Origin of the sequence: Undibacterium sp. Rencai35W (assembly GCF_049340185.1) — a bacterium.
Lineage (GTDB): Bacteria > Pseudomonadota > Gammaproteobacteria > Burkholderiales > Burkholderiaceae_D > Undibacterium.
Window position 1 is genome coordinate 519043 of sequence record NZ_JBMPPC010000002.1, and the last position, 179531, is coordinate 698573.

Annotated in this window: 148 protein-coding genes, 1 tRNA gene, 1 other RNA gene and 2 riboswitches (1 of these 152 running past the window's edge); of the genes, 55 read left to right on the top strand and 95 right to left on the bottom strand. The window is 49.9% G+C overall.

Going from position 1 to position 179531, the window contains the following annotated elements:
- Positions 1–150, top strand: the final stretch of a protein-coding gene (locus ACO0K3_RS06305; protein ID WP_422982929.1) for a DciA family protein. The gene continues 354 nt to the left of window position 1, outside the view; 150 of the gene's 504 nt are visible here — the last part of the coding sequence; its start codon lies beyond the left edge, outside the window; its stop codon occupies positions 148–150.
- 279 nt (positions 151–429) lie between these two features.
- Here the strand turns inward: ACO0K3_RS06305 and lpxC are convergent, their stop codons facing one another.
- The 19 genes from lpxC to rnpB form a co-directional block, all read right to left on the bottom strand.
- Positions 430–1368 (bottom strand): UDP-3-O-acyl-N-acetylglucosamine deacetylase, encoded by a 939-nt coding sequence (gene lpxC / locus ACO0K3_RS06310; RefSeq protein ID WP_422955864.1) that lies wholly within the window; start codon positions 1366–1368, stop codon positions 430–432.
- A gap of 141 nt (positions 1369–1509) precedes the next feature.
- Positions 1510–2016: a peroxiredoxin gene (locus tag ACO0K3_RS06315; protein WP_422982931.1), complete on the bottom strand. Its 507-nt coding sequence runs from the start codon at positions 2014–2016 to the stop codon at positions 1510–1512.
- Positions 2017–2203: 187 nt separating this feature from the next.
- The gene (gene ftsZ / locus ACO0K3_RS06320) at positions 2204–3400 is read right to left on the bottom strand and encodes a cell division protein FtsZ (RefSeq protein WP_422960889.1); all 1197 of its coding nucleotides are present in this window, start codon (positions 3398–3400) and stop codon (positions 2204–2206) included.
- Positions 3401–3545: 145 nt separating this feature from the next.
- The gene (gene ftsA, locus ACO0K3_RS06325) at positions 3546–4778 is read right to left on the bottom strand and encodes a cell division protein FtsA (protein ID WP_422955717.1); all 1233 of its coding nucleotides are present in this window, start codon (positions 4776–4778) and stop codon (positions 3546–3548) included.
- A gap of 4 nt (positions 4779–4782) precedes the next feature.
- Positions 4783–5562 (bottom strand): cell division protein FtsQ/DivIB, encoded by a 780-nt coding sequence (locus ACO0K3_RS06330; RefSeq protein ID WP_422982933.1) that lies wholly within the window; start codon positions 5560–5562, stop codon positions 4783–4785.
- A gap of 3 nt (positions 5563–5565) precedes the next feature.
- A complete protein-coding gene (locus ACO0K3_RS06335) occupies positions 5566–6540 on the bottom strand; it encodes a D-alanine--D-alanine ligase (RefSeq protein ID WP_422982935.1) in 975 nt (324 codons plus the stop codon).
- A gap of 145 nt (positions 6541–6685) precedes the next feature.
- Positions 6686–8092 carry a UDP-N-acetylmuramate--L-alanine ligase gene (gene murC / locus ACO0K3_RS06340; RefSeq protein WP_422982937.1) on the bottom strand — a complete coding sequence of 469 codons (1407 nt, stop codon included), beginning with the start codon at positions 8090–8092 and terminating at the stop codon, positions 6686–6688.
- Positions 8093–8127: 35 nt separating this feature from the next.
- On the bottom strand, positions 8128–9222 hold the full coding sequence (murG, locus tag ACO0K3_RS06345; protein WP_422982939.1) for an undecaprenyldiphospho-muramoylpentapeptide beta-N-acetylglucosaminyltransferase: 1095 nt from the start codon (positions 9220–9222) through the stop codon (positions 8128–8130).
- Complete coding sequence (gene ftsW, locus ACO0K3_RS06350; protein ID WP_422982941.1) at positions 9219–10451, bottom strand: putative lipid II flippase FtsW; 1233 nt, start codon at positions 10449–10451, stop codon at positions 9219–9221. Before ftsW ends, murG begins: the two co-directional genes overlap by 4 nt.
- Positions 10451–12004, bottom strand: a complete 1554-nt coding sequence (murD, locus tag ACO0K3_RS06355) for a UDP-N-acetylmuramoyl-L-alanine--D-glutamate ligase (RefSeq protein WP_422982943.1) — start codon at positions 12002–12004, stop codon at positions 10451–10453. Before murD ends, ftsW begins: the two co-directional genes overlap by 1 nt.
- 95 nt (positions 12005–12099) lie before the next feature.
- Positions 12100–13269 (bottom strand): phospho-N-acetylmuramoyl-pentapeptide-transferase, encoded by a 1170-nt coding sequence (gene mraY, locus ACO0K3_RS06360; protein ID WP_422982945.1) that lies wholly within the window; start codon positions 13267–13269, stop codon positions 12100–12102.
- Between the two features lies 1 nt (position 13270).
- Positions 13271–14668 carry a UDP-N-acetylmuramoyl-tripeptide--D-alanyl-D-alanine ligase gene (locus ACO0K3_RS06365; RefSeq protein WP_422982947.1) on the bottom strand — a complete coding sequence of 466 codons (1398 nt, stop codon included), beginning with the start codon at positions 14666–14668 and terminating at the stop codon, positions 13271–13273.
- The gene (locus ACO0K3_RS06370) at positions 14668–16230 is read right to left on the bottom strand and encodes a UDP-N-acetylmuramoyl-L-alanyl-D-glutamate--2,6-diaminopimelate ligase (RefSeq protein WP_422982949.1); all 1563 of its coding nucleotides are present in this window, start codon (positions 16228–16230) and stop codon (positions 14668–14670) included. Before ACO0K3_RS06370 ends, ACO0K3_RS06365 begins: the two co-directional genes overlap by 1 nt.
- Positions 16230–17975 (bottom strand): peptidoglycan D,D-transpeptidase FtsI family protein, encoded by a 1746-nt coding sequence (locus ACO0K3_RS06375; protein WP_422983182.1) that lies wholly within the window; start codon positions 17973–17975, stop codon positions 16230–16232. Before ACO0K3_RS06375 ends, ACO0K3_RS06370 begins: the two co-directional genes overlap by 1 nt.
- Before the next feature lie 14 nt (positions 17976–17989).
- A complete protein-coding gene (gene ftsL / locus ACO0K3_RS06380; RefSeq protein WP_422955726.1) occupies positions 17990–18265 on the bottom strand; it encodes a cell division protein FtsL in 276 nt (91 codons plus the stop codon).
- The gene (gene rsmH, locus ACO0K3_RS06385) at positions 18262–19221 is read right to left on the bottom strand and encodes a 16S rRNA (cytosine(1402)-N(4))-methyltransferase RsmH (RefSeq protein WP_422982951.1); all 960 of its coding nucleotides are present in this window, start codon (positions 19219–19221) and stop codon (positions 18262–18264) included. Before rsmH ends, ftsL begins: the two co-directional genes overlap by 4 nt.
- A 7-nt stretch (positions 19222–19228) precedes the next feature.
- Complete coding sequence (mraZ, locus tag ACO0K3_RS06390; RefSeq protein WP_422955728.1) at positions 19229–19657, bottom strand: division/cell wall cluster transcriptional repressor MraZ; 429 nt, start codon at positions 19655–19657, stop codon at positions 19229–19231.
- A 564-nt stretch (positions 19658–20221) separates the two neighbouring features.
- Entirely contained in the window at positions 20222–23416 is a 3195-nt protein-coding gene (locus ACO0K3_RS06395; protein WP_422982953.1) for an EAL domain-containing protein, read from the bottom strand.
- Positions 23417–23651: 235 nt separating this feature from the next.
- An RNA gene (gene rnpB / locus ACO0K3_RS06400) (RNase P RNA component class A) lies at positions 23652–23999 on the bottom strand.
- A 150-nt stretch (positions 24000–24149) separates the two neighbouring features.
- Here rnpB and ACO0K3_RS06405 point away from each other — a divergent pair.
- The 6 genes from ACO0K3_RS06405 (at position 24150) to ACO0K3_RS06430 (ending at position 31685) form a co-directional block, all read left to right on the top strand.
- Entirely contained in the window at positions 24150–25850 is a 1701-nt protein-coding gene (locus tag ACO0K3_RS06405) for a thiamine pyrophosphate-binding protein (protein ID WP_422982955.1), read from the top strand.
- Between the two features lie 39 nt (positions 25851–25889).
- The gene (locus tag ACO0K3_RS06410; protein ID WP_422982957.1) at positions 25890–26270 is read left to right on the top strand and encodes a MerR family transcriptional regulator; all 381 of its coding nucleotides are present in this window, start codon (positions 25890–25892) and stop codon (positions 26268–26270) included.
- Between the two features lie 105 nt (positions 26271–26375).
- Positions 26376–26816, top strand: coding sequence for a carboxymuconolactone decarboxylase family protein (locus ACO0K3_RS06415; protein ID WP_422982959.1), 441 nt, complete (start codon positions 26376–26378; stop codon positions 26814–26816).
- Between the two features lie 404 nt (positions 26817–27220).
- Positions 27221–28186, top strand: coding sequence for a hypothetical protein (locus tag ACO0K3_RS06420; protein ID WP_422982961.1), 966 nt, complete (start codon positions 27221–27223; stop codon positions 28184–28186).
- Between the two features lie 614 nt (positions 28187–28800).
- Positions 28801–30699, top strand: a complete 1899-nt coding sequence (locus tag ACO0K3_RS06425; RefSeq protein WP_422982963.1) for a TonB C-terminal domain-containing protein — start codon at positions 28801–28803, stop codon at positions 30697–30699.
- Between the two features lie 326 nt (positions 30700–31025).
- Entirely contained in the window at positions 31026–31685 is a 660-nt protein-coding gene (locus ACO0K3_RS06430; protein ID WP_422982965.1) for a PEP-CTERM sorting domain-containing protein, read from the top strand.
- A gap of 117 nt (positions 31686–31802) precedes the next feature.
- On the opposite strand, the gene ACO0K3_RS06435 is transcribed toward ACO0K3_RS06430, so the two are convergent.
- From ACO0K3_RS06435 to ACO0K3_RS06475, 9 genes are all read right to left on the bottom strand, one after another.
- Complete coding sequence (locus ACO0K3_RS06435) at positions 31803–32282, bottom strand: hypothetical protein (RefSeq protein WP_422982967.1); 480 nt, start codon at positions 32280–32282, stop codon at positions 31803–31805.
- 320 nt (positions 32283–32602) lie between these two features.
- Positions 32603–33766 (bottom strand): ABC transporter permease subunit, encoded by a 1164-nt coding sequence (locus ACO0K3_RS06440; RefSeq protein WP_422982969.1) that lies wholly within the window; start codon positions 33764–33766, stop codon positions 32603–32605.
- Between the two features lie 200 nt (positions 33767–33966).
- Entirely contained in the window at positions 33967–34587 is a 621-nt protein-coding gene (locus ACO0K3_RS06445) for a helix-turn-helix domain-containing protein (protein WP_422982971.1), read from the bottom strand.
- Positions 34588–34866: 279 nt separating this feature from the next.
- Complete coding sequence (locus ACO0K3_RS06450; protein WP_422982973.1) at positions 34867–35637, bottom strand: enoyl-CoA hydratase; 771 nt, start codon at positions 35635–35637, stop codon at positions 34867–34869.
- Positions 35638–36029: 392 nt separating this feature from the next.
- On the bottom strand, positions 36030–37226 hold the full coding sequence (locus ACO0K3_RS06455; RefSeq protein ID WP_422955740.1) for an acetyl-CoA C-acyltransferase: 1197 nt from the start codon (positions 37224–37226) through the stop codon (positions 36030–36032).
- Between the two features lie 14 nt (positions 37227–37240).
- Positions 37241–39643: a 3-hydroxyacyl-CoA dehydrogenase NAD-binding domain-containing protein gene (locus ACO0K3_RS06460; RefSeq protein ID WP_422982975.1), complete on the bottom strand. Its 2403-nt coding sequence runs from the start codon at positions 39641–39643 to the stop codon at positions 37241–37243.
- 182 nt (positions 39644–39825) lie between these two features.
- Complete coding sequence (locus ACO0K3_RS06465) at positions 39826–41616, bottom strand: acyl-CoA dehydrogenase C-terminal domain-containing protein (RefSeq protein WP_422982977.1); 1791 nt, start codon at positions 41614–41616, stop codon at positions 39826–39828.
- 114 nt (positions 41617–41730) lie between these two features.
- Entirely contained in the window at positions 41731–42333 is a 603-nt protein-coding gene (locus ACO0K3_RS06470) for a TetR/AcrR family transcriptional regulator (protein WP_422983184.1), read from the bottom strand.
- Positions 42334–42551: 218 nt separating this feature from the next.
- Positions 42552–42929 carry an RNA-binding S4 domain-containing protein gene (locus ACO0K3_RS06475; RefSeq protein ID WP_422982979.1) on the bottom strand — a complete coding sequence of 126 codons (378 nt, stop codon included), beginning with the start codon at positions 42927–42929 and terminating at the stop codon, positions 42552–42554.
- A gap of 222 nt (positions 42930–43151) precedes the next feature.
- Between ACO0K3_RS06475 and ACO0K3_RS06480 the strand changes: the two genes are divergently transcribed.
- A complete protein-coding gene (locus tag ACO0K3_RS06480) occupies positions 43152–43805 on the top strand; it encodes a TetR/AcrR family transcriptional regulator (protein ID WP_422982981.1) in 654 nt (217 codons plus the stop codon).
- A 110-nt stretch (positions 43806–43915) separates the two neighbouring features.
- Here ACO0K3_RS06480 and ACO0K3_RS06485 read toward each other — a convergent pair whose 3' ends face one another.
- From ACO0K3_RS06485 to ACO0K3_RS06565, 17 genes are all read right to left on the bottom strand, one after another.
- On the bottom strand, positions 43916–44746 hold the full coding sequence (locus tag ACO0K3_RS06485) for a DUF429 domain-containing protein (RefSeq protein ID WP_422982983.1): 831 nt from the start codon (positions 44744–44746) through the stop codon (positions 43916–43918).
- Between the two features lie 7 nt (positions 44747–44753).
- On the bottom strand, positions 44754–45920 hold the full coding sequence (clsB, locus tag ACO0K3_RS06490) for a cardiolipin synthase ClsB (protein ID WP_422982985.1): 1167 nt from the start codon (positions 45918–45920) through the stop codon (positions 44754–44756).
- Positions 45913–46716 carry an endonuclease/exonuclease/phosphatase family protein gene (locus ACO0K3_RS06495; protein ID WP_422982987.1) on the bottom strand — a complete coding sequence of 268 codons (804 nt, stop codon included), beginning with the start codon at positions 46714–46716 and terminating at the stop codon, positions 45913–45915. Before ACO0K3_RS06495 ends, clsB begins: the two co-directional genes overlap by 8 nt.
- A 44-nt stretch (positions 46717–46760) precedes the next feature.
- Positions 46761–47219, bottom strand: coding sequence for a dihydroneopterin triphosphate diphosphatase (gene nudB, locus ACO0K3_RS06500; protein ID WP_422982989.1), 459 nt, complete (start codon positions 47217–47219; stop codon positions 46761–46763).
- Between the two features lie 103 nt (positions 47220–47322).
- Complete coding sequence (locus ACO0K3_RS06505; protein WP_422983186.1) at positions 47323–48138, bottom strand: CsgG/HfaB family protein; 816 nt, start codon at positions 48136–48138, stop codon at positions 47323–47325.
- 243 nt (positions 48139–48381) lie between these two features.
- Positions 48382–50187 (bottom strand): aspartate--tRNA ligase, encoded by a 1806-nt coding sequence (gene aspS / locus ACO0K3_RS06510; protein ID WP_422982991.1) that lies wholly within the window; start codon positions 50185–50187, stop codon positions 48382–48384.
- A gap of 148 nt (positions 50188–50335) precedes the next feature.
- The gene (locus ACO0K3_RS06515; RefSeq protein WP_422960577.1) at positions 50336–50947 is read right to left on the bottom strand and encodes a DUF502 domain-containing protein; all 612 of its coding nucleotides are present in this window, start codon (positions 50945–50947) and stop codon (positions 50336–50338) included.
- An 84-nt stretch (positions 50948–51031) separates the two neighbouring features.
- Positions 51032–51370, bottom strand: coding sequence for an FmdB family zinc ribbon protein (locus tag ACO0K3_RS06520; RefSeq protein WP_422982993.1), 339 nt, complete (start codon positions 51368–51370; stop codon positions 51032–51034).
- A gap of 81 nt (positions 51371–51451) precedes the next feature.
- Entirely contained in the window at positions 51452–52876 is a 1425-nt protein-coding gene (locus ACO0K3_RS06525) for a sodium:solute symporter family protein (RefSeq protein ID WP_422982995.1), read from the bottom strand.
- Positions 52877–53111: 235 nt separating this feature from the next.
- Positions 53112–54266: a diguanylate cyclase gene (locus ACO0K3_RS06530; protein ID WP_422982997.1), complete on the bottom strand. Its 1155-nt coding sequence runs from the start codon at positions 54264–54266 to the stop codon at positions 53112–53114.
- 139 nt (positions 54267–54405) lie between these two features.
- Complete coding sequence (locus ACO0K3_RS06535) at positions 54406–55269, bottom strand: M20/M25/M40 family metallo-hydrolase (protein ID WP_422982998.1); 864 nt, start codon at positions 55267–55269, stop codon at positions 54406–54408.
- A gap of 159 nt (positions 55270–55428) precedes the next feature.
- Positions 55429–56037 (bottom strand): methyltransferase domain-containing protein, encoded by a 609-nt coding sequence (locus ACO0K3_RS06540; protein ID WP_422983000.1) that lies wholly within the window; start codon positions 56035–56037, stop codon positions 55429–55431.
- An 8-nt stretch (positions 56038–56045) separates the two neighbouring features.
- Positions 56046–57602 (bottom strand): ubiquinone biosynthesis regulatory protein kinase UbiB, encoded by a 1557-nt coding sequence (gene ubiB / locus ACO0K3_RS06545; RefSeq protein ID WP_422983002.1) that lies wholly within the window; start codon positions 57600–57602, stop codon positions 56046–56048.
- Positions 57602–58219 (bottom strand): ubiquinone biosynthesis accessory factor UbiJ, encoded by a 618-nt coding sequence (locus tag ACO0K3_RS06550; protein ID WP_422983188.1) that lies wholly within the window; start codon positions 58217–58219, stop codon positions 57602–57604. The genes ubiB and ACO0K3_RS06550 overlap by 1 nt, the downstream gene beginning before the upstream one ends.
- A 101-nt stretch (positions 58220–58320) precedes the next feature.
- Positions 58321–59265 (bottom strand): Tim44 domain-containing protein, encoded by a 945-nt coding sequence (locus ACO0K3_RS06555; protein ID WP_422983004.1) that lies wholly within the window; start codon positions 59263–59265, stop codon positions 58321–58323.
- Between the two features lie 11 nt (positions 59266–59276).
- A complete protein-coding gene (ubiE, locus tag ACO0K3_RS06560; RefSeq protein WP_422983006.1) occupies positions 59277–60011 on the bottom strand; it encodes a bifunctional demethylmenaquinone methyltransferase/2-methoxy-6-polyprenyl-1,4-benzoquinol methylase UbiE in 735 nt (244 codons plus the stop codon).
- A gap of 125 nt (positions 60012–60136) precedes the next feature.
- A complete protein-coding gene (locus ACO0K3_RS06565) occupies positions 60137–61108 on the bottom strand; it encodes a LysR family transcriptional regulator (RefSeq protein WP_422983008.1) in 972 nt (323 codons plus the stop codon).
- A 96-nt stretch (positions 61109–61204) separates the two neighbouring features.
- Between ACO0K3_RS06565 and ACO0K3_RS06570 the strand changes: the two genes are divergently transcribed.
- Together ACO0K3_RS06570 and ACO0K3_RS06575 are read left to right on the top strand one after the other, a co-directional pair.
- Positions 61205–62254, top strand: a complete 1050-nt coding sequence (locus ACO0K3_RS06570) for an NADP-dependent oxidoreductase (protein ID WP_422983010.1) — start codon at positions 61205–61207, stop codon at positions 62252–62254.
- 4 nt (positions 62255–62258) lie between these two features.
- Positions 62259–63005: a hypothetical protein gene (locus ACO0K3_RS06575; RefSeq protein ID WP_422983012.1), complete on the top strand. Its 747-nt coding sequence runs from the start codon at positions 62259–62261 to the stop codon at positions 63003–63005.
- Positions 63006–63083: 78 nt separating this feature from the next.
- Here ACO0K3_RS06575 and ACO0K3_RS06580 read toward each other — a convergent pair whose 3' ends face one another.
- The 4 genes from ACO0K3_RS06580 to ACO0K3_RS06595 form a co-directional block, all read right to left on the bottom strand.
- Entirely contained in the window at positions 63084–63518 is a 435-nt protein-coding gene (locus tag ACO0K3_RS06580) for a gamma-butyrobetaine hydroxylase-like domain-containing protein (RefSeq protein ID WP_422960564.1), read from the bottom strand.
- Positions 63519–63633: 115 nt separating this feature from the next.
- Positions 63634–64086 carry an HIT family protein gene (locus ACO0K3_RS06585; protein ID WP_422983014.1) on the bottom strand — a complete coding sequence of 151 codons (453 nt, stop codon included), beginning with the start codon at positions 64084–64086 and terminating at the stop codon, positions 63634–63636.
- 2 nt (positions 64087–64088) lie between these two features.
- Entirely contained in the window at positions 64089–68063 is a 3975-nt protein-coding gene (locus tag ACO0K3_RS06590; RefSeq protein WP_422983016.1) for a DUF3683 domain-containing protein, read from the bottom strand.
- A gap of 598 nt (positions 68064–68661) precedes the next feature.
- Positions 68662–69153 carry a YqaA family protein gene (locus ACO0K3_RS06595; protein ID WP_422983189.1) on the bottom strand — a complete coding sequence of 164 codons (492 nt, stop codon included), beginning with the start codon at positions 69151–69153 and terminating at the stop codon, positions 68662–68664.
- Between the two features lie 163 nt (positions 69154–69316).
- Here ACO0K3_RS06595 and ilvA point away from each other — a divergent pair, with 163 nt between their 5' ends.
- From ilvA to ACO0K3_RS06640, 9 genes are all read left to right on the top strand, one after another.
- The gene (ilvA, locus tag ACO0K3_RS06600; RefSeq protein ID WP_422983191.1) at positions 69317–70852 is read left to right on the top strand and encodes a threonine ammonia-lyase, biosynthetic; all 1536 of its coding nucleotides are present in this window, start codon (positions 69317–69319) and stop codon (positions 70850–70852) included.
- A gap of 328 nt (positions 70853–71180) precedes the next feature.
- Complete coding sequence (queF, locus tag ACO0K3_RS06605; protein WP_422983018.1) at positions 71181–72038, top strand: NADPH-dependent 7-cyano-7-deazaguanine reductase QueF; 858 nt, start codon at positions 71181–71183, stop codon at positions 72036–72038.
- Between the two features lie 32 nt (positions 72039–72070).
- A complete protein-coding gene (locus tag ACO0K3_RS06610) occupies positions 72071–72667 on the top strand; it encodes a hypothetical protein (protein ID WP_422983020.1) in 597 nt (198 codons plus the stop codon).
- 66 nt (positions 72668–72733) lie between these two features.
- A complete protein-coding gene (locus ACO0K3_RS06615) occupies positions 72734–75436 on the top strand; it encodes a bifunctional diguanylate cyclase/phosphodiesterase (protein ID WP_422983022.1) in 2703 nt (900 codons plus the stop codon).
- A gap of 324 nt (positions 75437–75760) precedes the next feature.
- Complete coding sequence (locus ACO0K3_RS06620; RefSeq protein ID WP_422983024.1) at positions 75761–76435, top strand: hypothetical protein; 675 nt, start codon at positions 75761–75763, stop codon at positions 76433–76435.
- Positions 76432–77112 carry an ABC transporter ATP-binding protein gene (locus tag ACO0K3_RS06625; RefSeq protein ID WP_422983026.1) on the top strand — a complete coding sequence of 227 codons (681 nt, stop codon included), beginning with the start codon at positions 76432–76434 and terminating at the stop codon, positions 77110–77112. The genes ACO0K3_RS06620 and ACO0K3_RS06625 overlap by 4 nt, the downstream gene beginning before the upstream one ends.
- Complete coding sequence (locus ACO0K3_RS06630) at positions 77109–78341, top strand: ABC transporter permease (RefSeq protein ID WP_422983028.1); 1233 nt, start codon at positions 77109–77111, stop codon at positions 78339–78341. Before ACO0K3_RS06625 ends, ACO0K3_RS06630 begins: the two co-directional genes overlap by 4 nt.
- 13 nt (positions 78342–78354) lie before the next feature.
- On the top strand, positions 78355–79125 hold the full coding sequence (locus ACO0K3_RS06635) for an outer membrane lipoprotein-sorting protein (protein WP_422983030.1): 771 nt from the start codon (positions 78355–78357) through the stop codon (positions 79123–79125).
- Between the two features lie 3 nt (positions 79126–79128).
- On the top strand, positions 79129–80424 hold the full coding sequence (locus ACO0K3_RS06640) for a hypothetical protein (RefSeq protein WP_422983032.1): 1296 nt from the start codon (positions 79129–79131) through the stop codon (positions 80422–80424).
- Positions 80425–80472: 48 nt separating this feature from the next.
- Here the strand turns inward: ACO0K3_RS06640 and ACO0K3_RS06645 are convergent, their stop codons facing one another.
- Entirely contained in the window at positions 80473–81615 is a 1143-nt protein-coding gene (locus ACO0K3_RS06645; RefSeq protein ID WP_422983034.1) for a hypothetical protein, read from the bottom strand.
- 122 nt (positions 81616–81737) lie between these two features.
- Between ACO0K3_RS06645 and ACO0K3_RS06650 the strand changes: the two genes are divergently transcribed.
- The 5 genes from ACO0K3_RS06650 (at position 81738) to rapZ (ending at position 86732) form a co-directional block, all read left to right on the top strand.
- Complete coding sequence (locus tag ACO0K3_RS06650) at positions 81738–82448, top strand: response regulator transcription factor (RefSeq protein ID WP_422983036.1); 711 nt, start codon at positions 81738–81740, stop codon at positions 82446–82448.
- The gene (locus ACO0K3_RS06655) at positions 82445–83878 is read left to right on the top strand and encodes an ATP-binding protein (protein ID WP_422983038.1); all 1434 of its coding nucleotides are present in this window, start codon (positions 82445–82447) and stop codon (positions 83876–83878) included. The genes ACO0K3_RS06650 and ACO0K3_RS06655 overlap by 4 nt, the downstream gene beginning before the upstream one ends.
- Before the next feature lie 328 nt (positions 83879–84206).
- Positions 84207–84680 carry a PTS sugar transporter subunit IIA gene (locus tag ACO0K3_RS06660; RefSeq protein WP_422983040.1) on the top strand — a complete coding sequence of 158 codons (474 nt, stop codon included), beginning with the start codon at positions 84207–84209 and terminating at the stop codon, positions 84678–84680.
- A gap of 114 nt (positions 84681–84794) precedes the next feature.
- Entirely contained in the window at positions 84795–85739 is a 945-nt protein-coding gene (gene hprK, locus ACO0K3_RS06665) for an HPr(Ser) kinase/phosphatase (protein ID WP_422960544.1), read from the top strand.
- 129 nt (positions 85740–85868) lie between these two features.
- Complete coding sequence (gene rapZ, locus ACO0K3_RS06670) at positions 85869–86732, top strand: RNase adapter RapZ (protein ID WP_422983042.1); 864 nt, start codon at positions 85869–85871, stop codon at positions 86730–86732.
- Between the two features lie 216 nt (positions 86733–86948).
- Here rapZ and ACO0K3_RS06675 read toward each other — a convergent pair whose 3' ends face one another.
- From ACO0K3_RS06675 to mutY, 5 genes are all read right to left on the bottom strand, one after another.
- Entirely contained in the window at positions 86949–88862 is a 1914-nt protein-coding gene (locus ACO0K3_RS06675) for a diguanylate cyclase (protein ID WP_422983044.1), read from the bottom strand.
- A gap of 184 nt (positions 88863–89046) precedes the next feature.
- Positions 89047–90210, bottom strand: coding sequence for an ABC transporter permease (locus ACO0K3_RS06680; protein WP_422983046.1), 1164 nt, complete (start codon positions 90208–90210; stop codon positions 89047–89049).
- Positions 90207–91022: an ATP-binding cassette domain-containing protein gene (locus tag ACO0K3_RS06685; protein WP_422983048.1), complete on the bottom strand. Its 816-nt coding sequence runs from the start codon at positions 91020–91022 to the stop codon at positions 90207–90209. The genes ACO0K3_RS06680 and ACO0K3_RS06685 overlap by 4 nt, the downstream gene beginning before the upstream one ends.
- Positions 91019–92527, bottom strand: a complete 1509-nt coding sequence (locus tag ACO0K3_RS06690; protein ID WP_422983050.1) for an alpha/beta hydrolase — start codon at positions 92525–92527, stop codon at positions 91019–91021. Before ACO0K3_RS06690 ends, ACO0K3_RS06685 begins: the two co-directional genes overlap by 4 nt.
- A gap of 453 nt (positions 92528–92980) precedes the next feature.
- Positions 92981–94189 carry an A/G-specific adenine glycosylase gene (mutY, locus tag ACO0K3_RS06695; protein ID WP_422983052.1) on the bottom strand — a complete coding sequence of 403 codons (1209 nt, stop codon included), beginning with the start codon at positions 94187–94189 and terminating at the stop codon, positions 92981–92983.
- 769 nt (positions 94190–94958) lie between these two features.
- Between mutY and rpoD the strand changes: the two genes are divergently transcribed.
- Positions 94959–97421 (top strand): RNA polymerase sigma factor RpoD, encoded by a 2463-nt coding sequence (rpoD, locus tag ACO0K3_RS06700; RefSeq protein WP_422983193.1) that lies wholly within the window; start codon positions 94959–94961, stop codon positions 97419–97421.
- Between the two features lie 270 nt (positions 97422–97691).
- Positions 97692–98426, top strand: coding sequence for a substrate-binding periplasmic protein (locus tag ACO0K3_RS06705; protein WP_422983054.1), 735 nt, complete (start codon positions 97692–97694; stop codon positions 98424–98426).
- 102 nt (positions 98427–98528) lie between these two features.
- Here the strand turns inward: ACO0K3_RS06705 and ACO0K3_RS06710 are convergent, their stop codons facing one another.
- Entirely contained in the window at positions 98529–100463 is a 1935-nt protein-coding gene (locus tag ACO0K3_RS06710; RefSeq protein ID WP_422960535.1) for a dynamin family protein, read from the bottom strand.
- 49 nt (positions 100464–100512) lie between these two features.
- A complete protein-coding gene (gene mutM / locus ACO0K3_RS06715; protein WP_422983056.1) occupies positions 100513–101334 on the bottom strand; it encodes a bifunctional DNA-formamidopyrimidine glycosylase/DNA-(apurinic or apyrimidinic site) lyase in 822 nt (273 codons plus the stop codon).
- A 247-nt stretch (positions 101335–101581) separates the two neighbouring features.
- On the opposite strand from mutM, the gene ACO0K3_RS06720 reads away from it, so the two are divergent.
- The 8 genes from ACO0K3_RS06720 (at position 101582) to ACO0K3_RS06755 (ending at position 110078) form a co-directional block, all read left to right on the top strand.
- Positions 101582–103507 (top strand): tetratricopeptide repeat protein, encoded by a 1926-nt coding sequence (locus ACO0K3_RS06720; protein WP_422983058.1) that lies wholly within the window; start codon positions 101582–101584, stop codon positions 103505–103507.
- A gap of 104 nt (positions 103508–103611) precedes the next feature.
- Complete coding sequence (lolB, locus tag ACO0K3_RS06725; protein ID WP_422983060.1) at positions 103612–104250, top strand: lipoprotein insertase outer membrane protein LolB; 639 nt, start codon at positions 103612–103614, stop codon at positions 104248–104250.
- Positions 104247–105116, top strand: a complete 870-nt coding sequence (ispE, locus tag ACO0K3_RS06730) for a 4-(cytidine 5'-diphospho)-2-C-methyl-D-erythritol kinase (protein ID WP_422983062.1) — start codon at positions 104247–104249, stop codon at positions 105114–105116. The genes lolB and ispE overlap by 4 nt, the downstream gene beginning before the upstream one ends.
- A gap of 57 nt (positions 105117–105173) precedes the next feature.
- A tRNA-Gln gene (locus tag ACO0K3_RS06735) sits at positions 105174–105250 on the top strand.
- Positions 105251–105379: 129 nt separating this feature from the next.
- Positions 105380–106342: a ribose-phosphate pyrophosphokinase gene (locus ACO0K3_RS06740; RefSeq protein WP_422955793.1), complete on the top strand. Its 963-nt coding sequence runs from the start codon at positions 105380–105382 to the stop codon at positions 106340–106342.
- Between the two features lie 111 nt (positions 106343–106453).
- Positions 106454–107041, top strand: coding sequence for a 50S ribosomal protein L25/general stress protein Ctc (locus ACO0K3_RS06745; protein WP_422983064.1), 588 nt, complete (start codon positions 106454–106456; stop codon positions 107039–107041).
- Positions 107042–107314: 273 nt separating this feature from the next.
- Positions 107315–109120, top strand: coding sequence for a gamma-glutamyltransferase (gene ggt, locus ACO0K3_RS06750; protein ID WP_422983066.1), 1806 nt, complete (start codon positions 107315–107317; stop codon positions 109118–109120).
- 160 nt (positions 109121–109280) lie between these two features.
- Entirely contained in the window at positions 109281–110078 is a 798-nt protein-coding gene (locus ACO0K3_RS06755) for an MBL fold metallo-hydrolase (protein WP_422983068.1), read from the top strand.
- Between the two features lie 310 nt (positions 110079–110388).
- Here ACO0K3_RS06755 and hpf read toward each other — a convergent pair whose 3' ends face one another.
- The 7 genes from hpf to ACO0K3_RS06790 all read right to left on the bottom strand — a co-directional run bounded on the left by hpf (position 110389) and on the right by ACO0K3_RS06790 (position 115935).
- Positions 110389–110733: a ribosome hibernation-promoting factor, HPF/YfiA family gene (hpf, locus tag ACO0K3_RS06760; RefSeq protein ID WP_262835086.1), complete on the bottom strand. Its 345-nt coding sequence runs from the start codon at positions 110731–110733 to the stop codon at positions 110389–110391.
- Between the two features lie 133 nt (positions 110734–110866).
- Positions 110867–112357, bottom strand: a complete 1491-nt coding sequence (locus ACO0K3_RS06765) for an RNA polymerase factor sigma-54 (RefSeq protein ID WP_422983195.1) — start codon at positions 112355–112357, stop codon at positions 110867–110869.
- A gap of 17 nt (positions 112358–112374) precedes the next feature.
- On the bottom strand, positions 112375–113115 hold the full coding sequence (gene lptB / locus ACO0K3_RS06770) for an LPS export ABC transporter ATP-binding protein (protein ID WP_422983070.1): 741 nt from the start codon (positions 113113–113115) through the stop codon (positions 112375–112377).
- Between the two features lies 1 nt (position 113116).
- Positions 113117–113695 (bottom strand): lipopolysaccharide transport periplasmic protein LptA, encoded by a 579-nt coding sequence (gene lptA, locus ACO0K3_RS06775; RefSeq protein WP_422983072.1) that lies wholly within the window; start codon positions 113693–113695, stop codon positions 113117–113119.
- A 19-nt stretch (positions 113696–113714) separates the two neighbouring features.
- A complete protein-coding gene (gene lptC / locus ACO0K3_RS06780; protein ID WP_422983074.1) occupies positions 113715–114368 on the bottom strand; it encodes an LPS export ABC transporter periplasmic protein LptC in 654 nt (217 codons plus the stop codon).
- Entirely contained in the window at positions 114365–114910 is a 546-nt protein-coding gene (locus tag ACO0K3_RS06785; RefSeq protein ID WP_422983076.1) for a KdsC family phosphatase, read from the bottom strand. Before ACO0K3_RS06785 ends, lptC begins: the two co-directional genes overlap by 4 nt.
- Positions 114910–115935 (bottom strand): KpsF/GutQ family sugar-phosphate isomerase, encoded by a 1026-nt coding sequence (locus ACO0K3_RS06790; protein ID WP_422983078.1) that lies wholly within the window; start codon positions 115933–115935, stop codon positions 114910–114912. The genes ACO0K3_RS06785 and ACO0K3_RS06790 overlap by 1 nt, the downstream gene beginning before the upstream one ends.
- A 119-nt stretch (positions 115936–116054) precedes the next feature.
- Here ACO0K3_RS06790 and ACO0K3_RS06795 point away from each other — a divergent pair, with 119 nt between their 5' ends.
- Positions 116055–118037, top strand: coding sequence for a monovalent cation:proton antiporter-2 (CPA2) family protein (locus ACO0K3_RS06795; RefSeq protein WP_422983080.1), 1983 nt, complete (start codon positions 116055–116057; stop codon positions 118035–118037).
- Positions 118038–118241: 204 nt separating this feature from the next.
- Positions 118242–118784, top strand: coding sequence for an adenine phosphoribosyltransferase (locus tag ACO0K3_RS06800; RefSeq protein ID WP_422960521.1), 543 nt, complete (start codon positions 118242–118244; stop codon positions 118782–118784).
- Positions 118785–118888: 104 nt separating this feature from the next.
- Here the strand turns inward: ACO0K3_RS06800 and ACO0K3_RS06805 are convergent, their stop codons facing one another.
- Positions 118889–120007: an alkane 1-monooxygenase gene (locus ACO0K3_RS06805; protein ID WP_422983082.1), complete on the bottom strand. Its 1119-nt coding sequence runs from the start codon at positions 120005–120007 to the stop codon at positions 118889–118891.
- 183 nt (positions 120008–120190) lie between these two features.
- A riboswitch (S-adenosyl-L-homocysteine riboswitch) is annotated at positions 120191–120269 on the top strand.
- Positions 120270–120295: 26 nt separating this feature from the next.
- On the opposite strand from ACO0K3_RS06805, the gene ahcY reads away from it, so the two are divergent.
- The 3 genes from ahcY to metF all read left to right on the top strand — a co-directional run bounded on the left by ahcY (position 120296) and on the right by metF (position 123027).
- On the top strand, positions 120296–121744 hold the full coding sequence (gene ahcY / locus ACO0K3_RS06810; RefSeq protein WP_422983084.1) for an adenosylhomocysteinase: 1449 nt from the start codon (positions 120296–120298) through the stop codon (positions 121742–121744).
- 114 nt (positions 121745–121858) lie between these two features.
- Positions 121859–122200, top strand: coding sequence for a phage holin family protein (locus tag ACO0K3_RS06815; RefSeq protein ID WP_422955805.1), 342 nt, complete (start codon positions 121859–121861; stop codon positions 122198–122200).
- Complete coding sequence (metF, locus tag ACO0K3_RS06820; protein WP_422955806.1) at positions 122200–123027, top strand: methylenetetrahydrofolate reductase [NAD(P)H]; 828 nt, start codon at positions 122200–122202, stop codon at positions 123025–123027. Before ACO0K3_RS06815 ends, metF begins: the two co-directional genes overlap by 1 nt.
- A 271-nt stretch (positions 123028–123298) precedes the next feature.
- On the opposite strand, the gene ACO0K3_RS06825 is transcribed toward metF, so the two are convergent.
- The 3 genes from ACO0K3_RS06825 to ACO0K3_RS06835 all read right to left on the bottom strand — a co-directional run bounded on the left by ACO0K3_RS06825 (position 123299) and on the right by ACO0K3_RS06835 (position 128793).
- Positions 123299–126112 carry a M16 family metallopeptidase gene (locus ACO0K3_RS06825; protein WP_422983086.1) on the bottom strand — a complete coding sequence of 938 codons (2814 nt, stop codon included), beginning with the start codon at positions 126110–126112 and terminating at the stop codon, positions 123299–123301.
- 448 nt (positions 126113–126560) lie between these two features.
- Positions 126561–127172 carry a hypothetical protein gene (locus tag ACO0K3_RS06830; protein WP_422983088.1) on the bottom strand — a complete coding sequence of 204 codons (612 nt, stop codon included), beginning with the start codon at positions 127170–127172 and terminating at the stop codon, positions 126561–126563.
- A gap of 268 nt (positions 127173–127440) precedes the next feature.
- Positions 127441–128793, bottom strand: a complete 1353-nt coding sequence (locus ACO0K3_RS06835; RefSeq protein ID WP_422983090.1) for an NAD(P)/FAD-dependent oxidoreductase — start codon at positions 128791–128793, stop codon at positions 127441–127443.
- Positions 128794–129195: 402 nt separating this feature from the next.
- Here ACO0K3_RS06835 and dusB point away from each other — a divergent pair, with 402 nt between their 5' ends.
- From dusB to ACO0K3_RS06880, 9 genes are all read left to right on the top strand, one after another.
- Positions 129196–130206 (top strand): tRNA dihydrouridine synthase DusB, encoded by a 1011-nt coding sequence (gene dusB, locus ACO0K3_RS06840; RefSeq protein WP_422983092.1) that lies wholly within the window; start codon positions 129196–129198, stop codon positions 130204–130206.
- Positions 130207–130319: 113 nt separating this feature from the next.
- Positions 130320–130553 carry a helix-turn-helix domain-containing protein gene (locus tag ACO0K3_RS06845; protein ID WP_322120168.1) on the top strand — a complete coding sequence of 78 codons (234 nt, stop codon included), beginning with the start codon at positions 130320–130322 and terminating at the stop codon, positions 130551–130553.
- A gap of 130 nt (positions 130554–130683) precedes the next feature.
- Positions 130684–132249: a bifunctional phosphoribosylaminoimidazolecarboxamide formyltransferase/IMP cyclohydrolase gene (gene purH / locus ACO0K3_RS06850; RefSeq protein WP_422983094.1), complete on the top strand. Its 1566-nt coding sequence runs from the start codon at positions 130684–130686 to the stop codon at positions 132247–132249.
- A gap of 87 nt (positions 132250–132336) precedes the next feature.
- On the top strand, positions 132337–132879 hold the full coding sequence (gene ruvC / locus ACO0K3_RS06855; RefSeq protein WP_422960510.1) for a crossover junction endodeoxyribonuclease RuvC: 543 nt from the start codon (positions 132337–132339) through the stop codon (positions 132877–132879).
- Between the two features lie 86 nt (positions 132880–132965).
- Positions 132966–133547: a Holliday junction branch migration protein RuvA gene (gene ruvA, locus ACO0K3_RS06860; RefSeq protein ID WP_422983096.1), complete on the top strand. Its 582-nt coding sequence runs from the start codon at positions 132966–132968 to the stop codon at positions 133545–133547.
- Positions 133548–133553: 6 nt separating this feature from the next.
- A complete protein-coding gene (gene ruvB / locus ACO0K3_RS06865; protein ID WP_422983098.1) occupies positions 133554–134636 on the top strand; it encodes a Holliday junction branch migration DNA helicase RuvB in 1083 nt (360 codons plus the stop codon).
- Positions 134637–134651: 15 nt separating this feature from the next.
- Positions 134652–135110, top strand: a complete 459-nt coding sequence (locus ACO0K3_RS06870; protein WP_422983100.1) for a YaiI/YqxD family protein — start codon at positions 134652–134654, stop codon at positions 135108–135110.
- Between the two features lie 229 nt (positions 135111–135339).
- Positions 135340–136170 (top strand): 2-keto-4-pentenoate hydratase, encoded by an 831-nt coding sequence (locus ACO0K3_RS06875; protein ID WP_422983102.1) that lies wholly within the window; start codon positions 135340–135342, stop codon positions 136168–136170.
- 37 nt (positions 136171–136207) lie between these two features.
- Positions 136208–136879: a glutathione S-transferase gene (locus tag ACO0K3_RS06880; protein WP_422983104.1), complete on the top strand. Its 672-nt coding sequence runs from the start codon at positions 136208–136210 to the stop codon at positions 136877–136879.
- 120 nt (positions 136880–136999) lie between these two features.
- Here the strand turns inward: ACO0K3_RS06880 and ACO0K3_RS06885 are convergent, their stop codons facing one another.
- Together ACO0K3_RS06885 and ACO0K3_RS06890 are read right to left on the bottom strand one after the other, a co-directional pair.
- Complete coding sequence (locus ACO0K3_RS06885; protein WP_422983106.1) at positions 137000–138076, bottom strand: porin; 1077 nt, start codon at positions 138074–138076, stop codon at positions 137000–137002.
- A 353-nt stretch (positions 138077–138429) separates the two neighbouring features.
- Positions 138430–139491, bottom strand: coding sequence for a porin (locus tag ACO0K3_RS06890; RefSeq protein WP_422983108.1), 1062 nt, complete (start codon positions 139489–139491; stop codon positions 138430–138432).
- 344 nt (positions 139492–139835) lie between these two features.
- On the opposite strand from ACO0K3_RS06890, the gene coq7 reads away from it, so the two are divergent.
- Positions 139836–140462: a 2-polyprenyl-3-methyl-6-methoxy-1,4-benzoquinone monooxygenase gene (coq7, locus tag ACO0K3_RS06895; protein ID WP_422983110.1), complete on the top strand. Its 627-nt coding sequence runs from the start codon at positions 139836–139838 to the stop codon at positions 140460–140462.
- Between the two features lie 109 nt (positions 140463–140571).
- Here coq7 and ACO0K3_RS06900 read toward each other — a convergent pair whose 3' ends face one another.
- The 8 genes from ACO0K3_RS06900 to ACO0K3_RS06935 all read right to left on the bottom strand — a co-directional run bounded on the left by ACO0K3_RS06900 (position 140572) and on the right by ACO0K3_RS06935 (position 152077).
- Positions 140572–141849, bottom strand: coding sequence for a putative Na+/H+ antiporter (locus ACO0K3_RS06900; RefSeq protein ID WP_422983112.1), 1278 nt, complete (start codon positions 141847–141849; stop codon positions 140572–140574).
- Between the two features lie 504 nt (positions 141850–142353).
- Complete coding sequence (locus ACO0K3_RS06905) at positions 142354–144651, bottom strand: UvrD-helicase domain-containing protein (protein WP_422983114.1); 2298 nt, start codon at positions 144649–144651, stop codon at positions 142354–142356.
- Positions 144652–144885: 234 nt separating this feature from the next.
- Positions 144886–145497, bottom strand: a complete 612-nt coding sequence (gene thiE, locus ACO0K3_RS06910) for a thiamine phosphate synthase (protein WP_422983197.1) — start codon at positions 145495–145497, stop codon at positions 144886–144888.
- Between the two features lie 206 nt (positions 145498–145703).
- Positions 145704–146579, bottom strand: coding sequence for a bifunctional hydroxymethylpyrimidine kinase/phosphomethylpyrimidine kinase (thiD, locus tag ACO0K3_RS06915; protein ID WP_422983116.1), 876 nt, complete (start codon positions 146577–146579; stop codon positions 145704–145706).
- The gene (locus ACO0K3_RS06920) at positions 146579–147370 is read right to left on the bottom strand and encodes a thiazole synthase (RefSeq protein WP_422983118.1); all 792 of its coding nucleotides are present in this window, start codon (positions 147368–147370) and stop codon (positions 146579–146581) included. Before ACO0K3_RS06920 ends, thiD begins: the two co-directional genes overlap by 1 nt.
- A 78-nt stretch (positions 147371–147448) precedes the next feature.
- The gene (gene thiS / locus ACO0K3_RS06925) at positions 147449–147652 is read right to left on the bottom strand and encodes a sulfur carrier protein ThiS (protein ID WP_422983120.1); all 204 of its coding nucleotides are present in this window, start codon (positions 147650–147652) and stop codon (positions 147449–147451) included.
- Positions 147653–147661: 9 nt separating this feature from the next.
- Positions 147662–149575 carry a phosphomethylpyrimidine synthase ThiC gene (gene thiC / locus ACO0K3_RS06930; protein WP_422983122.1) on the bottom strand — a complete coding sequence of 638 codons (1914 nt, stop codon included), beginning with the start codon at positions 149573–149575 and terminating at the stop codon, positions 147662–147664.
- Positions 149576–149641: 66 nt separating this feature from the next.
- Positions 149642–149744: riboswitch (TPP riboswitch) on the bottom strand.
- Between the two features lie 263 nt (positions 149745–150007).
- Entirely contained in the window at positions 150008–152077 is a 2070-nt protein-coding gene (locus ACO0K3_RS06935; protein ID WP_422983124.1) for a diguanylate cyclase, read from the bottom strand.
- 306 nt (positions 152078–152383) lie between these two features.
- Here ACO0K3_RS06935 and ACO0K3_RS06940 point away from each other — a divergent pair, with 306 nt between their 5' ends.
- The 3 genes from ACO0K3_RS06940 to ACO0K3_RS06950 all read left to right on the top strand — a co-directional run bounded on the left by ACO0K3_RS06940 (position 152384) and on the right by ACO0K3_RS06950 (position 156343).
- Complete coding sequence (locus ACO0K3_RS06940; RefSeq protein ID WP_422983126.1) at positions 152384–155209, top strand: valine--tRNA ligase; 2826 nt, start codon at positions 152384–152386, stop codon at positions 155207–155209.
- Between the two features lie 296 nt (positions 155210–155505).
- The gene (locus ACO0K3_RS06945; RefSeq protein ID WP_422983128.1) at positions 155506–155949 is read left to right on the top strand and encodes a DUF2147 domain-containing protein; all 444 of its coding nucleotides are present in this window, start codon (positions 155506–155508) and stop codon (positions 155947–155949) included.
- Positions 155950–156094: 145 nt separating this feature from the next.
- Positions 156095–156343 (top strand): YdcH family protein, encoded by a 249-nt coding sequence (locus ACO0K3_RS06950; protein WP_422983130.1) that lies wholly within the window; start codon positions 156095–156097, stop codon positions 156341–156343.
- A 72-nt stretch (positions 156344–156415) separates the two neighbouring features.
- On the opposite strand, the gene ACO0K3_RS06955 is transcribed toward ACO0K3_RS06950, so the two are convergent.
- The 12 genes from ACO0K3_RS06955 to ACO0K3_RS07010 all read right to left on the bottom strand — a co-directional run bounded on the left by ACO0K3_RS06955 (position 156416) and on the right by ACO0K3_RS07010 (position 169976).
- Positions 156416–156937 carry a hypothetical protein gene (locus ACO0K3_RS06955; RefSeq protein ID WP_422983132.1) on the bottom strand — a complete coding sequence of 174 codons (522 nt, stop codon included), beginning with the start codon at positions 156935–156937 and terminating at the stop codon, positions 156416–156418.
- Between the two features lie 14 nt (positions 156938–156951).
- Positions 156952–157782, bottom strand: coding sequence for a DUF3025 domain-containing protein (locus ACO0K3_RS06960; protein ID WP_422983134.1), 831 nt, complete (start codon positions 157780–157782; stop codon positions 156952–156954).
- 103 nt (positions 157783–157885) lie between these two features.
- Positions 157886–158995, bottom strand: coding sequence for a dihydroorotase (gene pyrC / locus ACO0K3_RS06965; protein WP_422983136.1), 1110 nt, complete (start codon positions 158993–158995; stop codon positions 157886–157888).
- A gap of 338 nt (positions 158996–159333) precedes the next feature.
- On the bottom strand, positions 159334–160059 hold the full coding sequence (locus ACO0K3_RS06970) for an amino acid ABC transporter ATP-binding protein (RefSeq protein WP_422960489.1): 726 nt from the start codon (positions 160057–160059) through the stop codon (positions 159334–159336).
- 88 nt (positions 160060–160147) lie between these two features.
- Entirely contained in the window at positions 160148–160840 is a 693-nt protein-coding gene (locus tag ACO0K3_RS06975; RefSeq protein WP_422960488.1) for an amino acid ABC transporter permease, read from the bottom strand.
- A gap of 2 nt (positions 160841–160842) precedes the next feature.
- On the bottom strand, positions 160843–161595 hold the full coding sequence (locus ACO0K3_RS06980; protein ID WP_422955838.1) for an amino acid ABC transporter permease: 753 nt from the start codon (positions 161593–161595) through the stop codon (positions 160843–160845).
- 120 nt (positions 161596–161715) lie between these two features.
- Complete coding sequence (locus ACO0K3_RS06985) at positions 161716–162663, bottom strand: amino acid ABC transporter substrate-binding protein (RefSeq protein ID WP_422960487.1); 948 nt, start codon at positions 162661–162663, stop codon at positions 161716–161718.
- 170 nt (positions 162664–162833) lie between these two features.
- Positions 162834–163730 carry an amino acid ABC transporter substrate-binding protein gene (locus tag ACO0K3_RS06990; protein WP_422983138.1) on the bottom strand — a complete coding sequence of 299 codons (897 nt, stop codon included), beginning with the start codon at positions 163728–163730 and terminating at the stop codon, positions 162834–162836.
- 328 nt (positions 163731–164058) lie between these two features.
- Complete coding sequence (locus ACO0K3_RS06995; protein ID WP_422960485.1) at positions 164059–165345, bottom strand: Glu/Leu/Phe/Val family dehydrogenase; 1287 nt, start codon at positions 165343–165345, stop codon at positions 164059–164061.
- Between the two features lie 328 nt (positions 165346–165673).
- On the bottom strand, positions 165674–166651 hold the full coding sequence (locus ACO0K3_RS07000; protein WP_422960484.1) for a LysR family transcriptional regulator: 978 nt from the start codon (positions 166649–166651) through the stop codon (positions 165674–165676).
- 91 nt (positions 166652–166742) lie between these two features.
- Positions 166743–167867 carry a branched-chain amino acid ABC transporter substrate-binding protein gene (locus ACO0K3_RS07005; protein ID WP_422983140.1) on the bottom strand — a complete coding sequence of 375 codons (1125 nt, stop codon included), beginning with the start codon at positions 167865–167867 and terminating at the stop codon, positions 166743–166745.
- A gap of 225 nt (positions 167868–168092) precedes the next feature.
- Positions 168093–169976, bottom strand: a complete 1884-nt coding sequence (locus ACO0K3_RS07010; RefSeq protein WP_422983142.1) for an ABCB family ABC transporter ATP-binding protein/permease — start codon at positions 169974–169976, stop codon at positions 168093–168095.
- Positions 169977–170058: 82 nt separating this feature from the next.
- Here ACO0K3_RS07010 and ACO0K3_RS07015 point away from each other — a divergent pair, with 82 nt between their 5' ends.
- Entirely contained in the window at positions 170059–170466 is a 408-nt protein-coding gene (locus ACO0K3_RS07015) for an acyl-CoA thioesterase (RefSeq protein ID WP_422955845.1), read from the top strand.
- Between the two features lie 193 nt (positions 170467–170659).
- A complete protein-coding gene (locus ACO0K3_RS07020; protein ID WP_422983144.1) occupies positions 170660–172261 on the top strand; it encodes an alkaline phosphatase D family protein in 1602 nt (533 codons plus the stop codon).
- A gap of 154 nt (positions 172262–172415) precedes the next feature.
- On the opposite strand, the gene ACO0K3_RS07025 is transcribed toward ACO0K3_RS07020, so the two are convergent.
- The 5 genes from ACO0K3_RS07025 to ACO0K3_RS07045 all read right to left on the bottom strand — a co-directional run bounded on the left by ACO0K3_RS07025 (position 172416) and on the right by ACO0K3_RS07045 (position 178771).
- Complete coding sequence (locus ACO0K3_RS07025; protein WP_422983146.1) at positions 172416–174098, bottom strand: long-chain fatty acid--CoA ligase; 1683 nt, start codon at positions 174096–174098, stop codon at positions 172416–172418.
- A gap of 33 nt (positions 174099–174131) precedes the next feature.
- Positions 174132–174356 (bottom strand): hypothetical protein, encoded by a 225-nt coding sequence (locus tag ACO0K3_RS07030; RefSeq protein ID WP_422983148.1) that lies wholly within the window; start codon positions 174354–174356, stop codon positions 174132–174134.
- Between the two features lie 68 nt (positions 174357–174424).
- Entirely contained in the window at positions 174425–176503 is a 2079-nt protein-coding gene (locus tag ACO0K3_RS07035) for a molybdopterin-containing oxidoreductase family protein (RefSeq protein WP_422983150.1), read from the bottom strand.
- A 39-nt stretch (positions 176504–176542) separates the two neighbouring features.
- Positions 176543–177703, bottom strand: coding sequence for an acetylornithine deacetylase (gene argE / locus ACO0K3_RS07040; RefSeq protein WP_422983152.1), 1161 nt, complete (start codon positions 177701–177703; stop codon positions 176543–176545).
- A 138-nt stretch (positions 177704–177841) separates the two neighbouring features.
- The gene (locus ACO0K3_RS07045) at positions 177842–178771 is read right to left on the bottom strand and encodes an NAD(P)-dependent oxidoreductase (protein ID WP_422983154.1); all 930 of its coding nucleotides are present in this window, start codon (positions 178769–178771) and stop codon (positions 177842–177844) included.
- 141 nt (positions 178772–178912) lie between these two features.
- Between ACO0K3_RS07045 and ACO0K3_RS07050 the strand changes: the two genes are divergently transcribed.
- A complete protein-coding gene (locus tag ACO0K3_RS07050; protein WP_422983156.1) occupies positions 178913–179452 on the top strand; it encodes an acyloxyacyl hydrolase in 540 nt (179 codons plus the stop codon).
- Positions 179453–179531 lie beyond the last annotated feature (79 nt).

The window sequence follows — 179531 nt, forward strand, 5'->3', positions numbered from 1 at the left end:
CCCAAGCCTTATGTCAAGCAATGCAGCCTGTCCGACCGCGCTGTCAAAGCCTTTGATAATTTGGAAAATGCCTTAGAAAATACACCACAAAATGCAGATTTGAGAGCTGCTTTGCATAAGCTGGTGAAGCGGCATCAGTCAGGCACATAGCCTGACATTACTCGGACAAAAATAGAATCGTGGGGAGTATTTTTAAATCACTGCGTAAAACATGCGGTTTAAGTAGTATTTTCACCCATACTCATCCCCAGTATAGGATTTATAGTAAATAAGTTTGGGTGTAGTCCAGGTCCATCTTCGCCATGGTTCAGGCAGTCTACGGGCAGTTGCGGACTCTGGCGGCGAAACGGTAATGGCGCATGCCATTCAAGGCTTTTTTGTCTGGTACTGTTATTCAAGTTTGCGGGCAAACGAACATCGCTACCAGACTTAGGAAGACAACGCCCATTCACGCTGCTCTTGCAAACCGTAAGAATCCGGCGCATTTTCAATCGCATCGAAGCTCACAATTTCATAAGCATCAGGCTGTTCCAGCAAAACCCGCAATAACTGATTATTTAAGCCATGACCAGATTTATGCGCGGTATAACTAGCCAGCAAAGGATGACCGATCAGGTAGAGATCGCCGATGGCATCGAGAATTTTATGGCGGACAAATTCATCGTCAAAACGCAAACCATCTGCGTTCAGAATCCGGTATTCATCCATCACGATGGCATTTTCCATCGAGCCGCCGCGCGCCAGGCCGATTCCGCGCAGCATCTCTACATCTTGCATAAAACCGAAAGTACGCGCCCGGGCGACATCTTTGCTATACGAGACTTTGGCGAAATCGACTTCGGCCGTTTGCGTTGTCCCATCCACGGCCGGATGATTAAATTCGATAAAAAAATGCAATTTAAAACCGTCGAAAGGTTCCAGCCGCGCCCATTTTTCAGACTTACCGGTACCTTCACGAATTTCGACAGGCTTTAACACGCGAATGAATTTTTTGGCAGCTTCCTGCTCTTGCATGCCGGCCTGCTGCAACAGATACACGAACGAGGATGCAGAGCCATCCATGATAGGAATTTCTTCTGCGCTGATATCGATATACAGATTATCAATACCCAATCCTGCGCATGCTGATAACAAGTGCTCCACCGTAGAGACCTTCGCGCCATCGACGTTCAGCGTCGATGCCATACGGGTATCGCCGACATTCAAGGCGGTTGCCGGAAACACAACCGGAGGCACGAGATCGGTGCGTGTAAAAATGATGCCGGTATCAATAGCAGCAGGTCGCAGCACCAGGTCAACCCGGGTACCGGAATGCAAGCCGACACCGACGGTTTTAACAGTTTGTTTGATTGTTCTTTGTTTTAGCATCCCACCATTATAACGGTTGCTCAAAATCTTCGGTGGCAGTGGCTTGCTTTACAACAAAGCCTGCCACCATAAAAAAAGCCATAGGGTCGCTATGGCTTTTTTATGACGGAACATGGAGTCCCGCGGTAAAACTTAGGTGTCTTAACTCAGTTGCGCCAGCAAAGTCTCTGCATTGGATACCTCAAACTTGCCGCCCTCTTCCACATTCAATTGCGTCACGACGCCATCGACTGCCAGCAAAGAATAACGCTGGGAACGCACGCCCATACCGAATTTACTGAAGTCAGCATCCAGACCTAACGCCTTGCTAAAGTCAGCATTGCCGTCAGCCATCATGCGCACTGTGCCAGTCGCTTTCTGATCACGGCCCCATGCACCCATAACGAATGCATCATTGACGGAGATACACCAGATTTCATCAACACCTTTGGCTTTTAAATCGGTAGCGTGCTGTATATAACTGGGCACATGTTTCGCGGAGCAAGTTGGTGTGTAAGCGCCGGGCAAACCAAAAATCGCAATCGTTTTGCCTTTAGTCAGATCTTCTACCTTGAAGGTATTTGGTCCTAAAGAACAAGCTTCTGATTCGACTTCGATAAATTCTGCGAGGCTGCCTGCTGGCAATTTGTCACCGATCTTGATGCTCATGTTGCGCTCCTGATTTGTATGGGTTGATTCACGATATTCCCTCAGCGCCGCATTAAAAAATTAACTCATACTGCGCTCACTGAGGCTGGTGCGTCAGTATGCCTTAGTCTGCTATTTCGTGCAGAAAGCAAAACGCCAGCACAGAGGCTGGCGTTTTGTTGATGCTGAGGTTCAGATACGACGGATCTTAGTCAGCTTGCTTGCGCAGGAAGGCTGGAATGTCGTAAGTCTCCATTCCATTTTTTTCTAAAGCACGTACGGTATCAGAGGCAGATTCACGACGCCATACTGCTGGCTTGCTCAAGCCGTCAAACGCTGGCGCAGCCATGCCCGTTGTAGTTGTCGCCGCAGACGCCATCACTGGTGATGCCATCATTGGTTCATTGTGCGTACCGGTACGCAGCATCGGTGTTTGTACCAGCTGGATATTTTTCTTGCCACGACCCAGACCGGTTGCAACAACGGTCACGCGGATGTCGTCACCCATCGTATCGTCATACGCAATGCCTTGAGCAATCGAAGCATCTGGTGCGGCGAATGCGCGAACTGCCGCCATAACTTCCTTGATCTCTTTACCCTTGAGACCACGGCTGGCTGTCACATTGACCAGGACACCGCGCGCGCCTGACAGGTCGATACCATCCAATAGTGGTGATGCAACTGCCTGCTCTGCAGCAATACGCGCACGATCGACACCGGATGCTGTCGCCGTGCCCATCATCGCCTTACCTTGCTCACCCATGATGGTTTTCACGTCATTAAAATCGACGTTGATATGACCAGGTACATTGATGATTTCGGCGATACCGGCAACTGCATTGTTCAACACATCGTCGGCGTGTTGCAGCCATTCGATCATGCTGTCATCTTCATAGATCTCTTCGAGTTTTTCGTTCAGGATGATGATCAGTGAATCAACGTGCTGCGACAAAGCTTCCAGACCTTCGTCGGCGATGTCCATGCATTTTTTACCTTCGTAAGAAAATGGCTTGGATACGACGGCCACCGTCAACGCGCCCAGTTCTTTTGCCACTTGCGCGACCACCGGTGCAGCGCCAGTGCCAGTCCCGCCGCCCATACCGGCAGCGATAAACACCATGTGCGAACCACGCAATGCATCTTCAATCCGTGCGCGTGATTCTTCTGCAAGCTGGCGACCCACTTCAGGTTTCATGCCTGCACCCAGACCGGTCTCACCGATCTGAATCACGTTATGTGCTTTGGACTGCAACAAAGCCTGTGCGTCAGTGTTAGCAGCGATGAACTCAACTCCTGCCACACCTTTATTAATCATGTGCTGCACAGCATTGCCACCTGCGCCGCCTACGCCCACGACCTTGATTACGGTGCCTTGGGTAGCGTTATCAACCATATCGAACTCCATCATGACTCCTTTAGGTAGGCAGTTTTCAGTCGATAATCATCACGGTTCGTGCATGTGCGTGACGACTAGCGACTAATAACTGCAGATAAGAACATTATAAAATGATTACTACTATTTCCACTACAGTTTTCACACCAATTACTACTTAAAAATTCCCTAAAAACCACTCTTTCATACGCTGCCACACTGCTTTTGCAGAACCTTCTTGCCGTGTGACGATATGGCCGCGCATATACTGCTTCTTCGCTTCCAACAACAAACCTAAAACTGTCGCATAACGAGGGCTGCGAACGACATCAGCCAACTGTCCGGAATACACCGGCATACCCAAACGCGTGGGTTTCAAAAAGATGTCTTCTGCCATCTCAACCATGCCTGGCATGATCGCTGAACCACCGGTTAAAACGATACCGGATGACAGTACATCTTCATATCCGGATTCACGGACAACTTGATGGACCAGCGCAAATAATTCTTCGACACGAGGTTCGATCACAGCAGCCAGTGCCTGACGGGATAAAGAACGTGGACCACGATCGCCAAGGCCGGGTACTTCGAGCGTATCGGACGGATCAGCCAATACCTGCTTCGCCACACCAAAACGAATTTTGATTTCTTCCGCTTCGGATGTCGGCGTCCGTAATGCCATCGCGATGTCATTCGTGATCTGATCACCGGCAATTGGAATCACCGCGGTATGACGAATCGCACCTTCACTAAACACCGCTACGTCGGTAGTACCGCCACCGATATCGATCAGCACAACCCCAAGTTCTTTTTCATCTTTGGTCAATACCGCCTCAGCAGAAGCCATGGGTTGTAGTATCAGATCGGAGACCTCAAGGCCACAACGACGTACGCATTTGACGATGTTCTGTACTGCAGAGACGGCGCCAGTAACGATATGCACCTTAACCTCGAGACGAATACCGCTCATACCTATCGGCTCGCGCACATCGTCCTGACTATCGACAATAAATTCTTGTGGCAAGGTATGCAGCAATTGCTGATCAGTAGGAATATTGACTGCCTTAGCCGTCTCGATCACGCGCGAAACATCCGCAGCGGTGACCTCCTTATCCTTAATTGCCACCATACCGCTAGAATTGAAACTGCGGATATGGCTACCAGCAATGCCGGTATACACATGACGAATTTTGCAATCAGCCATCAGTTCAGCTTCTTCCAGAGCGCGCTGAATCGATTCGACGGTGGCTTCAATATTGACGACCACGCCTTTTTTCAGGCCTTTGGAATCATGCTGACCCAGACCGATCACTTCATGACGACCATCGGGCATCACCTCGGCCACCACCGCAACAATTTTGGAGGTGCCAATATCAAGGCCGACTATCAGGTTTTTTGCATCTTTTGTCATGTACTTACTTTCGTTTAACCTTAAGCTTTGGATTAATTCCAAAGGCATTGTGACTGGATTTCAGCGCAAGGCCATTGGGATAACGCATATCCACACTTTCAATACTGTCCTGCAAACTGGCGACTAACTGCGGGTACACCGTCAGCAAGCGATCAACCCGATTCTTTAAAGTCTGATCATCCTGCAACCTGCCCAACTCCACCCTCATTCCGTTATTTAATTTCAGACTCCATGCATAACGGCTTGAATACTGCACGACCTCAGGTGCCAGACTAATATTGGCAAACCATTGCTTAAAGTCGAGATAGCGTGCCAGTACTTCTTTTTCACTACCTTCTGGTCCTGCAAACGCAATCAACTCAGCGTCTTCTTCCGCTTCAGCCAGATTGGCAGTAAACACATCGCCCTTGACTGACATCAAGCGACCATCTTCACCCCAGGTGCCGAGTGCCTGATGTTCTTCCAGTGTCACGATCAGTTTATTCGGCCATTCTCTCTGCACACTGGCTTTGCGTACCCAAGGTACCGATTCAAAAGCTGTCCTGACATTGTCCAGATTCGTCGTAAAAAAATTTCCTCGCATCTTTGGCAGTGCGGTATCTCGAATCGTGAACGCATTCACATGCCGCAAAGCTGCCTGTTCTACACCTTCAACCCTGATCACTTTCAGCGTGAACATAGGCCGCTGCACTACCCACCAGATACCGGACATCAGCAATGCAAGTATAAAAACACCGAACAAAGCATTCGCTGTTGCATTCATTGACCTGATGTCTTGCCACATAACTTACTTATTACCTTCTTTACTGCCCTTGGACATTTTCAATCTTGCCGACCGCAAAATCGTGACGCATAAATCTTCATAACTCATCCCGACCGCACGCGCAGCCATCGGCACCAGTGAGTGCCCCGTCATACCCGGTGAGGTATTAATTTCAATCAAAAATGGCTCGTTATCAAACTTACGCAATAACACATCAACTCGTGCCCAGCCCTCACAATTTACGGCACGGTAAGCATCAACACACATCTCTTGTATTTTTGCCGTCAAGCCTGCGTCTAACGGAGCGGGACATAAATATTGCGTATCGTCGGTGAAATATTTGTTCTGATAATCGTAGTTACCATCCGGTGCAACGATCTCAATAATTGGTAAAGCATATGCGTGCTTACCCGTACCAAGAATCGCTACGGTCAGTTCGCGGCCCAAGATGAATTGTTCAGCCAATACTTCGTCATCGAACTGCGCTGCCAGTACATACGCTTCATGCATATCCGAATAACCATTCACCTTAGTGATACCGATCGTCGACCCCTCATGTGGCGGTTTCAAAATCAAAGGCAGACTCAGGCGGTCAGGAACCAGGCGCAATTCAGTTTCGGCATTTAACACTTCATAAGCCGGGGTGGTTAATTGATGGTTCTGCCAGATTTTTTTTGTAAAAATCTTGTCCATTGCAATCGCCGATGCCATCACGCCACTGCCTGTGTAGGGGATACCCAATTGTTCCAGCACACCTTGCAAACTACCGTCTTCGCCGAACCGACCGTGCAAGGCAATAAAGACGCGATCAAACTGCTGTTCAGCTAATTCCGCCAGACTACGTTCACCCGTATCGAACCCGTGTGCATCAACACCTTTGCTGCGCAGTGCTGCCAGCACACCAGTACCAGACATGATAGATACCTCGCGCTCAGCGGAACGTCCGCCAAACAGCACGCCAACTTTACCCAATTCTTTTACATTCTCAATGTCATTCATGACGGCATCTCTGCTTAAGTTCAATATGTAGATTCAATGTTTTTACATGACCTGCTATTACTATTTTCTTGCCTGTTTTTATCCTGCCTGCACCCTGCGCATGTTGATGTTAATTTTGATTCGAATTTGGTTCTGATTTTTTACCTTACTTGTCACTGGCATTAGCCAGCTTGGCCGGCACAGCACTGATCGAGCCAGCGCCCATGACGATCAACACGTCACCATCTTTTAGTACATGCAAAATATTATCCGGCATGTCTTGTATCGCCTCGACAAAAACAGGTTCTACTTTGCCTGTGACACGCAAGGCTCTTGCCAGAGCACGGCCGTCGGCAGCGACAACAGGTGCTTCGCCTGCGGCATACACTTCGGCCAGAACAACCGCATCGGCAGTTGAAATAACCTTGACGAAGTCCTCAAACAAATCACGGGTACGAGTATATCGATGCGGCTGAAACGCCAGTACCAGACGGCGACCAGGGTAGGCGCCGCGAGCAGCTGCCAGTGTTGCCGCCATCTCTACCGGATGGTGTCCATAGTCATCGACTAACGCAAAGCTACCTGCGGATTTACCATCGGCGTCAGCTAAGTTAATCTCGCCATAGCGCGTGAAGCGACGGCCAACACCATGAAATTCACTCAATGCTTTTTGAGTTGCCTCATCTGCCACACCGACCTCACGTGCAATCGCAATCGCTGCACAAGCATTTTGTACATTGTGCATACCGGGTTGATTCAGGCTGACCTGCATTGCTTCATAACCGTCCTGAATTACCGTGAACTGCATCACACCACCGACGGCTTTTGCATCAACGGCGCGGATATCGGCTTCTTCATGAAAACCATAAGTCACGATAGGCTTAGAAATAAACGGCATGATTTCACGTACATGCACATCGTCGAGACATAACACCGCGACGCCATAAAACGGCAGCCGTTGTGTGAATTCAATAAACGCTTGTTTCAATTTACCGAAATCATGCTCATACGTTTCCATATGATCAGCATCAATATTGGTAATGACCTCAATCACCGGTAACAAATTCAAAAACGATGCGTCGGATTCATCAGCTTCCGCGACAATGAAATCACCGCTACCAAGTTTGGCATTAGCGCCAGCACTATTCAAACGGCCACCGATCACGTAGGTAGGATCGAAACCACCTTCGGCCAAAATACTGGCAACCAGACTAGTAGTCGTTGTCTTGCCATGGGTACCTGCAATTGCGATGCCACTTTTCAGGCGCATCAACTCTGCCAGCATCACTGCACGCGGAACGATAGGTATATGTTTTTCGCGGGCAGCGATAACTTCCGGGTTATCTGCTTTGACGGCGGTAGAAGTAACGATCGCATCGGCACCGGCGATATTGTCAGCGGCATGGCCGAGCATGACCTTAGCACCTAGATTTGCCAATCGCTGTGATGCTGCGTTAGTTCCCAGGTCAGATCCGGAAATCGTATATCCCAGATTCAGCAACACCTCTGCGATACCACTCATCCCGGAGCCGCCAATGCCGACGAAGTGAATATGTTTAACTTTATGTTTCATAGCTTATGTTTTATAGGTCGATCGCATCTAGCTTACTAACTGGCTAACTCGTTAGCACAAGCCAGTTGTTCTAATACTTGTGCAATAGTGTCGTTGGCTTGCCGCTGCCCTAAGGCATATGCAGTTTCAGCCATGGACAAGCATTGCGCTCTGCTCATGCTCTGTAGTTTTGCTGCCAGAGTTACTGCACTTAATTCGCTTTGGGGCAAATAAATAGCGGCCTTCTGTTCCGCCATCCATTGCGCATTATCTTTTTGATGTGAAGTACTTGATGCGACAAAAGGCACCAGAATACTTGCCACGCCTGCGGCGGTCAGTTCAGACACCGTGATTGCACCGGCACGGCAAATCACCAGATCCGCCTCAGCATAGCGACGCGGCATATCATCAATAAAATCCAGCACTTCCGCTACAACGTTCTCAGTCGCATAACGTGTACGCAAAGCATCAATATGTTTTTTTCCGGATTGGTGCGTCACTTGCGGCCTGTCCTGTTCAGGAATCAACGCCAATGCAGCGGGTACGCTATCGTTCAAGGCCTGCGCGCCAAGACTACCGCCAACAATTAATATTTTTAAAGCGCCACTTCTGTTTGCATAACGTTGTGCTGGTGCGGCCAGTGCGCATATTTCTTTGCGAATCGGATTGCCCGTGACCTGAATTTTTTTATCTTGCGCGAGATCACTGGAAGGCAGACCAAACAAGACACGCTTTGAAATCGGACGCAATAATTTGTTCGACAACAGTAAAGCAGCATCGGCGTTCATCAGCACAACAGGTTTGCCACACAACGCCGCCATCACTCCGCCAGGCACCGTGACATAACCACCCATGCCAAGTACGACATCTGGTTGACGCTTTCTTACAATACGCATGCATGTAAAAAAACTGGCAAGCAGTTTCAGTCCACCCGTCAGGCTATGCAGCAGTCCTTTTCCACGCATACCTGAGAAAGCAATCGTATCCATCGTCACACCGTGCTTAGGCACAATCTGGTTTTCCATCCCCGTAGTGGTGCCAAGCCAGGACACTTGCCAGCCACGCGCCTGCATCGTTTCGGCAATGGCCAGACCGGGGAAAATATGACCGCCGGTTCCTGCGGCCATAATTAATAATTTCTTTGCACTCATATGCGTCCCCCACGCATCAGGACACGGTTTTCATAATCAATTCGCAGTAAAATCGCCAGACCGACACAGTTAATCAGGACACCGGAACCGCCGTAGCTCATCAATGGCAAGGTCAGGCCTTTTGTGGGCAGCAAACCCAAATTCACACCCATATTGATAAAAGCCTGAACACCGATCCAGATACCAATACCTTTCGCAGTTAAGCCTGCAAAAGTTAAGTCAAGAGCAATCGCCTGGCGACCAATTTCAAACGCGCGTTTCAGAATCCAGTAAAACAACAGAACTACTGTCAGAACACCGACAAAACCCAACTCTTCGCCAATCACGGCAAGTAAAAAATCGGTATGTGCTTCCGGCAAATAATGCAATTTCTCGACACTCGCACCAAGGCCAACGCCAAACAATTCGCCACGGCCAAATGCAATCAGAGAATGCGTCAACTGATACGCCTTACCCAGCGCATGGTCATCATCAAATGGGCTGAGATAGGCAAAAATCCTCTCACGACGCCACGGTGACAACATAATCACCATACTAAAAATTCCCACCAGGGTCGCTGCAATACCACCAAACCAAATACCATTGATGCCGCCCAAAAACAAAATGCCCATGGCGACACAAACGATCACACCAAACGCCCCAAGATCCGGCTCCAGTAACAGTAGCAAGCCCACCACCCCAACTGCCGCCGCCATCGGCAAAAATCCTTTGGTCAGCTTATGCATGTATTCCTGTTTGCGAACCGTGTAATCTGCAGCGTACAAAACGACAAAAAGCTTCATCAATTCCGATGGTTGCAAATTAAATACTTTGAAAGACAACCAGCGTTTGGCACCATTTACACCTTTACCGAGTCCCGGAATCAAGACGGCAATTAGCAAAATCAAGGTCGCTACAAATAGATATGGCGCGATTTTTTGCCAGGTTGAGATACGGATCCTGAATACAAATAATCCAGCGATCAGAGACACGACAACAAACATCGCCTGGCGCATCAGGAAATGGGTGTTTTTGTAATTCGCATATTTAGGTGAATCCGGCAGTGAGATCGATGCGGAATACACCATGACCATACCGAACACCATCAGAATCAAAGTAACCCACACCAGGGGCTGATCGTATTCCATCATCGTCGAGCGTTTCGCCAAATGTGACGCAGCAACTGGCTCTGCCGAAAATGGCAACCACCTACTTGACGATGCTGCGAGTGACAGAATGGCTTGCTTCATCAGAACACCTCACCGCTGGAGAGGCCGATTTCTTTCACGGCGTCCACGAAAACCTGTGCGCGATGCCCATAGTTACGGAACATATCCAAACTAGCGCAGGCAGGTGACAGCAAGACGACATCGCCTTCATTTGCCAGCGCAGCCGCTGCCTGCACAGCCGATTCCAGCGTTGCATGATCGGTGACTACATCCTGCGTCAATTCACTATTGAACTGAATTGCCTGACGAATTGCCTGCGCATCTTTGCCTATCAGTAAAACGGCTTTAGCAAACTGCGTAATCTGAGAGGCCAAAGGAGAAAAATCTTGTCCTTTACCGTCACCTCCGGCGATCAGAATGATGCGCTTATTGAAGTCCGTTCCTGCACTGAGCTCCTGGCCCAATCCTTTCAGGGCTGCGACTGTCGCGCCTACATTCGTCCCTTTGCTATCATCGACATAGGTAACGCCAGCAATTGTCGCCACGACTTCGACACGATGCGGTTCGCCTTGATATTCACGCACGCCGTGGAGCAAAGGCGCGAACGATAAACCAATCGCCCGGCAGAGCGCCAATGCGGCAAGGACGTTACAGGCATTGTGTTGTCCACGAATTTTTAATGCATCGACCGGCATCAGGCGCGCAATCGTGAAGGGGATTTCTTCAACTTCTTTTTTCTTGCGACGACCTGTTACAGGTGCGACGTCCTCGCTGGCAACTGCTGCAGCGAGCCAGGTCATGCCATGCTCGCTCAGCAAACCCAGATCGTTTGCATGTTCTGGAGCAGAAATACCAAAACTAATCACATTGGTATCTGGACGCGCCATCGCCATTACCAGAGCATCGTCACGGTTCAGCACCTGTACCGCCTGCGTGCCAAAAATGCGCGCTTTGTCCGCACAGTATGCAGCCAGATCGCCATGCCAATCCAGATGATCCTGCGTGATATTCAATACCGTCGCAACATCTGGCTCAAGACTAAAAGTCGTATGTAACTGAAAACTGGACAATTCGAGCACCCAGACCTGCGGCAACTCACCGCACTCCAGACCTTCATGTGATAAGGCTTCGCGCTCTAATTCTTCACGCAATACATCGAGTACAGCCGGACTGATATTACCGGCAACTTTAGTAGACAGGCCAGCACGTTCACACAGTAAGCCCACCAGGCTGGTTACTGTAGTTTTGCCATTTGTACCTGTGATCGCAATGATTTTCGGGGAGTAATCACGCTCGGCTTTTAAGTCCGCTAAGGCTTGCGCGAATAGCTCAATCTCACCCCACACCGGAATATTTTTTTGCTTGGCCTCTGGTAACAAATTTGCTATTTCACGCAGAGGTGATAAACCTGGGCTAACGGCAATCGCATCAATTCCATCTAGCAAGGTCAGCGCAAATTCGCCACTGACAAATTCAATCTCAGGCGACAAAGCATTGAGTATTTCGAGACGATCCGGCTTAGCGCGGGTATCGGCAATACGCAAACGGGCACCGCAACGCAATAACCATTGCGCCATGGCCAGGCCGCTCTCGCCCAGACCTAATACCAATACGTTTTTGCCAGAAAAATTCATAGTGCTCTTTTTAATTATGTCGCTAATTTTGCTTCTATTTTTTACTAATTCTGTTGCTTCATGATGAGCCGGATCAGTTACTGTTTCAGCAAAGGCTAACGCAGCTTGAGCGAAGACAAACCGACCAGGACCAACATCATCGAAATAATCCAGAAACGCACAACAACCTGCGTTTCTTTCCAACCTTTTTGTTCAAAATGGTGATGCAGGGGCGCCATCAAAAACAATCTGCGACCAACACCGTAGCGCTTCTTGGTAAATTTAAAGTAGCCGACTTGCAAAATAATCGATACGGTTTCCACCACGAAAATACCGCCCATAATGAACAGAACAATTTCCTGACGGACGATCACCGCCACCGTGCCGAGTGCACCACCCAGTGCCAACGCACCGACATCGCCCATAAAGACCTGTGCAGGATGGGCATTGAACCAAAGGAAAGCCAGACCGGCACCTGCCATGGCACCACAGAAAATCAATAGTTCACCAGCACCCGGTATATGCGGTATCAGCAGGTATTTAGCGTAGCCAACATTACCCGTCAGATACGCAAATAAGCCCAGTGCAGAGCCGACCATAATCGTCGGCATGATCGCCAGACCATCAAGACCATCGGTAAAGTTCACGGCATTACTGGTTCCCACAATGACACAGTAAGTCAGTCCGATAAAACCCCAGACACCCAATGGATAGCTGATGGATTTAAAGAACGGCACGATCAGATCGGCTTTCGGTGGCAGATCCATACTGAAACCGGATTGCACCCAGGCGATAAATAATTCCAGCACCTTCGTATTCGACGGAGCTGACACGGTAAATGCGAGATAAAAGGCGGCAATAATCCCGATCACTGATTGCCAGAAATATTTCTCTCTGGAGCGCATTCCTTCCGGATCTTTATAAACCACTTTGCGGTAGTCATCCGCCCAACCAATTGCGCCAAATCCCAGAGTCACGATCAAGACAATCCATACAAAGCGATTACTCAGATCGGCCCATAACAAAGTCGAGATACCGATAGAAATCAAGATCAGTACACCGCCCATCGTCGGTGTACCCGATTTAACCAGATGTGTTTGCGGGCCATCGGTGCGCACGGCCTGTCCAACCTTCAGGCGGGTCAGCATGCGAATCACCGCAGGGCCTGCAAAAATACCGATAGAGATCGCCGTCAAGGTTGCGAACACCGCGCGAAACGTAATAAATCCAAAGACCCGCAAGAGGCCGAGATCTTGTTTGAAAAATTGTGCTAACCAAAGCAACATGTTAATGACTTCCTATTGATTGTTGTTTAGTCAGATGGGCAACGACGCGTTCCATTTTCATGAAACGGGAACCCTTGATCAGGATGGTGCTATTGCTGTCAATCGCGGCGTCAAGCGCGCTACACAGTTCAGCCACATCAAAGAAATGCTGCGCACTGGCGCCATAAGCTTGTGCCGTGTGCTGTGCCAATTCACCTAGTGTCAGCAACTGCGCAATGCCGCGCTCATGAGCGTAATGTCCAATTTCATCATGAAAAGCGACGCCGTCATCACCAACCTCACCCATGTCGCCAAGAACCAGGACGCTTGATTGTGAAGCGGGTGCCAGTACATCGATTGCGGCCCGCACTGAATCCGGATTTGCGTTGTAGGTGTCATCAATAATGCGTGCATTGTTATGGGCTTGCTTACTTTGCAAACGCCCACTGACGGGACTAAACGCCTGCAAACCAGTAGCAATCACCTCGCTCGGGACACCAATACTGTGGCAGCAAGCTGCGGCGGCTAGCGCATTACGCACGTTATGGACTCCGGCGGCGGCAAGCTTGATGTTGATGTCACTACCACCAATACGCATCTGCAGTTCACTACCGAAACTTTGCACCTGATAAATCGCGCTGACATCGGCGTCTGCGCTCAAGCCGAAGGTCACAATCTTGCGTTGTCCAGTCTCGTTAGCATAAGCACGCCATAAGTCTGAATACGTATCATCTGCCGGAAATACAGCGACACCATTGGCGGGTAACTGTCGTAACACGGTTCCATTTTCTTCAGCTACCGCCTGTACGGTCTGCATGAATTCCTGGTGCTCACGCTGCGCGTTATTGACCATGGCTACTGTTGCTTGCGCTACCGACGCCAGTACTGCGATCTCGCCAGGATGATTCATACCAAGCTCGAACACAGCAGCCTGATGTGACTTATTCAAACGCAATACCGTCAAAGGCACGCCGATCTCGTTATTCAGATTGCCACTGGTTGCAAGCGAATGTTCTTCGCCGACATAGGCAGTCAAAATTGCAGCGATCATTTCTTTTACGGTAGTCTTACCGTTACTGCCTGTGACGGCGATGACAGGCAAGCTAAATTGCTGCCGCCAATAACGGGCGATTTCCTGTAGTGCTAATAAAGTGTCCGGTACGATCAGTGCAGGCACAGCCAGATCCACCGGCACTTGTTCTGCCACAACAGCAACTACACCTTTTGCGACAACATCCGTCAAGAAGTCATGCGCGTCAAAATGTTCACCGCGCAAGGCAACAAATAAATCACCCGCAGTCACTTTGCGGCTATCGGTGGTTAATCCTGTCAGCACGGCATTGTCTGCACCGCTCGCAACCGCGCTATGTAAACGTGCATGACTCACTACAGCACACAATTGTTGAAGAGTTGTTTGCATCAGCTGCTCCTCTTCATATTGCCGCTGGTAGCAACGGTTGCCAATGCCAAGGCTGCGTGTTCTTCGTCTGAAAATGGCCATTTTTTGCCATTAATGTCCTGATAGCTCTCGTGCCCCTTACCTGCAAGCAGGACGACATCATTATTGCCAGCATGTTTGATCGCATACAGAATTGCAGAAGCCCGGTCTTCGATTGCATGCGGTGTACCACTCATCCCCTGGAGGATCTGAGCAATAATGTCGGCAGGACTTTCTGTTCGCGGATTATCACTGGTGACAACTGCATGATGTGCTTGTTGGGCAATCCTGCCCATCTGCGGACGTTTGCCCGGGTCCCGGTCACCACCACAACCAAATACACACCATAATTCGCCGTGACGCTCTTCAGCCACCTGCAGCAAAGTCTGGACAGTTTTTTCTAAAGCATCCGGTGTATGTGCATAATCGATTACCACCATCACATGGCCTGCAGTTCCTAATTGCTGCATACGCCCCGGAACCGAGGTCAGTTTTTCAATCACGCTCAGTGCCTTACTCCAGGCCACACCTGTTGCCAGTAACACGCTCAATACGCCGAGAACATTACTGACATTGAAGCGACCAATCATCTGCGTCTTGACCTGTCCGGATCCAAACGGGGAATCAATATGGAAGCTAGTTCCCGCATGGTGAGTGCGGATGTTACTGGCATAAATAACTTCGGCAGCATCATGCTGTTTTTGCTCAAGGCTATAAGCAAGCACACGGGTCTTTACTCGCTTGGCAGGTTCATTCGCTTTCAGATGCTGTATCAGCTCGACACCATAAGCATCATCTAGATTGAGCACGGCAACACCTAAATCAGGCCAGTCGAACAGGGCTGTTTTAGCTGCCGCATAAGCACTCATGTCGCCGTGATAATCGAGATGATCACGAGTCAGGTTCGTCAACAAAGCGACGTCAAAATGCAAACCGTTCAAACGGCCTTGATGCAAACCTATCGACGACGCTTCGATTGCCAAGGCTTTCGCTCCTGCATCACGCAAATCTGCCAGCCGGCGCTGTAGCTGTATCGCATCAGGAGTCGTAAAGCCCGTCTCAACCAGATTCGCCAGTGCACCGTCTCTATAATTGCCCACCCCCAGAGTGCCGATGACTGCACTAGTTTTACCCGTCAGTGACAGCGCCTTTGCCAGCCATTGCGAGCAAGAGGTTTTCCCGTTAGTGCCAGTGACTGCAATAGTCAGCATGTCGCGATCAGGCTCGGCATACCAGCCATTCGCAACCGAACCGAGTTGATCCTGCAACCCGGTTACTGCGAGATGCGGGATAGCCAAACTCGTATCCCAGGAAAAATTGCTGGCTTCGTAGACGACAGCAACGGCGCCATTATCAATTGCACTTTGAATGTGGCGACGACCGTCACCACTTACCCCATGAGTACCGTTGATGGGGAAGGCAAAAAACACATCGCCCTTCGCAATCGCACGAGAATCTGAACTCAAGTGCGAACGCGGTGTGACGGCTGGAAGCTGACGCAGCCATTTTAAAATTTCTGTCATTGGTTCTTTATGCTTGGTCATCACATACTCTCCTGCACACTGTTATCAGGAATAATGTTGATGACACTGGAATCTGGGGGAACGTTCATCGAACGTAAAATATTCGCAGTAATCGCGGCGAATACTGGCGCGGCAACCGTGCCGCCATAGTAGCCACCAGTTGTCGGCTCATCGATCATGACCGCAACGATGACACGGGGATTCGATACCGGCGCAAAACCGACGAAGTCACCGACGTATTTATTGACATACTTACCGCCTTCGATCTTGTGTGCGGTACCGGTTTTGCCGGCTACACGATATCCGGCGATACGCGCCTGAGTAGCGGTGCCGCCCGGCTCTGTGACGGTCTCCATCATCATGCGTAATTGCTGGGCAGTTTTTTCCGAAATCACACGATGACCGACGGGCTGATCCGATGATTTCTGAAACGTCAAAGGAATCATGTCGCCGTTACGAGCAAAAATCATATAAGCACGTGCCATTTGTATCAACGATACTGAAACACCGTGACCATAACTCATCGTTGCCTGCTCAATCGGACGCCAGGTTTTGTAATTACGCAAACGTCCTGCGACAGCACCAGGGAAACCAAATTTAGGTTGCTGGCCGAAACCGACGGTAGTGAACATCTCCCACATTTCTTGTGGCGGCATTTGTAATGCCATTTTTACCGTACCGATATTCGATGATTTTTGTATGACCTGGGCGACAGTCAGCACACCCTGTTTATGTGCATCATGGATAGTCGCCGTACCAATCGTCATGCTGCCTGGCGCTGTCTGGATTGGCGTATCCGGTGTAACACGACCAGTCTCCAGGGCCAATGCGACGGTGAATGGCTTCATCGTCGAGCCTGGCTCAAAAGTGTCGGTCATGACACGATTGCGCAATTGCGCACCAGTTAAAACTGAGCGGTCATTCGGGTTATACGAAGGCAAATTAACCAGTGCCAGCACCTCGCCGGTTTTGACATCCAAGACAACCGCACCACCAGCCTTGGCCTTGTGCTTTTCTACAGCTTCTTTCAAATGCGTATAGGCAATGTACTGCACTTTACTGTCAATCGAGAGGGTTAAATCTTTGCCGTCATGTGGCTCGCGGATCGATTCGATATCTTCGACGATGCGGCCAAGGCGATCTTTAATGACGCGGCGATTACCGGTCTTGCCCGCAAGGTTTTTTTCTGACGCCAGCTCAATGCCCTCCTGGCCGATGTCTTCCACATTCGTAAAACCTACTACGTGGGCCATGACTTCACCCTCCGGGTAGAAGCGTTTATATTCTTTACGCGTTTCAATACCGTTGATACCGAGCGCTACGATTTTTTCCGCGACTTCAGCTTCGACCTGACGTTTCAGGTAGACGAACTGACGGTCGGAATCCAGTTTTTTACGCAGTTCAGATTCAGACATATCGAGTAAAACAGCGAGCTGACGCAGCTTCTCTTTTGGCGCTTCCAGGACATCATCGGGAATCGCCCAGATCGCTTTAACAGGCACGGATGATGCAAGCACCTGTCCATTCCTGTCGGTAATACGGCCGCGTGTCGCAGGTAGCTCCAGCGTACGGGCATAGCGACTTGCGCCTTGTTTTTGCAAAAATTCGGTACTCATTCCCTGCAGCCACAAGGCGCGCGTAATCAGCGCTAGAAATGCAGCGAACAAGAAGAACAGCACCAGACGCGAGCGCCAGACCGGCAACTTCACTGCCAGCAAAGGGCTTGAGGAGAAGGGAATGCCTTTAGCAGCAGCGGTGCGTGACATAGTGGAAGCGCGACTCACTTTGTCCCCACCGCGGTCAAATATTGGGTGCGATCAGGCGTCACCGGTACCATGTTCAGTTCTTTACTGGCGTTCGCCTCGATACGAGAATGCTTCCCGAATGTAGACTGATCCAGCTTGAGTTGCGTCCACTGCAATTCATATTGACGACTTTGCGTTTGTGCACGCTCTAACTCGATGAACAGCCGACGCGCCTGATATTGAGAGTTAATCAAAGACAACGCGCATAACATCAGAATCACGCCGAGTAAAAAATTCAGTCGCGTACTCACCGCACCACTCCCGGCAAACGTTCCGCTACGCGAAGTATCGCAGAACGTGCTCGCGGGTTCGCCGCGACCTCTGCATCCGATGGCTTGATCTTGGCAATCAAGCGCATCTCTGGCTGCGGTAAATCAACTGAGCGGATTGGCAAGCGACGATCCGGCTGAGTCAGCGTCACTTTCGATGCGAAGAATTGTTTGACTATTCTATCTTCCAGCGAGTGAAAGCTAATCACCGACATCCTGCCATGTGGCGCCAGACGCTCATAGGCACCAGCCAGTCCTATTTCGAGATCTTCCAGTTCCTTATTGATGAAAATCCGTATAGCCTGAAAGGTGCGAGTTGCCGGGTCTTTGCCCTTCTCGCGAGTTTTGACGGTGTTTGCGACGATCTCGGCAAGTTGTCGAGTACTTGAAATGGGCTCGATCGCCCGGCGAGCAACAATCGCCTTTGCAATCTGAAAAGCAAACCGTTCTTCCCCATAATTTTTTATAACCTCCCTGATTTTTTGTTCATCTTCGGTCGCCAGCCACTCTGCCGCCGAAATACCACGTGTGGTATCCATGCGCATATCCAGCGGACCATCGGCTCTGAAACTAAAGCCACGTGCAGCATCATCCACCTGAGGCGAAGAAATCCCCAGATCCATCAAAATACCGTTGACACTGGTAATCCCCATGTCGGCCAATGCGTCCGCCATCGTGGCAAAACTATCGTGCACGATGACAAAACGGGGGTCCTGAATTTGCTGTGCATTGGCGATGGCCTGAGTGTCTTTATCAAAAGCAATCAGACGACCAGAAGGATTGAGATGCTCTAAGATTTTGCGGCTATGACCACCACGACCGAACGTGCCATCCACCACGATACTGGCAGCGCGATCGCCACTCAGATCAAGTGCATCGACGGCCTCGTTCAACAACACCGTCTGGTGTGTTAACTCTTGCGCTGGACTATCTATCATGTGCTGCTCAGAAGGAGAAATTGCTGAGCGCATCAGGCGCACCGCTGGCGATGGCTTTCGCTTCATTTTCGGCAAGTCGTGCCGCATCCCAGATTTCGAAATGCGTACCCATACCAAGCAACATGACATCGCGCTGCATGCTGACGGCACTACGTAATTCCGGCGCTACCAAAATGCGACCCGCACCGTCCATCTCGACATCAGAAGCATTGCCAAGAAAAATACGTTTCCAGTCACGCGCCTGAATCGGCCAAGCCGCGATTTTTTCACGATGCGCTTCCCAGGTAGGACGAGGAAAAAGCAGGAGACAACCATCTGGATGACGGGTCAGGGTAATGCGTCCCTCGCATTGCAAGCTCAGGGCGTCGCGATGCCGGGAAGGCACAGTCATTCTGCCTTTTGCATCGAGATTAAGTGAGGACGCCCCTTGGAACACGCTATGCCTTTTACCCTGAACTTGAGAATTATTTTTCTATGGAAATAAAAAATATTCACCACAAAAATACACTTTTTCACACTATTGCCCACTTTAGAGGATCGATAAAGCCGGGTCAAGCGAATTCGGGAGTGAAAATGTGAAATTCTTTAATGAAGTCAAGGACTTAGCGCAGACTCCTCAAGCAATAAAAAGAAGAATATTCCAATAAATTAGGCACTTACGATACATACTGAAAGTAGCTCCTCATATATACCCATGTGTTTCATCAAAAAACACTTTGTCTGAAAATACCTTACCTCTCTTGACTGCAAAGAAGATGTAAGCCCCCACTAACGCCCGAATACCGATGCTATATGGAAATAATGATTACCCAAAAGGGCGTCTGAGAAATGCCGGAAGCAAGCAAAGGGAGAGGCGCGAGTAGCCCAAGTGCGAACGACTTGAGTTAAAGCTAGGCAGTATGTGGGCAAAATCGGCTGAGCGGAGACGGAATTACCAGAGAGACGAGAGATCAGAGATAAGTGGGGCAAGACCAAAGGCAAGTTACGCGCAAACTGGTATTTATTGCGTCTCCGTCACATATTGACGCTGTAATAGCTGTAAAAATTCGCTCTCAGGAACCGCTTTACTAAAATAAAAGCCCTGATATTCATCGCAACGGTTGGCTTGCAAAGTCTCTAATTGCAATTCGGTTTCCACGCCTTCGGCGATGACTTTCAGGCTTAAGGTATGCGCCATCGCCACAATCGCCAGCACAATCGCCGTATCGTTCGGATCACCGGGAATATCCTTAATGAAGGATCGATCAACTTTGACGCTGTCCACAGGGAAGCGCTTCAGGTAAGCCAGCGATGAATAACCGGTTCCAAAATCATCGATGGACAATGTAAAGCCTGCTTCTTTCAAGCCATCCATCAGCACAATCGCCTGGTCGCGATTGTGCATCACCATACTTTCAGTGATTTCAAATTCTATCCAGCTAGGGTGCACCCGCCAGAAATCGACCACGCTTTTTACTTCTTCCAGCAGATGTACATCATTGAACTGCGCCCCTGATAAATTGATGGCGACCCTGCCAAAGGATTTATCCGCGGCACGGAATGCCAGCACATCACGGCAAGCAATATCCAGTACCAGCATCCCGAGGCGGGCGATCAGGCCAGCCTCTTCTGCCAGCGTAATAAAATCCCCGGGGAAGAGAATGCCGCGCTCAGGATGATTCCAGCGCACCAGCGCCTCAGCACCGACGATTCTGCCCGACGCCACATTCACCTTGGGCTGGTAATACACCACGAACTCACGTCGCTCCAGCGCGCGTCTGAGCCGCGCCTCAAATGCGAGGCGCTCAACCGTATGCACATTCATTTCAGAAGCGTAAAACTGGTAGTTATCCTTGCCTTTGTTCTTGGCACGATACATCGCGATGTCCGCATTTTTAAGCAAGGTTTGCGGATCACGTCCGTCATCGGGAAAAGTCGCAATTCCGATACTGGCGCTCAATTGACATTCCTGTCCGTGCAGATCAAACGGATAAGACGCTTCGAACAAGAGCTTGTCAGCAATGTCACCGAGATCTTTCGGATCACTGAACTGATCAACCAGCAAAATAAATTCATCACCGCCAACGCGGGCGATAATGTCCGATTCACGCAAACATTGCTTGAAACGCTGTGCAATATTACGCAGTACGGTGTCACCTTCATCATGCCCGAAGGTATCGTTAATGTTTTTAAACCGATCCAGATCCAGGAAGAAGACAGCGAGGCGACTGCGATTACGCTCGGCATGCGCCAGAGACTTACTTAAATGCTGGCTATATAAAAAGCGATTGGGCAATCCGGTCAGCTCATCATAATGTGCCAGTTTGAGTATCTTATCTTCCGAGCGGCGACCTTCAATCGCAATACTCGCAATATCCGTGGTGATACCAATTAGTTTCAAATGCTGATCATTGAGTGCATCCGCAGAATGAGAAAATAAAGTGAAGCTACCCAGAAGCTGACCTTTTTTACCCATGATGGGCCAGGCACCGCAACTGGGGAATTCCATCAGCGTCTCGAGCTGATTGACAAACTGCATCGATGTTGACTCTTGCGGTCGCCCTATCCATACCGGAGAGGCATTTAAGATCGCTTCACTCCATACGCCATTGCCATAAGTGACGGGCATGCCATCCAGCTGCGACTTCAACACTTCTGGAAAATTCTTACCGACTGACATAGAAAAACTATGCTGCTCGTTGCCCAGCAACTGAATACCGCAGCACCAGTTTGGCGACAATCTTTCTGCAAATTGACAAATCGATTCCAGGATAACCAGCATGTCCTCGCTGGTCGCGATCAATTGCAATAATTGATTTTGTCCTTCGAGTAACAGCTCTACCGATTTTCTGGCACTGACATCGCGCATCACACAAAAGATCAGACTCTCATCACCGATCTCCACTCGGCTCATGGTCACTTCGCTGTAGAGCAAAACCCCTTTACGCGTCACGATCCAGTCAAAGTGCTGCACCTCACCAGCAAACGCCGCATCTACCAGAGTCTCGATAAGGCGATCTCTCTGCAAACTCGGCAAATGCCTGACCGGCTGGATCTCAGGTGAGTAACGGCCAGCCCGCTTATTCAGTAATTCAGTACGATCCTTTACGCCAAACATTTCCAGTGCCGCCGCATTGCAATCAACATAGATGTATTCGCGGTTGATCAGCAGGATCGTATCCTCAGCATCCTGAAATAACATCCGGTAACGGTTTTCACTGGCGCGCAACTCCTCGGACGAACCACGTAAGCGGCGGATTTTTCCTATCAGTAAAAAAATGAATGCCAGAATGCAGGAGATCGTCAATATGGTAAAAATCAGTTTTTGTCTGGCGCGATCCCGCCAGTTTGCCAGGATCGTATCAACGTCTTTGGCGTAGACCAGAACGATAGGAAAATCCATGGTCTTGCGGTAGGTGTAAATCAATAACGCATCACCGCCAATCAAGGGGCCATCCTGCACACTTCCCTCTACCGTATTCGAACGGATTTTATTTGCCAGTAAGGACTTGGCGACATTTTGGTCGAGATACACGGGATCATTCGGCGCACGGATATACATATTGCCCTGTTCATCATGCAGAGAAATGACCGCGCCACCATCTTTTGCCAGACGCTCATAAAACTCGCGCAGATAACCCAAACCGATATATGCCTGCAAAATACCAACGTGCTGACCATGCTGATTAAAAATATTTTTCGCTACCGGCAATACCCAGCGACTGGAATTAGGCAACTGCATCGGCTTGCCAGTGACAATTTCATGATTATCAGGATGCTCCAGCAACTCTTTGACATACGCGACGCTGCGCATATTTTGAGGTTCGGCCGGGTATTGAAATGAAGTGCCCCACAAGACACCTTTGGTATCGATAATGGAAAGGGATTGCAAAAAAGGGGAATCCTGCCGCTGATTGATCAGGATTTTCCGGACATCCGCCTCATCGTGAGGTGCCGGCTCCATATCACTTTGGATTTCTTCTGCGGCAGCGTTAATGGCGCGAGTGGCATCATGCAGGATACGACTGGCATGCTCTTCCAAAATACGCACGGTTAAATAGCTGTTCTCTTGTGCACCGCTCAGCGTTAACTGACGATCCTGAACAATCGACCACCAGGTCTGTGCCATGATCGCGACCACAATCAAACTGACAAACACCAAAAAAGCCAGCGTCGGCAAATCATGCCATTGACGATTACTTGCTTTTCTCTCCATGCGCTACCTTAGGGTCGGTTAACAATTACATCGGGAGTGCGAATGAGTCTAAACGACTAGAGACCTATTATCAGTGTAACACTGGATTTTTAACAATAGTGCGCCAAGGGCAGCGAATTGCCAAGCGGTCTGGTGGTTTTTTGTGAGCGATACCCCTACTCCAAAAACCATGCCGTTTCATGCAAATGTGCGAGCCTAATGGCAGTGCGTGGGAATATGAATGGATGTGAGATAAAAATGAAGCAGGCCGGTAGGCCGGATTCTGTTACGGCACTGCGCATTGCTGCCTCGTGCTATGACAATCATTCCTCTAGGCGACGGATTACTCCGCCGCTCAAGCTTTCTACCCGCACGCTCCGCGAGCCGCCTCAACGCGTGCCTATTTGAAATTGCTCCGGGTGGAGGTTACCGCGTTTCACCGTAACTAAATACGCTCGTCTCTGTGGCCCTATTCCTCGCCTTATACCTCGGCTTGCGCTCTGGCTTTCAACGTACGGCCGTTAGCCGTCACCCTGCTCTATGGAGTCCGGACCTTCCTCCCGCTTTGGCTCACACCAAAGCCAGCGATTGTCTGGCCTGCTTCGGGCGCTATTGTACCAGCTACAGGGATGATGCGACGCAACATCGAAATACCCTGATCCTGCACAACTACCGCTCTATTTCCTGCGCAAAGCCAGCACGACGCGAGCGCTTTCTGCTAGCGTATGGTTTTTTCCGAACTGGTCTTATTGTCATGATTAAATCGCGTTCTGGTGGTCAGCTGGTCGTCAATGCTTTAGAAGTGCATGGCGTCGATACGATTTTTGGTGTACCGGGCGAAAGCTATTTACCGGTGCTGGATGCGCTGCATGACAGTCCCATCCGTTTCATCATCAACCGTCAAGAAGGTGGCGCAGCATTCATGGCAGACGCCTACGGCAAAATGACAGGCAAACCCGGCATCTGCTTTGTGACGCGCGGCCCCGGCGCTACCAATGCCTCCATCGGCGTACACACGGCGTATCAGGATTCAACACCGATGATTTTATTTATCGGCCAGGTTGGCAATGACTTTGTTGAGCGGGAAGCTTTTCAGGAAATCGACTATCGCCGCATGTTCGGGCCGATGGCGAAATGGGTAGCGCAAATTGACCGCGCCGATCGTATTCCCGAATACATCGCACGGGCTTTTCAGGTCGCAACCAGCGGGCGCCCCGGCCCCGTCGTTCTGGCATTACCAGAGGACTGCCTGTCCGCAATTGCCGACGTCGCTGACACCCGCCATTACACTCCGATACAAGCCTCAGCCTCCGGTAGTCAGCTTGCACAATTTCGCCGTCTGCTAGCCGACGCGCAACGGCCGCTCGTGCTGCTCGGCGGCAGCGGCTGGAACAAGCAAGCCTGCGAGCATATCGCCAGCTTCGCTGTCAGCAATCAGTTGCCAGTTGCCTGCGCTTTCCGCTTTCAGGATCTGATGGACAATGCCCATCCACACTACATCGGCGATGTCGGTATCGGCATCAATCCCAAGCTCGCAAAACGCGTGCAGGAAGCAGATCTGATCATCGCCATCGGTCCGCGCCTAGGCGAAATGACCACCAGCGGTTACACCATCTTAGAAGCGCCGATCCCGCGCCAGACACTCATCCACATCCACAGCGACGCGCTGGAACTCGGCCGCGTGTACCAGGCAGATCTGATGATCAACAGCGGCATGCAAGAGATCGCCGAGTGTCTGGCCGAGATGGCAACACTCGATGCCAGCGCCTGGCAACATACAGTTGCAGAAGCACGCGCAGAACTGCTGGCATGGCAACAAGAACCGGCGATTTTTAAGAACGAGCAAGCACCGCTGAACCTCTGGCAAGTCGTGCAAGACATCATGCAGTCAGCCCCTGCCGACACCATCATCACCAACGGCGCAGGTAACTACGCTACCTGGGCGCATCGCTATTTCCGCTATGGTGGCTGGCGCACACAACTTGCACCGACTTCCGGCGCCATGGGTTACAGCGTCCCCTCCGGTATTGCCGCCAAAATCATTGATCCTGCGCGTACCGTGATTACTTTTGCCGGTGACGGCGAATATCTAATGAACGGCCAGGAGCTGGCCACTGCTGTGCAATATCAGGCCGGTGTGATCATCATCGTGTTTAACAACGGCATGTTCGGCACCATCCGCATGCATCAAGAAAAAACCTTCCCGGCACGCGTCTCCGGTACCGACTTGCACAACCCCGATTTTGCTGCACTGGCACGCGCTTACGGCGCCAGCGGCGAAGTCGTCAACACCACGGCAGAATTCGCTCCCGCCCTGCAACGCGCACTCACTCATACCCGCACTCATCAGCTACCGGCACTGATTGAATTGCGCTATGACGGCAACCTGATTACTCCCGGCATGAGTCTGGCTCAAATGCGCCAGACCGCACTAGATACACAATCGGCGCAATAGATCAATGACCGCGATCACCATCACTATCTGGACTTACCAATGAATGTTCAGGAGTTCGCCAGTCGCACCGGCATCAGTCCGCACACTGTTCGCTATTACGAAAAAATCGGCTTACTCCCCGATGTGCGGAGAACGGCAAGCGGGCATCGCGACTTTAGCGATAGCGACATTCTCTGGATGGCATTCATCACACGATTAAAAAATACCGGTATGCCGCTAGCCGACATCCTCGCGTATGCGACGCTGAGATCACAAGGCGCAACAACACTGTCAGCCCGACAGCAAATGCTGGACGTTCATGCACAGCGACTGGCTTCACAAATCCAGATACAGCAAGAGCACTACGCCCAGCTACAAGAAAAAATTCGCTGGTACCATAATGAAATCGCCGCGATCACCAAAATCTCGAAGAAAAAATAACGCAATACCGAATACGATATGTAGCACAAACCCTATTGACTGAGAGTCCGCTCTCAGGTCTACGCTGCTGTTTTCCCTCAACATCCTTCACATCAGGAGAACAGCATGACCGACAGCACCTCCATCTCAGACACCAGCCACGGCGCCATCGCATCAAGTGACACCGATACCGATTCCCGCCGGTATCAGCGCGGATTAAGCAAACTCGCAGAAATCGATGGCGACGCCGGTCAAAAAGTCATCGATGCACTCAGCGATATCGCCCCCGATCTGGCCCGCTACACCATTGAGTTTCCGTTCGGCGATATCTATTCGCGACCCAGTCTGGACCTCAAAAGCCGGGAGATCGCCACCGTCGCCGCATTGACAGCGATGGGTCATTGCCAGCCTCAACTAAAAGTCCACATTCATGGCGCGCTCAACGTCGGCTGCAGCAAAGAAGAAATTATCGAGATCATCACCCAGATGGCGGTCTACGCAGGATTTCCCGCGGCATTGAATGGCATGTTTACAGCAAAAGAAGTCTTTGCCGAGCGAGCGATATAAAACATCTCTGGGTTACATAGCTTCTCAGATTGATCCGCAGTACTGGCGGGCCTTACCACGCGTTTTAGGCGTGGGAGGCGCATCAACATTGCGTGTAACGTATAGGAAGTTTCTAAAAACCTCCAAAATAAAATTCATGCCGACGGGACCGACGCAAAAAACCAAGACCTCTCAACACAGAGGCACGGAGACATAGAGAAAAGACAGGACTAAGTCACTTCATGACATATCGATTCAGGGCTTGTTAGAAGTTCCAATTGAGAACTACGAACAAGCTCTCACCGTCCAGCACATAGTGCCGGCAACCAAGACTTAGCAAGCAAATAAAAATCATTGATAATTGTAAATTTATCAATATAATAGAAGTCAACGGCGCCTTCTGATCGCGCCTCAAAGGACATTCCATGCGAACCAGATTGTGCTTGCTTCTGTGCCTGCTGAGCGCGCTCAACGGCTGCGCATCCGATACACCGCCAACGACTCACACGGCGGGCGAATCAACACCAGCAGCAGTAAATACTTCACCGCCTCCGCCGTCGCATCCACCTCCCCCACCACCGTCTCCAGCGTATCCAGCGCAAGCTGCGCCGCATCGTGACACCGCTAAGCCACCCACGGCGATGCCAGAGTTAGAAGCAATCACCGTTACAGGTGTGCGCGCTACCGTTAGCCAGCAACACAAAAAAGCACACAAAGCGACACTGGCCACAGTTGGTGCAGAGTCAGGCAAATCCGCAGGCACCGGGCGCAGTGACAATCTCAGCCCGGCTTCCGGCCCAGCCACTGGCTTAAACTCAGCCAACGCTGACGCACTTTATCTGGCGCGTGTCAGAGCCGATACCAGAATCCCGATGAAAAGCTCAGGCGAGATGCAGGTATGGGTAGGACTGGCGAGCAATGTGCCCGCCAAAGAAGCGGGCCAGGCAGAAACACAAAAAACCTTCAGCGTCGATCCACAAAAAAGATCTGCAAAGATCGTTCCGATTGCGCCCGATTTTGAATGGAAAGCGATAGGTAAAGACTGCACCGAACTCACGCCCTCCGGTTCTGAAATCCCGTTTTCATTAACCCCAAAAAAACTAGGCAAGTTTAAAGTCAGCGCCACGGTCGAGCTGTATAAATCCGAGGACTGCAGCGGCACACCAAAGTCCGTGATCGCTCAGGATACGGAGATCACCGTGAGTGTCGACATCAAGAACAATGTGCAAAATGGTTTCTGGGATCTCGTCAGGCAAACCTGGGATGAAATCAACAAACTGTATCTGGGCATACTCGCCGCGATCAGTGCCGCAGTACTGGTCGTCGCAAAAGAAAAAATCAAATCCCTGCTTGGCCTGAAAAACATGGACGATCAGGGGAAAACTAAGTAAGCATATACCTGGTGGAAATGCCGGATTTCTGCGTGCTGGCGGATGCAGGAAAATAAGATGAGAGCCATATACTCCCCTACTTACTTCAATAAAAATGCCTCATACCGCATTATTTACTTAGGCAGTGAAAATATACTCCCTATGAGTAATTGATATTTAAGACTGTATTCAGATTAAATATTGATGCTGATCACATCAATTTATAAAAAAATGGCGCGTCATTTTAATGTGTATTTTTCCAAAATGGTGCGACGCCTCTTCGCGCTACCTTAAGTGAAATCAGCGATGTCCATTATCAGGATAAGAACACGGGATTCTGCTTTAAAAAACACACCGGAATTGCATGAAAACACAATAAGCTATCGATCCAATATGCAATCACAAATGACGTATTTTTTTCATTTACCACGCCACTACCTGTAAAATACATGTAATCGAAATTGCAACATATTTTACGCAACAATAGTGCTGCTTCACCGGCGGTGACATCGACATAAGTTAGCGACGCATGAATCAATTATGAGCTGGCAGAAACGCGAGGAATCTCGTCGGCATCTGCGCAAAGGGTTTGACATTTGAGAACTGATCTTTTCTTTCAGAATGAACCCTCGCGCTTGAGCGCTGCGCTGCTGCTCTCCTTACTGGCTCACGCGCTGCTATTGAGCATCACTTTGGGTGGTCAGGCGTTCGGGCTTCCCGGACTTAACTTTCCCTGGAAAGAAAGGCGGCTGGGAGCCAATGATTTACTCGTCCTGCTTCTGCCAGCGCAACCTACGACCTCAACATCAGCACCGGAACCAGCAGAACTATCCAAGGTGACGCTCAGCGCAGTAGGCACGCCCGCTGTGTCGGATAAGCTCACATCAACGACGACGTCAGATCCCGCAGTGAAACACAGCGAGATCGCTCCTGTATTGATACCTCCGCCAACACCTGCGACAACACCGACAGTCGTCCCCGCTCCGCCTGCGGAGCCGGTCATGACATCGCAGAAACGATACGACCCGCAACCAACGGTAGTAGCGATGACTTCTGTGGCGCAAAACACGCCTGCCCAAGTTAATAAGACTTCTTTAACCAATAATGCGGACAGCACACCGCCAAAACCGGTTAAACAAGATACCCAAGAACAAACGCCTGAACAGATCGCACCTGAGCGCGAGAAGCAGAACACCGAACAATTGAAACAAGCAGAACTGATAGCGACCGCTCAGCGGGAAAATAAGCAGCAAGAGCAGGTACAACAAGACGCTGCACGCGCTGAAAAAATCGCGAAAAATGAAGCTGCTCAACTGGAACTCGAACGCCAGAAGGTAGCTCGTCAGGAGCTTGCCCAGCAAGAGAGTTTGCATCAAGAAAATTTGCGACGAGAGACACTGCAAAAAGAGCAAGCAAGGCAAACCGAACAGATTCAGCCGGAGGCCGTTCGACAAGAGCTGGCCCGGGCTGATGCCTCAAGAGCAGAAGCAAGTCGCAAAGAAACGGCACGACAAGAACAAATCCGACAAGCCCAGCTCGACGCATCGCGGCAAGAGCAATTACTACAAGATGCTGCACGCGCTGAACAAACTGCTAAAAACGAAGCGGCGCGCAAAGAGGCTGAGCGTCTTGAAACCCAACGCCAGGAGCTTGCGCAGCAAGAAAAACTACGGCGAGACGCAGCACAAAAAGAGCAGGCAAGGCAAACCGAACAGGCCAAACAAGAAACGGCTCGACAAGAACTTGCCAAAGCTGAAGCGTCCAGACTGGAAGCTGCTCGCAGAGAAGCTGCACGACAAGAACAGATCAGGCAAACCCAGCTCGACACAGCGCGGCAAGAGCAGCTACGACAAGACGCCGCGCGCGCAGAGCAAGCAGCCAGAAGCGAAGCCGCACGTAAAGAGACGGAGCGGATGGCTGCCGAACGTCAGGAACTTGCCCGTCAAGAGAGTCTGCGACAAGAAAATTTGCATCAAGAAAATTTGCGCCGAGAGACACTACAAAAAGAGCAGGCAAAACAAGAGAGAGACAAGCTAGAACAAGTACAGCGGGAACGGGCAGAATATGAGGCGACGCGTGAAGAGCGGCTGCGCGCCATCGGGAAGCAACTCAGCGAGGAGGCCGCTCAGCGCGATGCCGCTTTGAAAAACCCGTCACGCACGCTGCTGCCCTCGGTGAGCAATCTTCGCCGTGGCTGGCTACTCGGACGCGCCGATGCAAACGCCGATCTCGTACTCTACGCAGAAGCGATGAGCCGGAAGATTGAGAGAAACATGGCATTTGATATGGTTCGCGAAGTGGTCAAACAACCCCATGTCCAGCCTTTAGTGACAGTGGCGATCCGCGCAGACGGCTCTGTAGAGAAAGTGACTTTTGTCGTCTCCAGCGGTGTCGCCGCTATCGACGACGCGATACGAAAAGTCGTGGCCAGCCAGGCACCCTATCCCGCGTTCACGCCCGCTCTGGCGCGCCAGTACGACGTAATCGAAATTCGCCGCACCTGGATATTCGACGTCACCATTCGCCTGCAGTGATGGTGACGTCCTGGGACCATCTTCATCCCTGGATCGCATCTCACCCCGATGAATGCATGCACTCTGATTGACGATCTGGCAGCGTGAGATTCTTCGCTGCAGCGTTTTTCTATCTCGTTGCCAGCTGTCAGAAAATATTACATCGCTCCCGGAGAAGCACAATATTTTCTATTTTTAATAATTTAAAAAAACAACTATAAGCCTTATTAATCAGCATCTTGAGTGGTCATCATGCACATGGGTACGGTTCGTGCTATTGCACTGACTTGTCCCTCACCAGACACTCGCAGATTCATTCCGGGGGATCAATTTCATCAGGAGCTTACATGAAGAACCCGACTCAACTGATTAAACATTGCGGCATTGCAATGGCAGCGACTTTCTTATTCTGTACATCGGCATACGCCAATATCATCGCAATCACGGGCAACATACAATGGATTCTGCCGCCGGCAAGTGTGGTCACAAATTCCGGGCTGGAAAACAATAAAACCGCATTCCTGTTTAAAGAGCAAATGAGCTATTTGCTCGGCGGCAATGCACTGGTCAATATCTCCACGCCAGGTTTTTATAACAGTAACGGCAGTCTGAGTGGAGGCGCAGTTCCTGCAGGCACCACCATCGATAGCTATTATTATCATGCTGACCCGGTCGGTAACGCGTCGACCAACAACCAAAGCTATTCTGGCACCATTACATTTGATACCGACGTGCTGGGAATTGATGTACTGGATGGCGGACTCAGTGCCACTAACTTCCTGGGATTTTTTGGCACCTTGTATTCCAACAGCGGACAAGGGTTTGAACTCGGCGGACCAGACACTATCACGCTGTCTGCCGACCGCAGAACAATTACTGTGTTTAATTTGGCCAATTCAGCTGCTGACGATTTCCGCGTTATCACGGCAGTACCTGAGCCTGCATCGATCGCTTTGTTATTTTTAGGCCTGACAGGACTTGCGCTGAGTATGCGCAAAAAATCCTAGATCTGGCTCTTATCTCTCGTCTGTTGTATCTTGCGTCAGATCTCGCTTATGCTAGATCTGACAAATTCTCAGACGCCCATAACGAACTTGGCATTGTTTTTAGCCCAGACACGATCGTCACTTCTCAGACGAAACCCTGGAGAAGATTGAAGTAATAACGACATCCGAGGAGCGACGAACTCCTGGCTTTGCTGGTGGCTGGAACTTCGCCGCCTCCGCAGCGGTCTGAACCGTGATCAGATTCAGGCGATCATTATCAACTCGCACCTGCTTCCGAGAAACGGCTCCAACCTGAATTGCAAGACCGGACTCCAGTGTGGTCGCTTCCAGCTCTCCAGATTCCAGCCACTTATAAGTGCCTGCAGACTTATTGTTCGGCATAGTTAACTGCCAGGTGTTGGAATTGGTAAACTCAAGCAATCCACTCCCATCAAAATGCTGTGGTGCAAGCGTTGTTCCATCCACAATTCTCACCAGAGTCATATGACGCCACCGCCCGACCAACAAAGATTGAGGCGACGTCTGGTCTTGCGAAATAGCAGGCTGCGCCACGGCTAGCAAGGCAAGACAAATGAGAAAGTTGCGTTTCGACTTCATATTGACTCCTAAATTAACTGGCCTAGTACAGAGGTTATAGAACAGCCTCCATTACATCAAGAAAACGCTGAGAAGTCTGGCTTTCTTTTTATAAAAAACGTCATGAATGCTTCTTTGGTTTCTGGTGCTGTCAGCATTGTGCAGAAGTATTTATTTTCATCACCAAACTTCGCACAATTTCATCATGCCAATTGTCTCTCGTTCAATTTTTGCTTATATAAATACACGCGACTTTTTTTGCTTTCTGAGCATTTCAACACGTATTGACGCGCTACTCTTTCGCAAGTTATCGCGACTAAAAGATTACTGCCATCCTAATACTAAGCATCCTCGTGCTTTGGAGACGGCCACAAGCCCGCCGGTCGATTCAGCATAATTAATACCAAGGCCGATCCGAGCAATAATTGACGTAACACTTCTGCGGGCATCAAAATCTGTCCGAATAAAACATGTTGTAGGGGATTAACAATGTGACGCAAGATCTCAGGTAGCACTGTAAGAATCAAGGCTCCTAATATTACGCCAGGAATGTGTCCCATCCCGCCCAAAATCACCATGGACAGTACTGAAATCGACTCGGTTAGCGAGAATGACTCTGGCGATATATAGCCCTGAAATGCGGCAAACATTGCCCCTGCGACACCACCAAAGGAAGCACCCATCGTGAATGCCAGCAGTTTGATTTTGCTGGTATTTATTCCCATCGCCCTGGCAGCGATTTCATCTTCTCGGATCGCAACAAAAGCGCGACCTAGACGTGAATTTTGCAAGCGCACGGTTACAAAAATGATCCCGATGCACAGTGTTAGAAACAGAAAATAGTAGGCATTTACTGACGGCATCGAAAAATTTCCCAAGTACACAGTGGCGTTAGAACCAGCCTGGCCGTGTAGCGATACGCCAAAAATCCGGATTGGATCGATCATGTTGATCCCTTTCGGGCCATCCGTGATGTTGACCGGGTTGTTGAAATTAATGATCAAGATACGGATAATTTCACCAAAACCGAGTGTCACGACTGTCAGATAATCGCCACGCAACTTGAGCGTGGGAGCACCGAGCAAAATGCCAAAAAAACCCGCCAATGCGGCACTGAGCGGAACGATAAACCAGACAGACAAATGAATACCGTTTTGGGCGACTTCTGATCCGAAAATGACTATCAAGAAATTCCCGATAGCTGGGTAATGACTTACCAACGACTCCAGCACCACCGCAAATTGTGGTGATGCCAGCAAACCGCTCATATATGCGCCTAGCGCATAAAAAGCGATATACCCCATGTCAAGCAGACCAGCAAATCCAACGACAATATTCAGCCCTAGCGCGAGCATAATATATAGGAGGGCAAAGTCCATTACCCGCACCCAGGAATTACCAAAGTTGGAGGCGACAAACGGAAAGATCACCATAACGATCCCGATCAAGGCCAGACGCGTATAAATTTTTTGGGGATTACTGCTCGTATCAAAATAATTAGTCATGGCTAACCGGGTTCAAGTCCAAAGAGCGGCATTCCATTTAGCGCAAAGCAATATTTGGTTTACTATCGTTTGCTTAATTAAGTCATTTTTTCTCTTACTGTTGAAAGCCTTTTCTGCTCGTAAGTAGTTTACTTATTACTGCCATCAAACTAAGCGCCCATCAGCTTGAATGCATTGACCGAACCAACGTGGGTATTCGATTATTCCGGGTGACAGCTAAGACTTGCATAGCGGGCAGCAACAGGGCCGGGACACCTAAAATGAGCCGCGCCACGCATATGAAATCGCAGGCAATCGCCCTGCGTTAAACGATATTCCGTGCCATCTATTTTCAATTCAAGTACGCCATCCAGCATCCACAAATGTTGCTCTGTGCCATACACGATAGGAGCATCGTAGGTAACAACACCACCCGCTGGTAGCACGATCTCGACCATCTCTATTTTAAAATCGCGCGACGGAGGAGAAACAATTCGTCGATGAAAGCCGGATTCTGGGTCAACCCAAATTGGCTGTGAACTGTACGGAATAAAGCTTGCAAGTTGCGGTTCAACGCCTGCGAGTAGTCGTGACATGCTGATCCCGTAGACCGCACATAACTTACCAAGTAAGCTTGCCGTCGGGCTGGTTTCTCCACGCTCAAGGCGCGATAAAGTAGCGCGACTAATGCCACTCGCAACGGCAAGTCCGTCGAGTGAATGGTTGTGCTCAGTTCGCAAACTAGCGAGCCGGAGCGCAAGTCGCAACTCCATCGAGCTAAGCAATTCCGAGGCAGTGGACTCTGGAATATTGGTAAAAGTGTTGACAGTTTTATTTCTCATATTTGAGAATATAATTCAAATATGAGAAAAATACCACCATTTTTAATGTATAAACTGACAATCCCAATTTTGTTTATAAAACCTACATTGAGACAAATCTGCTCAGACTTAGAATTAATTCAGATGCAAGCACGCCAAGACTCTATGAAATCCCGGAGATATACGCATCAAAAATAATCAATACTCCAGATCAGTTGAATTTTGTCGCATAAAAAAGTCCGCAATCATGCGGACTTTCAAGCAAACACTGCCATCTCTTACGAAACAGCCATCATTAGATCAAGAAAACTGTGAGAAGTCAGGTTTACGCTTTTGAAAAAATGCCATGAATGCTTCTTTGGCTTCTGGCGCTGTCAGCATTGTGCGGAAGTATTTATTTTCCTCGCCCATCTTCGCAATAATGGCCTCGTGCTGATTGCCTTTCATTAAGCGTTTGGTTGCGCGGATGGACGCTGCCGGCAAGGCGACTAATTTAGCGGCTTGTTTCTGTGCGTATGGCAGCAATTCGTCTAAAGGCAATACCTTGTTGACGAAGCCGATCTCGTAGGCTTCTTGAGCGCTGAATGCTTCGCCTAGCATTAATTTTTCTGCTGCACGCTGGTAGCCAACGATTTGCTGGAAAATCAGGCTGGACGCGAATTCAGGGCATAAACCTAATTGCGTGAATGGCATTGACAGTTTGGCGTTATCGGCCAGATATACCATGTCGCAATGCATGAGCAGAGTCGTGCCGATACCGACTGCGGCACCAGAGACTGCGGCGATTACTGGCTTACTGGTGTGACTCAATGCGTGCATGAATTGATAAACGGACGGCACGCCTTGTTGCTCTGCGGTGGCGTTTTTCATGAAATCTTCGAGGTCGTTACCGGCAGTAAAAATCTCGGGCCTGCCGCTAATCAGGATTGCGCGTACGGCAGTATTGTCCTCTGCCGCGGTAATTGCGTCCGCCATCGCCTGATACATCACGGTGGTGATGGCATTTTTCTTTTCCGGACGATTAAAAGTAATCGTCAAAACGCCATTCTCTATTTGGGTCAAAATATCCATGTGATCTCCTGAGTTTTGATTAAATTTATGCTGTACAGATTATGCTGGAATTTGCTGAATCAAGCTGACTATCCATTTTTTGCTCGATTGATCAATAAAAAACCGCACAGAAAATTTCATATGCGGTTTTTTTGTTTGCATCGGGATTTGGAAATACTGAGACAGAGTAGCGAGCGACTCAAGGTTCAGTTGAGAAGCGCAGCTGTACGAAAGTACGGTGAGCATCGCCGACTGAAGATTGCGTCGCGCAGTAGCTGAATCAGAGTAGCGGAAGCTTTGAGTAAGTGTAGCGACCGGCTCAAGGTTTAATCGAGAAGCGCAGGCGTACTTTAGTACGTTGAGCATCGCAGGTAAAAATTGAGTTGCGCAGTAGCTTAATCAAAGTCTTCCATTTACATACGTTCGAAAATGCCTGCTGCCCCCATGCCGGTACCAACGCACATCGTCACCATGCCGTACTTCAGATTATTGCGATGCAAAGCATGGATCGTGGTCGCAGAACGGATAGCGCCAGTCGCGCCCAGCGGATGGCCGAGAGCAATCGCGCCGCCCATAGGATTGACTTTAGCTGGATCGAGACCGAGGTCTTGTACCACGGCCAGAGACTGTGCTGCAAAGGCTTCGTTCAGCTCAAACCAGTCGATCTGATCTTGGGTAATGCCAGCAGCACGGCAGGCTGCCGGAATCGCTTCTTTAGGGCCGATACCCATGATTTCTGGTGGCACGCCGCGTACAGCGAAGGACGCGAAACGTGCCAGCGGAGTCAGGTTGAATTGCTTCAAGATTTTTTCACTGACCAGAATCAGTGCGCCAGCGCCGTCCGACGTTTGCGAGCTGTTACCTGCAGTCACACTACCTTTGTTTGCGAACACTGGGCGCAGTTTTGCTAAGCCTTCCAAGGAAGTATCTGGGCGTGCACCTTCGTCACGGCTGACGGTACGGGTTTTTAATTCGATTTCGCCAGTCAACAGATTTGGCACGCGGTCAATGATGTCAACCGAGGTAGTTTCTGCGTCAAAGTAACCCGCGTTTTGCGCAGCGATGGCACGTTGATGAGATTGCAGGGCAAACGCATCTTGCGCTTCACGCGAGACTTTCCATTGTTGCGCGACCTTCTCTGCCGTCAGACCCATGCCGTAAGCCATACCGACGTTTTCATCTTTCAGAATCGCCATGTTCATGGATGGGTTGTTACCCATCATTGGTACCATGGACATCGATTCAACACCGCCTGCGATCATGACATCGGCCTGACCGACGCGGATACGATCTGCCGCCATTGCAACTGCCGTGATACCGGATGCGCAATAACGATTGATGGTGACGCCACCAATCGTATTTGGCAAACCTGCCAGTAACACGCCCATACGAGCGAGGTTCAGACCTTGCGGACCTTCTGGGAAAGAGCAACCGATGATGGCGTCTTCTGCGAGTTTTGGATCGAGGTTAGGTACTTGAGCAAATGCAGATTGCAATACGCGCACCAGCAGATCGTCAGGACGTGTATTACGGAACATGCCGCGACCAGATTTGCCGATCGGGGTACGAGTTGCTGAGACGATGTAAGCGTCTTGAAGTTGTTTAGTCATGTTGTGTACTCCGATTAGTTTCTAACTGGCTTGCCAGTTTGCATCATGCCCATGATCCGCTCTTGCGTTTTTGGATGGTTCAATAATTCCATAAACGCTTTGCGCTCCAGGTCGAGCAACCATTGTTCGCTGACCAGACTACCGTTGTCGATGTCGCCACCGCTGACTACTTCGGCAATCATCTTGCCGAGTTTGTAATCATGTGCAGAGATGAAACCGCCATCACGCATATTGATCAGTTGTGCTGCGATCGATGCGATACCGTGACGACCAGTGACTGGCACCAGCTTACGCATTGGTGCGCGATAGCCAGCATCAAACATAGCGCGTGCTTCAACTTTCGCTACATGCAACAACTCGTAGGCATTGAATACGATCACGTCGTCTTGCGACAGGTAACCCATTTTTTGCGCTTCTAATGCAGACTTAGATACGGCGGCTGTCGCTGCATTGGTGAAGTAATTCTTCAAGAATTGCAGCAAGTCAGTGCCTTTGGCATCTGCTGCGGCACGGACTGCGGCTTCTTTCAAACCGCCGCCGCCTGGCACCAGACCTACACCGACTTCGACCAGACCAATATACGATTCGATAGAAGCCACGCGTTTCGCTGCGTGCATCATCAGCTCGCAACCACCGCCGAGCGCCAGACCGGCAACCGCAGCGACGACAGGGACATTCGCGTATTTCAAGCCTTGATGCGCTTGTTGCAGGCGCGAGATCGCTGGCTCGATAGCCTTGACACCACCTGACATAAACAATGGCAACATTGCTTGCAAATCAGCACCAGCGGAGAACGCACCGCCCTCGGCAGCATCCGCATTCCAGATCACCAGGCCTTTGTAATTCTTCTCGGCTTCGGCAATCGCTTTTTCCATACCTTCAATGACGCCAGGGCCAATCACGTGCATCTTGGTTTTCATGGACAAGATCAGTACGTCATCAGGTTTCTGATCAGTACCCTGGTGCCAGATACGCACGGAGTCATCTTCGAAGAAAGTCGTGCCTGCGGTTGCACCAGTCGGTGCACCAGCGCCCAATACAGGAGCGCGGAAAGCCTGACGATCATATACCGCTAATGTAGAGCGTGGTACATAAGTGCCGCTCGCCGCTGACCAGGAGCCCTCTGCTGTATGTACACCTGTACGTCCGTCAAATACCCAGGCTGGTAAGGGTGCGTTACACAATGCTTTACCCGCATCGATATCCTCTTTCACCCAACCAGCAACTTCTTGCCAGCCGGATGCTTGCCATGTCTCGAACGGACCGACGTTCCAGCCGAAGCCCCAACGCATTGCGAAATCGATGTCGCGTGCATTATCGGCAATCGTTGCGCCGTGCACAGCGATGTAGTGGAAAGCATCGCGGAAAATCGCCCACAGGAACTGCGCCTGTACATTGGTCGATTCACGCAAGGTCTTCATTTTCTTGACCGGATCTTTTTCTTTCAGCATACGGGCAACAACGTCATCCGCCTTTGCACCACCAGTCACATACTGCGCTGTGGCGAAATCCAGGCGCTGAATATCTTTGCCAACTTTTTTATAGAAACCTGCGCCAGTCTTGGAACCCAGTGCACCAGCGGCAACCAGCTTGGCCAATACTTCTGGTGTTTTGTAGACAGCAAAGAATGGATCGTCGGACAAATTATCTTGCATCGTTTTGATGACATGGCCCATCGTGTCCAAACCTACGACGTCGGCAGTACGAAAAGTACCGGACGAAGCGCGACCAAGTTTTTTACCGGTCAGATCATCGACCACGTCAACGGACAGACCGAATTTCTCTGCTTCATAAATCGTGGCGAGCATACCGAAAATACCAACGCGGTTGGCGATGAAGTTCGGTGTATCTTTAGCGCGTACAACGCCTTTGCCCAATGACGTAGTCAGGAAACCTTCGAGCTGGTCGATGATTTCTGGACGAGTTGCTACCGTCGGTATCAATTCAACCAGGTGCATATAGCGCGGTGGATTGAAGAAATGCACGCCGCAGAAACGGGCTTTTAATTCAGCCTCAAAACCTTCGGACAAGGCCGTGATCGACAGACCAGATGTGTTTGACGCGAAGATCGCATTTGGCGCGATATACGGTGACACTTTCTTGTACAGATCATGCTTCCAATCCATACGTTCAGCAATTGCTTCAATGATCAGGTCGCAACCTTTGAGCAATTCCAGATTGTCTTCGTAGTTGGCGACTTCGATCAAAGCAGCGTCATCTTTGTTGCCGAACGGCGCAGGATTCAATTTTTTCAGGTTCTCGATGGCGCGCAAAACGATACCGTTTTTCGGGCCTTCTTTAGCTGGCAGATCAAACAATACGACAGGTACTTTTGCGTTGATGCAGTGCGCAGCAATTTGCGCGCCCATCACACCGGCACCAAGAACGGCGACTTTTTTAACGATGAAATTGGTCATTTTTAACCTCATGTGGAATTCGTAGAACAGCGAAAAGCAATTTCTTTGTGCCCTCTCTCAATGACGGGAGAGGCTTAGATCTCGCAGGGTGCGCCGTGCACACCGTTTGAAATGGAAGAGAGGCGTGAAGGTGCACATGTTGCGCTCTGCAAAAGTGCACCTCACACCTGCTCAGTATTTCATCAGAACAAATCCGCTTCGAGCGATAACAGATTTGCAGAACCAGAACGTGCTTGACGAATCAGCATCGCTGTTTCTGGGTACAGACGGGCGAAGTAGAAACGTACAGTCGCCAGTTTTGCTTTATAGAAGGTATCGCTTGAATCTTGTTTTTCCAGAGCGATTTTTGCCATTTGTGCGAAGAAATAGCTGTACACCATATGACCGACAACACGCAGGTACGGCACAGCAGCAGCGCCAACCTCATCTGGATTCTGGAATGCCTTCATGCCAATTTCCATGGTCAGCTTAGTGACCTTATCGCCCAACTCCGCTAACGGAGTAACGAACTCGCTCATTGCTTCATTGGTGCCGTTCGCCTCAACAAATGCTTGTACTTTCGCGCCGAACTTACGCAGCTTCGCACCGTTGTCACCGAGGATTTTACGGCCTAACAAGTCCAGAGACTGGACGGTGTTAGTACCTTCGTAAATCATATTGATACGTGAATCACGTACATATTGCTCCATGCCCCACTCAGCGATAAAACCGTGACCGCCGTAGACTTGCATACATTCGGATGTGGCGGTCCATGCGTTATCAGTGATAAAGGCTTTGATGATCGGTGTCAGCAAAGCGACTTCGTCAGCGCATTCTTTACGCACTTCTTCATCAGGATGATTCAGCTCTTTATCCAGTTGCAAGGCTACATAGGAACAGAATGCGCGGGCGCCTTCTGCGTAGGCTTTTGCAGTGAACAACATACGACGCACATCGGCATGCACGATGATAGGATCGGCTGGCTTATCCGGTGCTTTCACACCAGACAGGCTGCGCATCTGGATACGGTCTTTTGCATAGACCAAGGCATTTTGGTAAGCGATTTCGGTCAGACCTAAACCTTGCATACCCACGCCCAGACGTGCCGCGTTCATGAACACGAACATCGCGTTCAGACCTTTGTTCGGTCCGCCGATCAACCAGCCTTTTGCGCCGTCCATATTCATCTGGCAGGTTGAATTGCCGTGGATGCCCATTTTTTCTTCAATCGCGCCGCAAAAAATTGGATTACGAGCACCAACGCTACCATCCGCATTGGGCAAAAATTTAGGCACGATAAACAGAGAAATACCTTTGGAACCTTCTGGCGCGCCAGGCAAACGTGCCAGCACCAGATGCACGATGTTATCAACCATATCGTGTTCACCAGCGGAGATAAAAATCTTCGCGCCGGAGATCATGTAAGAGCCATCAGCTTGTGGTTCTGCTTTAGAGCGCAGCATGCCAAGATCGGTGCCGCAATGTGGTTCGGTCAGACACATTGTGCCAGTCCATTCGCCGCTGATCAATTTTGGCAAGTACAGATCTTTTTGTTCTTGGGTGCCGTGTTCGTGGATGCATTCGTAGGCGCCATGTGACAAACCAGGGTACATAGTCCATGCCTGGTTGGCAGAATTCATCATTTCGTAGAATGAGTTATTCAATACCAGTGGCAAGCCTTGACCACCGAATTCAGGATCGCAAGAGAGTGCTGGCCAGCCAGCTTCTACGTATTGTTTGTAGGCTTCTTTAAAGCCTTTTGGTGTCGTCACGGCGTGCGTTGTTTTGTCGTGATGACAGCCTTCACGATCGCCGGAATGGTTCAGCGGGAACAGCACTTGCGACGTAAATTTGCCGCCTTCTTCCAGCACTTGATTGATGATATCAGCATCAATTTCTTCGTATTTTGGCAAATGCTTTAATTCGCCTTCTACGGCTAACAGTTCATGCAGAACGAACTGCATATCACGCAAGGGAGCGACGTATTGACCCATGATTTTCTCCTGAAGGCTAAAAATAAAACAAAATTAAGACGGGGGTGTGACAAATTCTCTGGTGTTCTTTTACGCCTGCGTCCGACCTGCTTTCAATGCCTTTTTCAACAATGGCTAAGCGATGACCGACTCTGGCGCATAACATTCGATCAGTCGTTCAAATCCTGCTTCTGCGCGTTCTACACTGCCAGGTTTGCGCAAAAAACGCGCATCGTGGTGTAACGCCAGAATCAGTCCATACATTTCATACACGATCTGCTCAGGGTCGACATCATGGTGCAAATGCCCAAGCTGAATTGCCTGAGTCGCAGCACGGCGCAACGCGCCCTGCCATGCATGCACCATACCGACCAGCTCATCTCGGATCGGGCCCTGACGGTCATCGTATTCCGCTGCGCCACTGATATAGATGCAACCAGAAGCAATTTCAACGGTGACACGTTTGACCCAAAGGGCAAACATCGACTGCAAACGGGGCAAGCCACGCTCTTCTTTCATACTTGGATAAAACACTTCTTGCTCGAAATGGTGGTGATACAGCTTCAACACCTCAATCTGCAAATCTTCACGCGAACCAAAATGGGCGAACACGCCGGACTTGCTCATGTTCATTTTGTCAGCCAGCAAGCCGATAGTTAAACCCTCGATACCATCACGGCTGGCTGCATCCAGTGCAACATCCAGAATGGCGGCGCGGGTTAGCTCGCCTTTACGCATGAATTTCGATGTCATATTCATAATACATTTAATCGTGTTGAAATGATTCATGTTTGCACAGATTTGATGCAAACATGTGAATTAATCGAACGCTCGTACTATTAAGCACAGCGCACTAAAAGTCAAACCAGAAAGCGCCTTTAGAGGAGAGTATCTATTTAGAGGCTCACTTACTTGAACCGCTTTGAGGCACGCACTGCTGCCTCGCTCTACCTTCTTTAGCTTCTACTAAAATCAAGCAACCGTCGGTCGCGCTTGGTCGGGCGACCGCTAAGCGCTGCACTCGGTTCCTTAAAATATTTTTTATCTTGCGCCGACTTAGCCCGATGTTCTGCGCTGGCAGCAGTTTCTTGATACATGGTTTGAGCAACGCTGGCGGCGCCGCGTACATCCGATATTCGCAGAACCTCAATTACCCAGATCTGATCGGCATGATGGATCTCCAGCACATCGCCGGACTTGATACTGTGCGCGGGTTTGACCCGTTGTTCATTCTGAAGCACGCGTCCCAATTCAACCGCGTTAGTGGCGAGCGTGCGTGTTTTAAAAAATCTGGCGGCCCAGAGCCACTTGTCGATACGGATGGAGTCAGTCATTTGTCCCGGGTGGCGAATGGCAGCAGAACTGCGCGCCTGGTTTTAACACGTTCATTCTATTTTCTTGCAATGTATTTCAGCCCCATGACAAACACAAGATATTTATAAAACATGCAGCCTGGTTTGCACAGATCGGGTGCAAATGCTGCGGCGCGCATAGACAAATGCTTGTACGGTCGTACAATCAGCGCACCAAGCAATTGCTTTCTACCCTATCGTGCTATGAGCTCATTGGATGATTTAAACGGACGAAAGCGCGCGATCCTGATCGCCGCTGAGAAGTGTTTTGCAGAACAAAGCTACCAGGGTGTGTCGATACGTGATATCGCCCATGAGGCTGGTGTGCCCGTCGCCTTGGTAGGTTACTACTTCGGCGCCAAGAATGAGTTGTATCACGCGATCTACGAGCATCATAGCGGCTATATTGCGGAGCGCTTATCGGAGCTACGGCGCGCGCGCCTGCATACAGATCCGGCGATCGCTCTCAATGCAATTATCGCGGCATTTATCAGTCCGGTACTCAAGCTCAATGAACAGGATCACGGGGTGAATTTTTCACGGATTGTGATGCGGGGCGTGGTTGACCGGCATGAGGCAAGCGACAGGATCACCCGCGAATTTTACGATCCGATGGCACGCGAATTCATTGACGCACTGAGCGGAGCGCTACCGTCTGCGCCGAAAGCCACGGTGTTCTGGTGCTATCAATTTGCCTTGGGTGCCCTGCTGCATCACGTGGTAGATACACGAATGGAACGCCTGTCGGAAGGCCTGTGCCCGGCGCGCAATGCCGAGGTTGCAACGCCCCATTTGCTACGCTTCATTACCGCGGGAATTTTGGCTGCGGCGCAGACAGGGCAAACTGCTCAGATGTAGCAATCACCAATACTCCCCCTATTTTTACTAAAAATACTGCTAATCCGCTTATTCTGCGTAGGTAATAAAAATATACTAGATAGTAGTATAGCATTTACTCTTCTATCAAATCACGCTTGATCCGGGGCATTCACGTCTGCACCAACGATCCATCCTTCCAGCGCGTCGAAGACAGGCAAGCCAAAATTTTCATCGCGTCGCTGCCATCCCCACGCCGCCAGAACAGCACACAACAAGGCATCCAGCAAATCCCCGCTACCATCATCGAGCAGGGACTGGCGAAACTCAGCGCAGTCCACAGTGATACCCCAGGGGATAGCGCCGCGTTCAAGTGCGGCGATGATGGATCGCCTTGCTTCGAGGCGTTCCGGCGTTTGCTTGCGCCGGTCGTCGCTCTTATACGATGCCGAGGTGATGCTGCGCGCCAGCATTCCGGGATAGGCCTCCAGTGCAATTCTAGAATCGGGCTGGACAATGCCATGCATGCCGGGCAAAACCAGTCCGCTACGCAGCAAGCGTGGCGCACCTGCATGCAGCATGTAGGCCACTGGCGGATTCACCCACTTCATGGAAGGCGACGAACCTGCTGGCTTATCAGTAGCGCGATGGGCAAATTTATTGCCAACAGGTCTGGCGTCGCAAAATGCCTTAAACAACTCGCGCATTCCAGCGCGTGAGATGCTGTTTAGCTGCTGCATCAGCGCAGGCCAGTCCTGTGGCCAGCCGAGATGCACAATCAATTCACGCGGCAAGGAAAACGGCAGATCAAAACCCGCAATCCAGGGACCAGGCCGCATCAGCCAGGCATCAAACGCGGCGAAGTCATCTAGCACCGACAGTGATTGCAATACCAGCGTCTGATCACGCAACACCGCACCCGCAACCGTAATCCCCTTACGCTTGCTGGGCGCCGAGGTAAAGTCAACGCCATACAATCTCATGACGATCTCATGAGGTATAGCTACCGAAGGTCACGACCCGCATCAGGAAGCGGTAAATAAGATAGGCAATACCGTACCAGACGCGCTTGTACCAGGGATGATTCGCATAATCCTCGGCGACCACGGTGACACCGTCTGCAATACCCTGCTCCAGATGTACGATTAATTGCTCTGCAAATTCCTGATCGCGAATGACGATATTCGCCTCCTGATTCAGGAATAAACTGAGCCCATCAAAATTACTCGATCCCACCGTGGCCCAGTCATGATCAATCACGGCGACTTTCGCATGCAATTGGGTCTTACGATACTCGACAATTTTGACGCCATGTTTCAGTAGTTTGGGATAAAAAGAATGAGTGACCGCATCCTGCAACTTGAACTGACCGACTCCAATCAGCAAGGTGACATCCACACCGCGACTGGCAGCCGAAATCAGCGCGGTACGTAACTTACGACCTGGTGCGAAATACGGATTAGCAAGAATTGCCCGCTTTCTTGCCAGGCCAAGTGCCTGTAAATAAGCGCGCTGTATTGTGGCGCGATTTCGCAGATTATCCCGCACCACATAACTCGCCAGCATCGCCTGATGCGAACTGGAATGAATATCTTCACGCAGATGACGCATGAGCTGAAAGCGTGATTTTAAATTCAAGCGCCCAAGCCGCATCCATTGCGCACATACCTCCAGATGGATATGCGACACCAGCGGCCCCGCAATATGTACCGCAAAATCCCAGCGCGGAAATTGAAGTGCCTCCTCGGACCCATCATCGGCAATCAGATCATCAATAATATTTAAGCCACCGACCAAAGCGCAGCGCTGATCAATCACACAAATCTTTCGATGAGTCCGTACCAGACCACGCTTGAACCAGGGATTAAAGTTGCGACACTGTATGCCTTGTTGCAGCATGCTGGCCACTAGCAGCTCAGACTGTTTTCCACCACTCCCCAGCCAGTCAACAATCACCCGGACGATAACGCCACGGGCGATCGCACGCACCAGTGCCTGCTGCACCTGAAGCGCCGTCGCGTCATGGGCAAAGATGTAGGTCTCTAGATAAATTTCCTGACTGGCACGATCAATTTCACCGATCAGCGCAGAGAAATACTCATCGCCGCAAAATAGTAAGCGAATCTGATTTCCGGCGACAAACTGAAGCTTACGCATGATCCGAAATCACAGGGGCAAGAAACTCCAGTGTCGCAACGATAGGCACATGGTCCGATAATTTATTCCATGGCGCACCCGACAACACCTGCGCCTGCTGTACCGCAAAACCTCGTACATAAACGCGATCCAGACTCAACCAAGGTAACCCGGCAGGAAAGGTCCGGCCAGTTTTAATCGTATTTTTACGCAATGGAAGCAATGAGTGAAGCGCGCGGTGCTGTCCATCGTCAAACACTTCCCTGACGCCGAGATGTTCGTACAGGCTGGTACTCAAATGATTGCGCCAGTCATTAAAATCACCGGCGATAATCAAGGGGGCATCGGGTGGCAGGCTATTTTGTATCTCCGTAATCAATGCCTGTACCTGACGGCGGCGACTGGCCGCAAATAATCCCAGATGGATCACAAAGCAATGAATATCCGCAGCAGGCGCCTTGATGACAGAATGCAGGATGCCGCGCTGCTCATACGCATGGTCGGATACATCATGATTGGTCGATGCGGCAATCGCATAACGGCTGAGCAAAGCATTCCCATGATGGCCGTGATCATAAACTGCATTCATACCATAGCTGGAATGATGCGAATCCCCCGCCAAAAAATCATGCTGCGATTGTCCCGGCCAGTGCGGATGACGAATTGCGTGAAGGTCGTGCTGTCCTTGGACTTCCTGCAAAAAAATCAGATCCGCGTCCAATAAATCAATCGCTTCTTTGATCGCATGAATGCGGGCACGCCGTCCAAACGCGCTAACCCCTTTATGAATATTGTAGGTGGCAATGCGCAGTTTCATGGAGCTTCCGGTGATTGATGAATAATTGGTGGGTAATTGGTGAGTTATTGATGAACGGGTGTCAGCATGGCAGGCAATTGCAAAATTGCCTCAGCATTCGACGCCGAAAAACAGGCGTCAGCCGCGTCACGATAAGGCAACCATTTGTATTGCAAATGCTCACGTGGAGCGAGCTGTACAGGCACATGTCGCGACACACACAAACCAAATACGTGCTCCGTATTTTGCGTCACACCGGGTGCATAGCGATGACGCCAGACCGGATAAATTTCGTAGATATTGGAGAGCTGCCAGTCACTGAGGCTAAATGCATTCGCATCAATCCCGGTCTCTTCCATGACTTCACGGATGGCGGTCTCCCGCAATGTCTCATCCAGACTATCTTTAGACCCCGTGACGGACTGCCAGAACCCTGGCCGGTCAGCACGCTCCATCAACAGCACTTCGAGGTCTGTCGTATAAATCACCACTAACACGGAAACAGGAATTTTAAATTCACTCATTACTTTTTTGTCTGTATTTGTCGATCCCTAATGATACGCGCAAATGCAGACAGCCAATGTCCTGACCCGGAGTAAACGACGCCTTAGTGTTTTAGTGAGTGAATTAGTGCTTGCTACCAGACTTGACAGGAACCGGTGGCGGCAAATCTTTGGCTTGTAATTGCTGGACTTGCGTAACGAGCTTGTTATGCGCATCCAGAAACGCTGCGACAATCACCTTCGCCTCATTGGTGTTACTCCAGCCGGCGCCAAGACCGCCGCCTGCTCCGCCAAAGCTAAAACCACCCAGACCCAGATCCGTTGTTTTGGCAGAACCAGTTGATGCAGCAAGCTGCTCGGTTGTCTCATTATCGGTCAGTAATAATGCGACCTGAGCTTCTTTAAAACTGACCTTCTCAGCGAGTCCGGTGAAGTTACGTAAAAACGGAATCATTGCCATGATCGCTTCGACAGTACCACCTGCATGATTTTCAGAAAACGTCAGACTCGGTGTTAAAGAATATTGCGCTTCGTAGCCTTTGCCTTTTGACACAGTAGAATTTTTGCGGATGATGCCCTGATCTTGCAACTCCTGCTCTTTGATGACCGCCTTCAATCCGGCTGAGCGATCAACGACACGGAAGCAGCCACTCTGCTGCGCGAGCAAGCGAATCAGCGGCACGGGCGACGCTGGAAGATTATATTGGGTCTGTACGGTATAACCATTAGGGTTTTCGACCAGCGCCATAGTCGCTACCGGCGCATCGCACTTCACCAAACTTTTGCTCGCAGCAGTCGCACCGGCAGGGCCTGCGGCACCGGTGACAACAGTACTCCCCTCACCTAGCTCGGTTTTCTTTTCGCCACAAGCGCTAAGCAAGAAGCCCGATACGATCAGTGGAATCCACAGGTTTTTATTGCCAGTCGCGTTGTTGAACATCATAAAATTACTCTCTAAGGACATTAAAAATAATTGCCATAATTTACACGATTTTAAATTGTGCGACACAACAAAGATGTAACTGCCGTAACAATTCATATCCTGTTCGCACTCGACAATCAGGCGCATCAGATGCACATGAAAATTCAAATCAAAATTCAAATCAAAATTCAAGTCACAAATGAAAAGACGAAAAAAAACGCGGATTCGTTATCCGCGTTTTTTAGAGAGAACTGATTACATTCAAGCCTTGATGACTGGCTCTGCGGCACGCAGGCGAATATGCAATTCTTTCAATTGCTTCTCATCGACCGCGGACGGTGCCTGAGTCAACAAGCATTGTGCACGTTGTGTTTTCGGGAAAGCGATCACATCACGGATCGACTCTGCACCGGTCATCATCGTGACGATACGATCCAGACCAAATGCCAGACCACCATGCGGTGGCGCACCGTATTGCAGAGCGTCCAGCAAGAAACCAAATTTCAATTGCGCTTCTGCATCATCGATCTTCAATGCACGGAACACTTTGCTCTGGACATCAGCACGGTGGATACGGACAGAACCACCACCGAGCTCCCAACCGTTCAAGACCATGTCGTAAGCTTTTGCGATACATTTGCCCGGATCCGTTTCCATCAGATCTTCGTGACCATCTTTTGGTGCGGTGAACGGATGATGGGTTGCTGTCCAGCGATCGTTCTCTTCATCATGCTCAAACATCGGGAAGTCGATGACCCACAATGGTTTCCAGACGTCGTCAAACAAGCCGTTTGATTTACCGAATTCGCTGTGACCGATCTTGACGCGCAAGGCACCGATCGCGTCATTCACCACTTTCGCCTTATCTGCACCGAAGAAAATCAGATCGCCATCTTGTGCACCGGTTTTTTCTAAAATCGCTGCCAGCGCTGCGTCGTGGAGATTTTTCACGATAGGGGATTGCAGACCGTCACGACCTTGTGACTTGTCGTTGATCTTGATGTAAGCCAGACCTTTGGCGCCGTAGATTGCGACGAACTGCGTGTAAGCGTCAATCTCGGAGCGAGGCATGTTCGCACCACCCGGCACACGCAAACCAACTACGCGACCGTTGTGCATATTGGCCGCACCAGAGAACACTTTGAAATCCACATCCTTCATGACATCTGTCAGTTCAGTGAATTGCAGCTTGACGCGCATGTCTGGTTTGTCGGAACCATACAGGCCCATCGCTTCGGCAAAGTCCATCACCGGGAACGGATCTGGCAGATCGATGTCCAGCGTGTTTTTGAATACCAGGCGAATCATACCTTCGAACATGTCGCGAATTTCCTGTTCGTTCATGAACGAGGTTTCGCAATCGATTTGGGTAAATTCTGGCTGACGGTCAGCACGCAGATCTTCATCGCGGAAGCATTTAGTGATCTGGTAATAACGGTCAAAGTTAGCCACCATCAGCAGTTGTTTAAACAACTGCGGAGACTGTGGCAGCGCAAAGAAGTTACCAGCATTCACACGGGAAGGCACCAGATAGTCGCGTGCGCCTTCTGGCGTGGATTTGGTCAGCATCGGTGTTTCGATATCGATGAAGCCATGCGCATCCAGGAACTTACGCACTTCCATCGCGACTTTGTAACGCAGGCGCAGGTTGTTCTGCATTTGCGGGCGACGCAGATCGAGTACACGGTGCGTGAGGCGCGTGGTTTCTGACAAGTTGTCGTCGTCCAGCTGGAAAGGTGGCGTCACGGAGGGATTGAGTACCTCAACGTTGTGCGCCAGTACTTCAATCTTGCCTGATTTCAGATTCGCGTTGCTAGTGCCTTCAGGACGATTACGCACGATGCCGGTGATACGCAGGCAGAATTCATTACGTACCGATTCTGCTGCCTTGAATACATCAGCACGATCAGGATCGCAGACAACCTGTACCAGACCTTCACGGTCACGCAAGTCAATGAAAATCACGCCGCCGTGATCGCGCCGACGATGCACCCAGCCGCACAGGCTGACGGTTTGGCCGAGTAATTCCTCAGTAGTGAGGCCGCAGTAGTGGGTACGCATGGACATAATTTCTTACCTGTCTAAATTCAAAATAAAATTAATGGATAGAAGTACTGCTTGTTTATTCATTTGCACCTACCTCAGTATTCAAGTTAGCTCAAATTAGCTTAGATTGAGATTGAGTAAGAGATATTGCAACACCTGCTATTGAGTACTATTTTGTTTTTTCTGTGATGACTTGTTCCGGAGCGACGACACCCATAGAAACGATATATTTCAATGCAGCATCAACGCTCATGTCCAGCTCAATTGCATCCGCCTTTGGCACCATCAGGAAAAATCCTGAGGTCGGATTTGGCGTCGTCGGCACATAAATACTGACGTAGTCGCCGTCGAGATGCTGCACAACATCACCGCCAGGCACACCGGTCAAAAACCCTATCGTCCACGAACCCTGACGCGGATATTGCACCAGTACCGCCTTACGAAATGCATTACCAGATGAGGAAAATAAAGTGTCAGAAACTTGCTTTACGCTCGAATAAATCGAATTCACAATAGGAATACGATTCAACAAGGCTTCCCAGATTTTCACTACATAATTGCCGATAAAATTTTGCGTCAGCAAACCCGTGACGAAAATAATCAACAAGGTCAAAATTGTTCCCAGACCCGGAATTTTAAAGCCAAACAGGGCTTCAGGACGCCACTGCACAGGCAACAACAATAGCGACTGATCCATCGTGCTGATAATCGCATGCAAGACCCAGAGAGTGATTGCGAGCGGAACCAGAATCAGCAAGCCGGTAATAAAATATTTACGCATTGGTTTCTGCAGTCTGATAAATAAAATCGGTGGCAAGGTTATCAGCTGAAAAGTGCTTTGGCACAGATCAGCGCATAGTCATCTTTAAGGCGTCGTTGGCGAGCTTGGTGGCGTCGCCGTCGACGTGGTAGCGGCATCAGTTGCCGTGCTGCTGGCCGACGTCGATGCAGGCTCGCTAGCCCCTGCGCCAGCACTGCTTCCGCTCTCCGGGCTTGCTGCCGGTGCAGACGCTCCGCCCGAACCGCCTCTGAAATCGGTGACATACCAACCCGATCCCTTCAACTGAAAACCAGCCGCAGTCACCTGCTTTTTAAAACTTGATTTGCCACAAGATGGACAATCGCTCAGAGGAGCATCCGACATTTTTTGCAAAACGTCTTTGGCAAAACCACACTCTTCACAACGGTAGGCATAGATAGGCATCTTTGTTTATCCAGAAAAACGTGTAAAACCCTGAATTATAAAGCTTTTCCGTGACATGTTGCGTACAAAGCCAGGCATTGCTTAAATCGCTGCGGTTTTCCGTGCCATCTGCGGCAGCAAAGAACCAAAGACCATACCGGCCATACTCATCAGCACGCCGACTAGCTGCGGTGGCCATAAGCCTTCCGGACTCAATACCTCCAGAGCGATCCATGAAGCCAGACCGAATAATATCGATGCCAGAGCGCCCTGCGTTGTTGCACGCTTCCAGTACAGTCCGAAAGCCAAGGGCACAAACGCCGCCACCAGAGTGACTTTGTAGGCGTTTTCTACCATTTTATAAATACTCGACCCGGTATTCATGGCAAACAGGGTAACAATTGCGGTGAACACTAAGACCACGGCACGCATCATGAACAGGAATTGTTTATCAGTTTGCTTAGGGAGCAAGGCTTTCAAAATGTTTTCTGAAAACGTGACTGAGGGTGCGAGCAGGGTTGCACTGGCACAGCTCTTGATCGCCGATAACAAAGCGCCAAAAAACATGACCTGAGCCAGCATCGGCACTTTAGTCATAATCAGGGTTGGCAGGATGAGTTGCGAATCCTTGTCGATCAGACTCTCTACCATTTTGGGATCAATCAGGGTCGCCGAATAGGCCAGAAACATAGGAATAAAAGCGAAGAAAAAGTACAAGACACCCCCTAACACGGAGGCATTTCCTGCAATTTTTTCATTCTTTGACGAGGCGACGCGCTGAAATACATCTTGCTGAGGAATCGACCCTAGCATCATAGTAATCCAGGCGGCAAAGAACCAGAGCGCCTCCTTTGCGGTCGGCGCAGGCCAGAATTCCAGCTTGCCGGCATTCGATGCGTGGGCGATCACTGCACCGGCACCGCCAACCATGCCTGATACTTCCCATCCGATATACAGCATACCGATGACGATGATAATCATCTGCAAAAAGTCGGTAATCGCGACCGACCACATACCGCCCATCAAGGTATAAATTAAAACACTACCAGCACCGATCATCATGCCGACATCCATCGAGATAGCGCCACCGGACACGACATTAAAAACAAGTCCCAGCGCCTTGATCTGCGCCGCAACCCAGCCCAGGTAAGAGACCACGATACATAAGGTGACCAGCACCTCCACCGTACGGCCGAATTTGTTGCGATAGTAATCACCAATCGTCAGCAAATTCATGCGGTACAAAGGCCGCGCAAAAAATAATCCGACAAAAATCAGGCATAAAGAAGAACCGAAGGGATCGGCAACAACGCCTTTTAAACCCTCTTTGACAAAGGTTGATGAGATGCCAAGTACGGTCTCGGAGCCGAACCAGGTCGCAAATACCGTGGCGGTCACCACATACATAGGCAAAGAGCGGCCTGCAATCGCATAATCTTTAGAGTTGTTCACATACCGCGCGGCATACAAACCGATGCCGACCGAGATAACCCAATACAGGATGACGAACCAGAGAAGTGTATTCATGAATGTGCTAGTGCGATTGAGTCAATAAAAAACCCGCAATGATTTACTGCGGGCATTATAGCGGCAACTTAATCGAGGATAGCACCGGATAGTTGACTTTTAGAAGCTTCGTTCACGCTTAGCATTCACTCGCGTACGACGAATGCACACTCAACGCTAATTTATTGCGAATTAAATATGAAGGTAGTAGCACAGACAATTGAGATATCTACATCATTTTTACCAGCATAGAAAATTACTCTTCTTCTGGAACGGCCTTGTCCGCAGCGGGAACCGGTTCCTCAACTACCACCTGATTTCTGCCGCCTTCTTTAGCCATATACATCGCTGTATCGGTTCTTGAAAATAGTTCGAGAACCGATTCGCCGGGAATATACTGGGTTACGCCGATCGATACCGACACACGTCTTTGCGATACGCTGTCCCAATGATGAGACTCCACCTGAGAGCGGATCCTCTCGCAAGTATTGAGAGCCGGAAGCAAGGAAGTTTCAGGAAAAACCAGTAAAAATTCTTCTCCGCCGTAGCGGCCAAATATATCTCCGGCACGAATATGCTCCTGAGCCAGACGGGAGAAAGTACGCAAGACCTCATCACCACCTAAGTGACCGAGTTCATCATTGATTTTTTTAAAGTGATCAATATCCAGCACGGCCAGACATAAAGGCGTACCGTTTTCATCGGCGAGCTGTTTTTGTTCTTCGAGTGCTGCGACGGTATAGCGGCGGTTAAAGCAGCCCAGCAGATTATCCCGCTGCGCATCTTCCTGAATATTTTTGATTTTTCTGCTGGCACGATGCAACACCCTATGCAAAAGCTGCACTTTGCCAGTTTGCGAGATGAACGCTGGCAGCGCCAGTGCCAAGGTCAGCAAATGCATCATCTCAAGTTTCAGCAGTGCCGGATTATGCCAGTTGTGGTAATGCATGCCCGCGATGCAAGCAAACGCAAACACAATCACAGCCGCCATGATCAGAGCCGAGCGGCGCGAGATACGGTACATGCCGTAAGCGATGGCAATGAAACAAAACGGGGTAAATAATATGTGTGAAGCAGGATCGAGATAACAAATGACCAGCATCGAGGCGATCGCGCAAGACACAATAGGTAATTTCAAGCGTTTTTCTTCAAACTGCAAATGCCACTTTGCTTTAAAAATAACAAAAAACAGCGAGAGAAAAAGGCCGATCAGGCCGATCAGGACGATCACGGTGGATTGCTGTACCACACCAAGTTGCCAGAACAGCAGAATGCCCAGCACATAGAGCCCTATCAACGCCGTCGCAATCAGCCATTTTTGCGCATGCGTGCGCCTGGCGAGTGTTTTGACAGGATCGTTCTGGCGACGTGATTTCCTCTGCACAACGGGCAAAGTGTCATCGAAATCCATTAACGTATCGGTTAATGGAAAGACATCCGTATTCGAAAATGGATTTTTTTTTCGTCCGAATAGCATGAAAGGAATTATTTAAGTGCTGGAAAATCCTTGTGATCCTAACACGATAACAAGCCCCCCTTAAGATATCACGTCAATTCTTCTGTCGAAAATCGATTGTTAACAAGGCTTGATCAAAGGTCTGACTCGCCTTCACAATCAAATCAATTACTCCGAGGAAAAATTCGGGTTTAATTTTATCGGCAGTATCCGTTGGCTGATGATAATCAGGGTGATCCTCCACGCCGAAATAAATATATGGCACCCCAGCTTTAAAAAATGCATAGTGATCTGATTGCTTAGTCCAATCGTCTTGTCCTTGCTCTGGCCTGTCATGGCCGAATACCAGTTTTACGCCGTTATTGCCGCCTAGCGGCGCCAACAAAGTTTTTAAGACTGGCACGTGATAAGACCCGCTGGCATAAATCTCGCCTTTATCGCCGCGGGCAATCATATCGAAATTCATATTCAGACCGACCCGTTTCAAATCAATCAGCGGCTTGGCAGCGAATGCGCGTGACCCGTTCAGTTGCTGTTCTTCAGCATCAAAAAACACATAGATCAGGTCATGTTGAGGAGGATTTTTTTGCATTGCCTCAGCAATGGCGAGAACACCGGCAACACCAGAGGCATTATCGTCTGCGCCGAAATAAATTTTATCACCACGCATGCCGAGGTGATCATAATGGGCAGAAACCACGATTGACGGCGCAGTCGCGTGATCGCTCAGGGAGCCCGGTTGGCAAGCGAGTATATTGCGACCTTGTATGGTCTCAGCATTGCGATTCGTAAAACTGAACTCATGAATCAACTCAGTACCGCAAGCTTGCAAACCCAAAGCATTGATGCGCCCGATGATATAGCTGCGCGCCAGCTCACTGCCCTTAGTACCTGTCGCGCGACCGGCCATATCGGCGCTGGCGAGTGTACGAACATCCCGCATAGGCTGAGCATCCATTGCACTCCCGCTAGCACTCGCCGGGCACAATAAGCATAAAAACAAACAACTCAAAACTGACAAAGACAGATTGATTGACGCCATAAAGTTAGACATAAAATTTAAATACAAAATTTAAATACAGGGTTTAGATGCCCGTATCCGCTGTACTGCCCAGTGCTAACGCCTACGCCAGACTTGCCAGCGTTCTTTTCCCCGAAATACAGGAATGGAATCGCTGACATCACTATCCTCCAGCAATGTAAAGTCATTGCTCATCAGGTTTTGCAAGTCATCGCGGCGGATACTAAACGGTGGCCCCTTGGGTGAAGCATTAATAGCATCATCGAAAAAGAAGAACCCTGCAAGCAAAGCACCGGAAGGTAATAGCTCCGCCCAGCGAGCGACGATGTTATTGCGTAATCCAGGTGGCAGGGCGCAAAAAAAAGCGCGCTCATAAATCAGCTCAAGTGGTTTTGTGGGTACGAAAGCAAAAAAATCAGCTTCCAGCACACGATCACTCCACTCGCCAACGACGGCTTTGGCGCTCTTGACGGCGGCAGGAGAGAAATCAATCGCCGTTACATCCCAACCGTTTTGTGCAAAAAAAGCCAGCTCATACGCATTGCCGCAACCGGGAATCAAGGTTGTCAACGGCACAGATGCGCGTTGAATAAAATTTTTAACATCCTGCGGCACATCACCTTTATCCCAGGGAGTAAAAGCACGATCAAAACGTTCGTCCCAAAACTGGTTACTGGTCGGATCTTTGCTAACAAAGTCTGGCATGTTAATCGCTATAGAAAATATAAAGCGAACTGCGCTAACAGAACACCGGCAATCATGCCGCCACCGAAGTAAATAATCGTGCGCAGTAATTTATTCGTACTGCGTTGCTCAGTCAGTAAGGCCGCCAGCATCTCATTATTTTCGGAAGGAGCGGCAGCTCTGCTCAGTGCCTGATGAGCGAGGCGGGGTAACTGCGGAAAGATATGGCTATAACGTGGTGCTTCTGCTTTCAGTTTATCCAGTAAACCGCGCCACCCGACCTGGTCACTCATCCAGCGTTCCAGATACGGCTTAGCGGTTTTCCAGAGATCAAGGTCAGGATCAAGCTGGCGCCCCAGACCCTCAATATTCAACAAGGTTTTTTGAAGCAAGACTAATTGCGGTTGCACCTCGACATTGAAGCGACGCGAGGTCTGGAATAAGCGCAATAACACCTGACCGAAAGAAATATCTTTTAAAGGACGATCAAAGATCGGTTCACAGCACGCTCGTACGGCAGCCTCTAGCTCGTCAATACGCGTATCCTTAGGTGCCCATCCTGACTCGATATGCGCTTCCGCTACACGCTTGTAATCACGACGGAAAAATGCCAAAAAATTTTGCGACAGATAATCTTTATCAAAATCATTGAGCGTACCGACGATCCCAAAATCGAGAGCGATATATCTGCCAAAAGTCGCGGGTTCTGTCGAGACCAGAATATTCCCCGGATGCATATCCGCATGAAAAAATCCATCACGAAATACCTGTGTGAAAAAAATCGTCACGCCATCACGCGACAGTTTCGCCATATCGACACCGGCCTCCTGGAGTTTGTCGATTTGTGAAACAGGGATGCCTTTCATACGCTCCATCACAATCACCGACGAGGAGCAATAATCCCAAAACATTTCAGGTACCAGCAGCAAATCAGAATCAGCAAAGTTGCGACGCAACTGGCTACCATTGGCCGCCTCGCGCATCAGATCGAGTTCATCGTGCAAATATTTGTCAAACTCGGCAACTACCTCACGTGGTTTCAGGCGCTTGCCATCAGCCCACAAAGTCTCCAGCCATCCGGCAGCAATCTGCATCAGCGCCACGTCTTTGTCTATCGTCTCTTTCATTCCCGGACGGAGAACTTTGACTGCCACCTCACGACCATCTTTCAAGACCGCAAAGTGGACCTGAGCAATCGATGCCGACGCAACCGGAATACGTTCAAAACTCGCGAATAATTGATCTGGCGGTGCGCCGAGTGATTTAGTAATCTGGGCAATCGCCAGATCCGGATCAAATGAGGGAACTTTGTCCTGCAATTTGGCTAGTTCGTCAGCGATATCAGGCGGCATCAGATCGCGACGCGTCGACAGTACCTGGCCAAATTTTACAAAAATCGGCCCCAAATCTTCTAAAGCCTTACGCAAACGTTCACCGCGCGGCGCAGACAAATCACGCCAGAATAATAAGGCTTCCAAAAATTTGGTTGTGCGTGGCACAGACAGGCCGGAGATCGCTATTTCGTCGATACCATAGCGAACTGCAATACGGATGATTTTTATCAGACGCAAAAATTTCAACAACATCAACGCGACCTTTCCAGTTTCTCTAAGCGCTTGATGAGACGTTCTGCATCATCACGTAATTTGTTAATCTCGGATCCCATCGCGCTCACAGCTGCGGGGCGCACCAGCATAGGATTTTCTTCTAAAAAATATTCCGCCAGGTTTTCTTGTATTTTTTGATGAGTATCTTTGACGGTCTGCACCAGACTATGTGCACCGGCAACCATACGGACCGCCGCCACGTCACCAAACATCTTACTCAGGTCTTCCTCTGCTTCCCAGCGCAGATTTTGGCTTACATGCGAAATGGTGTTGGCAAAGTCGGCATCGCCTTCGATCTTCACATAGGAAAAAGCCCGTTCGCGATTTTGTGCAATCAAAGGTAAATCACTCAGCTGAATACGGATGGTGACATTCGCCGTGTCTTTACCAATCGGACTAGTACCATCATCGCTGGCAGGCTCGACTGTTCCGGCCTCTTCTACCAAGCCGTCCGGCCTTACTTTGAGTCGAATACTAAAGGCTTGCAAATCGATACAGGCGATTTTGCCCGCATGCGGTATTAACTTATGTTTAGCCCAGCTTTCCTGAGCCAACAAATGATTAATAAAAAGAACAATGGGGAGAATTGGTGTCATGGTCATATAAAAAAACCGCCCATGGGGTGATGGGCGGTTTTCAGTTTAACATTTTATCTCAGATGACATACCTGAGATTAATCAAAGCAGTTGTACGTTTATTACACCTGCTGGATACCTGCCAAGACCCAACCACCCTGACCATTTACCGGTTTTGACAAATTCCAGACTTCGTTGAAGGCTTCTGCCGGTGCATTGGCAGCTTCTTTGATCATGCCGCTGAAGCGCACGCTCGCCAGATGATCGTTACCGACTGTTTCCAGTCCAAGCAAATCCGCATCGATAGACACAACATCCGTCACGTTCGCACTGGCACCGCGCTCCTGAATTTGCAGCTTGATTTCGGCATACATTTCTGGCGTCGTAAATTCGCGGATATCATTGATATCTGCCTTATCCCATGCGGCTTGCAGGCGAATAAAGTAAGTTTTTGAATTACGTAAAAACGCTGGCACGTCGAAATCAGCAGGAACACCCCAAGGCGCAGCAGGCGCTGCCGGAGCTGCCGGAGCTGCATTAAATGATGATGAAGATGAAGTCGCTGGTTCAATACGTGAACCGATTTCTGGTGTGCCCGATGGCATGCCCGCGTACGACGGCTGTGAAAACGCCGATGGAGTTGCACCATTACCTGCTGTATTGCGACGGAATAAGCGGACGATGAACAGTACGGCAAACGCCAGCAAAGCAATCGTCAGGATAGAGCCTAAAGCACCGCCCAATGCGCCACCCAGACCGAAGTGAGAGAACATAGCGCCCAGCAAAGCACCGCCAATCAAGCCACCGACGATTCCTTTCCAAGGGCTAGCAGGTTTCGGTGGCGTCACCGCAGCAGGCGCAGCTGCCGGTGCCGCAGGCTTCGCCTGATTAAAATTACTGTTCGGGCTATTTGCCGGAGGTGTCGCCTGACGCGACACATTATTCGATTGACGACCAATCGAGCCGCCACCGCCGAGGCGCTTAGCATCAGCATCGGATACGGTCATTGCCAGTGCACCGGCAACCAGCATGATGGATACAATGGCTTTATTAAAAATCTTGTTCATACCTGCAACTCCTAGAGTTTAATTCCGGTGTGGAGAGCGGCCACACCTGCCGTTAAATTGAAATACTCAACACGATCCAAACCAGCATCTTGCATCATCCCTTTCAAGGCTTCCTGATCGGGATGCATGCGTATTGACTCGGCCAGATAACGATAACTGTCCGCATCATTGGCAATCTTTTGCCCCAGCCATGGCAATACCTTAAACGAATACACATCGTAAGGCTTTTGCAATACGTCCGGTACTTTCGAGAATTCCAGCACCAGCAGTTTGCCACCCGGCTTCAGTACACGCCGCATTTCTGCCAGAGCCTGATCCTTGTGAGTCATATTGCGCAAACCGAACGCCACGCTGACACGATCAAAATAATTATCCGGGAAGGGCAATTTTTCTGCGTCGCACAGTAAGGTGGGGGTAATCAGACCTTTATTCAAGAGGCGGTCACGCCCGACGCGCAACATCGATTCATTGATATCGGTATGCCAGACTTCGCCGGTCTTGCCAGCCTGTTTCACGAACTCTTTTGCCAGATCGCCCGTTCCGCCCGCAATATCGAGCACCTTAAAGCCAGGGCGTACACCTGCCTGAGCGATAGTGAAGATCTTCCAGACCCGGTGTAACCCAGCCGACATCAGATCGTTCATAACGTCATATTTGGCGGCTACCGAGTGAAAAACTTCTGCAACTTTGTGAACTTTTTGATCTTCTTCTACGGTGGTATAACCGAAGTGGGTGGTGTTGCTCATAGTGATTACCTTTTTTTGTTCTGTTTTTTACTTTTTACTTATTTGCTGCCATCTATTACTAAATCTTTCTCTGGATCGGATTGTAGCCTAAGTCAGGCCAAAAACCTGTGCGTCGGACGGGAACTTCAGGCAGTGTCTTTACTGGTGGCAGACATGAATTCAGCCAGTGCGTGTTGCCAGTGCGGTGCGTTTTTTGCATTCGAAACCAGCCAGACCTGTTCGTGGCAATGAAAAGCGCAATCACTGACCTCGATACGCAATAACTCCGCATCCGCTAAGGCAAATTCCGGCAGGTAGGCCAGAGCCTGTCCTGATTTCACCGTGGAGAGCAGCAACTGCAGGTCATCAATCCAGTAACGTATCTTGCGCGGCAACTGATCGTCCCGCCAGCCGTCTGAGCGGCTACCGCGCTGCTCACCGCAAAATAGTGAGCGCGAAGGGCTGACAAAATCGTATGCCAGAATCTGTGAAGAAGATGCCCGTAGCGCAGGCTGCGGTAGCGCTGCCCTGGTTAGCTCATTAGCGGAGGCAGCCGTCAACCCGGAAGATAAACTGATTGCCAGCCGATGACGTTTGCCTGCCACGAGTTGCAGATGCATATCCCCCAGAGAGGTGACTTGCCAGTCCGACGACCAGTGAGCACCACGCCCTTCGATGACCTCACTAGTCACGATTGCATGATTGACCTCACCGCGCAGCAATGCCGCCAATGCCTCATCCTCGAACATCGTCTGCATACTCAAACTCGCATCAGGGTAAGCCTGCATGGCTCGCATCAGTACCGGCGCATGCCGCCATAGCAAAATTGCCGGTGCCGCGACCTTGCACTCGATCACTGCCCTGTTTCCCATGATGTCGGCTTTTGCCTGATCCGCCAGAGTCAGCATGGACTTTGAAAAATCCAGCATGCGCTGACCGCTGGCATTCAGTACCAATTGCTTCGCAGAGCGATCAAATAACACCGTGTCGAGATCTCCCTCAAGCCGGCGCAAGGCCTTGGACACAGCGGAAGGAGTCAGATGCAGTTCTTGCGCAGCCGCACCCAAGGAGGGATGGCGTGCAACACAGGCAAAAATGCGTAAGTCGACCAGATTCATTGTTTCCAATCAAGACATTAAAAATGAAAATAAGTTGCTTTACCAGACATTTTAATCTATTTACCATCCGTACATCTATCTCTATAAAAAACCGTCATGTCTCTGCCCAACACTCCTCATTCTCCCGATACCGTTCATCAGCAATGGATTTATCAACAGCATCCGACCGGACTGGTAGGAGCGGAACATTACACCTTGAGAACACAGCCGCTAGATACTCGGCTGGACCGCGATGAAGTACTGCTGGCAGCACGCTATATCAGCGTTGATCCCTACATGCGCATCAATCAATCTGCCAAACCCACCTACAACCCGGAACCACATCCGCTGAATACCGTCCAGTCAGCAGGTGTAGTTGCTCAGGTCATCGCCTCAAATACCGCCAGCATGCATGCTGGCGACTGGGTGTTCGGTATGACCGGATGGCAAACCCATGCCCGCGTGCATGTCAGCGCGTTGACTAAAATTGATCCGGCTATCGCACCAGTCAGTACCGCGCTCGGCGTCCTGGGTATGCCCGGCCGGACGGCCTGGTTTGGCCTGACAGAAGCTGGCAAACCACATGCGGGTGAAATCGTCGTCGTATCCGGCGCAGCCGGTGCCGTCGGCTCTCTGGTTGTGCAATTCGCCAAACGACATGGCGCACGGGTACTCGGCATCGCAGGCGGCGCTGCCAAGTGCGCATGGTTGACCGATACCCTAGGCGCAGACTGGGCGCTCGATTACAAGGCCTTCGATAATGCAGACCGTTTAAGCGCGGCGATACAAGAACTGACTGGCGGTGTCGATGTGTATTTCGACAATGTTGGCGGCATGGCGACTGATGCAGTAATACCGCTGATCAAGCGCCGTGCACGCATCATTATCTGCGGACAAATCAGTCAATATAACGGCGGGCTTGATATACCTGAAATGGGACCTCGCCTACTACACCATATGCTGTACCAACGAGCAAGGATTCAGGGCATTCTGGCACGTGACTACCTGCACCGTATGGATGAAATGCTGAGCATCGTCGCACCTTGGGTTAACACGGGTGAACTGGTTTTTGAAGAAACCATCATCGAAGGCTTTGAACAATTACCGGACGCACTAAACTCCCTGTTCACAGGCGAGCATCGGGGTAAATTAATCGTCAGGATCTAAACATATGCTCGCCATGAACCAAATCCTGAAACGCAGTCTCTGCCTCACTCTCGGAACGACTCTGATCATTTTGCTGACAGGGCTTAGCCTGTCTCATAACGCTCTGGCACAAACCTTAGCGCCGCGCAGCCCCGCTTATGGGCTGCATGGCATGCTGTTATTTGGCAATAATGAAGGCCTGTACGCATCGCATTTGCCGATGTTTCATGCGCCGCATGATTATCAGGTCGTACTGCAAATACGCATCGCCAATCAACAACTGGATGCACAGATTAAAAAAGACCTGACGCAAAAAATTCGCTTATGGACGATAGAACCGGAACAGTTTGACATCACGGGGCTAGCACCGGGAGCCCGTCCTGCATTGCGTCAGTTCAAGGCAAATATCGTGTCCGGCCATTTTGAACAAGGCGGAAAAGTCCGCTATAAAAATATCACGGCTATCGTTGAGTACACACTGATTTTTCGCCAGCTATCATCTGAACCACATCAAAGTGACACAGCAACTTACCGACAGATCGGGCACGGTTCCCATCGATTTTTATTGAAAGAAATCGACAGCCGTCCCGACTATGATCATGTGCTAGCAATCAGTGTCAACGCCAGATCATCCAGGCAAAATATTCTGATCAAAAAATCCGGCATCCGCGAACCCGACCCGAATACATTATATTCGGCGCTGCACTCCATCAACGGATCAGATGCCCGTATAGAGGGAAATGTGTATTTCGATCATGCCGATCTGGAGTGACCTCAGGATTGAGGATTGAGGATTGAGTATCGAGGCTGAGGCTAGGAACGACATGCGCGCTTGACTCATCAATGGTGATCAGTGTTGATGGCCGCAAGCACCTGCGGCCTTACCCCGCATAGGTGCATCACGTCCGGTGTCGCCAGCAAATCCTGCTGCATGCAAGCGATCGACATAATCTTGCCAGAGTGACGACTGGTTCTCCCCCAGCCAATACAGATAATCCCAGCTAAATATGCCGCTATTATGTTCATCTGAAAAATGCGGCTGAACAGCGTAATTTCCGACTGGTTCTAAAGCCGTAAGGGTAACTTCGCGTTTGCCAGTTTGCAGCGTCTCTTGCCCTGCACCGTGACCACGTACTTCCGCTGAAGGAGAGTACACACGCAACATCTCAAAGGGTAAAGAAAACTCTTTACCGTCATCAAAACTGATCTCCAGTACACGTGATTGCGTACGCACATTCAATGCGGTTGGCATCGGCCCGGGGGCTGTCTGTTTAGAGCCTGTCATAGTTTTATTCCATCAATATAGGTGAAGGCCGGACACTTAGCCCGAGCAATACAGAAGCTGTCCGGCGCCGGAAAAACAGCGTCATACGGACAACCTCAATACGATGCGCGTCAATTTAGCGCAAACGTGCGATCAGTGCAGTACGTAACTGGGGCAACAAAGCACGCCGTGCGCTGGTATCAGCCCACTCCGGCTTCGCCTGCGCCCAGATCGGGCTGGGGAAATGCGCATCATCCTGATAACGCGGAATAATATGCCAATGCAAATGCGGCACCACATTACCGAAACTGGCCACATTTACTTTATGCGGCTGCATCACTTCACGCAGCACCAACTCGACTTTCCAGACGATGGACATCAGTGTGTCACGGTCTTGCTCAGATAAGTCCGTCATCTCTTTGACATGCTGATTCCAGACCACGCGGCAAAAACCCGGATACTGCACATCATCCACCAGAATCAGACGCCAATCCTCTGTCTGCGCAATGACCTCGCCACGGCTGGCATCACATAATTCACAGGTGGCAACGCGCTCACTAAGCTCACTAACAGATCTGACAGGCATCATGATTACACCAGAACCCGTTCAATACCGCCGTTGTTAGCGCGTGCGACATACTCAGGTAACCAGTTGTCGCCCAGCACATGCTTCGCCATCTCGATGACAATGTAATCGGCAGTTGTGTCGCTATCATCGTTGTATCGCGTCAAACCCTGCAAGCAAGCCGGGCACGAAGTCAGAATTTTTACATCGCCCGTAAATCCGTCAGCACGCAATTTATCAGCACCTTTAAGCATCTCTTCTTCTTTGCGGAACCGGATCTGCGTAGAAATATCCGGACGCGATACCGCCAGCGTACCGGCTTCACCGCAACAGCGATCATTCTTCTCAATCTTGACATTGTCGACCGTCGTAATCAGCGCGTTCACTGTTTTCAGAGGATCTTGCAGCTTCATCGGCGTATGGCAAGGATCGTGATACATATAGCGCGTCCCATTGACACCTTCAAGTTTCATCCCTTTTTCCAGCAGATATTCATGAATATCGATGATGCGGCAACCCGGGAAAATCTTATCAAACTGGTAGGTCGCCAATTGATCGTAACAGGTGCCGCAGGAGACCACGACGGTTTTAATATCCAGATAATTCAGCGTGTTCGCCATCCGATGGAACAGCACGCGATTATCCGTGATCATCTTCTCCGCTTTGTCGAACTGACCTGCGCTGCGCTGCGGATAGCCACAACATAGATAGCCCGGCGGCAGCACCGTTTGTACACCGACGTTCCATAACATGGCCTGGGTCGCTAAACCGACTTGTGAGAACAGCCGCTCTGAGCCACAACCAGGGAAATAAAATACAGCCTCTGTATCGGCAGTCGTCGTTTTGGGATCGCGAATAATCGGTACGATTTTATCGTCTTCAATATCGAGCAAAGCGCGTGCCGTTTTTTTCGGCAAATTGCCCGGCATTTTTTTATTGATGAAGTGAATCACCTGCTCTTTCATCGCCGGTTTTCCTAACGATGCAGGGGGTGCTTTGGTCTGTTTCTTCGCGAGTTTTTGCAGGACCGTATTACCTAACCGCTGAGCCGCAACACCCCAGCCAAAAATCACCTGACGTGCCGCCTTAATGGTCGCCGGATCTTTGGCGTTCAAGAAAAACATGGCGGAGGCAGTCCCGGGATTAAACGATTTTTTATCCATCTTGCGCAAGAGATTGCGCATATTCATCGAGACATCACCAAAGTCGATATCGACCGGGCATGGTGTCACGCATTTATGGCAAACCGTACAGTGATCCGCAACATCTTCAAACTCTTCCCAGTGCTTGATCGAAATACCGCGCCGGGTTTGTTCTTCGTACAAAAACGCCTCAACCAGCAACGATGTCGCCAGAATTTTATTCCGTGGCGAGTACAGCAAATTCGCACGTGGCACATGGGTCGCACAAACGGGCTTGCACTTACCGCAACGCAGGCAATCTTTCACACTATTCGCAATCGCACCGATGTCGCTCTGCTGCATGATCAGGGACTCGTGTCCCATCAAACCAAACGACGGCGTGTAGGCATTGCGCAGATCGGCAGCAAACTCAGGCAGATTCAGCAATTTGCCTTTATTGAAGCGTCCTTCGGGATCAATCCTGAGTTTGTACGAGCGAAAATCCTTGATCTCATCTTCCGTCAGAAATTCGAGTTTGGTAATGCCGATACCGTGCTCACCGGAGATCACGCCATTCAGCGAACGCGCCAGCACCATGATGCGGGCGACCGCATGATGCGCGACCTGCAACATCTCGTAGTCATCGGAATTGACCGGCAAATTCGTATGGACATTGCCGTCACCGGCGTGCATGTGCAAGGCAACGAAGACGCGGCTGCGCAGGACTTTTTTGTGAATCGCGGTGCATTCATCGAGAATCAGTTTAAACGCACCACCATTAAATATCTGACGCAGATGCGCGCGCACTTCCTGCTTCCAGGACACGCGTATGGTTCTGTCCTGCACGATACTAAATACGCTGGCCTCTGGCTGTTGCTGCAGGCGTTCGTCAAACACAAATGCGAGTTTATCCAGTTCCAACGCAAGCAGCTCGTCACGTGCATCGCGCAAAGGTTTATCAAGTTGCGTCAGCAAATAAGTCCAGCGGGCATGCGTGGCATCGAGTAGATTTTGTGCCTGCAATACACGGTCTTCCAATAATTCATTGGCAGAAATATCGTCGCCGTCCGCATCTTCGCTCTTACCCAGCGGCAGATTCCCTTTCGCGAAAAATGCCTGCAACTGTTCAAGCATCGCGAGCTTGTTCTGGATCGACAATTCAATATTGATACGCTCGATACCGTCGGTGTATTCCCCCATGCGATCCAACGGAATCACCACGTCTTCATTGATCTTAAAGGCATTGGTATGCTTGGAAATCGCGGCCGTTTTGGCGCGATCCAGCCAGAATTTTTTACGTGCTTCAGGACTCACGGCGACGAAGCCCTCACCGACACGAGTGTTGGCAAGGCGTATCACTTCGGAGGCGGCTTGCGCTACTGCGTTTTCATCGTCACCGACGATGTCGCCGAACAAGGCCATCTTTGGTAAGACACCACGTTTGGATTTCGTCGTATAACCGACGGCTCGCAAGTAGCGCTCATCGAGATGTTCCAGGCCCGCTAAAATCGCACCGCCTTTTCTGGTTTCGCCATCGAGATAATCTTTGATCTCGACAATACTCGGTATCGCGTCACGCGCCTGACCAAAAAATTCCAGACACACTGTGCGCGTAAATTTAGGCATCTTGTGCAAGATCCAGCGCGCCGAGGTAATCAGGCCATCACAGCCTTCTTTTTGTACGCCAGGCAATCCTGCGAGGAATTTGTCGGTAACGTCTTTGCCCAGTCCCTCTTTACGGAAAGTGCGACCCGGGATATCCAGCTGCTCAGTTTTAAATGGGGTCTTTTCGCCGGGATGCGTCCACTCCAGTCTGAACTTGGCAACGGCAACATCATGAATCTTGCCGAGGTTATGTTCCAGACGCGTGACCTCCAGCCAGTCACCGTTCGGATCTACCATGCGCCACGATGCCAGATTATCGAGTGCAGTCCCCCACAAAACGGCTTTTTTGCCACCAGCATTCATGGCAACATTGCCACCGATGCAGGAGGCTTCTGCCGATGTCGGATCGACGGCAAACACAAAGCCCGCCTTGTCTGCCGCATCAGAAACACGCTTGGTCACCACACCGGCACCGGAATAAATCGTCGCATATTCCCGATCAACGCCAGGCAGCATCGTCATTTCGACAGCACCCAATTGCTCCAGCTTTTCGGTATTAATGACTGCCGATAAAGGCGTCAGGGGAATCGCCCCTCCGGTATAACCAGTGCCGCCGCCGCGCGGAATGATCGTTAGACCCAGCGTGATACAACACTTCACCAGGCCTGCCATTTCGTCTTCGGTATCTGGAGTCAGTACTACAAACGGATATTCCACACGCCAGTCGGTCGCATCGGTCACATGCGAAACACGTGACAGGCCGTCAAATTTGATATTGTCTTTGGCCGTATATTTAGTCAGCAGTTTGTTTGCACGCTTGCGAAGATCGTAGGTATCGCGGAACTCCTTGGCGAACTGCGCCACGGCTTTACGCGCAGCCTGTACCAGAATTTCCACACTGCTGCTACGCTCACCGTCATCGTCGCTGGCAGTATTCAAACGACGTTTTTCCACCTCAGCCAACCGATGATTCAAGGCATCGATCAGATCCTGACGACGCTTTGGATTGTCGAGCATATCGTCTTGCAGATAAGGATTGCGGCGCACGACCCAGATGTCGCCCAGTACCTCATACAGCATGCGCGCGGACCGTCCGGTCTGGCGTTTGCCACGTAATTTATCAAGCAAATCCCAGGCATCTTCACCTAGCAAACGGATGACGATTTCGCGATCAGAAAACGAGGTGTAGTTATAAGGGATTTCGCGCACGCGGGTGGGTGTCGCGCCGGGCGCGGCATCTGCGAGTAAAGCCTGAATTTGTGCTGGAGCGTTCATCAGTGGGGTCTTTGAAACTCATAGGTGACGACTGTGCCAGACACTTCTGTGCCTGAAGCGAATCGTCAGATTTTAAAATGCTAAGGGATTGCAGAGCATTCTAGCCTATTGCGACGCAACACGCGGCAACAGCCTTACGCTTACTACGCCTAATCAACGATGCAAATAAGGAAAATCCCAGCTTTCACCTAAGAATATTTGGCTAACAGTAATTAAAAAATATATTTAATAAATGGGAGTATAGGTAAAAATAGTGCCTTAACCGCAAGTATTCATTAGCGGATTAAAATATACACCTACCAGTATATAAAGATACCCTGACCAATGGGCTTGAACTGGTATTGAAATTGGTATTGCCATCAATAAAGCGACAATCACCTCAGAATAAAGACTGCAAATGGTGTATTCACTGAAATTCTGCGTAAGGATTTGAGATGGTGGCGGAGGCACTTGTCGAAGTTGCCTTAATAAGACTCAGGCGTAGCCAAGTCATCACTAAGGCGTTCATGACAAACCATCAGCAACGAGAAGCGTCAAAATGACCGGCAATACCAGTAAGAGCAACCAACACATCCAGAGGGCGATAAACAAGCCTGGTTCAACCCAGCATTTCGGCCAGTCCGCGCCAAAAACCATCAGGCACGCTGAGCAATAGCCAGGACATACACAGATAACGCAGGCATTTACCAACCGCCATATATGCCACGCTGGGCCAGAACGGCAGCTTCAACCAGCCTGCCAGAGTACAAATAGGGTCACCGATCACCGGCAGCCAAGCCAACAACATCGTTTTTGCGCCAAAATGACTAAGCCAGCGAAACCAAGCCGTCTCGCGCTCGACAGCAAAAGCTTTTTTGGCGCAATAACCCATCCAGTAATCGACCACGCCACCGAGCGTATTACCGACAGTAGCGACGGCGATCACAGACCAAAACAGATCAGGATTCGCTTTAATCACCGCAAAAACGGCGGGCTCCGATCCCAGCGGCAATAGCGTTGCCGAAATAAAGCTGATCACGAATACCGAACTCAATCCCACTTTGGGCAGCGCTAACACGCCCAATAACCAATGCACACCCGCCTCTATCATGCTATTCCAATGTCGCTTAATGTCGCTTAATGTCAATTCAATGCTCATCACTATGGCATCTATTATAATGAGTGCTCGCCATAAAACGTGTCCGGCTTTGCTTTCCGGTCGTTTTGCGAATTTCCCCCACCGTTTTCCACTGTTTGAACCACATTCAACCTCCATGACGACCGATTATCTGAAAAAAATCCTGACGGCCCGCGTCTATGACGTGGCTTTTGAAACACCGCTGGAATTTGCGTCCAGCCTGTCAGATCGCATGGATAACCGAATTTATTTCAAACGCGAGGATATGCAGAGCGTTTTCAGCTTCAAGCTGCGCGGCGCCTATAACAAAATGGCGCACCTGACGGCTGCACAACTCAAGCGCGGTGTAATCTGCGCCTCCGCCGGCAACCATGCCCAGGGCGTTGCCATGTCCGCGTCCAAACTCCAGTGCAAAGCCGTGATCGTCATGCCGACCACGACACCGCCCGTCAAGATCGACGCGGTGCGCGCTTTTGGCGGCGACAACGTGCAGATTGTCCTGCATGGCGATTCCTACAGCGACGCTTATGATCATGCAGTCTTGCTGGAAAAAAAACAAAAACTGACCTTTGTTCATCCGTTTGATGACCCGGATGTCATCGCTGGACAAGGTACCGTCGGCATGGAAATTTTGCGTCAGCATGCGCAGCCTATTCATGCGATTTTTGTTGCCATCGGCGGCGGCGGTCTGATCTCAGGTGTAGCTGCTTATGTCAAAGCAGTGCGTCCGGATATCAAAGTCATCGGCGTACAATCCGTCGACTCCGACGCGATGGCGCGCAGCATCAAGGCTGGTCGTCGCGTAGCACTGACGGATGTCGGCTTGTTCTCTGATGGTACCGCCGTTAAACTGGTGGGTGAAGAAACCTTCCGTATCACTAAAGAGCTCGTGGATGAGATCATTCTGGTCGACACTGATGCCATCTGTGCAGCGATCAAGGATGTTTTTCAGGATACGCGCAGCATCCTGGAACCCGCAGGCGCATTGGCTGTGGCAGGTTGCAAAGCCTATATCGAACGCGCTAAAACGGCGAAAAAGCCGCTAAAAAATGAAACGCTGGTGACCATTGCCTGTGGTGCCAATATGAACTTCGACCGGCTGCGCTTTGTCGCCGAACGTGCCGAAGTCGGTGAGGCACGTGAAGCAGTTTTCGCCGTCACAATTCCTGAAGAACGCGGCAGCTTCCGGCGTTTTTGCGAATTGGTTGGCCCGCGCAACGTCACGGAATTCAACTACCGTATCAGTGACCAGAGAGCTGCCCATATTTTTGTCGGCATTCAGGTAACGAACCGCGATGACTCCGGCAAAATCGCTAAAAACTTCATTAAACATGGCTTCCCGACGCTGGATCTGACGCATGATGAACTGGCTAAATTACACATCCGTCATCTGGTCGGCGGCAAGAGCGAACTGGCTGAGAATGAATTGCTATATCGCTTTGAATTCCCAGAACGTCCCGGTGCACTGATGCGCTTCTTGAACAGCATGGCACCGAACTGGAATATCAGCCTGTTCCACTATCGCAACCACGGTGCCGATTATGGCCGGACTCTGGTGGGCTTACAGGTTCCGAAAAAAGAGATGAAGGCGTTCAAAGAATTCCTGAATTCGCTCGGTTACCGATATTGGGATGAAAGCAGCAATCCGGCGTATCAATTATTTCTGGGCTAAAATTTTTAGCGTAGTGAGTTTAATTAAACTGGACTCACGCGAAAACCAAGACTTCTGATCACAGAAACACAGAAACACAGAGATACAGAGACGCGGAGAAAAGGCAGGAGTAAGCGGCTCCACGAAATATGGACTAAAGAGTTTTTAGGCATTCCCAAAAACGAATCCGCAAGCAGGATGCGCCTCCTGGCACGAAATGCCTCTGCAAGCCGCATACAGCCTGCGGATTCAATACATAAGGCGGTAAAGAAATAGTTTTGTACAGTCCTATTCAGTCTTATTTAGTCCTATAACGCAATAAAGTAATTTGAAAAAAGTGTAAAGCATCATGACAGAACCAACACAGACACCCGACTCACCCGAACACTCGCTGCTAGGCAAACCCGCAACCTATCAGTCCGAGTACGATGCGAGCTTGCTGTTCCCGATCTCACGCGCTGGCAAACGTGCAGAAATCGGCATTAGCGGCACGGGGACTTTGCCATTTTTTGGCATGGATATCTGGAACGCCTATGAAGTGTCCTGGCTGAATTTACGCGGCAAACCACAGGTCGCGATTGCCAGCATCTTTGTGCCTGCCGACTCCCCGAATATCGTTGAGTCCAAATCATTCAAGCTGTATCTGAATTCCTTCAACCAGACCCGACTCGCTGGCACGGATGCGCTGATCAGTTTATTGCAAGCCGACCTGTCCGCAGGCTTCGGTGCGCCGGTACAGGTTGCGCTGACGACCGCTGATCAGTTCGGACAATTGCGCCTGCAAGAACTCGATGGTGTCTTACTGGACCGGCTGGATATTGAAGTCAGCAGCTACAGCCCGAATCCCTATTTATTAAAAGCCGATCAGCAAGCGGCACCGGTAGAAGAGACACTACTATCACATCTGCTCAAATCGAATTGTCTGGTCACAGGACAACCCGATTGGGGCAGTGTGCAAATCCGCTATGTCGGTCCCGCCATCGATCAGGAAAGCCTGTTGCACTACTTAATCGGTTTTCGCGATCACAATGAGTTTCATGAACAATGTGTAGAGCGAATTTTTACCGACATCATGCAACACTGCAAACCGCAAAAACTCTCGGTCTATGCACGTTACACCCGGCGCGGCGGACTCGACATCAATCCATGGCGTAGCAATTTCAGTACAGGTCAAAAACCCTCTAACGCCCGAAATGCACGTCAGTAATCCTGATTCCGTTTAACTTTTATTTTTTTATTATGTTGAAATCCTTTTTTAAGCATTACCTCAGTCCCTTTTTTATTGCCAGTGCCCTGTTAGGTACTAGCTCACTCGCCTCGGCACAACAGACAGAAGAAACCTCTTGGTGGCAACAGACCAAATCCGATGCGGTGGCAAAAGGCAATAAGTTCATGGACGACGGCCAGTTATCGATCATGTTGTCAGGCTATGCACATCATGGTCGCGGCACCTACACGGCGGAGCGTATTGCTGAACTGAATGAACGTGCTTGGGGTATGGGCTTCGCTAAAACTTTGCGCGACAGCAAAGATAATGAAGAATTTTTGTACGGCATGGTGATTTCTGACTCTCACTTCAAGCCGCAATGGATGGCAGGTTACGCTTACGAATGGATGCGCCCGCTGGGTGGCAATGTCGAAGCGGGTCTGGGCTATACTGCTCTGCTGATCAGCCGCACCGATTACTTCTCTAATGTGCCCTTCCCTGCCGTGTTGCCAGTTGCTTCGATTGGCACAAAAAGTAGCAAACTCATGGCTGCTTACGTACCACGATTTTCTAAAAACAAAGGAAATGGCGACGTGTTGCTGGTATTCGTCCGTTTTGATCTGAATTAGTTGTGACCGCGTGCTGCATGGGGTACAGTACGCGAACCATTATTTTATCGCCAAGATTTTATTGTTGTGAGTGCCATAGCCAAGTTGAATCGTTCACCGGAAACCAGCGTCAATCAACGCGATTGGCATGCAGAATTGTTACAACACAATCCTGATGCCATTTATGTGTTTGTTGACAATGTGCTCATGTACACGAATCCGGCTGGCCTGAGCTTATTCAAAGCCACAACGAGCAGCCAACTGCTAGGACAACAGGCGGAAAACCTGTTTTCCATTCCTGGTGATATCGATCCCCTGCCATCCGTTCTTGACTGCCTGTTAGCTCAGCAAAATACAGCGTCCTTTCAGTATTGCCACTGCCGTCAGATGGATGGCGAGTGCCGACAGGTCGACGTTCGCGGTACCCGCTTTATTCAAGACGGCAAGCAAACGACGCAATTGACTGTCAGAGAGCTCAGCACATCTGCTCTCGCAAGCAGTGCGGCCAATGCGCTCAATGCATCGAACGCCACTGGCACGTCGCATTACGTCACTCGTCAAAAATCCAGCCGCGTCCACGAAGCACTGCATCACGAGAAAGAAATTCTCGAGATGATTGCGCTGGACAAGCCTCTTGCCCATATTCTCGAAGACGTCTGTGACCGCATGGAGCGCTTGCTAGACAATGACGGCATGTGCTCCATCATGTTGTATGACGCCCATAACCAGCGCCTGACGTTAGGTGCAGCGCCGTCGCTGCCCATCAGTTTTTGTACGGCACTGGAAAGCGTTCCGGTGGGACTGGAATATGGCTCCAGCTCGGCCGCGATTCATTTCAACCGGATTATCCTGGTACCGGATATTGCAGAGAGTCCACTGTGGGTAATAGACCGAGCGCTGGCCTTGCAACATGGTCTGCACTCCTGCTGGTCGGTACCGATCACAACGGCATTCAATACGGTATTAGGCACTGTCGACGTCTATCATCAGACCACCCGCAGTCCAAGTGAAGATGAGCAAGCGCTGATCAAAGATGCGACCGATCTGATCGCGCTGGCGATCGATAAAAAAAACATGGAGCAGAGTCTGGAAGAGAGCGAGGAGCGCTATCGCTCTGTCGTGACCAACCTGACCGAGGGCATTATGGTGGTAGCGCCGGGTGGTCAAATCCTGACCTGCAATCCCAGCGCAATGCGTATTTTAAAAATTAGCGATGATGATGCAAAAAATGCCGGCCGCCGTCACCGCTACTTCAAGCGCATCATCAACGAAGATGGCAGCGAACAAAAGATGGGGGACGATCCCGCCTCTAAAGTATTCCGCACCAATGTTCCTATTCTGAATTTGTCCGTCGGCCTTGAATTGCGTGACCGTTCTATCGCCTGGTTACTGGTCAATGTATTACCAATCAGTCAGGTCAGTAATAACGCCACGACTGCCGTATTGATTTCGTTCACGGATACGACGGAAGTCAGAGAGACTCAGCGTCAGTTGCAATACATTGCCGCACATGACGCCCTGACGGGATTGCCGAACCGGCATCAGTTGAACAACCGCTTACAACATGCCTTGTTTAATGCGCGTCACAGCGAGCATAAAGTCGCCGTCTTGTTCCTCGATCTCGACCGCTTTAAAAACGTCAATGACACTGCAGGACATGCTGCGGGCGATACCCTGCTCAAGGATGTCGCAACACGCCTGAATTCATGTATCCGCACCACCGATATGTTAGCGCGTCTGGGTGGTGATGAGTTTGTGATTGTGGCAGAGGCATTTGATAATGCACTGCATCTGAAAGAGTTGGCAGAGCGAGTCTTGGCAAGAATGCGCGAACCCTTCCTGATCGATAACAATGAATACCATTTAGGTACATCCATCGGGATTAGTATTTTTCCGCATGATGCAGAAGACGCACCGACCTTATTACGTTGTGCCGACTCGGCGATGTACCACGCCAAAGAATCGGGGCGTAATAATTACCAGTTCTTTACAACGGAACTCAACGTACGTGCGCAGCATCGCTATACTCTGGAAAAAAATCTGCGCCGGGCGCTGGCTGAGAAAGAATTTCTGGTCTATTACCAGCCAAAAATCAGCCTGAACACCTCCAGAATTGTCGGTGCCGAAGCACTGATACGCTGGCAGATGCCAGAGATGGGGCTGATTCCACCGAATGACTTTATCCCGATCTCAGAAGAAATTGGCCTCATCTTGCCGATCGGACGCTGGGTGCTGGAACAAGCCTGCCAACAGACAAAGCAATGGCGCGACACCCTGATTCCCGATCTGGTTATCAGCGTCAATATCTCGCCAAGACAATTCCAGGATCCGGGATTGGCACGATTTATTCAGCAAGTGTTGGACGACACAGGCTTGCCTGCCCATGCACTGCAACTTGAAATCACCGAAGGCTTGCTAATGGGCGAGATCGATGTATTACGCCCGGTTTTCAATGCGATTAAAAAATTAGGTGTCAGTATCTCGCTAGACGATTTTGGTACTGGCTTCTCATCTTTATCGTACTTGCAGCGTTTTCCTATCGATAATCTGAAAATCGATCGTTCATTTATCCGCGATATTCCGCAAAATCAGGATTCCGTGATTTTGACCCGTGCAATTATTGCGATGGCAAACGCGCTCGGTATGAGCGTCACTGCCGAAGGCGTGGAAAAGGCCGATCAGATGTTTTTCCTTACCGATTCCGGTTGCCAGGAAATGCAAGGCTACTACTTCAGCAAACCTTTGCCTAAGGACGAATTCGAAAAACTGTTGCAAACCCACGCGATTTAATCTGCAACGATACTTCAGCAGCATCGCCTCTCCCTTACGCGGATCAGTCCCTAAAGTTCATATACAGTACAGACACAGTACAGACATGGGAACGATGCGTCTGTACTGTGTGGTGCATCTGATCCAGTACCATGAAGCATCCGTGAGTTGCCGCAGACTCGCTCAAACCATCTCTTAAAAGTTTGTCGGCAAGCGCATCTCGCGCCGTTTTTTACCCCATTCACACCATACTCCTGCCTTTAATCGCATACGATTTGTCCGCGTTGCTGCCTCTGTTTAGTCTGTGCATATCGCTTTACTTACCCATGCACAAAGGAGACCATCATGTACATCACACACAAAAATAGTGTTACGAAATCCGTTCTGTCTCGTACCTCATTGTCGAAGATAGCGCTATCTACCTTGCTCGCGCTGAGTATCAGCAGTAATGCAGCAGCCTATTCAGAACCGCAATTTCAATCCGCCTTTCAGCATTTCATGGCCCACTCAGGCCAGGGGGATGAAGAAAAAGCCGCAGAAGCCTTCAACACACTACTCAAGCAAGAACCTGCGAATCCGTTGCTAATGGCCTACGCAGGTGCTGCCACCAGCAAATTAGCGACGACGACCATCTTCCCCTGGAAAAAAATGTCGTATGCCGAAGAAGGTCTGGCAATGCTGGATAAGGCACTGCAAATCGCCGCCAATAGTACTGCCCTGCATGACAGCACGCCGGTGATACTGGAAGTGAAATTTGTCGCAGCCAATACCTTCCTCGCTGTACCCGGCTTCATGAACCGCAGTGTGCGCGGCAGTAAATTACTGTCTGACGTAATCGACAATCCTCAGCTGGAAAAAACGCATGCGGGCTTTCGCGGTGCCGTCTGGATGCGTGCCGCAGCCCTCGCCCTCGAGCAAAAGCGACCGGATGATGCGAAACGTTTTCTCAACAACATCATCCAGAACAATGCGCCACAAGCCGAGGCAGCCAGGGGCATGCTGAAAGGAGTATCGCAATGAGTCTGCCTGCGGCTGTCATCGAGTTAAGGAATGTGCATAAATCCTACCAGCTTGGTTCGCATCTTATCCGCGCTTTACAAGGTGTCAATCTGACCGTGCAGCGGGGCGAGTTACTCGCCCTCACCGGACCATCTGGCAGCGGCAAAAGCACGATACTCAATCTCTGCGGTCTGATCGATCAGGCCGACGCAGGCGAAGTACTATTGAACGGTACACCAGTAGATCAATGGAGCGAAACCGAACGTACTTTACAACGACGCGATGGCATTGGTTTTATCTTTCAGAGCTTTAATCTGATTCCTGTCATGACGGTCGCAGAGAATGTCGACTACCCCCTGTTTTTAACGGGAGTTCCACTGAACGAGCGGCGTGAACGGGTTGCCGCGCAACTACGTGCCGTCGGCCTGCACGAGCACGCACAGCATCTGCCAGACGCACTCTCTGGCGGACAACGTCAACGCGTTGCCATTGCGCGTGCACTGATTAAACGACCTAGCCTGGTGATTGCGGATGAACCAACTGCAAGTCTGGATTCGCACACGGCGGATCAGGTTCTGGATCTGATGCGCGAACGCGGCCATGCCGAAGGCGCGGCGTTTGTGATTGCAAGCCACGACGATAGACTGACACGTCGCAGTGACCGTATCGTCTCTTTATTGGATGGACAACTGCAATGACTATTTCTCCTATTGACCTGACCTGGGTACGCTTCGCTTTTTATAATACTTTGCGCAATCGTCGCCGCTCCAGCGTCACGATAGCCATCGCAGCACTGGGTACCGCAGCGATTTTACTGGCCGGTGGATTTGCTTATTCGACTTACGAAGGTCTGGCGCAAGCAGCCGCCCGCAGTACCGGGCATCTGATTGTCGGTCAGCCGGCACATTTCACTACCGATGAAGATGTCCCTCTGCAACATGGCATCACAGATGCCTCAGCGATACAAGCACAGATCCTGAGCGATCCTGCGGTGCGATACGTGCTGCCGCGCGTCGATCTGACTGGTCTGATCAGCAACGGCGAAAAATCGACCATCATGCTCGCGGTCGGCATTGATCCTGATGCAGAATTCTCAGTGAAGGGGCCATTTCTGAAAGTCATCGAAGGCAGTATTTTAGAAAACAATGCGCAGCAGGCAGAGATCGTACTCGGCGATGCCCTGGCTCGCAGCCTGAAAGCCAAAACAGGAAGCAACCTGACTCTCATGACCAGCACTACGGATGGGGCCTTAAATGCGCTGGATGTCATCGTCAAAGGTATCGTTTCTACCGGCATTCCCGACATGGATAAGCGCCTGGTGTACACCGACATCAAAACTGCACAAAAATTATTGAATACAACAAAAGTATCAAGTCTCGGTGTCTTTCTGAACACGATGGATGCCACAGGACCAGCGCAGCAACGGATTGCCGCGTTATTGCCAGGCATGACCGTGCAAAGCTGGCTGGCGCAGGCATTTTTTTACAAGTCAGTGCGTGATTTATACAACCGTATTTTTGGCGCTTTAGGATTCATCATCAGCTTCATCGTTGTGTTCGTAGTGGCCAATGCAATGGCTATGGCGATCATCGAACGCACCCGTGAAATTGGCAGCCTACGGGCGATGGGAACCTTGCCCGGGCAACTGATACGCAGCTTCTCTTTCGAAGGTATGTTTCTTGGCGGCGCCGGTGCGCTTGCCGGTGCTGCACTTGCTTTAATAATTGCCCTGCTGTTGACAATATTCCCAGTAGAAATGCCACCGCCACCGGGACGTTCAACCGGCTATCCGCTGATGGTCAGCATCGATGCGACGCTCTATGTCACCACGATCGTGATGATGATTGTGTTAGCGATGCTGTCGTCCGCCTGGATCGCCCGCCGCACCATGCGTCAATCCATCGTTGATGCGCTGGCTCACAATTAATCTGGAGATGACAATGAAAAAAAATCCCTTAATCCGTACTGCGATCAGTAGCCTGATCCGGGCAAGCACGCTTGCACTGCTTGCCGCATCGTCTAGCGTCATGGCGGATGACGTGAATAGCTTGCTAAAAGCTGCTGACCAGTTCCGGCTGAATAGCGACAACATGCAAGTGGAAACACAAATCACGACATTTAACCGCGACGGCAGCAAGGAAAAAGAACGACGCTATATTGTGTTTGCACAGGCAAAACGTCAGTCACTGGTATTGATGCAAAGTCCCTCCGAGCAAGGCCAAAAAGTGCTGATGCTGGGCGATGATTTCTGGATGCTTTTACCTGGCAGCCAGCGCCCCCTGCGCATCACGCCCATGCAAAAACTGCTGGGTGATGCATCGATAGGCGATATCGCAACCACCAGCTGGGCGCAAGACTATGACGGTAAAGTCGTTGCCGAAGAACGTTGTGATGACAAACCATGTCTGCATTTAACATTAAATGCGAACCGTAAAAGTGTCGCCTATCAGCGCATCGAATTATGGCTTGGCAAATCACGACATGAGCCTGTCAAGGCAGAGCTTTATGTCCAGTCGGACAAACTTGCCAAGCAGGCGAGCTTTGTCATGGATAAACCAGCTGCACCTACAAGCGTGGTCGAGATGGTGCTGCAAGATCAGTTAAGCAGCCATAAAGAAACTCGCATGCGTTACCTGAGCCGCAAGGAGCGCAGCGTGCCGGAACAATGGCTCAATCCTATGTATCTCGCCAAAAATCCATCTCTGGAATAAGCAATGCATTTCTCTTTTTCATTCTCCGCCCCAAGACCTGTATCGATATTGGGTATGATCGTCGCCATCGCGATCCAGACCGGCAACGCCGTTGCAGACGATGCTCAATGGACTGGCCAGGTCCGGGGTTTGGTATCCGCGCAATCGGACAGCATGAACAGTCCATTGACTCTGGCCGGACAACTCACTCCCGGCTTGATCCCCGCCTCCGTCAATACTGCGGCACTGGAGACAGAACTGCACCTCAGCAATCATCATCTCTCAGTCATCGCTACGGTACAGGGCCGGATTGATGATATTGCACATACCAATACCAGCGCGTCATCCATCTGGGTAAATGAACTGGTGAGCAGTATTGACCAGGGGGCCTGGCAATTTAGTGCTGGCAAAAAAATTGTTGGCTGGGACGTCGCTTATGGTTTCCGCCCCAATGACGTGGTGCAGCAGGAAAAACGTCGCTCGCTGATCAGCACGACAGTGATTGGCCGGCCACTATTGATGGCGGAATATTTCAATGCCGATACCGCAGTGTCTTTCGTCTGGGTCAATCCCCTACGATCCCATGACACTATCAGCAATAGTGCAGACATCGCCGAAGAGCAGGCGTTTGCAACACGGCTCTACTATCGCGCTGGCAGTCTCGATCTGCATGCATTTACACGCCTGGGTCAGCACACGAGAGGTAGTGTCGGCGCCGCCGCCGCGTGGGTCGCAACAGAAGCGCTGGAACTTCATGCATCTTTACGCTATCTGCAACGCAGCCCCGTCAGCACTATCGAAACGGAAAACAGTCTGATACAGCATAGCTCTCCCTGGAGCAGCGGCGTTAAAAAACACGCGGGTCAAGCCCTCCTCGGCGGAACTTGGACCAGCGAGGACCAGCATAGCTTTTTACTCGAAGCCTGGTGGGATGGCACCGCGCTATCCGGCCAGCAATGGCGCGCGTGGACCAGGAAAAATCAGCAGCTGCGCAACAGCGTCAATACCTTGCCACAACTCAGCCACGAAATCGCCTACAACCTGGCATGGCAAAGTCAGCCTTTGTCCACCAGCGCGAATCTGCGGCGCAATAATGTCTTCGCACGCTGGAGCTGGCAGACCTCGACCTGGCAGCCCGCGATTGATCTACTCTGGACGCCCGAAGATGGAGGGCGCATTACGACAGCCTCACTTGGCTGGCAAGGCGACCAGTGGCGTATCGATGGCGGTTTCCGCCAATATGGCGGCCCGTCCACCGCCGTGCTGGCACAATTACCGGCACGTCAAACGGCCTACGCCTCCGCCAGCTGGTCGTTTTAAAATACAACCGTTTGAGCGATCAGGGAGCGAATGTTTAAGGTGCCTGTTTCAAAGCGCATTCATGAACGCCTTACGTATCTGACGACCGCATTTAACAGAAGCGACATAGGCACCAGTTGCTCTGTCATGGCGTGACAAGATGCCATAGTACTTTCTGTCGGGTGAAACCCATGGGTAGAAACCCCATTTTCCGGGACTGGAATAGGCATCAATACTGCCCTTGCCCTGCTCGGATTCTACCCAGTGGTTATACGAATATGTCCAGGGTTCGTTCAGCAACTGGATCGGCGAATACACTACCTTGTCAGGACAGGCAGATGCCAGTGCGCAGACTGCCTGATCGCCGAGATAGCGGCCGATTTCCAGCTCCTGTTTCATGATTTTTTTCAGGAATAGAGAGTAGTCAGTAGCCGTACCCAGCATACCACCCGCCATCAGCGGGTCTAGAGGCGCCATGTTGAAGCCCTTGCTCAGGCCTATGGTATTTTGGTATTCGGTATCAAGCTGGGCGGCAGTGAAATTGCCCAATCCCAGATCTACGCTGGCGAGTTTCTGATCGTGTCCGCTGTCATAATCAAACAGGTTAACCATCGTCGGATCAGGCTGACTGGTCTTGCCGCTGGTACCGTCCATACCAGCAATAAAGCAGCTATTGATAGTGAGTTTACCTGTGCAGGCTTCTTCATCAAAACCGGTATAACCGGACATAAAACGCAGGCCATTACTCAGTGAGGTATTGCTGCGCACCTGGTCTATACCTTTCTTTTCCAGCACATAGGCACCAAAAATCCATTTCGATGCAGAGGCGATATTGAAATACGTCGTGGCGGTAACGCTGCCTGCACCTTGTGAACCGGATACCACAGGCGCGCTACCCGTCGCATTACCGATTTCCCAGTAAAAATCACCAAGCTTATCAACGCTGCACAGAGGGTCGGTGCTGGCAGCTGTTTTGGCGGCAGCAATCGCAGCAGTAATTCTGGAATTAGTATTTCCGGTGCTGGTGCCCGTTGTTGTTCCGGTTGTTCCGGTTGTTCCCGTCGTACCTGTATTGCTTGTTGTACTTGTAGTACTCGACGGTGGCGTGGTGGCATCAGTACTGCCGGATCCGCCACCACAAGCACTGAGCAGACCGCTGGCGGCGGCAATCGCAGACACAGTCAACACGATAGAAAAAGAGGGATAGTGCATAGTCATCTCCAGTAACTACAAAAGCGTGAGTGAAATCTTGTAGTTACTGTAAACAGCAATTCTGTAATTTTGATGGAAGTCATCCTGAGGAGATTCACTATGGCAAAATGAAGGCACATTATTTGTTACTACTTGTTTCCGCATCCATGATTCCAGCAATTCACGTTCTGTTTGTTGAAGACGATCCCATGATCGCACGCACCTTAAGTATGGGCTTGCGATACGAGGGTTTTGCGCTCAGTCACGCAGCCAGCGTGGCGGCAGCTATGCAACTACTGCAACAGCAAGTGTTTGAATTACTCTTGCTGGATGTGGGCTTGCCTGACGGTGATGGAATCGCTTTGTGTCAGCAATTGCGGGGGCAGCATCCCACTACGCCGATATTGATGCTATCCGCCAGAACGGATGAAAGCGCGGTCGTTGCCAGCATAGAAGGCGGTGCGGACGATTACATCCGCAAGCCCTGCGGCCTGCGTGAACTCAGTGCGCGTATGCGACGTTTGCTAGCACGTCACCAGCCTGCCGCCTTACACAGGCCGGTGATCAGTTTTGACAGCATCCAGATGGATATTCAGCGCCGTACGGCGAGTGTCGCTGGTACCTTACTGCAATTGGGTAAGAAAGAATATGAAGTGCTGATGCTACTGGTACAGGCCAATGGTGATGCCATTACCCGCGAACAGATACTGAATCAGTTTGAAGACAACAACGCTATTTACGACCGTACGATCGATTCTCATCTCAGCCATTTACGTCGCAAATTAAAAGATGCCGGTGCCATCGAACGTATCGTTGCCATCTACGGCGTGGGCTACAAACTGGAGTCAGCATGAGTCGCCCTCTGTGGTTACGTTTTTTAGTAATCAGTGTATTTTTTTCCGTGCTACTGAGCCTGCTGTATCTGTGGATGATCAGGGAGGTAACGATGCGACCGGGAGATGAAGTCCAGCGCAGTATGTATCTGTTTATCGCCCGCATTGTCGAAGGAGATAATTATGCAGAGGGTCTGGGGCGAGTACAGACATATCGTAGTGAATCGCCGGCAATCTCACTGGAAATGTGGGTCGTCAATACGGACAATCAGGTGCTGGCAAGCAGTGTGAAAGATGCGCCGCCCGCCAGCCTGCTGGAACGTAAAAAACCTGATCTGATCCATCAGGTGCTGACCCGGGGGCGCTTCTTTTCGGGTAGTGCGGCATCCGGCATCGTACGTCTGCAATCAGCGGAACCCGTTTACCTTCTGGTGAATAATCCGGGCACACCGGCCCGGGGTGCGGTTTTGACGATGGGAATCCTGTTTGTGGTGACCTTAATTACCGCTATTTTGCTGGGATTATTATTGCTGACGCTGTATTTGCGCGGACGCTCTGCCGAAGCACGGCAGGTGATACACAGCATAGAAGCAGGTGACCTGACAGCACGGTTTACCTCAGGCCGGCTGGATGCTATAGGCGGCCTGATGCAGCACTTTAATACCATGGCCGACGAGATACAGCGGCTGGTAATACAGTTACAGACGATTGAAAAAACACGACGGGAATTACTACAGGAACTAGGGCATGATTTGCGCACGCCGCTAACAAGCCTGCGTACGGCAATTGATACGATCGCCGTGCATGGCGAAAGCATGGAGCAGCTGGAACGCCAAGAATTTTTTAATGTCATTACGAGCGAACTGGATTATTTCACTCGCCTGATCGACGATCTGTTTTTTATCGCACATATTGATGAGCCTCGTTATCGCAATCTGGCTCATCTGGCTAGCCGTCTGGATTTATGCGACTTGTTGAAAACTGAAACTAGCCATTCACTGCACGCACAGCAGCAGGCAGAGCGGCCGGTTACTTTCGAATTACAGATCGATGCTGCCTGCACTAATGCTTGCCATATCAGTGGTGATGCCTATCTGATCACCAGGTTGTTGCACAATGTGTTTGATAATGCCGCCAGATATGCACAAAGCCGGGTGCGCATACGATTGCAGCCTGTCGCCGATACGCTCGAGCTGATCGTTGAAGATGACGGCCCCGGTTTGTCCGCCGATGGCATTGCACGCTTTGGACAAAGGCGGGATACGCGACTGATGTTTGCTGGTTTACCGAGCAGGCAGACTGGCATTTCTCTAGGTTTGGGCTCAGTCATCATCAAAACGATTATCCAACTGCACGGCGGTGATTACGAGATCAGTAACGGCGAGGCACACCAAGATTTCCCCGGAGCCCGCCTGAGACTGGTTTTTCCTACGCGCCCTTCAGAGCCTTAGCCGATTAAGCAAGTTTGCATATTTATCTGCCCGACAGGATCACCCCGTCGTCTTATAAAGTTACCTTATCGATTCAGGTCAAACCTCGTTTTACCAAGCGATGGCACGCCTTAAAAAAAATTGAAATTTGAAGATTAATAAGCATAAACATCATCAAAAAATCATAAAAATCTGAGGTTTTTGTGTATTTATTACATTTTCAGCAGATATTTTGTGGTTTCTGTTTCTCGCTCCCGGGAGGTTTACGCAGACGGTGAAAAGAAGCCTATAATTTGTCAGCTTTGCGCCGTGCGCCAAGCATTTCCCGCTGTAACACTGATCTTGTGTCATGACAAATATTGCAAAAATACTGCCTCTTGCTAACGTCCTTCTGGATCTTGAAGTTTCCAGTAAAAAAAGAGCCTTCGAACAAGCTGGCTTGTTATTTGAAAACAACTGCAGCATTGCCCGTTCTACGGTCTCCGATAATCTGTTCGCCCGCGAACGTTTAGGATCGACTGGCCTGGGTCATGGCGTCGCGATTCCGCACGGCCGCATCAAAGGTCTTAAAGCACCGATTGCTGCCTTTGTACGTCTGGCAGAACCTATTCCCTTCGAATCTCCTGATGGTGAACCGGTTAGCATTTTGATTTTTCTTCTGATGCCCGACAATGTCACACAACAGCATCTGGAAATCTTATCGGAAATTGCCGAAATGCTTTCTAATGAAAGCTTCCGCGACACCCTGAATACGGAACCAGGTGCCGCAGCGATTTATGAAAAAATCGTCACCTGGCAACCGAATCCCCAGTCGGTATCCTGATGAGCAGCGGCTGGCGCAGCGCTGCTTGTTTCGGGCAAATAATATACGTCATCTCCACGCCTCGTCACCATTGATCGCATCCCCACCATTTCTCATCAGATTGTGTAAGCCGCCATGCCATTACTGACCGAACTGACTATACAAAAAATCTTCGACGACAATCGTGATGCAATGCAGTTGGGATGGTTTGCCGGCTTCTCTGGCGGTGACAAACAAATTACTGGCGATGCAACCTCATCTGCGGATCAGGTTGGCCATCTGAATTTTATTCACCCGGGACGCATTCAGGTACTAGGTCATCAGGAGCTCGCTTACTATCATCGCCTGTCTACCGTTTCACGCGGTAATTTGATCAAAGAACTGATTGCCGGTGCGCCGCCAGCCCTGATCGTGGCACAGGGATTAGAAACACCGCAAGCGATTCTGACCGCTTGTGACGATCACAATATTCCGCTGTTCTCTACACCACTGCCGTCCGCGCAGGTCATCGATTTTTTACGCGTCTATCTATCCAAAAAACTCGCACAGCGCACCACGATGCACGGCGTATTTATGGACGTACTCGGCGTCGGTGTCCTGATCACGGGAGAATCGGGTTTAGGTAAAAGCGAGTTGGGACTGGAGCTGATTTCACGTAGTCACGGTCTGGTCGCTGATGATGCCGTCGAATTTTCGCGGATCGCGCCAAACATGATTGAGGGTCGCTGTCCTGAGCTGCTGCAAAATCTGCTGGAAGTACGCGGCCTGGGTTTACTCGATATCAAGGCAATTTTTGGTGAAACTGCTGTGCGTCGCAAGATGCGCCTGAAACTCATCGTGCATCTGGTCAAACGCAGCACATTGGAAGAACATTACGAACGCCTGCCGATTGATTCGCAGAGCCAGGAAGTGTTGGGCCTGCCGATACGCAAGGTCGTCATCCCGGTCGCTGCCGGCCGCAATATCGCTGTACTCTTAGAAGCTGCGGTACGCAATACGATTCTGCAATTACGCGGTATCAACACTCTGGACGAGTTCATGGAGCGTCAGCGGCGTGCGATGAACGAAGATTCAGAATAAGTGTCAAAATAAGGTCTGCTACTTTTTTCCTTATTCGCTTTCTACATCGTCAGTGTTCAGGCGACGGCAACAGCAGCACTCGTAATGCAGAAACGCCATTAAACACTCTCATCGCTCTCAGTCCACATCATGCGCATATTACTGATCTCAGGTATTTCCGGTTCCGGCAAATCAGTGGCACTGAATGTTGTCGAGGATGCGGGCTTCTATTGTGTCGATAACCTGCCCCCCAGCCTGCTGCCGGAGCTGGTCAAAACACTGATCAGCGAAGGCATCCAATCTGCTGCGATGGCAATCGACTCGCGCAGCGCACATCTGCTGACCAGCTTGCCAGACACGGTACAGACCTTGCGCGCAGAAGGTCATGAAGTCAAAATTCTGTTTTTAACCGCCAGCACCGAGTCACTGGTCGCCCGTTTCTCTGAAACTCGCCGCAGCCATCCTTTATCGCACCGGCTGCAAAAAGATCAGCCCATGGGTGATCGCCTGAGCCTGACCGAATGCATACAGGAAGAACGTGAAATTCTGGCGACGATACAATTCCTGGCCCATGTCATCGACACCTCCAATCTGAGCGCCAACAAACTACGCGAATGGGTCAAAAATATCATTCAGATTCAGCACTCACCGCTGACGCTGATGTTTGAATCCTTCGCATTTAAAATTGGTGTCCCGCTAGATGCTGATTTTGTCTTCGACGTCAGGATGCTGCCGAATCCCTACTATGATCTGCAACTACGACCACTGACCGGACGCGATCAAGCCGTGATTCATTTCTTGGATGAACAGGCAATGGTGCAGGAGTTGTATCGCGACATCCAGCAATTCATCGAGAAGTGGTTGCCAAATTTCAAACACGACAACCGCAGCTATCTGACCGTTGCGATCGGCTGTACCGGCGGCCAGCATCGCTCGGTATTTATGGTGGAAAAACTCGCCGAATATTTTGAAGATAAAGAACAGGTATTAGTCCGGCACCGGCGTCTGGGTTAAATCCTCACCGCAACAGTAATTCCCTATACCCTACCCTGTATGTTTTCATAACGCTTTAAAATAAAGCGGAATAAGGCATATTTTTAAAAAAATAGGGGAGTATAGGTAATCGTAGCGCCTTTGACGACTTCATTAAAGCAATCAGCCCGAGAAAAAATCAAATCAGCGCGACGACGTATCAGGACCGCCGGCAATGCAATTTGGCCTGATGCGTGACTAGACTTCTTTAGCGATTTCGATACGGTTACGGCCATTTTCTTTCGCCCTATAGAGCGCCAGATCACTGCGAGATAGCACTGCGTCAGCGCTGGCATCATTGACACTCATCGCGGCGACGCCGACGCTCACGGTGATGACGATCAGCCTGCCGTCAACCAGCAAGGGGCTATCGGCAATTTGCTGCTGTACACGCCGGGCAAAGATATCCGCTTCATTGATAGACACGTCAGACAAAATGACGGCGAATTCTTCACCGCCGACTCGTCCGACCATATCGTTATCACGTAATTGGGCAGAGAGAATGCCTGCAAAATGTTTTAACACCAGATCCCCGACGGCATGACCATGACTATCATTGATCATTTTAAAATGATCGAGGTCACACATCAGGATCGCTGTGCGGGTGCTGGCAATCCGCTTTATCCGTGCCAGCTCCTCCTCCATGCGCCCCATAAAATAACGGCGATTCGGTAGCTGCGTCAAAAAATCGATGGTCGCGAATTCTTTCAGTTCAATTTCAATCCGTTTGTGTTCGGTAACATCACTGATAAATCCGTGCCACAGCGTACTGCCGTCAGGCAGGCGACGTGGCTGCGCGCTGCCATAGCACCAGCGCAGCCCCTGACGCGGCAAGATCACACGGTATTCCAGTTGCCAGGGCGTCAAATGCACGGCCGACATTTCCAGAGAACTGCGGTAATTCGTTAAATCTTCAGGATGAATACGCTGATACAGCAAGGACATATCGCTGGCAACCTGTTCCGGCATGAGTTCATAAATCTGCTCCACACCTTCACTGACATAAGAAAAAAAAGTCTCCCCGCTGGGTAATAAACGGTGCTGATAAACTAGTCCAGGAATTTCATTCGTCAATGAGGTAATGAGATCAACACTTTGTTGCAGACGATCTGAAATCGCCCGGATCGCGCTGATATCGGTAGTCGTGCCTATCATGCGTAGCGGCTTGCCATGCACATCGCGGCTCACGACTTTGCCACGGCTGGATATCCATTTATAACTGCCATCTTTGCAGCGAATGCGGTGATCGACTTCGTAGCTGTCCGTTTTCTGATCGAAATGATTCTGAATCGCCTCACGGACAAAATCCAGATCATCGGGATGCAAGCGGTGATAACTTTCTTCAATTTTATTCGACAAGATATCGCTATCGGCATAACCCAGTATCGCTTTCCAGCCTGAGGAATACCGGATTTCGTTCTTACTGATATCACGATCCCAGATACCTGTCCCGCTGCCCTCAATCGCCTGAGCGATACGGTATTTGCTGGCCTCGCTTTCAGCCAGTTGTTTCTCGGCTTGCGCTAGCCGGAGATTCGTCTGCTCTCGCTCCATCGCTATCGCAGTCAGATGGATGAATTCGTCAACGCCTTGGACACGTTCGGCAGGCGGAGCAATATCCTGATCGCAATCACGGTTATACAAGACAAAAATTCCTACCAGGCTCCCATCGACAAGGCGAACAGGTGCGATCAATCTGGGATAAAGCTCATGCGCAGAGGCATGAGCATAGAAGTGATGCCTGATACGATCAGCAGACGTATTCCTGGCAGTCTGGCTATCGATACGCTGTACCTCAATCCATAATTGAGGGTCGAGATGCAATGCCGCTACCGAGTCCAGATAGTCGTCACTCAATGCAGGAGCAGCGCCTACTGCGATACCACCACTCTCCTGATCGATGAGATAAATGGCACAACAAGCAAGGGGAAGCCCGCGTTCACATTCAGAGGCAATACCAAGCAAGGTCTCGCCCAGCGACACACCGCGGGCGATACTGGCAATCAGCATGGAATGAGAGGAATGCGGAGCGCTTGACACACATGCGTCGCGCACAAGGGTCGCAGCCTGAGAGGCATGAGCGCTATCTACTGGAATCTGATCTGACGTCATAGTCGTAAGCAAGTCGCATTCAGCACCCGGCATAATGAAAAAATCACAACATCAACAATCTGAGCCCAGAGTATCACAAGCGTAAAAAACTTGTCTAGCTGTCAAACATGCCAGCATATAGCGTACGCCATCGCCAAGGTGCAAAACTCATTTCATCAGAGCCGGACTACGACGTCTGCGCAACTCACCCCATGACGACTCTGCGCATTTTTTGCGCCACATAGGCCAGGCTCACGGCAGTCATACCGGCACATACCAGTAACGCAGTGGTCACCGCTACCATGCTGACGGCCTCTCCTTTTAAGACCTGATTCATCATCTGATTTTGTGCCAGCACGGGAACCCATTGAAACCAGGCGGGCTCGCGTCCGGGAAAAATAATCGGCATCAGCGTAATCATCGGTACAAACATACTGATCATCTGGTTACGGACTTGCGCTTCTTTATACCCCTTACAATCCAGCGCAATCGCAATCTGAATTGCCGCGAGACTGGCAGCAAGCGGCAGCAATACCCATAAAAATCCGAGCGCATCATGGATTCCGAACTGAAATTCAGCACGCAGAGTCTCATTACGTATCAGCCATTGCGACGGAAAAAAACTAAAAATAGTCAGCACCACGACACCCATACTCACCGCCGCGACCGCCCCCCATTTGCCAACGGCTAGTTGCCAGCCAGAGACCGGATTCATCATCAGCGGCTCCAGCGAGCCACGCTCGCGTTCACCCGCAGTGGTATCGATGGCTGCATACATGCCACCCAGAACAATCGCCATCAATACCATCATCGGCAACATCGTTGTGATCGTCGCCTTGCGCTCGTCTGCACTTTGCAAATGACGCTCTTTCACTTCCATCAATTGTAAAATTTCTGGCGACACACCGCGCATCATCAGACTTAGGGAAGCGTTCTCCTGCGAATAGCCATCGAGTATCCGTTTCAATGGCCGCAAGCCGAATTCAGCCTGACGGTTCGAGGTATCGTAGGCAATGACCAGAGTGACTTTTTCACCGGCAGATAACTTCTCCTGAAAATGCGCCGGAATTAATAAGACAGGCTGATCAATTTCTTTGTTTCTGGATTTGGCTTCGTAATCAGCGGGAGCCTGTTTGATCTGATACCCCTGACGAAGGATAAAATTCTCCAGCGCGGGAGCGTGCTGCATGCCGACCACCAGCACGCTGCGTTTTTCCTCCTGCGACTCTACTTGAGAGAGCACGACTGAAAAAATAAACAAAATCAAAGGTACACCGAGCAATGACCCGAGCAGGGCAACCAGCAAAGTGCGCCGGTCGCGCAAGGCATCCTTAATCTCTTTACGAAAAATAGCAAACATAGCGTTCATCCATTGCCTCTTGTGATGGTGGTGGCTGGAGTCAAAAATGCCAGCTTGACGAATGCATCTTCAAAATTTGGTTCACCCGCGTGTTGCAATAACTCGGAGACCGTACCACTCGCCACATTACGCCCCTGTGCAACGATCACGACCTGATCGCAGAGCCGCTCAACCTCCTGCATAATATGCGTAGAAAAAATAATGCATTTTCCTCCGCCCTCCGGCGATCTGAGCCAGCGCAAAAATTCGCGTAAAGCACGGGTAGCGACCACATCCAGTCCATTAGTCGGCTCATCGAGAATGATATTTTTGGGATCATGGATCAAGGCACGCGCCAGCGCTGTTTTCATCCGCTCGCCCTGACTGAACCCTTCGGTGCGCCGGTCCAGCAAGGCATGCATATCCAGCCAATGCGCAAGCTGATGCGTACGCTGCTCAATCAGGCCCAGCTCCATGCCATGCAAGCTACCGTAATACTGAATATTTTCCCGCGCAGTCAACCGTGGGTATAAGCCGCGGGCATCTGACAACACACCCATTGTTGATTGCGTTCCCTGCTGACCCGCTTTGACTTGTACGCCATCCACCGAGATGTCACCGCGATCCGGCGCCAGCAACGAGGCAATCATCCGCAGACTGGTTGTTTTACCCGCACCATTCGCCCCGAGCAAGCCAGTAATCGCACCGTCTTCAGCGCGAAAACTTACACCATCAACGGCTTTCACCGACTCTTGCTGTCGCTTGCCAAAATTCAGATTGAGCTTAAATACCGGTTTGCCCTGACGGATAAATGCCTTATGTAAATCGTTCACGATAATCATGGCTTGACTCCCGGTTGAGTCGTAGCGGAGGTATCAGGCGTAACGGCTGTGCCAGTTACAGGCTTCGCTTTGGGCAGTTGCCATGCTAGCGGTCGCGGAATCTGACGGACACAAGTCGCATCAACTTTGAGCGCATCCGCATCTTCTTTTGCATTTAGATAGCGATACACCACATCACGGACACAACCTTGTGTCAACAAGCCATGCCCTGCATTATCAATACTCAGATGCCGCGCATTCGCTCCCAGCGCTTTAGCGACGCTCTCGCCATGGCGGGTTGGTGTAACAGGATCAATCCCCCCGCTCAGCAACAAGACGGGTGCCGGGCTGACAGGGACCGTATAAAAAGCTGCCGGGACAGTCGCATGTGGCCAGGCGCTGCAAACAGATTCATACAGTTGCTCCATGACTTTTTCAAACTCATCGGCAGCAGGCTTGCTGGCTGGCCGGCCAAATGCTTCACCACACCAGACGGAGAAATGCATACCGTAAGCGATGTCTATCGGCGACGGCAATCCGAAAGAGCCGCTGAGGGTAACCAGCGGCGAGTAATTCCCTTGCTCGGCCTGGGTCAGTGCATACGGCAAAGCAGACACGCTGGTCGGGACATATAAGGTTTTATGCACCATCCCCAACAAGGCATCCGGCGTAATCGTCGCAGAAACCGGCGATCCTAAGCGGGGATGGATAAACGATGTTTTTTGCGGCAGACTGGCTAATAATTTTTTCCAGCGCAGCGCCAGATCGGGATATGCCGCGTTGCACGCACTATCTCTGGCGCAATAAGCAAATAGGCCATCGAGTCCCTTCTGGGTATCTTCAGCCGGAAGGCGCATATCCGGCGGCACCACGCCATCAATCACCATACGCTTCACCGATTGCGGATACTGGCGTAAAAATTCCAGACCAGCACGGGTGCCATAAGAGGCACCAACCAGATTGATCTTGCCGTAGCCCTGATGCAATCGCACGGCCTCTAAATCCTGTACTGCAATACTGGTACTGAAATATCGCAGATCTCCGTAAGGCAGTGCTTGCAGGTTTTTCATGCAGGTCAGCGTCAATTGCAGTGATTGTTCTTTGCTGATCAATTCACTGCCGTTTTCTAATTCAGGACATCGCAAGGGTGCACTACGCCCCGTGCCGCGCTGATCAACAAAGACCAGATCACGGCGACGGTTCAGGCGTCCCAATACCAGCTGCCCCCAGGCCGCGACATTGATCGCACTCTGACCGGGACCACCAGCCAAAACAAAGACAGCATCAGATAATTTATTTTTATCCTGAGATGGCACCACAACAAAATGAACATCGATTTTCTTCCCGTCCGGTTGTGCGGGGTCAAGCGGTCGTTGTATCTGTCCGCACTGCACTTCCTGAGGAAAATCTGGAATCCGGCATGGCTTGGTCGCCGCCTGCTTGGTTGCTGCTTGTACTGCCAGAGGACTACTAAGGCTCAATGCCAGACTCAGGCCAGCCATTCTGACGATCGTAGTGAAAAACAAATCCATCTCCTTTCAATAAACTTTTCTGCAACGGCATTGGATCTTGCCAGCTTTATTCTTTGTTATGCAAACCTGCGACGGAACACTGCCTCATGCGACGAACTAGCCTAAATCGACGACTAATAATCAATCAGGACTTACGCAATACGACAAATTATTTATCAATCGCCACATGGAATCCGCAGGCTGGATGCGGCTTGCAGAGGCATTTCGTGCCAACAGGCGCACTCCGCTTGCGGATTCGTTAGGGTTACAGGCGCTTACTCCTGCCTTTTCTCTGTGTCTCTGCGTCTCCGCGCCTCAGTGGTGAGAGGTCTTAGTTTTTTGCGTAAGTCCATCAATATTCAATGAGCCGACCACAGTCACTTTTCCGGTATCTGGTATTTGGTATTTGGTATTTGGTATTTGGTATTTGGTATTTGGTATTTGGTATTTGGTATTTGGTATTTGGCATCACATTGACAGTAAATATTTTTTTACAGGTGCGGGTAATGCAGCCTGCTCTACCTGCGCCATATCTAACCAGACCCAGCGTGGTTCAGCGACTTGTAAACTGAGACGAGCCACATTAAATTGCAACACAGACGCGTGTAGCTTGAAATGGGTAAATCCATGCGAAAACCCCGGCAGTTGCTGAATTCCTTCGATATCACCGAAGCGCGCAGCATACTTTTTTGCTGCCAGACTTTGCTCAGGCAAATCATGTATTTCGTCAGCAGACGCATCAGGATTACGCTCTTGCATACCATCCAGCTCAGGTAAAGAAAGCAATCCGCCCCAGATACCACTATCAGGCCGCTGCTCCAATAACACTTTGCTCTGATACCGCAACACCAGCATCAGCGTATGTTTTTCCTTAGATTCTTTTTTGGGCTTACGTGTCGGCAGCTCGGCGGTGCGCTGCTCTGCATAAGCCACGCAACGCTCCTGCATTGGACAGCGCCCGCACGAAGGACTGCTGCGCGTACATAAAGTCGCTCCCATATCCATCAATCCCTGAGTGTAGGATTCGATATCAGTTTCCGGCAACAGCGCCCGCGCCCGCAACCACATATCGTCTTCAATTTTCTTCATTCCGGGATACCCGGCAATGCCAAAAACCCGGGCGAATACGCGCTTGACATTCCCATCCAGAATTGCCGCACGGGTACCATAAGAAAATGCTGCAACCGCTGCTGCAGTCGATCGCCCTATACCTGGCAATTGCTGTAATAGCTGGGGATCACTAGGGAAGCGTCCCCCGTAAAGCGCAACGACTTGCTTGGCACATTGATGCAAATTGCGTGCGCGGGTGTAATAACCAAGTCCGCTCCAATGCGCCATCACATCCTCTGACGCTGCCTCAGCGAGCGCAAAAACGCTAGGAAAACTATCGAGAAAACGCTGATAGTAGGGAATCACTGCCGCTACCTGAGTTTGCTGTAACATGATTTCAGACAACCAGACCCGATAGGCATCGCTGGTGTTCTGCCAGGGCAGCTCGTGACGCCCGTATTGTTTTTGCCACTGAATTAATGTGGCAGAAAAACGGGGATCGGCATACGCAGATTCTGGCAGCGCACTGACTGCATGGTTCAAGGAGACCGCTTTTGTGGTGCCAGCCGTCATAGCGCTTGCCACATCACTCTTCGCCACACTTGTTTTGGAGGTGCTTGATTTCATTAAACACAAACAGAAAAGAAAGTGCATTAAGTATAAAGGTAATTTTGTCAATTTGATGACAGAAATACCCGAGACTCCCGCCTCAATCCTGCGAGCTCAGAATCAATTCTGCATTCTATTAAGATGAATTTTTACCATCGAATTTCTCTGCAAAATTCAAACACGGATTAGCGCAAAAAATGTGCAACTTAACTTGCAAAGAAAGCCGAAGCCTAGGATAATCGCGTCCTCTGTTCATCCTTGAATAAAGATGAAGAAAGCCCGCTTTCACCAGCGGGCTTTTTTCATCTTTGATTGAGGGACGCTCGCTGATTGGCTTTCAAGCTCCCTACGCGTATTAATTTGTTGTCGTACTAGATTTCGTTACATGAAAAATAATTCAACTGATTCCACTGGCTTACCTCTTCAAAAAAGCGCATCAACTCTTACCCTCGGCATTAAAAAACGTCTGAGCATAGGAACTAAAGAAGCTAAAGAACCGGCTCACTCTGCGATCGAAGCAAAAACAATTGCGGTGCAAGCTGTCGTGCATGAGCAAATCATGGCAGACGCAATGCCCGTTGTATCTGCTCAGGTTACCGTCATCACCAAACGCCGGTCCAAGCTCGCACCTGTGCTAACGCCAGTCTCTCAGTCCGCACCGGAATGCCTGACGGACACCGAGCTTGACACGCAAACAGTGCTCAGCGAAGAGGTCGCAGAGACGCAGCAAGAAATAAGTGCTGAAAAACAGGCAGAAGAAGCGGTAAAAGAAGCAGTACAAGAACAGATAACAGAAACCGCCAAAGCGGACGTCGCGTTATCAGAGGTTTCTGACAACGCAGAGACCATAGCAGATCCGGTCAAACAAGAAATCCTGTTGCAGGTACCGGCGACAGCGGCAGAAAGTGAATTCACTGATTACACCGTGGGCAGCGTTAACAATGTTGCAGCACCGGTTGTTGTCGTAAAAAAATCGAGCTCACGCTTAAGTAAAAAGTTGATCGTGACACCTGAAACTAACGCAGCACTGTCCGTGTCTTCTGTTTCAGTTTCAGCACCACCTGTTGCAGCAAACATCGTACAAAGCGCGATACAAAGCGCAGTACAAAGCGAGCCAGAGCAAATTGAATCCAGTACCGTCACCAAACGTGCACCTCGCGTCTGGAAACAAGAAGCGGCACCCGTTGTCAAAGTCAATGTCGCGACTGTTGATACCTCCGCTTACGTATTGCCAACGATAAAAGAAGCCGCTAAACGCGGGCGCAAGCCAAGTGAATTCCAGTTTGAAAATGACGAAATCCGCGCACTGAATGCAGTGGAGTCTGCCGAGCTGAAATCCGTTGCCAGAGCCAAGGCGAGAAAAGCGTCAACAGGTACGGCAAGTGCAACATCCGTCGAACAGTTAGAGCAATATCGCAAAAAACTGACCAAGCTAATACAGATCGGCAAGGACCGTGGCTATCTGACGCATGCAGAAATCAATGACCATTTGCCGGAAAACGTCTCCGATCCTGAAATGGTACAAGGCATCATTAGTACACTCAACGATATGGGCGTTGCTGTGTATGATCAGGCACCGGATGCCACGATGCTGCTACTGACTGACAGCGTCGTGACGGCGGTCAGCGATGACGAAGCCGAAGCTACCGCTGCTGCGGCACTTTCAACCGTCGACGCTGATTTTGGCCGCACCACCGATCCTGTACGTATGTATATGCGCGAAATGGGCGGCGTCGAATTATTAACCCGCAGCGGCGAAATCGAGATTGCTAAACGCATCGAAGACGGCTTGAAAGATATGCTGCAAGCCATCTCAGCCAGCCCAAGTACGATTGCAGAAATGCTGGCGATAGCCGACAAGATCGCTAAGGATGACATCAAGATTGATGACATCATTGATGGTCTGATCGATCCTGACGCCAAGGAAGATAGCAGCCTGACCAGCATCGCTGCGGCTCAGGATGATAGCGATGAAGCAGATGAGGAAGACGAAGAAGATGCCGTCAGTGCAGACGCTGTCAGTGAAGAACAATTACTGCAATTAAAAAATGCAGCACTGCTCAAATTTGCCGTCATCGGCCGCCAGTTTGAAAAGATGCGCGAACTGGAATCTAAAGAAGGCTATCAATCCTCCAATTATGTAAAAGCGCAAGAGCGTATTTCGCAAGAGCTGCTGGGTATACGTTTTACCGTAAAGACGACAGAAAAATTATGCGACACCTTACGCAAGCAAATGGCAGAGCTGCGTCAGATCGAGAAAAAAATGCAGGATTTGCTGATTAATAAATGCGGCATGCCACGCGCGCATTTCATCGCTAAATTCCCTGGCAATGAAACGAATGCCACATGGTTGAGTAACGAGATCGACAGTAACCAGGCGCATAGCGCGACCCTGCAACGCCATATCCATGCAGCGAATGAGCTGCAGCAGAAGTTCGTCGCACTGGAAGAAAAAGTATCCATGCCACTCAACGATTTGCGTAAGACCAATAAGCAAATGGTGGCAGGCGAAAAACGTGCGGCAGATGCTAAGCGTGCGATGACTGAGGCTAATTTGCGGCTGGTGATTTCAATTGCAAAGAAATATGTGAATCGCGGACTGCAATTCCTTGATCTGATTCAGGAAGGCAATATCGGCTTACTCAAAGCCGTTGATAAGTTTGAATATCGTCGTGGTTATAAATTCTCAACCTATGCGACCTGGTGGATACGCCAGGCGATTTCGCGGGCGATTGCTGATCAGGCCAGAACCATCCGCGTACCTGTGCATATGATAGAGACCATCAATAAGATGAACCGTATCAAACGTCAGTTGATGCAGGAAAGCGGCGTAGAACCTGATCCGGCAATCATTGCGAAGAAGATGGAAATATCCGAAAGCAAAATCCGCGAAATCATGAAGATCGCGAAAGAGCCGGTGTCAATGGATACGCCTATCGGTGACGACGGCGACTCTCAACTCGGCGATTTCATTGAGGATAATCACACTCTGTCGCCAATGGCTGCGGCAATGCAAGCCTCTGTTCAGGAGAAGTTGAAAGAAGTACTGGACTCACTCAGCCCGCGCGAAGCAAAAGTATTACGCATGCGCTTTGGTCTGGAAATGGTCAGTGACTATACACTGGAAGAAGTCGGTAAGCAGTTTGAAGTGACGAGGGAGCGGATACGCCAGATTGAAGCGAAGGCAATGAAAAAATTGCGCCACCCTTCTCGCTCAGATCAGTTGAAGAGTTTGCTGGAAAGTCACTAATTCACGGATGCCAACTCACGCCAGATAAGACTGCGCGTGAGTTGGTCTGCGGATACTCCACACAGTTGCGTACCCTGCTCGGGATAAACAGCATCGTTTATCCAAAGTCCTATAATCGTATAATGCCGCGAGCGGCATTTAGACAAGCCCGCGTTGCAAGATCATATTTATTTATACGATATAAACGACATCCCGGCTTGCAAGACACGAGAGCTTTCTTTAGCATCAACGCTATCAGTATTTTCTTCAGAACTGCCGATTCAGATCACCATGAACAAAGCATTTTTTGCCGGCACTCTCCTCAGTCTGAGTCTTGCATCTGTCTATGCGCAAGACCCTGTGTATCTGATTTATTCAGACCGCGTTCCTTATACAGAAACCAGCAAAGACGGGGATGTGCAAGGGGTCATTGCGGATCCGGTGAAACAAGTTTTTCGACGGGCAAAGATCGACTACCAGTGGAGAAATGTACCGATCAACCGGCAGTTGCAAATCATAGAAAACAATCAGGAAAAAGCCTGTCTGATTGGTTTTTTTAAAAACCCTCAGCGCGCATTACTAGGCAAATTTACCCGTGCTATCTATCAGGACGGTCCGACCATTGCTGTTGTCGCCAGCGACAATCCGCAACTGGGTGACATCAAGACAATCGACGACCTGCTCAGTAATCAAAAGCTGATTTTACTTAATAAATCCAGCTATTCTTACGGCGCACAAGTTGATAAAAAAATTAAGCAGTGGGATCCAACGATAGAGCTGACCACCGCGGATAATCTGCATCTGTTTCAGATGATTTCTTACCGGCGTGCAGATTACTTTTTTCTGACGCTTGACGAGGCAATGCAATTAGTAAGGCGATTCGAGCTTAATCCTCATGCTTACCGCTATCTGTCTTTTCCGGAATTAGGTTCCGGTAATCAGCGCCATATATGGTGTACCAGGCAGGTCAGTGATACGACCATTGAAAAACTGAACAAAGAAATTGAAAAGCTCACCAATAAATAATTGGTGAGCTTTTTTTATGTGGTTTGATCTGTGTTGAATTACAGATCAACTTGAAGAAATTTTAAAAAAACTGATTCATAATACGATCAAAAAAACAGCCTATCAAGCCGCCTTGAGCGCACTCAACTCGGCTGACAAAGCATTTTTCAATTTCGCTTCCATCTCATTCAGTTTGCCCTTCTGTGCATCCATCTCTGCCTGAATCGCCTCGAAGGAGTTGATTTTTTCTTCCAGACTATCCGTTGCCACATGAATCCGTTGTATCGATTGCATACGGTTTTTCAACTGGCCTTTGTGTTCGCGAATTTGCGCCTCTAACGGTGCCATCACAACTTTTTGCCAGGCTTCGACATCACGGTTCGCTTGCAAAAAACTTTGTTTTACGCGCGCAGCAATCGAGTCAAAAAACTTTTGCATGACTACCACACGGGGCTTGGTCAGCAAAGTCGTAGCGCTGAATTGCTTTTGAAATACCGCTTCTACCGCATTGACTTCCTGTATATATTTTTGCAGTGAAAACGGCATCGGCGCAGTCAATGCCAGGCCGTGTTCTGTCGAAAATTTACGGTACATGATCGTCATCATCTCCGAAATTTCGTCAGTCTTTTTATTTGAGGCCTGGAGATTAAATTTGATATTGCTAAAGAATTGTTTGACCGCATCCTTCAGTCCGGATGAAAAATTACTGCTCTCCATTTCATCACGGGCTTTACGGATCTCTTCACGCAGAATATCCATACCCAGGCTTGTATAAACTTCGGTAGAGAGACGGGTGAAGACTGCGCGCGTTCCCTGCATTTTGATCAGGCTGGCATCAAATTCTTTTTTCTCTGCATCGATACGACGCATCATGTGTTCGATCACATTGACGTTCTTGCCACGCAAGCTTTTCAGCTCCATCATCTGTTCAACAACACTACGGCTGCGGGCAGAGAGAATCGCCTGCTGTCCGCCTGTGATTTCGTTGATATCAGACGACATCTGGGCACGAATAATTTCCTGTTTCGACGGGATTAATTCTTTAGACAGTGCATATTCCAGGGTCGGCAAGCGGCTCTTGGCAAGTAACGGTGCATCTTTATTGATTTTGGCAACCAAGCCTTTTTGTGCAGAGACCGGGAAAATTTGTTTTTCATCGATAGACAGATTATGTGCCACCGTCGAGATCTGATGCTTGATCTGACTCTCGATTTCTTCGGGTGTGCGTAACTCATCCCACATGCTATCAATCTTATTCAGCACAACCATGCGACCTGGACCACCGCCGATGTGATTGCGCCAAACATCGATATCGCTCTTGGTCACGCCAGTGTCGGCAGCCAGAATAAACAAAACCGCATGCGCGTTCGGAATCAGATTCAGCGTCAATTCAGGCTCGGTACCAATCGCATTCAAGCCTGGCGTATCAACGATGATCAAGCCCTCTTTAAGCAAAGGGTGCGGGAAATTCACAATCGCATGACGCCATTGAGAAATTTCGACCATGCCGTTTTCATCGATTTCTAGCGGCGCATCGGGGTCATCTTCGTCAAACAGTCCATAGGATTTTGCTTCTTCTATGGATACTTTTTTCGTCAGGCTAACTTGCTTAAATGCTTCGAGCATACCGTCGCCAGAGCTGATATTCAGCGGCAGCACGGTCCAGACGTTGTGCTGGCCTTTGTAATCGCTGGTCGATTGCGCTTCTTTGCGAGTCTCAATCGGCAGCAGACGAATGCAAGGCGGGATTGTTTCGTCATACAACAGTTCAGTCGGGCACATGGTGGTGCGACCGGCTGATGACGGCAAAATACGCTGACCATAATCCGCGAAGAAAATCGCGTTAATTAATTCAGATTTGCCACGTGAAAATTCCGCAACAAAGGCGATAGATAATTTGTCATCCACCAGTCTTTCCAACAAACGCGAAATACGCTGATCGCTGGCGGCATCGGCCATATCCGATCCACTTATCCACGCGCGATATTGTTCAAGCGCGTTCACGACACCTTTGCGCCAATCGCTGTATTCCTGGAATTTTTGAACCAGATTACTCATGTTGCCCTCAAATAATATTTTTAGTATCCGGAGAATCTAGCATTTTGGCCTATTTTTGACAATTTATGCAGTAAAAAGTGCTACGTTGGCCTTGTTTGATCTGTCGTATTGTTGTTCCGCAGAGCCGACATTGCTCACCAGCACGATCATATACGAAATATGACTGCTGAAAATAGCCTGTTTGTCCATCAACACCGATGAAATCACGCAAAGTACTGCCACCTTTCTCGATAGCAGCCCGCAACGTCAGGCGAATTTCTTCTGCTAACAGGCGATATCTTGCCAGACTGATACGATGGGCCGAGATTTTTGGGTTGATTTTTGCCCGGAACAGACTTTCGGATGCATAGATATTGCCAACTCCGACCACAATATCGCCGGCCAGCAAGACTTGCTTGATCGCTGCCTTGCGCTGGCGTGTCTGCTTGTACAACAACTCAGCAGTAAATACATCCTCTAGCGGCTCAACACCCAAAGCGCGCAATAAGAGATGCTGATTCACGTCGCCGTCCTCAGCATCATGCCAGAGTACCGCACCAAATCGCCGCGGGTCCGTCATGCGTAAGGCCTGTTTGCCAACGACGATATCAATATGGTCGTGTTTTTGTGCTGGCGTCGTTGCAGGGATGATACGTAGATGTCCCGACATACCCAGATGAATTAAGACTGTTCCGTGGTGAAATTCCAGCAACAGATATTTACCGCGCCGACTGGCAGCGAGAACCGTTTGCCCCAGGAGCAATTCCGGCAAATTTTCCGGAAAAGGCCAGCGCAAACCCGCACGCCGCAGAACTACTTGCGTAACTTGTTGTCCGATCAGGTGCGGTGCGACACCTCGGCGGGTAACTTCAACTTCGGGGAGTTCTGGCATAAATTTATGGGCTGATTAACTAACCGCCATGTGCAATCGATCAATGAAAAAATTGCGCACTACCATTATTGGTGGGTGCAGCAACGAAGAAGGTGCAAATAAGTATTACGAAAAAATGCCCTCATCAGGGTGTTTTATATAAACCCTGCGTGATTACAATTTGACACAGAGTCCCTGCATCGAAGGTCCCACGCAGATACGGCTTCAGCGTAAAATCAAGCATCGTCAGTCAAATTTGGATATTGTTTTGAAAACTGTTTCGCACACTCATCGCAGCAAAGTTGCATTGCCTTCCGCAACATCCTCCAATTCCAATAATGGCAAGACCGCGTCTATTGTAACGGCTCTGCGAGCAATTGCTCCGGCGCTTGCCATCTCCCTCCTGCTATCGGCGTGCAACGGTATGTCCCCGCTGAAGTCAGGCATGTCAGAGGACGCGCACCAGGCAGCTGGTGCAACGGATGCGGCGCAAGCAGCGCTGGCGGCAGAGCATGCGATGGGCGAAGGGCAGATCAGCAAACGTGGCGAAGAGAATTTGCCTTCAGTCGCCCTCACTGACGAATTGCTATATAAAATATTGACCTCCGAAATCGCTTTTCAGCGCGGCAACTGGCAGGCCGCCTATGTCACTATCCTTAGCGTTGCTCAGCAAACCCGCGATCCCCGCCTCGCCCGGCGTGCCTCTGAAATGGCGCTTGCCGCCAAACAACCAGGTGAATCACTGACGGCAATCCGCCTCTGGCGCGAACTCGCTCCTAACTCCAACGAGGCAACGCAGTATTACCTTGGCTTCATGGTGATGAATAATAATCTGGCCGAAATTCAATCAGTCTTTGCCGATAAACTCCGTAGCGCCGAACCGAAACAATACGCCTTGCTCATGCTGCAGGCACAGCGCCTGTTAGCACGTGCGCGTGATAAGAGCGCCGCATTCGACACGCTAGAAGAAATTGTCGCGCCGTACAAAACCACGCCGGAAGCACATCTGGCGCTGGCTCAGGGCGCTTACGCCAGAGGCGACAACAAGCGTGCAGTAACTGAGGCCGAGCTGGTGCTGCAGGCAAAACCTGATTCTCAACTGGCGGTACTCACGATCGCGCAAGCATCCAAACAAGGCGATGCCATGAAAGCGATGGCTGCATTTTTGCAAAAAAATCCGAAAGCTCGTGACGTGCGCCTGGCCTATGGAAGCATCCTGATCGATCAGCATCAGATGGATAAGGCGACGCAAGAATTTGAACAACTGCTGCGTGACAAACCCGACGATATCAATGTGCTTTACACCCTCGGCATCCTGACCATGGAAGGCAAAAAGAAGCCCGGCAATAATCAACTCGCCGAACAATACCTGAGTCGCTATCTGACCGAACTGGAAGCCAACCCGACCGAGGAACGCGATCCGACGCCAGCGCTACTGAACCTGGCACAACTCGCCGTCGAGCGCGACGATTATCCTGCGGCACAAGCGTGGCTGGCGAAAGTCGAGTCCTATGACGGCCGCAATGCCGCCTATTTCAACACCCAAATCCGGCGCGCTCAGTTGATGGCAAAAGAAGGCAAGCTGGCAGACGCAAGACAGTTTTTACGCGATTACAAAGCCGCTAATGACACGGAGCAAGCGCAACTCGCACAAGCTGAAGCGCAACTGCTACGCGAAGCAAAACAAGCTGACGAGGCAAATCGCGTCATGGAAGCAGCCTTACAACGCTATCCGGACAACACCGATCTGCTGTACGACTACGCCATGCTGGCAGAGTCGCAGAAAAAAAATGAGTCCATGGAAACCGCGCTGCGTCGCGTCATTGCCTTGGCACCGAATAGCCAGCATGCATATAACGCGCTTGGCTATTCATTTGCGGATCGCAATATTCATCTGGATGAAGCGCTGACGCTGATTGAAAAAGCCTCCAGCCTGGCACCGAACGACGCCTTTATTCTTGACAGCCTGGGCTGGGTCAAATTCCGCCTGGCGAGATTGGATGACGCAGAAAAAGATCTGCGACGTGCCTATGAACTGCGTCAGGATGCCGAGATCGCAATTCACTTAGGCGAAGTGTTATGGATGCAAGGTCACAAAGAAGATGCAAAAAAACTCTGGCGCGAAGCGAAAGCTAAAGATCCTGAAAACGAGAGCTTAAAAACGACTCTACAGCGCTTAAACGTCAAACTGTAATCAGAAAAACTGCATCAACCCGCGTCAGTAACCGAAGATAATCGCCAGTTGATGCAGCTGGCTCTTAAAATATACTCCACCCCAGCATAGACGAACCACATCAAATGCACCAAGAAAACAGTGCGGCATCGCCGCATCCAACAAGATACTCCCCTATTTTTTTGTTATTGCTATGCCTGAGCATATGCCTAAGCGGTTGCGCCAGCGCACCACGCAAGCCGGCAGATAATGCGCCGGAGCGCCGCTATCACAGCGACATACAGATCAATGGCCGCATTCTGGTCCGTTATCAGCAGAACGATAAACCACAAAATTTGCCCGGCAGTTTTGAATGGCAACAAACCAGCAGCGACCTCACCATCACCCTGCTCTCTCAGTTAGGACAAACGATCGCCACTATCAAGCAATCAGCGACGGGCGCCAGCCTGCAACAAGCAGGCCAGGAAACTCGCTATGCCAGCGATATCGACAGCCTCCTGACCGACAGCCTTGGCTGGTCACTTCCCGTCAGCGGCCTGCGCGACTGGCTGCAGGCATTTAGCCGCAACCCGCAAGGCCAGCGCACAGCACTGGCCGCGCAAGACAATACAGAAATCGACACCGATGGCTGGCACCTGCGATACGCGACCTGGGATAGCGGCGGCAACATGACGCACCCTAAACGCATCGACCTGCAACGCACCACGCTGCAAGCAGGAGAACTATCCTTGCGCATCGCGATAGATCAATGGACGCCGCAATGATCCGCAACTTAGCTAATTGCGCGGCACCGGCCAAACTCAATTTGTTTTTGCATGTCACCGGTCGTCGTGCGGATGGCTACCATTTGCTGCAAACGGCATTCCAATTACTCGACCATGGCGACTCTCTCGATTTCGAGGTGCGCGATGATGCGCAGATAGTGCGTGTCAACGACATCCCCGGCGTTCCCGCCGAGAGCGACCTGATTATTCGCGCAGCAAAGCTATTGCAAGCCAATGCGGGAACGCAGCTCGGTGCAAATATTACTTTGCACAAAAAACTTCCGATGGGTGGCGGCCTTGGTGGCGGCTCTTCTGATGCCGCAACAACATTAATCGCACTGAATCATGCATGGCAGTGCGGACTGAGCCGGATCAGGCTCATGGAACTTGGTCTGCAACTAGGCGCCGATGTCCCGTTTTTTATCTTCGGGCAAAACGCTTTTGCTGAAGGCATCGGCGAAAAACTAGAGGCGATCGACACTCCTGATAGCTGGTTCGTCGTCATCGAACCGGGAGTGCAAGTCCCGACACCAGCAATTTTTTCGGCAAAAGAGTTGACACGAGACACAAAACCAATCAGAATAGCGGACTTTTCCAGCCATTCAAAAATGGAATGGAAAAACGATCTGCAAATAGTTGCTTGTTCTTTGTTTCCAGAAGTTGATGCAGCCATTAAATGGCTTAAAACTTTCGGTGACGCCAGAATGACCGGATCGGGAGCTTGTGTATTTTGTGCATTTTCTGATGAGGCAAACGCCGATCAAGTGCTGACGCAAGTACCTGACAAATGGACAGCATGGAAAGCAAAAGCAATTCGTCAACACCCAATGACGCATTTGCTGCAGAGTGAAAAAAATTTGGTTTGATGTTGAAATCCCGCTAAAATAGCGGCTCAGAATTCAGCATCAGATAAACGGTTGTGTAGGGGATTCGCCAAGCTGGTTAAGGCACTGGATTTTGATTCCAGCATACGAAGGTTCGAATCCTTCATCCCCTGCCATTAAATATAAAGCCGCCGCATAAAATGTGCGGCGGCTTTTTTCAATTTTACCAGCGGCGTTTTTGCTAAAACACTAAGCAAAGTTTGAGTAAAAACGTCTGACCCTCAATTAAGCCGATAGGTCCTGCCATGGCAAGTGCGCGCGCAAATGACAATATGATGGTGTTCACAGGCAACGCCAATCCTACTTTGGCGGCAGGGGTAGCCAAGCAATTAGGAATCCCACTCGGTAAAGCCGACGTATCTAAATTCTCTGACGGCGAAGTCATGGTCGAGATCAATGAAAACGTCCGCGGTAAAGACGTTTTTGTATTGCAATCGACTTGCGCACCGACCAACGACAACCTGATGGAAATCATGCTGATGGTCGATGCACTGAAACGTGCATCTGCTGGCCGCATCACCGCTGCAATCCCTTATTTTGGTTATGCACGTCAGGATCGTCGTCCACGCTCTGCACGCGTTGCGATCTCGGCAAAAGTGGTTGCCAATATGCTGGAAGAAGCGGGGGTTGACCGCGTGCTGATCATGGATTTACACGCAGATCAAATCCAAGGCTTCTTTGATATTCCTGTTGATAATATCTATGCATCGCCTATTTTGCTTGGCGATCTGGTTGCAAAAAATTACGAAGATTTGCTGGTTGTATCGCCTGACGTCGGCGGCGTAGTTCGCGCCCGCGCATTGGCGAAACGCCTGGGTTGTGATCTGGCGATTATTGATAAACGCCGTCCAAAAGCAAACGTATCAGAAGTCATGAACATCATCGGTGAAGTCGAAGGCCGCAATTGCGTAATCATGGATGACATGGTTGATACGGCAGGCACCCTGACTAAAGCAGCCGAAGTCCTGAAAGAGCGTGGCGCGAAAAAAGTGTTGGCCTATTGTACACATCCAGTATTGTCTGGCCCGGCAATTGCACGCATCTCCAGCTCGCCGTTAGATGAACTGGTGGTAACCGATACAATTCCGTTGTCAGACGCTGCAAAAGCCTGCACTAAGATACGTCAGTTGTCCTGTGATAGCTTATTAGCTGAGACCTTCCGTCGAATTACGAAGGGCGAATCAGTAATTTCACTGTTCACCGACTAATTTTTCTGCGCACTGATGTATTTGTAAAAATACATCAGTGCGTTTTTCTGTATCTCTGGTCGCGGAGATACAAAACCGCAAGTTGAGTCTTGCATTTTTTGGAGTAACACCATGAAAGTAATCGCATTTGCACGCAAAGAACAGGGGACCGGAGCGAGCCGCCGCCTGCGCAATGCTGGCCAAACACCTGGCATCATCTACGGCGGCACAGAAGCCCCTGTATCTATCACTTTGGATCACAATGCCCTGTACCACGCATTGAAGAAAGAAGTGTTCCACTCCTCCATTCTGGATCTGGAAGTTGATGGCAAAGTAGAAAAAGTATTGTTGCGCGACTTCCAAGTCCACGCATACAAACAATTGGTATTGCACGCTGACTTTCAACGTGTTGACCCTAATAAAAAGATCCACGTTAAAGTGCCTCTGCATTTCATCAATGCTGATGTATCTCCAGCCGTAAAATTGAACGCAGCTGTTATCAGCCACGTTGTAGTTGAACTGGATATCTCTTGCTTGCCAGCAGATTTGCCAGAATTCGTTGAAGTTGACCTGTCCAAACTGGAAGCCGGTCAATCTGTTCACGTTTCTAGCCTGGTATTGCCAAAAGGCGTATCCGCAGTTGTACACGGTGATGATGCAACTGTTGCTATCGCTGTTGTTCCAGCTGGTGCAACATCCGCTGAAGCAGAAGCGAAGTAATTTTCTGCTCTCCGTAAAAAAACCGCCTTCGGGCGGTTTTTTTACGTCTGTAGAACGGACATCCGTCGATACTAAGCCCAGAATTTCTGCTAAGACAGCGGCGATTGCGCTTCCACGAAAGGATAGCGGTCTTAGGACAAATCCGGACTAAGTGCGGCATGATGGAATTATATAAATTAAATCGGATAAATTACCCTTACGATTCTTGCGATAAAGTTAAAATCGTATGATGTATTGAGCTTTCCACGAAACGATAACTAAACTAAGGCATGTATGCGCATCAAGATAAAGTCTGATCAGAATCCACATCCGGTGCGACTCGCCTGCCTGCCGAAAGCACTACTCACGTTAATAGCCTTAGCTAGTCTTGTTACACAAATATCACCATCGTCTGCGGCCTCCGCGTCACCCGCTACACCAGTCAATCCCGTCATCAAATACGATATCGGCTATGACATCGTCAGCCCTGTTCATGCACTACATGGAATGGTTGCGAGCGAGCAGGGACTGGCGACACAGGTCGGCATCGACATTTTAAAGCGTGGTGGAAATGCGATTGATGCTGGTGTTGCGGTCGGTTTTGCACTCGCCGTAGTGCTGCCCAATGCAGGTAACATCGGCGGTGGCGGTTTTATGCTGATTCATGATGTCAAATCCGGCAAAGATGTTGCCCTCGATTTTCGCGAAATGGCGCCGATGCGCGCGACACGCGATATGTATCTCGATCAGTCAGGTCAAGTCATTCCTGGCAAATCCTTATATTCACACCTGGCGGTCGGCGTACCGGGCACCGTTGCAGGTCTCAGTCTCGCGCTGAATAAATTCGGCACCATGACACTGTCCGACGTCATCGCGCCAGCAATCCGGTTAGCGGAGCAAGGCTTTGAAGTCAGTCCTCATCTGGCCAGTATTCTGGACGCAGAACGTGATCACTTAGGCGCGTGGGAGTCGAGTAAAGCGATTTTTTTCAAAAATGGACGCCCCTTGCTCGCCGGAGAAAAGTTAGTTCAAAAGGATTTAGCCAACTCACTAAAACTCATTGCGAAAGACGGCCCTCAAGCTTTTTACCAAGGCAGTATTGCAAAAAAAATTGCTGCTGAAATGGCCAAACATCAAGGCGTGATTGGCATTGACGACCTCAACAACTATAAGGTCATAGAACGCGAACCGGTCAAAGGCAATTATCGCGGCTATCAGGTCATGTCGATGCCGCCACCCAGCTCGGGCGGCATACACATCATACAGATGCTCAATATGCTGGAGCACTTCCCTATCAAGGAGCAAACGAGTAATAGCGCGCAGAATTTACATCTGATGACCGAAGTCATGAAGCTGGCTTATGCCGACCGATCCGAATATCTCGGCGATCCCGATTTTTTTAAAGTACCTGTAAAAGCGCTGACCTCAACGGCGTATGCCGACGAGCTCGTCAAAAAAATCAACGCCGATCACGCTACGCCATCCGCGCAAATCAAGCCAGGCAATGTCACACCATATGAGAGTGACCAGACCACGCATTTTGCGACCGCCGATCAGCACGGCAATGTAGTTGCCACGACTTACACCTTAAACCTGAATTTTGGCAGCGGTATCGTCGCGGCAGGTACCGGCATCACCTTAAACAATGAAATGGATGATTTTTCAGTGAAGGCTGGGACACCAAATGCATTCGGTCTCATCGGCGGCGATGCGAATGCCGTCGCTGCCTATAAACGTCCGCTCAGCTCAATGTCTCCGACGATTATCCTGAAAGACGGAAAACCATTCATGACAACCGGCAGTCCGGGAGGCAGCCGTATTATCACGACGACCCTGCAAACTATTTTGAATGTCATTGACCATGGCATGAACGTCGCACAAGCCACCATTACGCCGCGGATCCATCATCAGTGGATGCCCGATCAGATGCGCGCAGAGCGGGGCATTAGCGTGGACACCTTACGCATCTTAGAACTCAAAGGTCAGAATCTAAAAATCTCTCCGGCCATGGGGCGGACGCAGATCATACAAATCGGTGTCGATGGCTTCGACGGCTACTCCGATCCGCGTAATCCAGACGGCAAAACCTTGGGTTATTAAATCTTCATTAATCACGCAAATGGCACCAGCCATCATTAAGCAACGCCACTTGCAAGCGCTTGATATGAATCAAGCGCTTTACTGATCTAACGCAATTCCAGAGCGCCCTCGCCCACTACAATTGCTCGATGGAAAATATCTATTCCCTCTGGAGATCGTAGTGGCCATAGAATTATATAAAGACGCTCATCACATTTGTCTGATGTTCAATGATCTCGTCAAGGATGCCGGCGATAACGCGGTACAGGCGAACCAATTTTTGATTGTGTCAGACGGACAAGGTGCCCTACTTGATCCGTCTGGCAATATTACCTATAACAGCCTGGTATTAGCGATGCAGCGCTATTTACCCAAGAAAAACCTCAAATACCTTTTCGCATCACACCAGGATCCGGACATCATCGGCGCTCTGGATAAGTGGTTATTCAGTACAGAATGCCAGCTCTATGTATCGCAGCTATGGTCGCGTTTTGTACCGCATTTTTGCAATCTGAACCGCTCAGACGGCAGAATTGTCGGCATCCCGGACGAAGGTATGCCTGTTCCTATGGGTGTTACGACTATTCATGCTGTTCCCGCACATTTCTTGCATGCCGAAGGTAATTTTCAGTTCTACGATAGCCGCTCCAAAATCTTGTTCTCAGGTGATATGGGAGCATCAATGGTCGACGCACATGATGTCAGTCAGCCCATCACGACAAAGGAAGAGTTTTTAGACCAGTTACCAGCCATGCGAGGGTTTCATCAACGTTACATGGTGTCAAATAAAGTCTGCCGTTTGTGGGCAAATATGGTCAGAAGCATGGATCTTGCGATGATGGTACCGCAGCACGGACGTTATTTCGTCGGGCGAGAAGCGATTCATGCTTTTCTGGACTGGATAGAGAACCTGCAATGCGGGATCGATTTATTTACCCAGGAACACTATCGATTTCACGGGCAAAAATTAGCCGTATAAACAATCTATATATCATTAGGATTTACGCAAAAACCAAGACCTCTCACCACAGAGACGCTGAGAGAAGGCAGGAGTAAGCGATTCCATGACATATCGGTTAAAGAGTTTTTAGACGCTTACAAAACTCAATCCGCATATCCCGTGCGGCTTCTGGGACAAAAAGCCTCTGGAAGCCGCATCCAGCCTGCGGGTTCAATATCGATGGTAATAAACCACCGTTCGTTTTGTGCACCTAACGTGTACCCAACGAAAAAGGACGCTTGACGCGTCCTTTTTTATTGTACCGGCTACGAACACCGGACTTGATGACTTACACCGACGCCGGGTCTGGCAGATGTTTAATGGCGTCGTGCTGATGATCTTGAATTTTGTCTTTGTGTTTGATGACTTGTCTGTCCAGTTTATCGATGAGGAGGTCGATCGCAGCGTAGAGGTCGTGTGCCAGGCTTTCTACGTGGATATCTTTACCACTGATGTGCAGATTGATGTCTGCTTTATGCCGTTTTTCCTTTTCCCGGAGCTTGTCTACCGTCAGGATGACGGCGATATCAATGACTTGATCGAAGTGTCGCCTGATGCGCTCAAGCTTGTTTTGTACATGTTCACGTATTGCAGGAGTTACTTCGAGGTGATGTCCACTGATGGTGAGATTCATACTACGCTCCTATGGTGATGTTACTTGCTATAAATTTCTTCAGCATTTGCTCTGATGCATCGAGCTAAATTATATATAGCAATACAAAACGTAATTTCAAGGCTTAGTTACAAGACTAAATTACAGGTGTTCATTACAAGGATTTGCGCAGGCTTACTGGAGGAATTTTTAGGGCTTCACGGTATTTGGCAACAGTGCGTCGCGCAATGACCATGCCTTGTTCACCCAGCATGTCTGCAATTTTGCTATCAGAGAGTGGGCTTTTCTGGTCTTCTGCTCCTATCAACTGCTTGATGAGTGCACGTATCGCGGTGGAAGATGCTTCCCCCCCCGTTTCCGTCGCGACATGGCTACCGAAGAAATATTTCAACTCAAACATACCATGCGGGGTAAGCATGTATTTTTGAGTCGTTACACGAGAAATAGTACTCTCGTGTAAACCTAGTGTATCAGCAATTTCGCGCAAAACAAGAGGGCGCATCGCAACCGCACCATGAGTGAAAAAATTACGTTGTCTTTCGACTATCGCTTGTGCAACGCGCAAGATAGTATCGAAACGTTGCCGCATGTTTTTGATCAGCCAGCGCGCTTCCTGCAACTGCGATCCCATCGTCCCGTCACCACGATTTTGTTTCATGATGTTGGCATACATACTATTGACGCGGAGCTTGGGCATGACATCCTGATTCAGCAAAACCTGCCAGCCGTTCGCTGATTTTCTGACAATCACATCAGGGACGACATAGTCTGATGAAGCCGTTGCAAAATCCGCACCTGGCTTAGGATTACACTGGCGAATCACTACCTGCGCCTCACGCAAATCTTCATCATCACAATTGAGAATTTTTTTCAGTTTATTGAAATCTCGCTGTGCAAACAACGTGATATGTTCTTCAACAATCTTCAGCGCCAGGCGACGTGTTACGAAGGGAATCTTAGGTAAGCGTTTGATTTGCAGAGCCAGACATTCCGACGGTGTGCGCGCACCAACCCCGGCAGGATCAAAGCTTTGCAGCATCGTTAATGCGAAAGATAATTCCTCTGGTTCTACACACAACTCAAGCGGCAAACTCGCATGAATTTCATCCAAGGTCTCCATCAGATAACCACTGGGATCCAGCGCATCAATCATCAGTTCAATTAAAGCACGATCACGCGGTTCGCGAATATTCAGCCGCATCTGTTCCAGCAAATGATCTCGCAAACTGGTTTGCGCAGCTTCTAATTGCGGACGTCCATCTTCTTCCTCTGAGGACTTACTGCCTAGCGGCACATCATCAAAGCTCCACTCTTCTTCGTTGGCGCTGGTGCTGTCCGCAGATGAAGCAACTTCCGTGTTATCACCGCTGTCAGCAACTGGAGCGGCAGTCTCGGCACCGACTTCCTGTACTGCAAATTCCGACTCTGAATTATTGCTAGTCGTGCTAATCGCGCCATCGGCCAGCAATCGCACTGCATTATCCATGGGGTCATCAACCCGCTCCAACATGGGGTTATCAGTTAATAGATTTTCCAGTTCCTGATGTAATTCCAGCGTGGATAACTGCAAAAGACGAATTGATTGCTGCAATTGCGGCGTAAGCGCCAGGTGTTGTGAGGTACGTAGTTGCAGGCTTTGTTTCATCATCATCTCGCTTCCCGCTACATGCGGAAATGCTCTCCCAGATAAACCCTGCGTACGGATTCATTCGTGATGATATCTTCCGGCTTGCCACTCGCCAGCACCGCACCTTGATTGATGATGTAAGCGTGATCGCAAATACCCAAAGTTTCGCGCACATTATGATCGGTAATCAACACACCAATACCACGTTCCTTCAGGAAGCGTACGATGCGCTGAATCTCAATCACCGCAATCGGATCAACACCTGCAAAGGGTTCATCCAGCAACACAAAGCGAGGATTTGTTGCCAGTGCCCGGGCAATTTCTACCCGGCGACGTTCGCCGCCAGACAAAGAAAGTGCTTGATTCTCACGTATGCCCTCAATCTGCAAATCGGCCAGCAAAGTATCCAGACGTTTCTCAATTTCGGCTGAATTCAGAAACTTACCATGCTCATCCTTTTGCAACTCCAGCACCGCACGGATATTGTCCTCGACCGTCAGTTTACGAAATACCGATGCCTCTTGCGGCAAATACGATAAGCCGAGAACGGCACGTTGATGGATCGGCAAACGGGAGATGTCCACACCGTCCACATTGATCTCACCGGCATCAGAGGGGACTAGTCCGACGATCATATAAAACGATGTGGTTTTGCCCGCACCGTTCGGTCCTAGCAGACCGACAACGTCACCACTCTTTACTTCAAGCGACACATCGCGCACTACCTGGCGCGCACCGTAACGCTTTTGCAAACCTTTGATCAATAAAGTGCTCATCTTATTCTTTGGTTTGCTTATCGGCTTTAGGTTCTAAAATCAAAGTAACACGACCGCCGCCAGGAACTTGTTTTCCAGACGTGCTGTTAGTCGCAACGAAGACATCATTGATGCTGTCATAGGAGAGGTATTCGCCTTCCTGTTCCTGCGTTACATTTTTACCATCCAGATAGCGGATCTTCGCCTTGGAAATGAATTTCACCAGCTCAGACCTGTCGTCGTACTCAACTCTGTCGGCGTAGCCATCAACCCATAAATCAGGACCCCCATCGCGCTTTTGACGAAACGACACACGACCGCCAGCATTGGCATACAAAACCGATGTCTGGTGTCCGTCAGCCGCCTCTGTCACAACGGCACGATCGGCTTTTACCAGCAAAGTACCGCGTACCAGAATGACTTCGCCAAGCAACGTTGAGGTACTCTTTTTACCATCCGAAGTCAGGTGTTCAGCGCTGATTGCGGTCTTCTTCAAGCTATCAGCCTTTTCCGCAAATGCTGCAGGTGACACGGAAAAAATGCCGATCGCCAGCATGACACAATGACTCAGGCATCTCATTTCTTTATATTGAAAGCGCATTATTTGCTCTCCATCGTGATTAGTTAGTTGATGTCCGCTTAGGATGCGGACGATCGATGAGCATGTGAACTTTGCTGAGCAACTGCACTTCCTGTGTCGCATTGTTCGCGATCATGCCTATCGCATGCGTCTCTGATCTTTCTGTGTATAAGGCGACGGCTTTATCCGTCTTCATCGTATTCACATCCGGTAGGAGCAACAGATATTCGGTTTGCAATCGCATGAATTTTGCCGTTGCACTATCGGGGCGCTCCATATTCACGTTGCCATACAAATGAATTTCATCACTCTCTCTCGGCGGCTGTTGTGACGTTTGCCCTTGTGCGTTTTTTTGTTCAACAACTGCCTTATCCGCCCGGATTGTGACTGGCGTTTTGTCTTCATCAAAGCTGTTGATACGTGGCTGTTGAATTTCAAAATTATCGTAACGAGGATGATGCGTCAACCGGTCACCTGCGACGTGGAAATTTGCCTGCCCATTGTTCGATAATTTAATGAAATTAAATTTCTCTACATAATAATCAGGCTCACTCCGGGCCGAGGAACGCGAATTGCCCTCATCATCATTTCGCCGCAGTACCTCTAATACCCAGAAACTGCCAAGCGCAATCATCGCCAGCACAGCAACAGCCAGCCAGATACGAAAACGGTCTAAGGAAAATGCATATTTCATGTGAGATAAGTCGCCAGTGCTGATTCGTATTTATCTTGTGCGCGTAAAATGAAATCGCAAATTTCACGCGCCGCGCCAGCACCGCCAGTCGCTGTTGTCACATGGTGAACCCTGGCTCTGACTTCGTCATGCCCGTTCGGCACACTGGCAGCGAAGCCGACTCTCGTCAGCACGGGCAGATCGATGACATCGTCACCAATAAAACCACAATGCTCAGGTGACAGATTTAACTCAGCAATCAACTCCAGAAACGCCGTCTTTTTGTCGTGTATGCCTTGCTTAACATGCGTGATTCCCAGATCAGCAGCACGCCTCGCGACGATGGCGGACTGTCGTGCACTGATGATCGCGGTGTGGATCCCGGCCTGTTGCAATAACTTGATGCCCTGCCCGTCAAGGACATTAAAGGTCTTCATGACTTCACCTTCAGGACCAAAATGCAGGCTGCCGTCGGTCAAAATACCGTCAACATCAAAAATCATCAGCTTCACTACCGACGCTTTGGTAGCCGCATTTTCTGTGGAATGTCGTGCGTGACTCATCAAATCACCTTGGCCCGGGTCAGATCATGGATATGTAAAGCACCCACCAATTTGCCGCTCTCATCAGCAACCAATAATTGATTAATTCTATGTGTTTCCATAACTTCGACCGCTTCGACGGCCAATTGTTCGGCACGAATACTGCGCGGATTTTTATGCATGACATCCGCAATACTGATTTTTGAAAAATCCTGCACAGTTTCCATCAAACGACGTAAGTCACCGTCGGTGAACACACCGACAACCCGCTGATCCTGATCGACCACGGCCGTCATCGCCATGCCTTTTTTGGTAATCTCCAGCAATGCTGTTGTTAATCTGGTGTCCGGTGACACTTGAGGAATGGCATCTCCGGTACGCATCACATCACGCACATGTGTCAGCAGTCGCCGGCCTAAAGCACCACCGGGATGAGAACGGGCAAAATCCTCTTCGCGGAAACCGCGCGCATCCAGTACCGCGACCGCCAAAGCGTCGCCAAGCGCCAGAGTGACCGTCGTACTGGCCGTCGGCGCCAGATTCAAGGGGCAGGCTTCTTTCGCGACCCAGACATTCAGATGCACGTCAGCGAGATTCGCCAGACTAGAGGTCGGATTACCCGTCATCGTGATCAGTTTGACACCCAGGCGCTTGATGATGGGCAAAATCGACATCAGTTCAGACGCCTCGCCCGAATACGAAATACCGATAAAGACATCTTGTGGTGTGATCATGCCCAGATCGCCGTGCGCAGCTTCTGCCGGATGCACGAACAAGGCGGGCGTACCGGTAGACGCAAAAGTGGCGGCGATCTTACGCGCAATATGGCCAGATTTACCAATACCGGAGACCACCACACGCCCATGACAATGCAGCAGCAGTTGTGTTGCCATAGCGAAAGCAGCGCCATGATCATCAGACAGTCTGGCCTGCATCGCCTGTATCGCATCGGCTTCAATTTGCAGGGTTTCACAGGCCAGTTGCAATGCCCGGCTTGTTGCCGCTTCTGGAGCGACAGGGGAGGAAATAAGCTTAGAAGTACTCATTCCCAAAGTATAAACGAAATTGAGTAAGCAAAAACTCTGCCAGTTAATTGAGCTCAGATAAAGTTGCTGGAAGGTGAATATTGTTCGTTTTTTTGAACAACTAAGCAATAATAGTCACTATGAATGCACTGGATATCACACTACTTTTGCTGGCAGCGTCCGTTCTTGGCGTCGTTGCTTTCCGCATGTTGCAATTACCACCCATGTTAGGTTATCTGGTGGTTGGCATCCTCATCGGTCCGTTTGGATTAGGTCTGGCACAAAATAGCAAAACCACAGAAGAACTCGCTGAGTTCGGCGTAGTGTTTTTGATGTTTTCTATCGGTTTGGAATTTTCTCTGTCCAAACTAATGTCAATGCGCAATACCGTATTTGGACTGGGTCTGGCGCAGGTCGTCCTCACCATCGCAACCAGTATCGGTTTTGGCCTGGTAGCGAGCTACTGGCTGCCGCATTATTTTCACATCGGCTGGGAAGCGGCATTTGCACTGGGGGGCGCACTGGCAATGTCATCAACAGCTATTGTGTCCAAAATGCTCACGGAAAAACTGGAACTGGAAAGCCCGCACGGCAGAAAAATCATCAGCGTCCTGTTATTTCAGGATCTGGCTGTTGTCCCTCTGTTAATTCTGGTACCAGCTCTGGCATCCAAATCGGGCAACCTGATCGAAACTCTGGCATGGGCTAGTGGCAAAGCCGCACTGATCCTGTTTCTACTCCTGTATCTGGGGCAAAAAATAATCCGGAGCTGGTTCAGCGTCGTGGTAAAGCGCCGCTCGCAAGAACTGTTCATGCTGAATCTCTTGCTGATTACGCTCGGTGCGGCCTGGCTGACTGAGCACGCGGGACTCTCAATGGCGCTTGGTGCCTTCGTCGCCGGGATGCTAATTTCTGAGACAGAATACAAACATCAGGTCGAGGAAGACATCAAACCTTTCCGTGATGTTTTACTTGGCTTGTTTTTTATTACGATAGGCATGTTGCTGAACCTGCGCCTGGTATCAGAACATCTAGGACTGGTCAGCATACTGCTCATCGGCCCAGTGCTACTCAAATTTGCCCTGATCGCCGGGCTGACAAGGTTATTCGGCGGCACGACCAGTGTGGCACTCCGGACTGGTCTGGGTCTTGCACAAGCCGGCGAGTTTGGTTTTGTCCTATTAAATCAGGCGGGCGGCCTGCATATGATTGACCCGTTGCTGGTTCAGCTAATCCTTGCCTCAATGGTGCTGTCAATGCTGGCGTCACCCTTCATTCTGGCGAAATCTGATGCCATCGTAATGAAGCTCTCTGCCAATGAATGGATGATGCAGTCACTGGCGCTGACCCAAATCGCCTCACGCAGCATGAGCACAAAAAAACATGTGATCATTGCCGGCTTCGGCCGTAGCGGTCAGAGTCTGGCGCGCTTATTGGCAGAAGAAAAATTTGATTACCATGCACTCGATCTTGATCCTGATCGCATCCGCGAAGCCCAGGCCGCAGGTGCCAACGTGTCTTATGGCGATGCCGGGCGACGCGAGAGTCTGGTAGCCGCAGGTATTAAACGGGCAGCAGCTTTAGTGGTGACCTATACCGACACACCGTCAGCGCTAAAAATCCTGCACCTGGTACAAGAACTCAACCCCAGTCTGCCAGTGATCGTGCGTAGTCATGATGATACGGATCTGAATAAATTACGTGAGGCCGGCGCGACGGAAGTCGTACCCGAATTAATGGAAGGCAGCCTGATGCTGGCATCCCACGCGCTGGTGCAGCTTGGCGTGCCGCTGCGTCGCGTAGTGCATCGTGTTCAGGCTGCCAGGGATGAGCGCTATGAATCGCTGCGCGGATTTTTCCACGGTGCCAGCGATCTGGCGGATGGTCCGGAAAACATGCAAATCCGTTTGCATACCGTGTTCCTGACCGAACGTGCCAAGGCCATCGGTAAAACCCTCAACGAATTAGAACTGGCGAATCTGGATGTGGATGTCTCTGCCGTCAGACGCGGCACCAATCGCCTCGATCAAAGCAGAGAAATCATCTTGCAGGAAGCCGATGTCGTTGTCGTAAGGGGCACAGCAGAAGCAGTCGCAAGAGCCGAGCTGAGGCTGTTAAAATAGCGGGTTATCTTTTAGAAGCTCCAACCAGAAGCTTCTTTAACTGACTATACATAACTGACAGAACATATACAAACTGTCCCCGCAGGCAGAGATAAGGCCACGGGGGGAGTTTTCTGAAAGTTCGGTCTAAACGATTGACACTCTGATCAAACATATCAGGATGAATCAATTCAATATAATCAATACCTTCAAGGACAAGCTGTGATGTTCAATCCATCCGACTACATTAAAGAACATATCCGCACTGTGGAGAACTGGCCGCAACAAGGCGTCATGTTCCGTGACATCACGCCATTACTGCAAAATCCCAAAGTGTTCCGTGTCCTGATCGATATGTTTGTCCATCGCTATATGGATGCCAAACTCGATGTCGTCGCAGGCCTCGATGCACGCGGATTCATCATTGGTTCCGTGGTCGCCTACGAACTCAATCTCGGTTTTGTTCCTATCCGTAAAAAGGGCAAGTTACCGTTTCACACGGTCTCTGAACAATATGAACTGGAATATGGCAGTGCAACGGTAGAGCTGCACTCTGACGCCTGCAAAGCAGGTGATCGCGTCGTCCTCATCGACGATCTGATCGCTACGGGTGGCACCATGATGGCCGGCAAAAAATTGCTGGAGCGTTTGGGTGCAACGGTCGTCGAAGGTGCCGTCATCGTCGACTTGCCAGAGCTAGGCGGCTCAAAATTGATTAAAGAAAGTGGCTTACCGGTGTATACGGTCTGCGATTTTGAAGGTCATTAGACGGTATCGATACATTGGCCAAAGAAGAACAAACAAATAAGAACCGCTAAACCAGCGGAGCAAATAAAAAAGAGCAAGTTCCTGTAGGAACTTGCTCTTTTTTTCTACTGCTCTGCCACAGGTTCTTGCACTTGCCTCACATGAGCAGGAATACGCGGATGAATAATCCGGAACCACAACGGCGGGCAAAAAGACAGCATCACCATCGCGCCATACCCGCCTGGCAACTGCGGCGCATCTTCAAAATGGCGCAACTCCTGATAACACCGGGATGCGTACGCATGATGATCAGAATGCCGGGCCAGATTCATCAAAAACCAATTCATCAGCCGGTAGCTCGAATTCCAAGAATGCTCTGGCCGGACGCGCTCATAACCATTCCCGGTGCGCTGCCTGGTTAATCCATAATGTTCAACATAATTGATTGCCTCCAGCTCGCAAAAAGCCACTACCGACTGGCCGATAAAAAATACCACACCAATCCAGCCAAAGAAGACAAAAGCGACAAGCGCAAACAACATCGAGATCATTGACCATAACAAGACCTCATTACGCCACCAAGGCAATTCGCGCTTCCTGAGCCGTTTTGCCTCCAGCAGCCAGGCATTACGCGTGTTGTGCCACACTGCCTTAGGGATAAACGCATAGACGGTCTGACCGAGTTTGGCAGACGACGCATCAAGCGGGGTCGAGACATTGACATGATGTCCATACACGTGTTCGATCTTAAAACCACCGTAGCACACTGAGGATAACAAAGTACCGCCGACCCATTGCTCCAACCGGGTCGGCTTGTGGATCAACTCATGCGCCACCGTAATCGCCAGCGTACCAGATACCGCGCCGACAGACAGAATCCAGCCTGCCTGTCCTATCCAGTTAAAATTCGCCGTCGTAAACACATGGAGCCCCCACCACAGCGACAAAAGCTGCACAGGCAAGGCCGCGAGTGCGATCCACCGGTATAAGGGAATCGTCCGCACGTTCTCAGCGGGTTGGGAAGTATCTTTACCGACCAGATAATCAATCGCCGTCAAAATGCCATACATCACAAACACGGGCCAGAATGCGAACAAATTCGGCATTTGACTTGCCTGACCGAAACGCAGGGCGTCAAACAGGGAAAGAGGAATGGTCAGAATTAAAAGAAAACGTAAAGGCCATAACCAGCGCGCAACAAATGTGGTACCGGGCGGATTCAGCATAGGGCTAGTGTGGGACATCGACGCACCTTCACATTCAGGAATAGAAATTACACGTATCAATATAGCACCAAAACTTCATTGATTTTCGCTGATTCATTTGCTTGCCAGCTTGACACTCAATGGCCAGGATGAACCGCTAACAATGCAAGTGCCGTGAATTAAAGTGATGAATTTCAGCCTGCTTTTGCGCTATAATCGCGGCAATCCGAGGAGCGTTGCGACGAAATCAAGCTATTTCGCCAGGCTCGGATGGTCAACACCGCAACTGCGCTCACGTTACTTTTTTCACTTTGAAAGGAGGGCGTGATGAACGCCACTGCCATGACTACCGCTACCACCACTGCACCTACAGCAGCAACAACTTCCCAAGATTTTTTCGTCGCCGATATCAGCTTAGCCAACTGGGGTCGTAAAGAAATCCAGATCGCAGAAACAGAAATGCCAGGTCTGATGGCAATTCGTGAAGAATTCGCTGCCAGCCAACCATTAAAAGGCGCTCGCATTACCGGCTCCTTGCACATGACGATCCAAACTGCGGTACTGATCGAAACGCTGAACGCACTCGGGGCACAAGTACGCTGGGCCTCCTGCAATATCTACTCCACGCAAGATCATGCGGCTGCGGCAATCGCTGCGGGCGGCACGCCAGTATTCGCATTCAAAGGTGAAAACCTGGATGAATATTGGGATTTCACACACCGTATTTTTGAATGGACCGACGGTGGTTATTCCAACATGATTTTGGATGACGGCGGCGACGCAACCTTGCTGCTGCACCTCGGCACACGTGCAGAGAAAGATATTTCTGTTCTGGCAAACCCGGGCTCAGAAGAAGAGATCTGCCTCTTCAATGCGATCAAATCTCACCTCAAGACTGACCCAACCTGGTACTCCAAACGTCTGGCCGCGATCAAAGGCGTGACCGAGGAAACGACTACCGGCGTGCATCGTTTGTACCAGATGCATAAAGAAGGCAAACTCGCCTTCCCGGCCATCAACGTCAACGATTCCGTCACCAAATCCAAGTTCGACAACTTATATGGCTGCCGTGAATCTTTAGTCGATGGCATCAAGCGCGCAACCGACGTCATGATCGCCGGTAAAGTGGCGGTCATCGCTGGCTATGGTGACGTAGGCAAAGGTTCTGCACAAGCAATGCGTGCCCTGTCTGCGCAAGTCTGGGTAACAGAAATCGATCCTATCTGCGCATTGCAGGCAGCGATGGAAGGCTATCGCGTTGTGACCATGGAATATGCAGCGGAACACGGCGACATTTTCGTGACGACAACAGGCAATTACCACGTTATCAGTCATGCCCACATGCTGAAGATGAAAGACCAGGCCATCGTCTGCAACATCGGTCACTTCGATAATGAAATCGACGTCGCCGCACTGAAGCAATACACCTGGGAAAACATCAAGCCGCAAGTCGATCACGTGATCTTCCCTGACGGCAAACGCATCATCCTGCTGGCAGAAGGTCGTCTGGTCAATCTGGGCTGCGGTACCGGCCACCCATCTTATGTGATGAGCTCGTCTTTCGCGAATCAAACCATCGCGCAAATCGAACTATTCATCAACAATGACAAATACCCGGTCGGCGTCTACACATTGCCAAAACATCTGGACGAAAAAGTCGCTCGCCTGCAATTGAAAAAACTCAATGCCCAGTTAAGCGAACTGACAGATGAGCAAGCAGCGTATATCGGTGTCAGCAAAAATGGCCCTTACAAGCCAGAGCAATATCGTTATTAATCTCTGGTATTAATCTCTAGCATTACGTTGAACGCAGCCCCCCCTCAAATTATTGAGGAGGGGTTTTACACTGCGGTATTATGTGCACCTCACATCATCTCAACTGGAGAACTCATGCGTCTGCTAGCCACCTGGATCATTAACGGCCTTGCCTTACTCGCCCTACCCTACCTCATGCATTCTGTGTCCATCGACAGCTTTGCTACCGCTCTGGTTGTTGCGTTAGTACTAGGTTTTGTGAATACCATCATCCGTCCTATCCTCGTGATTCTGACACTTCCCGTCACGGTTATTTCGATGGGACTCTTCATCTTCGTGATCAACGGTCTGATGTTCTGGGCAGTCGCTAACATGGTCAACGGATTTCATGTCGCCGGATTTTGGGCCGCCGTCGGTGGTGCTTTGCTCTATAGCGTGATCTCCTGGACGCTCTCAACTTTACTTCTGCAAAAATAATGTCTTCCCATAATTTCAGCATTGAATTTTTCCCGCCAAAAACTGCAGAAGGCGCAGAAAAATTGCGCGTCACCCGTGCCAAGCTCGCCGAACTGCAACCGAAGTATTTTTCAGTCACCTTCGGTGCTGGCGGTACGACACAGCAAGGAACTCTGGATACCGTCGTCGAGATCCGTAAAGAAGGTTATGCCGCGGCACCGCACCTGTCCTGCGTCGGCGGCACACGTGAATCGATCCGTGACATCCTCAAGCAATATCAGGCGCACGACATACACCGCCTGGTCGCTTTACGCGGTGATCTGCCCAGCGGTTACGGCGCAGCGGGTGAATTCCGCTATGCAAATGAACTGGTCGAATTTATCCGCGCCGAAACCGGTGACTGGTTCCATATCGAAGTCGCCGCCTATCCGGAAATGCATCCGCAAGCACGCTCGCCACAAGACGACTTGCACAGCTTCGTACGTAAAATGAATGCCGGCGCCAACGCGGCTATCACCCAATATTTTTATAACGCTGACGCCTATTTTCAGTTTGTCGAACTTGCTCAAAAAGCAGGCGTCACCGCCCCTATCGTGGCCGGCATCATGCCCATCACCAACAGCAGTCAATTAATGCGCTTCTCAGAAATGTGTGGCGCAGAAATTCCGCGCTGGGTTCGTTTAAAACTAGCTAGCTTCGGTGACGACACTGCCTCGATTAAAGCCTTTGGTTTGGACGTCGTCACACAGCTCTGCGAGCGACTGCTGGCAGGTGGCGCACCGGGTCTGCATTTCTACTCGCTGAATCAAGCTGCGGCGACTACGGCGATCTGGCAAAGGCTGGTGTAATTTTTCGTCTAAGTTTGATCAGGTTTTTTAGTCCTCCAAAATAGAATCCGCAATCCGGATGCGGTTTTTCAAGCATTTTCGCGCCACAACCCGCATGAACATTGCGTGACTGCTGTTGAAACTGGCGTCAATCTGACGTCAGTTTGATACAAGATCGATAAGAATAAAAAAGGCAGAACCCGTTACTGAGTTCTGCCTTTTTATCGTTCTGCTTGCAACAAGAGTGCGGCATACATCGACATCATGCCCGCACCCACTCGCTAGCACATGATTACTTCGCCGCAGCGTCCTTCGCTACTTTGGCAAAATCACCGGCACTGATGACGGAGACGTTCGCTGGTTTCAGGTTCTGACGCAAGGCGTCATTGACTTGCGCCAATGTCAGTGCAGCGACTTTGGCTTCCAGGTCTTTATCGAATGTCATAGTGCGGTCAATCGTCAGATAACTCGCCAGACGACGTGCCAGTGACGGATCCTGAGTACGCACAACTTCTGCCGATTGCTTCCAGCCTTTTTTGGCTTCGGCTAATTCATCTTCGGTGAAGCCATCGCTGACTGCTTTTTGAATCTCTTCACGCATCGCTGCTTCGACTTTGGCCGTATTTTGCGGCGCGCTAATTGCGTAGGCTAACCACAGTGCTGCCGGATCAAGTGCCGGTGCGCTGAATTGTGAACCGACGCCGTAGGAGAGACCTTCTTTCTGACGGATGCGATCAGCCAGACGGCTGCGCAATGCACCACCACCCAGCATATGATTCGCGATCAGTAAGGCAGGATACACATCGGCGCTATCTTTCATGGCCAATGGATGGATCGCCAGCATGAAGCTATTCGCTTTATCCGGAGTCTCCAGAGCGACCTTGGCACCGGCAACTGGTTTCATCACGCCCGGAATACGGACGTAGGCTTGCGGTGATTTCCATCCGTCAAACAATTTACCTAACTGCGCCTTTAGTGCCGCCGGATCAAAGTCGCCGACTGCAGACAAAGTCGCATTATTCGCACCATAGAATGCGGCGTGGAAGGCTTTGACGTCTTCTACCTTGACGGCTTTGGTCTCGGCCAGCTGCTCTTGTAAGGTACCTACATGGCGCACGTGACCAACCGGTGTGGCATCGATCAGGCGGGACATGCTGTTGGAGGCTTGTGGTTGTGGCTCAGGAATATTTTGCTCGGCACGATTGATGGCTTCCAATTGCTTCTCTTGGAATTCTTTCGCAGGGAAGGAAGGCTTCTTCAAAACCTCACCGAGCAAATCCAGCGTCGCTGGCAAGTTCTCACGCGTGGTCGTGATGGAGGCACTGAGTCCTTCTGCGTTGCCATTGATGTTGACCTGTGCTTTGAGTTTATCAAATGCGTCTTTGATTTCTTCGCGTGTCATACGATCAGTACCGCTCATCAACATGCTGGCGGCAAACTGACCTGTCTGCGCTTTACCACGCAAACTTTCATCCGCACCAAAACGTAATTGCATGACGACACTAACGGTGGCACCTTTGGTTTTTTTCGACAGCAGTGCTGCTTTCATGCCACCAGGCAGAGTGAAGCGTTGTGTACGCGCTTCAATATTTGCCGGGCTTGGATCAAAGGCTTCACCTTGCGCGACGACAGCGCGACCGGCGTAATCTTTGACCATTGCCAGCACATCAGGTTTTCCCGGCACTTCCGTGCGATCTGCCGTATCTGTGGGGATAAAACGGCCCAGGGTACGGTTTGTCGGTTTCAGATATTTGATCGCTGCAGCTTGTACGGCGGCGGCATCTACTTTTTCCATCTGATCACGTTGCAAGAAGAACAGACGCCAATCGCCTGCTGCCATGGACTCTGTCAACGCGATTGTCAGGCGCGCCGTATCTGCGGTAGCGAGTTCGATGGTCTTATTGATCTGCTGTTTTGCACGTGCGACTTCGGCGTCGGTGATCGGTTGTGATTTCAGATCTTCCAGCACTTTCAGCATGGCATCCTGGGTCTGATCAAGGTTACCGTCTTTGGCGACAACGGCACCGAAGATACGAAAGCCCGGCTCCAGATTGCTGACCGCTTCGTAATCCACTTTCGTTGCGAGCTTGGTTTCGACCAAGGCTTTATGCAGGCGGCCACTTGGTGCATCGACTAAAATGCGCCCCAGAATATTCAGTGCGACAGCATCAGGGTGACCTGATGGTGCTACGTGATAACCGGCGCCGACGAATTGCGTGCCGCCGCTGCGACGTACCGTCACTGAGCGCTCGCCATCTTGCGTCGGCTCTGCGGTATAGGTCGGTTGAATCACGCGATTTGGTTTTGGAATGCGACCAAATAATTCGTTCACTTGTTTCAGGATTTTCGCTTCGTCAAAACGACCAGCAACCATCAGTACAGCATTATCCGGCTGATAGTAATTTTTGTAGAACGCACGCAGACGCGGGATGTTGACTTGTTCGATATCCGAACGCGCACCAATCGTCGATTTGCCATAGTTGTGCCAGTCGTAGGCAACAGCTTGAATACGCTCGGTCGTTACGCCGATAGGGTCGCTCTCGCCCATCTCGAACTCATTACGTACAACCGTCATTTCGCCTTTATTGGTCTTCGGATTCCACAGATCGTTTTGATCAATGGCCGCGTTCACCATGCGATCAGCTTCCATCGCCAGCATCTGACGCAGATTGTCTTCATTCGCCGGGAAAGTCGCATAGTAGTTAGTGCGGTCATACCAGGTCGTGCCATTGAATTGGGCGCCGGTAGAATTCAAGATCTCGACAGGGGTGCGTGTGCCTTTTTTCACGCCAAAATTAGCACTTGGCTTGAACAATAAATGTTCCAGCAAATGCGCCATCCCGGTTTCGCCATAATTTTCGTGACGCGAGCCAACCATATAAATAATATTGGTCGTCAAGGTCGGCTTACTCGCATCGGGAAATAACAATACGCGCATGCCATTGGCAAGGCGATACTCAGTCAGACCTTCGACCGAAGTGACTTTCACGGCAGCGGCTACAGGGCCAGACTTCATTTGTGGAGCAGCTTCAACAGGTGTCGCGGCATATCCTAACCCTGGGGACAAGATGCCAGCGCTAAGCATGAGTACAGTAAGCAATTTCACGAAATATTTTCCTTTAAAAAGAACTGAAGTTGCAAAATAGGCTATAACGCTTTTTTTTGCAATCAAGATTGTTACTGCAGGTAAATTGCGATGAATAATTTTGTTTTTAACCAGGTTCAGCAAATAAAGTTGGCGTTCTTCATGAGTATTCAATTGAATGAAGAAAGTGATATTGGTTTTTTCGCTGGCGCCTGTCGTCTCTTTTTTAGAGAAGATTTTCTGATGAAGACGGCCTTGCTTGGAAAGAGCCGAAGATAGAAAGTTCCGTCGCTCGCAGATAGGATAATTAATTCATGGCATGGACTGTCCGGTGCGGCCAGTCCAAATAAAAACCGCCGCCGGAAGCCGGAATTAAGCCGTTGTGACAGGGTAGTAATCGAGGATAACGATGCGCAGATAAGCGAACAGACGAGTAAGTCAGCACCCATGTCGACTCACCAGCAACCGCTTATTCTGTAAAACTCAGATTCCGTGGACCGTAGGCGGGAATCCCTGACCGAAAGGATGGCATATCTAATGTTTTTTTCGGGTCAGGCGGGGGTACTGGCTTTGCCGACAGTTTGATATCTTTGATCCAGATTTTGCCGGGAGACCCTAAGCCTATGCCGATTTCAAAATGATTGTCGTAATGTGATTCGACTTTGCCAGGAAAATAACTCGTTAAAGTCATCTCTTGCCAGCCTTTGCCATCAGGGATGGTCTTGTCTGTCACCTGTAAATAACGGGACATTCCCATATGCCGTATCCAGATTTTATTTTTCTCTGCAGCGACGGCGCGCACCATCATTTTGAATTCGATGAGCTTACCTTGCCATTCCGTTGCATCGATATCCTGAGTAATTGCCAGCGCCTCGTCAGTAGGTTGCGTTTTGCTAGCGATGAGCAAAACGGGATGATCCGCGCTGCCCTCGGCAGTATCAATACCAATCTCGTATTGATCACCCTCCGGCCCCCATAACTGCCAGCCAGCGGGCACACCTGGTTTAATCGCTCCGGCAAAAGAGACATTCACTGCAAGTGCTACCGCCAGGGCCGCCGCCACTATTTTCCAATGCCGCATGACCATGCTCCAAATATGATTGATAACGTGGCGAAGTGTAAAAGGAGTCCCTTGTTTGAGCATGTGGTTTGCGATAAGTGAAGCAGATTCTTTGATGGACAAGGGGTTTGATGCGATTGAGCGAACCGAATCTTAAAAAATTTTTGAAACAGTCAAAAAATGAATCCGCAGTATTTATGCGCCTTACCGAGCATTTTCATGCCAGAAGGCGCATAAATACTGCGGACTCTATTTTGATTTCTAAAATCAGATCCTCACTGGTGTCAGACTAATGTAACTTAATCCGCGGATTGCGGACGCGGTCGATGGTCTCTGCCCAGGTCGATAACCATGTATGGAACAAGCCATTCACTGCCACTTGGTGATGCTTGTGTAGCGACCAGTACATCCATTTGGCGATGGTGCCCTCAATGAATACTGAGCCACTGGCAAGCGCCCCCATCAGACTGCCTACCGTGCTGTAATTGCCGAGTGACACCAGCGAGCCATGATCTTTATAGGTGAATTCTTTCAAGGATTTACCCTGCAACATCCGCGCCAGAGAATCTGCCAGCATACTGGCTTGCTGATGAGCCGATTGTGCACGCGGTGGCACGGCCGGGAGGCCTTCTCCTTGTGGGCAGGCGCAACAATCGCCGAGGGCGAAAATCGAGGCGTCACGAGTGGTTTGTAAGTGCCGGTTCACTACCAGCTGGTTGATACGGTTACTTTCTAATCCATCGAGATCTTTTAAGAATTCTGGCGCTTTGATTCCAGCGGCCCACACAACGATGCCACTAGGAATGAACTTACCACTGGACATGCTGACGCCTTCTTTGCTGACTTCGACGACTTTTTCATTCGTGTGAATTTCGACAGCAATACTGCGCAATTCTTTCGCGACGGCGGCGGATAAGCGTTCAGGTAACATTTGCAGCAGACGTGATGCCGCATCAACGATCACAATCTTGAGATCTTTTTCAGGATGGAAATTCACCAGGCCATAACTAGACAGAATTTTGGTAGTCATATGTAACTCAGCCGCTAGCTCAACACCTGTTGCACCACCACCGATAATCGTGACAGTGAAGCGCCCCTCACCAACAGCTTGTGCTTGGGTCTGGGCACGCAAGCAGCAGTTGATCAATTTTTGATGGAAGCGCTCAGCGGCCGCGAGCGAATCAAGCATGATGCAATTCTCACGCGCTCCTGGCGTGCCAAAATCATTCGTCTGGCTGCCGAGTGCTATCACCAATGTGTCATAAGCAATCGCCTGGCGCGGCAATAATTCGCTGCCATCTTCATCATGGGTTGCCGTCAGATAAATTTCTTTTTTATCGCGGGACAAAGCATCCATGCGCCCCAGCCGGAATTCAAAATGATTCGAGCGTGCCAGAGCGAAATATTCGCGCTCATCCGCGTGGCTATCCAGCGTTCCGGCAGCAACCTGATGCAGCAGAGGCTTCCACAAATGTGTGCGGCTGGCATCGACCAGCGTGATCAGGGCTTTCTTTTTCTTGCCGAGCTTTTTCCCTAGTCTGACAGCGAGCTCTAAGCCACCGGCACCACCACCAACGATGGTAATTCTATGCAGGCCCTCTTCCTTTTCATGTTGCTGACTACTTTGCAAACGATTACTCACGATTACTCCTTCAAGTTTAAAACGCATTTTTCCCTTGACCAGTCAGGGGTGCCATAGGATGGAATCTGGCGCGGAAAAACTGATCAATGGAGAGATACGCTCTAGGGATCCAAGGAGCAGACATCGTCTGCGAACAGACTCTATATGCAGGATCAGAGAGAAGCAACGACAATATACACAAACTCGGATCGAGATTGGTTTCCCGGCAACACAAGCCGCCGAATTTGAATAACAAGTCGAAAAAGAAGCTATTGGTGAATGCGTATAAATAGATAAAAATATTCTGTTCGACAAGCCATTAAATTGCTAATTATTTAGGCACAATTCAGGTAGAATACGCATCCTTGTCGTCCTCAATGGCGGCAGCCCTGTCTAACCCATCCATCACTTTCAGTTCACGCTATGCAAATCGGTCCTCACCAATTGCGGAATAATCTTTTTGTCGCGCCGATGGCAGGTGTGACGGACAGACCATTTCGTCAATTATGCAAAGAGTTAGGCGCTGGTTATGCCGTGTCGGAAATGGCAGCATCGAATCCAAAATTGTGGGATACCGAGAAGTCTTCACGACGCACCAATCACGAAGGCGAAATGGAGCCAAAAGCCGTCCAGATCGCGGGCGCAGATCCGAAGATGCTCGCAGATTGCGCCAGGCATAATGTGGACCGTGGTGCGCAGATCATCGATATTAATATGGGCTGTCCTGTAAAAAAGGTGTGTAACGCCTGGTGTGGCTCTGCCCTGTTGCAACACGAAAAACTCGTCGCAGAGATTCTTGACGCGGTGGTCAAGGCAGTGGACGTACCGGTTACGCTGAAGTTCCGCACAGGCTGGGATCGTGCCAACAAAAATGCTTTAAATATTGCCCATATCGCCGAATCGGCAGGGATAACGATGCTGACCTTGCATGGACGCACGCGCGCCGATGGCTACAAGGGAGATGCTGAGTACGAGACGATTGCCGCCGTCAAAGCGGCAGTGAATATCCCGGTCGTCGCGAATGGCGATATCACGACACCTGAAAAAGCCAAATACGTTTTGCAAGTCACCGGTGCTGATGCGATCATGATCGGGCGTGCTGCGCAAGGTCGCCCCTGGATCTTTCGCGAAATAGAGCATTTCCTCACAACAGGGACTTATTTGCCGCCACCATTGGTGTCCGAGGTCAGCCGTTTGATGGATGAACATTTGCGTGCTCACTACGCTTTCTACGGTGAATTCATGGGAGTACGAACGGCGCGCAAGCATATAGGTTGGTACGTGCAAGATCTAGTTGGTGGAGAAGATTTTCGTCAAGAGATGAATTTATTGACCTCATGCGAAGACCAGTTAGATGCAGTAAAAATGTTTTTTGATCGTCAGACCAGCGAGCGGTTACAATACCGCCCCTCCGAAGAAAAGTTGGCAGCGTAGTTAATTTTTTCTGTTTTCATCTTCGTCAAAAGCGAAAGAGAAACCGTAAAAATTTAAGAAAAAACGTATTCAACAAGAATAAGTCAAACAAGCACTGATAGAAAATTAAAAGCATGAGCAAAGATAGCATTCAAGAAGCCGTTCACAAAAATCTGGAAAAATACTTCCGTGATCTGGGTGAACAACCTGCCTCCAATATTTACGATATGGTCGTATTGGCAGTAGAAAAACCCATGTTAGAAATGGTCATGACCCGAGCGGAAAGCAATCAGTCGCAAGCAGCAGATATGCTGGGTATCAACCGCAATACGTTACGTAAAAAATTACAGCAACACGGTTTGTTATAACGTGCTGTAACGCTTAGATATGCGGGCGCAGTCAGTACTTGCGCCGCATCCGACCAGTCTGACCTGCAATACCTGATCTGTTATTTCGATACCGAATTCTTTCACTTCATAAGCTCCTAAGCTCCTTATCATGATCAAACAAGCTCTCATCTCCGTCTCCGACAAGACCGGCATTCTTGAGTTCGCACGTGCGCTTTCTGGCATGGGCGTCAAGTTATTGTCCACGGGTGGCACAGCAAAACTACTGGCTGACAACGGCTTGCCCGTGACCGAGGTTGCTGACTACACCGGTTTTCCTGAAATGCTGGATGGTCGTGTAAAGACTTTGCATCCGAAAGTCCATGGCGGCATTCTGGCGCGTCGTGATTTTCCTGAGCATGTGACAGCATTAGAGAAGCATGGTATTCCGACCATCGATATGGTCGTCGTGAATCTGTACCCGTTCCAGCAAACCGTTGCCAAAGGCGAGTGCTCTCTGGAAGACGCGATTGAGAATATCGATATCGGCGGCCCGACGATGCTGCGCTCATCTGCCAAGAATCATAAAGATGTTGTGGTAATCGTTGACCCTAGCGACTATCAGGTCGTGCTGGATGAAATGACTGCAAATCAAAACGTCGTCAGCTATGATACTAAATTCACTTTGGCGAAAAAAGTATTTGCGCATACCGCACAATACGACGGCGCGATCACGAATTATCTGACTAGCCTCGGCGAAGATAAAGCGCATGCGACTCGCAGCAGTTATCCACAAACGCTGAACCTGCATTTTGAAAAAGTACAGGAAATGCGTTACGGCGAAAACCCGCATCAGTCCGCTGCGTTCTACCGCGATTTGGTCAGCCTAGATGGCTCGCTGGCGAATTACACACAATTGCAAGGCAAAGAACTGTCATACAACAATATCGCTGATGCCGATGCCGCATGGGAATGCGTCAAATCCTTCGCAGAATCTGCTTGTGTGATCGTCAAACACGCAAACCCATGCGGCGTTGCATTAGGTGCGACTCCATTTGAAGCCTATAGCAAAGCGCTACAAACAGATCCGACTTCCGCATTCGGCGGCATCATCGCGTTCAACCGCGAACTTGATGGCAAAGCTGCTGAGATCGTTGCAAAACAATTTGTCGAAGTACTGATCGCACCGTCATTCACTGCCGAAGCCAAACAAATTTTTGCAGCAAAACAAAACGTGCGTTTGCTCGAAATTTCCCTCGGTAAAGGCATCAATACTTATGATCTGAAACGGGTTGGCGGTGGCCTGCTGGTACAGGCACCAGATTCTAAAAATGTCAGCCCTGAAGAATTACGGGTAGTCTCAAAACTACAACCAACACCACAACAAATGGCAGACATGATGTTTGCATGGCGCGTTGCCAAATTTGTGAAATCGAATGCGATCGTCTTCTGTGGCAATGGCATGACACTCGGCGTTGGTGCTGGCCAAATGAGCCGTATTGATTCTGCCCGCATCGCATCGATCAAAGCACAAAATGCTGGCTTGACGCTGACAGGTTCAGCAGTGGCATCGGACGCCTTTTTCCCATTCCGCGATGGCCTTGACGTTGTAGTTGATGCAGGTGCCACCTGCGTGATTCATCCGGGCGGTTCTATGCGAGATCAGGAGGTCATTGATGCGGCAGACGAACGCGGTGTCGTTATGATTTACACGGGAACACGTCATTTCCGTCATTAATACTGCTTTCATGCATCCCTTCAAAAATCATCCCATGTGCGACGTCATCACTACGTATTCATGCGATCGATTTTTGGAGGTGCCGCAATGAAAATTCTCGGCATCGACCCTGGCCTGCGCACTACCGGCTTTGGCGTCATCGATAAACAAGGTAACAAGTTAACTTACATCGCCTCCGGTACGATTAAAACGGCAGACGAGTCCTTGCCAGAACGCCTCAAAACCATTTTGCTCGGCGTCTCTGAAATCATTCAAACCTACCAGCCCGATTGTGCGGCGGTGGAAAAAGTCTTCGTCAATGTCAATCCTCAGTCAACGCTACTGCTGGGACAAGCACGTGGTGCGGCGATCTGCGCCTTAGTGAGTGCAGACCTTAGCGTGGCGGAATACACAGCGCTGCAAGTCAAACAAGGCGTGGTCGGTCACGGCAAAGCAAAAAAAGAACAGGTACAGGACATGGTACAGCGGCTGCTGAGCCTGTCAGGCATGCCGAGTACAGATGCTGCCGATGCGCTGGGTGTGGCGATTTGTCACGCCCATAGCGGCGATACACTGGCCATGCTCGGTAAGCTCGCTCCGGCTTTAGCAAAAAAAGGTTTGCGCGTACGTGCCGGGCGCTTGATAGGATAAGGTATCATTACTGCTTATTTATACAGTAATGTGCAACTCCATTCTCGTCTTTAGTAAATTTAGTAAAGCTAGCTAAAAGGGCCAATATGATAGGTCGTATCGCAGGGACTCTGCTCGAAAAAAATCCCCCTCAGTTATTGGTTGATTGCCAGGGCGTAGGCTATGAAGTCGATGTACCGATGAGCACGTTTTATAACTTGCCGGCGCTAGGCGACAAGGTCGTTTTACTGACACATCTGGCAATACGTGAAGATGCTCATGTCCTGTTCGGCTTTGGCAGCGCAGAGGAGCGCAGCACCTTTCGCCAGTTAATTAAAATCAGTGGCGTTGGCGCGCGCACAGCTCTTTCTATTTTATCAGGCATGTCCGTCAGCGATCTGGCACAGGCCATCACCTTACAAGAAGCAGGCAGGCTGACACGAGTGCCGGGGATAGGCAAAAAGACGGCTGAGCGTCTGTTACTGGAATTAAAAGGTAAGCTAGGTGCCGATATCGGCGCTGTTACTGGAGGTGCGCATGTGCCGGATCATCAGTCGGATATCCTGAATGCCTTGCTGGCTCTAGGTTATTCAGACAAAGAAGCGCTGATGGCCTTAAAAGCCTTGCCAGCTGGTACGGGCGTCTCTGACGGCATCAAATTAGCCCTGAAATCCCTGTCGAAAAGTTAATCGATCATGAGCATACAAACTGACAATTTCAGTAGCAATCCCGGTGGCAATTTAAGTGACGCACGGATTATTGCAGCGACACCGGCATCGCCAAACGAAGAAGCAATAGAACGTGCGCTACGCCCCAAACAATTAGATGAGTATGTCGGCCAGGAAAAAATTCGCGGTCAATTAGAGATTTTCATCACCGCTGCCAGACAACGCAAAGAAGCACTGGATCACACGCTATTATTTGGCCCACCGGGTCTGGGCAAAACTACGCTTGCCCACATCATCGCACGCGAAATGGGTGTGAATCTGCGGCAGACCTCAGGTCCGGTCTTAGAACGAGCGGGCGACCTTGCCGCACTGCTGACCAACCTGGAAGCCAATGATGTACTGTTCATCGACGAAATCCATCGCTTATCACCGGTCGTCGAAGAAATACTGTATCCAGCGCTGGAGGACTATCAGATCGACATCATGATCGGCGAGGGCCCTGCTGCCCGTTCGGTCAAACTGGATTTGCAGCCCTTTACCTTAGTCGGCGCCACCACCCGCGCCGGTATGCTGACGAATCCTTTACGCGACCGCTTCGGTATCGTGGCACGACTTGAGTTCTATACACCAGAAGAACTGACTCGCATTGTCACGCGCTCGGCCTCATTACTGAATGCACCGATCAACGCTGACGGCGCGCATGAAATTGCTAAACGCGCACGTGGCACACCACGGATTGCGAATCGCCTGCTGCGTCGCGTCAGGGACTACGCCGAGGTGAAGGGTAATGGCGACATTACTAAAGCCACGGCAGATGCGGCACTTAAAATGCTGGATGTGGATAGCGTCGGCTTCGATCTGATGGACAGAAAATTACTAGAAGCTATTTTGTTCAAATTTGGTGGCGGCCCCGTTGGCCTGGATAACGTGGCCGCAGCCATCGGCGAAGAGCGGGACACGATTGAGGATGTGCTGGAGCCTTATCTGATTCAGCAAGGCTACCTGCAACGCACACCGCGCGGGCGGATCGCAACCCCGTCTGCTTACGAGCATTTTGGCGTTACCGCACCAAGAACCAATCCTAATGGCGATCTATGGGGAAGTAATTAAGATGGATGCGTGCAAATGAAAATTTGGGTCGATGCTGATGCCTGCCCAAATCCGATCAAGGATATTTTATTCAGGGTAGCTGATCGTTTAGGCATCACGACGACCCTGGTGGCGAATCGCCTGCTCTCCGTACCGCCGTCTCGTTTTATCAAGGCAATGCAAGTTCCTGCTGGCTTTGACGTGGCGGACCAGGAAATTGTGCGCTTAATGGAGGCTGGCGATCTGGTGATTACCGGCGATATTCCTCTCGCATCCGATGTGCTGGACAAAGGAGGTCATGCGCTCAATCCACGCGGCTCGTTTTACACCAAGGACAATATTCGTGAATATTTGACCATGCGACAATTCATGGATGAACTCCGGAGCAGCGGTGTAGAAACAGGTGGCCCAAACGCTTTCAGTCAAGCGGACAGACAAGCGTTCGCCAACCAACTGGATCGCTTCATGGCAAAAGCGATACGCGTTGAACCGTAGGATCAGAAAATCTTTTGTTCAGATTTTACAAAAGCCCCCTGACTGACTGCGACTCCCATACTAGCCAAGGATACAATGTTGCGAACGAAATTTGCTCAAGATCAATAGAGATGCAATGCGACCAAATCTGTTGGTCACATTGATTTCTTCAACGTTTTTTATCTTCGTGCTTGCACATTCAACATAGCTCACCGACAATAAGTGTCCCCTCAAACCTAGTGGTACGATCATGCTAATGTCTTCCCAAGCCGACCGTTATGCACATCAGTTCCTCGAGGCGCGTGCATCTGCACAGACCCTTGCACCTATCTCCTCTCACAGTGAATTAAGTATCGCTGATGCTTATGACATTGCTAAAAGTCTGGACAATATCAGGATTGCCGAGGGCGAGATTCCCGTTGGCAGGAAATTAGGATTTACCAACCGGACGCTATGGCCAAAGTACGGCGAAAAAGAGGCTATACATGCTCCGATCTGGACTACCTTGTTCGATACGACTGTGCGCTATTTGGACGATACTCACGTGAATCAAAGCCTGGCTGGCGCAGTGCAACCGCGAGTTGAACCTGAAGTAGTATTCAAGCTAGGGCGAACTCCGGCAATAGATGCTAGCTTAGACGAACTCGCGGATTGCCTGGAATGGATGGCGCACGGACTAGAGATTGTTGTCAGCCCGTATCCAGATTGGAAATTCGAAGCTGCTGACGCGATTGCCGCACTTGGTCTGCATGGCACTCTGCTGATTGGTGAGCCACGCATGCTATCCAGCGCAAGCCGACACCATCTCGGCGATATGCTGGCAAACGCCAGTGTGTCTCTATCCTGCGACGGATCGCTATTAGGCGCAGGCTTTGGGAGTAATGTTCTGGACAGCCCTTTGCACGCGATTTGGCATCTGCATCAATTATTGAAAACTCAACCGCAATTCTCGCCTTTACGCGCCGGAGAAGTCATTACGACCGGCACCTGGACAGACGCTTATCCCGTTTCGCCCGGACAAACTTGGTTTACTGCTTTCTCTGGAATTACCTTGGCGGGACTTTCCGTTTCTTTTGCTTAACTATAATTTTACTATTACTTAACTATCGCTAACCTACATGATCATCGTTCATCACCTTAATAATTCGCGCTCTCAGCGCGTGCTCTGGTTGCTCGAAGAACTTGGACTGGAATACCAGATCAAGTTTTATGAACGCGATCCCAACACCATGCTAGCACCGGCATCTTTAATGGAAGTCCATCCTTTGGGCAAATCTCCCGTCATTACTGATGGAGATCTGACAATTGCAGAATCCGGTGCCATTGTTGATTATCTAGTTAACCGCTATGGAAATGGGCAGTTGATGCCCGTTCGTGAGTCCAGGGATTATTTGCGTTACAACTATTGGCTACATTATGCTGAGGGTTCGGCGATGTCACCTTTGTTAATGAAACTGGTCTTCGATAGAATCGAGAGAAGTCCCATGCCCTTTTTTGTAAAACCGATTGCACGCGGAATTGCACAAAAAGTGAAGGTAAGTTTCATCTCGCCACAGATCACCCGACATCTCGACTACTTAGAAGCAGAAATCAGTAAAACGGGCTGGTTTGTCGGCGAAGACTTTAGTGCGGCAGATATTCAAATGAGTTTCCCGCTGGAAGCGGCCGCATCACGTGGCGGCCTGAATGGTAGTCGTCCAAATTTAATGGCGTGGCTGGCAAAAATACATGCTCGTAAAGCCTATGTCACCGCGTTGCAAAAAGGTGGCAAGTACGACTTATTAACCTGAACAACGGTCATTTCTAATGATCAAGTAATATCAATTTCACTTTTCTGTCGATAATAAAAAAGCACCCGAGGGTGCTTTTTTTACGAGCCTGAAACGAAGCAAGCCGGAGCTTGCTTGTTATTAGAACTTGTGACGGATACCAACGTTAACCAAACGAACGTTTGCACCTGGAGTTACTGGGTGGAAAGTTGCGCCAGAATCATCGCTACCCAATGCACTGTTTGCATCATTTGCAGTACGGGAAATCGACGTGTACAGGTTAGTACGCTTAGACAGTGAGTATGTGTAACCCAAAGCCAAGTGGTTTGCGTTAGCGTCGCCTACATTTTTAACAGTAGAACGAATGTAATCAGCTACGATAGTACCAGCTGCACTGACTGGAACAGTCGCGCCCAACAACCATACGCGACGATCGATTGGTGTAGGAACGCCATCATCTTTGATTGTAGAGTAAGCAGCGTGAGCTTTTGCTACGCCAAAGTCATATGTACCTGCCAGCAAAATGCTTTTCTTCGCATTTGTGCCAGTGGCGTTTTGCGCACTAGTGTAAGCCAGAGTTGCAAACACAGGACCTGCATTGTAAGCACCTGACAAGCCAATGTAACGATTGCCTGAAGTATTACCTGCAACTTCACCTACGCCGTAAAACAGGTTACCAGTGAAACCGTCGATGCTAACTGTGTTGTAGTTGATCGCATTGTTAACACGGCTAGGGCCACCAAAGAAGTGAGCTGCACCAAAAGAAGATGTACCAGAACCAGCTGTACCAGTTGTCATACCTGTGCCAAATGGATCAAAGCTATCGATAGCGATAAACGCTGGAGTATATTGACGACCTAAGTTCAAGGAACCGAAATCACCTGACAAACCAACCCATGCTTGACGACCAAAAGCCAGACCACCTTGAGCAGAAGAACCTGTGTCCGCATTAACACCCATTTCCAATTGGAAATTTGCTTTCAAACCGCCACCCAGATCTTCAGTACCTTTAAAACCCAGACGTGAACCAGATTGAATACCGCTATCCAAGCCCAGAGTTGCGCCTGCTTTTTCACCCGTGTTTTGGTGTTGCAAAGCCATATCTACGATACCGTAGATTGTGACATTGGATTGTGCTTGTGCTGCGCCTGAAATTGCTGCTAATGCTGCCAGAGCTAAGAGTGATTTTTTCATTGATATTTCTCCAAAGGTTTTCATGTTGACATGAACTACATTGAGCCAAATTCATACAAGTACGACAACTAACATATTGCACAAAAACAGCTAATTCTTAAAAACTTACAAGACCGCTAAAAAGAAGTTAACGTATTTGACCAAAATTAAACGTGGACAGCCAAGCTAAATCGGCTTTGGAAGAGATGTAAAACGCAGAATGTCGTTAATAAGCAACGGAAAATTACTTATTAGACATCAATTTGATGCGATTAATTGGCAACAAGAAACTATCTAAAATACAAAATACCCGCTAAAAACAAGAAAGAAGCTCCGTATTTGACGGAGCTTCTTTTTAGCTCACAAAAAAATTACCTCACGGCAATCTGTTGTGAAAATTAGAACAGGTGTGTAATCCCTACAGAAACACCATTTTGCGTACCGTTATTAATCGTACCTAGCAAGGCTGTAGTACCAACAAATGCATTTGTCAGCTTCTTGTTATCGAATTCTGCGTAGAAATTAGTGCGCTTAGACAAAGCATAAGTCGCAGCTACTACCAGATTCTTACGCTTACCATCAACCTTGGTCGCAGCTGAAGTTGCAACAGTAGAATCAGTTACGTAATAAGCACCAGTCAACTCAACTTGTGGTGTCAATGTGTAATTCACGCCACCCCAATAAGATTTCTGCTCAGAATCAATTTTCAACAAAGATTCTTGATTTTCTTTTACAAAACCGCCAGAAATACGGAATGCACCATCTTTGAATGCACCACCGATTGTGTAGTACTTATTACGTAACCCGCCGATATCAGTCGACATAAAAGTGCCACCAAAATTTACTGGGCCAGTTGTATAGGTAGCAGCAACAGATTTAACTGCATTACGGCCTACATCACCGGCAACCTCACCCGCAACATATTCAGCGCTGACTTTTACACCACTGAAAATTGCTGTGTACTGGATATCATTGTTGAAACGAGTTGCACCACCGCCGCTGAATGTCGCTGGGAAGAACAGGGCAACACCTGCAACTGGAGAAGTGATTGAAGGAAATTTGTAACTGAACGGCTCATACGTACCGATTGTTTTGAACGCTAAAGAATATTGACGACCGAGATCCAGATTACCGAACTCACCAGTTACGCCGACAAAAGCGGAACGATTAAAAGCCACTGCAGAGTTGTCATAAGAACCGGTTGCAGTATTGAAGCCAGACTCCAGCACGAAGTGAGCATTCATGCCACCGCCGAGATCTTCAACGCCTTTGAAACCGATGCGGTTAGAGTTGTATGTACCATTAGAACCCATGGACAACTTGCTGTTGCCTGCAGCATCAACATTGGTCACGTTGCGCAAACCTGCGTCAATAGAACCATAAATTGTTACAGACGATTGTGCGGATGCAGTAGCTGCAAATGCGCTGAGAACAGCAAATGCGATAAGCGTTTTTTTCATTGAAAATATCTCCAGGAATATCATTTTTTAAGAAGTACTGATATGCATCAGTTCATTTACTAGTAGTGCAAAGGGTATTCGGTCTTGCCAAGACTTCGAAACCTGCTGATTAAGAAGTTGTAGTCAATTGAAACAAATAACCGGAAATAGGGCAAAGAGAATTTGCGAACGATCGTATTTAAGCAAATTTTATGTGGCGTCTCCACAACAATTAAGGTTTTTCACAATGCAACTGTTGCAACTATTTTAGGGGTATCGAGTCGTTGCATGCCAATACAGGCGAGGTGCTTTGTTGAGGATTACAATATGCAGATTGAACCAAAAGCGAAGGAAAGTAGCGGATTATGATAACTATGAATAACTTAATCATCCATTTTGACCGCGCCTTACGCGTGGTCAGCGGACAAGCCCATGCATCGCGACCGAATCCCGGCAATTTGCAAGCAGACGCTGAACTTGACGATTCTGAGCGTCAGCACAGTGCGGGTCTGATGCGCGTCAATCATGTTGGTGAAATATGCGCTCAGGCACTTTATGATTCTCAACGGCAATTTACTCAAACAAAGGCGATTCAAGAACAATTCCTGCATTCCGGCATCGAGGAGGAAGATCATCTAGCCTGGACGGCGGACCGGTTGCGCGAACTGAATTCACGTATCAGTCTGCTCAGCCCGCTCTGGTATGCCGGCGCCTATGCTTGTGGCGCCATCGCGGCCAAATGTGGCGACGCGGCCAGCCTGGGTTTTGTCGTTGAAACAGAAAAACAGGTTGAAGCTCATCTGGCTAGTCATTTGCAGCAACTACCTCCACAAGATGCAAAATCCCGTGCCATCGTCGAGCAAATGCGCGTCGATGAAATCGCTCATGGCGCAGCGGCAGATGCACTTGGTGCAAGCCAGCTACCAGTTCCAGTACAATTTGCGATGAAAGGCTTGGCTAAGGTCATGACCACTACCGCTTACTATATTTGAACAAAATCAGACTAGAGCCGCGATGTTGACCGGTACAAAACTGTTCATATCAACAATAAAAACCGCTCACTGCCACTGGGCGGTTTTTTTAGTGTCTTGAAAAACAGGCCTACAGCAAAAAGAAACATGTAGCGGCAATCGCCGTCGGAAATAAAGCTGCCAGCAATAAACCCAATGGACTGATTGCCTGCTCATCAAATGAGTCTTTTAAAATTGCAAAGCCCGCCGGGTTAGGTGCATTCGCAATCACCGTTAATCCGCCACCAGTGACCGCTCCTGCTACCAGCGCATATTTGGCGCTATCAGACAATCCCGCCACCAAAGAGCCGAGGTAGGTCAATGCGGCATTGTCCGTAATCGCCGTCAGTCCCATCGCGCCAAAGAATAAGAGCGTCGAGTTCATCCCGGCTAATATAGGTTGTAGCCACCATTGCTGTTTGCCGCCCAATACGACGAGCCCCGCCAGAAAAAAAGCGACCAGCAAACCCTCACGCAACATCAGCTTGTCCTGATACCGCTGATAAGCATCGGTAAAGCCAAGAAAAAACAAAAACAATCCCATAAATACGACCGGGTAATGCGCAAACACAACGGTCGCTGCCAGAAACACATAATGAATCCCAACTACCGTCATCGGTATTGCCGTTGTAGTGTCAGTTATTGCGGCGTCACGCTCATCAACCGCATCGACGATCTTAATTTGCGAGCGAAACAGCAAGGTCGCCAGCAACGCGTTGATAGCTACGGCAATCGCTGCTTTCCAACCAAATACGCCCGACATGAATGCAATATCCCATTGCCATTTTTCGGCCACCATCAATACCGGCGGTGCGGCAAACGGCGTCAGCACGCCACCTATTGAAATATTCACGAACAAGACCCCGAGGGTTGCATACTTCAGTTGCTGAGAAATACCTTTGCTATAAAACCGATCTCGCAACATCAATGCCGCCAGCGTCATAGCCGCCGGCTCGGTAATAAAGGAACCGAGCAAAGGAATCAAAAACAAACATAAGAAATATGCACTCAGAGCTGGGCTGACGGGCAGCAACGCAGCTAGCCGATGCACCAGACTTTGTACCGAATGTAGAATCGGTTTAGTACCTGCAATCACCAGAATTACGAAGACGAACAAGGGCTCGGTAAAGTTCTGGCTCTCAAGATAGGCGATCGCAGCTTTCTGCTTTTCAATCAACGCGATACAGGTCACCAGCACCAGCGCCCAGAATCCAAATACGACCTCTACTTCACCGAGAAGATGCCACAAACCCGCGTGGTGCTGGCTCGTATGCGCCAGGTGTAAAAAATATTTGGTTGAAAACGTATGCAATACCGCCAGACCAAAAATAACAGCTCCGACGTAATTAATTAACTGCGTGCTATCCATAGTGACTTTGCCTAATTTTTTTCAGAAAAGTTAATGCGTTCATTGCGGATCTGCTGAGAGTTGACAGAACATCAGACAGTTCTCTCTCGCAGGGAACTTCCAAAAACCCGTTCATCGACATTTCATGGAACCAGTTACGCCTGCCACTCCTGCCTTTTCTCTTCGCCTCCGTACCTCTGTGGTGAGAGGTCTTAGCTTTTGCGGCAGTCTGTCAGTCCTGTTGACGTGATTTTTCAAATCAGCGGTTTTTAGAAGTTCCTTGCATTGAATCCGCAACAGGGACGCGGCTTTCAGAGGCATTTCAGGCTAGAAGGCGCAACTACATTGCGGATTCACTTTTTGAATTTTTCTCAACGCATTTGAACCGAGATACGATGCTGCATGGATGCTGCACGAACGACATAGCGATATACCGCCACACGAACCCATAGAAAAGAGAGTCTCACTCGTACCAGTACCGCAGCGCTAGTTTTTTGCGTCAATCTCGCTTCAAAAATCTCTGCCTTACATTTTTTCCAGCTTCGCAATACTCAGATCCAGCAACTTCATTCCCTCGCGGCCAAAATTAATATGCGCCCGGCTATTAGTGCCGCTGCCTTCGATATTCACAATCACGCCTTCACCAAACTTCGCGTGCTTCACTGACTCGCCTATGCGCCAGCCAGGCTTGCCCGAAGACGCTTGTGTACCTTGAAAACTTTGTGCAATACGATTGGCCTGATCGGTCGGATCCTCATCCCATGCCGATTTTTTATTGCCAAACCAGGATGCCTGAATTTTTGGCGACAACCATTTCAGGGACTCTTCCGGCATCTCATCAAAAAAGCGTGAGCGCAAGTTGTAGCGCGTTTGGCCATGCAGCATGCGTGTTTGCGAGAAGGTCACATACAAGCGTTTCCGCGCACGCGTGATCGCTACGTACATCAAACGACGCTCTTCCTCTACGCCACTTTCTTCCTTCGCGCTGTTCTCATGCGGGAATAAACCTTCTTCTAAACCCGTGATAAATACATTATCGAATTCGAGTCCTTTGGCAGAGTGCACCGTCATCAATTGCATTGCATCCTGCCCGGCTTGCGCCTGATTATCACCGGCCTCAAGAGAGGCGTGGGACAAGAACGCTGACAGTGGCGACATCACCGTAGCCATCGCGGCATCGGCATCGATAATCTCGACGCCGTTTGCCAGCGTAATTACATTCGCTGTCGCCTGTGATTGCGGGCCAAGCAACGCTGGCGCATCATGGCCGAAACCTTCTTCCGAAATAAACAAGGTCGCTGCACTGACCAGCTGCTCCAGATTTTCGATACGATCTGCGCCTTCTTTTTCGTTCTGATAGTGCGTGATGAGGGTACTGAGATCGAGCACAATTTGTACCATTTCCGGCAAAGGCAGGCGCTGTGTTTCAAAGCGCGCTGACTCAATCATTTTCACAAAATTACCCAGTGAAGTGCCCGCCTTACCTGCGACATAGGGCACGGCGGCATAGAGCGAAATTCCATACTGTTTAGCCGCATCCTGCAATTGTTCCAGTGAGCGGGCACCGATGCCACGGGCGGGAAAATTCACGACGCGCAAAAACGCAGAATCATTATGAGGGTTGTCCATCAACTGCAAATAAGCAATCGCATGCTTGATCTCGGCGCGCTCAAAAAAACGCTGACCACCATAGACACGGTAAGGCAAACCTGCACTGAACAGAGCATGCTCGATCACACGTGACTGAGCATTAGAGCGGTACAGAATCGCGATTTCGCTACGCATCGCACCGTCACGTATCAGATTTTTTGCCTCTTCAATGATCCACTGTGCTTCCTGAATATCGCTGCTCGCTTCAAAGATCCGCACAGGCTCACCATGTCCGGCATCGGTACGGAGGTTCTTACCGAGACGCTTGCTATTGTTGGCGATCAGGGTATTTGCCGTATCCAGAATATGACCATGCGAGCGATAATTCTGCTCAAGCTTAATCAGATTCTGCACTTTAAATTCTTGCTCAAACGCCGACATATTGCCGACATTCGCTCCGCGAAATGCATAGATACTCTGATCATCGTCACCCACGGCGAAGACCGCACTAGCATTGACTGTGCCCTGACCGGACATCAGCTTCAGCCATTTATATTGCAGGTCATTGGTGTCCTGAAACTCATCAACCAGAATATGGCGGAAGCGCGCCTGATAATGTTCGCGCAAGGGCTGGTTGCGGCTCAGCAGCTCAAACGTGCGCAACAACAATTCGGCAAAATCCACAACACCCTCGCGCTGGCATTGCGCGTCATATAGGGAATACAGCTCAACCATGCGACGATTGAAATCATCATAGGCGTCGACCTCATGCGCGCGCAGCCCCTGATCCTTCGCACTATTGATGAAGTACATCAAAGTGCGCGGCGGGAATTTTTCGTCATCGACATTATTCGCTTTGAGCAAGCGCTTGATGAACGAAAGCTGATCTGAGGAATCGAGGATCTGAAACGTCTGCGGCAAACCTGCATCGCGATAATGCGCACGCAACAAACGGTTGCACAGCCCATGAAAGGTACCGATCCACAAACCGCGCGTATTGATCGGCATCATGGACGACAGGCGCGTCAACATTTCTTTCGCGGCTTTATTCGTGAATGTCACAGCCAGAATGCCATGCGGCGACACTTGACCAGTCTGGATCAGCCAGGCAATACGCGTCGTCAAGACACGGGTTTTACCGGAACCGGCGCCGGCCAGAATCAGGGCGGACTGAGAGGGTAAGGTGACAGCGGCGAGCTGCTCTGGATTCAAATTATGGAGGAGATTTTGCATCCCACGATTATACGGGAGTGCAGCGTCTGATTCCTTTTCTAAATCACGACTACACCATCACAGATGAACATCAGATTCAGTACAAAGGAGAGTGCTCAGTCCTCGTTATAGCGTCAATTGTAAATAACGGCGAAGCTGCACAATAGCGATACTCCCCTACTTTTTTAAAAAAACTATGTTTTTCCGCCAGATTCTATTAGTGTATAAAAATATACTATTGGGGAGTATATTATTTCATTCTGAAAACAAGCGAACAAACTGTTGCGCCGCTAGACGTGGATTATCCGCCAGATAAATGCTGCTAATGACTGCCACCATATCCGCTCCAGCCTTGACCAAGGGACGCGCATACTCGACAGTCATGCCGCCGATCACAACATTGGGCAAATCGATCTGCACTTTGGCGTGATGAATGATGTCGTGCGGTGTAGTGACCGCATATTTCTTTACCCTTGATGGATAAAATCCGCCAAACGCAACATAGCTCGCCCCCTCTTGCTGCGCGCACTGTGCCAGACTCAGATCGCCGTAACAAGAAGCACCGACTATCATGTCCTCACCCAGAGCAGCACGAATCTCGGCAACCGACGCGTCAGTGCCGCCGACATGAATACCATCTGCGCCCAAGGCCACGCATAAATCCACATGATCGTTGATAATCAACGGCTTATCATGGACGCGGCACAGATCGAGCAAGGCACGCGCTTGCTGTCTGCGCAAACTAGAACTGGCAGTTTTATGCCGGTATTGCACGATATTCGCGCCGCCAAATAAAGCCTGTTCCGTCACATCGAGCAAACGATCCGTATCATCCCAATCGGGCGTCACAATATATAAACCAGCCAAGGCACGCATTATGTTTTCTCTCAGAATTGGTGTTGAAGGGTGTTGAATCGTTTTGAATCGTTTTGAATCGTTTTGAATCGTTTTGAATCGTTTTGAATCGTTTTGAATCGTTTTGAATCGTTTTGAATCGTTTTGAATCCAGATTTTTTATTTGAGCGGCGATGAGAAGAGCGGCAAGTACACTGCATTCTCACAGCCCTTATCCCTCACGACCCAAGAAATAAGTTCGTCGCAACCCTTTGCGGTATCTGCTGCCCTGTCGCGATGGCATAGGCATTCTCCAAACTGCGTTGAGTAAATTCCTGAGCGCGCTGCAAACTTTCAGACATCGTCTTGCCAGAGGCAAGCTGCCCCGCAATCGCCGCCGCCAGCGTGCAGCCGCTGCCGTGAAATTCACCAGCCAATTTCGGCCATTGCCACTCATGCAAAGATTGCCGCGTGAACCAGCTATTACGGACATAACCCGCATCCGGCTCGCCATCCGCATGTCCGCCTTTAATCAACACATCCGTACAACGATGCTGGAGCAAGGCCTGCGCCCAGCGATGGCGATCTTGCAGGCCATGATTAGCTTGACGAGCTTGATTTTCCAACTGATTCCGTTGGCTCCCATTTTCCGGAGATAGCCGCTGCGCCTCGGGCAGGTTCGGCGTGATCAGCGTCGCGAGTGTTAATAAAGAATGCAGCGATGCCACCGCGTCATCACGCCCCAGCGCATCACCGTGGCCGCTGCCCAGCACGGTATCAAGCACCACGGGCATTGCCGGATTGATTGACAGAGATTGCTGCACACAACGCGCAATCGCCTCCGCATTGTCGCGGCTCCCGACAATACCGATTTTAATTGCGGCGATTGCCATCTTGCTCATCAGCGCTTCTGCCTGCCGGACAATCAGTCCAGCATCAACCGGATGTACTGCGTAGACGCGATCATTGTCTTGCACCGTCAGCGCCGTAATGACCACCAGAGGATGAGCGCCCTGTCCGGCGATTGCCTCAATATCAGCCTGAATCCCGGCCCCACCGCTAGGGTCGTGACCGGCAAATACCAGCACACAAGGACGCTGCGCTACCAGACTCATCAGGTGATCCGTCCTGCCATCGGGGATGAAGGTGAAGCAGCGAATTTACGAGCGATACGTCCGGCTAAAAAAGCTTCGCGACCAGCCTCTACTGCCAGACCCATCGCTCTCGCCATGCGCAGCGGATCATGCGCACCGGCGATAGCGGTATTCATCAGCACACCGTCGCAACCAAGCTCCATCGCAATCGCCGCATCGGACGCTGTACCGACCCCGGCATCAACCAGTACCGGCACTGTCGATTGCTCGATAATCAGCGACAGATTCCAAGGGTTCAGTATGCCCATGCCAGAACCGATCAGTGAGGCCAGCGGCATGATCGCGACGCAACCGATGTCTTCCAGCATGCGTGCCTGAATCGGATCGTCGCTGCAATACACCATGACATCAAAACCGTCGTTCACCAACGTTTTCGCTGCCTTTAAGGTTTCTGGCATATTCGGAAATAAGGTCTTCTCATCGCCCAGCACTTCCAGTTTACAGAGCTGATGTCCGCCCAATAATTCACGTCCCAGTTGCAGCGTGTAGACCGCATCTTCAGCGTTATAGCATCCCGCAGAATTCGGCAGAATGGTGTATAGGCTTGGCGGTACTGCATCCAGCAAACTCGGCGCATGAGGATCCTGTCCAATGTTCACCCGGCGAATGGCAACTGTAATAATCTCGGCACCACTGGCCTCGGTAGCCAGACGCGTCTGCTCGAGATCCTTGTATTTACCGCTGCCAACCAGCAATCGCGAGCGATAGGTTTTACCCGCGATAGTCAGGCCGGAGATATTTTCTGTTTGCATAAAAATCCTTTTATGTAAGGTGCGCCATGCGCACCAATGCAGGTGAATACGATGGTACGCAAGACGCACCCTACTGCTTCATCCGCCACCGATCGCGCGTACGACATCGACCCGGTCTTGCGCCTGCAAGCAATAGTCAATCCATTGGGCGCGCGCGATAATCTGGCGATTTACAGCAACGGCAATTGTCTGCCCCGACAAGTTCAGTGTAGCGATCAGCTCAGCCAGGCTTCTCTCCTGACCTAGCTGATAATTCTCACCATTCAATATGATCTCAGTCATGACAATGGCTTATTGCTTGCGATAGATCTCGGCACCGGATTTAACAAACTCAATCGCCTTCACCTCCATGCCTTGCTTTAATGCCTGTATTTCACTGATCCCCTGATTCGCTGCATAGTCGCGCACCTCTTGCGTGATTTTCATCGAACAAAAATGTGGTCCGCACATCGAACAGAAATGGGCGACTTTTGCCGAATCTTTTGGCAAAGTCTCATCATGAAATTCACGCGCCTTATCCGGATCAAGACCGATATTGAATTGGTCTTCCCAACGGAATTCAAAACGCGCTTTCGACAAGGCGTTGTCACGGATTTGCGCACCAGGATGTCCCTTCGCCAGATCGGCCGCATGCGCGGCAATTTTGTACGTAATGATGCCGTCTTTGACGTCGACTTTATTCGGCAAACCCAGATGTTCTTTCGGTGTGACGTAACATAGCATCGCGGTGCCATACCAGCCAATTTGCGCAGCACCGATGCCAGAGGTAATGTGGTCGTAACCTGGAGCGATATCGGTCGTCAGTGGTCCGAGTGTATAGAACGGTGCTTCATGGCATTGCTCCAGTTGCAGATCCATGTTTTCCTTGATCAGGTGCATAGGTACGTGACCCGGACCTTCGATCATGACCTGCACATCATGTTTCCAGGCGATTTGCGTGAGTTCGCCAAGTGTTTTTAATTCACCTAATTGCGCCTCGTCATTGGCGTCGTAAATCGATCCGGGACGCAAGCCGTCGCCGAGACTAAACGAGACATCATAGGCTTTCATGATCTCGCAGATATCTTCAAAATGCTCGTACAAAAAACTTTCTTTATGATGTGCGAGACACCATTTCGCCATGATGGAACCACCGCGTGACACGATGCCTGTCATACGTTTTGCCGTCATCGGGACATATTGCAAACGCACGCCTGCATGGATAGTGAAATAATCGACACCCTGCTCCGCCTGCTCGATCAGCGTATCGCGGAAAATCTCCCAGGTCAGGTCTTCGGCCTTGCCGTTGACTTTTTCCAGCGCCTGATAAATGGGCACAGTACCAATCGGCACAGGCGAATTGCGGATGATCCACTCGCGCGTTTCATGTATGTGTTTTCCCGTCGACAGATCCATGACGTTATCGCCACCCCAGCGAATTGCCCAGGTCATTTTTTCGACTTCTTCGCCGATGCTGGATGTCACGGCAGAGTTGCCGATGTTGGCATTAATTTTGACCAGAAAGTTACGGCCGATAATCATCGGCTCAACCTCAGGATGATTGATATTGGCAGGAATAATCGCACGGCCACGAGCAATCTCTGAGCGTACGAATTCTGCGGTAATGTCGTCGGGAATCGATGCACCAAAAGATTGACCCGGATGCTGACGTCCCATCAGATCAGCCAGCTTGTTGCCCATCGGTCCGGAGGCTTTCAGCTTGGCCAGATACTCTTGACGTTGCAGGTTTTCGCGGATCGCGATGTACTCCATCTCAGGCGTGATAATGCCCTGTCTTGCGTAATGCATCTGGCTGACATTTTTACCGGACAGAGCGCGCCGCGGCTTGCGTTTAAGATTAAAACGCAGCTCCGCCAGCTTGGGATCATTCAATCTTTCGATACCGTACTCTGACGATGGTCCAGATAACTCTTCAGTGTCATTACGCTCAGCGATCCAAGCGCCGCGGACCGATGCCAAGCCTGAACGAATATCAATATTGACAGCAGGATCGGTGTAAGGACCAGAGGTGTCGTAGACATAAATCGGGGGATTTTTTTCCGAGCCGAACATGGCCGGCGTATCGGATTGACTGATTTCACGCATCGGTACACGGATGTCGGGGCGACTTCCCTGGATGTAAATTTTGCGTGAGTTAGGCAAAGGCTGTATTGCAGCCTGGTCGACTGTCGCGGTAGCGGACAGAAATTGTGGATTGGCGTTCATTTTGCTCCCATTAACGTGCACATTATTGATGGCAGCTTGGGAGGCTTGAGGTACGCGCACGGGTGTTGCGGTACGATTTTGCTTCCCTTCGCTGGCATTATCCAGATCAGGTTCGAGGGTATTTCTCACCCGACAGCGGCTATTGCTGTCAGGACCCCTAGCAGTTCTTACTTACGTTCTTACTTCATCGATCGCTTATTACAATCAGTTTTGCAATCACTACATTCTTTATGTGAGACATTCATCCATGGCCAAAAGCGGATGCAGAGCGGATGCAGAGCGGATGCAGCATTGGCTATATTGAGCTAGTCTGGATCATTCCTTACTTCTGACCAGCTACTAATAAGTTCACAATGGGCTGCATTATATAGCGTGTTCGCTTTAAAAGTCCGCATGTTTTTGATGCAGCTTATTGAGCGGCCTTTTAATGACTTAGTCAGCTACGTTTTCCGTTTCTCCGTTTTCTTTAGCCTTAACGGGGCCAACAACTTCGATCAACTCAACCATACCCTCTGTTAAAGCGGCGGACAAATCGTGGTCCAGCACTTTCATTGCCTGCTCTTGCGGTACCAGCAATTTCGCTAACCCATAGGCGCGGTTGCGGCCATGTGCCTTGCCGAGATATAAGGCCATGTCAGCCATCTGCATGGCTTTTTCCCAATTACATACCTCTTCCGGAATACCGGAAAACGGCAGCGAGATAAACCCGGCGGTGACCGTGACCGGCACCGATATGTCCCCTACCTGAATATTCTGTTCGCCAATCGCAAACAACACACGCTCGACCAGCCGGGTGAGTTGGCTGGGGTGCGATTTCGGTGAATAAATTAAAAACTCCTCGCCACCCCAACGCAATACCATGTCGGTATCACGCACGGCTTTTTTGAGGCGGTGCGCCACCTCCATTAAGACACTGTCACCAACCGCATGTCCCCAGGTATCATTAATTTGCTTGAAGTGATCGATATCCATCAATATCAGACAATCGGGATTACTGCTGTCATCGCCACGCCGGTCTTTTTCTGCACTGATCATGCGGGTTCGCATCAGATCGACGAATGAACGGCGGTTGTATAGGCCGGTCAGTGGATCGCGCACGGCGTGAAATTCTAGCTGCTGATTCGCTTCGAGCAATTTTTCATTCGCTCTTCGTACCCGTCTGTATAAGAGGAAAATAAATATGCCTGCCATGATAGTCACCACGGCAGCAAGCAAAGTAATAATTTGCTGCAGGCGGCGATTTTTAATGTCCGCGTCCTTTAACTGATTTTCGCGGGCGAGTAATTCAATTTGTTTTTGCCGTTGATCGGCGTTGAAGGTTTCTTGCAACGTGGCGACTGCCTTAGCACCATCCGAGCGGAACAACTCGTTACTCAGTACCTGTTGTCTGCGGACGACGCTGAGCGCCTCTTTATACATGCCCGCTTTTTCATACATGCGCCCAAGCTCATCAAGTACGCCTTCGAGATCAGCTCTCGCCTCAATTTTTTCAAAATACGCGATAACCGTATTGACCTTCTCAGCCCCTTGCGCGATTTTGCCCTGGCCGCCCAGAGCAAACCCCCAGTTGACCGTAGCGAAGGCTTTGGAGTAGTCATCATCCATTTCCACCGATTTGGCATAGGCGAGCTTTGAGGTGCGCTCAGCCTCAACAAAATTTTGCATAACCAGATATTGATCTGCGATATTTCCCAATGCCGTCACCTCAATACTGGCGAGAGAAGCCTCACGACCGATTGCCAGAGCACGCTCATATGCCTGCAGAGCATCTTTGTTGCGTCCAAGCTGAGCAAACGCGACGCCTTGCGCGATTCTTAATGAAGACAGTGTTTTGGGCTCACTCGCCACCGGAGACAGCTTCAAAGCCTCGTCCACTGTGGCCAACGCTTTCTCGGGATTTTTCATCGCGTTATACAGATTCGCGATGGAATTGAGCCGATATAATTTAGATTGAATCTGCCGCCGCGGTTGTAGCTCGGTCAGTTTCAGCGCTTCAAGATAATGCGACAGAGCCAACTCGAAACGCGCGGTGGACGCATACACTGCCGCGAACGCGTTTTGTATGCGTATCCTTAGTTCTGGGTCGTTACTATTCTTTGTTCTGGCTTGGATTTCAGTCAGTGTTGCAATACTTTGCTCAGGGTGTCCTGCATCCAGAGCCTGCAAGGCTTCGCCGATCTGGGCAAAGGCAATCGAATCTTTATCCCCTTGCCTGGTTGCCAGCGCCAGCAAGGCGGCGTTCTCTTTCTCAGCCTGCTTGGCTTTACCGGCATCGTATAAGAGACCGATCATGGTCTTCAATGTGCGCAACTTAACCTGATAAGTTGCATCTGACGGCAAATTTGCTTCGAATTCCTGGAATTGCTTTAGCGCCGCAGCATTATCGATATCACCAAACGCCTGCATCTTATCGATTTGTTCCATGTCCTCTTTTTCACCGGCGTGACTAAGCCCGGCCAGAGAGAGGCCAAACACCAAAGCGGTCAAGCAGATACGGATCATTGCATTTCCGACCATGTCTATTCGTTCAGAAGGCTTGCGGCGTTGAATTGAGACGCGACAAAAACAAATCCGGGACAAACTCCCCGTTATGTTTCATTCGGGCTATATCCTAGCATTTTAACTAAACGTAATTGATGCTTTTTTACGCTATTTTTCATAATAACGACATCTCTTTACGAGCACACGAAGCACGATAGAGGCACTTTAGGGGCACTTGATCTGTGTAGCAATTTTCATCGTGAAACTCGAGCTGAGTGCGCTCGTCATTTATAATCATTGTTTAAGCAAACCAACTAGATACCAATCATGGAATTAGCCAAGTCATTTGAGCCCGCCGAAATCGAAGCATTCTGGCGTACGGAGTGGGAAAAACGTGGATATTTCACGGCCAGTACCGATGCCAGCAAACCATCGTTCAGCATACAACTGCCGCCGCCGAATGTGACTGGCACCTTGCATATGGGACATGCGTTCAACCAAACGATTATGGATGGATTAACCCGCTACTACCGTATGCGTGGCCACAATACCGCCTGGATCCCGGGTACCGATCACGCTGGCATTGCTACCCAAATTGTGGTGGAACGCCAGCTCGATGCACAAAAAATATCCCGTCATGATTTGGGTCGTGAAAAATTTCTAGAAAAAGTCTGGGAGTGGAAAGAAAAATCCGGATCAACGATTACCGGTCAGATGCGTCGCATGGGTGCATCGGCTGACTGGGATCGTGAATACTTTACGATGGATGCACCACGCTCCAAAGTCGTCACCGAAGTATTCGTCCGCCTGGTAGAGCAAGGCCTGATCTATCGCGGTAAGCGCCTGGTGAACTGGGATCCTGTACTCGGTACCGCGGTGTCAGACCTGGAAGTAGTATCGGAAGAGGAAGATGGCTCGATGTGGCACATCCGCTATCCGTTTGCGGATGGCAGCGGTCACCTGACGGTCGCAACCACACGCCCTGAAACCTTGCTGGGTGACGTCGCCGTTGCCGTCGACCCTACCGACGAGCGCTACATCCATCTGGTTGGCAAGATGTTGAAATTGCCGCTGACTGACAGACAAATTCCTGTCATCGCCGACAGTTATGTAGACAAAGAATTTGGTACTGGCTGCGTCAAGATCACGCCAGCGCATGACTTCAACGATTATGCAGTCGGTCAGCGCCACAAGCTGGACATGATCAGCATCTTGACCCTCGATGCAAAGATCAACGAAAACGGTTCCGCAGCCTACCAAGGCATGGATCGCTTCATCGCCCGCAAACAAATCATTGCCGATCTCGACGCGCAAGGCTTACTCGAATCCGTCAAACCGCACAAACTCATGGTACCGCGCGGTGACCGCACGAACGTCGTGATTGAACCGATGCTGACGGATCAGTGGTTCATGGCGATGAGCAAACCCGCACCGGAAGGCACTCACTTTCCAGGTAAATCTATCGCCGAAGTCGCGCTGGAAAAAGTCGCCAGCGGCGAAATCAAATTCGTACCAGAAAACTGGAATACGACTTATAACCAATGGCTGAACAATATCCAGGACTGGTGCATCTCACGCCAGCTCTGGTGGGGCCATCAGATCCCGGCATGGTACGGTGACAATGGTGAAATTTTCGTCGCCCGCAATGAGGAAGAAGCAATAGCAAAAGCCGCTGAAGCACACTATACCGGTACACTGAAGCGTGACGACGATGTACTCGACACCTGGTTCTCATCTGCCCTTGTTCCGTTTTCGACGATGGGCTGGCCGGAAGAAACTAAGGACATGCAAATGTTCTTGCCTTCATCCGTTTTAGTCACCGGCTTCGATATCATTTTCTTCTGGGTGGCGCGCATGGTCATGATGACCGCGCACTTCACTGGCAAGGTACCGTTCCATACCGTCTATGTACATGGACTGGTACGCGATTCCAGTGGTCAGAAAATGTCTAAATCCAAAGGGAATACGCTAGATCCTATCGACCTGATCGACGGCATCAGTGTCGACAATCTGGTTGCCAAGCGCACCATTGGCTTGATGAATCCCAAGCAAGCCACTGCGATTGAAAAAGCTACCCGCAAAGAATTTGCCGATGGTGTACCAGCCTACGGCACCGATGCTTTGCGCTTCACGATGGCAAGCTACGCGTCTCTCGGTCGCAATATCAATTTCGATCTGGGCCGTTGCGAAGGTTATCGTAATTTCTGCAATAAATTGTGGAACGCCACCCGCTTCGTGCTGATGAATACCGAAGGCAAGGACTGCGGTTTTGGTACTGGAGTGACGGACGCCGATCTCGATTATTCACAAGCTGACAAATGGATTATCTCGATGCTGCAACATGCAGAAGCAGATATCGAAAAGGGGTTCAGTGACTATCGCTTCGATAATATTGCTTCATCCATTTATAAGTTTGTCTGGGACGAATATTGCGACTGGTATCTGGAAGTCGCAAAGGTACAGGTACAACACGGCAGCGAGGCGCAGCAACGCGCAACCCGTCGTACCTTATTGCGTGTACTCGAAGCGATTTTACGCCTGGCACATCCGGTAATTCCCTTTGTGACCGAAGCGTTGTGGCAGACGGTAGCCCCGCTGGCAGGTAAGCATCTGGATCCGGCGGGCGACTCCATCATGCGTCAGCCTTATCCTTTGGTGAATGCGTCGAATATCCATATCGGCGCAGAAGAATGGATGACCGCTCTCAAATCGCTGACCGATGCGTGCCGCAACCTGCGCGGTGAAATGCAGCTGTCACCCGCCCTGCGCGTTCCTCTCCTTTTGCAGGCAGGTAGCGCAGCAGAGAAATTGCAGTTGCAATCCTTCGCACCGTATCTGCAAGCGCTGGCAAAGCTCTCGGAAGTACAGGTCCTTGACGCACTGCCAGAATCACCGGCGCCGGTGTCTATCGTCGGCACAGCCAAACTGATGTTAAAAGTTGAGATTGACGTGGCGGCTGAACGCGAGCGCCTGGGTAAAGAGATCGCAAAACTCGATACAGAAATCAGCAAGGCACAAGCCAAGCTCAGCAATGAGAGCTTCGTCGCACGTGCTCCGGCACAAGTCGTCGCACAAGAGAAGGAACGTGTCGCCGGCTTCAGCGCAACACTAGAAAAAATGCGTGAGCAATTTGCCAAATTACCGGCAGCATAATTACGCTCGCTCTATGTGACACTCTGATCATGTGATGGTGTGATGATGTGATATTCACCCATGAAAAGCAGCCTTCGGGCTGCTTTTTTTACGCTCCGGATAATAGACGATGTTGTGTTTTACCTTCATTAAAGTAGACACTCTAATTATTTAGTACATGACAAAAAAACTGCCACGTACAATCAGTCGCAGAAATTTATCACTTTTTCCCATGTCCGCTTCATGAGTGTCATTACGGTCATCCATAGACACTCAATATGCTGAAATGGAATTAGCCCAACTAAGACGGAGACAATATGAACAAAAAAACAAGCATCGCCGCACTGCTACTGCTGTGCATCACCTCAATGGCATTCGCTCAGGATACGCCCGTCGGTTTGTGGAAGAATATCGACGACAAGTCCGGCAAACCCAAGGCACTGATCCGCATTTCAGAAAATAGCGGCGAACTGATAGGGAAAATCGAAAAGCTATTTCCCGAAGGTGAAGAAGATCAGAATCCAAAATGCGATAAATGCGATGGCGTGAATAAAAATCAGCCCATCATCGGCATGACTATTTTGTTTGGCTTGAAAAAAGACGGGGACGAATATAACGGCGGCCGCATTCTCGATCCTGCAAATGGCAAACTGTATCGCAGCAAACTCTCGGTCACCGACAACAATAAAAAACTCAATGTTCGTGGCTATATCGGCACACCACTATTCGGTCGCTCACAAGTATGGGTGCGGGAACAATAATCGCCATGTTGACGTCAGCAAACTATGCTGACGTCTTTGTTTGATCTATGTGATCTGTTTGATCTATATCAGCACTGGCAACGCTACTCACTTTAAGCTGGAGGAGATGTGAGGTATTTTCATCTCCCCCCCTGAAGGAGTCATTATGCAAGTAGAGCACCATCCGCTGTCGGCTGAATTTCCCGCATTCAAAGATACGATCCATGCATTGAAACTCAGCAACGCACATTTTAGTAAATTGTTTGATGAATATGCAGAAACAGACAAAGCCGTGAATCGTGCAGAAAACGGCGTCGATCATTTGAATGATGCAGCATTAGAAGAACTGAAAAAAGTACGCGTTGTGCAGAAGGATCATTTATTTCAGCTCTTACAAACTGCCAGCGCCGCCTAGTTCGGTTTAGTCTTGATCAGCACGACTGATCAAAGAAAAAGGATAGCGATGTCGCTATCCTTTTTCTTTGGGCTAATATCCTGACATCCGCTTCAGCAATTGCCATGTCTTGCGCCAGAATGCCGCCTCCCAACTGATCAGGCGTGCCAGCCAAAGAGGCATATCGTTGCCTGATACTATCTTTGCAGCGATCTGTTCTGCGGATTCGTCCAACTTGAAAACGCTACGATAAAGCAATATCATGAAGCGCAATTCAAACAAGATCACTGCGGCCATCCCCAGATAACGCAGCCAGGATAAACTCGTCAATAAGTGATGATGCGCCTGCGGAATAATATAGCCACAAACCCATATGGCGCTGCAACTGAGCGCGAGTGCGCGGACAATAGCAGACTTCCCTTTTTGCCGGTAACAGACAAAATAAAGTATCGGCAATATGATCGCCAGATCTCCGATAACACCGGCTTCAATCAATAAAGGCATACGCCAGCTATCTGTGCGCACCAAGATCCACTCGCCGGCAATCATTACAACCGCAACCAGATAAAACCAATGCTGGTTTATTTTTTCAAAGACTCGTTGATGACTTAGCATACGCCCTCCTTTGTTTAATGTCCCTCTGATGAAGGACGTTTCTTTGCACGAAACACCTGTGTATCTGCATAAAACTCATGACTCTGATTCTGCCACCATCCAGGAATGCCTAGCACGGGCAATGGCGTGTAATCCGCGGTGCTTAAACTGATTTCACCTAAACGTGTTGCGACCTCTTGATCTAACCAATGCCGTTTTTCTTCATCGCTGGCCGTAAAAAATTGTGCATCCGCCCGGACCACAAAGGTATGTGCCGTAATTGCTTTATACGGATTCACCAACTTCTCCATCAGCGCATGCCCAAATGTCCAGACCTCGGCTTGCCGCCCGAACAGGGCGCGTTGCTGGACGAAAGCCTGTTGCCATTCATGCCTGCGCAATGCGGCGATTAGAGCGTCACCTTGTACGCTATTGTCCACCACCAGCAACGCAGCATTTTCATCAAAAATCGTTGCCGCATCACGAGCCGAACCGCGTGACTTGCCAATGCCGTGCAGAGCTATTTGAGCAGCTTGCATGGCATTTAATTGTCGTTTAATTTTTGGAAAAGTCAGCCATACCAAAGCATTAAAAAAGTCGTGCAAATTTTCACGCGTCGGCACTTGCCCGGTATCGCTGATGAAGGCTTCATAAGCGACGCCCTCCGGCAGACATTCTTGTGCGACAAAAGAAATCCGTTGTTGGCCATGATTCTGCACGAGGTTGATCTGCGCGCTCTCGTTCAGATAGCGGCGCCAGTCGCCTGACGCTCGCAGGGCAAGCGCGGTTGCACGGACCGGCGCATACCAGCCATGCGACCAGTCAATAGCGGAATAAAATAAGGCCGATTCTGAAGTCTCGGGCATTACATCGCTGGGCAGCTGACTTACACTCACCATACACATACAATCGAATTCAGGAATAGCAGATTTGGAAATTTCAAATTTGAGGCTTTCAAACCTGAAGGACTCAAACTTGAGATTCTGCAATGGCCTGCATTTTCCAATGAATAGTTTCACCACCGTTCAATGGCACAATCGTCGTGTCAACGAAAGGCAATTCAGCGGGCAAAGTCCAGTCCTCGCGCGTCAATGTAATCTTGCCAGTATTGCGTGGTAACTGATAAAAATCAGGGCCATTGAAACTGGCGAAGGCTTCCAATTGATCCAATGCACCAGCCTGATCGAACGCCTCCGTGTAGAGTTCCATCGCATGTAGCGCCGTGTAGCAACCGGCACAACCGCAGGCGTGCTCTTTCAGTCCTTTGGCATGCGGCGCCGAATCCGTTCCCAGGAAAAAACGGGCGCTACCTGAAGTCGCCGCCTGCAGCAAAGACAGGCGGTGTGTCTCGCGCTTCAGTACAGGCAAACAATAGTAATGCGGGCGAATACCGCCTTTAAAAATCTCGTTCCGGTTATACAGCAAATGATGCGCCGTAATCGTGGCGGCAATCGGGCCGGAGGCACTGGCAACGTATTGCGCGGCTTCCGTCGTAGTGATGTGCTCGAAAACCACTTTCAGCTCAGGCATATCGCGGCGCAAGGGTTGCAATACGCGATCAATGAATACGGCTTCGCGATCAAATAAATCGATCTCAGGATTCGTAACCTCACCATGAACCAGAAACGGCATGCCGACTTCTTGCATCGTTTCCAAGGTCTTGTAGCACTTGATCAGGTCCGTCACACCGGCATCGGAATTCGTCGTCGCACCAGCCGGATACAGCTTCACGGCATGCACAAAACCACTGTCTTTGGCACGACGGATTTCATCCGGCGGCGTATTGTCGGTCAGATATAAAGTCATGAGCGGCTCAAACTGCATTCCCGCAGGTAAAGCAGCCAGAATACGCTGGCGATAAGCCGCAGCCTGCTCTGTCGTGGTCACAGGCGGCTTCAGATTTGGCATCACAATCGCACGCGCAAATTGACGCGCAGTGTCAGGCAAGACGCTGGCAAGTGCGGCACCATCGCGCAAATGCAAATGCCAGTCGTCTGGACGAGTGAGGGTAATCTGCTGCGGATACTGCCCGGCGTTACGGGAGGTCGGTGAGGTTTGCTGAGTAATCTGAGAGGTCATGGCGGCTCGCTTTTTCAAGTAAGCATCATTTTACCTTTTTTGCCTCAGCACCTATAGGATGATAGATACCCTACCCCAGTATATTTTTAATGCCTATATAAAACCTGCGGAATAGTGCCTGTTTTATATAAAAATAGGGGGAGTATATTGATTTTCAGCACTGACAGTAACTCAGGCGATAGCGTCCGGCATGGCCGGAACAGTCCCGGGAATTGCGTTCCTCAGCCCCGCAGATGGTTCGCGAAGCTGAGGTTGTGGTATGCCACTATCGAACTGAATTACAGAACTTGGTGACGAACTTGATAATGCAAGCAGTGCAATACTGACAGTGACCTAGTTTAATGAATAATCTTGGCAAGGAAATCACGTGCACGCTCAGAACGCGCCGCATTAAAGAATTCATCCTTGGCACAATCTTCGACGATCAAGCCCTTGTCCATGAACACAATACGGTTCGCCACTTTTTTCGCGAAACCCATTTCATGCGTCACTACCATCATGGTCATGCCTTCTTGTGCGAGACCCACCATCACGTCCAGCACTTCATTGATCATTTCCGGATCCAAGGCAGACGTCGGTTCGTCGAACAACATCGCGATTGGATCCATGGACAATGCACGAGCAATCGCTACACGCTGTTGCTGACCACCAGAAAGCTGACCCGGGAATTTATCTTTGTGCGCAAGCAGGCCGACACGGTCGAGGTATTTCAAGCCTTTTTCAGTCGCTTCGTCTTCGCTGCGACCAAGCACTTTCACCTGACCGATGGTCAGATTCTGACGGATCGACAAGTGCGGGAATAATTCAAAATTCTGAAATACCATACCAATACGGGCACGTAATTTGGACAAGTTAGTTTTTGGGTCGCCGACAGAAATACCATCCACAGTGATGTCCCCTTTTTGAAAAGGTTCAAGACCGTTGACCGTTTTAATCAGAGTAGATTTACCAGAACCGGACGGTCCGCAAACTACTACAACTTCACCCTTCGACACTTCGGTAGTGCAGTCCGTCAGAACCTGAAACTGACCATACCATTTGCTGACATTATTTAATTTAATCATTCTATTCTCCGGTGCATCCACGATGCTGATCGCGGATGCCTTTCTCAAATGTGTTAACTAGTAGCGGATGAACTATGCCGTCATCTCTTTATCGGATAATCGCAAATTTGGTCTGCAATTTCTTCACCAGAGAAGACAAGGCAAAACACAAAATAAAATATACGACAGCGACGAAAGAATACATTTCAACCAAGCGGCCATCACGCTGCGCAACTTTGGATGCAGCACCGACAAAGTCAGTAATCGACAGCACATAAACCAGCGACACGTCCTGGAACAAGACGATGGTTTGTGTCAGCAATACCGGAATCATGTTACGGAAAGCCTGCGGCAAAACAATATTGCCCATGGTTTGCCAGTAGTTCATCCCGATCGCATAACCCGCCCAGATTTGACCTCGTGGAATCGATTGAATACCCGAACGCATGATTTCGCAATAGTAAGCAGCTTCAAACATCACAAAGGTAATCAGGCACGAAGAGAACGCACCGACTTGCACAGGCTCGTTCGCACCGATAATCCATGCGCCGATATAAGGTACAAGAAAGTAGAACCAGAAAATCACCAGTACCAGCGGAATAGAACGCATGATATTGACATAGGTGGTCGCAAATACTTTGACCGCTTTAATGCTGGACAAACGCATCATCGCCAGCAAAGTGCCGAGAACAATTCCGCCAGTCATCGCAAGGAAAGTCAGTTCCAGAGTGAAGGACATACCTGTCTTGAACAGGTACAACCAGGAACGCTGAATGACATCAAAATCAAAATTACTCAACATGATTAGTGCCCTCCCGCATTCGCCGAGCCGGACGTAATAAATCCTGGCACAGTCAGTTTTTTCTCAAGCACATTCGACAAGACGATCGCAATCACAGAGACCATCAGATAAATCAGAGTCGCAGCCGTAAATGCCTCAAACACCTGAAAAGAAAACTCTTGCATAGACCGTGCACTCGCCGTCAGTTCCATCAGACCGATGGTCAATGCGACAGAACTGTTTTTGATAATCGCCGCCAGTTCATTGGTCAATGCAGGAATAATAATGCGGAAGGCCATCGGCAATAAAACATAACGATAGGTCTGCGGCAAAGTCAGTCCCAATGCTGTGCCTGCCATTTTCTGACCGCGTGGCAACGCATTAATGCCTGCAGATACCTGTACCGCTACGCGTGCAGAGGTAAAAAATCCCAGACTTAAAACAGCAGTAATAAAAGGCGCATTTGGCAAAGACTTTAACCAGTTACCCATACTCGCAGGCACCAGCTCCGGCATCACGAAATACCACAGGAACATTTGCACCAACAAGGGAATGTTCCTGAATAATTCGACATAGCCATTGGCAAAACGTGCAGCCCATTTATTCGGTGCGGTACGGATGGTACCAATCACCGCGCCCAATACCAAGGCAATAACCCACGCTAATCCGGCCGTTGCTAAAGTCCATAGCAAGCCAGAAATCAGCGCATCCAGATAGGTGCCGCCGCCATCCGGCGCAGCCTCCCAAAAGATATTCCAATTCCAGTTGTAATTCATCTCCGTCCCTTTACTCGAAATCCATGCGCGTTGCCTGCATGCAGCATATCGCTGTCACTTTAAACAAAACGGGAGGCGTGCCTCCCGTTGTGCGCTGGCTTATTTCAATTTTTTAATGACTTATTTTTTCTTTTTCAATACAGCTTTTTGCGCCTCTGGTACCGCGGCATAAGCAGATGGCTCACCAGAATCAGTTGGCTTAGCAACGACCGCTTTGAATTGATCTGACATAGGCCAGTTCAAAGCGATACCTTTTGGCGGGATCGGTTGCAAGAACCATTTGTGGTAGATGCGGTTGATGTCGCCGGAAGTCAGTACGTTCGAAATCGCTTTATCAACAGCGGCTTTGAAAGGAGCATCGTCCTTGCGCAGCATGATGCCGTATGGCTCAACGGACAAAGCTTCTTTACTGATCTCGTAATCAGCCGGAGATTTAGAATTGGCAGCCAGTGATGCCAGCAAAATATCATCCATCACGAACGCCACCGCACGACCGGTTTCTACCATCAGGAAGGCTTCGGCATGATCTTTCGCTGGCAAAATATTGATGCCCAGATTTTGATCGGCGTTCAATGTCGTCAATTGTTTCAGGTTGGATGTGCCTGAAGTAGAGACAACGGATTTGCCTTTCAGGTCCGCCAGAGTTTTTACGTTTGAGGATTTTTTGGACAACAACCGATTGGCTGTCACAAATGTAGTCGGCGCAAACGAGACTTGCTTTTGACGTTCCATATTGTTCGTTGTGGAACCGCACTCCAGATCAACGGTACCGTTCGCCATCAGCGGGATACGGGTTGCCGATGTCACCGGATTTAATTTCACGTTCAGGCTGGATAAGCCCAATTGTTTTTGCACCGCTGTGACGATTTTCATGCACAGATCGATGGAGTAACCTTGATACGACTGTTTGTCGTCGAGGTAAGAAAATGGAATGGAGGAATCACGTACACCAAGTGTGATCGTGCCAGTATCTTTAATCTTTTTCAGTGTGCCAGTTTCTTGCGCCTGTGCTGCACCTGCAATCACGCCGGCAGCAATCAGGAAAGCGAACATATTCGTTAATTTCATACCATCTCCAAAAGTTACGTCAAAAGATTTACGACAAAAAGTCACCTGCTGAGTTTACCAAAATCGACCAAATGACACTGTCTTTTTTTGGCTTAAGCGATACGTATAACTACGTAAATACATCGATAAAATCGAGAAATTAACTCTTATTTCTCGATAACAGCGTCTAACTAATCCGCGACCTTGTCTGAGGGAAAGCGTATCGTGTCACGCAATAAAAAACCCATCGGCATATTCAGGTTAGCGCCCTTAGGCGGAACCGGCTGCTGAAACCATTTGGTATAGAGTTTATTGATTTCACCATCGCCCATCATGCGCGAAATTTCACGGTCGACAAAGGATTTAAATGCGGGATCATCTTTACGCAACATGATGGCGTAAGGCTCAGTAGATAAAGAGTCTCCGACGATGGCGAACTTCGCTGGCTCTTTAGAGTTGGCGCGAAAACCATACAGTAATACGTCATCCATCGTAAAGGCGTCTGCCTGAAAAGATTCAACCATGGCAAAGGAATTATTATGGTCATTACCCTCAACCAGTTTCAACCCCAGCGAGCGCACTTTATCCCGGTCATTCAAGAGTTTGACTGAGGTTGTTCCTTTGGTGGTGACGACTTTTTTGTCTTTCAGGTCAGTCCAGTTGGTGATCCCGGAATCGGCACGAACCAGCATTCGCGCAGTCGCAAAAAAATGTGGGATCGTGAACGCGACCTGTTTGCGTCGCTCAGCATTATTGGTCGTAGAGCCACACTCAAGATCCGCCTTACCCTCTGCGATGCTTGGAATACGTGTGCTTGCTGTAACCAGCAGATAATTCACGGTTAGTTGCGGGCTCTTTAATTCCTTCTTGAGCGCATCGACAATTTTTTGACAAATGTCGACGGAATAACCGATTGGTTTTTTGCTTTCGGATAAATACGAAAATGGAAAAGACGCTTCTCTGTGGGCAATCGTGATGGTCTGCGTTTCTTTGATACGGGCCAGTGTATCAATCGCCTGGGCAGCAGACATGAAACTCGCCAAGCCGCTCAGCGCCGCTATTTGTACGATCCAGAACTTAGCTTTCATAATCATTCCCCAGGTGAGACGACGATGGCTTGCGCCCGAATTTTAGAATGGTAAATACATTTACGCGATCTTTTATATTGAAATATTCTATTTTCACAAACTTTTATTCTGTTTTAAATGCGTGCTGACTGTTTTTTCATGGTAAGGAAACAGCACTTTAAATAAAACAATACATCCATCGATGCGTTTGCATTGATGGATGTATTTCTCTTACCGTTGCTCTAAGGCACTGGAAGATACACTAAAGCGTCGAGCCTTGCATAAAACTACGGCGCTCAGTAATGTTAATCAAACACCGGTTAATCAGGCTTTAAACTCTGCGCTGGTCTTATGGATACAGACCGCGAACTTCACGTGCTTGCAATACGCGCGAACAACCGATGATGAAGGCTGCCGTCCGCAAAGAAACTTTCTTATCTTCAGTCACATGCCAGACCGAGTTAAATGCCTCTTTCATAATACGAGTCAGACGCTGATTGATTTCATCTTCGCTCCAGAAATAACTGGAAAAATCCTGTACCCATTCAAAATACGACACAGTCACGCCACCCGCATTTGCGATTACGTCCGGCACAACCAACACACCTTTGTCGCTCAAAATATCATCCGCTTCTGGTGTGGTTGGACCATTCGCACCTTCGAGAATAATTTTGGCGCGAATCTTGTTGGCATTCTTTTCCGTGATTTGCTGTTCCAGCGCAGCAGGGATCAAAATATCGCAATCCACTGACCAGAACTCATCGTTCGGGATCACGGCTTCTGCACCACTAAAGCCCGCCACACTGCCATTGGCTGCGACATGTTCGAGCAATTTATGCGCATCAAGTCCGTTGGAGTGGAAAATCGTACCGCCATGATCTTGTACCGCGACGACTTTAGCACCGGCCTCAGAGAACAGGCGCGCTGCGATGCCGCCGACGTTACCAAAACCTTGTACGGCAATCTTTGCTCCAGCAATATTCAGGCCACGTTTTGCTGCGGCTTCGCAACCGACGACAAAAACACCGCGTCCCGTTGCTTCGCGACGGCCCAGGCTGCCGCCGAGTGAAATTGGCTTACCTGTCACGACACCAGTTGCTGTGCGGCCTTCGTTCATGGAATAGGTATCCATCATCCATGCCATGGTCTGCTCATTGGTGTTGACGTCCGGTGCAGGAATATCCTTGTCCGGGCCAATAATGATGCCGATCTCGGAGGTATAACGACGCGTCATGCGCATCAGTTCGCCACGCGATAAAGTTTTTGGATCAACGCGGATACCGCCTTTGGCACCGCCGTATGGCACATTGACTGCGGAATTTTTTATGGTCATCCAGGCAGACAGAGCCATCACTTCTGACAGTGTCACATCCTGATGGAAACGCACGCCGCCTTTACCAGGGCCGCGTGATGTATTGTGCTGTACACGATAGCCTTCAAAATGAGAAATGCTGCCGTCGTCACGCTCGATAGGCACGTCAACAATCAAAATACGCTTAGGACGCTTCAGCGTCTCTACCCAGCGGGACAGATGGCCGAGGTAAGGCGTAACACGATCGATTTGCTCTAGATAAACTGACCAAGGACCTGTCTCATGCGGGGTAAGATAAGAGGGTATTTGGTGATGGCTGGACATGGTATGTCTCCTTCCTGTGTAAGTTAACTATGTTGACGACCATTGGTGACCAATGAGGTGATGCATAGTAGGACAACAGGCCATTTTATCGCCAATGCTTTGTTTGCATGTATGTATGCAACAAATGCATAGATATATTTCACCCTGATTTCGCTACAGACTTGCAGAAAAAAACCCACCGCTTTTTTCATATACCGGCATCAGATCAGCATCAACCATATTAGCGACGAAACTCAGCCACACTGAGGAATAGCTTAGGACAATTTAAGTCAAATTTACAGTGACTTATTCGGGACAAATCACCACAACACTTTGCACCGGATGGCACTCATGCGGGCTTGCGGCGTTCTTTTTTGCCACTCTTGACTGCGGTACTGGCATGCGGTGAATGCAGTTGCTCCAGATACTCCCACAAGCGGGAGACGATTGCCTTGCCGGGCCGCTGCACCGATGGACGCTCGCGATACAGACGAATTTCCATCTCAACTTCCCATGCGCTGGAGTGGCCGTCAGCACGCGCCAGCTGCTTTTGTTTTAGTTCGCGCGTCACTGCAGATTCAGGTAAAAATGCGACGCCACGACCCTCGAGCGCCATCATTTTTAACCCCTCGGCCATATCGGTTTCATAGCACTTATCGAGATGCAAAGGAATACGGGCATCATTCAGAATCAGATCGACCATCCGTCCCAGATACGCGTTATTGGCGTAGGCTAAAAATGGTAAAGGTGATTTTTCTGAGCCTGGCAAAAGCAACTCGGACTTACCGGATTTATCGCAACGGGCATAAGCGCGCAAGGCCTCAGTTCCCATACTGATCATGTCGTACTGACTGGCATCCAGCAGCAAAGGCTGGCGCGGGTGGTGGTAGCAGAGCAGCAGATCGCAACCGCCCTCGACCAAGCTCATCACGGCATCATGCACATTCAGCGCAAGCAGGCGGCTGTTGATCTCGCCAAAGGCTGACTCAAGTTCGGTCAGCCACTTTGGCACGTAGGTCAGCGATAAAGTATGGGGTACCGCGAAGTCGACAGTGGTCTGGGTAGTGGTGCGCTTGCCCCGCAATAAAGCACGGGCGTTATTGATCTGCCCGAGCATGGCAATCGCTTGCTCGTAAAATACCTCGCCCGCATGTGTTAAGCGGGTCGGATATGAGGTGCGGTCAATCAGGTCGCTGCCAAGCCACGCCTCCAGCGATTGTATGCGACGCGAGAACGCTGGTTGCGTGACATGACGCAATTCAGCAGAGCGGCTGAAACTATTGGTTTCAGCTAAAGAGACGAAGTCTTCCAGCCATTTGGTTTCCATTTCGCCATGATAATCGCAGCACGAAAAAAAAGCGTCAACTTGTGCGGGATATCCACACAGTTTGACGCTTATTTTATGGTACTACGAGTGCTTAGAAGATATTCGTTTGCTCAGTCAAGCTACCGCCAACCGACTCATAGATCACGACGGTGCCGTCTTTCAGATCGCCTTTGGCATCAAACTCTATCGTACCCTGGATTTTGCCATCGAAAGAGGTTTTCTTCATTTCTGGCACAAAGACTTTAGGATCGATAGAACCGGCTCTCTGCATCGCCTGCGCATACACGTGAATACCATCGTAAGAGATCGGCGACATCGCGCCCGGCTCACCGAATTTGGCACGATACTTCTGCATGAAGGCAGCGCCGCCAGACAACCAGGATGGCGGTACCCCGGCAACCGTACAAAAGTAGCCACGATCCGCATTACCAGCTGCTGACTTGATAATTGCGGCATCGCACATGGAATCACCGGTCACGAATTTCGCAGTGATACCTGCGGCGCGCATGGCCTTCAGCAATCCCAAACCAACCGGCTCATCACCGCCGTAGATCACCACATCCGATTTGCTGTCACTGATTTTTTTCACAAGCTGCGGATAGTCGACCGTCAGTGGATTGACCGACTCCTTACCCGGGACGATTTTTTTTGATTCCAGAACCTTTAATACTTCTGCTGCCAGACCGAGTCCAAACAATGATGCATCATCGACCACGAACACCGTTTTTGCTTTTAGCTTATCGACTGCGATACGCCCCAATGTTGTGCCCTGCTCGATATCATCCGCACCAATACGGAACGCACTGGGAATACCCATCCGCGTGTATTGGGGGTTGGTTGAGGCTGACATTTGCGGGATGCCTGCTTTGGCATAAATCGGCGCGGCGGGAATCGTCACACCGGAATTAAAGTGCCCATACACAGCGACGACACCGGCATCAACCAGACGCTGCGCAGCAGCTTTACCGTCTTCCGGATTCGCTTTATCGTCTTCTATCATCAGGGAGAAATGGGCACGCTTACCCTGGATGTAGATGCCCTCCTCATTTAATTCATCGACGGCGATTTGCGCACCGCCGGCAATACTTTTACCGTTATGAGCGAGATTGCCCGTCATCGGCGCAACAACACCGATTTTGACTTCGACCTGACGACTACAGGCGCTGACCAACAAAACTACAGCGAGGCCAATTAGTTTTTGTGACAAGACTTTCATCGTTGCTCCTGAATAGAGAGGCAGATTGTAAGAATAATTCTTCCTGATAGTAGGACTGGACAGGACGAATAAAATTTTGAAATTTCAAGAATTTCAAATACTTTACATCGTACTGGCAATTTCATCAGAAAAGCTAAATTCTATAAAGCAATCTTTGTGCCGCACATTCCTTGCATCAATACAATTGATCTTGTACTAAGAGATTCTGGCCATTCATCTTGCTATTCAATCTGCAGTGCAATACGCCGCACTCACTTCAACATCAGAGTCATCGAAGTCATCTGCTCGTTCATCACTGCGATTTTGTTGTCGTTCCCACATTTGTGTGTACGCACCATTTAGCATTAGTAACTGCTGATGCGTACCACGTTCAATGATGCGCCCTTTATCCATCACCAGAATCTGTTCCGCGTCGACAATGGTGGATAGACGATGAGCAATCACCAGACTGGTTCTAGTCTTGGCAATCTCTTTGATTTGCGCTTGTATCATTTGCTCAGACTTGGAGTCGAGCGCCGACGTTGCCTCATCAAAAATCAGGATGGAAGGATTCTTTAATAAAGTTCTGGCAATCGCGACGCGCTGTTTTTCGCCGCCGGACAATTTCAAACCGCGCTCACCGACGGTGCTTGCGTACCCATCCGGCAAGCTTTCAATAAAATCGTGAATATAAGCGGCCCGTGCCGCAGCGACGACCTCATCTCTGGTCGCACCCGGCTTACCGTAGGCAATGTTGTATTCAATACTGTCATTGAACAACACCGTATCCTGTGGCACGATACCGATGGCATTGCGCAGTGAATGTTGAGTAATCGCGCGAATATCCTGGCCGTCAATCCGAATGGCGCCACCCTGAATATCGTAGAAGCGAAACAGCAAACGCGATAGGGTAGATTTACCCGATCCGCTATGCCCGACAACCGCCGTCGTGGTACCGGCAGCGATCGTAAAATCGACATCAAATAAAATCTGCCGCTTACTTTCATAGCTGAAATCGACATGCGCAAACTGAATCGATCCGCCCTTGCTATGATCCACGCTGAGAGGCACCGCGTCTGCCGTATCGGCAATCTCCTTATGCTGATCCAGCAAAGAAAACAGCTTCTCCATATCTGCCAGGCTTTGTTTAATTTCGCGGTAAAGAACGCCAAGAAAATTCAAGGGAATATAGAGCTGAATCATAAACGTGTTCACCAGTACCAGGTCGCCCAGACTCATGGTTCCGGCGATCACGCCTTGCGTCGCACGCCATAAAATCAGTGTGACTGCCGTCGCAATAATCAGCGACTGCCCCGTATTTAGCAAGGATAAACTGGACTGAGATTTGACTGCGGCGAATTCAAATTTTTGCAGGCCTTCGTCATAACGTTGCGCTTCGTATTCTTCATTACCAAAGTATTTAACTGTCTCATAATTCAGTAGCGAATCGATCGCCTTGGTACTCGCTTTAGAATCGAGTTCGTTCATGGTGCGACGAAAATGCGTCCGCCATTCAGTCACCGCAATCGTGAACGTAATGTAGGTCACGAGCGCCACCAGAGTGATCACAGAGAACCAGATATCGTAATGCGTTGAGAGATAAATCAATACCAGCGTAATCTCAAGCAACGTCGGAAAAATACTGAACAGGGCATACGACACCAGCGATGAAATACCGCGGGTGCCGCGCTCGATATCACGTGTCATACCACCGGTCTGGCGGTTCAGATGAAAACGCAGCGATAAGGCATGCAAGTGCCGGAATACCTTTAGCGCAATTGTCCGTACTGCACGCTGAGTGACCTTAGCAAAAACAAATTCACGCAACTCGGTGAATAACGTGGTCGACAAACGCAAAGCGCCATAGCCAATCAAAATCCCGACTGGTAACACCATCAATGCCGCCGGATGCTGAGGACTGATCGACATGCTATCGATCAATTGCTTCAACACGAGCGGTACGCCCACACTGGCAAGTTTGGCGCCAACCAGAAACAATAACGCCAGCGAGACGCGCCATTTATATGCCCACAAATACGGTAATAAAGTTTTAACAGTAGACCAATCGCCGCGAGGTGATGGCGCTGAATTTGCAGAGGCAGGAGCATCGGCAGATGAGTTACGGCGCATAGAATTGCCTAAGGTAAGTAGGGATATGGTTTATGATTTGCTGAAATTATCTAAGCGAATTGTATCTTTGAAAGGAAATACCATGTCTGACCAGATGAAAAACACCCTCCCTGCCGGCATGCCGCAATTGCGTGTCATGCCGATGCCCGCCGATGCGAATGTTCACGGTGACGTATTTGGCGGATGGATCATGGCGCAGGTCGATATCGCTGGAGCAATCCCTGCCGCGCGCCGCGCCAATGGCCGTGTTGCGACGATTGCGGTGAATTCATTTTTGTTTAAACAACCTGTTTTTGTGGGTGATTTACTGTCGTTTTATGCAGAAGTTGTTAAAGTCGGCAATACCTCGATCACCGTGTCTGTCGAAGTTTATGCAGAGCGTAATCGCCTGCAGGCGAGTACCGTCAAAGTAACTGAAGCGACATTAACTTATGTCGCAACAGGCGAGGACAGAAAACCTCGTCCGATTCCGCCGTTAGACGCTATCTGAGCCGATTTTAAGTTGATTTTGAGCCTGCTCCACAGCATTCCATTTCATGCTGATCTGAATGGTGCATCTTCACCATACTGCAAGATGACAAAAGCAATGACAAGATTCATGATATAAAAATGCCATCGCGCCAGTGCAGCATCACCTGTCTATATTCCGAATAATTTATTACGTGCGGCCTGCACTGACTACTATGCAACGACGGCAGTTTTTACAACAATCTCTACAGCAGTCTTTACGCCTTGCTGTGCTTGCGGCATCGGCGTATCAGCTACCCAGTTTTGCCGCAGATAAGTCATCGGCCTATCCCTTCACACTCGGTGTTGCTTCCGGCTCACCCCGGCATGATAGCGTGGTGATCTGGACTCGCCTGCTGCCTGAACCATTGAATGCCATGGCGCTGCCCGCAGTGCCTTACAAAGTACGATGGGAAATCTCGGAAGACGAGACTTTTCATCACATTGTCGGCCGAGGGGAACATACCGCCTTGCCTGAGCTCGCACATAGCGTGCACGTTGATGTTACCGGCTTGCAGGCGGAACGCAATTATTGGTACCGCTTTATGCTGGGTGAGGCGATCAGTCCGGTAGGACGCACACGCACTGCGCCAATCGCAGAGGCCATGCCCTCTGGCTTGCGACTGGCGGTCGCCTCCTGTCAGCACTGGGAGTTTGGTGAATATGCAGGGCACCGGCATATCGCTGCGGCATATCCGGATCTGGTGATTTTCCTCGGTGATTATATTTATGAATGGGGACCTTACGATTTAAGTCATCCGTCCAAGCCACGCAGGCGCGATGTCGAGAGTATGAATCTGGCCGGCTACCGTAGTCGCTATGCCCAGTACAAATCAGATCCGCATCTACAAGCAGCGCATCACGTCGCACCATGGATCGTGACGTGGGACGATCATGAAGTCTGCAATGATTACGGCAACGACAGGGATGAACGTTTATCGGTCGATTTTTTGCAACGACGCGCAGCGGCATATCAGGCGTTTTATGAGCATATGCCGGTACGCCTGCCGAATCTGACGGCGCTCATGAGTGAAGCAGGACGCTTTGCTCATATGCGGATTTATGAGCGTTATGACTGGGGCAAGCTTGCGCGTTTCCATGTACTTGATGACCGTCAGTATCGCTCACACCATGCCTGCCCGAAACCAGGGATGGGCGGCTCAAATTCAGTCACGAATGCCGAGTGTCGTGAACTGCTTGATCCAAACAGAACTCTGCTGGGGCAAGAACAGGAGAAGTGGCTGGCACAGGGATTTGCCAGCTCCGGCGCCAAGTGGAATGTCCTGACACAACAAACTCTGATGGCACAATCTAGCCAGACGCCAGTCGCTAAAGAAGGTGATGGAAAATTCTGGACCGACGGCTGGGATGGCTACCCGCTTGCACGGCAGCGTGTATTAGACGATCTGCAAAAACATAAACCGGCGAATCCTGTGATTATTTCCGGTGACGTCCATACGTTTTATGCGGCGAACATCAAACGTGATTTTTATAGTAAAGCCTCGGCAAACAATCCGATCCTGGCAACAGAGTTTTGCGGTACCTCGATTACGTCCAGCTCACGTCCGCAAGAACGCACAGACCAATACGTCGCGCAAAATCCTCATATCAAATTCGGACGTAGTGATAAGCGCGGCTTTATCCTGATGGATATCACACCGAAACAAATGACAACCCGCTTCATGGCGCTGGACGACGTATCTCGTGCGGACTCTGGTATCTCGACGCTAACAAGCTTTGTGGTTGAAGACGGGAAAACCGGCGTAGTGAGCGCGTAGCAAATAAAAAAGGAAGGCAGATACCTTCCTTTTTTTGCACTCAATATATGCTCCATGGCAGTATATTTTCAACGCCTAATAAATACGTGCGGATTAAGCACTATATTGAATGAATACATGGGGAGTATATACATTAAGTTCCCCGAATATCGTCTCAGGCAGCTTTCTTTTCGTCACGCAATTCGCGACGCAAAATTTTGCCTACATTGGTCTTAGGCAGTTCCAGGCGAAACTCAATGAACTTCGGTTTTTTGTAAGCAGTGAATTGCTCTTTGCAGTAATCCATCAATTGCTCAACCGTCAGCGTCGGATCTTTACGCACCACAAACAACTTGACTGCCTCGCCTGAGTTAGCATCTGGTACGCCAACGCAAGCGCATTCCAGCACGCCCGGATGCAAGGCAACCACACCTTCAATCTCGTTCGGATATACATTAAAGCCAGAGACCAAGATCATATCTTTCTTACGATCGACAATCGTGGTGTAGCCGCGGAAATCCATAATCCCGACGTCACCCGATTTGAAAAATCCATCGGCAGTCATTACCTTGGCAGTCTCATCAGGACGATTCCAATACCCGACCATGACTTGCGGCCCACGGATGGCAATCTCTCCAGGTGAACCTAGAGGCACATGATTACCGTCATCGTCGAGAATCGCAATTTCAGTCGACGGGATCGGGAGTCCGATCGTACCGGAAAATTCTTTAGTTTTTGCCGGATTCGCGGTGGCAACTGGCGATGTCTCTGACAAGCCGTAACCTTCTGCGATTGCACAACCGGTAGTTTTCAGCCATTTGTCGGCGACTGCTTTTTGCACTGCCATACCGCCGCCGCTACAAATCTCATAGCCGGAGAAATCGAGTTTGGCGAAATCGGGATTATTCAGCAAACCGTTGTACAAGGTGTTCACTGCCGGGAAAATATTGACCTTATATTTTGCCAATTCTTTGATAAATCCCGGAATATCGCGTGGATTCGGAATCAGCAAATTCATCGCACCAATACGCGTACCCAGCAAGCTGCAAACGGTCAACGCGAAGATGTGATACAGGGGCAAAGCACAGACGATTACTTTTTGCTCAGAGCTGGCCTGATTCTCCATACCGGACATCAACCATGCGTCGTTTTGCAAAATATTGGCAATGACATTGCGGTGAGACAGCGTCGCACCTTTCGACACGCCCGTGGTTCCGCCGGTATATTGCAGGAACGCGATATCGTCGTGACCGAGATTGACTGGCTGAAAATTCAGGCGACTAGATTCAGCGAGCATCTGCTTAAATCGCACCGCACCCGGCAGCGAGAATGCCGGTACCATTTTTTTGACATTGCGGACAACGAAATTGACGATCGCGCCCTTCACACCTCCCAACATATCACCCATGGTGGCGACGACGATATGCTTGATTGGTGTATTGCTCAGAACATGTTCCAGCGTCACGGCGAAATTTTCTAAAATGAAAATCGCTTCAGCGCCGGAATCTTTTAACTGATGCTCTAATTCGCGAGGTGTGTACAAAGGATTGACGTTGACGACGGTGTAACCCGCGCGCAGCACTGCCGCCATCACGACCGGGTATTGCAAGACATTCGGCATCATGATCGCAACGCGGGCACCTTTTTGGAGCCCCTTACTTTGCAACCAAGCGCCGACTTTCTTTGACAGCGTATCCAGCTCGCCGTAAGTCAGGAATTTATCCATGCAAGCGTAGGCATTACGTGCTGAGTATTTATGGAAAGACTCTTCCAGCACCTGCACCAGCGATTGATATTGAGAGAAATCGATTTCTGCCGGAACGCCTTGCGGATATGATTTCAGCCAAAACTTGTCCATACGGTTTTCCTTGTCTCTGAGTGTTGTTTTGATTTATTCAGCGTCGGTGCTGCCAATGATGCGCGAAGCACTGCTCGCCGGCAAACTGGTCGAATGATCTGCTAGCCTGGCTAGCATGAATATACTGCGCCGATAGTCGATGCTATCGGCAATGATAAACCAAGGCAAGTCTTTTGCAGCCAACTTGAAAGCATCCTCTACTAATTTGCTGCAACGCACAATCAACTGACTCGCTGAATGAATCTGTGATTTGGCCAAATTCACCGCCGTTCTGCACAAAAAATCTTAAGCCACCGGTGCGTTTTGCAAGCACACTGGCTCACTGATCAGTCCTTTTCGACCTGCACCAGTACGTCGTAGAAGGTAGGTCCGCCGCCCATGTCTGTTAAACGCTGACTGGTGAGCTCATTCGCATTTTTGTGATCGGAAGCAAACTTTTTCCACCAGATCGATAAGCCGACCACCAGACCTCGCCGGGCTTTATCAGTAACTCTTGCAAGTGCCACAAAAGAACCACGGTCATTGAAAATTCTGACGGTATCACCAGAAGCAATCTGGCGATGCTGAGCATCTTCAGGATGGATGTCTATATGCGGTTCGCCTTCGGTATCACGTAAACTTTGTACATTGACGAAACTCGAATTCAAAAAATTGCGTGCAGGCGGCGAAATCATGGCCAATGGATATTTACCGGCAAGCACAGGATTGCTCGCAACCGACTCATAAGGGGGAATATACGTGGGTAAGGGATCATAACCATCGCGTTGCATTTGTTCGCTATAGAACTCACATTTTCCGGACGGTGTCAGGAACCCGCCCTGTGCAAAAGGAGCGTCGGGAACACATAATTTCGCCCATCCCGTTTTCTTCAGTGAACTCCAGTCGAAATGTACAGCACGAACATCGGATTGCTTAAATGCTTGCGCAGCCAGTTCATCATCACTTTCACGAAAGCACGGGTCATCAAAACCCATGTGATGTGCCAGAAGACGAAAGATTTCTGTATTCGGTTTTGCCTCTCCCATAGGGGCAATCGCGGCATTATTCGCCATCATGTACAAATGCCCATAGGCGCTGTGCGCATCCACATGTTCAAGCTGAGTTGTCGCAGGTAAAACGATATCTGCATAGTCTGCTGTGTCGGTCTGAAAATGCTCAAGCACTACAGTGAATAAATCCTCGCGGGCGAATCCCCGGGCCACCGCATCCGATTCCGGCGCGACGGCAACTGGGTTTGAATTATAGACAATCACAGCCTCAATCCTGGGGCCGAAACTGACAGAAGTCTCGCGTAATAAATCATCACCGATCGTACTCATATTAATCGTACGTGGAGTCAGTGATTGCGGGAATAAGTCTGGTCGCTGTAAGCCGGCAAGATTTTTAGGAAAAGCATCCGACAATGATAATTGCACACCTCCTGCAGCGTGACGCCATGCCCCGACCAATGCTGGCAGACAGGCGATATTGCGCACGGCCATGCCACCACCACGAACTCTTTGCATTCCGTAGTTCATTCGTATCATACTGGCCTCACCCCGTTGCGCGCATTCGCCATATACTCGTGCCAGATTCGTCACCTCTTCTGCACTGATTCCACAAGTTTCTGCGACGCGCTCAGGTGTCCACTCTGCTACGCGCTGTTTAAGTTGCTCAAAGCCCAGTGTGTAGGCTGAGATATAGTCATGATCAAGCAAGTCTTCTTTGATCAGGACATGCATCATGCCCAGCACTAAGGCCGCATCAGTGCCTGGCAATAAGGCGATATGCTGATGGCATTTTTCAGCCGTTAAAGAGCGGTAAGGATCGATCGCAATAATCTTCGCACCATTGCGTTTTGCTTCTTGTACACGCATCCAGAAATGCAGATTGGACGCAATAGGATTACCACCCCAGATGAGAATTAATTGTGCATTTTGTGTTTGCTCAACATCCGTGCCAATGCGAGCACCCAAAGTGTATTTGTAGCCTGTCCCGCCAGCAGTTGCACATATTGTGCGGTCAAGAAAAGACGCACCGATTTTATGAAAAAACCGTTGCGACATGCTATCTCCCTGCACCAGTCCCATGGTGCCTGCGTAGCTATAAGGCAGTATGGCCAGGGGATTATGATCCGCAATTTTCTTAAGCTTTGTAGCAATCGTCGTCAGCGCTTCGTCCCAGCTAATTTGCTCAAATTGACCTTCACCTTTTTTGCCGATACGTTTCAACGGATGCAGTACACGGTCTTTGTGATAGGTGCGCTCTGTATAACGCGCGACTTTAGTACACAAGACGCCAGCCGTCGTCGGGTGATCTGGATCTCCGCGCACCTCGGTGGCGATCCCGTCTTGTACCGTGACATGCAAGGCGCAGGTATCCGGGCAATCGTGAGGACAAACGGCGCGGACGATGGCGGTGGTCATACTCATTCCTAAATTTTTAACTTTGATGAAATTGTCTGCTTACGAATCACATAAGCGCTGCATGAAGCGCTCGCACTGAGCGACCTGCGCCAGCTCCACATATTCGTTAGGCGAATGTGCCTGCTCGATACTGCCGGGTCCGCAGATGACGGTCGGAATACCTGCCTGCTGAAATAAACCGGCTTCTGTACCATAGGAAACAGCGCCGTCAGGTGCGTTCCCCGAGAGTTGTGCTGCTAGCTGGACGATGGCGTCTGACTCTTGCATTTGCAAACCAGGCGCGGAGGCCAGCCATTCAAAATCGATGCGTGCGAGCGGCTCTACTGCCACCATCTCTGGAATTAATTTGCGGGCATATTCCTGAATTTCTTCAAACAGTATGTCCGCCTTCATATCGGGTAATGTCCGCGCCTCAAATTGAAAATCACAATCTTTCGGCACAATATTGGTTGCGAGTCCGCCGCGGATCAAACCCGTTTGCAAGGTACTGTAAGGAACCGTATAAGAATCATCGCGAGCCTCTTGTAAGGCTAGGCGATCAGCTAATTCTCGGATGTACACAACAATTTTAGAGGCATACTCAATCGCATTAACACCCTGCGTCGTGTAGCTCGAATGCGCTTCTTTACCGCGTACACAGCAGCGGAAACGATGTGTGCCCTTGTGTGCGATGACCGGCCGCATCAAGGTGGGCTCACCGACGATACACGCAGCGGGCTGCAAACCGATTTCGTCCAGATCACGTATCAGGCTGCGTACGCCAAGACATCCCACTTCTTCGTCATAGGAAAAAGCGAGATGTAATGCCTGATCTCTGTCCGCAGCAATGTACTGCGGTATGGCATGTAGCGCCGCGGCGATATAAGTTTTCATGTCGGCTGCACCGCGTGCATATAAGCGATCACCATTAATCACTGCGGTAAAAGGATCGGTATGCCATTCCTGTCCGTCAACGGGTACCACATCAGTATGACCAGAAAGAATAATTCCCGGTTTTTTTCCTTCACCTACCGTAGCAAATAAATTAGCTTTTTTTCCGGTACTGTCATAAGTCAGTCTGGAACTGACGCCGTATTGCTTAAGGTAAGTTTGAATCCAGTCGATTAGTTCGAGATTAGAATCACGCGAAACCGTTTTGAAAGCAATTAATTGCGCCAGAATTGCAAGTAACTCCGGGGATACTCTAGATATGACTGTCATTGGATAATTCTTATGTTTGCTTGTGCTTCAGTAGCAGTGGAGGAAATATGCTGCCGCGGATAATTCATCTTGGCTAATTTGGCTAATTCCATACTATATCGCTGAACTACAAGCATGGCAGATAATCCCCGCGCATATTCAGTGTGCGTCTATCTGTGTAGGCAAGATATCGGGCTGATCGCCAAGACGCTGGCCTGGATTTTTCTTTTCCAATTCGAGTATCGCGGCAGAATGATCTGCAACAGGTTGATACGTGAGAAGTTGCTGATAGATTTCCGCAATCATTTCTGTGACAGGTAGTTGCAAGTCATGGCTGTGTGCCGCCTGTAAGATATTCCGCATATCTTTCGACTGGCTTTTGACTTGACCTCCGGGCAAAAAATTCCTGTCCAGCATACGCTGCCCATGTACCTCTAAAATACGACTCTCTGCAAATCCACCTCGCAAAGCTTGACGTACTGCGACAGGATCAGCGCCTCCGGCCTGTGCCAGCAATAATGCTTCTGCAACGATATTAATCGTCCCACCAACGATTAACTGATTACACAGCTTCGATAACTGTCCGCAACCGGGCAATCCGACCAAAGTCGCTTTTCCCAGTACGTCCAGGACAGGTTTAATTTTGCTAAATTCGTCCGGATATGCGCCAGCCATAATAGCTAAAGACCCGGCTTCTGCACCGATAACGCCGCCAGATACTGGCGCATCAATAAAAATAATACCCTTGGCTCGTAACAAGGCATTGAATTCTTGTGCCTCCTGTTGCTGCGTAGAACTCATATCTATCCAGATCTGTCCCGCCTTTAATGTGGGGAAAGTTTGCCGAATAATGTCCCCCACCACACCACCCGCTTCCAGCATACTGATCACGATATCGGTATCACCGCGGGCAGTTGACATAGCGTTTTGTGGTGCGATAACGATCTCTGCCCCTAAGATTCTCAAAGGCTCACATTTGGCAGATGTACGATTCCAGACAACCACGGGATATCCCGCATTGAGTAGTCTAGTAGCCATCGGTAAGCCCATCAGACCAATGCCCAAAAATGCAATTCGTGGTTTGTTCATACTATTTATTGTTTTAGGTTGTTATGAGTGAATGACATTGACAAGGTGTTGGCATATTTTGCTCATCGCCGATATGATTTGTAGCGAATTGATACAATATCTTAAGAATTCTTCTTTCACCTTTGATCAGGACATCGTTTTATGAAATTTTCGCTTAAAAAATCCTTGCTGTGTGGACTTATGCTGACTGTTGTGCAATCAGTAACATATGCTGCAGATTCAGCATCACTGGAATTCGCTACCGGGAATAAAACAAAAATGCTTCGTGCCGGAGCCCAATGGACTTGGGATGAGCAATGGTATAAATCAAACGGAACCCACATCGGTGGTTACTGGGACGCCACATTAGCAAGCTGGCAGGGTAATAATTATCAAGGAAGTGGTGCTAAACAAAACATCGTCGATGCTGGCATTACTCCTGTATTCCGGCTACAAAATGACAATAAGAAGGGAGCGTACGCCGAAGCAGGAATCGGTTTGCACATGTTATCGGACATATACGACAATAACGGCAGGAAGTTTTCGACGAATTTTCAGTTCGGCGACCATATTGGAGTTGGCTATGTACTGGCAAACGGCTGGGACCTTGCGGTCAAGATTCAGCACTACTCCAACGGAGGGGTTAAGCATCCGAACCCTGGTGTGAATTACGCGGTCGTGAAGGCGGGGCTTGCATTCTAGGCTGATGCTTTAGTAAGGGGTTAACGCATGCTAAAGAGATAGTCAAGGTCCTCGGGTTTTCTTGAGAGGACGATATGAG

Excerpts from the sequence above, each read along its gene's own strand:
- lpxC (WP_422955864.1), bottom strand. The coding sequence starts at position 1,368 with ATGCTAAAACAAAGAACAATCAAACAAACTGTTAAAACCGTCGGTGTC.
- ACO0K3_RS06315 (WP_422982931.1), bottom strand. The coding sequence starts at position 2,016 with ATGAGCATCAAGATCGGTGACAAATTGCCAGCAGGCAGCCTCGCAGAA.
- ftsZ (WP_422960889.1), bottom strand. The coding sequence starts at position 3,400 with ATGGAGTTCGATATGGTTGATAACGCTACCCAAGGCACCGTAATCAAG.
- ftsA (WP_422955717.1), bottom strand. The coding sequence starts at position 4,778 with ATGACAAAAGATGCAAAAAACCTGATAGTCGGCCTTGATATTGGCACC.
- ACO0K3_RS06330 (WP_422982933.1), bottom strand. The coding sequence starts at position 5,562 with ATGTGGCAAGACATCAGGTCAATGAATGCAACAGCGAATGCTTTGTTC.
- ACO0K3_RS06335 (WP_422982935.1), bottom strand. The coding sequence starts at position 6,540 with ATGAATGACATTGAGAATGTAAAAGAATTGGGTAAAGTTGGCGTGCTG.
- murC (WP_422982937.1), bottom strand. The coding sequence starts at position 8,092 with ATGAAACATAAAGTTAAACATATTCACTTCGTCGGCATTGGCGGCTCC.
- murG (WP_422982939.1), bottom strand. The coding sequence starts at position 9,222 with ATGAGTGCAAAGAAATTATTAATTATGGCCGCAGGAACCGGCGGTCAT.
- ftsW (WP_422982941.1), bottom strand. The coding sequence starts at position 10,451 with ATGAAGCAAGCCATTCTGTCACTCGCAGCATCGTCAAGTAGGTGGTTG.
- murD (WP_422982943.1), bottom strand. The coding sequence starts at position 12,004 with ATGAATTTTTCTGGCAAAAACGTATTGGTATTAGGTCTGGGCGAGAGC.
- mraY (WP_422982945.1), bottom strand. The coding sequence starts at position 13,269 with ATGTTGCTTTGGTTAGCACAATTTTTCAAACAAGATCTCGGCCTCTTG.
- ACO0K3_RS06365 (WP_422982947.1), bottom strand. The coding sequence starts at position 14,668 with ATGCAAACAACTCTTCAACAATTGTGTGCTGTAGTGAGTCATGCACGT.
- ACO0K3_RS06370 (WP_422982949.1), bottom strand. The coding sequence starts at position 16,230 with ATGACCAAGCATAAAGAACCAATGACAGAAATTTTAAAATGGCTGCGT.
- ACO0K3_RS06375 (WP_422983182.1), bottom strand. The coding sequence starts at position 17,975 with ATGTCACGCACCGCTGCTGCTAAAGGCATTCCCTTCTCCTCAAGCCCT.
- rsmH (WP_422982951.1), bottom strand. The coding sequence starts at position 19,221 with ATGATAGATAGTCCAGCGCAAGAGTTAACACACCAGACGGTGTTGTTG.
- ACO0K3_RS06395 (WP_422982953.1), bottom strand. The coding sequence starts at position 23,416 with ATGGAGAGAAAAGCAAGTAATCGTCAATGGCATGATTTGCCGACGCTG.
- ACO0K3_RS06405 (WP_422982955.1), top strand. The coding sequence starts at position 24,150 with ATGATTAAATCGCGTTCTGGTGGTCAGCTGGTCGTCAATGCTTTAGAA.
- ACO0K3_RS06410 (WP_422982957.1), top strand. The coding sequence starts at position 25,890 with ATGAATGTTCAGGAGTTCGCCAGTCGCACCGGCATCAGTCCGCACACT.
- ACO0K3_RS06415 (WP_422982959.1), top strand. The coding sequence starts at position 26,376 with ATGACCGACAGCACCTCCATCTCAGACACCAGCCACGGCGCCATCGCA.
- ACO0K3_RS06420 (WP_422982961.1), top strand. The coding sequence starts at position 27,221 with ATGCGAACCAGATTGTGCTTGCTTCTGTGCCTGCTGAGCGCGCTCAAC.
- ACO0K3_RS06430 (WP_422982965.1), top strand. The coding sequence starts at position 31,026 with ATGAAGAACCCGACTCAACTGATTAAACATTGCGGCATTGCAATGGCA.
- ACO0K3_RS06435 (WP_422982967.1), bottom strand. The coding sequence starts at position 32,282 with ATGAAGTCGAAACGCAACTTTCTCATTTGTCTTGCCTTGCTAGCCGTG.
- ACO0K3_RS06440 (WP_422982969.1), bottom strand. The coding sequence starts at position 33,766 with ATGACTAATTATTTTGATACGAGCAGTAATCCCCAAAAAATTTATACG.
- ACO0K3_RS06445 (WP_422982971.1), bottom strand. The coding sequence starts at position 34,587 with ATGAGAAATAAAACTGTCAACACTTTTACCAATATTCCAGAGTCCACT.
- ACO0K3_RS06450 (WP_422982973.1), bottom strand. The coding sequence starts at position 35,637 with ATGGATATTTTGACCCAAATAGAGAATGGCGTTTTGACGATTACTTTT.
- ACO0K3_RS06455 (WP_422955740.1), bottom strand. The coding sequence starts at position 37,226 with ATGACTAAACAACTTCAAGACGCTTACATCGTCTCAGCAACTCGTACC.
- ACO0K3_RS06460 (WP_422982975.1), bottom strand. The coding sequence starts at position 39,643 with ATGACCAATTTCATCGTTAAAAAAGTCGCCGTTCTTGGTGCCGGTGTG.
- ACO0K3_RS06465 (WP_422982977.1), bottom strand. The coding sequence starts at position 41,616 with ATGGGTCAATACGTCGCTCCCTTGCGTGATATGCAGTTCGTTCTGCAT.
- ACO0K3_RS06470 (WP_422983184.1), bottom strand. The coding sequence starts at position 42,333 with ATGCGTAAAGGCGAGCTAACCCGCGCCGCCATTCTGGATGTTGCACTG.
- ACO0K3_RS06475 (WP_422982979.1), bottom strand. The coding sequence starts at position 42,929 with ATGACTGACTCCATCCGTATCGACAAGTGGCTCTGGGCCGCCAGATTT.
- ACO0K3_RS06480 (WP_422982981.1), top strand. The coding sequence starts at position 43,152 with ATGAGCTCATTGGATGATTTAAACGGACGAAAGCGCGCGATCCTGATC.
- ACO0K3_RS06485 (WP_422982983.1), bottom strand. The coding sequence starts at position 44,746 with ATGAGATTGTATGGCGTTGACTTTACCTCGGCGCCCAGCAAGCGTAAG.
- clsB (WP_422982985.1), bottom strand. The coding sequence starts at position 45,920 with ATGCGTAAGCTTCAGTTTGTCGCCGGAAATCAGATTCGCTTACTATTT.
- ACO0K3_RS06495 (WP_422982987.1), bottom strand. The coding sequence starts at position 46,716 with ATGAAACTGCGCATTGCCACCTACAATATTCATAAAGGGGTTAGCGCG.
- nudB (WP_422982989.1), bottom strand. The coding sequence starts at position 47,219 with ATGAGTGAATTTAAAATTCCTGTTTCCGTGTTAGTGGTGATTTATACG.
- ACO0K3_RS06505 (WP_422983186.1), bottom strand. The coding sequence starts at position 48,138 with ATGTTCAACAACGCGACTGGCAATAAAAACCTGTGGATTCCACTGATC.
- aspS (WP_422982991.1), bottom strand. The coding sequence starts at position 50,187 with ATGTCCATGCGTACCCACTACTGCGGCCTCACTACTGAGGAATTACTC.
- ACO0K3_RS06515 (WP_422960577.1), bottom strand. The coding sequence starts at position 50,947 with ATGCGTAAATATTTTATTACCGGCTTGCTGATTCTGGTTCCGCTCGCA.
- ACO0K3_RS06520 (WP_422982993.1), bottom strand. The coding sequence starts at position 51,370 with ATGCCTATCTATGCCTACCGTTGTGAAGAGTGTGGTTTTGCCAAAGAC.
- ACO0K3_RS06525 (WP_422982995.1), bottom strand. The coding sequence starts at position 52,876 with ATGAATACACTTCTCTGGTTCGTCATCCTGTATTGGGTTATCTCGGTC.
- ACO0K3_RS06530 (WP_422982997.1), bottom strand. The coding sequence starts at position 54,266 with ATGGATTTCGATGACACTTTGCCCGTTGTGCAGAGGAAATCACGTCGC.
- ACO0K3_RS06535 (WP_422982998.1), bottom strand. The coding sequence starts at position 55,269 with ATGGATGCTCAGCCTATGCGGGATGTTCGTACACTCGCCAGCGCCGAT.
- ACO0K3_RS06540 (WP_422983000.1), bottom strand. The coding sequence starts at position 56,037 with ATGCCAGACTTTGTTAGCAAAGATCCGACCAGTAACCAGTTTTGGGAC.
- ubiB (WP_422983002.1), bottom strand. The coding sequence starts at position 57,602 with ATGTTGTTGAAATTTTTGCGTCTGATAAAAATCATCCGTATTGCAGTT.
- ACO0K3_RS06550 (WP_422983188.1), bottom strand. The coding sequence starts at position 58,219 with ATGACACCAATTCTCCCCATTGTTCTTTTTATTAATCATTTGTTGGCT.
- ACO0K3_RS06555 (WP_422983004.1), bottom strand. The coding sequence starts at position 59,265 with ATGAACAAGATTTTTAATAAAGCCATTGTATCCATCATGCTGGTTGCC.
- ubiE (WP_422983006.1), bottom strand. The coding sequence starts at position 60,011 with ATGAGCAACACCACCCACTTCGGTTATACCACCGTAGAAGAAGATCAA.
- ACO0K3_RS06565 (WP_422983008.1), bottom strand. The coding sequence starts at position 61,108 with ATGAATCTGGTCGACTTACGCATTTTTGCCTGTGTTGCACGCCATCCC.
- ACO0K3_RS06570 (WP_422983010.1), top strand. The coding sequence starts at position 61,205 with ATGTCTCTGCCCAACACTCCTCATTCTCCCGATACCGTTCATCAGCAA.
- ACO0K3_RS06575 (WP_422983012.1), top strand. The coding sequence starts at position 62,259 with ATGCTCGCCATGAACCAAATCCTGAAACGCAGTCTCTGCCTCACTCTC.
- ACO0K3_RS06580 (WP_422960564.1), bottom strand. The coding sequence starts at position 63,518 with ATGACAGGCTCTAAACAGACAGCCCCCGGGCCGATGCCAACCGCATTG.
- ACO0K3_RS06585 (WP_422983014.1), bottom strand. The coding sequence starts at position 64,086 with ATGATGCCTGTCAGATCTGTTAGTGAGCTTAGTGAGCGCGTTGCCACC.
- ACO0K3_RS06590 (WP_422983016.1), bottom strand. The coding sequence starts at position 68,063 with ATGAACGCTCCAGCACAAATTCAGGCTTTACTCGCAGATGCCGCGCCC.
- ACO0K3_RS06595 (WP_422983189.1), bottom strand. The coding sequence starts at position 69,153 with ATGATAGAGGCGGGTGTGCATTGGTTATTGGGCGTGTTAGCGCTGCCC.
- ilvA (WP_422983191.1), top strand. The coding sequence starts at position 69,317 with ATGACGACCGATTATCTGAAAAAAATCCTGACGGCCCGCGTCTATGAC.
- queF (WP_422983018.1), top strand. The coding sequence starts at position 71,181 with ATGACAGAACCAACACAGACACCCGACTCACCCGAACACTCGCTGCTA.
- ACO0K3_RS06610 (WP_422983020.1), top strand. The coding sequence starts at position 72,071 with ATGTTGAAATCCTTTTTTAAGCATTACCTCAGTCCCTTTTTTATTGCC.
- ACO0K3_RS06620 (WP_422983024.1), top strand. The coding sequence starts at position 75,761 with ATGTACATCACACACAAAAATAGTGTTACGAAATCCGTTCTGTCTCGT.
- ACO0K3_RS06625 (WP_422983026.1), top strand. The coding sequence starts at position 76,432 with ATGAGTCTGCCTGCGGCTGTCATCGAGTTAAGGAATGTGCATAAATCC.
- ACO0K3_RS06630 (WP_422983028.1), top strand. The coding sequence starts at position 77,109 with ATGACTATTTCTCCTATTGACCTGACCTGGGTACGCTTCGCTTTTTAT.
- ACO0K3_RS06635 (WP_422983030.1), top strand. The coding sequence starts at position 78,355 with ATGAAAAAAAATCCCTTAATCCGTACTGCGATCAGTAGCCTGATCCGG.
- ACO0K3_RS06640 (WP_422983032.1), top strand. The coding sequence starts at position 79,129 with ATGCATTTCTCTTTTTCATTCTCCGCCCCAAGACCTGTATCGATATTG.
- ACO0K3_RS06645 (WP_422983034.1), bottom strand. The coding sequence starts at position 81,615 with ATGCACTATCCCTCTTTTTCTATCGTGTTGACTGTGTCTGCGATTGCC.
- ACO0K3_RS06655 (WP_422983038.1), top strand. The coding sequence starts at position 82,445 with ATGAGTCGCCCTCTGTGGTTACGTTTTTTAGTAATCAGTGTATTTTTT.
- ACO0K3_RS06660 (WP_422983040.1), top strand. The coding sequence starts at position 84,207 with ATGACAAATATTGCAAAAATACTGCCTCTTGCTAACGTCCTTCTGGAT.
- hprK (WP_422960544.1), top strand. The coding sequence starts at position 84,795 with ATGCCATTACTGACCGAACTGACTATACAAAAAATCTTCGACGACAAT.
- rapZ (WP_422983042.1), top strand. The coding sequence starts at position 85,869 with ATGCGCATATTACTGATCTCAGGTATTTCCGGTTCCGGCAAATCAGTG.
- ACO0K3_RS06675 (WP_422983044.1), bottom strand. The coding sequence starts at position 88,862 with ATGACGTCAGATCAGATTCCAGTAGATAGCGCTCATGCCTCTCAGGCT.
- ACO0K3_RS06680 (WP_422983046.1), bottom strand. The coding sequence starts at position 90,210 with ATGAACGCTATGTTTGCTATTTTTCGTAAAGAGATTAAGGATGCCTTG.
- ACO0K3_RS06685 (WP_422983048.1), bottom strand. The coding sequence starts at position 91,022 with ATGATTATCGTGAACGATTTACATAAGGCATTTATCCGTCAGGGCAAA.
- mutY (WP_422983052.1), bottom strand. The coding sequence starts at position 94,189 with ATGAAATCAAGCACCTCCAAAACAAGTGTGGCGAAGAGTGATGTGGCA.
- ACO0K3_RS06705 (WP_422983054.1), top strand. The coding sequence starts at position 97,692 with ATGAACAAAGCATTTTTTGCCGGCACTCTCCTCAGTCTGAGTCTTGCA.
- ACO0K3_RS06710 (WP_422960535.1), bottom strand. The coding sequence starts at position 100,463 with ATGAGTAATCTGGTTCAAAAATTCCAGGAATACAGCGATTGGCGCAAA.
- mutM (WP_422983056.1), bottom strand. The coding sequence starts at position 101,334 with ATGCCAGAACTCCCCGAAGTTGAAGTTACCCGCCGAGGTGTCGCACCG.
- lolB (WP_422983060.1), top strand. The coding sequence starts at position 103,612 with ATGCACCAAGAAAACAGTGCGGCATCGCCGCATCCAACAAGATACTCC.
- ispE (WP_422983062.1), top strand. The coding sequence starts at position 104,247 with ATGATCCGCAACTTAGCTAATTGCGCGGCACCGGCCAAACTCAATTTG.
- ACO0K3_RS06740 (WP_422955793.1), top strand. The coding sequence starts at position 105,380 with ATGGCAAGTGCGCGCGCAAATGACAATATGATGGTGTTCACAGGCAAC.
- ACO0K3_RS06745 (WP_422983064.1), top strand. The coding sequence starts at position 106,454 with ATGAAAGTAATCGCATTTGCACGCAAAGAACAGGGGACCGGAGCGAGC.
- ggt (WP_422983066.1), top strand. The coding sequence starts at position 107,315 with ATGCGCATCAAGATAAAGTCTGATCAGAATCCACATCCGGTGCGACTC.
- hpf (WP_262835086.1), bottom strand. The coding sequence starts at position 110,733 with ATGAATCTCACCATCAGTGGACATCACCTCGAAGTAACTCCTGCAATA.
- ACO0K3_RS06765 (WP_422983195.1), bottom strand. The coding sequence starts at position 112,357 with ATGAAACAAAGCCTGCAACTACGTACCTCACAACACCTGGCGCTTACG.
- lptB (WP_422983070.1), bottom strand. The coding sequence starts at position 113,115 with ATGAGCACTTTATTGATCAAAGGTTTGCAAAAGCGTTACGGTGCGCGC.
- lptA (WP_422983072.1), bottom strand. The coding sequence starts at position 113,695 with ATGCGCTTTCAATATAAAGAAATGAGATGCCTGAGTCATTGTGTCATG.
- lptC (WP_422983074.1), bottom strand. The coding sequence starts at position 114,368 with ATGAAATATGCATTTTCCTTAGACCGTTTTCGTATCTGGCTGGCTGTT.
- ACO0K3_RS06785 (WP_422983076.1), bottom strand. The coding sequence starts at position 114,910 with ATGAGTCACGCACGACATTCCACAGAAAATGCGGCTACCAAAGCGTCG.
- ACO0K3_RS06790 (WP_422983078.1), bottom strand. The coding sequence starts at position 115,935 with ATGAGTACTTCTAAGCTTATTTCCTCCCCTGTCGCTCCAGAAGCGGCA.
- ACO0K3_RS06795 (WP_422983080.1), top strand. The coding sequence starts at position 116,055 with ATGAATGCACTGGATATCACACTACTTTTGCTGGCAGCGTCCGTTCTT.
- ACO0K3_RS06800 (WP_422960521.1), top strand. The coding sequence starts at position 118,242 with ATGTTCAATCCATCCGACTACATTAAAGAACATATCCGCACTGTGGAG.
- ACO0K3_RS06805 (WP_422983082.1), bottom strand. The coding sequence starts at position 120,007 with ATGTCCCACACTAGCCCTATGCTGAATCCGCCCGGTACCACATTTGTT.
- ahcY (WP_422983084.1), top strand. The coding sequence starts at position 120,296 with ATGAACGCCACTGCCATGACTACCGCTACCACCACTGCACCTACAGCA.
- ACO0K3_RS06815 (WP_422955805.1), top strand. The coding sequence starts at position 121,859 with ATGCGTCTGCTAGCCACCTGGATCATTAACGGCCTTGCCTTACTCGCC.
- metF (WP_422955806.1), top strand. The coding sequence starts at position 122,200 with ATGTCTTCCCATAATTTCAGCATTGAATTTTTCCCGCCAAAAACTGCA.
- ACO0K3_RS06830 (WP_422983088.1), bottom strand. The coding sequence starts at position 127,172 with ATGCGGCATTGGAAAATAGTGGCGGCGGCCCTGGCGGTAGCACTTGCA.
- dusB (WP_422983092.1), top strand. The coding sequence starts at position 129,196 with ATGCAAATCGGTCCTCACCAATTGCGGAATAATCTTTTTGTCGCGCCG.
- ACO0K3_RS06845 (WP_322120168.1), top strand. The coding sequence starts at position 130,320 with ATGAGCAAAGATAGCATTCAAGAAGCCGTTCACAAAAATCTGGAAAAA.
- purH (WP_422983094.1), top strand. The coding sequence starts at position 130,684 with ATGATCAAACAAGCTCTCATCTCCGTCTCCGACAAGACCGGCATTCTT.
- ruvC (WP_422960510.1), top strand. The coding sequence starts at position 132,337 with ATGAAAATTCTCGGCATCGACCCTGGCCTGCGCACTACCGGCTTTGGC.
- ruvA (WP_422983096.1), top strand. The coding sequence starts at position 132,966 with ATGATAGGTCGTATCGCAGGGACTCTGCTCGAAAAAAATCCCCCTCAG.
- ruvB (WP_422983098.1), top strand. The coding sequence starts at position 133,554 with ATGAGCATACAAACTGACAATTTCAGTAGCAATCCCGGTGGCAATTTA.
- ACO0K3_RS06870 (WP_422983100.1), top strand. The coding sequence starts at position 134,652 with ATGAAAATTTGGGTCGATGCTGATGCCTGCCCAAATCCGATCAAGGAT.
- ACO0K3_RS06875 (WP_422983102.1), top strand. The coding sequence starts at position 135,340 with ATGCTAATGTCTTCCCAAGCCGACCGTTATGCACATCAGTTCCTCGAG.
- ACO0K3_RS06880 (WP_422983104.1), top strand. The coding sequence starts at position 136,208 with ATGATCATCGTTCATCACCTTAATAATTCGCGCTCTCAGCGCGTGCTC.
- ACO0K3_RS06885 (WP_422983106.1), bottom strand. The coding sequence starts at position 138,076 with ATGAAAACCTTTGGAGAAATATCAATGAAAAAATCACTCTTAGCTCTG.
- ACO0K3_RS06890 (WP_422983108.1), bottom strand. The coding sequence starts at position 139,491 with ATGAAAAAAACGCTTATCGCATTTGCTGTTCTCAGCGCATTTGCAGCT.
- coq7 (WP_422983110.1), top strand. The coding sequence starts at position 139,836 with ATGATAACTATGAATAACTTAATCATCCATTTTGACCGCGCCTTACGC.
- ACO0K3_RS06900 (WP_422983112.1), bottom strand. The coding sequence starts at position 141,849 with ATGGATAGCACGCAGTTAATTAATTACGTCGGAGCTGTTATTTTTGGT.
- ACO0K3_RS06905 (WP_422983114.1), bottom strand. The coding sequence starts at position 144,651 with ATGCAAAATCTCCTCCATAATTTGAATCCAGAGCAGCTCGCCGCTGTC.
- thiD (WP_422983116.1), bottom strand. The coding sequence starts at position 146,579 with ATGAGTCTGGTAGCGCAGCGTCCTTGTGTGCTGGTATTTGCCGGTCAC.
- ACO0K3_RS06920 (WP_422983118.1), bottom strand. The coding sequence starts at position 147,370 with ATGCAAACAGAAAATATCTCCGGCCTGACTATCGCGGGTAAAACCTAT.
- thiS (WP_422983120.1), bottom strand. The coding sequence starts at position 147,652 with ATGACTGAGATCATATTGAATGGTGAGAATTATCAGCTAGGTCAGGAG.
- thiC (WP_422983122.1), bottom strand. The coding sequence starts at position 149,575 with ATGAACGCCAATCCACAATTTCTGTCCGCTACCGCGACAGTCGACCAG.
- ACO0K3_RS06935 (WP_422983124.1), bottom strand. The coding sequence starts at position 152,077 with ATGATCCGTATCTGCTTGACCGCTTTGGTGTTTGGCCTCTCTCTGGCC.
- ACO0K3_RS06940 (WP_422983126.1), top strand. The coding sequence starts at position 152,384 with ATGGAATTAGCCAAGTCATTTGAGCCCGCCGAAATCGAAGCATTCTGG.
- ACO0K3_RS06945 (WP_422983128.1), top strand. The coding sequence starts at position 155,506 with ATGAACAAAAAAACAAGCATCGCCGCACTGCTACTGCTGTGCATCACC.
- ACO0K3_RS06950 (WP_422983130.1), top strand. The coding sequence starts at position 156,095 with ATGCAAGTAGAGCACCATCCGCTGTCGGCTGAATTTCCCGCATTCAAA.
- ACO0K3_RS06955 (WP_422983132.1), bottom strand. The coding sequence starts at position 156,937 with ATGCTAAGTCATCAACGAGTCTTTGAAAAAATAAACCAGCATTGGTTT.
- ACO0K3_RS06960 (WP_422983134.1), bottom strand. The coding sequence starts at position 157,782 with ATGCCCGAGACTTCAGAATCGGCCTTATTTTATTCCGCTATTGACTGG.
- pyrC (WP_422983136.1), bottom strand. The coding sequence starts at position 158,995 with ATGACCTCTCAGATTACTCAGCAAACCTCACCGACCTCCCGTAACGCC.
- ACO0K3_RS06970 (WP_422960489.1), bottom strand. The coding sequence starts at position 160,059 with ATGATTAAATTAAATAATGTCAGCAAATGGTATGGTCAGTTTCAGGTT.
- ACO0K3_RS06975 (WP_422960488.1), bottom strand. The coding sequence starts at position 160,840 with ATGTTGAGTAATTTTGATTTTGATGTCATTCAGCGTTCCTGGTTGTAC.
- ACO0K3_RS06980 (WP_422955838.1), bottom strand. The coding sequence starts at position 161,595 with ATGAATTACAACTGGAATTGGAATATCTTTTGGGAGGCTGCGCCGGAT.
- ACO0K3_RS06985 (WP_422960487.1), bottom strand. The coding sequence starts at position 162,663 with ATGAAATTAACGAATATGTTCGCTTTCCTGATTGCTGCCGGCGTGATT.
- ACO0K3_RS06990 (WP_422983138.1), bottom strand. The coding sequence starts at position 163,730 with ATGAAAGCTAAGTTCTGGATCGTACAAATAGCGGCGCTGAGCGGCTTG.
- ACO0K3_RS06995 (WP_422960485.1), bottom strand. The coding sequence starts at position 165,345 with ATGTCCAGCCATCACCAAATACCCTCTTATCTTACCCCGCATGAGACA.
- ACO0K3_RS07000 (WP_422960484.1), bottom strand. The coding sequence starts at position 166,651 with ATGGAAACCAAATGGCTGGAAGACTTCGTCTCTTTAGCTGAAACCAAT.
- ACO0K3_RS07005 (WP_422983140.1), bottom strand. The coding sequence starts at position 167,867 with ATGAAAGTCTTGTCACAAAAACTAATTGGCCTCGCTGTAGTTTTGTTG.
- ACO0K3_RS07010 (WP_422983142.1), bottom strand. The coding sequence starts at position 169,976 with ATGCGCCGTAACTCATCTGCCGATGCTCCTGCCTCTGCAAATTCAGCG.
- ACO0K3_RS07015 (WP_422955845.1), top strand. The coding sequence starts at position 170,059 with ATGTCTGACCAGATGAAAAACACCCTCCCTGCCGGCATGCCGCAATTG.
- ACO0K3_RS07020 (WP_422983144.1), top strand. The coding sequence starts at position 170,660 with ATGCAACGACGGCAGTTTTTACAACAATCTCTACAGCAGTCTTTACGC.
- ACO0K3_RS07025 (WP_422983146.1), bottom strand. The coding sequence starts at position 174,098 with ATGGACAAGTTTTGGCTGAAATCATATCCGCAAGGCGTTCCGGCAGAA.
- ACO0K3_RS07035 (WP_422983150.1), bottom strand. The coding sequence starts at position 176,503 with ATGACCACCGCCATCGTCCGCGCCGTTTGTCCTCACGATTGCCCGGAT.
- argE (WP_422983152.1), bottom strand. The coding sequence starts at position 177,703 with ATGACAGTCATATCTAGAGTATCCCCGGAGTTACTTGCAATTCTGGCG.
- ACO0K3_RS07045 (WP_422983154.1), bottom strand. The coding sequence starts at position 178,771 with ATGAACAAACCACGAATTGCATTTTTGGGCATTGGTCTGATGGGCTTA.
- ACO0K3_RS07050 (WP_422983156.1), top strand. The coding sequence starts at position 178,913 with ATGAAATTTTCGCTTAAAAAATCCTTGCTGTGTGGACTTATGCTGACT.